The following is a 230,686-nucleotide window of genomic DNA, read 5'->3' on the forward strand; positions in this document are numbered from 1 at the left end:
CTTGGCTGGAATCGGAAGGGCTTCCTTATGGGAAAGAATCAGCGATGTCAAAAGTATTTGCAGGTGATGCAGCGATGAAGGTGACGACTGAAGCGGTACAAGTATTTGGTGGTTACGGTTATACGAAAGACTATCCAGTAGAGCGTTACATGCGAGATGCAAAGATTACGCAGATATATGAAGGAACACAAGAGATTCAAAGGCTCGTAATTTCTCGTATGTTAACGAAGTAGGATCAAAGGCGTAGGTATTTTCCTACGCTTTTTCCTTCCCAAAATAATAGAGAGAGGTGAAGAGGATGGTTAAACATAATGTACATGCGTCCGTGAAAGATGAAAAATTAGTCGCTTTAAGGCGTGAGCAAATGATTAAAGGTGCAGTGCAATTGTTTAAACAAAAAGGATTTCCGCGTACAACAACGAGAGAGATTGCAAAGGCGGCTGGATTTAGTATTGGAACGCTTTATGAATACATTCGTACAAAAGATGATGTTTTGTATTTAGTTTGTGATAGTATTTATGAACATGTAAAAGAAAGATTAGAGGAAGTAGTTTGTACAGAAAAAGGAAGTGTAGAAAGTTTAAAGATAGCAATAACGAATTACTTTAAAGTGATGGACGAATTACAAGAAGAAGTATTAATAATGTATCAAGAGGTACGCTTTTTACCGAAAGAATCACTCCCATACGTATTAGAAAAGGAGTTTCAAATGGTAGGAATGTTCGAGAATATTTTAGAACAGTGTACGGAAAATGGAACATTTACATTAACTAAAAAAGAAATACAGCTTCTTGCACATAATATTTTTATACAAGGACAGATGTGGGGATTTAGACGTTGGGCGCTACAAAAACTGTATACGCTCGAAGAATATACAGAAATGCAAATTAGGTACGTACTGCAAGGAGCACATATGCTTCCGAAATAAGGAATGGACAAATTATAATTTTATTGCTATATAAAGTTTCCCGTTTTTTTTGTAGCATATTTGTGCGACTTTTGTTTATAATGAATAGTATGGATTTTTTTAAGCAGGCCGTTATATATAAGGTTATATTTGATGAAAGGAAGTGCCGCATAAGTGGATTTTAAGCAATATTCACCAGAAGAGCTAAAAGAATGTTCAATGATTGAAGTTGTACATAGCGTTTTAGGGGATAAAAGACAAGCAACGACATTCAATGAGTTGGTTCAAGAAATCGCTCAAGTGCTGGGACTATCTCAAGAGCAAGTTAATGCGAAACTCGCACAATTTTATACAGACTTAAACATCGATGGACGTTTCATTAATTTAGGAGAAAATCGTTGGGGGCTACGCAGCTGGTACCCATACGAGCAAATTGATGAAGAAATCTTGCCTCAACCAAAACCGAAGAAAAAACGTAAAGTTGAAGAAGACGGTTTTGACGACTACATTGAAGAAGATGAAGACTTCGACGATGCAGACGTAACTGAAGACGAAGAAGATGATGTAGAAGATTTGGACAAGGTTCTTGAAGATGAAGACGGAGATGACGATGATCTTGATGATTTAGATGAAGATGATGACGACTTCGCCGAAGAAGAACTTGAGTATGATGAAACTGAAGAAGAAGAAGAGGAAGAACTGTAGTTCTTGACTTTTCATTATCGTCCATGTAGAATCATTTTTGGGCTCTTTAAAAAAGGACGATAATACTTTTAAAGTGTAAATATAAAAGAAAATTGCTCCCTACTTATTACTTTTTGTGATGAGGGGAGCAATTTTCTTTTTTGTTTTTTGTTTAGAAAATAAAAAGAGTCTAACAATAAGATGGATACAGTGTTATCTACATACGTTGCGCTTTGCAACGGTGATTATATAACAGCAAAGTAGAAGGGAGCTTTTTCATGACTAAGTATATTTTTGTAACAGGCGGTGTAGTATCGTCTTTAGGAAAAGGTATTACAGCAGCATCTCTAGGAAGACTTTTAAAAAATCGCGGTTTAAACGTAACGATTCAAAAGTTTGATCCATACATTAACGTAGACCCAGGGACTATGAGCCCATACCAACACGGTGAGGTATTCGTAACAGATGATGGTGCAGAAACTGACTTAGACCTTGGTCACTATGAGCGTTTCATCGACATCAACTTAAACAAATACAGCAACGTAACAACAGGTAAAATTTACTCTTCAGTTCTTCAAAAAGAGCGTCGTGGTGAATACCTAGGAGGAACAGTTCAAGTTATTCCTCACATTACTAACGAAATTAAAGAGCGTGTATACCGTTCTGGTCGCGAAACAAACGCGGATGTTGTTATTACAGAAATTGGTGGGACTGTTGGTGACATCGAGTCTCTACCATTCTTAGAAGCAATCCGTCAAATTAAGAGCGACATCGGTCGTGACAATGTAATGTACATTCACTGTACGTTAATCCCGTACTTAAAAGCAGCGGGTGAAATGAAAACAAAACCAACGCAACATAGCGTTAAAGAGCTTCGTAGCTTAGGTATTCAACCAAATATTATCGTTGTTCGTACAGAAATGCCTGTTTCTCAAGACATGAAAGACAAGCTTGCATTATTCTGTGACATCGATACAAAAGCAGTTATCGAAGCACGCGATGCAGATACTTTATATGCAGTTCCATTATCTCTTCAAGAGCAAAATATGGACCAAATCGTTTGCGATCACTTAAAATTAGACAATCCAGCTGCAGATATGACAGAGTGGACTGCGCTAGTTGAAAAAGTACGTAATCTTTCTAAGAAAACAAAAATCGCTCTTGTTGGTAAATACGTAGAGCTTCAAGATGCATACATTTCTGTTGTAGAAGCACTTCGTCATGCAGGTTACTCTTTCGATACAGATGTAGAAGTGAAATGGGTAAATGCTGAGCACGTAACACCAGAGAACGTACAAGAATTAGTAGGAGACACAGATGGTATCCTTGTACCAGGTGGCTTCGGCGATCGTGGTGTAGAAGGTAAAATCGTTGCAATTCAATATGCTCGTGAAAACAAAGTTCCATTCCTAGGAATTTGCTTAGGTATGCAACTTGCATCGATTGAATTCGCACGTAACGTATTAGGATTAGAAGGAGCTAACTCTTCTGAAATCAATCCTGACACACCTTATGCAATCATTGACCTATTACCAGAACAAAAAGACGTAGAAGACTTAGGTGGTACACTTCGTCTTGGTCTATACCCATGTAAGCTTTCTGAAGAAACAAATGCTTACAATGCTTATAATGAGCCGGTTGTATATGAGCGTCATCGTCATCGTTATGAGTTCAACAATCAATTCCGTCCGGATATGGAAAAAGCAGGATTTGTATTCTCTGGTACAAGCCCAGACGGCCGTTTAGTTGAAATCATTGAATTGAAAGATCATCCTTGGTTCGTGGCAGCACAGTTCCACCCAGAACTTGTTTCTCGTCCAAACCGTCCACAACCATTGTTCCATGACTTCGTAAAAGCGTCTATTACGAATAAAGAGAGCAAGTAATAAAAAAAGCGCCTGAAATAGGGCGCTTTTTTTAATATTCATTTAACATTTCATCGATTGTAAATTTGATTCCGTGATACGCAAATAAAGCTACAATTAAACTTGGAAATCCGTAGCGATTACCTTCATCGTCTGGAATAAGCCCTTTTAACAGCTTTGTATCAATATGTACATCTGTATATTGTTCTAGTGATTCAGTACCTTCTTGAATAGCAGAGATGCCGACAATAGAGTGTCCATCTGCTTGCAGTTTTTTTGCTATTGCCAAAACTTCTTCATCTGTTGAAAAACGGCTAATAAGAAGTACACGATCTGCAGAAGTTACCTCTACTTCTTTATCATTTTCAAATAATCGTTTTGCTTGCTTCATCGGTTCAGCACCGAATAGTGCTTCAGCAACAACGCCCTCCATCTCATTTGTACCATGTAAATAAATAAAACCTTCGCCAACTAATGCTTGAGCAAGTAGACGGGCGCTATCTTCTATATTCATTTCTTCCTTTTGAGAAACTCTGGAGAAATAACCACTTAATTGGGTTGAAAAAATTTTTAACATAATGATACTCCCTTCGTACATGTTTACCGGCTTTCATTATAGTTTATTTTTTTAGAAAGGTGAAATCGAATGGTGGCATAACAAAATAGGAAACGGTAAAATAAGAAAGAATAGGAAGGAATTTGCCAAAGAATATCGAAAATTAATCGTTAAGATATAAGAAGCTTTAAATCTTGTACTTACACAGAAAGGTTGGGAGTTATGGAAGGGAAAATTTTAATCGTTGATGATCAATATGGCATTCGTGTGTTATTACATGAAGTGTTCCAAAAAGAAGGTTATCAGACATTCCAAGCAGCGAATGGATTTCAAGCTTTAGATATCGTGAAAAAAGATAATCCAGATTTAGTTGTGTTAGATATGAAAATTCCAGGTATGGATGGTATAGAGATTTTAAAGCATGTAAAAGAAATTGATGAGAGTATTAAAGTGATTTTAATGACTGCTTATGGAGAGCTTGATATGATCCAAGAAGCAAAAGATTTAGGTGCTTTAATGCATTTTGCTAAACCATTTGATATTGATGAAATTCGTCAAGCGGTGAGAAATGAGCTCGCTGTAGAGGCTTAAAAATGAATTTTTTATAAAAAATATGGAAAAAAGCGTTTACATGGACTATTGTGCAGGTGAATACGGTTGAGTTTTTGAGTACAAGTTGTTATCCTATTGAGTGTAGAAAAAAGTCCGGTATGTAGATATACATATTTTACCTTATTCTGGTCATACTACCAGCGATAAGAACTTATCGGATACAAAAAACGTTTTTTAGGAGGATTCACCATGCCTTTAGTTTCTATGAAAGAAATGCTAAACAAAGCACTAGAAGGAAAATACGCAGTTGGTCAATTCAACATGAACAACTTAGAGTGGACTCAAGCTATCTTAGCTGCTGCGGAAGAAGAAAAATCTCCTGTAATCCTAGGTGTATCTGAGGGTGCAGCTCGTCATATGACTGGTTTTAAAACAGTTGTAGCTATGGTTAAAGCTTTAATCGAAGAAATGAACATCACTGTTCCTGTAGCGATTCATCTTGACCATGGTTCAAGCTTCGAAAAATGTAAAGAAGCAATCGATGCAGGTTTCACATCTGTAATGATCGACGCTTCTCACCACCCATTCGAAGAAAACGTAGAAACTACTAAAAAAGTAGTAGAATACGCACACGCTCGTAACGTATCTGTTGAAGCTGAGCTTGGAACAGTTGGCGGACAAGAAGACGACGTAATCGCTGAAGGCGTAATTTACGCTGACCCAGCAGAGTGTAAGCACCTTGTTGAAGCAACAGGTATCGATTGCCTAGCTCCAGCTTTAGGTTCTGTACACGGTCCTTACAAAGGTGAGCCTAACTTAGGATTCGCTGAAATGGAACAAGTTCGTGACTTCACTGGCGTACCTTTAGTATTACATGGTGGTACTGGTATCCCAACTGCTGATATCGAAAAAGCTATCTCTTTAGGTACTTCAAAAATTAACGTAAACACTGAGAACCAAATCGAGTTTACAAAAGCTGTTCGTGAAGTATTAAACAAAGACCAAGAAGTTTACGATCCTCGTAAATTTATCGGACCTGGACGCGACGCTATCAAAGCAACTGTTATTGGTAAAATGCGCGAATTCGGTTCTAACGGTAAAGCGTAAGAATAAAATTCCGTTTTGGAAACCGTCTACTCTTTTAGACGGTTTCCTTTCGTTGTATAATGAAAGCGTGAACAAGTCTAAAGATTTTATCATTTTGTTTTTGAAATAGAAAATAATGTGCATAGTCCTATTAATAAATGTGATAACGTATCTAAATCGATAAAGTAAATTCGATGAATAGTTAATCTTTATCTTTTTGTATTACAGGAGAAATGAAGATAATGGTTTCCTATTCATTGAGTGTTAGGGTGGAAAGAGTGATTGAGATTCTTAAGGGGAGCTTTCTATAAAAATATAGAAAGTAAATACATTCACAAGAAGGGAGCTCAATATGGAAAAATTGCTAATTGAAGGCGGAAGAGCTTTAAATGGAACAATCCGCGTGAGTGGTGCAAAGAATAGCGCCGTTGCACTAATTCCAGCGACAATTTTAGCTGATACTCCAGTAACTATTGGTGGTGTCCCTAATATTTCAGATGTGAAAATGTTAGGAGACTTACTAGAGGAAATTGGAGGAAGAGTAACTTATGGACAGGAGGAAGAGATGGTAGTCGATCCTTCTGACATGGTTGCAATGCCTTTACCAAATGGAAAAGTGAAAAAATTGCGTGCTTCTTATTATTTAATGGGTGCGATGCTTGGCCGTTTTAAAAAAGCTGTTATTGGGCTTCCAGGTGGATGTCATTTAGGACCGAGGCCGATTGATCAACATATTAAAGGGTTTGAAGCGTTAGGTGCACATGTTACGAATGAACAAGGTGCTATCTATTTAAGAGCAGATGAACTACGCGGGGCGCGTATATATTTAGATGTTGTTAGTGTAGGGGCTACGATTAATATTATGCTAGCAGCTGTACGAGCAAAAGGTAGAACTGTTATTGAAAACGCAGCGAAAGAACCAGAGATTATTGATGTAGCTACATTGTTAACTAGCATGGGAGCACGTATTAAAGGTGCTGGTACAGATGTAATCCGAATTGATGGTGTGGATTCTTTGCATGGTTGTCATCATACAATTATTCCAGATCGCATTGAGGCGGGTACGTATATGATTTTAGGTGCTGCGTCAGGAGGAGAAGTGACAGTTGATAATGTTATTCCTCAGCATTTAGAGTCAGTTACGGCAAAGTTAAGAGAAGCTGGTGTCCAAGTTGAAACGAACGATGACCAAATTACAGTGAACGGTAATAGAAAATTAAAAGTAGTTGATATAAAAACGCTTGTATATCCAGGTTTTCCAACAGACTTACAACAGCCGTTTACAACACTTTTAACAAAGGCGCATGGAACGGGTGTTGTAACGGATACAATTTATGGTGCGCGTTTTAAACATATTGATGAATTACGTCGTATGAATGCACAAATTAAGGTAGAAGGTCGTTCGGCAATTGTAACTGGTCCTGTTTTATTGCAAGGGGCAAAAGTGAAAGCAAGTGATTTACGAGCTGGAGCGGCCCTTGTTATCGCAGGGTTAATGGCGGACGGAATTACAGAAGTAACCGGACTTGAGCATATCGATCGAGGTTATGAAAATATAGTAGACAAGCTTAAAGGGCTTGGCGCGAACATTTGGCGCGAACAAATGACAAAGCAAGAAATTGAAGAGATGAAGAACGCATAAGTGATACTTCCGCAAGGGGGAAAGCGAAGCATCACTACTTGCGGAAGTACACTTTATAGAAAAACGCGGTTCACAAAATACGGCAGAAATATAAAGGCTTAAAGGAGAGGGATTATCGTGGAAAGAAGTTTATCTATGGAGTTAGTACGTGTAACAGAGGCTGCAGCTTTATCATCAGCGCGTTGGATGGGACGCGGGAAAAAGGATGAGGCAGACGGTGCAGCAACATCAGCTATGCGTGATGTATTTGATACAATTCCGATGAAAGGTACGGTTGTAATTGGTGAAGGTGAAATGGATGAAGCGCCAATGCTATATATCGGAGAAAAATTAGGTACAGGATATGGCCCACGTGTAGACGTTGCAGTTGATCCTTTAGAAGGGACAAACATCGTGGCAGCTGGTGGATGGAATGCTCTTGCTGTTATTGCAATTGCAGATCATGGCAATTTGTTACATGCTCCTGACATGTACATGGATAAAATCGCGGTTGGCCCAGAAGCGGTTGGGGCGGTCGATATTGATGCGCCTATTATCGATAACTTACGTGCAGTTGCAAAAGCGAAAAATAAAGATATTGAAGATGTTGTAGCGACAGTTTTAAACCGTCCACGTCATCAAGCGATTATTGAAGAAATTCGTAAAGCTGGTGCTCGCATTAAATTGATTAATGACGGAGACGTAGCTGGCGCAATTAACACTGCATTTGATCGTACAGGTGTAGATATTTTATTCGGCTCTGGTGGTGCGCCTGAAGGTGTATTAGCAGCAGTTGCATTAAAATGTTTAGGTGGCGAGATTCACGGGAAACTATTACCGCAAAACGAAGCTGAATTGGCGCGTTGCAAAAAGATGGGCATAGACGACATCAACCGCATCCTTCGTATGGAGGACTTAGTAAGAGGTGACGATGCAATCTTTGCAGCAACAGGTGTAACAGACGGAGAACTATTACGCGGCGTTCAATTTAAAGGTAGCGTAGGAACAACACAATCTCTTGTTATGCGTGCGAAATCAGGCACAGTACGCTTCGTAGACGGACGTCACAGTTTAAATAAAAAACCGAACTTGGTTATTAAGTAAAAAGCGTAAGCAGCTCGTTCAGAATGGGAGGGGGATGGAGCTTCTGACGTAGAGGCGCTTTTTGCCTCGTAGGAAGAAGTGAAGCCACTGACCATTCTAGCTGCTGGAGCTGGATTAAATAAAAAGTGCAAGCGGCTCGTTCAGAATTGCAGGCTATTTGGAACTCTCGACCTTGAAGCGCTCTTTGCTTCGAGTGAGAGAGTGAAATGACCGGAGATTCTAGCCGCTGGAACTGGATTAAGTAAAAAGCAGAGGTGGCTCGTTCAGAATGGGAGAATTGAAGCTCTCGACTATCCTAGCTGCTGAAACTAGATTAAATAAAAAGCGAAGACGAATTTTCTTGTCTTCGCTTCTTGTATTTGTGTTTCAACGTATTGATTAAAACTAGATAAAAGGGTTACAATAGTGAATATTACCCTACTTGAACTTATTGCCTTTCATTATTAATTATTTGCCTTCCGTATTTTTTCCCTTTACCCATGTGAAAAGAGAATAATGTTAAAGTGTGGTGTCTGAATGAATTTGTCAATTGCAGCATTAGAAAACATGAAATTAAAAGAGTTATACGAGCTTGCGAAGGAATTTAAGATTTCGTATTATAGCAAATTAACGAAAAAAGAGTTAATCTTCGCCATTTTAAAAGCTCGAGCAGAAAAAGAAGGCTTCTTCTTCATGGAAGGCGTATTAGAAATTATTCAATCAGAAGGATTTGGATTCCTACGTCCTATCAACTACTCTCCAAGCTCAGAAGATATTTATATCTCAGCTTCGCAAATTCGTCGTTTCGATTTACGTAATGGAGATAAGGTTTCTGGTAAAGTACGACCTCCGAAAGAAAATGAACGCTATTTTGGATTATTACAAGTTGAAGCTGTAAACGGCGATGATCCAGAGTCAGCAAAAGAGCGTGTGCATTTCCCTGCATTAACACCATTATACCCAGATCGCCAAATGAAGTTGGAAACGGAACCGAAAAAGTTACCGACACGCATCATGGATTTAATCGCACCAGTTGGATTTGGACAACGTGGTTTAATTGTCGCGCCTCCAAAGGCTGGTAAAACGAGTCTATTAAAAGAAATCGCACACAGTGTTACAACAAATCATCCGGAAGCTGAATTAATTGTACTGTTAATTGATGAGCGTCCAGAGGAAGTAACAGACATTGAACGTTCTGTTAAAGGAGATGTTGTAAGCTCTACTTTTGATGAAGTACCAGAAAATCATATTAAAGTAGCAGAACTTGTGTTAGAACGTGCAATGCGCCTTGTAGAACACAAGAAAGATGTTATCATTTTAATGGATAGTATTACCCGTTTAGCGCGAGCTTACAACCTTGTTATTCCGCCAAGTGGTAGAACATTATCGGGTGGTATCGACCCAGCTGCCTTCCATAGACCGAAGCGTTTCTTTGGAGCTGCTCGTAATATTGAAGAAGGCGGTAGCTTAACGATTTTAGCAACAGCGCTTGTTGATACAGGATCTCGTATGGACGATGTAATTTACGAAGAATTTAAAGGAACTGGAAATATGGAACTTCACTTAGATCGTTCATTAGCTGAGCGTCGTATCTTCCCGGCAATTGATATTCGCCGTTCTGGTACACGTAAAGAAGATCTATTAATTCCGAAAGAACATTTAGACAAGCTATGGGGTATTCGCAAAACAATGCGCGATACACCAGACTTTGTTGAAGGTTTCTTACGTAAACTTCGTCAAACAAAGACAAATGAAGAATTTTTACAAAACATTGTTGCAGATTCAAAAAGATATGTAACAACGAAGTAAAGGGAAAAGATTGGGACTCGCTTATTTTGTGGTAAGCGAGTTTTTTATGTTTTTTAGGTGATGTTAAAGAGAGATGAGTGGAAGGGCATGAGTTGGCTCTGATTTAAGTTGATGGCGGCTAGCATCTCCGGTCATTTCACTCCCTCGCTCGAAGCAAAAAGCGCTTCAAGATCGAGAGCTTGAAGTATCCTGACTTTTGAACGAGCCACTTGCGCTTTTAAATGATATCCAGTTCCGGTGGCTTCGCGTCTTCCTACGAGGCAAAAAGCGCTTCTATGTCAGAAGCTCCATCCCCCTCCCGTTCTAAACGAGCCGCTTCTGCTTTTAAAATTAAAAAGACAAAAACAGGTAGTTGCAAAATGAAGTTAGCCTTGTTATAATTTCATCATATGTGTTTCATCAATATAGTTGTGTATGCAGCTGAAGATGAAAAACTCTGTTTCGAAAATGATTCAGGGCGGAAGGAGATGAAAAGAATGAAAGCAGGAATTCACCCAGATTACAAGAAAGTTGTATTCATGGACACAAACACAGGCTTCAAATTCTTAAGCGGATCTACTAAAGGATCTAACGAAACTGTTGAGTGGGAAGATGGTAACACTTATCCATTACTAAAAGTTGAGATCAGTTCTGATTCTCACCCATTCTACACTGGACGTCAGAAGTTTGCTACTGCAGACGGACGCGTTGACCGCTTCAATAAGAAATACGGTCTTAAGTAATAAAAACATAAAACAGGCAAGTGTATCTATTCGCTTGTCTGTTTTTTTTGCGAAAATATTATACCTTTACCCTACTTTTAACGAAAAAGTAGATGAAAGGAGAGCTTCATGTACTTAATAAATCAGAACGGTTGGATTGAAGTGATTTGCGGTAGTATGTTTTCTGGTAAATCAGAAGAGCTTATCCGCCGTGTGCGTCGTACGCAATTTGCGAAACAACATGCAATTGTATTTAAACCATGTATTGATAATCGCTATAGTGAAGAAGACGTTGTATCACATAACGGATTAAAGGTAAAAGCAGTTCCTGTTTCAGCTTCAAAAGATATATTCGAACATATCACTGAAGAAATGGATGTAATTGCAATCGATGAGGTGCAATTCTTTGATGGGGACATTGTGGAAGTGGTGCAAGTATTGGCAAATCGTGGCTATCGTGTCATTGTAGCTGGTTTAGACCAAGATTTCCGTGGTCTACCATTTGGACAAGTTCCTCAGCTGATGGCGATTGCTGAACATGTAACAAAACTACAAGCAGTATGTTCTGCATGTGGATCTCCAGCGAGTCGTACACAACGATTAATTGATGGAGAACCAGCGGCATTTGATGATCCGATTATTTTAGTCGGGGCTTCAGAATCGTATGAACCACGCTGTCGTCATTGTCATGCAGTTCCTACAAACAAAGATAAGTAAAACTCGCTGCACAAGGCGGGTTTTTTTCAGAATAGAGAGTGTGAGTGGTGTGAGCCGCTTGTGCTTTTAAATATAATTTGCGTTTTTTTGAGTAAGTACCATATACTATTTGTATTAGATACTAGGATGTAGAGGTGAATGATGTGTTAGATCGTTTGCAAGCTGTAGAAAATCGTTATGAGAAGTTAAATGAATTGTTAAGCGACCCAGAGGTTATTAGCGATACAAATAAGCTTCGTGAATATTCAAAGGAACAGTCTGATATACAAGAAACGGTAGAGGTGTATCGTGAGTATAAAGATGTTCGTGAGCAATTAAAAGATGCGAAAGCAATGTTAGAAGATAAGTTAGACGCAGAAATGCGTGAAATGGTAAAAGAAGAGGTTTCTGAATTAGAAGGACAAGATAAAGAGTTATCAGAGCGTCTGAAAATCTTACTTGTACCAAAAGACCCTAACGATGATAAGAACGTTATCGTTGAGGTTCGTGGAGCTGCTGGTGGCGACGAGGCTGCTTTATTTGCTGGTGACTTATACCGCATGTATAGCCGTTACGCTGAGGTACAAGGTTGGAAAACGGAGATTATCGAGGCTAGCTATACAGAGTTAGGTGGATATAAAGAGATTATCTTTATGATTAACGGTAAAGGTGCTTTCGCGAAGCTGAAATTCGAGAATGGTGCTCACCGTGTACAACGTGTTCCTGAAACGGAATCTGGTGGACGTATCCATACATCTACAGCAACTGTAGCTGTATTACCAGAGGCAGAAGAAGTAGAAATTGATATTCATGAGAAAGATGTTCGTGTTGATACATTCGCTTCTAGTGGACCTGGTGGACAGAGCGTTAATACAACGATGTCAGCGGTACGTTTAACGCATTTACCGACTGGTGTAGTTGTATCGTGTCAGGATGAGAAATCACAAATTAAGAATAAAGAAAAAGCGATGAAAGTATTACGCGCACGTGTTTATGATAAGTTTAGACAAGAAGCACAAGCTGAATATGATCAAAACCGTAAACAAGCTGTTGGTACGGGTGATCGTTCAGAGCGTATTCGTACGTATAACTTCCCGCAAAACCGTGTTACAGACCATCGAATCGGTTTAACGATTCAAAAGCTAGATCAAATCTTACAAGGTAAGTTAGATGATTTCATCAATGCCTTAGTGATGGAAGATCAGGCTCAAAGGATGGAGGCAGCTGAGTAATGCGTGTCTATGAAGCCCTGAAATGGGCTTCTTCTTTTTTACAGGAGAATGGACGAGATGAAAATGCGGGAGAAATTGTCCTTTGTCATGTATTAAAGGTGAATAGAACAGGATTATTGATGAACATGCGTGAAGAAATAACTGCGGAACAAGAAGTAAGTTTTACAGAGTTTATCCACAAGCATGTAGAAGGTATTCCGATTCAATATATGATTGGTCATGAAATGTTTTATGGAAGATCGTTCTTTGTGAATGAAGAAGTATTAATACCAAGACCAGAAACAGAAGAGCTTATAGTGGGAGTGTTAGAAAGAATCGAGCGCCATTTTGGTGATGAGAAACTACATGTAGCAGATATCGGTACAGGTAGTGGAGCGATTTCGATTACGCTTGCTTTAGAAAATAAAAATCTTCATGTGTATACGGTAGATATTGCACAGGAGTCGATTGAAGTTGCAAAGGAAAATGCAAAAACTTTGGGCGCAGAAGTAACGTTCTATCACGGTGATTTATTATCGCCATTTTATGAAACAGGTCAAAAGCTAGATGTTGTTGTTTCGAATCCTCCATATATACCAGAAGAGGATTGGCGTGGCCTTTCTCCTGTGGTGAAAGAGCATGAGCCAAAGAGAGCACTTGTTGGCGGTGAAGACGGATTAGATTTTTATCGCCGTTTTATGGAAGAGTTGCCGAATGTGTTGCAGAAGAAAGCAATTGTAGCATTTGAAATTGGAGTAGGGCAAGGTGAGGACGTGAAAGAGCTGTTACAACAAGCTTTTCCACATGCTCATGTTGAGGTTGTTTTTGATATCAACGGAAAAGATCGTATGGTATTTGCAGAGATGGAGTAAGGTTCACACCTTACTCTATTTTTTATGGGAAAAATTATATAGATTTTGAATTTAATAGTTTAGAAACATGAAAGTCTGTCCACACTGTTTGTAGAAGGGACGGTGGAGGAAATGAAAAAACAAGTTATTGCTTATCTTCTTCTATTATTAATTGGTGCACAGTTACTTGTGCAGTTTGGATATATGAAAGCTGATGCGAAAGGGCCTTCAGTTATTCCGAAAGAGGCCGTTCGATTACGAATTTTAGCAAATAGCGATTCAGATAAAGATCAGGCGTTAAAGCGTAAAGTGCGTGATGAAGTAAAAGCACAAATTGATGGATGGGTAGCGGATTTAACTTCATTTGAAGAGGCGCGTAAAGTCATTCAAAGTCATATTCCAGAAATCGAAAAAACAGTGGCAAATACGTTAAAGAAAGAAGGAAGTAAAGATTCATTTCAAGTGAAATTCAGTAAAAATGTAAAATTTCCTACAAAGGTATACGGGAATTTTATTTATCCGGCAGGGGAATATGAAGCCGTTTTAATTACAATTGGGGAAGGTGAAGGGGCGAACTGGTGGTGTGTATTGTTTCCACCGATGTGTTTTTTAGATTTTTCAAGTGGTACAGCTGTAAGGAAAGAAGAACATGTTGTGAAGGCTGAATCTCCTGAAGAGGAGCAAGTAAAACAAATAGATGATGAAGAAGTAGTAAATGCAGAAGAGAAAAAAGAGGATGAGGTGAAAGAAAAGAAAGCTGTAAAGCAGGAGGTCGCAAAAAAAGTAACAGCTTCTGAAAAGAAAGTAGTAAAAAATGATACAAAAGTAGAAGAACAACCTGTAAGTAAAGAGGAAACAAAAACTGTGGAAAAAGTGGAGAAACCTGTGGAACAAAAACAAGAAAAACAAAATGAGTACGTAAAAGTAGAGGAGGAAGAAGAAAAGCCAGAAGTTAAGTTATTTATTGTAGAAGCTTTTACATCTTTATTCTCTAAATAGTACTATTCGTAAATCCCTCCTCATATATAAAAAAGAGGAGGGATTTATTATGAAGAAGGTATATTTTGCGACGAAAGCGGATGTGGAAAGATTGCATTCTTTTTTCGGACAAGCTAACAAAAAAGATGATAAAATAAATGAGTTGTACGCGCAATTTATGATTTTGGAAGAGGCAGAAGAAATACGAGCTGTCATCGGATATGAACAAAGTGAAGAAAACGCACTTATTCGTTCTTGTTTATTCACACCTAATGTGGATAAACAGACTTTCTTATATTTTTTCGAAACGTTTTTGCAGTATATGAAAGAAAAAAATATTCGACAATTGTACTTATTAACAAATCATCCACAATCTATAACGATATTTCAGTTTTTTGACTTTGTTACTATAGAGAAAGAAAGCGTACCAGAGGGAATTCGACAGTTAGAACACTTTTGTAAAAATATAAAAGAGCCAAACGCAATAATACTAAATTGTCAGCTATTCACAAAGTTATCCACGGATTAATTAGGTTTATCCACATTTTGTGGATAAACCTTGTTTGTCTTTTGGATAAATATCATAGTAAACTAAAAATAGACAAGTATTTCAGGGTAGAAAAGGACGTGGGAAAAAATGCATACAAATATGTGGGTTGTGGATAATGTTGTGGAAAGAAAAAAATATTATCCACAGTTACAAGAAGCAGCAAAATTATTAAGAGAAAACGAGGCGATTGCCTTCCCTACCGAAACGGTATATGGACTGGGTGCAAACGCAATGAATGATGAAGCGATTGCGAAAATCTTTGAGGCGAAAGGAAGACCAAGTGATAATCCACTGATTGTCCACATCGGTACAAAATCGCAGTTAGATGGGATTGTGAAGGAAATTCCGCCAGTTGCTGAGAAGTTGATGGAGCACTTTTGGCCAGGACCGTTAACAATTATTTTGCCTAGAAAAGAAGGGATTTCAGAGAAGGTGACGGCAGGACTTAATACGGTTGGAGTAAGAATGCCTGATCATCCAGTAGCGCTTGCTCTTATTGAAGAAGCAGATGTACCTGTTGCAGCACCGAGTGCGAATCGTTCTGGGCGTCCAAGTCCGACGTTAGCGTCTCACGTATATGAAGATTTAAATGAGAAAATCGCAGGTATTGTAGATGGTGGTGCAACAGGGGTAGGTGTTGAATCGACTGTAATTGATTGTACGAGCGCTGTTCCAACGATATTACGCCCAGGTGGGATTACGAAAGAACAATTAGAAGCGGTGATCGGCACGGTTTCTTTAGATCCAGCTTTAAAGGATGAGAAGGAAAAACCGAAATCACCTGGAATGAAATATACACATTATGCACCGAAAGCGCCACTGAGTATTGTTGAAGGTTCACGTGAATTTATTCAACGTCTTGTGGATGAGAAGAAGAAAGAAGGATTCAAAGTAGGTGTATTAACGACAGAAGAGTATCAGCACGTATATAGTGCGGATGTTGTATTGTCTTGTGGTGTTCGAAGCGATTTAGCTAGCGTTGCGACTAAATTATATGATGTACTTAGAACGTTTGATGCAAGTGAAGTGGATGTTATTTTTAGTGAATCATTCCCGAATGAAGGAATAGGGAATGCCATTATGAATCGATTAACAAAAGCGGCAGGACATCAAATTATTACTGAATGATAAGGTACGATTAGCAAACAGAATATTTCTCCTCGGATAAGCATATTTTGAAGTAGCACGTCCGAGGAGGGACATGAATGACGTTTGAACAGCTAATACCTTTAATAATTATGGCATTCGCCTTAGGGATGGATGCGTTCTCGGTAAGTCTTGGTATGGGAATGATGACCTTAAAGGTAAGACAAATCCTGTATATCGGTGTGACGATAGGGATATTTCATATTATCATGCCATTTATAGGGATGGTATTAGGTCGTTTTTTATCAGAACAGTATGGAGACATTGCACATTTTGCAGGTGCTATTTTATTAATCGGATTAGGATTCTATATTGTATATTCATCTATTTTGGAAAATGAAGAGACTAGAACAGCCCCTATTGGAATTAGTTTATTTGTATTTGCATTTGGTGTTAGTATAGACAGTTTTTCAGTAGGTCTTAGTCTTGGTATTTATGGGGCACAGACAATTATTACGATATTACTTTTTGGGTTTGTTAGTATGTTATTAGCGTGGACTGGTTTATTAATTGGGAGACATGCGAAAGGTATGCTCGGTACATATGGCGAGATAGTAGGTGGTATCATTTTGGTTGGATTTGGATTATATCTCCTTTTTCCTATATAATTTTAAGGAGGAGGGCGCTATGAACAAGTTATTGGAATGGTATATTCGATTTGTAACTTTCTTTCCTAGATGGTTACGACTGCTTGTTATTTGGGGTATTATTTTGCAAATTTCAATTTTAGGTTGGATGAAGTTAATTCGCGAATGGTAAGATAGCTCCTTTCTGTACATAGTTTTGTTTGTACTATACTCATTGCGCTAAAAAATTCCACATATAGAAAGGATGAGATGGATGACGAGATTGAAGCAAGTTTTTGGTATTGTTATTAGTTTTTTTGTATTTTGGTTTAGTATGCTCGGTGTACAAATGTTTGCTGAGTTTTTGGATATTGAGTCATTGAAGTTTGTTGCGGGAAAAACGGAGGCAGCGCGTGCTTTTTATTCTCCATACCCGTTTTTAATTGTTTTTCTAATTACATTGCTTTCCCTTTACTTCTTCGTAATTAAGCTTGGGAAACCGAAAAAAGAGAAAGTACCTACTTTAGAAGAAAAGAAGGAAGAGTTACAATAATAAAATCCCCTGCTAAAAAGTAGGGGATTTTATGTTTGCGTGATGGACGTAATTGATTGCATTCAGTATTTAGTTATATCCAGCTCCAGCGGCTAGAATGGTCGGTGGCTTCGCATCTTCCTACGAGGCAAAAAAGCGCCTCTACGTCAGAAGCTCCATCCTCCTCCCATTCTGAACGAGCCGCCTCCACTTTTAAATATATCCAGCTCCAGCGGCTAGAATGGTCGGTGGCTTCGCATCTTCCTACGAGGCAAAAAAGCGCCTCTACGTCAGAAGCTCCATCCTCCTCCCATTCTGAACGAGCCGCCTCCGCTTTTAAATATATCCAGCTCCAGCGGCTAGAATCTCCGGTCATTTCGTTCTCTCGCATGAAGCAAAAAGCGCTTCAAGATCGAGAACTCCAATGCCCTGCGATTCTGAGCGAGCCGCCTCCGCTTTTAAACATTATCCAGTTCCAGTGGCCAGCTCTTCGCATCTAAGAACCTCCCGCACTAAAGGTAAAAAGCACCTTTTGTGCGAGAGAACCTTAGCTGGTCAGAGCTAAACGGGCCACTTCCACTTTTAAACGGGCCTTACCAACTCAAATTGTTCTCCTAGTTTTGCGTAGTTGTGTCCTGCTAGGCGGCTTACTGGTTTGAGTCCCTCTGCGTGAATGCGACCTTTTTCGTATAGGTGTTCTGCGACGTGGAAACGAACGACGCGTCCAATTAGTAGATCACAAGCTGGTGAGTCTTCTGTTCCACCAAGAGGGATTGCGCGTTCTAATACGCATTCCATTCGAATGTTTGCTTCTTTTACACCTGGAACGGAGATGACATCACTTTCAATTGGTGTTAGTTTTGCCAGTTCAATTTCACTTTCATTTGGCGGGAGGTTAGCTGCTGTTTCGTTAATTGCTTCTACGTAAGATTCATCAGAAATATGTACGACAAACTCTCCTTTTTCAATTGCATTTCGAGAAGTGTCCTTTCTTTCTCCTGCTTTTCGTTGCACAGAAACTGAAATAAGTGGTGGATTTGCAGCAACGATGTTGAAATAACTGTATGGTGCGCCATTTAATACGCCGTCTTCTGTTACAGAAGTAACGAATGCGACAGGGCGTGGAATGATACTTCCCGTTAATAATTTGTAATTCTCTTTTTCCGTTTGTTCGTTTGGATTAATGGATAACATGATTGAAATCCCCTTTCTAAATATGACGACTTATTGTTTGTTTACAAGATGTTAGTGGAAAACTCCTGCTGAAAATAATATTTTTATTACATAAAAAGAACTTACTTCAATTGTAATGAAGTAAGTTCCGTTTGAAAAATCTTGAAACTGAGATAAATATTACAGTAAAACGTATGCGCCAGGTCCGATTAAAGCTACACCAATCGCAACAGCGATTAACATTAAATTGTATTCATATCCGTTTTGTGTCACCCAGTAACCATTTTTTCCGTGAACAGTGAAGATTGCCATTAACATTGTTCCAACGATAAACAACGAACCGACTGCAATGAAAATACCTGATGCAAATAAGAAACCGCCTAGTAATTCAGTTGCACCAGCCATAAATGCCATAAATACACCGGGGCGTAAACCGATTGATTCCATCCAGCCACCTGTTCCTTTTAAACCGTAACCGCCGAACCAACCAAATAATTTTTGAGCACCATGACCCATGAATGTAATACCTATAATAAGACGAATAATAAGAAGACCGAAATCCATCATTTAAAAACCTCCTAAAAGTTATTAACTTACCTTACGTAAGTAATAATAAAATAGTTACTTACTTTAGTCAAGTGGATTTTGAAAAAAGTTTGAAATAAAGTGAAACTTTAATCAGTAGGGGCGGTTCATCCCTGCTGATTATCAGCCCTCATCAATCGGACGTTTACGAGCAGTTGATCGCCTACCTGAATTTTTGCTCTAGCTGCGCTTTGATTTGGAGATGTTACTGACCCGTTAACGCGGGGTAAATTTTACAAATTAACAACAAAAAACAAAATGTAGTAAAGATCTCTAGACAAGTTGGGTGAAAAAAGAGAAAATATAAGTAGAAGTTAACTTCTTATTGTTATTCAGACAATCAGAATTGACTGGAATTTTGTGAGACGCTACAATAAGAGTCTAGTAGTAATAACGTAATTTATTTCGAAAGCGTTTTTACAGTATAATATTCGAAGTATGAGGTCTTACGTTTATTCAGATCTTTAATAGAGATTGCCCTATAAACTTTTAGGTAAATTATAAGGAGGACTATCCTATGTTTAAAAAATTATTCGGTCTTGGTTCAAAAACAAATGAAGAAACAATCGTAGCTCCATTAACTGGAGCAGTGAAAAATATTGAAGAAGTACCAGATCCAGTATTCGCTGGTCGTATGATGGGTGACGGTGTTGCAATCGATCCTACTGAAGGTGTAGTTGTATCTCCAGTTGATGGCGAAATCGTACAATTATTCCACACGAAACATGCGATTGGAATTAAAGCGAAAAACGGTACAGAAATTTTAATCCACGTTGGATTAGAAACTGTAAAAATGGAAGGCGAAGGTTTCGAAGCTCACGTTTCTGAAGGACAAGCTGTAAAAGCTGGAGATAAATTAATCTCATTCGACTTAGAATTAATTCGTGAAAAAGCGAAAAGCACAATTACTCCAATCGTTATTACAAACACAGATGCAGCTGAGTCTATTAAGACAACGGTAGGTGTAACTGCTACAAAAGGTTCAACAGAGGTAATGAAAGTTACAATGAAATAATAAGTATTAAATGAAAGGAATCCGTTTCATATGAAATGGATTCCTTATTTTGTTTTGTAGTCTGTTCCTTATGTATGGTAAAATACTTTGGGCACTTGGAAATAGGGTTTCACATATATGTGGATAAGGCGCATTTTTCTTAGAAAAAATATAAGAGAAATGCGCCTTTCGTATATTCACATTTCTTTTGTTCTATTTTAATTTACGCTATGATAAAGTGAAACTTTAATCAGTGGAGGAGGTATCCCACTGATTATCAGCCCTCACCAATCGGGTTTTTACGGGCAGTTAGTCTCCCAGCTAATTCCCTCGCATTCGCCAAATTTTGAAGTGGGAGTCTTACTGCCCGTTAATGCGGGGTAAAAGATAGGAAATAGAGAAAAGGGGTGGGTTTAAATGAAACGAGTATTATTTGTTTGCACTGGAAATACATGTCGTAGTCCGATGGCTGAGGCGTTACTGCGCCATCATGGAGAAGGTAAGTTTGAAGTGCAATCTGCTGGTGTTTTCGCCTATCCTGGAAGTGATGCGTCGGTACATGCAAAGGAAGCCTTAGCTGAAAAGGGAATTGCGATTGATCATGCCGCGCAGCAGGTAAACGAAGCCTTAATTGATTGGGCAGATATTGTAGTAACAATGACGGAAAACCATAAGCAAATTGTCCTTGGGCATTATCCGAGTGTTGAAGGGAAAATAGATACATTATATGGAGTAACTGAGGGGACAAGTAAGGATATTTCAGATCCATTTGGCGGATCTCTCTCTATTTATAAAGAAACGCTAGAAGAGATGGAAAAACTTGTACAAACTTTACTGAAAAAACATTCAGAGGGTTGATGTTTCGTGTATAATACGATATTGGAGATCACTTCATCCCATTAAAGGATCGAGTGAGAAATGAAGATAATGGATTGAAAATTTGGAGGGGTAAAAATGAAAGTAGTAGTAGCATCTGATCACGGCGGTATGAATATCCGTAAGGAACTTGTAAGTTTATTAGAAGAGTTAAATATTGAATATATTGATTTAGGTTGTGAATGTGAAGCTGGTTCTGTTGATTACCCTGATTTTGCGTTTCCAGCAGCGGAAATGGTAGCGAATGGCGAAGTAGACCGTGGTATTTTAGTTTGTGGGACAGGCATCGGTATGTCAATTGCTGCAAACAAAGTAAATGGTATTCGTTGTGCGTTAGTTCATGATACTTTCAGCGCGAGAGCAACGAGAGAGCATAACGATACAAACATGTTAGCAATGGGCGAGCGTGTAATTGGTGCTGGTCTAGCACGTGACATCGCAAAAATTTGGTTAACAACTGAATTCGAAGGTGGCCGTCACGAAAACCGCGTAGGAAAAATTAAAACTTACGAAGCAAAGTAATAGATTCTAACTAGAAGCAGTAGGAAATATAATTTGGTGAACCAACCTGTGAAAGGAAGAGGCGTAATGACAGAAATCGTAAAGGTAAGAGAACAGCTACAAAATTCACTCTCTGATTTCCAAGAACAAGCTTCGCTACAAAATGGTCAAATTTTTGTAGTGGGGTGTAGTACGAGCGAAGTGCTAGGAGAAAGAATTGGAACATCAGGAACGATGGAAGTAGCAGAGGCGATTTTTTCTGAGTTAAAACAATTTCAAGAGCAAACAGGTATTGAGTTGGCGTTTCAATGTTGTGAGCATTTAAACCGTGCTTTAGTAGTTGAGAGAGAATTGGCGATGAAATATCCATTTGAAATTGTAACAGTTACGCCTGTTAGATCAGCAGGTGGTGCATTAGCAACATATGCTTATCACAATTTGAAAGATCCGGTAGTAATTGAGTTTATTAAAGCAGATGCGGGGATGGATATTGGTGATACATTTATCGGTATGCATTTAAAGCACGTAGCTGTTCCGGTTCGTACTAGTGTGAAGGAAATTGGAAATGCACATGTAACGATGGCAACAACACGTGGAAAACTAATTGGTGGAGCACGTGCTGTTTATGCGGCGGAGGAAGAGACTGTCACTTGCCGGTAAAGTTACGAATAAGGTATGTTGTCTGACTTTATCATAGCAGAAAGAAAAGACCGATTTTCGGTCTTTTTTTTCTTTTATGATATAGAAAGACATGTTAGAATGTAGTTGAAAACATGAAGGTTCGAAAGAATTACAACCTGAATTTTCGTTTTTTCTGAATAAATGAGAAAAAACTATTGGGAATCGATGTAATTCGTTCAGAAAAGGGGGATTTTGGTGGATCATTTAAAACGTCAAGATGAAAAGGTATTTGCTGCAATTGAGGCAGAACTAGGAAGACAGCGCACAAAGATTGAGCTAATTGCTTCGGAAAACTTCGTAAGTGAAGCAGTAATGGAGGCGCAAGGTTCTGTTTTAACGAATAAGTATGCTGAAGGATATCCTGGAAAACGTTACTATGGTGGCTGTGAACACGTAGACGTAGTAGAAGATATCGCACGTGATCGCGTAAAAGAAATTTTCGGCGCAGAGCACGTAAATGTTCAACCACATTCTGGTGCACAAGCGAACATGGCAGTATACTTCACGATTTTAGAGCAAGGCGATACAGTACTTGGTATGAATTTATCTCATGGTGGTCACTTAACACACGGAAGCCCTGTTAACTTCAGTGGAGTACAATATAATTTCGTAGAATATGGCGTGGATGCTGAATCTCACCGTATTAATTACGATGATGTATTAGCAAAAGCGAAAGAACATAAACCAAAATTAATCGTTGCAGGTGCAAGTGCATACCCTCGTGTTATCGATTTCAAACGATTCCGTGAGATTGCAGATGAAGTGGGCGCATACTTAATGGTTGATATGGCACATATCGCTGGTTTAGTAGCGGCTGGTTTACATCCAAATCCAGTACCACATGCACATTTCGTTACTACAACAACACATAAAACATTACGTGGTCCACGTGGTGGTATGATTTTATGTGAAGAGCAATTTGCAAAACAAATTGATAAATCAATCTTCCCTGGTATTCAAGGTGGTCCACTTATGCATGTAATCGCAGCAAAAGCTGTTGCATTTGGTGAGGCACTTCAAGATGATTTTAAAACATATGCACAAAATATCGTTAACAATGCGAATCGCTTAGCTGAGGGTCTTCAAAAAGAAGGGCTTACACTAGTTTCTGGTGGAACAGATAATCACTTAATCCTGATTGATGTTCGTAACTTAGAAATCACAGGTAAAGTAGCAGAGCACGTATTAGACGAAGTTGGTATTACAGTAAACAAAAATACAATTCCATTTGAAACAGCAAGCCCATTTGTAACAAGCGGTGTACGTATCGGTACGGCGGCTGTAACATCTCGTGGTTTCGGCTTAGAAGAAATGGATGAAATTGCATCACTTATTGCTTACACATTAAAAAATCATGAAAATGAAGCTGCATTAGAAGAAGCACGTAAGCGTGTAGAAGCGTTAACGAGCAAATTCCCAATGTACACTGATCTATAATAGATTGAAGAAGACTGCTAAGACGTAATGGTTTTAGCAGTCTTTTTTTTGGACATATATTGTTCTTTAAGTATGTATACAAATGATGAATAAATTTTGGCGATATAATGAAGGATACAGCTCCCATAATTGGTAAAGATACTAGATAGATTCATCGTAAAATCATGATTTTGCCAAATTTGCCCTTGAATATTAGTAACGTTTTCTTTACAATCGTAAATAGTGTAAAAAAGCGTGCAAACGCATGAATATCATCTAAAGGAGAGATTCACATGGGAAAACTGTATGTATTTGATCACCCGTTAATTCAACATAAGATTACATATATTCGCGATAAGAATACAGGTACGAAAGATTTTCGTGAATTAGTGGACGAAGTAGCAAGCTTAATGGCTTTTGAAATTACTCGCGACCTTCCACTTAAAGACATTGAAATTGAGACGCCTGTAAGCAAAGCGACAACAAAAGTGATCGCTGGTAAAAAACTTGGTTTAATTCCGATTTTACGTGCAGGTTTAGGAATGGTTGATGGAATTCTGAAATTAATTCCAGCAGCAAAAGTAGGACACGTTGGTTTATACCGCGACCCTAAAACATTGCAACCGGTAGAATACTATGTGAAACTTCCAACGGATGTAGAAGAGCGCGACTTTATCGTACTAGATCCGATGCTAGCAACAGGTGGTTCTGCAGCTGAAGCAATTAACTCTCTGAAAAAGCGCGGTGCAAAGCAAATTAAATTAATGTGTATCGTTGCGGCTCCAGAAGGAGTAAAAGTAGTACAAGAAGAACATCCTGATGTTGATATTTATGTAGCAGCATTAGATGAGAAATTAAATGACCACGGATATGTAGTGCCAGGTCTTGGTGATGCTGGTGACCGTTTATTCGGAACGAAGTAAGACAACTGACGAGAGGGGATTCCCCTCTCGTTTTTTTGTACCTTGATGAGGTAGGGGAGGGGGATAAATATACATAGTGTATACAACATAAGTTGTATACACATCACATATAATATAGAAGTCTTACGTCTAAGGAGCACTATATTATGGAAGGAAAGCGTTATATCGTAAAAATATAATAGTGACAAACTTGTGAACATTTCCTTCTATTATAATGAGAAAACTGTTAGAAATTGCATATCTCTAACCAGTATTTAGAAGGGGAACGTTTTCATTTTTGGGAGGAAATGACTAATACTCAAATTTTTTGATTTTTTACGATTTCTCGTTGACACTGTTAATACCCTATTGTATGCTAACAACGGGGATAGATGGTAGGGCTTTCAGTGACAAAATTACATCTATTCCGTGACGAAAATGTAAACTTTTTGTTTTGTATAGGATTTATGCAAAAAAATGAGTTATTATTAACACATCGTGAATGAGGGTTACATATTGGAGGGATGAATCCTTGCAAAAAAACGATCGCAGCCATATAAAAGCTTATGCTTTAATGTCAGGTATTCTTGCTCAGTTAGTCGGTTCTATTCTTGTTGGGATCTTTGGTGGGCAGTGGATTGATAATAAGGTTGGAACGTTTCCGTTGTTTCTTATTATAGGGTTATTACTCGGATTAGGAACAGGGGTATACGCAATGATTCGACTCATTCGACATTACTATTCGGGAGAGCAATGATGATAGACGTACATGGACTTGTCCAAAGACAAAAGAAATATATGTACTACTTGCTTGCGCTTCTAGTGCTAGGATGGGGATTCACCTCTTACAAGGATGTATTTCTTGGGCTGATTATCGGGACGATTTTCAGTTTTCTTAGTTTGCGCATCATTGCACGTAGAACAGACAAGCTGTTGGATCGCGTAACAAATGGAGAAAACGTGAAGTTTAAGGCAACAGCGGTAAGTACATATTCAAGATTCGCCACGATTGGGTTATTAATTTTATTTGCAGCCAAATATCAAGAGTTAATTGCGATGTGGGGCTTAGGTGTAGGATTGCTGACAGGATACCTTGTCATGATCATAGATTTTCTTTATTTAGAGTATAAGAGCAGGGAAGAGAGGTGAATTACTAGTGGAACACGGTAGATTAGTTGAATTTCTAGGTTTAACGTTCGATTTGTCGTCAGTTATGATGGTTACTGTAGCAGCAGTTATTGTTTTTTTAATCGCTGTTATCGGAACTCGCAGCTTAGCTCTTCGCCCAACAGGAATGCAAAACTTCATGGAATGGGTGTTTGACTTCGTGAAAGGGATTATCAATAGTACGATGGACTGGAAAACAGGTGGACGTTTCTTAACGCTTGGCGTTACGCTTATCATGTTTATCATCGTATCGAACTTCCTTGGTTTACCATTCATGTATTCAGCAACTGAAGCTGGCGAACATATTGCATGGTGGAGATCACCAACGTCTGATCCAGCAGTTACATTAACATTAGCCGTGATGGTAGTTACCCTCACCCATTATTATGGAATTAAGATGAAGGGTACGAAAGAATATGTAAAAGGTTATTTCCAACCTATGAAATTCTTATTCCCATTAAAGGTTATTGAGGAGTTTGCTAACACATTAACGTTAGGTCTTCGTTTATTTGGTAACATTTATGCAGGTGAGATCTTATTAGGATTACTTGCTAAGTTGGGTGGAGCATCATTCCTTGGCGCATTAGGTGCACTTGTACCTATGTTAGCGTGGATGGGATTCAGTGTATTCGTTGGTTCAATCCAAGCATTTATTTTCGTAATGTTAACGATGGTTTATATGGCTCATAAAGTAAGCCATGACCATTAATATAATTTAAGTAAGAAAAAAATTATTTTTTTATAATACAAAGGAGGACAAATTAAATGAGTTTAGGTGTAATCGCAGCTGCAATTGCAATTGGTTTATCAGCATTAGGTGCAGGTATTGGTAACGGTCTTATCGTATCACGTACAATCGAAGGTGTTGCTCGTCAACCAGAATTAAAAGGCGCGCTTCAAACAATTATGTTCATCGGGGTTGCTTTAGTTGAGGCACTTCCAATCATCGGTGTAGTTATTGCTTTCATCGTAATGAACAAATAAGGGAGACTCCCCTTACATAGATGGCGAAGAGTGTTTTTCCGAACTTTCTTCGCCATTGCTTTATGAATGAAACGTATGTCTTTTTTTTTCATATGATCAATTTAGATATTTTGAAGGGAGTGAATCCTTGTGCCAACTTTATTATTAGGTGCTGCCATTCCATTTGGAACGATTGCTTATACATTGTTCATTTTCTTACTTCTATTAGTAATGCTACGCAAATTTGCGTGGGGTCCTTTAATGGGAATTATGAAAGAACGTGAAGAGCATGTTACTAATGAAATCGACGCTGCAGAAAGAAGTAATGCTGAGGCGAAGAAGTTAGTAGAAGAACAACGTGAAATGTTAAAACAATCACGTGTTGAAGCACAAGAGTTAATCGAAAGAGCGAAAAAGCAAGCTGTAGATCAAAAAGATGTTATTGTTGCTGCTGCGAAAGAAGAAGCAGAATCAATTAAAGCATCTGCTGTACAAGAAATTCAACGCGAAAAAGAGCAAGCAATTGCTGCTTTACAAGAACAAGTTGCTTCTTTATCTGTTCAAATTGCTTCTAAAGTAATTGAAAAAGAATTAAAAGAAGAAGATCAAGTGAAGTTAATTCGCGATTATATTAAAGAAGTAGGAGAAGCGCGATGAGCAATGGGATTGTAGCAAAACGTTATGCTGTCGCTCTTTTTAAAATTGCTAAAGAAAAACACGTATTAGAAATGTTTGAAGAGGAATTACGCCTTGTACAAAACGTTTATGTAAAGAACGGAGAACTACATAGCTTTTTAACGCAACCGAACATTTCAAAGGAACAAAAGAAAACGTTTCTTGCAAACGTATTCGGATCTGTTTCTGAATCTATTTTAAATACGTTATATATTTTAATTGATAACAAACGCATTGATATCTTACCTGAAATTGCAGATGAATATGTTGTTCTTGCTAATGAAGAACGTAACGTAGCGGACGCAACTGTATATTCTACTCGTCTTCTATCAGAAGAAGAGAAGCTTAACATTGCAGAAGCATTTGCAAAGAGAACAGGAAAAGATGCAATTCGCGTAAAAAATGTTGTAGATGAAGATTTACTAGGCGGCATTAAAGTACGTATTGGAAATCGCATTTATGATGGAAGTTTACAAGGAAAATTAGCACGTATTCAGCGTGAATTAATGAAGAATAGATAGGGGTGAAGCACATGAGCATCAGAGCTGAAGAAATTAGCGCACTGATAAAGCAACAAATTGAGAACTATCAGTCTGAAATCGAAGTTAGTGATGTTGGTACAGTTATCCAAGTTGGTGACGGTATCGCGCGTGCTCATGGTCTTGATAACGTTATGGCTGGTGAACTTGTAGAGTTCTCTAACGGCGTTATGGGACTAGCACAAAACTTAGAGGAAAATAACGTAGGTATTATCATTTTAGGACCTTACACGGAAATCCGTGAAGGTGACGAAGTTCGTCGTACTGGTCGCATCATGCAAGTACCAGTAGGAAAAGAACTAATTGGTCGTGTTGTAAACCCATTAGGTCAACCAGTTGATGGTTTAGGCCCAATCAATACAACAAACACTCGTCCAATCGAAAGTCCAGCACCAGGTGTAATGGATCGTAAATCTGTTCATGAACCACTTCAAACAGGTATTAAAGCGATCGATGCTCTTGTACCAATTGGCCGTGGTCAACGTGAGTTAATCATCGGTGACCGTCAAACTGGTAAAACAGCAGTTGCACTTGATACAATCATTAACCAAAAAGATGAAGATATGATTTGTATCTACGTAGCAATCGGACAAAAAGAATCAACTGTACGTAACGTAGTAGAAACACTACGTAAGCACGGTGCATTAGAGTACACAATCGTTGTAACTGCATCTGCTTCTCAACCAGCTCCATTATTATACCTAGCTCCTTACGCTGGTGTAACAATGGGTGAAGAGTTCATGTACAATGGTAAACACGTATTAGTAGTATATGATGACTTATCAAAACAAGCAGCAGCTTACCGTGAGCTGTCATTACTATTACGTCGTCCTCCAGGTCGTGAAGCTTACCCAGGGGATGTATTCTACTTACATTCTCGCTTATTAGAGCGTGCAGCAAAATTAAGTGATGCAAAAGGCGGCGGTTCTTTAACTGCACTACCTTTCATCGAAACACAAGCAGGGGACGTATCAGCTTACATCCCAACAAACGTAATCTCGATTACGGATGGACAAATCTTCTTACAATCTGACCTATTCTTCTCTGGCGTACGTCCAGCGATCGATGCGGGTACTTCTGTATCTCGTGTAGGTGGATCTGCTCAGATTAAAGCAATGAGTAAAGTATCAGGTACACTTCGTCTTGACCTTGCATCTTACCGTGAGTTAGAAGCGTTCGCTCAGTTCGGTTCTGACCTTGATAAAGCAACTCAAGCGAAACTAAACCGTGGTGCTCGTACTGTTGAGGTATTAAAACAAGGATTACACAAACCGTTACGTGTAGAGAAACAAGTTATCATTCTTTACGCTTTAACACGTGGATTCCTAGATGATATCCCAGTAGTAGATATCACTCGTTTCGAAGAAGAATTCCATGCTTGGTTAGATTCTAATGCGACTGACTTATTAGAAGAAATCCGCACAACTAAGAAACTTGCGGATGACGACAAATTTGCAGCAGCAATTAATGGATTTAAAAAAGTATTCGTAGCTTCTGAATAATAATAAAAAGTGAAGCCGACTGTTCAGCCACATCGGCTAAGGTTCTTTCTCACAGAAGGTGCTTTTTACCTTCTTGTGGGGAAGGTTCTTAGACGAAAGGGGCTAGGAGGCGGAACTAGATTAATACAAGCGGAAGCGGCTCGTTTAAGCCGCTGCAGCTAGAGAGTATATATATAGGCATCTCAATTTCTGAGATTGCTGACGGTTATGTAAAGGAAAAGAGTAGGTGCACCTATTCTTTTCCTTCAATCATGAGCAAGAATATCTTGCAACGTAGATTAGGAAGAGGATTCTTACTAATCGTGCCAACTTCCGGAAAAAAGGTGGTGAAAACCTGTGGCATCTTTACGCGATATAAAAGCGAAGATTAACTCGACAAAGAAAACGAGTCAAATTACGAAAGCGATGGAGATGGTATCTGCATCTAAGTTAAACCGTGCAGAGCAAAATGCTAAATCTTTCGTTCCGTATATGGAAAAGATTCAAGAAGTAGTAGCGAGCATTGCGCAAGGAAGTAAAGGAATTAATCATCCGATGCTAAATGCGCGTCCTGTAAAGCGTACAGGATACATCGTTATTACATCTGATCGCGGACTAGCAGGTGGTTATAACAGTAACGTATTACGTACAGTAAGTAACGTAATTCGTGAACGTCATAATATGGATTCAAACCAATATTCAATTATTGTGCTTGGACGACTAGGACGTGATTATTTAAAACGTCGCGGCTTTAACATCATTGATGAAGTAGTTGGACTATCTGACCACCCATCATTTACTGATATTAAAGATCTTGCTTCTCGAGCAATTGCGATGTTTGCAGATGGTGCTTATGATGAGCTGTATATTTACTACAACCATTACGTAAGTAAAATTTCACAAGAAGTAACGGAAAATAAAATTTTACCGCTTACCGATGTGGCGTCTGATAAACCGACGACAGCTTATGAATTCGAACCTTCTGAAGAAGAAATTTTAAAAGTACTATTGCCACAATACGCAGAAAGCTTAGTGTACGGTGCATTACTAGACGGTAAAGCAAGTGAACACGCAGCGCGTATGACAGCAATGAAGAGTGCTACAGACAACGCAATGGAAGTTATCGATTCACTTACACTTTCATTCAACCGTGCGCGTCAGGCAGCGATTACGCAAGAAATTACGGAAATCGTTGGTGGAGCAGCAGCGTTAGAATAGTATTAAAAGGCAGAAGCGGTTCGTTCAGAATGAGAGGGGGATGGAGCTTTTGACGTAGAGGCGATTTGTGCCTCTTAGGAAAAAGCGAAGCCACCGAACATTCTAACCGCTGGAGCTAGATTCAATAAAAAGCGGAAGCGACTCTTTCAAAAGAGTCGCGTAAGCTATAAACCAATAAAAAATGAAAAGCTAGCTGCTCGTAGAAAGTTGGCTAATTAAAAGAAAGCTAGGAGGGAACCCGATGAATAAAGGGCGCGTTACGCAAATCATGGGTCCGGTTGTAGACGTTAAGTTTGATGGCGGAAAGCTACCAGAAATCTACAACGCCCTTACGGTAAAACAAAGCAACGAAAACGGAAGTATTAACTTAACATTTGAAGTTGCACTTCATTTAGGTGATGATACAGTTCGTACAGTTGCGATGTCTTCCACAGATGGACTTGTTCGTGGCACAGAAGTAGAAGATACTGGTAAACCAATCTCTGTACCAGTTGGTGATGTAACACTTGGTCGCGTATTTAACGTATTAGGTGATGCAATTGACTTAGATGGTGAGGTTCCTGCAGATGTACATCGTGATCCAATTCACCGTCAAGCACCTGCATTCGAAGAATTATCTACTAAAGTAGAAATTCTTGAAACTGGTATTAAAGTAGTAGACTTACTTGCTCCTTACATTAAGGGTGGTAAGATCGGTCTATTCGGTGGTGCCGGTGTAGGTAAAACAGTATTAATTCAGGAATTAATCAATAACATCGCACAAGAGCACGGTGGTATCTCTGTATTCGCTGGTGTAGGTGAGCGTACTCGTGAGGGTAATGACTTATACCACGAAATGAGCGATTCAGGCGTAATTAAGAAAACTGCGATGGTATTCGGACAAATGAACGAGCCACCTGGAGCACGTCAACGTGTTGCATTAACAGGATTAACAATGGCTGAGCATTTCCGTGATGAGCAAGGACAAGACGTACTTCTGTTCATCGATAACATCTTCCGTTTCACGCAAGCAGGTTCTGAAGTATCTGCCCTTCTTGGTCGTATGCCATCTGCGGTAGGTTACCAACCAACACTTGCAACAGAAATGGGTCAATTACAAGAGCGTATTACATCTACAAATAAAGGATCTATCACGTCTATCCAAGCGGTATATGTACCAGCCGATGACTATACGGATCCAGCACCAGCTACAACGTTCGCTCACTTAGATGCAACAACAAACTTAGAGCGTCGTTTAACACAAATGGGTATTTACCCAGCCGTAGATCCATTAGCATCTACATCTCGTGCACTTTCTCCAGAAATCGTAGGGGAAGAGCATTATGAAGTAGCTCGTCAAGTACAGCAAACTTTACAGCGTTATAAAGAGCTTCAAGATATCATCGCTATCTTAGGTATGGATGAGTTATCTGAAGAAGATAAGTTAGTTGTACATCGTGCTCGTCGTATTCAATTCTTCTTATCTCAAAACTTCCACGTAGCTGAGCAGTTTACAGGTCAAAAAGGTTCTTATGTACCTGTAAAAAATACAGTTAGCGGATTTAAAGAAATTCTAGAAGGAAAATATGATGACCTTCCAGAAGATGCATTCCGCCTTGTTGGTGGCATTGAAGAAGTTATTGAAAACGCGAAGAAAATGATGGCGTAAGGCCTTAGGAGGGACGAAGTATGAAGACATTTCCAGTCAGTATTGTAACTCCTGATGGACCGGTTTACGAAAAAGAAGTAGAAATGGTAAGCGTAAAAGCAGAGAGTGGGGAAATGGGGATCTTACCGGGTCACATTCCAACTGTTGCACCATTAAAAATTAGTGCAGTTCGTCTGAAAAATGGTGGACACACTGATTATGTAGCGGTAAGCGGTGGCTTTATCGAAGTTCGTCCAGATAAAGTAACTGTATTATCATCATCTGCTGAAGAAGCAAACCATATCGATATCCATCGTGCAAATGAAGCGAAGCGTCGCGCTGAGCAACGTCTGCAAGATAAACAAGCACATGTTGACTTTAAACGTGCAGAAATGGCATTACAACGTGCTGTGAACCGTTTAAACGTTTCCGATATGAAATAAAAAATCCGTAAAGGCTTTGCCTTTACGGATTTTTTTATGTTGTTTATGGATAATTTTACAAAAATGGTATAATTATATTGTTGCTCGTATAAGTAGAGAATGTACAACAATTTATAAAGGGGATGAATAAATGATCGGTGAAATGAAACGAGAAGCATTGCACTCTTTAAAAGGAAATTGGGGACTAGGTGTTGGATCAACGATTTTATATTTTATTTTAAGTTATGTTGTTTCAATGGCTGCAATGCTTATACTTTTAATTCCAGGAATTATTATATTTTTCTTATTTGCTGTTTTAGTAGGTTCGGTTGAAGAGGAAACAATATCAATTGGAGCAGGCGTTACATTCGGGATTTTTTATTGCATTATGATAATTTTAGGTAACGCATCGTATGGGATTACATCATACGGTTATACAAATGTATTTTTACAGATTAGTAAACGAGAAGATGCTAAAGTAGATTACTTATTCGAGGGATTTCGTGGCTTTAAAAGAATGATGAAAACAATGTGGGCAATGCTTGCGATTTTATTATATACAGGTACATGGATTCCGATGTTGCTAGTAGCCTTATTTGCATTTTTAGGTGAAGAAGGAAATACATCGTTTGCTATTGCTTTCTTTGTATTATTGGCTATTTCAATCGTTGGTATGATTGTGATGTACTTTTCTTATGCGCTGACGTACTATGTTATGGTTGAAAATCCAGAGTATAGTGTGTCACAGGCGATGAAAGAAAGTAAGCATCTTATGAAGGGGCACAAATTGGATTTGTTTCTGTTATGGCTGAGTTTTATAGGTTGGGCAATTTTAGCGATTTTTACACTTGGAATAGGCTTTCTTTGGCTTAGCCCGTATATGAGTACAACGACAGCGCATTTTTATCGCCATCTTTCAAAAGATCAATTGTAGTAGGAACATGCTATACTAATAGAGTTATTACGTATAGGAGGAAAAGTATGATTAGTGATTTAAAAGGAGAAGCGCTAGATTCATTAGAAGGAAAATGGGGCTTAGCTGTTGGGGCAACATTACTTATTTCGATTCTCACTTCAGCTTTTAGTTTTAGTATTAAATTCATTTTCTCTCAGGTTTGGGATTGGAAAGAAGTAAATAGCTCACTTTCAGTAGATGTTATTTCAATATTGATGATAGGTCCATTAACGTTAGGTGGCTATTGTTTAGCACTGCATATCATTCGTGAAAAAGAAGCGCGTATCGGGCATATATTCAGATGGTTTACAGAAGGAAGTAAGTTTATAAAGTCATTTTTATTATATATAGTAGTGAACATTTATCTTTTCTTATGGTTTTTACTATTTATTATTCCGGGCATTATTAAATCATTTTCTTATGCGATGACGTATTTTATAATAAATGATCACCCTGAGTATTCTATCAATCAAGCTATTACAGAAAGCCGTCGTATGATGGATGGGCATAAGATGGAGTATTTCATTTTATGTTTAAGCTTTATTGGCTGGTTTATATTAAGTTGTATTACACTCGGGATTGGGTTTCTATGGCTAATTCCATATTTTTATACGACGTCAGCAGCTTTTTATGAAGAGATTGCAGAGGAATATTACGAGAAAACAATTCCGACACTATAAAGTGGGACATCCCACATTGATAATTTGTTTTATAAAACCCCCAGTATGAGCTATTGGTTCATACTGGGGGTTTTTTGTAGGAACTTTATAAATTGATGACTCGTAAGTGGTTTACTGAAATAGTAACCTTGCATATACTTACAGTTGTTTTTTTGTAGAAATTTAAGTTGTTGTTCTGTTTCAATTCCTTCAGCAACGACAGAAAGATTTAACGTATTTGCAAGGGAAAGGATAGTGGAGACGATAGCTCTTTCTTCAGGACGGTGATCAGCGAGTTGTGTAAATTCTCTCGGTACTTTTAATGTATCGATAGGGAAAATTGATAAATAAGCGAGAGAAGAATAGCCGGTACCGAAGTCATCAATGGATGTTTGAATACCATATTCCTTTAATTGTTTTAGTCTTAATAACGTTTCTTTTTCATCAATCATCGCAATTCGTTCTGTTAACTCAAGTGTTACATATTTGGGATCGATGTTAAGGTCTGTTAGTATTTGTGAAATGTTCTCGATTAAATTATCTTGCTGGAACTCCTTTGCTGATAAGTTCACACTTATTTTTAAATCTGTATAGCCAAAAGTATGCCATATTTTTAACTGGCGACAAGATTCTTTTAATACCCAATGACCGAGTGGAATGACCTGCGGAGTCTCCTCTACAATTGGAATGAACTCACATGGCGGAATGTCACCTAGGAGTGGGTGTCTCCAGCGTATTAATGCTTCAGCTCCAATAATTTTTTTCGTCGTAATATCAATTTGTGGTTGATAAACGACATAAAACTCTTCGTTTACTAAAGCGAGTGGTAAATCTTTTTCAATTCGAGCTTTTCGTTCCATTTTTTTATACAATTCTTTCGTGTACAGAGAGCTACCGTTTTTTCCTTTGTTTTTTGCTTCATACATGGCCATATCGGCATGCTGCAAGATTGATAATGGATCTTCACCTGCTTCAGGATATATTGCAATCCCGATGCTTGGTGAGATTTTTAAATGTTGACTTTCAATTTCGAATGGTTCGTTCATGTCTGCTACAATCGCATCAGCTATTTTTTTTACATCTGGCCTTTTTTGATAATTCTCAATAAGGATTGTGAATTCATCCCCAGCTAATCGGGCAAGTTTCATATTTGGTGTTGCTATTCTTTCAAGTCTTTTTGCTACTGCAATTAATAGAAGGTCTCCCACCCTATGACCGAGGGTGTCGTTAATAACTTTAAAGCGGTCTAGGTCGAGGAACATAACAGCAAAAGGCCTTTTTGATATTTTGGATCGAGCAATTGCTTGTTCTACATATTGATGAAATGCACGACGATTTGCAAGCTCTGTTAATGTATCATGGTAGGCTAGAAAGTTAATTTGTTCTTGCTGTTGTTTGCTTTCCGTAATATCTTTAATCATTAAATAAACGCCAGAAATATGATTTTTTAAAAAGATAGGAACAGCTGTAACATGCAAGTAGTAAATATCTCTATTTTTATGATACGCCCGTACTTCTAAAGAAATAGATTTTCCCTTTTTTACGCGATGGAAGGCATTAATAATCTCTTCCAAATCTTCTTCATACGTAAGTGAATAGTATGGTTGTTTTAATAATTCATTCGTTTGATAACCGAGTAAAGTCGTACCAGCGTTGTTCACGTTGAGAAAATTACCGTACAAGTCTAATGTAAAAATTGGATCTGGATGGTGCTCATATAAAGATTTAAACATTTGTTGGTTATGGTATAGTTCATTTTTTTGTTCTACTAAATCTTCTGTACGTAGTTCAATTTGTTTTTCGAGTTCTGAGTTGAATTGCATTTGAGCTAGTAATAATACTTTATTTTGTTTTCGCACTAAACTATGGCGTATGAGAACGAAGGAGAAAGTTATCATAAGCCCAATTACTACGATAGGTGCAAAAACGTATTCAACTAGTATAAACAAAATAAGCATGACTACAGAAATATAAGGTAACGATAATCTGATCGATTCACCAAGTTTAGGTGTTAATAGTACTTGCTCGTGTCTTTCAGGTTCTTTTGTATGCAGGATACAGGCGATTGCTACTAGTACTAAAGTTACTTGATAGAGAGGAGTAACTGTAAACATGGAATACTCAGGTGTGAAGTATTTGATATAAGCATAAATCGCATCTGCAGTAGCATATAAAATTAAAGCACTGCCAAGAAGCGCACCAACTTTTTTTGATAATAAGGATAATGGCTTGAATAATAGATTGATTCCTATGAGAAAAAAGAGTAAATCGGCCATTGGATAGGTAAGTTGAACAAATATGTCGATATAGGATGTTGAAGAAATGTGAATGGTGCGTTCAATAAGTAAGTAGTAACTTAAAGTGAATTGTGCTGTAACGATAATACAAATATCACATATCATAAAAAGCTTTTCTAATAAATCACGGTTATAAATGATTTCATATAGAAAGGCGAATGCAAAGCTAATTAAAAAAAGTAGGTAAAAAAAGTCGGACGGATCAACGAATGTATAGTAGTCCTTTAAAATTAAACGCTGATAGGCAACGATAATATCACCAATGAAATAAGAGAGGGCTCCAACACATAAAATGGTCCAAAATAAACGAGGTAACCCTTCTTTCTTGTTTGAAAAATAAAGTATATAACTACAAGCGATAATATCAATGAATAAAGTACTCATTCCAATTAATATTTGAAAAGGAAATGAGTATTCATATAGAAAAGGCATTGCCACATAATGAATCGCTACAGATAACAATATGATGCTTATAAGAATACTTACATGTGTTTGTTTTTTCATTTATCTCACCCACGGTATATACATATAACTTCCTCTTTTGATTTTTTATTGTTTCTTGAAAAGTATATATAATTTCTATACTTATTTTACACAGGTATAGCGAGTTCTAAAAATAGATTTTAATAATTCCCGTTTCTGTCCCCAACATATCGACATAGGAATTTGAAGTTTGCTATAATGATTAAAATAGTTGCATTATTTAGAAAAATTTAAAAATAATAATTACTGCAACTAGGACATATTGTTTACTAAGTGAACTTGTTCTTAATTCAGGGGGGAGGGTTTCACAATGGTAAGTGTATATGAAAATAGTTATATGATCGTTTTGATTTTCTTGCTATTAGGCATATTGCTGCCGGTAGTGGCTCTTACATTAGGAAAGATGCTGCGCCCAAACAAACCAAGTGCAGCGAAAGCGACGACGTATGAGAGTGGGATTGAGCCTTTTCATGATGCAAATATTCGGTTTCATGCTCGTTATTATATTTTTGCTTTATTGTTTGTCATTTTTGATGTAGAAACTTTATTTTTATATCCATGGGCTGTTGCATATGACAAGCTCGGTTTATTTGCACTGATTGAAATGCTCATCTTTGTTGTAATGTTGCTAGTTGGATTAGCGTATGCTTGGAAAAAGAAGGTGTTACAATGGTTATAAATTTTGAGGAGTTACATCCAAATGAGCGAGCGGAATTAGAACGAAATATCTTTTTTTCTACATTGGAACAGTTGAAGGGATGGGCACGGAGTAATTCTTTATGGCCGATGACATTCGGACTGGCATGCTGTGCAATTGAAATGATGGGGGTAGGTTCATCGCATTACGATTTAGATCGATTTGGGTCATTTTTTCGGACTTCACCAAGGCAATCGGACGTTATGATTGTATCGGGAACGGTAACGAAGAAGATGGCTCCTATTGTTAGGCGTTTATACGATCAAATGCCTGAACCAAAATGGGTTATTGCAATGGGATCTTGTGCGACAGCAGGTGGCCCATATGTAAATTCGTACGCTGTTGTGAAGGGCGTGGATCAAATTGTACCAGTTGACGTGTATATTCCTGGTTGCCCACCAAATCCAGCTGCTTTAATTTATGGAATTAATAAATTAAAAGAAAAAATTCGTTACGAGGCAAAGACGGGAAAGCAGGTGACGAATAAATGAGTGATCTAAACAAAGAATTAGAGGACTTGAAAAGAGAAGCAGCTAGGCGTGCGAAAGAAGAGGCGAGAAAGCGTCTCGTTGCGAAACATGATGCAGAAATAAGTAAACTTGAGGAAGAAAATCAGGAAAAAGAGAAAGCGCTACCAAAAAATGACGAAATGACTGTGGAAGAAGCAAAACGACGCGCAGCTGCGGCCGCAAAAGCAAAAGCAGCGGCGTTAGCGAAGCAAGAAAGGGAAGAAACAGAAGAGGTAAAGGGAGAAGAAAAGGCAAAAGCGAAGGCGAAGGCAGCCGCCGCAGCAAAAGCAAAAGCAGCGGCGTTAGCGAAGCAAAAAAGAGAAGGAACAGAAGAGGTAACGGAAGAAGAAAAGGCAAAAGCGAAGGCGAAGGTAGCCGCCGCAGCGAAAGCAAAAGCAGCGGCGTTAGCGAAGCAAAAAAGAGAAGGAACAGAAGAGGTAACGGAAGAAGAAAAGGCAAAAGCAAAAGCGAAAGCTGTGGCGGCAGCCAAGGCAAAAGCAGCGGCGCTAGCGAAGCAAAAGGCCGTACAAGGTGATGGGGATTCAGGCGATGAAAAGGCGAAGGCAATTGCAGCAGCAAAAGCAAAAGCAGCTGCGGCTGCAAGAGCGAAGACAAAAGGCGCTGAAATTAAGAAGGAAGAGGAGCCGAAGCCAGAAGAGCCATCCGTGAATCAACCGTATTTAAATCAGTATGTTGAAGTTATTAAGGGGAAAGTAGGAGAGGATACGTTAGTAGATTCCTACATTAATAAACTTTCAAAAGATGTGCCAACTCTTGTGGTCGAGACCTCTAAATATTATGAAGTAATGGAGTTACTGCGATTCCATGAGGGACTTGCATTTGATTATATGTCAGAGCTACATGCGACGGATTTTGTGACACATATGGAAGTGTATGTTCATTTATTTTCATATGGAAAGAAACAGTCAGTAGCGGTAAAGGTGAAGCTGGATAGGGAAGCGCCGCAAGTGGAATCGGTGACAGCGCTTTGGAAAGGAGCGGATTGGCCAGAGCGGGAAGCCTATGATTTGCTTGGCATTGTATTTAAGGGACACCCGAATTTATCGCGTATTTTAATGCCTGATGATTGGATAGGACATCCGCTTAGAAAAGATTATGAACCGTATGATGTGGAGGTGTAGCTAAATGATCCGTACGGAAGAAATGCTTTTGAATGTAGGTCCTCAGCATCCAAGTACGCATGGTGTGTTCAGGCTTGTTATTAAGATTGACGGGGAAATTATTAAAGAAGCTACACCGGTTATTGGATATTTACATCGCGGGACTGAAAAGATTGCAGAGAGCTTACAGTATACGCAAATTATCCCTTATACAGATCGAATGGACTATTTATCGGCCATGACGAATAATTACGTCATTTGCCACGCTGTAGAGACGATGATGGGGCTTGAAATCCCGGAGCGGGCTGAATACTTGCGGGTGCTTGCGATGGAGCTTGGAAGGATTGCTAGCCATCTCGTTTGGTGGGGGACAAATCTTCTGGATATAGGAGCAGTTAGCCCGTTTTTGTACGCGTTTCGTGAGCGCGAGATGATTATTAATTTATTAAATGAATTATGCGGTGCCCGGCTTACTTTTAACTATATGAGAGTCGGCGGTGTAAAGTGGGATGCGCCGGACGGTTGGATTGAAAAAGTGGAAGAGTTTGTTCCGTATATGAGGGAGCAATTGGCAGGTTACCATGATCTCGTTAGTGGGAATGAGATTTTCTTAAATCGTGTAAAAGGCGTTGGGATATATAGCGAGGAAGATGCGATTTCGTATTCTTTAAGCGGAGCGAATTTACGATGCACCGGAGTAAACTGGGATCTTCGCAAGGATGAACCGTACTCCATTTACGACCGTTTTGATTTTGATATTCCTGTTGGGAGTGTGGGGGATGCTTGGGATCGTTATGTTTGCCGCATGAAGGAAATTGAGGAATCGTTAAAAATTGTTGAGCAAGCTGTCCAACAGTTCCCGAAAGAAGGAGCAGTACTTGCGAAAGTGCCGAAGATTATTAAGGCGCCTAAGGGGGAAGCATTCGTCCGTATAGAGTCGCCGCGCGGAGAGATTGGTTGCTATATTGCTAGTGACGGAAAGAAAGAGCCATACCGCTTGAAGTTTCGTAGGCCGTCTTTTTACAATTTGCAAATTTTACCGAAGTTATTGAAAGGTGAAAACATCGCCAATTTAATTACGATTTTAGGTGGAGTTGATATTGTACTTGGGGAGGTTGATGGCTAATGATTGAAACGCTCTTACAATCACCTTCAAGCTGGACGAATTTCTTCATTTTTTTCGGGTTAGCGGTGCTTCTACTATTTGCGGTTCTTGGCTTCGTTACATATGGTATTTTGGCAGAGCGGAAAGTGATGGGCTTTATGCAAGGGCGGATTGGGCCAAACCAAGTTGGGGGCCGGTTCGGCTTACTGCAAACGGTAGCCGATGTTTTAAAACTATTATTGAAAGAAGATAGTATTCCGAAGGCGGCAGATAAACCGTTGTTTATATTAGCACCTGTCATTGCATTTGCACCAGCATTTATGGTGCTTGCAGTCATCCCATTTACTGATAAATTTCAGTTCGCGGATATTGGTGTAGGCTTACTGTATTACATTGCAGTTTCTGGCATTACGACGATTGGGGTTGTGACCGGAGGATGGGCATCAAATAATAAATACTCCCTTTTAGGAGGGATGCGTGCGGCGGCGCAAATGATTTCTTATGAAATTCCGCTCGTAATGAGTGTAATCGGGGTCGTTTTGTTAGCGGGTAGCCTAAATTTAAATGAAATCGTAGCAGCACAGGAGAATGTTTGGTACATTTTCGTGCAACCAATCGGTTTCGTCGTGTTTTTAATCGCAGCGGTAGCAGAGTTAAATAGGACGCCGTTTGATTTACCAGAAGCTGAATCAGAGCTTGTTTCTGGATATCATACGGAATACTCAGGGTTTCGCTGGGCGTTTTTCATGCTTTCAGAGTACGTATATTTCTTCGGGATGGCATCTTTAATTACTGTGCTCTTTTTAGGTGGATGGAATCCAGTAATGTTCCTTGGATTTATTCCAGGTGCCGTATGGTTTGCTTTAAAGTTTAGCAGTGTAGTTTTTCTATTAATTTGGTTCCGCGTTACGTTTCCGCGTATAAGAGGTGATCAGTTAATGGAGTTTGGCTGGAAAGTATTATTGCCAATTGCACTTGCAAATATTTTCTTAACGGCATTGATTAAGGAGTTATTCTTCTAATCTATGAGGGGGGTGCCAGTAAGAGATGAAAGGACTATTTAAAGGATTAAAATATACATTAAGCAATTTGAGCAAGAAGAAGGTGACTTACGATTATCCGAATCAACCGTTGCCACTGCCAGACCGTTTTCGAGGGATTCAAAAGTTCTATCCGGAAAAGTGTATTGTTTGTAATCAGTGCTCTAATATTTGTCCGACAGACTGCATTCAGTTAACGGGGAAAAAACATCCCGATCCTACGAAAAAAGGGAAAATTATCGACACGTACGATATTAATTTTGAAATTTGTATTCTTTGTGATTTATGTACAGAAGTTTGTCCGACAGAGGCGATTGTTATGACAAATAACTTTGAGCTTGCGGAATATTCACGTGATGACTTATTTAAAAATTTGCAGTGGCTTGACGAAAACGATGAAAACGTCAGGAAGGAGAATAAAGCATGAATGGCGAGTTTGTAGCATTCTTTATACTATCCTTGTCTGCAATTGTTGGCGGCGTTCTTATGTTGAACTTAACGAAAGTCATGCATATGATGCTCGCTCTCGTTCTAACATTTCTCAGCATTGCAGGTTTGTACTTTCTTTTATCAGCTGAATTTATCGGAGTTGCACAAATATTACTTTACTCGGGTGCGATTACAATTATTATGATTTTTGGCATTATGTTAACGAAACATAACGCAGAAAATGAATCGCGTCTTACTCTTCGAAAATGGATTATCTTCTTTGCGGTTGTAGCATTTGGAGCAGTTATGTATTTCGCTGTTAACAATATTGATTTTGCAAATGAAAGCGCACAAGGAAGTTTACCTCTCCATGAAAAAAACACACTTCAAATCGGTACACTTCTCTATTCAAAATATATTATTCCATTTGAGTTAACCTCAGTTATTTTACTTGTAGCACTTGTTGGCGCAATTATTCTTGCGAAGAAGGATGAGAAAGAGGAGGATTCCAATGAGTAGCGTGCCTGCTTCTGCGTATTTAACGCTTGCGATTATTTTGTTTTGCATCGGTTTGTTTGGAGCTTTAACGAAGCGCAATACAGTGATTGTATTAGTTTGTATTGAATTAATGCTGAACGCAGCCAATTTAAATTTAGTAGCGTTTAGTAAGTTAGGTTTGTTCCCAAATTTAACAGGGCAAATTTTCTCCCTGTTTACGATGGCCGTAGCAGCAGCGGAGGCGGCGGTAGGACTCGCTATTTTAATTGCTTTGTATCGTAATCGTACGACAGTTCATGTAGATGAAATGGATACGCTCAAAGGATAACATTGTGACCGAAAAGGGGGAAGGAAACAATGATCGATTATGCATGGCTCATACCGCTTTTCCCGCTTGTTTCGTTTTTGTTATTAATTATATTCGGGAAGAAAATTAGAGAAGGAAGCAGTGTACTTAGTATTTTCCTCGTCTTTCTCTCCTTTATATTTGCGGTACTTGTATTAATAGAACGGTTTTCGACAGTACCAGTAAAGCATAAGTGGGTATGGCTTAGAGCTGGAGATATTGATATATCATTCGGCTTTGAAGTGACTGCATTAGGGGCTTTAATGCTGTTTATCGTTACGCTTGTGAGTTTACTTGTACATGTATATTCGAAAGGTTATATGAAAGGTGAGGAAAGATTACCAACCTTTTATGCCTATTTAGGGCTCTTTACATTTGCAATGCTAGGGCTCGTTATATCACCGAATTTATTACAGCTTTATATATTTTGGGAGTTAGTAGGACTCGGTTCATTTTTACTCATCGGTTTTTATTTCTTTAAAGAAGAAGCGAAGGCTGCTGCAAAAAAGGCCTTTATTATGACTCGTATTGGTGATGTCGGTTTATTTATTGGGATGATCATACTTTTTTGGCATGCAGGTAGTTTTGAATATGATGCAATTTTTAGAGCAATTCATACGGGGGACCTTACCCCTACGATGATTACAATAACAGCGATATTAATTTTTATCGGTGCAATGGGGAAATCAGGTCAGTTCCCGCTTCATACGTGGTTACCAGATGCAATGGAAGGTCCGACGCCTGTTTCGGCACTGATTCATGCGGCGACAATGGTCGCAGCTGGCGTATATTTAGTGGCGACGATGTTTCCGTTATTTTCAGCAAGTGCGGTGGCGATGCAGACGGTGGCAATCGTTGGAGCTTTCACTGCAATCTTTGCGGCTTCCATCGGTCTTGTACAAACGGATATAAAGAGAGTGCTCGCTTATTCTACAGTTAGCCAGCTCGGGTACATGATGCTTGCGCTGGGATCTGCTGGTTATGTAGCAGGTGTTTTCCATTTGACGACACACGCCTTTTTTAAAGCGCTACTATTTTTGGCAGCAGGAAGTGTCATTCATGCGGTGCATACGCAAAATATTAATAAAATGGGCGGCTTACAGAAGAAGATGAAAATAACGGGTGCCTTATTTTTAATCGGTACTCTTGCAATTAGTGGTGTCCCACTCCTTTCCGGTTTCTTTAGTAAAGATGAAATTTTAGCAGCGACTTGGATGAACGGCAATTACGTTTTATTCATCTTAGCAGTAATTGCAGCATTCCTAACAGCATTCTACATGTTCCGGCTATATTTCCTTGTCTTTACTGGGGAAGCGAAGACGAAGGAAGATGTGCATGAATCGCCCCGCATTATGACGTATCCAATGATCGTTCTCGGGGTCCTTGCGGTAGTAGCAGGTTATATAAATACACCGTGGTTTGGGACATTTCTCGGGGATTGGCTTACGAAAGATGTAGCATTTAAAGCGCGAGAAGCACACGGACCTTTTTGGATTATGATTGTAGCGACGCTCGTTTCATTTGCAGGAATTGCTCTCGCATATTTCATATATGGCAAGAAATCTATTTCTAGAGATTGGGCTGGGAACGAAGAAGCCCCTCTTTATAACCTTTTGAAAGAAAAATATTATGTGGATGAACTATACAATATGACGGTGCTTCCTGTTACGAAAGGAATCGCTCATGTACTTCGCTTATTTGAGGTGTATGTAGTCGAAGGAATTGCCGTTTTAATAGGGAGTGTAGTTAAAGGGTTAAGTGGAATCGGGTCTAGACTCCAAAACGGAAATGTACAAGTGTACGGGACTGTAACAGCTGTTTCACTTGCAGTACTCGTCATTATTTTGCTCTATACGGGAGGGGATTTACGATGAATGATTTGTTATTAACGTTCTTCATTTTTTCCCCGCTTTTAGGAATTCTCTTACTTGCCGTAACGCCGAAAAAAGAATCGCGTACAGTGCGAGCGCTCGGTTTATTTGGAACGGCGCTTCCATTTGGAATCGCTATTGTCCTCGCTTGTACATACGCTTCTGGCAAGAGTTTATCGCTATTTGATGAGAAAGTGAAATGGATTAAATTCGGAGATTTTTCAGCGGTGGATAAAAGATGGTTTTCCATTTATTATGAGCTTGGTATTGATGGTTTAGCGCTCGTTATGATGGTGCTGACGGCCCTGCTAGCGATGCTTGCAGCCATTGCAGCATTTACGATTAAAAGAAATTTGAAAGCATTTTATATGCTATTACTCATGTTAGAAATAGGGATGCTCGGCGTCTTCGCTGCTCAAAATCTAATGTTGTTCTTTATCTTCTTTGAAATTACATTGCCACCAATGTTTTTATTAATTGGGAAGTGGGGGAAATTGTCGAGTGAAAAGGCTGCTTATAGTTATTTAATATATAACGGTATTGGCTCCGCTATTTTGCTCATTGTTTTCTCGGTTTTATTCGCGAAAACAGGTACAACGAATATGACAGAGCTTAAAGAAATATTAACGAGTGTAGGTGCTGGGGGAGGAATGGCTGTCTCAAGTAGCTTACAGTTCGGCTTGTTTCTTGCTATAATGATTGCTTTTGCGATTAAACTCCCCGTTTTCCCGTTACATCGCTGGATGGTCAATGTGCATATTGAAGCGCATCCGGCTGTAGTTATGCTTCATGCAGGTGTTTTACTGAAGATTGGAGCATACGGTATAATCCGCTTCGGACATGGGTTATTCCCGGAATACTTTCGCGAATTTGCAACGCTCATTGCGATTTTAGGAGTCATTAATTTATTGTACGGAGCCTTCTTAGCACTCATCCAAACGGACTTCCGGAAGGTACTTGCTTACTCTAGTATTTCGCATATGGGCATTGTATTAATGGGACTTGCGGCTTTAAATGCACCCGGTACACAAGGAGCGCTATTCCAAGTCGTGTCGCACGGCTTAATCGCTGCCTTGCTCTTCTTCCTACTCGGCGTTATAGAACAGCGTTTTGGAACGTCGGATATTACAGCGCTTGGCGGACTTGCAAAAAGTGTACCAGTACTTAGCGGATTCTTCTTAGCGGGAGGAATGGCATCGCTTGGATTGCCAGGAATGTCTGGATTTGTTAGCGAGTTTCTCGCCTTTCTCGGTTTATTTCAAGGGGAGCCGGTTATTGCAGCAGTCGGTGTGCTTGGCATCATTTTAACCGCTGTATACGTATTAAGAGCAACACTGCAAGTAACATTTGGTAAGAAAGAGTGGGAAGCGAAAGCTGATATACACGGATGGGAGTATGTCCCGATTTTGCTGCTTATCTTCTGCATTATTGCAATTGGAGTAATGCCAGAAATACTAGGGGATCCGCTTCAAAATACATTGAAAACATTGGGGGTGAAGTAGGATGGATATGAATACGTTACTTAGCTTATCATGGCATCTCATGGTGCCAGAATTCATTATTCTAGGAGCTGCCATCCTTCTTTCCGTATGTGATTTGTTTTTTAAGCTGAACCATAGATATGTAGCGCTTAGCGCAATCGCAGCTATCGTGTTAGCAATCGTTTCATTAATTACGCTATACAGTGAACCAGCGGGAGATATTTTAAACGGATCGTTTGTGTTAGATGGGTTTTCAAAAGGATTTAAAACGTTGTTGTTAGGCGGGGCGGCGCTCATCTTATGCACTGCAATGAGTGATGACAAGAAGAATCCCATTGAAGATAAGGGAGAATATTATTACTTATTTTTAATGGCACTTCTTGGGGCTATGTTTATGGCTTCTAGCGTTGATTTCATTACACTTTTCGTCGGCTTAGAATTGCTTTCACTTTCTTCCTACATTTTAGTAGGAATACGAAAAAAGAACCGCGCATCAAATGAGGCGGCAATGAAATATGTCATTAATGGAGGAATCGGAACGGCAATTACGCTCTTTGGAATGAGTTATTTGTACGGTATTACAGGGTCAACCAATATCGTGGAGATGCAAAAAGTATTCGCAGGAGAGCTTGCAGGTGGTATTCAGTTATTGTTAGCTCTCGCCTTTCTACTATTACTCGTTGGACTCTCGTTTAAAATTGCAACAGTACCGTTTCATATGTGGGCACCAGATGTGTATGAGGGAGCGGCTACACCTGTTACCGCTTTTCTAGGGACGATTTCTAAAATTGCAGGGTTCCTACTCATTATTCGTCTGTTCCTCATGGTTTTTGCAAGTGTATCGGTGCAAGGAGACATGCAATCTTTATACGGACGTATGAGCATATACATCGCTGCATTAGCGAGTATTACGATGATTATCGGAAACGTAGTCGCATTAAAGCAACATAACGTAAAACGCCTGTTTGCCTATTCGGGAATCGCACATGCGGGGTATTTACTCGTTCCGCTTGTCGCATTATCACCATTTACGATGGATAGCATGTGGTTTTACATGCTTGCGTATATGCTGATGAATATAGGCGCATTTGCGATTATCCACGGCTTAATCTTACAAAGTGACAAAGAAAATATCACCATTTTCACTGGATTATATAAAAAGTCGCCATTTACAGCGATCGTAATGACGATTTTTATTTTATCGTTGGCAGGGATACCAGGAACAGCTGGTTTCATCGGGAAAATTAACATCTTTTTAGGTGCACTTCATGTAGAGCCAGCTCATTACGTATTAGCTTCGATTATGATGGGAACGACAGTCATTTCATTCGTATATTATTTCCGTATTTTACAGCAAATGTTTTTCAGAACGGGAGAAGTAGAAGAAAAGATTCGTTTGCCATTTAATATAAAGCTTGTAATGAGTCTTTGTGCAATTTCTATTGTAATACTGGGAATTATGCCGATGATTGGATACAATTTCTTTTATGAATATTTTCCATTAATGAAAGATTTCTTCTTTCTAGGGAACATGGTACAATAGTGAAAAATAAAAGGTGTGGAGTCGTTACTCTGCGCTTTTTATTTTGTGTGAATTACAATTGAAAATGCATTTAGGTATACGCTTTTAAAGAGAAAATTACGATGTAAAATGTAAGATGCTTATTTGTATTTGAAAAAGTGTGGCTCCTACTTATTATGGTATCGTTTTTATATGATTTCGTAAGTAGTAGCTGGGTAAAAAGGGGTCGATTTGTTGGCACATCTTTTAGGGCAACAAGCACTGATTGCCATTGTTTCGCATTTATTGTTTATTACCATTACGTGGTGGGCCTTACAAGGTATCCACATTGAGCGTTTAATGAAGCCTGGAAAGGTAATGCAGACGAGAGTATTACTCATCCTAATTACAATTGCAATTGGGACATCTGTAAGTAACTTTTTCCTTGATTATTTAGGCTATTCAAAGAGTTTAACGTATTTAGTAAAGTAAGTGTATAGAACCTTATATCTCCGTTAACAATGGGGATAGGAGGGGATGAAATTGAAGCTTAAAGCCATTCTTATTGTTGCACTTAGTGTTGTTTTATTTTTGGTTGGATATAGAGAGATGAAACCGATCAGCGATGAACAGAAAATGGAGAGCATGATTGCATCCTTAGAGAAAAATGATGCTAAAGTAGAGAAATGGTCATGGTTAGCACGAGAAACAAAAACAATTTCTAATATACATACGTTTCAAAAGTTGTTAAACGATGTAAAGGGCAAGGCGAATATTCAAAAATGGGAATTAGAGCAATCTCCAGATGGATATAAAGCTACATCCTATAAAAAGTTCGCTTCTCATGAAGAACGAGTAGTAGTAACTTGGAGTAAGGAAAATACTAAAGAAAACACTTTCATTATTTTTGAAGTGAGTGGGGCGAAATGGGACCCGAAGTACATTCAAAAAACAAATAAAATTTTTAGTGAAAAACCTATAATTTACACTTGTGTTCAAGGTGTACTGAATGATAAGATTGAAGGTGTTTTGCAAAATAAAACCAATCAGTTTTTGAAAGATCTTTCAGCAAGAGCGATCGAACAGATAGAAGAAAGAGCATTTGTGTCAGTCTCCGCATACAATAAAAAGTGGGATGACGCTCTTTCAACAAATAGAGAGAAAATAAATGTGCAAATAGCAATACGTTCTACAGACAACAAAGATACAATTGTGGTTGGCACACCGATCATAACTTCTGAGTATTGAGTGAATAGATACTGAAAAAAGGACACGGAGGGGAATAATTTGGAAAAGATCATCGTCCGTGGCGGAAAGCGGTTAAACGGCACAGTGCGTGTTGAGGGCGCAAAAAATGCTGTATTACCTATAATCGCTGCAGCCCTATTAGCGAGTGATGGAAAGAATGTACTATCTGAAGTACCAGTTTTGTCTGATGTATACACAATTAATGAGGTATTACGTCATTTAAATGCTGAAGTCGTATTTGAAAATAACCAAGTAACAATCGATGCTTCTAAAGAACTAAACATTGAAGCACCATTTGAATATGTACGTAAAATGCGTGCATCTGTTCAAGTAATGGGACCATTACTTGCGCGTAATGGTCGTGCTCGTATTGCACTTCCTGGTGGATGTGCAATTGGTTCACGTCCAATTGACCAACATTTAAAAGGCTTCGAAGCAATGGGAGCAAAAGTACAGGTTGGTAACGGTTTTGTTGAGGCATACGTTGAGGGAGAACTAAAAGGAGCTAAAATTTATTTAGACTTCCCAAGCGTGGGCGCGACAGAAAACATTATGTCTGCAGCTACATTAGCAAAAGGGACAACAATCCTTGAAAACGCAGCGAAAGAACCAGAAATCGTTGACTTAGCTAACTTCTTAAATGCGATGGGAGCGAAAGTACGCGGAGCTGGAACTGGAACGATTCGTATCGAAGGCGTTGATAAATTATATGGTGCGAACCACTCTATTATTCCTGACCGTATTGAAGCGGGAACATTCATGGTTGCAGCGGCAATTACTGGTGGAGACATCTTAATTGAAAATGCTGTACCTGAACATTTACGCTCAATTACAGCGAAGATGGAAGAAATGGGTGTTAAAATTATTGAGGAAAACGAAGGTGTACGTGTTATCGGCCCAGATAAGTTAAAAGCGGTTGATATTAAAACTATGCCTCATCCAGGTTTCCCAACAGACATGCAATCACAAATGATGGCATTATTACTACAAGCTGATGGAACAAGTATGATTACAGAAACGGTATTCGAAAACCGCTTTATGCACGTTGAAGAATTCCGTCGTATGAATGCTGATATTAAAATCGAAGGTCGTTCTGTTATTATGAACGGTCCAAACAGCTTACAAGGTGCTGAAGTAGGCGCAACTGACTTACGTGCTGCTGCTGCATTAATTTTAGCTGGTTTAGTATCAGAAGGTTACACTCGTGTAACTGAATTAAAGCATCTTGACCGTGGTTATGTAGATTTCCATAAGAAATTAGCTGCATTAGGTGCAACTATTGAACGTGTAAACGAAAAAGTAGAAGAAGTGAAAGAACAAGAAGTTTCTGATCTTCACGCTTAATTGAAATAGTCTCTACGTCTTTTGACGTAGGGGCTATTTTTTTGGGTTATTACTGTTATAGTCAAGAAATTCTATACTTATGCACGTACCATTAAAAATATTTAGAAAAGTTTCACTTTATACAGGTCCCCTTAAGTATGTTCTAAAAGAAAGAGTTGTTCCATAAGAATGAATGGAGTAAAGCTTTTTTATATTGGGGGAAATAAGATGAAATTTTCAAAGCCACTTTTTATTACAGTAGCGCTTCTCATAGCGCTCGTTATCATTGTACCTGCTGCTCTTGTTATTCCGTTTGCGAAAGCAAAAGTAGGGGAAGAAGCAGCTTCTAAAACTCCTCCAGCGATAGAAAGTATACCAGCTCCAGGGAAAGTGGATACAGCGGTTCAGGTGGCTGTATATCGCGAGAAACAGAAAAAAGTAGAAACATTACCTATGGAGGAGTATGTGACCGGCGTAGTAGCTTCTGAGATGAATGCCAGTTTTGAAATAGAGGCGCTAAAGGCGCAGGCATTAGCAGCGAGAACATTTGTAGTCCAGCGTATGCTAAGCGGAGGTAAGAAAAACAATGCGGACGTGACAGATACGGTGAAAGATCAAGTGTACAAAAGCAAAGAAGAATTGAAGAAACAATGGGGCAATAACTACGAAAATAATTTGAAGAAAATTGAAGAAGCTGTTTCGAAAACCGCAGGACAAGTTTTAACGTATGATGGAAAACCAATCTCAGCATCCTTCTTCTCAACGAGTAATGGCCGGACAGAAAATGCGGCTGATTATTGGGGAAATGATTATCCGTACTTAAAGAGCGTAGATAGTCCGTGGGATCAAGCTTCTCCGAAATTTACGAGCGAGCAAACCTTTACGGTAGCTGACTTTCAAAAACGTCTCGGTGTGAAAGTGCTAGCAGACGGGAAGGTTGGAAATATTAAAGATCTTACGGAAGGAAAGCGCGTAAAGGATGTAGCATTTCAAGGGAAAACATTAACAGGAAAAGAAGTTCGTGAAAAGTTAGACTTACGCTCTTCTGACTTCACTTGGAAACAAGAGGGAGATAAAATCGTCGTTACAACGAAAGGCTTCGGCCACGGCGTCGGCATGAGCCAATACGGAGCGAACGGCATGGCAGCGGAAGGTAAGAAATATACAGATATCGTCGCTCATTACTATAAAGGCGTTGAAATAAAGACGATGAATGATTATGAAGGAAAATTGATGGTGAAGAAGTAGGATACAGAATAGACCGTCCCAAGAGGTATATTGGGACGGTTTTTCTTTTTTTGGTAGATAAGTTATTTTTGTCTAATCGTAGATATACTTTAAAGTGTAATAAGTATATTTGAAAACCCTCAATGTTCAGCGGTGAGAAGATATAGAGGCTGTTACCTTGTTTTCACCCTTTTTATGTTTTCATAGTTTTATAATACGTTAAAATGCTGTATGAAATATCATAATTTTCCATTAATTGTTTGGTATAATAAGATAAAAAGCATTTGGGGGAGACAAAATGGCGTTACTCGAGTTGAGACAATTAGGGAAGACGAACCAGTTACCAGCAGTTGAACTGAAGGTTGAAAAAGGACAGTGTGTTGTTTTGCAATGTAATAACCATACAGCGAAAGTGTTGCACCGCATTATTATTGGTGAGGAAGAAGCTTCAACTGGCAATGTGCTATTTGAAGGTGAAGCAATTGGAAAGAGAAATTATTCACGTATCGGTTTTTGTTTTTTGAAAGATGAAGCATACGACCGTTTGAAGGTAAAGGAATACTTCAAGTTTTTAATAGGACTTTATGAGTCAAATATGAGCACGGAAGAAGTCGTACAATATGTCGGCCTCTTAGATAAATTAAACGTTAAAATAGAAAAGTTATCATTTTCAGAGAAACGTCGCCTTCATATTGGGCGTGTTATGATTCATAATCCAGACTTAGTTATTTTGGAAGAGCCAGAGCAAAATGTAGATACAGAAAGCACGATTATTATCAGGAAATCAATTATGAAAATGAAAGAGCAAGGAAAGGCAATTTTTATTACATGTTCTTTCTTATCAGACGCTCTTTCGTTAACAGAAGATGTATACATATTAAATAATGATGGTGTGAAAAAAGTAGAAATTGAACAAGAAGAAATTGAAGAGGTGGATGAAGAGAAGGTTGTTCAAATGATTCCACAAATGAAACTTGAAAGAATTCCAGCGAAAGTGAACGATAAAATCATTTTACTCGATCCGATGGAAATTCATTTTATTGAAACGCAAAACGGAGTGACACATATTCATGTGCGTGAAGGGGATTTCGTATGTGCATTAACATTAACTGAACTAGAATCGAGATTAACAGGGTTCGGATTCTTTAGATGTCATCGCTCGTACCTTGTGAATTTACAAAGGGTACGAGAAGTGATTACGTGGACTCGTAATAGTTTTAGTTTAATTTTAGACGACGAAAGAAAAAGTTCAATCCCGCTTTCAAAAGGGCGAATGGATGAATTAAAAGGTGTGATTGGGCTATAAAAATTGCTCCAATAAGCTCAAAAAACGATTCATTCACCGGTAAAAATACTCCTTTTATCGGTATTTTACTGCGTAAACCCTTTGTTTTTCATATGATTGAGTCAAGAAAAGCGAAACAAACAAAACGAAAAGCGCTAAAGCGACTTTCATCTATAAAAGAAAAAACAAAGGGGATGACGAGATGACATTGGCAATTGAAATGAAAGATGTAATGAAAAGTTTCAATGAAAAAACAGCACTTCGAAATGTAAATATTGAAGTGAAGCAAGGAGAAATTTTTGGTTTCCTCGGACCGAGTGGATCTGGGAAAACGACAACAGTAAAAATTTTAACTTCTCAATTACTTCATAGCGTTGGAACGGTAAGGGTACTAGGAAAAGATATTACAGGGCCAAGCAGCATCGATTACAAACGAATTGGTATTTTAACAGACAACAGTGGCTTATATGAGAGACTTAGCATTTATGATAACTTACTATTATTTTGCGACTTATACGATTGTAAAAAAGAACGAATCGATGAAGTGTTAGCACAAGTAAATCTATTAGATGATAAAAAAATACCAGTAAAGAAACTATCAAAAGGAATGAAGCAGCGCGTTACACTAGCAAGAGCAATCCTTCATAAACCAGATATCCTCTTCTTAGACGAACCAACATCTGCACTTGATCCAGTTAACGTACAAAACATTCATAAAATCTTAAAAGACTTAAATAAAGAGGGAACGACAATTTTCTTAACGACGCACAACATGGAAGAAGCAGAGACGCTTTGTAATCGCATCGCCTTTCTGTGCGGCGGAGAAATTGTAGCGCTTGATACACCGGAGAACCTTCGCTTACAATACGCGAAAGATCAAATACAAGTCGTATTAAAAGATAAGCAAAAAGAAGTCGTACAAAAAGATGAATTAGGTGCAAAACGTATTTCAGAATGGATGAAAAAAGGCGAATTGCTATCGATTCACTCACATGAACCAACGCTAGGCGATATTTTTATTGAAGTTACTGGGAGGGGATTATAATGACATTTTCAATGAGACGTGTATCAGCTATTTTTAGAAAAGAAGTACAGGATTTTAAGACAAATTCACAAGTTTTGTTAATGGCATCTTTACCAATTATATTTGCATTTATATTTAGTCGATTTGGAGAAGGACAGGCAGGAGTTGGCATCATTATTTTAATGTCCTTTCTATTTGTTGCAGGATTTGTTCAATCAATGGTAATTGCAGAAGAGAAAGAAAAACATACGTTACGTGTGTTAATGCTATCACCGGCTTCTTCTGTTGAAGTTCTTCTTGGTAAAAGTATATTAACAGCATGTTTAACGTTAGGTATTTCCATTGTAAACTTATTCATTCTAGATCAATTAAGTGGAAATCTCTTATTGCTAGCACTTATTTTCTTATGTGGAACAATTCTATTTATCTTAATTGGAACAGTGATTGGATTACTAGCTGAGTCTGTCCCGCAAACATCACTAATTGGAATGCCGATATTAATGACGATGTATTTAGCTGTACAATTTGAACCAATGGTTGAAAATAAAATGATTAAGACAATGATTAGTTATCTTCCAACATCTCATCTTGAAAAAGCAATTAAAAGCTTAGTGGAGGGTGCTGGGTTTAGTAGTATTAGTGGAAATATGCTAAATGTTGGAGTATGGCTTATTATTTCACTTATTGCATGTTTAATCGTATATAAAAAGAAACAATTGGACTAAAAACTGAGCTGAAACGCTCAGTTTTTTCTTTTTTCAATCATTTCCTCGGAAATTTTACAATTCCTATACATATTTTTACAGATTTTGTCGAAAAGTAATTAGTTATACGTTGTATAGGATACGTGAATATTGTTCAAAATGATTGCTGAGGTGATGATGGAATGCGAGGAAGAAATAATAAAAAGTCGCAAAAGGTAGTACATTTATTTCAAAAAAGATGGGTGTTTCCGGCACTGTACATTGCTTGTGCAGCAGTAATTTTAATGGTTGCGTTATGGTTCCAAGGAGCTAATACGAAGAAGACTCCGAACCAAGATCAAGCAACACCGTATACACAATCGGAAGATCCAGCAGTACCAGTAACGAAATCTTCAGAAGTAGTGAAAATGCCAGCTGCCACGAGTGTGGAAGTAGTCGTACAGAAGAAGTTCTATGAAGATGCAGCAACTGAGGCGGAACAAGAAAAAGCACTTGTCTTTTATAACAACACATATTCCCCGAACAAAGGAATTGACATTGCTGCGAAGAATGGAAAAGAATTCAATGTTACAGCTGCTTTAAGTGGTACAGTAACGAAAGCTGAAAAAGATTCACTTCTTGGTTATGTTGTAACAGTTGATAGCGGAAATGGTGTAGCAGCTTCTTATCAAAGCTTAGGCAGTGTAAAAGTAGAAAAAGGTGCACGAGTTGTACAAGGTGAAGTATTAGGAAAATCCGGTCTAAGTGCAATGAATAAAGAAGCAGGTTCTCACGTTCACTTTGAAGTACGTAAAGACAATGTGGCTGTGAACCCTGAGCGCTACTTAAATAAATCAGTAGCAGAAATTAAAGCTGATGCAGGTGCTGCAAAGGCAACGAACGCTTCTGGTAAAAAAGCTGAAGACAAATCTCAAAAAGAAGAGAAGTCAACGAGCACGAAACCAGAAAATAAAACAGAAGACAAGTCTCAAAAAGAAGAGAAATCAACAAGCGGTTCGACTAGTGACAAAAAAGAAGAACCGAAGAAAGAAGAAAAATCAACAAATGGTTCTACAGAATCATCTAACAGTTCTTCTTCACAAGAATAAGAAAGTGAAAAAATCAGTTCTCACTAGAGAGCTGATTTTTTTATTTCTACCCCGCATTAACGGGCAGTAAGACCCCTACTTCAAAATTCAATGAAAGCTAAGAAGTTAGGTCTGGGGTCAACTGCCCGTAAAAGCCCGATTGGTGAAGGCTAATAATCAGTGGGAAATGGCGCCCACTGATTAAAGTTTCACTTTATATAAAAATACTCAATTTCGAGAAAAAAATTGCAATAACAAGGAAAAATGACGAGATTCTCGAATATATATTACAAAAGGGAGGGGATACTGTGTCATTTTTGTTTGTTCTGTCGACTGCTATTATTTTATTGTTTGTTTTATTTACTTTATATTATTACATTGCTGGTAAAAAAGAAGTTCCCCACCATCAGTTATTAGAAGAAGAGTTTGAACGAGAAGAATGACGCCTTATATATAAGGTGTCATTTTTTTTCGCCAAAATAGTCACTGTTAACGTATTTCTCACAAAAAAATGTAATTTTTCTTAACTTAGTCCGCAAAAATAGTGAACATGTAGCATATATCAGTAGTGCGGGCAATACAATGGTATAAACCAAAGCAAAGAGAGTGTTTGAGGTGAGAAATCGTGAATCATTTCATTATAAATCCAAGAATGTTTAACGCTTACAAACAGCACTCACACTTACTTCTAAGTCGTATGCAGCGAGGCTCATTTCACACTTCTCACATCCAATTTAGGGAGGCGAGTGGTGTGCACGATTACATCAAAGAGAGAACTATCAAGATTGGTAAGTATATCGTGGAGACAAGAAAGACAGTGCGTGTCATTGCAAAAGAATTTGGGGTATCAAAGAGTACAGTCCATAAAGACTTAACGGAACGTCTACCAGAAATTAATCCAGAGCTCGCAAATGAAGTGAAAGAAATTCTTGATTATCATAAGTCTATTCGTCATTTAAGAGGCGGAGAAGCAACAAAACAAAAGTATAGAAAAGAAGATGTAGAAAAGCCGGTACGTCAATAAATATGCGATCGTAAACATCCCGTTTCGATTCGGTAATATTTTTCAGAAGAATTCTTTTTGTGAATATTACGTTTCTGTTAAATTTATGATAAAATCAGAAATTAGGTGTAAAAGAATTCGGGTGTAACCTGATTTTGAATATCGAGGAGGAAAAAACGGGAATGTTTGCGCGAGATATCGGAATTGACCTAGGTACGGCTAACGTATTAATCCATGTTAAAGGTAAAGGTATTGTATTAAATGAGCCATCTGTTGTTGCTATTGATCGTAACACAGGTAAAGTATTAGCAGTAGGTGAAGAAGCAAGAAGTATGGTGGGACGTACGCCTGGTAATATTGTAGCAATTCGTCCACTTAAAGATGGTGTTATCGCAGATTTCGAAATTACAGAAGCAATGTTAAAGTATTTCATTAACAAATTGGACGTAAAGAGCTTCTTTTCAAAACCTCGCATTTTAATTTGTTGTCCAACAAATATCACATCAGTAGAACAAAAAGCAATTCGTGAGGCTGCTGAACGTTCAGGCGGTAAAACAGTATTTTTAGAAGAAGAACCAAAAGTAGCCGCAGTTGGTGCTGGTATGGAAATCTTCCAACCAAGCGGTAACATGGTTGTTGATATTGGTGGAGGTACAACAGATATCGCTGTACTATCTATGGGTGATATTGTTACCTCTTCCTCTATCAAAATGGCTGGCGATAAGTTTGATATGGAGATCTTAAACTACATTAAACGTAAGTATAAGCTATTAATCGGAGAACGTACTTCAGAAGATATTAAGATTAAAGTTGGTACAGTATTCCCAGGCGCACGTAGCGAAGAGCTTGAAATTCGCGGACGTGACATGGTAACGGGTTTACCACGCACAATTACAGTATGCTCTGAAGAAATTACAGAAGCATTAAAAGAAAATGCAGCTGTTATTGTACAAGCTGCAAAAGGCGTACTAGAGCGCACACCACCAGAATTATCAGCGGACATCATCGACCGCGGTGTTATTCTAACAGGCGGTGGAGCTTTACTACACGGTATCGACATGCTTCTAGCAGAAGAACTAAAAGTACCAGTATTAATTGCTGAGAACCCAATGCACTGCGTTGCGGTTGGTACAGGCATTATGTTAGAGAATATCGATAAATTACCACGTCGAGCTTTACGATAAAGTGAGGAGAACTAAGGTGTAAACCTTAGTTCTTTTTTTGTATTTTTATTTTTCTATTTCGATTTATTGAGAAAATAGAAGAAAAATAAAGAAAAACGTAGGATATAGGTAAGATATTCATATATATGGTTAAATTTAATATTTCCTTATTTGAAAACGTTTATAATATAATGAGTCGAATACGACATTAAGGCAAATCATGTTCAAATACATATTGCCTTTCCCTAATCTGGGCATACACTCTTTTCTACCTCCGTGTCAGTTGCAAGTATATGCAGCTATTTTAAGGGAATAGAGTGTGTGCATTTTTTTTATAAATAGGAAGTAAAGTTTCACTTTATAATGACAAACAATAAACAAAATGGGATAATAAACAATATGTCCAAGTGGTAAGACCAATATTACAAAAGGGGCGATTGTTATATGCTAAATATAGAACAAATTAAAGAAATTATTCCTCACCGCTATCCATTTCTACTTGTTGATAAAATATTAGAAGTAGATGAAGGAAAAAGAGCAGTTGGAATTAAAAATGTATCCGCAAACGAAGAATTCTTTAACGGACACTTCCCTGACTATGCAGTTATGCCTGGTGTACTTATTGTAGAAGCATTAGCACAAGTCGGCGCTGTTGCTGTATTAAAGAAAGAAGAAAACCGCGGAAGACTTGCTTTCTTCGCAGGAATCGACAATTGTCGTTTCAAAAAACAAGTACGCCCAGGTGATCAACTTCGTCTAGAAGTAGAAATGACACGTGTACGTGGTCCAATTGGAAAAGGAAAAGCAATCGCAACAGTAGATGGTGAAGTTGCATGTGAAGCTGAAATTACATTTGCGATTGGTGATAAAAAAGAATAGATGTGAATTAAAAAAATTCTTCTGCAATAGGCGGAAGAATTTTTTTAATTCATGTATTTTTTGTTCGAAATATTAAAATGCAGATTAGTCAGAATTATCATTGTAAATGAATGGAAATTCATATATAATGACGCTATAAATATCTTGAAATTAAGATGAATGATAGCACGATAAAAATAGAGACGCGGTTGTCACATTATGAAGGTTATGAGATAGGACAAAGCTTATGATGATTGGTTATGATGAATTGTAGAGGAAAGTGATGGGGAATTTTAACAGTGTTAGTAAATGAAAAATGGGCGTAGCATATCGGACATAGAGAGATAAAGGGGAAAGTGTCGCATTTTGAAAAGAGGAGATCATACCATGTTCGGGAGAAAAAAAAGAAAACCATTACGACAATTAATTACGCATAAAGAGCCTAAATCACGCATCACAGAACAATACCGTAACATTCGTACAAATATTGAATTTACATCTGTAGATAATCATATTCGTTCTATTATTGTTACTTCGGCAGATCCAGGTGATGGGAAAACAACAACAATCGCAAACTTAGCAGTTGTTTTCGGTCAACAAGGAAAGAAGGTTTTATTAATCGGAGCTGACTTGCGTAAGCCGACGCTTCAAAACTTATTTGCCATTCACAGTTCAAATGGATTAACGAACCTATTATCAGGACAAGCAAAATTGATGCAATGCATTCAAAAAACAGATATAGAGAATGTATACGTAATGACGTCAGGGCCAATCCCGCCAAACCCAGCTGAATTATTAGGCAACCGGTTAATGGACGAGCTATTACTAGAAGCATATAGTATGTTTGATATCATTTTAATTGACACACCACCGGTTCTTGCAGTTACCGATGCACAACTACTTGCAAACAAATGCGATGGAATCGTACTTGTCGTACGCAGTGAAAAAACAGAAAAAGACAAAATTGTAAAGGCGAAGCAAATATTAGATAAAGCATCAGGCAAAATGCTTGGTGTCGTTTTAAATGATAAAAGGGAAGAAAAAGAGCAGTATGGTTATTACTAAAATATGCAAAGGCCAACAAAAATTTTTGTTGGTTTTTTGTTTTCTGAAAATTATTTATCAAGTTACACAGTGTAAAAAGCATGATAAAATAAAAATTTTGGAAAATGATTGGAATGTGTTGTCAGATTTAAGATTATTTTGTAAGATTAAACTTGTTTCTTGTGAACAAATATAGAACTGAATTATTAAAAATAAAAAATGTAAGATTTATATGTTATAATTTTTCCTATGTGCAAATTTTAGAAAGTTGGAGGAACTTATGGAAGAAACAATTAGTTTAAAAGATTTATTTCATATCTTAAAAAAACGTTTAGCAATGATCCTCGTAATCGCCTTTGGTGCAGCTATTGTAAGTGCTATCATTAGCTTTTTCTTCATGACACCAATCTATCAATCTTCAACGCAAATTCTTGTTAACCAGAAGAAACAAGAGGGATCGATGATTCAAGCTGGTGAGGTTCAAACGAATATTCAATTAACGAATACATATAAGGTTATTATTAAAAGTCCAGTAATCTTAGACCAAGTAAATGAAAAATTAAATTTAAATATGACAGCGCAAACTTTAACAAAGAAGATTAATATTGCGAATGAAAAGGATTCACAAGTAATCTCTGTAACAGCTGAAGATAAAGATCCAAAATTAGCTCGTGATATCGCAAATGCAACGGCAGATGTATTTAAAGGTGAAGTTGCAAAAATTATGAGTGTTGATAACGTAACAGTACTATCTAAAGCAGAAGTTGCAGAAAATCAATCGCCGATTAAACCACGCCCAATGTTAAATGTAGCAATTGCTTTCGTTGTTGGTTTAATGGCTGCGGTTGGTCTTGCATTTTTACTAGAATACTTAGATAACACAGTAAAAAAAGAAGAAGATGTGGAAAACTTACTTGGCTTACCGGTATTAGGGATTGTAGCTCGTATGGATGAAGAAACAATGAACGTGAAATCACACGCTCCATCATCAAGAAAAGTGAGGGGACAAACAATTGGCTCTTAATTTATTTAAAAAGAAAAAGAATCATCGTCAACGTCGTCAATTAATTGCTCATCAACAACCGAAATCACCAATTTCAGAACAATATCGTAATATTCGAACGAATATTGAATTTGCAGCTGTTGATAAAAATATCCATTCATTAATGATAACATCTGCGAATCCGAGCGAAGGGAAAACGACAACGACAGCGAATATGGCAGTTGTGTTTGCTCAACAAGGAAAGAAAGTATTATTAATTGATGCAGATATGCGTAAACCAGCTATGCATCAAATGTTCCAAGTAGATAATATTTTCGGATTAACGAATGTATTAACACATAGTGAACGTCTAGAGAAGTGTATACAAACAACAGCAGTTGATAATTTACACTTTTTAGCATGTGGGCCAATTCCGCCAAATCCAGCGGAATTATTAGGTTCAAAATCAATGAAAGAACTTCTTGGACAAGCATACAGCATGTACGACTTAGTTATTTTTGATATGCCACCAATTTTAGCTGTAACCGATGCACAAATTATGGCAAATGTATGTGATGCTTCTATTCTTGTCGTACGTAGTGAAGCGACAGAGAAAGAAACGGCTGTAAAAGCAAAAGGATTATTAGAGTCCGCAAAAGGTAAATTGTTAGGCGTTGTTCTGAACGATCGTGAGCGAGAACACGGCTTATACTACTATTACGGTGCAAACTAACTTAAAAGTGAGATATGGCAAGAACATATCTCCTTTTTTCCCTTGAATATGAGATAAATCTCATATTCAAGGGAAAAAAGGATCTTTATACGAGAGGGAGGGTGAAAAAATGATTGATTTACATTGTCACATTTTACCTGGTATCGATGACGGTGCACAAACAGTAACAGATAGTTTAGTGATGGCGCAAAAGGCAATAGAGGAAGGGATTCATACAATTGTCGCAACACCGCACCATCAAAATGGGAAATATATAAATGATCGTACCTCAATTATTCATCAAGTAAAACAACTAAATGATGAACTACAACAACATAATATTCCACTTACTATTTTACCTGGGCAAGAAGTCAGGTTATATGGCGATTTATTAGAAGACTATGAAGCTGGTAAAATCGTTACTTTAAATGAAACAAATAAATATATATTCATTGAATTTCCATCGAATCACGTACCTCGTTATGCAGAACAACTATTATATGAACTGCGTGTAAAAGGAATGATTCCAATTATCGTTCATCCAGAACGTAATGCCGAGTTAATCGAGCGGCCAGATAAGTTATATAACCTTGTAAATAAAGGTGCATTAACACAAGTGACAGCAGGTAGTTTACTTGGGAAATTTGGCAAGAAAATTAAAAAATTCTCACTACAGCTTGTAGAACATAATTTAACGCATATGGTCGCTTCAGATGCACATAACACAACATCAAGAGGATTTCATTTGGCGGAAAGTTACGAATTAATTGAAAAAGAATTCGGAATGAGTGTTATGAGTGATTTGAAAGAAAATCCGTATTTAATCATTAGCGGCAAAGCAATTTATAAGGAAGATCCAGAACAAATTCGTCGTAAAAAATTGTTCGGTATTTTTTAAATAAAGAACTGGTGATGTCTCCTAACCGTTATCAACGGAGGCACTCGGTCGTGCTGTGGGTAGAAATTTTTATTTCGAACCTACCTTAGACGCTTGTCGTCGGGAGTATGACGTGAGGATGGGTTAGATGCCCATAATTTATTTACGGTAGAAACTCTACCTATGGAGTTATAACTATGACTCCATAGATAGGGTTTTTGTTATTGTTACATATGGATATAATAATATATTTTGGGGGTACTAGATTTGAAAAAAGTAAGAAAAGCAATTATTCCAGCTGCGGGACTGGGGACGAGGTTTTTACCGGTAACAAAGGCAATGCCGAAAGAAATGTTACCAATTGTTGATAAACCAACAATTCAATACATAGTAGAGGAAGCAATAGAATCAGGAATTGAAGATATTATTATTGTGACTGGAAAAGGTAAACGTGCTATTGAAGATCATTTTGATCATTCCTTTGAATTAGAGCAAAGCTTACTAGAAAAAGGGAAGCATGAGATGCTAGAAAAAGTACAAGCTTCTTCAAAAATTAATATTCATTACATAAGACAGAAAGAACCAAAAGGTCTAGGGCATGCAGTATGGTGTGCACGTAAGTTTATTGGAAATGAACCATTTGCGGTATTACTTGGTGATGATATTGTTCAAGCAGAAACACCTTGTTTACGTCAATTGATGGATCAATATGAAGGTACACAATCATCAGTTATTGGGGTACAAACAGTGCTTGAAAACGAAACACATCGTTATGGTATTATCGATCCGATTGAACAAAGCGATCGCCGTTATCAAGTACGTCAATTTGTGGAGAAGCCAGCTCAAGGAACTGCACCATCAAATTTAGCAATTATGGGACGTTACGTATTAACGCCAGAAATCTTTATGTTCCTTGAAAATCAAGAAACAGGTGCTGGTGGGGAAATCCAATTGACAGATGCAATTCAAAGATTAAATGAAGTTCAACGTGTATTTGCTTATGACTTTGAGGGTACGCGTTACGATGTTGGAGAGAAGTTTGGGTTTATTAAGACAACGATTGAGATGGCGCTACAAAATGAAGAATTAAATGTAGAATTAATGAAGTATATGAAGGAGCTTGTAAAAAAGGAAGAGTTAAATTCGTAAGAGAATGTCCTTTTTTATTATGAATAAGATAAGAATTATATAAAGAAGGGAACATGTATATTGAGTTATCGAAAAAGGCTCTCATTATTAATTTTATTAGATTCATTTATCGTATTAACTGCCGTGTATTTAAGTTATTGGTTTATACATCCAAATGTATTAAACAAAATTCCTATGACAGTAGTTATTAGTTCTATTACATTATTGTGTAGTCATCATATTTTTGCTGCCATTTATAAGCTATACAATAAGGCATGGGAATATGCAAGTATTGGGGAATTAAAACAAATATTTAAAGCAATTACACTTTCCATTATTGTAACAGCAATTGTGCAACAAATTATAAATCACGATATTTATGTTCGAATTTTAGCAATCGCATGGATGTTACATTTACTATTAATTGGTGGTTCTCGCTTCGTATGGCGTATGTTCCGTGATACGTATATTACAAAAGCTGCTGATAAAAAACGAACACTAATTATTGGTGCAGGTTCAGCAGGGACAATGGTAGTACGTCAATTACAACATAATAAAGAAGCAGACCTATATCCAATTGCGTTTGTTGATGATGATAGGAATAAACAAAAATTAGAGATTTATAATGTACCAGTTGTCGGTACAACAAATCATATTCAAGAAATTGTGGAAGATAACGACATTGAACATATTATTATCGCAATTCCTTCTTTAAATAGAAATCAAATAAATGAGATTTTTGAGAAGTGTAGAAAAACGAAGGCGAAAACGCAAATTGTACCAATGCTTGAAGATCTTTTAGATGGAAAGGTTTCCGTTAATGAATTCCGAGATGTACAAGTGGAAGATTTGTTAGGGAGAGAGCCAATCCAATTAGATGATGCAGGAATTGGAGAAAAAATTGCTGGTAAAACAATTTTAGTAACTGGTGCTGGTGGATCAATTGGATCAGAAATTTGCCGTCAAGTAATGAAGTATAAACCAGCAAAAATCGTACTTTTAGGACATGGTGAAAACAGCATTTATAATATCGAAATGGAAATGCGAGTTACCTATAAAGATATAGTTGAAATTACGACAGAAATTGCTGATATTCAAGATCGTCATAAAATCTTTGAAATCATGAAAAAACATCAGCCATATATCGTATATCATGCAGCGGCACATAAACATGTACCTTTAATGGAACGTAATCCTGAAGAGGCTGTAAAAAACAATATTTTTGGCACAAAAAATGTAGCAGAAGCTGCAGATACATTTAAAGTAAATACGTTTGTTATGGTTTCTACAGATAAAGCTGTAAATCCAACGAACGTAATGGGGGCTACAAAACGATTTGCTGAAATGCTTGTTCAACATATGGCGTCTGTAAGTACGGGTACACGATTTGTAGCTGTTAGGTTTGGTAATGTTCTTGGAAGTAGGGGAAGTGTAATTCCTCTATTTAAGAAACAAATTCAAAAAGGTGGTCCTGTAACAGTTACTCATCCTGATATGATTCGTTACTTTATGACAATACCAGAAGCTTCTAGGTTAGTAATTCAAGCTGGTACATTAGCTAGAGGTGGAGAATTATTTGTTCTCGATATGGGAGACCCAGTAAAGATCGTGGATTTAGCTAAAAACTTAATTACCCTTTCGGGGTATTCTATTGAGGAAATTGGAATTGAATTTACTGGATTAAGACCAGGTGAAAAAATGTATGAAGAGTTATTAAATGAGGGTGAAATTCATCCAGAGCAAATATTCCCTAAAATTCACATAGGAAAGGCTGTTTTAATGGATCAAGCAATTCTAAGACAGTTTATGAATGATTTTGAAGGAATTAGTAAAGAAGAAATAAGAGAACGATTATTAGATATTGCAAATAATAAAGTTAATCTAAACAACTAATTTAAGGGAAGGAAGTTTTTTAAATGGGAGACAGAATATTTCTTTCATCACCACATATGAGTGATGAAGGTTATGAAATGCATTATGTTAAGGAAGCTTTCGATACAAATTGGATTGCACCACTTGGGGAAAATGTAAACGGATTTGAAAGAGAACTAGCCGAGAAAGTTGGTTCTAAAGAAGCTGCAGCACTGTCTTCTGGGACAGCTGCAATTCATTTGGCTTTAAAAGCAGCGGGAGTAGGGGAGGGAGATATTGTTTTCTGCCAAACACTTACATTCTCAGCTACTGCCAACCCCATCATTTATCAAAATGCTACTCCCGTTTTCATAGATAGTGACTATGAAACTTGGAATATGTGTCCTAAAGCTTTAGAAGAAGCTTTTAAAAAATATCCGAACGTAAAGGCAGTTATAGTAGTTCATTTATATGGTCTTTCTGCGGATATGGATAAGATTGTTGGACTTTGTAAAAAATACGATGTCACTTTAATTGAAGATGCTGCAGAATCTTTAGGAACGTACTATAAAGGGAAGCATACTGGAAGTTTTGGTGATTATGGTATTTTCTCTTTTAATGGAAATAAGATTATTACAACCTCTGGTGGTGGTATGCTCGTTTCTAATAATGAAGAAAGAGTTTCAAAGGTAAGGTTCTGGGCTACTCAAAGTAGAGATCAAGCAAGACATTACCAACATAGTGAATTAGGTTTTAACTATCGCATGAGTAATGTGGTTGCCGGTATTGGTAGAGGACAGCTTAAAGTGTTAGATCAAAGGGTTCAGAAGAAAAGATACATATTTGATTTTTATAAGAGAGAATTAGAAGGGCTTGAAGGTATTGAATTTATGCCTGGTAATAAGTGGAATGAACCAAACTATTGGCTAAGTTCTATGACACTAAACGGTAAGATTCGCCCGATTGATGTAATGGAAGCTCTTGAAAAAGAAAATATTGAATCTAGACCAGTTTGGAAGCCAATGCACTTACAACCATTCTTTGAGAAATATGATTTTGTTGGTACAGATATATCAGAAAGACTTTTTGAGAATGGTGTTTGTTTACCAAGTGATACAAAAATGACGGATAAAGATTTGGCTAGAGTAGTAGAGATTATTAAAGGATTGTGGTTGAAATAATGAAGAATTCTAAAGGAAGTATTTATGGGAGATTTATAAAGAGACCAATGGATTTCATTCTTTCTTTGATTGCTATTCTTGTTCTTAGTCCGGTTTACTTAATAGTTGCGTTGCTTGTGAGAATAAATCTTGGGAGTCCAGTGATTTTTAAACAGGAAAGGCCTGGTCTTAATGAAGAGATTTTTATGATGTATAAATTTAGGACAATGACAGATCAAAGAGATGAAAATGGGGAGTTACTGCCCAATGAGATGAGATACACTAGATTTGGAAAGCTTTTGAGAAGTACAAGCTTAGATGAATTACCAGAGTTATTTAATATTATTAAGGGTGATATGTCAATTATAGGCCCTCGGCCTCTATTGGTTGAATATTTACCTCTCTATAACTCTCATCAAAAGCGTAGACATGAAGTTAGGCCAGGTTTGTCCGGCCTAGCACAGGCAACAGGAAGGAACTCTTTATCTTGGGAAGATAAATTTGACCTCGATGTCAAATATGTAGAAAGTGTTAGTTTTAGCAATGACATTAAAATTATTTTGTTAACTATTAAGAAAGTTTTCGTACGTGAAGGAATTAATTTCAATAGTAATATTAAAGACACAAAATTTAAAGGTTCACAAAAAATTGGCATAAATAAAAATGAGGTTGGAAAATGAAAGATCTAGTAGTTATTGGAAGTGGCGGTTTTAGTAAACAAGTAATTGAAATTATTGAACAGTTAAATTTAATAAATCCAGAGTATAAGCTATTAGGGATTGTAGATGATAATAAAAGCTTAGTTGGTACCGAAGTTTTAGGATATGAAGTAATTGGAGATACGGATTATATTAAGCAGTTGTCAAAACAACAAAAAATACATGGTGTTATAGCAATTGCTGATGGAGAAATAAGAGAGCATATTTCAAGAAAGTTAAATGATGTTCAATGGGTAAATTTAATCCATCCAAGTGCGGTAGTTAGTAATTATACAAAACTTGGAGAAGGAAATATTATATGTGCAGGTGTTGTTATTAATCCTGAATGCAAGTTGGGGAATCATTCGCATATTAATATAGGATCAACTTTAGGTCATGATGTGTTGATATTAGATTATGTAACAGTTATGCCTGGAAGTAAGGTATCAGGAAATGTTAATTTAAAGTCAAAATCCATGGTTGGAACAGGTGCTACGATAATACAAGGCTTAACCATTGAGGAAAATGTAGTATTAGGTGCGGGGACTGTAGTGACGAAAAATACTAAACCAAATTATTTATATGTTGGGGTTCCTGCAAAGGAGAAGAAAACCTTAGTAAATTCCTAAATTCTAGGGCTTAGTTATCTAATGAAATAACGGTATGGGTATTAGTGGAAAAGTTGGATTTTTTCGACGCATATATAGAGATTGGGTGAAAAAAGTGAAGGACATTTTAATAATAGCTCACTTTACACAAGTACCAGGTGAGGTAGGCAATGGGAGATTTAATTATATAGCAGAAAAGATAGATAAACAAAAGGCCAATGTTGAAATTGTAACAACAAATTTCTCACATAGAACTAAAAAGCAACGAAATGTAACAAATGAACAGAAACAAAGTATAAGCTATAAGCTAACGATGCTAAAAGAACCAGGATACACTAAAAATGTTTCATTTAAACGTTTTTATAGTCATCATGTAATGGGGCGGAATTTACGAAAATACTTAAGTAATAGGAAAAAACCTGATGTTATTTATTGTGCGGTTCCTTCATTAGATGTAGCAAAGACAGCCGCGAAATACGCGAAAAAACATAACGTTCGGTTTATTATTGATGTTCAAGATTTATGGCCAGAGGCATTTAAAATGGTATTTAATGTCCCAGTAATTAAGGATATTATCTTCTACCCAATGAAAAGAAAAGCTGATTATATTTACTCAACTGCAGATGAAATTGTAGCAGTTTCTCAAACTTATGCTGATAGAGCACTAAAGGCAAATAATAAGGATATAGATGCTCTCGGGATTTATCTAGGTACCGAATTAGCATATTTTGATAATTTGGCTGAGCAGAATAAGCTAACAGATAAACCTAATAATGAAATGTGGCTTGTTTATATAGGAACATTGGGACATAGTTATGATATTTGTAGTGTAATAGATGCCTTGAAGATAGTAAAAGATAAAGGGATAAACAATATTAAATTTGTTGTCATGGGAGATGGACCACATAAGTCTAAATTTGAGGCTTATGCTAAACAGCTTGAGGTAAATGCGGTGTTTACTGGTAGATTAGGGTATGATAAGATGGTCGGAATTTTGAAGTCTTGTGATATAGCGGTGAATCCAATAAATCAGGGATCTGCAGGCAGTATTATAAACAAAGTAGGTGATTATGCGGCTGCAGGCTTACCTGTATTAAATACTCAGGAATCTAATGAATATAAAGAACTTGTAGAGGGTTACAGGGCAGGATTTAATTGTATAAATGGTTGTGCATTAGATTTATCTGAAAAACTTATTGCTTTAATTAACGACGAGAAATTAAAGAGAGAGATGGGAAAAAATAATCGTAAACTAGCAGAAACTTTATTTGACAGAGAAAAAACATATAATAAAATAAGCAATTTAATGGGAGAGGAACTAAGTTGAATATTGTATACATTTCCTGCCTTTCTGGAAATAAGGCAGCAGGGTTTACGTACAGTGTGCCCGCTCAAATAGAAAGTCAAAGCCGAATTGATAAAGTTTTTTGGTATAATTTGAACTCTACATATAAAAAAATGATAATAAAAACATAAAATATGGTAATACTAAGGATTTTTCTTCGAAAAAAATATCGGAGCTCCCTGCCCCTTATAACTCTCCGGATTTAGTTGTATTCCAAGGAGTTTATTTTATAGATTACTATCTAATTTCAAAAGATCTTGTTAAACGCAATATACCATATATTATAATTCCAAGGGGCTCATTAACAAGAGGGGCTCAAAAAATTAAATCTCTTAAAAAGAAAATTTCAAACAAATTAATTTTCAACAAATTTATAAAGAATGCACGTGCTATCCAGTACTTGAATCAAGCAGAATATCGAGATTCTGGTGATTGGTGGAATGAAAATCATTTGATAATTCCTAATGGTACTTATGTCAAAACAATAAAGAATACTTTTAGGGAACGTTCTCCCTTAAAAGGAGTTTTTATAGGAAGATTGCATGTTTTTCATAAAGGGATAGACTTACTTATAGAGGCTTGTGCAAAACTAAAGAATGAAATAGATGGAGTTATTCAAATTGACATTTATGGAAAGGATCAAAACGGCTCAAAAAATGAGATAACTAATTTAATTGTTAAACATGGTTTAGACAATATTATAAAAGTGAAAGATGGAATTTATGATAGTGAAAAAGAAGCTGTACTTTTGGATAGTGATTTTTTTGTTTTAACTTCAAGATTTGAGGGACATCCAATGGGCTTAATTGAGGCATTATCATATGGATTACCATCTCTTGTAACGACTGGCACAAATATGGCTAAGGAAATTGAAAGCAATAATGCAGGATGGATTGCTGAAACTGAAATAGAGAGTATAGTTATAGCTATAAAAAGACTTATTCGTGAAAAAAGTGAAATCGAAGAAAAAGGGAACAGTGCAATAGAACTATCTCGAAGTTACGATTGGGATGCTTTAGCCCAAAAAAGTCATAGTGTGTATAATAAATTAATTAAAAAAGATAACTAAAGTGAATAGCGTAATTAAGTTTAATTATTTGATAGAATACTAATTTATAAAAGAAGTATAGTAAACATAATTAGCGTTAATTGTATGTTATTCCCTTTATTAATACAAGCCTTAGTGATACAAAAGTTTTAACGTTGTAGCATCTATTGATAGAAATCTGAAAATGGGGAGAGTTAAATTGTACCTTACCGAAAGAATTATTTCTCTTTTTACCTATGTGCTAATACTTTGGATAATGTGTTTTTTAATATCTAAGCTAGGAAACAAATATATAGGTAAAATATTATTTTTTTATACATTAATATTATCTACAATGTCTTTCTTTTTTGTTCCATCTTCGGGAGCAGATTTATATAGATTAATACCAATAATGCACATTTGGGGGAGTTTAAATTCCATTGAGCTATGGAATGAGATGTTAAATTCTACAACCCCAATTAACTTGTTGTATATGTATTTAATCGGTAAAACTAAGATAGATGGTTTACTGCCTGCTCTTACAGCGTTTCTTTTTTATAGTAACGTTTTTTATATACTAAAAAAAAGTGTTATTAGGTATAAGGTGTCTTCAACTGATGGAGCGCTCATACTGTTTTTTTTCATGTCTTTAGGTGTATTAATAGAAGTTATTTCAGGGATAAGGACAATGCTTGGATTTTCGTTTGTAGCTGTTTTTGTTTATAAGGAGATGGTTGAAGGTAAGTCTATATTTAAGAATATAGTATGGTATGTATTGGTATCATTGATACATCCTGCAGTATTGGTATTAGTAATAATTAGATTTGGCTACCTTGTAATTGAAAAGAGTAAAAATAATTATCAGAAGTTCTCGAAGGTTTTATTTGTGCTAATTGTAATACCGATTTTATATATCTTTGGTAGGGAATATCTTTTAGCTAGTTTTGAAAAAACTAAAGATTACGTATCTTCTGGAACTTATTGGTATTTTTGGGAGTATTTAATAGGAGGGGTAAGCCTATTATTTATATTCTATTTAATTTCTTTAACAGCTAGGTTTATTAAAATAGAGGGTGATTTACATAATATACAAAAATTATTAGTTTTTTGTAAATATATTGCTGTACTACTAATTGTATTCTCAATTGAATATAATACTTTTCACAGATTTGTAATATTTTTGTCTATTATAGCAATTCCACTACTTGCATATGTACTAGAATCGAGTCGGTATAACAAAATAATAAAAATTAATTTTAGACAGTTTGTTTTTATTCTCTCTTGTATAATTCTTTTTATAGCTTGTACTCGTGGAAATCTAACTAGTTTTAAGTTTTTGTACCTGCTGAGCTATACCCTTAATTGAGAAATTTGGTAGATTAAGTTTTGCTTTGTTTGTTTTTGTTTTAGTGGTGGTATGTCCATGTACCACCATATTTTATGGTGAGAGCTGTCATTCAACATAATAATAAAAACAGATTAGTCATTTTCTTTGTAGGTTTTTCTGTCTACCTGCTCTTTTTATAGGGGACGAGTAGTCAAAAGTATGTTCTTTTAAAATAATAGATACAAAAATAAAGTGTATAAACAATTCGATATTATTATCCAAAAGGAGAGAAATATGAAATCTTTATTAATCAAGTTATTTCAAATTATACCCGATTCGTTATATTTGAAAATTATATTTTATAAAAATATAAGAAAAAATTTAGATTTAAAAAACCCAAGAACATTTAATGAAAAGCTGCAATGGTTAAAAATCAATGATCGTAATTCTGAATATACAAGATTAGTTGATAAATATGAAGTTAGAAATTATATTAAAGAGAAAATTGGTGAGAGGTATTTAGTTCCACTAATAGGGGTCTGGAAAGATGCTTCTGAAATAGATTTTGAAAAGCTGCCCAAGCAGTTTGTATTAAAATGCAACCATGATTCCAAAAGTGTAGTCATTTGTAAGGATAAAAGTAAAATCGATGTACAAGGGATAGTTAAGAAACTTAATAGTCATTTAAAGCAAAATGCTTATTATTATGGAAGAGAATGGCCATATAAAAATGTTAAACCCCTTATCATTGCCGAAAAATATTTAGAAGATCCAAGTAATCAATCTTTGATTGATTATAAGGTTTTGTGTTTTAACGGCAAAGCAAGGTTGATTCAAGTTCACAGTAATAGAGGTTCCGAAAATTACACACAGGATTTCTATGATTTAGAATGGGATAATATGGGTATTTCTCAAGGGATCAAACTCACTGAAACTCCTATGGAAAAACCGAATTTTCTTGATGAAATGATTCATTTATCAGAGATTTTAGCAACAAATATAATCCACGTAAGGGTCGATTGGTATTTTGTGAATGGACAACTTTACTTCGGGGAAATGACTTTTTATGATGGTTCAGGGTTTGTACCTTTCTTAAATGAGAAAGATGATATCTTATTGGGGGATATGATTGATTTAAAAAAGTGAAATGAAAAGAAGTATTAACTGATATTGATAACTCGTATAGTAATGAAAATATTTTATATTATATGAGGTATCGATAGCGTCAATTTATGGTGAGGAACTTTCAATTGGTGATAATTGTGTTATTAGTGCTGGATGTATAATTAATTGAAAAGTACCATCTAATGCATTAGTCACGTCACGGGGGAGCGATATAAAGGTCAAATTATTACAATAGGAGTAAATCTAACAGAAATATTAATTTATTTGAGAGGATATAAACGTTTGCGTAGTAAGAAGATATTACTTAATTCATCAATAGGTTTGATTCGTGAAGCCGTTAATATGGTTTGCGGCTTTTTACTTCCATGGCTAATTATTTCAAATTTTGGTTCGAATTATAATGGATTGACTGCTTCAATATTGCAATTTCTAAACACTATTGTTTTACTAAAAGCGGGAATAGCAGCGGTTACTAGAGCAGCACTTTATAAACCATTAGCAGAAAATAATATTACAAAAATTAGTGAGATTTTATATGCGACAATGCTTTTTATGAAAAAGATTGCCTTAATTTTTGCGGCTTGTTTAATATGTTTTGCTTTTGTATATCCGTTTATTATAGATGGTGAATTTGGATGGTTATTTACTTTTAGCCTCGTTTTAATTATGGGTGCAAGTACTGTTATTCAGAACTATTTAGGTATCACATATCAGATGCTCTTATTAGCTGATCAACGAAATTACATTTATTCTATAATACAAATAATAACAATAATATTAAGTACTATTGTTACAATAATTATAATAAACTTGGGTGGTTCTATTCATATTGTTCAATTGGGTATTACTGCCGTTTATACTTTGAATCCGATATTATTAATACTTTATGTCCATAAACATTATCATATTATAAAAAATGTGACTCCTGATCTATCTGCTATTTCTCAAAGATGGAGTGCTTTTACACAGGAAATAGCTGTATTTGTCAACAATAATACTGATTTGGTTATTTTGACTATTTTTTCAACAGTGTGGCAAATATCCGTATATACAGTTTACTATTTAGTTGTAAATGGTATAAGAACACTAATACTTACCCTTTCTGGAGGAATTGGAGCAGCATTAGGTAATATGATTGCGAATAAAGAGGATAGGGCGCTTTCGGAAAACTTCCGAATATATGAGTTTTTCTTATTTACTGCAGCTACGATTGCCTTTACATGTACAGCTCTACTCATAGTTCCATTTGTTATGGTTTATACAAAAGGGGTTAATGATGTTAATTATTATAGGCCTTTATTTGGTTATATGGTATCGGCAAGTATGTTCTTTTATTGCATTAGAATTCCTTATGATGATTTAGTTGAAGCGGTTGGACATTTTAAAGAAACTAGAAACGGTGCTATATTTGAATCATTAATGAATATAACTATTTCCATAATCTTTGTGCAAAAGTTAGGGCTTATTGGTGTAACAATTGGGACTTTATGCGCTATGGTATTTCGAACATTTCAATATGCGTTATATTCCTCAAAACATATATTAAATCGTAGTATAAGAGTAGTTATAAAGAGGCTACTTTCTTGTATTGCTGAGGTTGCTACAATAGTTTTCTTAGTAAGCCTTATTCCTAGCTTTGAAATAAGTAATTATTTTATGTGGGGATTGCGTGCTATTGAAGTTTTTATAATTGCTACAGTTGTAGTCTTTTTCTATAAATTTATATTCTTTAAAAGTGATTTATTATTGTTCATGCGTAAAATAACTATAGCGATTCGTAGAATATGACAAGAGGTTTTTTGAGAAATTAGTTCGATAAGAATTGAAAACAGTATTTTTTATTAAGAAAGTATGTTTATTGAAATGTATTTCTAGCATGTAAGGGGTAAGCCAACTGAAACATTACCAATTGGTTTATCTTTTATTATAAAGAATTACTTTATAGAGATGTTTCTCTTATAAAATCGGAAAATAGTCATTGTGACTTACTTTTTGCAGGCGCAACATTGTGGTTGGGTGCTTGTTATGAGTCGAGGTTTATCGATTTATAAGTTTTTTGTAAATATGGGGTAGTTCCAAGCTTTATTTTGAATACCATGTATATGAATTGGTAAGGAAACTAAAGTTAATTATTTCTTAAAAGTGCTCTATCTTTTCAGTTATGGGTATCGGTTATTTTTCAAGTCTAGTCAAATAGTATTAATTTGGAATCCTAGTGAACCAATTTTTGTTGCTATAGTACTGTGAAATTAATAAACTGATTGTTAAATAAAAGCCCTATTCCAATTATTATTGAAAAGGTAAATAAGCATAAAAATAAAGGGCGGTGTAATAATGTACAAAATAGCAGTAGCAGGAACAGGCTATGTTGGTCTAGTAGCAGGGGTATGTTTTGCTGAAGTTGGTCATCAAGTAACTTGTGTTGATATTGATGAAAAAAAAGTACAATTAATGAAATCTGGCATTTCTCCAATATATGAGGCTGATTTAGAGAAGCTAATGCAGAAAAACTATACAGCTAGCAGAATTAATTATACAACTGATTATAAATCAGCATATAAAGATGCTGATGCCATTTTTATAGGTGTAGGAACTCCTGAACAAGCTGATGGTTCTGCGAATCTTTCATACATTGCGACTGTTGCAAAACAGATTGCTGAAAGTGTAGAAAAAGATTGCCTTGTTGTTGTAAAATCCACTGTTCCAATTGGAACGAACGATAAAGTTGAGCAGTTTATTCAAGACTTTTTAGTTAATGATGTGAAAGTAGAAGTAGCATCAAATCCAGAGTTTTTAGCGCAAGGTTCTGCTGTTCATGACACGTTATATGCAGAAAGAATTGTTATCGGTACAGAAAGTAAATGGGCTGAAGAGATATTAACAAACCTTTATAAACCATTTCATTTACCTATCGTTTCAGTTAATAGACGATCAGCTGAAATGATTAAGTATGCATCTAATGATTTCCTTGCTCTTAAAATTTCTTATATGAATGATATTGCAAACCTTTGTGAGTTGGTCGGAGCAGATATTCAAGATGTTGCAAAAGGCATGAGTTTTGATGAGCGTATTGGCAGTAAGTTCTTAAACGCAGGTATTGGTTTTGGGGGATCATGTTTCCCTAAAGATACTAAGGCATTAGAGTATTTAGCAAGACAAAATGGTTATGAGTTAAGAACAGTAAAAGCTGCAATTGATGTGAATAAAGATCAAAAGACTTTATTATACAAAAAAGCGAGTCAAAGATTAATTACTTTTAACGGTCTTAAAGTGGCGGTATTAGGTTTGACATTTAAACCTGGTACAGATGATTTAAGAGAAGCTGCATCTCTCGAAAATATTCCTCTACTACTAGAGCAAGGTGCAGACATTTATGCGTTTGATCCAGTCGGTGCCAATAACTTTGCGAAAGTGTATCCAGAAGGAAAAAATAAAAATGGAAATATCACATATGTTACAGATGTTGAACAGGCATTAGAAGGGGCAAATGTTTGCTTTATCTTCACCGAGTGGGGCGAAGTGAAGGCGTTAACTCCAGAGATGTATAAGAAGTTAATGAGAACACCATTAATTTACGACGGAAGAAATATATATGATGTTCAAGTAATGCAAGAAGTGGGAATAGAATATCATTCTATTGGTAGGAAATCAGCAAGTAGGGACTATATGAAGGAGTTGAATAATATTGAATTACAAACCTCTAGATATTAGTAAAAAATATCTTATTACTGGGGCTGCGGGTTTTGTAGGATACTTTCTTTCTAAAAAGCTACTAGAACAAGATTGCCAAGTAATAGGTATTGATAATATAAATGATTATTATGATGTGAATCTTAAATACGCTCGTTTAGAGAACCTTAAACCATATAAGAACTTTACTTTTATTAAAGGCGATATTTCGGATAAGGATACAATTAATAAACTTTTTGAAGAGTACAAGCCAAATATTGTGGTGAATTTAGCTGCGCAAGCTGGTGTGAGGTATTCAATTGAAAATCCTGATGTATATATTCAAAGTAATATTATTGGTTTTTATAATATTATTGAAGCATGTAGACATTATCCAGTAGATCATCTTGTATATGCATCATCTAGTTCAGTTTATGGTGCTAATAAAAAGGTACCGTTTGAGGAAACAGATTTTGTGGACAATCCGGTATCACTTTATGCATCCACTAAGAAATCAAATGAGTTAATGGCACACACGTATAGTCACTTGTACAAGATTCCTGCAACTGGATTACGATTCTTTACAGTATACGGACCAATGGGGCGCCCGGATATGGCTTACTTTGGTTTTACAAATAAATATTTCAATGATGAATCCATTAAGATATTTAATAATGGTGACTTTGAAAATGATTTATACCGTGACTTTACTTATATAGATGATATTGTTGAGGGGATTCAACGTCTTTTAAGCAATCCACCTATAGAAGATGTAAAGCATACAGTATTTAATATTGGCAATAATAACCCTGAAAAGTTGATGGTATTTATTAAAGCATTAGAGAAAGCCTTGAGTAACTCCTTAGGAAGAGCAGTAGAGTTTAAAAAAGATTTTGAGCCTATTAAGCCAGGAGACGTACCAGCTACTTACGCATCAACGGATTTATTGCAGGAAGCTGTGGATTTTAAACCTGAGACATCTATTGAAAAGGGGTTACAAGAGTTTACTAATTGGTATGTAGATTACTATAAAGTAAAATAATTAAAAGCCTACGGTACTTGAATGATAATATACTAGTTATAGAATATCATTCCTAGTATAATAGACTAAATTAGTATTTGTATTATCGGGGGGAATCCAGAATAATGGAAAGAAGAGGTCTATCGCAATGAAAAAGAAAATCCTATTATGGATACTAGGGGTTATAGGAGTAATGATTATAGGTGGAGGAATCTATGCTTATAATGTGTACTCAAAAGTCTCAAAGACATTAGAAGAAGTTCATAAACCCTTAAAGCGTGATGAAGGTAATAAACAAGAAGAAAAAATTAATAAATCTGAACCAGTATCTATCTTATTAATAGGAGCCGATGAACGCGGTGAAGATAAAGGTCGCTCAGATTCTTTAATGGTCATCACGTTAAACCCTAAAAATAATTCAATGAAAACAGTAAGTATCCCACGTGATACATATACAGAAATCGTTGGAAAAGGGAAAAGTGATAAAATTAACCATGCCTATGCATTTGGTGGCGTAGATATGTCTGTTGCGACAGTAGAAAAATTCTTAAATGTTCCTATCAATTATTATATTGAAGTGAATATGGAAGGTTTTAAAGACATTGTTGATGCGGTTGGTGGTGTGGATGTAAATAATGATTTAGAGTTTTCTCTTGAAGGGAAGCACCTTCAAAAAGGAAATATCCACTTAACAGGTGACCAAGCCCTAGCATACACACGTATGCGTAAGGAAGACCCTCGTGGTGACTTCGGACGTCAAATGCGCCAACGTCAAGTGATGCAGGCTGTTATTAAGAAAGGTGCAAGCTTCTCTTCTTTATCAAGCTATGGTGATGTGTTAACAGCGATTCAAAAGAACGTGAAGACAAACTTAACGCAAGATCAAATGTTTGATATGCAAAAGAATTATAAAGATTGCTTGAAAAATAGTGAGGATATTCAAATCCCAGGTGACGGTCATAAAGCCGCTGATGGTATTTGGTACTACTACGTTCCAGATGCAGCAAAACAAGATTTAACGAATAAGTTAAGAGCGCATCTTGAAGTGACTAAGTAATATGTAATAACCCAACTCCTTTGGTAGGAGTTGGGTTTATTTTTGCGTGAATTTATATTAGTATTATATGTTGTGAGAATAATAGATGAGGTGAATCGATGAATAAGAAAGCAGTACTTGTCCTAGTTATTTTTGTATTGTTTGTCGCTTCGGTTGTGAGTGGTAAATTGTACTGGAATAAGAAAGTTGCGAATGCAACAGGGCAGACGAGTGAAGTAACAAAAACAAAGGCTGAAGTGAAAGATAGCGGAGCGAAGAAAGAAGAGAAAAAACAAGATGCGAAGTCATCTTTTAATGAAGCATATGCGAAGAATTTGCCAGATGCAGTGAAAGAGAAGTTAAAGAAAGCTACTGAGGATAAAAAGGCAGTGAATCTTGTTATTGTTGGTGATGAAGCTTCTTCATCTGAAAAAGGTGCTTGGGCAGCTAAGTTAACGGCTAATTTAGAGGATGCTTACGGTAAAGGTTTATGGAATGTGACAGTCAAAGAATATAAGGGTGAAAGCACAGAAGAGTTAATCGCAAATAAGCGTGATAAAGAGATTGCGAAAGAAAATCCAGATGTGATTTTATTCGAGCCACCATTTATTACTGACAATGGTAAGACTGGTAATGGAAACTCAGTTCCGAGTACGCAGAAATTTGTACAGGCACTTTCTACTAGTGCAAAGGGTGCTACGATTATGATTCAACCACCAAACCCGGTGTATGGTGCGAAGAATTATCCGAAAGCGATTGAAGCGTTAAAACAATTTGCGATGCAAAATAATTATACATATATTGATCATTGGGGAGCGTGGCCAGATGCAACAACAAAGGCTATCCTACCATACTTAAAAGAAGAGTTTGGTTTCCCAACTGCTAAAGGTCATGAAGTTTGGGCACAATATGTAACGGATTATTTTGTAGCTAAATAATAAAAGGGGAGAGGGTATCGTCGACAAAATATGTTCGACAATACCCTCTCTTTTTTTATAGGATTTTTGCTATACTAAAATGTACTTATAATACGAGATGGAAGGAGGAGAATAATGAAAATACTTGTAGTTGATGATGAATCGAGTATTCGTAATTTGATTCGGATGCAGCTTGAGATGGAAGGGTATGAAGTACTTACGGCGGCTGATGGGAGAGAAGCTTTAGAGAGATGGAATGAAGGGCCGGATGTTTTGATTTTGGATGTTATGCTTCCAGATACAGATGGGTATGAGTTGCTTCGTTTGTTCAGGGAGAAGGATCGAGATATTCCAGTACTCATGTTAACAGCAAAGAGTCAGATGAATGATAAATTGCTGGGGTTGCAGCTTGGGGCAGATGATTATGTGACGAAGCCATTTAATTATGCGGAACTTATTCTTCGGGTTAAGAATATGACGCGGCGCGTGAAGAAGAAAGAGGTAACGGTAAGTCATGAAGTAATCGGAGCGGGAGAGATAACGATCTGTCCTAAGGAAAGAAAAGTGCATGTGAGTGGAGAAGAAATTCAGTTGACGTACCGAGAGTTTAATTTATGTCAGTTGTTTGTTTCAAATCCGCAGCGTGTATTTATGCGAGATGAGTTACTTGAGAAAGTATGGGGGTTTGAGTATATCGGAAATACGAGAGCGGTTGATATTATGGTACAAAGACTGCGGAAGAAGTTAGGGAATAGCGGGGAATATATTAAGACAATTTATGGCGTCGGCTATAAACTGGATTGTTAAGTGGTGATGGTATGTCTTTAAAAAGAAATATGGTGTTTGGAATAGTTGGACTGTTAATCCCGATTTTTGTTCTTTTGTATGCAGTTGTTTATATTACGTTAGAAAAGAATATGTATCATAACGTAGCAAATTCTTTGGAGAAGTTAAGTGTAGAAGCACAAATTTATACGATGAATTATTTAGAGAAGGAAGCAGAGGTCGAGACGCTCGGTCCGAATTCACTTTTAATTGCTTCGTATTTAGCGAAGCGTATGGATGTCCGTGTACAGATGATTGGGAAGAATGGAGATGTTGTTGCGGATACGCAAAAGGGAGCACTTCTTCACCGGAATATTGATATTGAGAGTTCTTTGAAGGGGAAGAAATCATATGTTTTTGAAGAGGGAGACCCAGCTCCAATTCTTTTATTTTCAAGCCCGGTATATTATGGAAACGATGTCATTGGAAGTGTTCGGTTTATAAATGAGTTAACGGGTGAGAAGGAAGTTTTAACAAATGTCGGTTGGACGTTCTTAATGACGTCTCTTTGTTTAGTAGCTGCGGGTATTTTCTTTGCGATTCGTTTGGCAAAGTCTCTTCATAAGCCAATTGACCAGTTAAGGCAAATGGCGCAACGGCTTGCGAATGGTGATTATAAAAGTAAGATTGAGCTAAATGAATATGTGGAAATTGCTCAGCTTTCAGCGTCTTTTAATGCGATGGCTGATGGAATTGAACTGCATATTAAGCAATTGAAGGAGGAGAAAGAGAAGCAGAAAGATTTCTTAGACCGTATTACACATGAGCTGAAAACACCGCTAACGGCGATTATTGGCTATGTGGATTTAATTCCAAAGTTAAAGGCGAAGGAAGATGTACAGGAGAGCCTGCGTTATGTAGCTGTAGAAAGTGAGCGGTTATTATCACTTGTAGAGGAATTACTTAAGTCTTCAAAGTACGGGACGAGTACGTTTGAAGTGTCACCTACAGTTGTGAATATAAAGGAATTAGCTGAAGAAGCAGTTTCAATTGTGAAACCTCGCCTGCAGAAATTTGAGATTGAAGTGATAAGTGAGTTACCGGATGTACATGTTGTTGCGGATTTCGATAAGACGAAGCAGATCTTCTTAAACGTGCTGGATAATGCGATAAAATATAGCGATGCTACACAAATTCGGATGAATGTAATCGTAAATGAACGTGAGGCGAAGGTTTTTGTTCATGATGATGGTATTGGTATAGATGAAGGTGTGCTTGCGGAGTGGAATGGATCATCAGGAGGGAAGGTACTTCCTTCTAGTTATGGGAATGGTTACGGTTTGTATATTTGTCAGGAGATTATGAATAAGCAGGGCGGAAGTATGCGAATTGAGAGTAGTGAAGCGGTTGGTACTACAATATTTATTACATTCTTACTTCCAAGACGGATGGAAGACATAAAACACTTGAAAGCGGTTAAATGATACATTTATGAAACAATTATGCGGTATTTTCGAAACAACGTTTTTTTATCTTGGAGGTAGGCAGAAATGAAAAGGCTATCATTTCAAATTCTTATGTTTGTTCTTTGTATAATCTTTTCTCTTATTTTGTTTTATGTGATGGAGAAGCAAATATACAATCGAATCACAATAGTGAATGACAAACAAACTGTTTTACAAAGAGTGAATGAATCCCTGCCTACCGAAATGAAGGTTAGGCATGAAAAGTGGGGAGAAATTGTTATAACGGATGAAGTTCGTTTGCATACGATTGTTTCATTCTTTGACCGAATTCAAATAGAACCGAGAGAAGCTAAGAGTCAAGAACAAGTATTTACTGGAGAAGTAACGTACTTGAATGGACAGAAACGTACTTTTGCAGTAGGTGACTTGTTCCAGTACGGGGCTGATATGTACGGAAAGAATGGTACGGATCCAATGATTTCAGCATTTCAAACGTATTTGTTAAGCCTGTATTACACGCCAGAACGTATTCATGACTTTTTTGCGTCAGCACAGGATGTCATAGTACGTCAAGGTGATGTAGAACGTACGATGAATCTTACGCACATACTTGATTCAATTCGGTACGCAAAGCAAATTACAGATTACGGAGAAATACAGACATTATTACAATCACAGAATGAACCGATCGCTTATATTACCGCTTATAAAACTGGTAAGCGTATAAAGAATGAGCGTGAAGACATTCTTACTATTTCTGTATATCCATCGTATTTTGTTGTGCAATATCTCGGTGATAATAATGGGAATGTCATGTATATGAAAAGCTCCCTCGCAAATGTATTTGTAAAGGAGAATGTGTCATGAGAAAGATAGCCTTTTTCTTCTTTTTGCTAGTAATTGGAGGAGCGATGTCTAGTTGCTCTCGAGATACAACCTCTATTAAATATAATAAAAATGGTCTCCCTATTTTGGATGATCGTCATCTTGTTGCGTATGTGGCAGCTCGCGAGGAAGTTGGTGAAGCGTTGCTTTCGTCATTCTGTAAGCCACGCGGCTGTACGTATGAATTTATTCGTCTTTCGACAGAAGAGCTTCTTCGGAGGGTAGAAGAGGAAGCTGGAAATCCGAAAGCGGATATTATTATTGGCGGTACGGTAGATGCGCATCAAATGATGAAACAAAAAAATCTATCTATTCCTGTTACGAGTCAGCACGCGAACCGTATTCCAAAAACTGTTACAGATAAAGACGGTTATTGGTACGGTTATGAAGTGGAGAAGCTAGCAATTGCGATCAATAAAGAGCGGTGGAATGAAGAAATAGCACCGCTCGGACTTCCTTATCCATCAAGGTGGCAAGATTTATTAAATCCAGTGTATAAGAGAAAGATTGTGATGCCAGATCCAAATGTCTCAGGAACAGCATATACGTTTTTTCAATCACTTATTGATACTGTAGGTGAAGAGGAAGCGAAGGAATATGTTAAGAAACTCGCAGGACAAGTTGGTGAAGTAACGGTGAATGGTTACATGCCGGTAGAGCTTGTTGCGAGCGGCAAGTATATGATAGGCATCAATTTCATGGGAGATCAGAGAATGCTTCAAAAACAAGGCTTTCCAGTTGTAAGTATCGTACCTGAGCAAACAGGGTTATCTGTTAATGCGATTTCGAAACTAAAGCGTGCACCGAATGGTATTATTGCGGATTTATTTATTGATTATTGTTTATCAGAAGAAGCGGGTCACATTTTAGAAAAAGTTTCGTTTGGCGTACCAACAATGTTTGCGAAGAATGAGAAAGAAATAGAAGGACAGCCGGTTAGAAGAACGAACCAAAATATATCAAATAGCGGAATAATCGAGATATGGAATAGACAACGTCTCTCTCAGAAGTGAGAAAAGGAGACGAAAGAATATGTTTAAATGGCTCAAGCCAGCACCTGCAATTGAAAGATTGCCAGCGGATATGATCGATCGTGTATATCGATTACTACGTATTCGTGTGTTAATCGGGATTTCAGTTGGATATGCTGCTTATTATTTAGTTCGTAGTAACTTTACGTTATCAAGTACGTATTTAGTACAAGAATATGGCTTTAGTACGGCTGAAATTGGTCTACTAGGTTCAGTAATGGCAATTGTTTATGGATTTAGTAAGTTCTTTATGGGGAATTTATCAGATAAAGCTTTCGCCCAGCGCTTTATCGCAGTCGGTTTATTCTTATCAGGGCTTGTGAATATTTGTTTCGGTTTTGCATCTTCATTTGGAATGATTGTTACATTACTTGTCCTAAATGGTATTGTACAAGGTATGGGAGCACCCCCTTGTAGTATCGTTATGACGAAATGGTTCTCAAAGAAAGAACGTGGTACGAAAACAGGTCTTTGGAATATTTCACATAACGTTGGCGGAATGCTTGTACCACCACTTGTCGGAATTGGTGTAGGTATTTTCGGTGAAAACCACTGGCAAGGCGGCGTGTTTATTTTCCCAGCTATTATCGCAATGGTAATTGCAGTTCTTGTTTGGATTAATGCGAAGGATACACCAGAATCAGAAGGTCTTCCTCCAATTGATGAGTATCGTAATGACTATGAAAATCTTGAAAAAGCAGATAATGCTAACAAGATGTCACCAAAAGAAATTTTAATGAAGTATGTAGTGAAAAATAAATTTGTATGGTTCTTATGTATTGCGAATGCATTTGTTTATTTAATTCGTTTCGGTGTTATTAACTGGGTTCCACTTTATTTAACGACAGTTAAAGGTTTCTCAAAAAATGAAGCACACGCGGCGTACGCAATCTTTGAAGGTATGGCAATTCCAAGTTCATTAATCGTTGGTTTTTTAAGTGATAAATTATTTAAAGGAAAACGTATGCCATTATGTATCATTAGTATGGTCGGAGTTGTTATTGGTACGTTTGTATATTGGCAAGCAACTAGCATACTTGTTGTAAGTATTGCTGTTTCTATTATTGGTTGTTTAATTTATGTACCACAGTTCTTAATCGGTTTAAGTGCGATGGAATTAGTACCGAAATTTGCAGTAGGTACAACAGTTGGTATGTGTGGTCTGTTCGGTTATGTAGGCGGAAGTCTTGTAGCAAACGCAGCAATCGGTGTTATTGTTGATCGTTCTGGCTGGGATGGTTGTTTCATTTTACTATTAACAGGTGCAATTTTATCGACAGTCTTCTTGTTCATCGTTCAACGTGGACATGAAAGAAAAGCTCCTAAAGCAGCTTAATATTTTGTTCGAAAAGCTATCCAATTATTATTTTGGATAGCTTTTCTTATATGAATATAATCTTTCCTTAAATCTATCTTAAAAGACAATATGTCATATTTCTAATCATTGGAATTTTTGTTACAATATAAATGAATGTGTAAAACTTTGTAAAAAGAATGTAATAATATGTAATTTGTTTTCAGAAAGTTTTATACAATTTTTATATTAAACTATTAAGTTATAAAAGGAGAGAGAATATGGTACCAAATACGGTTCGTACTCCAAACAAGAAGAAGAAGTGGATTATTATTGGGGTTATTGCACTAATTGTTATTGTAGCAGCAATTAATATTTTCGTAATGCAAGGTAAGAAGAAAGGCGCAGCAACGTCTGCTGACGCTGTAAGCTTTGAGAAGGTAACGGAGCGAAAGCTTAATAATACGAAGCTGATTTCTGGTCAGGTGAAGCCTGGGAATATTGAAAGTTTCTATGCGGATCCGGCCAAAGGAAAAGTAAAAGATATTGAAGTAAAAGAAGGACAAGAGGTAGAGAAAGGCGCGAAGTTATTCTCTTATGATAATGAAGAGATTAATTTGCAAATGAAGCAAGCAGAGCTTGATCAGAAGATGGCTGATATGCGTTATGATCAAGGGAAGAAGAAGATTGATTCGCTGAAGAAAGAAATTAAGAAAGCGAAAGATAGCGGAGCTGGGAAAGAAGTAACAGATCCGATGGAAGAGCAAGTAAGTGAGCTGGAGATAGCTCAAAAGACAACTGATCTTGAGAAAGAAAAAGGGAAGTTACAAAAAGAAGAGTTAAGTAAAAAGCAGAAAGAGCTTACGATTTATAGTAATTTTGCTGGTGTCGTTCAAAAGTTAGACAAGGATGCGGCGCAAAGTTCATCTCAAGCGTTAGGTGGTCAAGGGAAAGCATTTTTACAAGTAGCTTCTAAAGATCCGTTCCAAATTCAAGGGACGTTAACTGAGCTTCAAAAATCACAAATTCAAAAGGATCAAACATTCACTGTAACTGCGAAAGCAAATAATAAGAAGAAGTGGACAGGTAAGATTACAGAGGTAAGTGAATTCCCAACGAGTGCAGAGATGGCGCAAGCTGGTGGTATGGGTGAAGCGACCCAAAACATGTCTCAATATACATATAAGGCAAGTCTTGATAGTCAAGATGGTTTATCTCCAGGCTATCATGTTTCTCTGCAAGTAAGTTTAGAGAATAAGAAGATGATTGCTGTTCCGACTAAGAGTATTGTAGAAAAAGATGATGATGCATTTGTTTATGTTGAGGATAAGGGAAAGCTTCGTAAACAAAATGTGAAAAAAGGTTCTACTGATGGAGACTGGACAGAGGTTGTAGAAGGCGTAACAGTGGGGCAAAAGGTGGTTAAAAATCCTTCCGACGATGTGTATGACGGAATGGAAGTGAAAGAGAAATGATTACGTTAAATCATATTGCTAAAACGTATTATCAAGGAAAATTGGCAGTACCGATTTTGCACGGTATTAGTTTAACGATTCAGGGCGGTGAATTCGTTTCGATTATGGGACCGTCTGGTTCTGGTAAATCAACGCTTATGAATATTATCGGTTGTTTAGATCGTCCAACAGAAGGCGAATATATGCTGAATGATGTGAATATCTTAACAGCAGATGAGTCAAAACTTGCATTAATTCGTAATGAATATATTGGTTTTGTGTTTCAGCACTTTAATTTGCTGCCGCGTCTTTCAGCAGTGGAAAACGTTGAGCTTCCGCTCGTTTATGGTGGCATAAAGAAGGCAGAGCGTCGTAAGCGTGCTTTAGAGGCGTTAGGTAAAGTTGGATTAGCAGATCGCGTGCATCATTTACCGAATGAGTTATCAGGTGGACAGAAGCAGCGTGTAGCAATCGCAAGAGCGATTGCGAATAATCCAACATTCATTATGGCCGATGAGCCGACTGGTGCGCTTGATACGAAGTCTGGTGAACAAGTTATGGATATTTTCACGAAGCTTAATGCAGAAGGTACAACGATTGTTATGGTTACACATGAAGAGGAAGTAGCAGCGTATTCTTCCCGCCGCATTGTATTGCGAGATGGGAAAATTACAGAAGATAGAAGGTGTGCGGTATGAGTTTACTAGATAGTATAAAAATTGCCCTATCTTCTATTTTAGCTCATAAACTGCGTTCAGCTCTTACGATGCTCGGTATTATTATCGGGGTAGGTTCTATTATTACTGTCGTTGCGATTGGGCAAGGCGGGGAAGCGATGCTGAAGTCGAAATTCGCAGGTTCGGGTGGTAATAATCTGATGCCAATTCAATTTAAAGCAGATATTAATGATGAGTTTAATATGGGCGGGCATGAAATACCGAAGTTAACGGAAGAAGATATTATGGAAGTAAAACAAGTAAAGGATGTATCCCACGTTATTACAACAAATCAAGGGATGGAGATACTTGATGTAAATGATAAAAAAGCAAATCTAAATATTATTGGTCTTGATAATGAATATTTTGCAGTTAATAAAGTAAAGATCGTAAAGGGACGTACTTTAAGTGAATCAGATATTACTCATGCAAATAACGTTATGATGATTAGTACAAAAACAGAAGAAACTTTATTTAAGGACGTAAACCCAGTTGGACAAATTATTGAGATGAAGGGACAGCCAATGCAAATTATTGGTGTGTATAAATCTGATAATGAATTTATGGGATTTGAGATGGAAGAGGGATTAATCCCACTTACGTTATGGCCTGTTTTATACGGAACAGATGATATTCAAAATATCGCAATTCAAGCTAAAAATGTAGACGATTTAGAAGCAGCTGGGAAACAAGCTGTTGATGTATTAAATAGTCGTAAGCCAAGTGAAATTCCAGGTAAATATGAACTGGTTAACTTAAAAGAATTCCAAGAAAATGTTTCTAAAGTAACTAACATCATGACAATGATCATCGGCGGTATCGCGGGTATTTCATTAGTCGTTGGTGGTATTGGTGTTATGAACATCATGCTCGTATCTGTAACAGAACGTACGCGTGAAATTGGAGTACGTAAAGCACTTGGAGCGACGCGTAGTAAAATTTTATTACAGTTTTTAATTGAAGCAGTTATGTTAACACTTCTAGGTGGTTTAATTGGAATTGGTCTTGGATATGGCGGGGCCTATATCGTTTCCACATTTGCGAAATGGCCACCACTCGTTTCATGGGAAGTTGTCGTTGGAGGCGTACTGTTCTCTATGACACTTGGTATTATCTTCGGATTAATTCCAGCAAACAAAGCTGCGAAATTAGATCCAATTGAAGCATTACGTTATGAGTAATTAATAGTGTAGTAGAACTACACATTACCGTTCTAGTGGGCGGTTCGTGGCCTCTGTGTGAGGAAGTGAACCGCCCGTTAGAACGGGTTATATACATAGAAGGAGGCGTTATAATGGAAACAAATATTAATACGCAAGATGTAGGTTCGAAAAAGCCGTCATTATTAGGGATGATTACATCTCCAGGTGAACAGTTTGAGAGAATGAAGACGAAAAGTCCAGTATGGGGGGCATTTTTCCTTTTCATTATATTAACAGCTGTAATTGCAGGGATTAGCATGTATCAAGTAGTAAATCATCCTGGTGTAATGGGTGAGGTGCCTGATGCCGAAGCGGCTAAAGTTGTTGGTTACTTCGGAATAGGAGCAGGTATTATTGGTGGGCTATTTGGTACTGCGATTTGGTTCTTCATTGCGGCAGCTATTTATAAAGTGATTATGATGTTTATGAGTAATGATACTTCATACATGAAATTATTATCTATTTATGTCTACACATATACGATTTCAATTTTAGGTGCAATTGTGAACTTTATTATTAGAATGATTCTTGGTGGAGATATTGAAACTTCTTATACAAGTTTAGCAACTTTATTTGAGTCAGGTACAGTTGCTCATGGTGCTGCTTCATCATTCGAAGTTTTCAATATTTGGGCATTAGTTGTAATGGGATTAGGATTACATATTACGGCTGGATTAAGTAAAAAACAAGCAACAATTTTAATTATTATTTTCTTTATTCTTTCAGTTGGATTTAGTAGTTTAAGTGGTCTAGCTCCAAAATTTGGTGCATAATTTGTTCTTTTAGAAAAAGGTGGCTCTTCGGAGTCACCTTTTTTATTTTTACCTCTATTTCAAATACCACCAACAAAATTTCAAATACTATCTAGTGTAATTTTAAATTCTGTCGGTAGTATTTGAAATTACTCACAGTGAAATCACTTCTTTATTTTTATATTGTGGAGGTACCGGCGGAATAACAAAGAGGTATACCTTTTAGAAGTGGGTACTGTGTGAAACCAGCGACTTTTAAAGAGGCAGTTGTTTTGTATGAAGGAATGATTGTGAATCAAATAAAGAAGTTAGGTATTTATCAAGATCATGAAGAGTATTATCAATGTGGTTTAATTGGTCTTTGGCATGCGTATGAAAGGTATGATGCGAAGAAAGGAAGTTTTCCTGCATATGCAGTTATAACGGTGCGTGGTTATATATTAGAAAGATTGAAGAAAGAGTTTGCGGTGCAAAAAAAGTGTGTATGTGTAGGAGAGTATGAGGATATCTTTCATTTTGAAGATATTGAAATGAGAGCGAAGGATTTTATGAGTGTGCTAGATGAGAAGGAGAAGTACATTATTTTTGAACGTTTTTTTGTAGGGAAGACAATGGGGGAGATCGCTACTGAGATGGAAATGACTTATTACCAAGTGAGATGGGTGTATCGGCAAGCGCTTGATAAAATGCGAAATAGCTTAAGAGGATAAATAGTATCATAAGAATGGAAGGCAAGGGATATTGCTTTCCATTCTAATTATTTTATTAAGGTAATAAATGTAATAAGAAGTTTTTGAATTGCAGTGAATCTTGCATGTTCATACGTGCTAATACGTATCCAGCTTTTAATAATTGTTGCTTTAACCTATGAGGACTGATATGTATGGTTGTAGTTGTGCCATTTGAAAAATAAATGGTAGCTTTTTTACTCTTTTTGAAATACTCTACGTAATTTATATGGTTATAAAACAGCCATATACAGTTTGGAGAAGAAGGAGATTCCGTCGGGAAAGCACAAATGTATTCTCGATGATTAATTGGAATCGGAACATTTTGTTTGAAATGAAATTTTGTTTGAACTGCTTTCCGTCTGCCTTGATAAGTAGAGTGAACATTGGCTAAACAAGATTGCTTGATGAGTTGGAGAGCAGTTTGACAGGAGTAAAGATGGTTCCCACTACTGTCAATCATTTTCGTGCGATAAGAAGGGTGCTTGTATGGTTCCAGCATCATTGTAGAATTAGAAATAATAATAGCGTTTTCTTCATTCATAAATTTGATTCCCCTTTTTAAAATGATAATGTTTCTCAATATGATTATATACGAATTAAGTAAATTAATTGTTAATATTCCGTTTTATATTGTAAATTTTGTCTATTCGTTTACAATCAATAGATGTTAGTCTTTCTAATTTGCATCGCTTGTACATATATATGAAAATAGAAAAGAGTAGGCGGTGAGATAGTATGAAGAAAAAGTATATTATTATGGCTCTAGTTGTTGTTCTTCTAGTATATTTAGCAAATAGTAATCCGAGTAAAGGTGAATATACGGACTGGGCAGCGAAGCAGTTTATGAAACGTAATGATGTAAGTAAGAAGCTAGACGAAGTTCAAAAAGAGAATGAAGAGGGTCTCCTTGGCGATTTAGCATCGGCTGGTAAGAAGTTGGCGAAAAAATATGTTGAGCCACAAGTTGGATTATTAATCGATCATTATACGAAGCGAGATGATTATATATTCTTCTCAACATATAAGACTGAGTTCGATATAGGCGAAGAACACTATAAATATGTATGCGTCGGTTTTTCCAAAATCTTTATTCCAATTGAAATGCCGAAGAAAAAAGACGAATCTGCAAAATGATGCAGATTCGTCTTTATGTTTATAAGGTAATGGAAACCTCAGATACATTCCTTTCTACGAGACGGGCTCCTTTTTTTCGGGTATTATCATTGATTGATGAAAATACAGATGAGGCAAGGATGGTATCCATTACTTGATTTACGACCTGTGCATCAACGGGTGTGATCGGTTTCTCGATAGAGAAGACGACTGTTTTTCCATCTTCTTTCGCGAAAATTAATTCTAGTACTTGCATACGTTGTTTCCTCCTTTTTATTTATCGTGTAATCAGCGGGGGATGCCCCACTGATTACAGTTCTACCTTATAGGTTAGAAAGGTCTGATGTGCTAACAAGTTGTATAGCGTGAAGTGGTGATGCTTGTAAGGAAGCAAGAGCACGTGCTACGTTTTGTACTTGTTCTAAGTTTGCGTTTGTTTTAACACGCTTAAATTGTTTGTTCTTGAAAACTGTTTTTCCGTTCTTATCTAATCCATTGTTTAAGACAAGACGTAAAGTTAAATCCATTACGATTGTTTCGACTGCCATGTTTATCACCCCCTTTCACTATATAAATAGGGTTCAAATGTCATGTTTTGGCGTGAAATTTATTCTTTTTTTTGGTACTCTTAAAAGACTAAGAGAGGGGTTTCGGAAGAATGAATCGTAAATGGTTATTTTGGATTCCTGTTTTACTATGGATGGGGTTGATTTTCTATTCCTCAGCACAACCGTATAAAAAGCAGGATATGCGCTCGGATATTGAACAATATGTAAATGTGGAGTTTGTAAAAGAGCATTTCTCGTGGGTATCTATCGATTATGGCGGTGGTACACCTGTTAGCATTGCAAATAAAGGTGTAGGCGGATTTATTGAGTTTTTCCTTCGTAAAGGTGCTCATTTTATGGTGTTCTTTATGCTCGGGTCATTGATATATTATGCTTTTCATCGATCGGGTTATTCGAGAAAAAGGTGTTTCCTATACGCTCTTCTTTTCGTTGCGGGATATGCAACATTTGATGAAATTCATCAATGGTTTACGGGAGATCGTACACCGATGTGGCAAGATTCATTACTGGATACGTGCGGCGGATTAACAGGGATTATAATAAGTAATTGGTTTTGGAATAGAAAAAGGAGCTAGTCTTTTGAGATTAGCTCCTTTTGTTTATCCCGCTATTCGCCGGGGGCTGATTAAAGTTTCACTTTATACACCAAGTAATTCTTTTAGCTCGTCTGTAGATAGTTCGGTCATCCAACTATCGCTTGTAATGACGGCGTTGTTTAGTGATTGTTTTCTTTCTAACATTTCATCAATTTTTTCTTCGAGTGTCCCCGTTGTAATAAGTTTATGAACATGAACGAAGCGTTTTTGACCAATACGATATGCACGGTCTGTTGCTTGGTTCTCTACAGCTGGATTCCACCAACGGTCGTAGTGAATGACATGGTTGGCAGCGGTTAAGTTTAAGCCAGTTCCACCTGCTTTTAACGATAAGATGAAAATGTCATACGTTCCGTTTTGGAACTGCTCGATCATTTTGTCACGTTCTTTCTTCGGTACACTACCATTTAAGAAGAGGACGCGCTGACCGAAATGTTCTTCTAACACACTTTTTAGCATGTTCCCCATACCGATGTATTGCGTGAAGATTAGACAACTTTCATTTTGATCTTTTATATTTTCAATGAGTTCCATTAGTGTGCTCGTTTTCATGGAACGTTCGATGATATTTTTTGGTTCTGTTTCTTTTAAATAAAGAGCAGGGTGATTACAAATTTGTTTAAGTTTGTTCAGCATGAGTAATATAAATCCGCGTCTTTCAATCCCGCTTAATCCTTCTACATTTTGCAACGTATCTTGAACAAGTTGTTCATATAAGGAAGCCTGTTCTCCAGTAAGTGGACAGTAAGCTTTCTGTTCTTGTTTATCTGGTAAGTTTAATGCGACTGTTTGATCTTTCTTCGTACGACGCAGTAAAAACGGCGAGATAAATCGTTGAACTTGTTGGATTTTTCCTTCGTCACGGTCCTTTTCGATTGGTGAGACGAAGCGGCGCTGGAATTGTCCTAAGCTGCCAAGATATCCGTGATTAATGAAGTCGAAAATAGACCAAAGCTCGGCAAGTCGGTTTTCCATCGGTGTCCCAGTTAAAGCGATTTTGTGATTTGCTTGCAAGTTTCGGACTGCTTTTGACTGTTTCGTATGTGGGTTTTTAATATTTTGTGCTTCATCCAAAATAACAGCATCCCAGCATAACGTACTAAGTTCTTCCTCATCAAGCTGAGCTAAGGCATAAGATGTTAATACAACATCTGCTGATTGAAGGAAGTCTTTAAATGATTCGCCTTTCGCCCGATTACTTCCATAATGTAACTGAACACGTAAATTTGGTGCGAAACGTTCAAATTCTTTTTGCCAATTTCCAAGAACAGATGTCGGTGCCACGATTAAGGCAGGGCCGGTTTGGAGATTGTTCTCTTTTATATATAGTAAGTAAGTGATCGTTTGAATGCTTTTTCCAAGTCCCATGTCGTCAGCTAACAATGCGCCGAATCCAAGTTTTCTTAAATATAATAACCACTCAATGCCATGTTGTTGATACGGGCGGAGTGTAGCATGTAGTGAAGAAGGGACATCTACTTTTGGAATATCTCCAATGTGCAATAGTTTTTGGAATAGCTCTTCATAATATCCATCTAGTTCGATTTCAATATCGGTAAATGGACTATCTTCTTCTACAATTTCTGTTTCAGCCGTGTTTGATAAATGTTGCTGAAGGACATCTTTCATTTCGAGTCCATATTTATCGGCACGGTTCATGAGCTTTCGTACTTCTTCAATAAAGGCTGGGTCCAGTCTCATCCATTGACCATTTATATTGAATAATCGTTTGTTTTGTTCAACGAGTTCGAAAAATTCGCTTTCTGATAAATCGATGCCGTTCGTTGAAATGCGCCAGTCAAAATTAACGAGCGTATTCATACCGAAGAAAGATTGCGTTTGCGTCGCATTTTGCTTCAGTTGCACACGTAATTTTGGTTTTGTCGCTTTTAAATTTTGCCACCATGATGGTAGTAAAATCGTAATACCTGCAGCGAGTAATTCGTTACTTGCTTCTGTTAAGAAGTTCCACGCTTCTGTTTCAAAGAGCTCGCTTCGGAATGTATCTCCTTCTTTTAACCATGGCACGAGCTTACTGAAACCTTCTTGTGTTTCAAGAATACGCTCTTCATAATCGTGCCAGCGCTTTGGTAAAGAATCGATGTTTTCATATACATATATGCGATGAGCACCACGCTTTGGTGTAATAATCGTTTCAAGCTTCCACATTTCAAATTCTTCTTGCGGCTCTTGTAGCCGTAGTCCGATTGTAAAGGGAAGGTCATCTTCAATGTAACCAATTTTTCGAAGCCAATCTTCTTCATGTAGCGCTGCATCCAATTGTCTTTTCGTAAAGTCGTAATGTTCATAAAGTCTCTTTGCATCTTCCCATCCGTCGTTTGAACGGTTATCTTGTAATATGCTTTCATTTACCGCAGCCGAGAAAAGAGATGCCAATGTGCCATCTTCGATTGGAGTATTTTGAACTTTCCAAGATGGTTGTTTAGGCCAACGCTCCATATCAGGGACGAAGCTACCGCTGATGAAGGCATCCCATAATTCGTTCGCATCTTCCGTAAGTGCTGTAATAGGGCCGTTCATTTGAATATGGGAAAAGGAGTTCATCGGTTTATTAGCGATGTATTCAAATGCTTGTGCGTTTGTTAGCATAACACCTTGTTTTCCTTCAAAGGTTGCTTCTTTTAGAAACGTGCCGTAGAAGGAAGTGGAGTGCCATGTAAATGCATTTCGTTTCCAACTGGTTACGGATAATGGAGTACCGCTGTCATCTTCTCCCCAAAGGAACCAACCTTGACTAACATGCTGGAGCCTAATTGTTACTTTAGTTTGATTGATCATCGATTAATTTTCCTTTCCGTAATTCCTCTTGTAGTGCACGCAAACGTGAATGTAAGTTTGCGATGTGAATAATGAAGGCATCCCATTCATCGGTACGCTTTAATCGTTTATATAATGTACGTAATTTCTTTAAGTAACGAACTGCACGTCTATATGATTTACGATTTCGCTCTTCAATGGCCTCTACGGCAGCAAGATGATAAAGAGGAAGTGCTGCTTCTGGTGCTTCCTTTTCAATATCTTTCAGCGGCTCTTTCAAAAGTTCAATTGCTTCAAACCCATGTAAGAGCTGAAGTTCTGTCCATGTATGATACTGCTTTTTCGCGAGTACGTATTGCTCATAGTTTGCGAAACTATATGGTAATAGCTCTTGTAAAATCATTTCGAATCCAGCTTGTTCATTTGTATGAGTTGCATACGTTTCATACATGATGACAAATAAGCGAACGATATCTTTTATGAAAATTGTATTTTCTTGCTCATGTATTGTTTTTTTCACTTGTTTATACGTAAAGGAAAGCCAGTTTTTTGCACGATCCCATTTCATTGTATTTAACAACTCTTCTAACCAATAGAAGTACAGACTTACAACAGAAGGAGGTTGTTTCTTTAGTAAGTCCATCGCTAATAGGTCTTCATCATTTAAAAACAGTAGATGAGAAGATGCCAAAGCCTTGGAAAGTGGATTGATTTTTGTATCGATTCGTTTTTCTTCTTCATGTAGTTGCTCTTTATTGTGTAACAGTTCACTCCATATGTGACGATAAATAAAGAATCTCTCTTGCGTATAAGCGTCGGTGGAGAAGAATACTTCGTGAACGAGACGAGCTGTTTCTTGCAAAATTGCTTCAGAATCTGAAGGAATCGCTTCTGATTGTAAGTCCCGAACGATAGATTCCACTTTATCTACAAATAGGCGAACGACGTTAACAGGCTGATGATAAGAATACGTTTTATTTGCTTCGAAGTCCTGAATTTCTTCTAATAATTTTTGAAAACAATAAAGCGCTGCATGTAATCTGAACAATTCATGTATCACAACGATACGCGGAGCCTTCCGCTCAAGTTTCGTATAGAAGTCCGTAAAAATACTCATAAGAAAATACATTTGCTTATAAGTAAGCCGAGCTTGTTCTTTTTTAAATGAATCATATTCGTTATCAAAATAGGATTGCCAACTTTTATAATCGGTGTCTTCAAAAGCTGATGATTGCAATACTTGTCTTGCAGTTCGAATAGGAGGAAGAGAAGGTTTCGTATTATTTTTAAATAAAGTTAATACATCTCCTACTTGCCCGAAACTAGACGCTGCAGATAGTAACACAGCGAGCATATGCTCACATTGCGTTGGGGCGAAGCAATCGCAATAGCTTTCAGCTACGTTACGAATCGGGATATGGACACTATATACGCTGCCTTCAGCATCTACAGTTCCTGATAGCGTATAACCATCAAAGTCAACGTTGTAGACAACACCACTACGATATAGGTGCCGAGCTGTAGCGACATGTTCCTGATCAGCTGTTTGCTGTGGATCTAGTCCTTGAACGAACTCATTCGCAATCATCATAATTTCATCTTTCGTAATTGAGTGTTGCAGCATAATATTCCTCCGTACACATATTTCTTTCCTCTACCATTATAAACAAAAAATGCTCAAAACAGAAAAAATGAAATTTGGATGCTTGTAGTGTAACTATGAATGGAGATGGACAGGTGTTGTTCAATATTTTTGAACGACACCGTTTTTGTTGTTAAATTGATAATTCGTTACAAATCATTGATATATTTTTCGCTACTCGTGTTCAAGAAGGAAAAGTAAAAAGGATATCACTTAGCCGAAAAAATATGGCGAGGTGATATCCTTTTTACAATTATGAGCGCGTTTCCTTTACTATCGCTTGTACATATGGATCATGTAATATTTGTTCTATAATGGGTAACATGTTTTGTTCAAATGGAATGTCGATAGGGAATGGCTTTTGTGAGCCTGGTTTGATTCCATATTGGACAAGTTTGTAATGTGTATTTTCTTCAGACTTGAGCACAATTAATTTATAGCGATTGTCATCACCAGCGAGTGAAAAGTCAATGGAAGTAGCGTCGTATGTTACTTCATCTTTATATATATACGGTTTTGGTGTACCGATCCAGTCTACTTTTGCTTGTACATTCATGGGCATAGCCTCCTTTATAGCTATTATAAAAAAATAAAAGCCAGCTCTCAATAAAGAGAACTAGCTTTAGCAGTCATTGGTTATTTTAAAATTTTCACTTTAACAGTTTTGCGGCCCCATTTTTGAGCAGCACTATCTGATCCAAGTAGGATGTCGATACGGTTACCTTTAATTGCACCGCCAGTATCTCCAGCGATAGCTTCTCCGTAACCTTCTACCCATACTTTAGATCCTAATGGGATTACTTTCGGGTCAACAGCGATCATTTTCATGTTAGGGTTCGCTGTTAAGTCATGACCCATTGCAGTTAATACACGGCCACCGTATGTGCCACCGTTTTCGCTCGGATGAGCTGTATATGCTGTAGCTACAACTGTTAACTCACGACCACCAGAAGGTGTGTTAGTTTCAGCAGCTTTTACAGCAGGCTTAGCAGCTGGTTTTGCTTGTGCTACAGGTGCTTTAGCTGGTGCTACAGCTTTAGCAGGAGCAGGTTGTTCTTGTTTCTCGATAACAGGTGCTGTACCTGTTAAGAAAGGAACGTGAACATAAGCTGTTTTCCCGTTATATTCGAATTGTAACCACTCATTTTGTACTTGGTTCGTTGTTTCGATTACATCGTCTTTCTTAAGCGTCCCAAGAATTTCTGAGTTTGTGTTCGCTTCAGCACGTACGTTTAATACGTTAGCTGTTACGTAGTAGATGCTTTTTGTGAACTCTGCACTTACGAATGCGTCTTTACCATCTAAAGTGATTTTTGACCATCCGTTTTCTGTATTTTGTACATCTATTTTATTACCGTTTAGTAATTTACCGACAACTTTTGATTCAGTAGTAGGGTTTTCGCGTACATTTAGTACGTCTGTTGTTACAACAGTTTCTGCATTAGCAGATGATGTGAAAATCCCAAGACCAAAAACTGCTGCTGTTGCTATTCCAATTAATTTTTTCATGATAGCCTCCATTGCGTTTGTTTTCGTGTCCTCATTATAGCAACAGATTTTTTCGGATTTGGGGAAAACACACAATTACAAACCATTCGTAATAAGTCGTTAACATCCTGTAATATAACAAAAAATGTAGGAAAGCGTTTTTCATTCTATATGATTAGTAGGTTTCTACTTATATTCAAAATATTTAATACAACATAATTTTTTCGGCGTAAATAAAAATATTACAGTAGTGTTACATGATGTTTACTAAACGATTACATTCCTTGAGTATTTTACCGTTTTATGGGTAATATAGTTATATAAACATAAACATTTCGTTTGTGAAACTATAAACACATGCTATATACTAGCAAAAAAACCGCATAATTGTTACAACAAAGAAAGGGTTGCAAGGAAGAAAAATGCCCTTTTTTAAATCTGTAACACATCCTTTTTGGGGAAAACACATTCCCATCCGCATTTTTCTCGCACAATTCGACAGCAGTATTTCGATCTTATAGCTCTTGCAGAGTGAAAAGATTATACGGAAGGTAAGGCTGTCCATAAGAATTCTAGTTGATGAAGGTGAAAGTAAGAAAATCACCGTAAAATTATAGTTTTCTATCCGATTTTACATATCGGAATTTATGTTATTTAAAAAAGTAAAACCTACGAAGGGGGATTTGATGAGGAAACTGACAAAAACATTCATCGTTTCATTAACATTATGTATTGCATTTACAATTTGGGGGATTATTCCCGAATCTATTATTGGAAAAGGTAGCTTAGGAAATGTAACAACCGCAATTCAAACTGCATTAGTTAGTAAGTTTGGATGGTTTTATATTATTTCTGTTTCTATTATTTTAGGTGTGTCTATCTTTTTAATTGTTTCGAAATACGGTTCTATTCGTTTAGGTAAAGATGATGACGAGCCTGATTATAGTTATATGACATGGTTTGCTATGTTATTTAGTGCTGGTATGGGTATCGGTTTAGTTTTCTGGGGCGTTGCCGAACCATTAAACCATTTGTATGCACCTCCGTTTGGAGAGAGTGCAACTGAGGAAAGTGCACGTCTTGCACTACGTTTTTCATTTTTCCATTGGGGATTACATCCGTGGGGACTATATGCATTTGTAGCACTTTGTATTGCTTACTTTACTTTTAGAAAAGGAAAAGCAAGTACGATTAGTGCGACAGTAGGTCCGTTATTTAAAGGCGGGGACCATGGGCGTATCGCTCATTTATTTGATGTGTTAGCTGTTTTTGCGACTGTATTTGGTGTTGCGACATCATTAGGTCTTGGCGCAAAACAAATTGCCGGTGGTGTTAGTTATTTAACATCTATCCCGAATTCATTAACGACTCAGTTAGTTATTATTGCAATCGTAACAGTGTTATTTATGTTATCTGCGCAAACAGGTCTTGATAAAGGAATTAAATATTTAAGTAATACGAATATTATTTTAGCGTTTGCACTTATGATTATTGTATTGTTTGCAGGTCCAACAAACTTTATTATGAATTATTTCACTTCAACGATTGGTTCTTATATTCAGGAATTGCCAAGCATGAGTTTCCGTTTAAGTCCATTAGATGAAGGTGGAAACCAATGGATTCAATCGTGGACAATTTTCTATTGGGCATGGTGGATTGCATGGTCACCTTTCGTAGGTACGTTTATTGCTCGTGTTTCACGAGGACGTACTATTCGTGAGTTTGTTATCGGTGTGTTACTCGTACCGACCGTAATTGGTGCCCTTTGGTTCTCTGTTTTCGGCGGAACTGGTATTCATATGGAGTTGTTTGGTGATGCTCATATCTTTGAAAAAGTGAAAGAGATGGGAACAGAAGTAGGATTATTCGCTATGTTTGATCAGATGGGAAGTTTTGGATCAGCTTTATCTGTTCTAGCTATTCTTCTTATTTCTACATTCTTTATTACATCTGCAGATTCAGCGACATTCGTTTTAGGAATGTTAACGACACATGGTAGTTTAAATCCACCAAACCGCATTAAAATGATCTGGGGTATCGTTTTAGCAGCCCTAGCTTCTATCTTATTATATATAGGTGGATTAGAAGCACTGCAAACGGCAGCTATCATTGCAGCATTCCCATTCGTCTTCGTTATTTTCTTTATGATGGCAGCATTATTTAAAGAGTTACAAAAAGAAGGGCGTATGAAGCGTCATAAATAATAGAAGGAAAAAGAGCTGATTTTGTATCAGCTCTTTTTTATCTCGCTTTAATGGGCAGTAAGACCCCCACCTCAAAATGCAGCGAAAGCAAAGAAGTTAGGTAGGGGGGCGGGCTACCCATTAAAGTCCGAGTGGTGAGGGCTAATAATTAGTGGGGGATGAAGAAAACCCCCACTGATTAAAGTTTCATTTTATATAGAAGGAATTTTAATTACAGGTTAGGGAAATAAAATACTTTACTATGTGAGTAGTATGCCTTTTATGCGAAGAAAAATCGGTACATTTCGACAATATTCGATATTTTGCGAACTCTATTTGTATTTTTGACAAAAAATTGTCGGAAATGTGTTGTCACGTTTATGTATATGTGCTATATTATTTCCTGTAAGCGATTTCAAATAGTTTTAAAGCGCATTCAAGGGGGACATCTAGAATAATGAAACGTTACGAAAGAAAGTGGAAGCATATTTGTTTGAAACGTGTGGCACATCGTAGTGTCCAAGAAAGCACGGAACCTAAGACTGAAACGCGCAAAGAACAGCAAGAGAAGCAATTGGTTCTACAAAAATAGCAATCACTTTTTCGTATATAAATGAAGGTCGATCGTTCGTTGGGGGATGGACGTGAAATTACTTTCAGCTAAGGGGTATTGTCTGATATATATAATTTATACGGCAATAAATAAGCACAGAGCATACGGCGCTCTGTGCTTATTTTTATCCCGCTTTAATGGGCAGTAAGACCCCCACCTCAAAATGCAGCGAAAGCAAAGAAGTTAGGTGGGGGATGAAGCCCCCACCACTGATTAAAGTTTCACTTTATTTATCTTTTTTGAATCGAACTGTTTTATCCCAGCCAATGACTTGCTTCTTGCTCTTTGCACGTAAGTATAAAATTAAGCTGCGAATGAATAAGTACGTAAAGAGCTGTGCGTACGTAAAGTACATAATCACACTAATAAAAATATTAGTTGGTGTAAAGGTTCGTTCCACACTCTGGGCACTAAATAATTGAGAAACATATGTAATATATGCGACATACCACATAAATAGTAGCGGGATGCTATATTGAATTTGGAATATCCCGAGTAACCCAATTACAAACCAAACGTTCGAAATGATTAAGAATAACCAAAATACAACATACACTAAAACTTGTTGTAAAGAATGGACGAGAAGTTTTCCTTTAAAGAAACTTAATGAAGAAAACATTTTTTCTAAAATGTACAAGTTCCCTTGGAGCCAACGTGTACGCTGCTTAATAAGGATTTTTAAATGTTCCGGTTCTTGTTCCCATGTAATTGATTCCGGCACAATCGGTAAGAGATAGCCCTTTTGTGTAATACGTAATGTTAATTCAGCGTCTTCTGCAATTGCATAAGGATCATAGCCGCCAAGTTCTTCTAATGCAGAGCGACGAAGAAGCATGTTTGTTCCTGTTAGTGAGCCTGTTTGGAATAGTAGCCAGCGTCCGGATTGCATAAGGAGCTGGAAGATTTGAAATTCCAACGAAATCATTCGTGTTAGCCAGTTTCTGTTTTCATTTACAGTACGAACGTGACCAACAGCTCCAACAGCATCTTCAGTTGTTTCAGCGTGTTCTACAAGCATTCGTAGTGCATGTGGTTCAGGCTGATTATCAGCGTCATACACACAGAAGTATTCGCCATCTGAAATACTAAGACCATAGTTTAATACACGTGATTTCCCTTTTGGTTCACCAGGCGGAACACGAATGTGACGAATATGAGCATAAGCTTTGTCAAAATCATCACCAATTTCAGGTGTCTCATCTTGTGAGTTATCGTTTAATAAATAAACAGTTAGTTTACCTGGATATTCAATCTTTGCCATCGCCTCTAAAGTATCTTTAATAACAACCCCTTCATTGTGGGCAGGTATTAAAATATCGACGCTTGGATAATGTTCTAGCGTACGATCTTTTCGTTTACTATTTCGGTGAACTAAACCTGCGAGTGTTAAGAAAGAATAGTAAACGAGTAAGCCAGAGAATAGAAAGGCTGTAAAAATAAGTACATACTTAATCGAAAATGTAATGCTAATCCAAAATACGAGTACACAAAATAGAAGGAATAAAAGAAGTATAACGAGTGTCATCATAATAACGTCTGTCCTTTGTTCCCAATTTGCTCGCGTGAAATTTTTATATCTTGTATTGCCTCAGCAGCAAGCCATTGCTCCATTTTTGGTTTTAGGCGGTTCATTACAATGTCAGCACCGGTTTCATTTGTGTTTTGTAATAGAATAACTAGCGTATTAGTATCGTATTCAGCAGCAAGGTCAAAGTCAGCTCTTACCGTTCCAACTAATAATGAAGCTACGCGATCCATAACACTTTCTTTCGTATATTTACTAAAGGAAGTGAAGTCAAAATAAATCATAACGCCTGTTTCATTACGACGATTCATTGCATTAATTAATAATGCTTGTCGTCTTTCAAATTCTTGTCTTGTTAATAATTTAGATTCGCCAATGTATTGTTCTAACATTCTCACACGTTCAGTTAATTCTTTATTTTCATGAATAACTTTCTTTAATAAATGAGTTGAGATATATACAATGAAGAAGTTTGCTGCCATTAGGAAGTGAGTAATAATGTATTCCCATTGTTCTGATGTGCTCCATAAGTAAAGCCATGCTTGGTAGAATAAGTAGAATACCGAAGTAATGGTTCCTAATATGAAGAGAACAAATGCAGTTTTATCAGGCAAAAATAGAAATAGTACATTAACAATTACATATATGATTGTAAAAATGAGAGCATGCTCATATTGCGTTACATGTACGGTTGTAAAATAAAATAAAATTTGTAAAATCCACATAGAGAGGACTTTATAGAAGTTATCTTTCACAAAACTTTCCTCCTTAAAGATAATTCATGCAAGGATACTTGTAGTATGCACAATTATTAAGAAATAGACCAAATGACTACATTATTTTGGAGAGCAACAACAAGTAGTATCCCTCTTTTGCAAGAAAAAATAAACAGACTTGATAATTATTGTATCATAATGTTTTTATATTTCGACATAAAGTATTTAATATATATTGAAAAAATAAAGAGCTTAATAAAAAGCCCCCCTCTTTAGAAAGAGGAGGGGCTTTGTGTTACTTTTATAGGAACATCATACCTGCAACTGCTGCATTTAAGAAGTTAGCTAATGTACCAGCGATAACTGCTTTAATCCCGAATTGTGCAATTTGTTTACGGCGAGTAGGAGCTAATGTTCCTGTTACACCTAACTGAATTGCGATAGAAGAGAAGTTTGCGAATCCACAGATTGCGAATGTTAAGATTAAGTTTGTTTTTGCAGAGAACTCTGCCATGTGTGGTCCTAAGTTTGCATATGCAACGAATTCGTTGATTGCAAGTTTTTGACCGATAAAGCTTGCTGCTTGTACCGCTTCACCAGGAGAAACTCCAATTAAGATTGCAAATGGTGATAGTAAGTAACCGAAGATTAAATCAAGGCTAAGTTTAATATCGAATAAAGAGCCAATTAATCCTAATAGACCATTTAATAAAGCGATTAATGCGATGAAAGCCATTAACATTGCTGCTACGTTAATAACAAGTTGCATACCTTCAGATGCACCACGTGCCGCTGCGTCAATAACGTTTGCATCTTCACGTTCTGTAGAAAGTTCAACGTTATTATCTACTTTTTCTGTTTCTGGCATAATTAGCTTCGCAATTAATAAACTTGATGGAGCCGCCATAATTGCTGCTGCTAATAAGTGTTCTAACGGAATACCCATTGCTGCATAACCGACAAGAACTGATCCAGCAACAGCTGTCATACCGCTTACCATAATAGTGAAGAATTCACTATTTGTTAAACGTGCTAAGTAAGGCTTGATTAAGATTGGAGCTTCAGTTTGTCCTAAAAATACAGTTGTTACTGAGTTTAAACTTTCTGCTTTAGAAGTTCCAAGAAGTTTGCTTAATGCGCCACCAACGACACTAACAAATTTTTGCATAATACCGAAATGATATAAGATTGCTACTAATGAACTAATAAATACGATTGGAAGTAGTGCTTGAATGAAGAAAACAAATCCCCAAGGGCCTTTTGCGTTGACTAAATCTCCAGCAACGAATTTAATTCCCTCGTAAGAAAAATTAATTAATCCTTGAACGCCATCTGCAGCGTGTTTTAAACCTGCTTTTCCGGCATCCCAGCGTAATACGATAAATGAAAATGACATTTGTAATGCTAGCGCGATTAAAATTGTGCGCCAATTAATAGCTTTGCGGTTGGAAGATAGTAAGAAAGCGATTGCTAGTACTCCAATCACGCCGCCAATTCCCCATAAAAGATTCATGCAGTGTATGCTCCTTCCTCATAGTAAAAAAGTGTATAAACCGGTTGTCTATACGTTTACGAATATAACATCTTAAGTAACTTATCATAATGGACATCAGAGGTCAAACGTCTAACGAAAAGTTTAAATAAAAAGAAAATTCTTTAAAAAAACACATATAAAATAAATAGACATGAAATAGGTTATGTTTTTTATGTAAAAATATACATTATGATAACGTTATGGGTCATTATTGTAGAATATAGTGTATGAAATAGAAAAATAGATACATTATTTTTTCGTGAAAATAGGTTATACATATTAAAAAGAGCCTTCTAGTAATCTAGAAGGCTCTAAAAATATAACTTAAGGTGCTTTTGTGTATCCTAAGAAATGACTCTTCCAATAAGAGTTACTTAGTGAAGCAATTGCTACACCTTTATCTCCAGCTTGGATAAATGATCCGCCCCCAAGATAAATACCCATATGAGAAGGACCTGATTTATAAGTATTTTGGAAATAAATTAAGTCGCCTGGTTGTGGGCTTGAAGTTTTTGGTAAGCTGCTCCAATATCCTACAACACTTTGGCGGCTAATGTTATGGCCAAATTTCTTAAATACGTGATAGATATAACCACTACAGTCAACACCGTTAGCAGAAGTACCGCCCCAAACGTACGGTACACCTTGCATTGATTTTGCATATGCAAGTATAGAAGAACTGTCACCGCTATTATTGCCCGTATTATTGTTGTTATTATTTTGATTGTTATTTTGGTTATTGTTAGGCTTATTATCTACTGCGCCACCAACTGGTGTTTTAGAAAGGTAACGTGTTCCGATGTAACCAGTTTGACCATTGTAGTTAATTTTACTCCATCCAGAGTTTTCAGAGATTACTTGAACCTTTTGTCCTTGTGGAAGTGCGCCTATGATTCTATAATTTGTACCTTCGCCGCTACGTACGTTTAATGCAGAAGCATTAATGTAGTAGTCACCAATTGCACCTTGATTAGGTTGTTTTGGTTGCTCAGGAGTAGTAGTGCCACCTTTAACGAATTTCATGAACTCGCTACTAACATAGCCTGTTTTTCCTTGATAGTTAACTTTAAACCAGCTACCTTCAGATCCAATTACATTTAATGTCGTACCATTTAATACGCCACCAATTACACTATGGTAAGTAGCAGGGCCTGTTCGAACGCGTAGAGATGTTGCATTAACAACGTAAGTACCACCTGTTTGAACAGTTACATTATTGTTTTGATTATTATTTTGGTTGTTTCCTTGTGTAACGTTATCGCTAGAACCGCCTTTTGTTACGTAGTCTTTGCTTACGTAAGCTGTTTGTCCAGCATAATTGATTTTGAACCAATCTTGAACTTCGCCAACAACTTGTACGACTTGTCCTTTTGTAACAGAACCTACAGTTGTGTGAGAAGTGCTAGGACCTGTACGGACACGAAGGGAAGATACATTTACTGTATAGTTTCCGCTTGCTGGTTTTACAGATTCTTGGTTGTTATTATTCGTATTGTTGTTTGAAGAACCTGCATTAGAAGAAACACCAGATACGAATTCGCTACTTACATAGCCAACTTGTCCATTATGATTGATTTTCACCCAACCATTTTCTTGGCCAATTACGTTTAATGTTTGTCCTTCATATACACGTCCTGAAACAGAACTAGAAGTGTTAGGAGCGGTACGTACACGTAATACATCAGCAGTAACTTTATTCTTTCCACCTGTTGTACTTACATTAGAATTGCTTGCTCCATTTTTTGATACGAATTCGCCACTAACAAAGCCTGTTTTACCATTAATGTTAATTTTGAACCAACCATTTTCTTCGCCAATCACGTTTAAAGATTGACCGTTATAAACGCGAGAGATGATGTCGTGAGAAGTACTTGATCCTGCACGAACATGTAATACGCTAGCATTTACCGTATAAGATGAGCTGTTTGATGCATAAGCTTGGACAGTTGTAGCAGCTTTTTGTGTATTTTGTTCAGGGGCAGCTTGAACACTATCAAGTGTAGGGGCTGCTCCTCCTGCTACAGACACTGCCGCAAGACCGGCAAGGTATTTTTTCATAATTTGTCGATTCCTTTCTGTCTGTAATGTAGTGAAGAAATATTTACCAACTGTTAAAAATTCTAAAGAGCATGTCGATTACTGTCAAGACTTATGCGGTAATCTTAATATGACAAAAAGATTACAAAAAAAAATCAAGGCATAAATCTATACCTTGATTTCCATTTAAATACATATATTGAATGTAGAAAGTGTAGAAATGATTTGTGTTTAAGAAGATGACATATTGGAGTGTAACAAGCTTTGAGAAAATGACCTTTGCAGCATTTTTGTGATAGGGCCAACTTGGCCATCTTGGATTGCGGTTCCATCAAGGTGAGTCATTGGCAAAATTTCAATCGTTGTTCCTGTAAAGAAACATTCATCCGCTTGATAAACATCACGAACGCTGAAAAGTTCTTCTTGTACAGGAATGCGAAGGGTCTTCGCTAAAGAAAGGACATATTGACGAATAATACCATTTAAAATAAGGTGATTAGCTGGATGTGTGTAAAGAGTTCCATTTTTGATTAGAAAGAAGTTCGAGCAGCTTCCCTCAGTTACAGTACCATTTCGTACGAAAAGAGCTTCTTTACAACCTTTGCGTTCCGCTTTCGTAGCAGCTAATACATTGGGTAATAAATTTAATGATTTGATATCACAGCGTAGCCAGCGCGTATCCGGTTCTGATATAGCACGTACACCATATTCAATCCATAACGCTGGTCTTTCTTTCTTTGTAATATAGGCATAGATTGTCGGAGGGACGTCATATGAGAATGTATGGGTACGAGCTTGTACACCACGAGATACTTGTAAATAAATCGTTCCATCTTCGTGGAAATTATTATTTTCGATTAGTTTATAAAGTAGGATAATCAGTTCTGCTTTTGAGAAAGGAAGTGTTAATTCTATTTCTTCCATGGAGCGATATAATCTTGTGATATGCGGATCTAATAAGTGAAAGTTCCCTTTATATAGGCGAATAACCTCGTAGACACCATCTCCAAATTGTAAGCCTCTTTCTTCGAGCTCTATGTACGTTTTTTGTTTTGTTGTATCAATAACTGCATCATTCCAAAGTACAAATCTTTCATATGCCAATTTTCGTCCCATCCTTTCGTAAGTACATAAGTAAAGTGAAACCTGAATTCATTTGGAATAAAAATCACTATAGTAATTTTTATGTAAGTACTTCTTTACATATGACGTATATGTATTTGTAAATGGTAGAGAAGTAGTGGTGATTTAGAGCGTTTTGTATATACAAATTCGAAAATAAGAAATAAGAATCCTGCCTTTCAATAAAAAAAAGCAACATTCTTATGGAATGCTGCACAAGGAGGGTAGCTATCTTTCATAGGGACATCGTCTTATTGAATGTTTTGTGTATGGAAACAAAACATGTTGAAAGACAATTATAAGAAAGTAGAAATAAACGATTCACATATTTCTTTAAGGGATCTTCTTACAGATGAGAGATAAGAAATATAGAGAACCTCGTTTACATATTTTATTATAGAGATTTTTCGTTAACTCCATGTGAATATTTAGTAAAGGTTATGTAATGTTAAAGTTAATGAATATAAGTAAGTGTATGGAGAAATATAAAAAAAGAGGCTGAGATTACTCAGCGCTCTTCTTTTCTTCTTTAATAGCTGTCTTTACTTCACCAGTTTTGGTCTTGTTACTTTCAGAGAAGCGAAGTAAGTCACCTTCAATGATTTTGTCAGACATGTTCAATTCATTTTGGGCACGATCAATGAGTGGTTGAGATTCTTCTTTTGGTAGCTGTACAACTTCACCAGTAGTACGGTCGTAGAATGTACTGTTCGTGTACATGTACTTATCTGTAACGAAGCTACCGTCACGAAGAACAACGAATCCTTTATTTTCTGGTGAGAATACATCATGACCAAATTGAATTTGATTTGTAGAATCTACACCAAGTAAGTTTAGAATTGTTGGTTTAATGTCAATTTCACCAGTTGGTTTTGAAATTGTTTTACCTTCTTTTTGACCTGGAACGTGAATAAACATCGGTGTTTTTTGCAAGTTCATATGGTCAAATGCAGTGATTTCTTCTTTTCCTAGGAATTGTGCCATTGCACGGTTATGGTTTTCAGAAATACCGTAGTGATCACCGTAGAATACGATAATTGAGTTGTCGTAAATGCCTTCTGCCTTTAGACGCTCAATAAAGTGTTTCATTGCTTCGTCTAAATAGCGAGCAGTTACCATGTAACGGTCAAATACGCCATCGCCAGAATTATATTCATCGATTAATTTCGTGCTGTCATCATAAGTGAATGGGTAATGGTTTGTTAAAGTAAGGAAGCGAGTGTAGAACGGTTGCTTCACTTCTTTTAACATATCGATAGATTGATCGAAGTATTCGATATCTTTTAATCCCCAATTTAATTTTGTTTCTGGTGTAATCTTGTAGTCAAGCTCGTTGTAGTAACGATCATAACCAAGTGCCGGATACATAATGTTACGGTTCCAGAATGTTGCGTTGTTCGCGTGGAATACTGATGTGTGATATCCTTGCTCACGTAAAATTTCTGGAGTTGCTGTATATTCATTATTACCGTGTGTGAAGAATACGGCACCACGGTCTAGCGGATACATTGAAGTATCTACTAAGAATTCAGCATCTGATGTTTTTCCTTGCCCAGTTTGATGGAAGAAGTTATCAAAGTAATAACTTTCTTTCGTAAATTGGTTTAAGAATGGTGTAACTTCTTGTCCGTTAACTGTTGCACCAATTAAGAATGTTTGTAATGACTCAAGAGAGACAACAATTACGTTTTTCCCTTTTGCAGTACCAAACATATTTGGATCTGGTTTGCTTTGTATTGTTTTTACATAGTTCTCTGTTTCCTGTAATTTACTACCGTCAGCAAAGGCTTTTTGTGAACTTGATTTTGCTTGTAAGCCAAGATCATACACTTGGTGTACATATAAACCTAAGTTTTTAACAAGCATAACGCGGTCGAATGAACGTGTTAATAATTCAGGACGCTCAGCTTCTGCCAGTCCTAAGTTTGCGAAGAAAATAGCAACTGTTGACACGAAGTATAGGGAACGCATTGGGCGTGCTACACGTTCTGTCGGTGCAAAATTCTTCATCTTCTTCAATAAAATGAAGAATACGATAATATCAGCAAATGCAAGGATGATTTTGTAGTTAAACAATTCTTTCACACTAGAACCTAAACTTCCAAAGTTAGATGTTTGTCCTAGTACTGGTAAAGTAACGAAGTCATTATAGAATCCGTAGAACATTACGTTACCAACAAGAACGATTGTTAAAACAAAATTAATTCCAAGTGCTATATAGTTACGTTTTTTCCCTTTTGCAAATAATGCAAGACCAACAAGCAGTAATGATGCTGCTAATGGGCTAAGGAATAAAATGAATTCTTGCATGAAAGATTCAAGTTTTAAATCAAAGCTTGTGCGTGTAATAAGGTACGTCTTCAGCCATAAAGCTAAAGCTACGAATACAGTGAAACGCACATTTTGAAATTGTGATTTCAAAGTTTCTTTCATTCATTTCCACCCTTTCTCTATCAGGCTTGGTCGATTTTGGAGCGAAAAATGCTAAAATAAAAAATACATAGTTTTCTTGGCCATAATTAGAGGTTCTATATTCACCCATATACGACTATAACTATGCATACCCTTTTAGTTTTTTGTGTTACTCATAAGCATAACGTCATTTCTGTATTATACAACAAAATTCATTTCTGAGAAACACTATAACATTTTACATTTTTTGTATGAGATTTGTCACTACCAGAGAAAACTTTAACATTCGTTTATATGCCCGTCAACTAGAAAATATAACAAAGGTAGAGCAGAATGTTAAGTGAAAGTGAAATTTTCTTGTTGAGAAATAAGAAATGACAATGGGTAATTGGTTATCTAGAAACCTATTATATGAAGGGAAGTATGTGAAAAATTAACGAACACTTGTTCTTTTTCGGTTTATTTGCTACAATGAAAGTTCATTGATAGATTATGTGTAATTTTGATGAACTTTTACTGATAACATATTGTAGCTTATTTCTTTTAAAAAATAGGGAGGCTTTTACATGGAACAAAAATTTTCAGTTGAAGCGTTTTGGAAGAAAGTGAAACATGTTGCAAAACAAGCAGGACAATCGGTTATTTATGCAAGTTTATTATTGTTTTACGTTTTGCAGAAACCGGATGTTCCAAAACGAGTGAAAATTATTGTAATTGGAGCACTTGCTTATTTTATTGCACCGATTGATGCGATTCCAGATTTCGTTGCTGGAATTGGTTATACGGATGATTTAGGGGCGTTAATGGCTGCGCTATTACAAGCATCGTTATACGTCAATGAAGATGTGAAAGATAAGGCACGAGTGAAGTTGGCAGAATGGTTTGGTTCGGATATAGACACATCCTTTATCGATCAGAAATTAGATCAATAGGTGAGAACTGTCATGTAGTGACAGGGCAAACGTAAGCGAGGAAGTGCATTATGCCATCAGGAAGAACGCATACGAAAATAAACTTAATATCCCTTCCGGTTGTTTTGTTTATGCTCTTTTCGTATGGATTAACAAATTTTGATTTTTTATTAACTTTTGCAATTGGTTTTCTAGTAGGTACTACATTTTTAACACCGGATTTAGATACGTATAGTAATGCGTATAATAAATGGGGATTCCTGCGTATATTTTGGTATCCGTATAAGAAGGTTATGCCGCATCGCTCCTTCTTTACACATACAATTATACTTGGTGATGTAATACGTATTGCATACATGTTAATTGTGTTTTCTCCGTTTTTATTCCTATTAAATATAATTGCGTTTGATGGGAATTTAATAGAAATGACAAAGGAACATGAGGTTGAAATTGTAACGTTCGTAATGGGAATTGTTGTAGCAAGTACGCTTCACATTATAGCGGATAAAGTGAATACGCGCCGCAAAAAAATGATGAGAAAAAAGAAAAAACGCAGAAGATAAAAAACGTCCCAAAAGATCTTTTGGGACGTTTTTTCTTATTAAAAGGTTGTCGTATCAATGTGCTGTTTTAATCAAACGTTTGTTTAAACTTAATCTTTCAGTACTTTAATGCCTTTTACGATGTTCCAAATGAAGTAGTATAAGCTAATAATGCCGCAAATACATAAGACGATCATTGTTCCAATGCCAAGTGTTACGTCTGGTTGATTTGATCCGACCCCCATAATCCCTAGAATAATAATGCCAATAAATGACGCGATGCTTGGAATGATGTGTGTCCATAGAGCGCGTTTTGCGTGTGGTTTCGTTTCAGAATCGCCCACAATCCACACAATGATAGGGAATAAGATAGGGGCAAATAATACACTAAAGTATGATAAAGCTGCTAATATTTTGTTTCCGTTCATATATATCACCTCATAAATAATATCCGTTGTTATACCTTTATTATGCAGGAAATGTGGCGAGCTTCCTATCGATGAACATTACAAAAAGGTGACGTTTTTGTAAGATTTCTATGTTAAATAATAAAATTTTCAAAAAAATCTTTTTTAATGGAATTTGTTGTGATAAAATTAATGAAAACGTTTTCTTGAACGTTTTTTTATTTTAGGCTTAAAGGTATGATGACCTGATAGTCTATTGATGAGGTTATTCTATTTAAAAGGGGATTCTTTAGGGGGAGAGAACAATGAACACATGGACACAAGTTTATGATCCGTTCGGAAACATTTGGATTTCGGCAGCGGTCGCACTTATTCCGATTATCTTTTTTTTCTTAGCGTTAGCAGTTTTCCGCATGAAGGGGTATGTGGCAGGATTTATTACAGTTGTACTTACCATTTTAGTGGCATTATTCGCTTATAAAATGCCGTTCACAATGGCGATGGCAGCGACTGGATATGGTTTCTTATATGGACTATGGCCAATTGCTTGGATTATCATTATGTCGGTATTTTTATATAAAATATCTGTGAAAACAGGTCAATTCGATGTAATTCGTGCATCTGTATTATCCATTACGAATGACCATCGTTTACTCGTTATTCTAATCGGTTTTTCATTCGGGGCATTTTTAGAAGGAGCAGCAGGATTTGGTGCACCAGTAGCGATTACAGCAGCGCTTCTTGCAGGTCTTGGGTTAAATCCTTTATATGCAGCTGGTCTTTGTTTAATCGCAAATACGGCACCAGTAGCGTTCGGAGCGATGGGAATTCCAATTACAGTTGCTGGACAAGTAACAGGTATTGATCCACATAAAATTGGACAAATGGCTGGGCATCAATTACCGTTCTTATCATTATTTGTTCCGTTCTTTATCGTATTTTTAATGGATGGATTTAAAGGGGTAAGACAAACATGGCCTGCTTTATTTGTAGCGGGTAGCTCATTTGCAATTACGCAGTTCATTACAGCGACATTCTTAGGACCAGAACTTCCGGATATTACGTCAGCACTTGTAAGTTTAGTGAGTTTATCGCTATTCTTAAAAGTTTGGCAGCCGAAAGAAATTTATCAGTCTAAACAAGCAAATAGTGAAGTAGCTGCGACAACGATGGCAACATCTATGCCGAAACTAACAGTAGGGAAAGTTGTAAAAGCATGGTCTCCATTTATTATTTTAACTGTGATGGTAGTCATTTGGAGTCAAAGCTTCTTTAAAGCGTTATTTGCTCCAGGCGGCGCATTGGAAAGCCTCGTGTTTAAGTTTGAAATTCCAGGCTTACACAATTTAGTAATGAAAGCAGAGCCAATTGTAAATAAACCGACGCCTTACGAGGCAATTTTGAAGTTTGATGTATTATCAGCAACAGGAACAGCAATCTTAATTGCTTGTATCATTTCTATCTTTATTTTGAAAATGAGCGCAAAAGATGCAGTAGCGACATTTAAAGAAACATTAAATGAGCTTAAAATGCCAATTCTCTCGATCGGATTCGTATTAGGATTTGCATTTATTGCAAACTATTCTGGTTTATCTTCTACATTAGCGTTAGCGCTTGCAGGAACTGGTGCACTATTCCCGTTCTTCTCACCATTCCTGGGCTGGATTGGGGTATTCTTAACAGGTTCTGATACGTCAGCGAATGCACTGTTCTCGAATTTACAAGCGATTACAGCACAGCAAGTCGGTGTATCTGAAGTACTTCTCGTTGCAGCAAATACAACGGGTGGTGTAACAGGAAAAATGATTTCTCCGCAATCGATTGCAATTGCTTGTGCGGCAGTCGGACTTGCTGGAAAAGAATCCGATTTATTCCGCTTTACAGTGAAGCATAGTTTATTCTTCGTAATTATTGTTGGTATTATGACGTATGTACAGGCATATTATTTAACGTGGATGATTCCATAAACAACAAAAGAAATAAACTTTGCATTTTTCAGATTATCGTGTATGATGGGAAAGTATTGAAAATTAAATCAGTGATAAACTAGGGGTGCCTAACGTATGCGTAGGCTGAGAGAGAAGCGCGTGAACTTCTTAACCCTTTGGACCTGATCTGGCTCGTACCAGCGTAGGGAAGTTAACGGCTTTACATAATGATGTCTTTATGAGCCAGGTCCTTATTTTTTTATGGACCTGGCTCTTTTTATTTTGGCATACGCTGGCCATATCTCGTCCTTGTCACGTACAGGGGGGCAACAAAGGTTATGAAACAATCTGTTTCATCTGAGCAAATTGAATTGAAATCAAGTTTACCAGGAAGTAAGAAAGTATATGTGGATGGGCCACGCGCGGGTATGAAAGTACCGATGCGTGAGATTGAACAAAGTGAAACGAACGGCATTCCGAATCCGCCAATTCGTGTATATGATACGAGTGGTCCTTATACAGACCCTGCGTATAAAGTGGAGCTGGAAAAGGGGCTGCAGGCGCCGCGCCACTCTTGGATCCTAGAGCGGGGAGATGTAGAAGCATACGAAGGGCGCGAAGTGAAACCAGAGGATGACGGTGTGAAGGTGGCTTCGAAACATACACCTGTTTTCCCGCAGATGGGTCGCAAACCGCTTAGAGCGAAACAAGGTGCAAATGTTACGCAAATGCATTATGCACGTAATGGCATTATTACGTCTGAGATGGAATATGTTGCGATCCGTGAAGGAGTAGAGCCTGAGTTTGTTCGCAAGGAAATCGCGGAAGGTCGAGCAATTTTACCAGCGAATATTAATCATCCGGAAGCAGAACCGATGATTATCGGACGTAACTTCCACGTGAAGGTAAATGCAAATATCGGAAACTCTGCTGTATCTTCTTCTATCGCAGAAGAAGTAGAGAAGATGACGTGGGCAACGCGCTGGGGTGCAGATACGATTATGGATTTATCTACAGGTAAAAATATTCATACGACACGTGAGTGGATTATTCGTAACGCGCCTGTACCAGTTGGAACTGTACCGATCTATCAAGCGCTGGAGAAAGTAAATGGAATTGCAGAAGATTTAACGTGGGAAGTGTATCGTGATACGTTAATTGAGCAAGCGGAGCAAGGCGTTGATTACTTTACAATTCACGCGGGCGTATTACTTCGCTACATTCCGATTACCGCAAAGCGTACGACAGGTATTGTTTCACGCGGTGGTTCGATTATGGCACAATGGTGTCTATTCCATCATAAAGAAAACTTCCTGTATACTCATTTTGAAGAAATTTGCGAAATTATGAAGCAGTACGACGTTTCGTTCTCTCTTGGAGATGGATTACGTCCAGGTTCGATTGCAGATGCAAATGACGAAGCGCAATTCTCTGAGCTTGAAACACTTGGTGAATTAACGAAGATCGCTTGGAAACATGATGTGCAAGTGATGATTGAAGGACCTGGGCATGTACCGATGCACTTAATTAAAGAGAATATGGAGAAAGAACTTGATATTTGTCAGGGCGCGCCGTTCTATACACTTGGGCCGTTAACGACAGATATTGCACCAGGTTATGACCATATTACATCCGCAATTGGAGCTGCGATGATTGGCTGGTTTGGAACGGCGATGCTTTGCTATGTAACGCCGAAAGAACATTTAGGTTTACCGAATAAAGATGATGTACGCACAGGAGTTATTACGTACAAAATTGCAGCGCATGCGGCTGACCTGGCGAAAGGGCACAAAACGGCTCATCAGCGTGATGATGCACTTTCAAAAGCTCGCTTTGAATTCCGTTGGCGCGATCAATTTAATTTATCTTTAGATCCTGAACGTGCGATGGAATATCACGATGAAACATTGCCAGCAGAAGGTGCGAAAACAGCTCATTTCTGTTCCATGTGCGGACCGAAGTTTTGTAGTATGAGAATTTCACATGATATTCGTGAATATGCGAAAGAAAATGATTTAGAAACGACAGAAGCAATTGAAAAAGGAATGAAAGAGAAAGCGAAAGAATTTAAAGAAACAGGTAGTCATTTATACCAATAATATGTTACACCTCTTTACTTGATTGATCACACTGTAGTACCTAACTTAAATATAGAAGAAGCCCGCTTTGCTAAGACGGTAGCAAAGCGGGCTTCTGTCGTTTATCCCGCATTAACGGGCAGTAAGACCCCTACCTCAAAATTCAGCGGAAGCAAAGAAGTTAGGTGGGGGGGCAACTGCCCGTAAAAGCCCGATTGGTTCAACTAATAATCAGTGGGGGATGAACAAAACTCCCACTGATTAAAGTTTCACTTTATAAGGCGAAGAAGAGATGTACCCAGTAGAATAAGAGGAATAATGTGACGACGGTTGTGAGTGGGATAACGATAAGGGATACACTTAAATAGTCTTTCCATTTTACTTTAATTTTGTTTTGTTTCAGGATATACATCCAAATGAGGGAAGCTAGCGTACCGATTGGTAATAGTAGTGAACCGATGTCACTACCAATAATGTTTGCGAGATAGATCGTTTTTAAAGTGATTGGATCTAGTCCCATTTCTGTTAATGTGATTGTCCCAATCATAAGTGCAGGGTGATTATTGAAGATGTTCGAGAGGAGGGAAACAAGTCCACCCATTGTAAAGCTCGCGTAAAGTAAATGCTGGTTTACAACTGGCTCAAGCCATTGTACAAGCGCTGCTGTTAACCCTGCGTTGTGGAGCCCGTAAATAATGACATACATAGAGAAAGCGAAAATTAAAATGTGCCACGGTGTCTTTTTCAAAATGTCGACAGGATTCGTTCGTAAGTAGTACCATCTCCAGATGAGAAGAATGAGTGAACCGAGTACGGCAACAATTTCAATTGGGATGGATAAGAAGGATGCAACGAATAGAAGACAGCGCATAAGGAAGACGAAGCCTAATACTTTTAGCATGAATCTTGTCCGTTTCTGTTTCGTATCAACTGAATTTGTTCCTTTTAACGGATGGAAGTTTTTCGTGAAGAATATTTCTTCGATATCATATGAAGAAATAGGCAATTTTTTTGGGAGTTTTTTCTTTAAAACTGTATACATAAGCCATGACATAAACAATAGTCCTAATGTTGCTGGTACAAACATCATCGCTGTGTGCATATAAAGAGTCATATGAACGATATTTAATGCGATTAAGTTTACGATATTACTTACACCAATTGGTGCGCTAGATGCAGTAGCGATTAAAGCACCGCTTAATAAATAGGGGATTTGTTGATGCGGTTTTAATTGAAGGTTTTTTAGAAGAAGAATTAAGATTGGAGTTGTAATTAAAATACTACCATCGTTATTAAATAAAAGAGTCATAAGAAAACATAATAATTGAATATACCAGTATAAACGACGACCAGAGCCTTTTGCTAAGTTTGCAAGTTTTGCTGCTGACCAGTGGAAGAAGCCAAAGCTTTCTAATATAACCGCCATAACGATGGTCGCTAATATTGTTATAGAGGCACCACCAATTTTACTAACAATGTCTATGACGTCTGGTTTGGATACAATTCCAGTAATCAGAATAATACCAGCGCCAATTGCTGCTGGCCACGCCTCATTTAAACCGCGAGGCCGCCAAAAGATAACGATCATCGTTAAGAAGAAAACAATAATAGTAATCCATATTTCAATGCTCATATTTAACCTACCTTTCTATTTTCTCTTGAACAAATATAGCTTGTCTCAAGTATGTACTGGTAGTATATTCAGCAAAGAATAGGAAGAACTAGGCGTATGATGGTATAAAGTGAATATGTGTTTTTCAAGCGAAAGGACAAGTGTCACGAATAGTGAAATAACTATTGTGAGAGGAGTCTATAAATTAGGGGGACAGTAAGATTGCAAAGGAATTTTATATGGGCGATTATGGAGATCTATCGGCGTAACTCAAAATATATTAGTGATTTTTAAAATATATCAACTTGTCGAAAAAACATGACAAAAGGAGCCCATTCCAAAATTCCTTTTGGAACAGACCCTAATGCTATATTATTTTTCCTTCAAAAAAGTTCGATCTTTCAAGAATAAATTCCAGAAGAAAATAAATCCTGGTAATAAAATTGCAATCCCAATTGCATATAGAATAAGCAATGCATAGAATGTTTCGACCGTTGTAAAGCTTGTAAATACAGTTACATCAGGATAAATAATATATGGTAAATGTGCAACACCGTAAGCGTAACTTGCAAATGCATATTGAGCGACGACTGCTAAAACGGCAATGCGAGGGTATCCTAGTGAGTCATACTTCTTGTTTGTCCACCAAAGAGAAGAGTACCCGATAACGAATAAAACGATAGAAACTGTAAACCATGGGAACTGCTTTATGAGTCCTTGCATAAGCCAGTGTGTTTCTGGGTCCATTACAACGAGAGCGATAATCGCCGTAACGAGTGTTGCAGGACCAAGTATGATGGCGTTTCTTCTATAAACTCTATACGAATCTTCTGAACCTTGCTCTCTCGCAAAATCAGCAAGAAAGAGAGAGGAGAGAAATAGTTCCGAAGTTAGCCCAAAGAGCATATAACAGTAGATCACTGGGCTAGAAAGAAGCTTTCCATACAGGAGTACTTCTTTTCCTTCAGACATTGTAATATAAGCCCCCTCTGTAACGGGTAAAACGGTAATTAATAAAGCTGGAATTAAGAGCCCGGTAATACCTGAAATAACCCGAAGAAGATGCTGATATTTTGGCAGAGAGTAAGCAAATACCATGAATGTACTGCGAATTGCAATGAGTATTAAAATTAACATAACTGGTACGAACATGACTGTCGCAAGGGTGAAAGCTGCTTTCGGAAAGAAACCGAGAAAAGCGACAACGACAAAGACGAGAAATGTATTTGTTACTTCCCAAGTTGGTGATAAGTATCGGTTGGCAAGCTTAGCAGCGAGTGTTGGATGTTTTGCGTATACCATGCCCCAAAAACCTGCCCCAAAATCGATGGACCCTAATATACTGTAAACGAAAATAAGGGCCCATAAGATGATAATTGCAATACTTTCCTCATGCACGAGAATCGCCTCCTTCGTGATGTAAATCATTTGTAAGCGGATGTTTCTTAAAGAATGTCCGTAGTACAAAAACAGTTAAAATACCGAGTCCAATATATAAAATGATGAATAGAATGAATAAAGGACCGACAAAATCAGCGCGTGTAGAAGCGTCGACTGTACGTTGCATACCATATATTGTCCACGGTTGACGACCGCTACAGCTAAAAATCCATCCAAATTCAATGCCGAGCATCATAATTGGTCCACACGCAGCAGCTCCCCAAAGAAGCCACTTCGGTAATTCTGCACCTTTTTTCCGATAAACAAAGTACCAATATAAGAGGGCAATTGCTGCAACTGCAAAGGTGAAGGCAGCGGTGCCGACCATTAAATTGAATAGTGTATGTGTATAAAATGGTGGCCATGTTTCTTGTGGAAATTCCTTTAGCCCCTTTACGACGGTGCTAGGGTCTAGTCCCACTAGTAGACTAAGCATGTTCGGAATTTCTAGTGCATAGTTTAGTTCAAGTGTATTAGGATCTACAACGCCGCCAATTGATAACGGTGCATGTGATGTCGTTTCAAATAAAGCTTCAGCAGATGCAAGTTTTTCAGGGGAATGCTTATGTAAGGCAATTGCCGATTCGTGTCCCGAAAGCCACATCGTAGCACCTGTAATAAATGTCACAACGAGTCCTAACAGCAGTCCTTTTTTATGATACGCCACTTCACGTTCACTTAAATTCTTCTTTAATAATTTAAATCCAGCGATAGAGGCAATGACAGCAGCTCCAGTTGCGTAGGCTGTAATCACAACATGGAATGCGCTCGTGCCAAAACTCGGATTAAAGAAAGCTTTCCACGGATCAACGTTAAAAACTGATCCATCTGGCCCCATTGAAAAGCCTGCTGGTGTATTCATCCATGTATTTGCTGATGTAATAAGCACGGCAGATGCCGTGGCACCAATCATGACGAAAAATAATGAGATTAATCTCATGAATGGAGGGAGTTTGTCAGCTGCATATACATAAATGGACATGAACAAAGCCTCTAAAAAGAAGGCGAAAATCTCAATTTGAAAGGGAACAGAAATAACCTGCCCAACAATTTTGGCAAAACCAGGCCAAAGAAGTGAGATTTGTACACCAACGATTGTTCCAGTCGGAATTGCTACACCGAGAAGGATGGCAAACGCCTTCGTCCATCTTTTCGCCATAATGGCGTAGTCGGAATCTTTCTTCCAGTGATAGAGTATTTCACTTATAAAAATCATCAATGAAAGCCCGACACCAAGTGTTGCAAAGATAATGTGGAATGCTAATGAAGAACCGAAAAATGCTCTTGCTAATGTTACCGTATCCATATGTAAACTCCTCTTCTTTTTTGCCATTATTTTCTGATTGAATTGGAAGATTTATTCAAAAAAACTACCAAAAATATATATGTATTTAAAAAGTGGATATGGTAATATGATGTTTGAATATTCTAAATAGAAAGAAGTTAATGTTTAATAATATTTTGTTTGTTTTTTAGTAAGGAATATTTTATAATCTTTTATGCGAACATAAGTTCTGATTTTCCGGGGTGAAGAAGTTTATGTGAAATGGAGAGGATGTTTTATGTATCCTGAAGTCATTAAAAAGATGGCATTTTCAAAAGAGCATAGAGATTTATTATTGAAGCTGTATAATAAAGAGATTACGCGTCGGGAGTATGATCGACTTGTGGAATCGCTATATAGACCTTCTAAAGAGGCTTGTGAGGGATAGAGGAACGGGAGACAATCTAATAGATTGTCTTTTTTAAATTTGTGTATGTTCTGGTAAAATTAAGGTTAGCCTTAATAGGGAGGTGAAAGGATTGCGGAAACGTTTATATATAGGGGTTGGGGTTGTTCTCTTAATCGCTTTAGGTGGAATTGTATTTTGGTCAGCTATACAAGGAAACCGTACAGAACATTTTATTTTAAGACATATGGTGAATGAAAATGGGACGCTTGCTACATATCGTTTAGCGGATACAAAGGCAGGCACGGGTGAAGCGAAGGGCCGTGAAGCTTTATCGGAATCAGCAGGACTATGGTTACAATATACACTCGATAAAGACGATCAAGCGTTATTCGATGAACAAGTTAAGGTTATTCAAAATAACTTTGTACATAAGGATCAAATCGTTATATGGAAAATCTCTGAAAAGGGAGAAATACAGTCCGCTACGAATGCACTTATAGATGATCTGCGTATTATAGAGCAATTATATCGTGCTTATGAAATGTATAAGGAAGAGCGTTATAAAAACTTGGCAGATCAATTAAGTGAAGCTGTAATTCGTTATAATAAGAAAGATAATTATTACGTTGATTATTATGATGCAGATGCAGGGAAACAAAATAACTTTGCAACTACATCATACTTAAATCCGCACGCATTCTCCTATATGAAGAAGTACGGCAAAGTTTCTGCTCAGCAATATCAGGAAGTCGTTCAATTTTTAGCCGATTATCCAAGGCATGGCTGGGCATTCCCGAAAGAGTATAAAGAAGATGGCACATTTACGTACGATAAAGAAGTGAATCTAATTGATCAATCATACGTTGCCTATCACCGGAGTCTAGGTGGCCTTTCATCAGATGCTTACTTGGAATTTATAAAGAAGAAATTTCAGGAGGATGGAAAGCTATACGGTCGTTACGATTTAGAAACGGGAAAACAAACTGTGAATTATGAATCACCAGCTGCTTACGGATTAACGATTATGTACGTACTACAAACAGGTGATACAAAGTTTGCAAAGGAATTATATGATCATATGGTTACATTTCGGAATGACAATGTATTTAGTAGATATTACGGTGGATACGTAACAGGCGAAAATAACAATACGCATATTTTTGATAATGTACTACCACTTTTAGCGGAAATGGAATTAGAGAAGAGCAAGAAATAGAAGGTGCCATCCTTTTGAGGGGGCACCTTCTATTTGTATCGTTATTTATCGATATAATTTTACGTCCTAATATTGGAGAAGTAGTCAATCACAAACTTACGAAATTGCTGAGCAGTTTTCGATAAGTAGCGTTTTTTCGACCAACTTAAACCGATAGTTCGCTCGCAATTTGGTTCAATAATACGTAACTTATTTAATGCCAAAGTAGAGTTTTTTAATAAAGTTAAACTTGGGACGAAAGCGATGCCGAGACCTTGCTTAATAAGATCGCTAATTACGGTTGGTTCATCTACTTCAAAAGCAATATGTGGAGTGAAGCCAGCTTCCTTGCAAAATTCATCTGTTAAGTGCCGAAATCCGTAACCAGTGTTCATACTAATAAACGATTCGTCTTTTACTTCATGCAGATGGATACTGTCGCGTCCTGATAAACGATGACCTGAAGGGACGACTAAGAAAATTTCTTCTGTAATAAGTGGTTCCCACATAATTTCCTCGCCTTCAATTGGCACAGAAGAAATGCAAAAGTCAATTTCTATATTATCTAGTTGTCGTTTCATAGAAGGAGTAGATGCGAGAAACTGTTGGAATCGAACGTTAGGATGTTCTAGTAAAAAAGAACCGAGTAGTTCTGGTAATATTCTCGGAATAGAAACTGCCAGTGTAATAGAGCTTTGTTGTAATTCAGCTAAATCTTTAATTTCTCGTTCACCTTCACTTAATTCATGAAAAATGCGATCTACTCGTTTTAAAAATACTTTCCCAAAAGAGTTTAATGTAATCTGTCGACCTTGGCGATCAAATAGCGGGACACCTAAGTCCTTTTCTAATCTAGCGATTGTTTTGCTGAGGGAAGGTTGTGCGATATGCAATTCTTCAGCCGCTTTTGTCATATGTTCTAATCGTGCAACTGTTTGAAAGTATTTTAGTTGAAGAAGTTCCATTTTGACTCTCCTTTCTATAGACCAAAAGGAATGAATTGATAATTAAAGATGTATTATACAGTATGGAAAGTGACGTGTATAGTAAATCTGTTAAACCATTGTAATGGTGTAAAATTAGGAGAAGGAGTATGTTTCATGAAGGGAATTCAACTTATATTTAAAGATTGGAAAGCGATGTGGCACCATAAACATGGACGTATCGCTTTAATTTTTTTATTAATCGTTCCTTTAATTTATTCAGGATTCTTTTTAGCTGGATACTGGGATCCATATGGAAAATTAGATAAATTGCCTGTTGCGATTGTAAATTTAGATAAGGGTGCTGCGATGGATGAAAAAACAATTCATGCAGGAGACGATTTTGTAAAAAATTTAAAAGAGAATAAGGAACTAGCTTTTCATTTCGTATCAGAAAAACATGCTGATGAAGGACTAAAAGAAGATAAGTATTATATGGTTGTTACGATTCCAGAGGATTTCTCTCAAAAGGTAAGTACACTAATGGATGAGAAACCAGAGCCAGCGCAGCTGCAGTACAAAGTAAATCCGGGTAAAAACTTTGTAGCAGCTCAAATTGGAACGACAGCTGTTGAAAATATGAAAACAAAAATCTCAAATAGTATTACGAAATCTTATACAGAAGGCGTCTTTTCAAAGTTTCAAGATTTGGCACAAGGGCTGGGTGATGCAAGTGATGGCGCTAAGAAGTTACATGAAGGAACGACAGATGCAAAAAATGGAGCAAATCAGCTTGCAGATGGCATTCATCGTTTAAGTGACGGGACATCGAAATTGAAAGAGGGAAGTGACAAGCTTGCATCCAGCCAATCTGCCTTAACAGGGGGAGCAAATGAGCTAAGTCAAGGAGCGACATCACTTCATAGTGGTATGGAATTACTAGCGCAAGGTGAAAAAACTTTACAATCAGGAGTTAGTGAATTAAGTGCTGGTACAAATGAATGGATGAACGGAAGTGAGAAACTTGCTGAAGGGCAAGTGAAGGCGGACAATGCAGCGAATAGTGTAAAACAACAACTAGAAGAGTATGTGAAAAGTCATCCAGAAGTGCAGCAAGATCCTGCTTTTCAAAAGATCATTGCTACTTCTAATGGATTAGCTAAAGCAACAAGCACTTTAAATAATAGCCAACAACAATTGACACAAGGTGCGAAGAAGATTGCAGATGGTCAGCATAAGGTTGAAGAGGGCATGAATACATTCGGAGTTAGGTTAAATGAAGCTACTACTGGAACGAAAAAGATTGCAGATGGTGCTGCGAATTTAGCTAATGGATTTACGAAGTGGGGAAGTGGATTTACATCATTACAAGAAGGAGTAAATCACCTTGCGAGTGGCGGAACAGAGCTAAATCATGGTGCTGATCAGTTAACGAACGGACTTGTTAAACTTGATGATGGCGCGAAAGAACTTTCTACGAAATTGGGAGAGGGTGCAGAGAAGATAGCGGATGTTCGCAATGATGATGCACGCAATACAATGTTCTCAGAACCGGTTCAATTAGTGAAGTCGACAGTTTCTGATGTACCGAATTACGGTTCAGGTATTGCACCATATTTCTTATCACTTGCATTTTATGTTGGCGGAATTATGGCATCGAATATTTTACCACTTGGCCGTAGACAAAATATGAAGGTAAGCGGAACGGTACATTTTATTAATAAACTAGGATTGGTATATGTAATTGGACTTATTCAAGCATTACTAGTAGATGTGGTTGTGCTAGGAGTTATGAAATTAGAAGTTGCTAGTGTGCCACTTTTTGTTTTATCAAGTATTGTTATTTCCTTTACGTTCATGACATTTATTCTCATGTTAGTAACGGTATTTGGTCTCGTTGGAAAGTTCTTAGCGGTAACGCTTCTCGTCTTGCAATTAGCGACGAGCGGAGGTACTTTCCCAGGAGAATTAAATATAGCTGTCCTTAGCAAGATTGGACAATTTCTCCCAATGTCCCATTCTCTTAGAGGGCTACAAGATGTGATTTCTTTAGGAGATTGGTCGCAATTACAAATGCAAATTTTAATATTATTATGCTATCTCGTTGTTGCCGGCGGAATTGCTTGGATCACGAGTCATATACAACATAGAGAAACGAATACAGAACAAGTCTCTTAAAATGAAAGAAGCTATCCGATTTTTTCGGATAGCTTCTTTTTATTTACGTTCCATTACCGCAAAATAATTATTTTCGTTATCAGCAAAGTTGAATGCTCTACCTGTAGGTAAATCTACAATTTGTCCAACTGTAACGTTTTTCTCAGAAAGATCTTTATACAGTTGATCTAAGTTATTAGAGAAGAACATAAGTGAAGGGGTATGTAAGTTTAATTCAGGTTGCATCTTTGCAATTAACGCTTTATCGTGAAGGACGATGCTTGTGCCTGCTTCTTTCGTTGGAGCGATTTCAATCCAGCGAAATCCTTTTCCGTTATTTTCTTCAGCGATGATTTGGAACCCTACTTTTTCTGTCCAAAATTGCACTGTTTCGTCTTGGTTATTTACATATAACATAATTTGTCCAATTTGATTAATCATAGGTATGTCCTACTTTCTTTTCTTGTATGGAATTCTATTATATCAAAGATATGGTTTGAATACTTTTTCGTCATTTTTCCGAAGGACAATCTTAACCCATTTCATATTTGCCCTAGGAGAAGGTCCTGTAATCCACGTATGAAATGGTAGTGTGCTGCAAATGACCATTGCTGAAATCGAGATTGTGGCCGTAATTGTAAATAATAATAGGCTATATAATATGGTGTTTTCTTGCAGTGTAAATAAAGAAAGAAATTTTGTACATAGTTGCAAGAAGAAAAGGTGAGCTAAATAAGCACCATATGTGTAATTCCCGATAAAGCGTAAAGCTTTATATAAGAAACCGCGTCGCTGTACAATTGTAATAGACAACACGTACAGTATAATAATTTCGCATACGATATATAAAAACATAGACGGTTTTAAATAAGTCGAAACGGTTAAATGAATAGAGTTTGCTCCGTAAAAACTAAATAACTCATAATTGATGAATAAAAATAAGATGAAAAATAATATTGTAATAAGCGGGATATGTTTTATGACAAATGTACGCCACGCTTTTAGTGCAACAGCAGCGATTCCTCCCATGACGAAATAGAATGAGTAGAAGAAGAAGGAACGGTCTGTATAATGTAAAATGGTTGAGCTAGTCAATTTCTCTCCATTAAAAATGTAGTGAGAAGAATACCACATTAAGAGGAAATATAGAGAAGCAAAGACGGTCATATATTTATATATGTCTTTTTTATTTTCTGTTCGTTTTTGAAACCAATAAAATAGCGTGCATAGTAAAGGGAACAATAAGTGAATCTGGAACATCATAATTACGTACCAAAGATGGGGTGCTGCTGTTCCGAGTAATAAACTTTTTATTCCGCTTTGTAGTGTAATCATATCGTTTGTTGTTAATAAATAAAGAATAGACCAGAAGAAATAAGGAATGAGTAAATGTGCGGCTTTTTCATAAATATATTCTGTGTAGGCGAGTTGCTTCGTATATTGCCGAATTAAGTGAAAGCCGACGATAAATATGAATGCAGGTGCTGAAAATTTTGCAAGGTTAAATAGCATGCCCATAATGAGGGATTGCTCAAGTAAAACATTTCCTTGATTCATTGTATATAATAAGGAACTTTGCAAAACGACAGCGAGGAATGCAATGCTTTGCAAAACTTTAAATTCTGGTGCGCTTTGGGTCATTAGGTACATCTCCTTTTCCATACATGATTATAGTACGGAGAATGGATAATGAGTGTGGAATATTTGTGAAGGTTTTAACAAATTTGTGGCGGAATAGATTATATCGACGATTTTTCGGATATATCGTTCATAACTTCAAATATATCAACGATTTTTTCGATATATCGACTTATTAACAAATAACGACAAAAAGAGGATGCTCAAAACGAGCATCCTCTTTCTATTTATTAAGCAAATTTGTTTTTGATCCAGTTCTTACCTTCTACAAGGCGAGCTGTCATTACGGCACAAGCGTTATCTGCTGTTACGTTTAACATCGTTGCAGGAGGATCAATGATTGTACTGATTGCTGCGATAATTGGCAATGCTTCTGGCGGGAAGCCATATAAAGAAACGATTAACATTTCACCAATCATACCGCCGCCTGGAATAGCGCCCATTACTGTTCCTACTAATAGAGAAACAACAAGTGCGATTGCTAATGTTTTCGGTCCTTCGAATTCCATGTTGAAAATACCGAATAAGAAAGCGATCTTTAATACGCCGCCTAAAACAGAGCCGTCTTTATGAAGTGTAGATCCAAGAAGGACAACTGTTTCACGAACGTCAGACGAGATACCCATTTTCTTCGTTGCTTCCAAGTTCGCTGGAATACTCGCAGCACTACTACAAGTTGCAAGTGATGTAACTGTAGGAGAGACCATGTTCTTCCAAAATACTTGTACACCTTGTTTGCGACCTGCAAGGTATGCATAGAACGTGAAGAATACAAAGAAGTAAATGAGAGACGCTGGATAGTATACCATTGCTGCTCGGAAGTAAGTTCCAAGAAGTTGTGGTCCAAATTCACCAACTAATGCTGCGAAATAAGCAGCAAGTCCGATTGGAGCGTAGTACATAATGAAAGATACAACTTTCATTGAAATTTCTGCACCAGCTTGTAAGAATGTAGCGAATGGCTTTCCTTTTTCACCAACTGCTGAAGTTGCAACCCCCATTAAAATAGAGAAGAAAATAAGAGCTAACATATTTTCACGAGATAGTAACTTCGAGAAGTCAGATACTGTTAGAATACCGACAATTTGATCTGCAACACTAACTGCTTTCTCAGCTTTGTCAGGTTGTGTTAGTTCTAATACAACACCTTGTGCTGGCGGGAATACTTTCACGACAATAATCATAAAAATAGCAGCTAAAATACTTGTAAATAAGAAAGTCCCAGCCATACTAGACATAATTTTACCGAAACGTTTTAATCCATCCATATTAGCAATAGATGATGCAATGCTAAAGAACACTAACGGTACAACAATCGTAAACATTAAGTTTAAGAAAATGTCACCAAGCGGCTTTAAAGCAACTGCATCGGTACCCATGAAATAACCAATGAAACCACCAATTAGGATAGAAGATAATAAAATAAGTGGAAAGCGATATGCCTTCATAAATATATCCTCCTATCAATAAAAAAAATCATACTGAATTATTATAGCGAGTTAGCGTCCTCTTTACTAGGAGAATAATGATAGATGGAATAGCGTGAAAACCGAGAAATTTTTGTTTTTAAGCTCGGCATACAGCAGGAAATCTAGACATATATATTTGTAACCTAGTGGTGGCAAAGGATGCACCATAACTTAGGTTTGGAAAAAGGGGGAGGGGAAAAGGGATGAATATTTTACTTTGCTGTGCAGCGGGAATGTCTTCCAGTTTAATTGTTACGAAAATGGAGAAAGCAGCAGAGGCAAGAGGGATAGAGGTAAAGATTTGGGCAGTATCAGGTTCTGAAGTAACTAGTCACATAGATGAAGCTGATGTACTTTTACTTGGACCGCAAGTACGTTATTTATTACCGAAAATGAAAGAGTTATGTAAGGAGAAGGGAGTACCTGTTGATGTCATTCAATCTGTCCATTACGGGCTTTGTAATGGAGAAGCTATCTTGCAAGCAGCTTTGTCAATGAGACCATGAGGAGAGTGGGATAGATGATACGGTTTTTAGAGAAATATGTGATGCCAGTAGCAGGGAAGGTTGCAGAACAGAGGCACTTACTAGCAATTCGTGATGGACTTGTATTGACGATGCCTTTCTTAATTATAGGATCAATTTTTCTTATTATTAGTACATTACCAATCCCCGGGTATAATGAATTCATGGCAAGTTTGTTCGGGAAAAATTGGAACGTAGCATTAGGGTATCCAGTTAGTGCAACTTTTAATATAATGGCTTTAATAGCCGTTTTTGGAATCGCTTACAGACTTGGAGAATATTATAAAGTGGATGCTTTAGCATCTGGGGCATTGTCACTTGTGACATTTTTACTTGCAACTCCATTTCAAGCTGCATATATCGTTCCGGGTACGAAAGAAAGTATACTGGTAGATGGAGTAATTCCAGCGGCATTAATGGGAAGCCAAGGTTTATTTGTAGCGATGATTATTGCAATTATATCTACTGAAATATACCGATTTCTTGTGCAGAAAAAGATGATTATAAAGATGCCTGAGACAGTTCCACCAGCAGTAACACGTTCATTTGCAGCACTTATTCCTGGATTTATTGTTGTGACAGTTGTTTGGATTATTAGATTAATCTTTGAACACACTACTTTTGGTAGTATTCATAATGTTGTAGGGAAGTTGTTGCAAGAACCACTGAGTGTACTGGGTGCTAGTCTTTGGGGAGCTGTTATAGCGGTTATTCTCGTTCATGTCCTTTGGGCATGCGGAATTCATGGGGCTACAATTGTAGGCGGTGTCATGAGCCCAATTTGGTTATCGTTAATGGATCAAAACCGAATAGCTTTTCAGGCCGGGCAAGATGTACCGAATACAATTACAGCACAGTTTTTTGACCTATGGATTTATATGGGTGGATCTGGCGCCACACTTGCTTTAGTTGTCGGAATGTTATTGTTTGCGCGAAGTCAGCAATTAAAAAGTTTAGGACGTTTGTCGATTGCACCTGGTATTTTTAATATTAACGAGATGGTGACCTTTGGTATGCCAATTGTCATGAACCCACTGTTACTAATTCCATTTATAGTAGTTCCAGTTGTATTAACGGTTGTTTCTTATTTTGCAATGGAATGGGGATGGGTAGCCCGTCCAAGTGGAGCTGCTGTAACATGGACTACACCTATTCTATTTAGCGGATATTTAGGGTCGGGCGGAAAAATTTCAGGTGTTGTTTTACAACTTGTGAACTTTGCACTGGCATTCTTTATTTATTTACCATTCTTAAAAATATGGGATAAACAAAAATTAGCGGAAGAAAAGGGGGCATAAAGAACTAAAATGGATACGGTAGAAACGAAGGCCTTTCACTTAATCTTACATGGGGGAAATGCGAGAAGTTGTTCAATGGAAGCAATTGATTGCGCAAAGCGTGGAGAATTTACAGAAGCGGAAGCTAAATTGCAAGAAGCGTTGGAGGAATTAAAAGAGGCGCACCGTGTACAAACGGAGCTCATCCAGAAAGAAGCTGGTGGGGAAAAGACCGAAGTTACGCTTCTGATGGTGCACGCGCAAGATCATTTAATGAATGCAATTACGGTGAAGGAATTAGCGAGTGAGTTTGTAGAGTTATATAAGAAAATGTCAGCGACTGAATGAACCTTGCGTATGCAAGGTTTTTTTATTTCATGAAATAGAGGGTAAAAATAATAAATTATTTTTCACTCAAAAATTTTTTTAGTGTTTTTTTTGTTTTAAATACAACTAGACAACTAAACACTAATCTATTTTCATACAGTTATGTGTTAAAAGCGTGTTGTTTTATAACACACTGTGTGTTTTTTGAGTGACACACTAATTGAAAGCGTTAACACACAAAGAAAATGCTCGAAAAAGCACTGATTTTAGTGGTTTTAAAAAGTTGGCACGCTACTTGCATTAATAAATAGCGTAAAGAAAAATAAATAAAACATAATTTTTTTATACTACACAAGGGGGATTTTCAAATGAATATTTTATTATGTTGCTCAGCAGGGATGTCTACAAGTTTACTAGTTACAAAAATGGAAGCGGCTGCAAAAGCTCGCGGTCTAGAAGGAAAGATTTGGGCTGTATCTGGGGATGCAGTAAAAAACAATATCGATCAAGCAGATGTATTATTACTAGGACCACAAGTTCGTTACATGCTGTCTTCAATGAAAACGCTTGCCGATGAGAAAAACGTTGGAATCGACGTTATTAATCCAATGCACTACGGCATGATGAATGGAGAAGCAGTTTTAGATCACGCATTAACACTTAAAAAATAATTAGGGGGGAAGCGAAATGCAAAAATTTATTGCATTTATGGAGAAATATATTGTTCCTGTCGCTGGTAAAATCGGATCGCAACGTCACTTAGCTGCGATCCGTGATGGATTTATTGCAGTTATGCCACTTATTTTAGTTGGTGCACTGGCATCACTAATTAATGGTTTTCCATCTGAAGCTTTCCAAGATTTCATGAAAGGTTTGTTTGGTGAAACGTGGAAACAAGTTGGCGGTGGAATGTGGACTGGTTCTTTTGCGATTCTAGCACTAATCATAGCATTTACAACAAGTTATAACTTAGCAAAATCTTACGGCGTTGATGGTTTGTCAGCAGGTATTATTTCATTTGGTGCGTTAATTATTCTTACGCCAACAACACCGAAAGAAGGCGGATTGAACTTAGCTTGGACAGGTGCACAAGGGTTATTCGTAGCAATCATTGTGGCACTCCTTGTTACTGAGGTATTCCGTTTCTTTGTACAAAGAAATATTACTTTTAAAATGCCTGATGGAGTACCGCCAGCAGTTTTAAGATCTTTCGCAGCTATAGTTCCAGCGTTTGTTATCTTAACAGTAGTTGCAGGTATTCAATTAGCAGTGAAATTAGCTGGTACAAGTGTTCATGAATTTATCTTTAATACGATTCAATCACCACTGCAAAGTTTAGCAGGGACATTACCAAGTGCAATTGTCATTGTACTCCTTGTTCATCTTCTTTGGTTCTTCGGTTTACATGGCCCAAATATCGTTGGTGGTATTATTGAGCCATTATACTTACCGGCATTAGAGAAAAACATGAAGTTATTCCAAGGTGGCACATCTGCATTTGATGTTCCAAACATTGTTACAAAACCATTCTTTGATACTTTCGTATATCTTGGTGGTTCTGGTGCAACATTAGCGTTCTTAGTCGTTGTGTTAATTGTAGCAAAAAGTGCACAATTACGCGGTGTATCTCGTCTATCAATTGGACCTGGTGCATTCAACATTAACGAACCAGTAATCTTTGGTACACCAATTATTTTAAATCCAGTTTTATTCTTGCCGTTTATCATAACACCAATTGTATTAGTAATTACTTCTTATACAGCTATATCTATGGGATGGGTACCAAAAACAGTTGCGATGATTCCATGGGCAACACCACCAATTATTAGTGGTTATCTTGTAACAGGTGGACATCTTTCAGGTGCAATTCTACAGTTATTCAACTTTGTAATTGCGATGGTAATCTACTATCCATTCGTTGTATTATGCGACCGTTCTGTTGTTCGTACTGAAAAAGCAGCAGCACAAGGAAATAACAACTCTGTACCTATGTAACATAGTAATTGTTCTCACAGACAACATGATCTGTGAGAACAATTACCTTTATATCATGTTCAAAAAGATGAAACCCATCTACAAGAACACCAAACTATCATTCATAAAATAATAATGTAATAGAAATGTTCAAACTGAAGGGGTATTTCAATCGGTTGAACCATAATAGAGAGGGCGGTAATTATGATGACTACAGCAGAACAAATTCCATTCCAATTAATTTTAAATAGTGGTAATGCACGAAGCTTTGCGATGGAGGCACTTCAATTTGCCAAACAGGGGAAAATGGCAGAGGCTGATGAAGCGATGGTAAAGGCGAAAGAAGCGATTAATGAAGCGCATCATTTCCAAACAGAGCTCATACAATCAGAAGCAAGAGGAGAAAAAACAGAGATTAGTGTCCTTTTAATTCATGCACAAGATCATTTAATGAATGCGATTACAGTAAAAGAATTAGCAGCAGAATTTATTGACCTTTATAAAAAATTAGAAGCGGAAGGGGAATAAAGCATGACTGGAATTAAAATTGCTACAATCGGCGGTGGATCTAGTTATACACCAGAGTTAATTGAAGGATTTATTAAACGTTATGATGAGCTTCCTGTTCGTGAAATTTGGTTAGTAGATATTGAGGCAGGAAAAGAAAAGTTAGAAATCGTTGGCAACTTAGCGAAACGTATGGTAAAAAAATCTGGTTTACCAATCGAAGTACATTTAACGCTTGATCGCCGCGAAGCATTAAAAGATGCTGATTTCGTAACGACGCAGCTTCGTGTAGGTTTATTAGAAGCTCGTGCAAAAGATGAAGCAATCCCATTAAAATATGATGTGATCGGTCAGGAAACGAATGGTCCTGGTGGTTTATTCAAAGCATTGAGAACGATTCCTGTTATTTTAGATATTTGTAAGGATATGGAGGAGCTTTGTCCGAATGCATGGTTAATTAACTTCGCGAATCCAGCAGGTATGGTAACAGAAGCTGTCCTTCGTTATACAAATATTCAAAGAGTAGTTGGTCTATGTAATGTTCCAATCGGAATTCGCATGGGTCTTGCAAAATTACTTGAAGTAGATGCAAGTCGTGTTCACGTTGATTTCGCAGGTTTAAATCACATGGTATACGGATTAGACGTATATTTAGATGGCGTAAGTGTAATGGATCGTGTGTTGGAGCTTGTAACAGATCCAGAAAAGCAAATTACGATGGAAAATATTGCAGCGCTTAACTGGGAGCCAGACTTTATTCGCGGCCTTCGCGCAATTCCATGCCCATACCACCGTTATTACTACAAAACACGTGAAATGTTAGAAGAAGAGAAAGAAGCTTCAGTTGAAAAAGGTACACGTGCAGAAGTAGTAAAACAATTAGAAAATGATTTATTCGAGTTATATAAAGACCCGAACTTAGATATTAAACCACCACAATTAGAAAAACGTGGCGGCGCTTATTATAGTGACGCAGCATGTAGCTTAATTACGTCTATTTATAATAATAAAGGTGATATCCAGCCTGTTAATACACGAAACAATGGAACAATTGCAAGCTTGCCACATGATTCGGCTGTTGAAGTGAACTGTATTATTACGAAAGAAGGTCCAAAACCAATTGCAGTTGGAGATCTTCCAGTACCAGTTCGCGGTTTAGTACAACAAATTAAATCATTTGAGCGCACAACAATTGAAGCTGCTGTTACAGGGGATTATCATAAAGCGCTGCTTGCTATGACAATTAATCCACTTGTACCATCAGATAAAGTGGCAAAACAAATTTTAGATGAAATGTTGGAAGCACATAAGGAATATCTTCCACAGTTCTTCAAAAAGGTAGAGAAATAAAAGCGGCGCTATTTAGCCCGCTTTTTTTATTCTATCTCACTTTATTAGGAGGTATTACGATGATTAAGTTAATTGTAAACGCAGATGATTTCGGTCTTACAGAAGGTACAAATTACGGCATTATTGATGGACATATAAATGGACTTGTAAATTCAACGACGATGATGATGAATATGCCAGGAACAGAGCATGCGGTACGTTTAGCGAAAGAGCATAACCTACTCGGAGTAGGCGTACATCTCGTATTAACAGCAGGAAAACCACTTCTTGGAGACGTACCATCACTTGTAAGTAGCGATGGGTTGTTTCATAAACAAAGCGTCGTATGGGAAGGGAAGGTAAACCCAGAAGAAGTCGAGCGAGAATGGACTGCTCAAATTGAGAAATTCTTATCTTACGGATTAACACTAACTCATTTAGATAGTCATCATCATGTGCATGGGTTGCCAATCTTGCACGATGTTCTTGAGAGATTAGCGGCTACATATAATGTTCCGATTCGTCGTTGTGAGAAAGAGCGAGCAGTACGCCCATTTTCTGACGTATTTTACAGTGACTTTTATGCGGATGGTGTGACGGAAGATTACTTTGTGAAGTTAAAAGAAAGAGTACAAGATGAACAAACGGTAGAAATTATGGTTCATCCAGCTTATATTGATCCAGAGCTTGTGAAACGTTCTTCTTACGTAATGGATCGTGTGAAAGAATTGCGCATTTTAACAGAGAGCAAGTTACCTGAAGGAATAGAACTTGTGAAGTTTTAATAGAAAAACGACGGCTATATCATGCCGTCGTTTTTTCTATTTACAAAATGGATAGAATATATCCGCCAAAGGCTCCGAGTATAACGATAACCCAAGGTGGTGTTTTCCAAAAAGCGAGCAAGCAAAATAGAAGAGACGCAAAAACAAAATCTCCAGCGTTCATAATTGTGCTTGTCCAAATAGGGTCATAAAAGGCAGCAATTAAAATACCGACAACAGCGGCATTGACTCCAAGTAGTGCGCCTTGTATGAAAGATATTTTTCTCACACTGTTCCAAAATGGTAGAACACCAATAACGAGCAAGAAAGCAGGAAGAAAAATCGCAATTGTTGCAAGTATTACCCCAAGCGTCCCATTTAACACTGCTCCTATATAAGAGGCGAATGTAAATAGTGGTCCTGGTACGGCTTGTGTTAATCCGTATCCAGCTAGGAATTGTTCTTTCGTCAGTATTCCATTTTGTACGAACTCACCTTCAAGAAGAGGTAGCACGACATGTCCGCCTCCAAATACAAGTGCACCAGAGCGATAGAAACTATCAAATAAAGCGATGTAATAGGAGAACGGTCTTAATATTGGTAGCAGCAGTAATAGTCCGAAGAATAAGATGAGACAAGAAACTGCTATCTTTTTTGAAATAGGTACTTTTATATGTTGAGATTGGCTAATTGGTTGGTTGCGGTATAAAACCCAGCCGATAAAGCCAGAAGTTATAATGAGGATAACTTGTGTCCAACTACTTGGCCATAATAAGGCGATTGCGGCAGTTATAATCGCAATCGTCGCACGATTTCGGTCTGGTGTTAATTTTTGTGCCATTCCCCATATGGCATGAGCAACAATAGCGACTGCTACAAGTTTTAGACCATGAATCCAGCCAGCACTTCCAAGATCGAACTGATTAAGGAATGAGGCGAAGAAAACTAAAACAAGCACAGACGGTAAAGTGAATCCAATCCATGAAATAATAGCTCCTAATACCCCGCCTCTTAATAATCCAATCCCCATACCAACTTGACTGCTAGCAGGACCAGGGAGGAATTGACATAGTGCTACTAAATCTCCATAGCTTCGTTCATCCATCCATTTTCTTTTTTGTACATATTCGTGGTGGAAATAGCCGAGATGGGCGACAGGACCACCAAATGAAGTCAGCCCTAATTTAAATGAGACGAGAAAAATCTCTAATAATGTGTGAAAAGTGTATTTGTTTTTTTCCAAAACAACCTCCGAGAATGTGTTTTCTAAATGCATTATACAGGAGGTAGTAACGCAAAAGGAACGATTCTAATGTAAAGATTGTGTGAATCTTTTCTTCGTAATTCACACTTGAAAAAGTCATAAATGATTATGTATAAACCATAAAGTAGTAGAAGTAGTGCTGGGAAATTTATATGAGGAGAATGCCCGTATGACAACACATTTCTTTGCGAGGTTAACAGGCAAGAGGGAAATACCTCCTGTAAATACAGAAGCTTTTGGCGTAGCAGAGTTTATATTTAGTGGTGATTTAAAGAAATTGCAATATCGGGTCATATTGAAAAACATCGAAAAAGTTACATCATGCCAAATTCATTTAGGGAAAGCGGATCAAATTGGCCCAGTTGTTTTAAGTTTATTTGGTCCGTTAAAGCAAGGGATTAGTGTAAATGAAGGAGTCGTTACTGGTGTAGCTAATGTGGGAGATTTTGAAGGGCCGTTACAGGGGAGAGCGTTTGACAGCTTACTGCAAGAAATCGTGCAGGCGAATGTATATGTAAATGTTTATACGAAGTCTAATAAGAAGGGCGAAATCAGGGGAAGAATCAGGAAAGTAAGGAAGTAGAAAAAAGGCTGTCCATATTTTGGAACAGCCTTTTCTGCTATAAGGTGCAAATTTTAGCGATTATTGCCGGTAAATCGATATATATTGAAAATCGCTAATATAATCCAAGTTACAGTCGATATACTAAAGAACTGCCTCGATTAATTTTTTGCAGGTTGATTTTTAATGAAAAAGTCCATAACATAAAACACTTCGTCATCAGGTATTTGTATTTCAAACGTATTTTCAATCGGTTGCAACGCCTTTTTCACCTTCATATACATCCAGTATTCATCTTGTCTTCGTTTCTCTTTATCTGGATGAGGGAGAAGGCTTTCTCCTTTTTGAAGACGGTCAACCATACAGCTCATATGCAGAATAACACCCATTAAACTGTCAGGAGTTAGCTGTAAGGAAATTAATTCTTGAATTGTATTTAATGCGTAACGAATTGTTTTAATAAGTAGGGCTCCGTCGTTACGCTGCATTTGTTGTTCAAGAATATCAGCCATTTTTGCATATGTTTCTTCATACGTAATTAATTCTTGAATTGGCTGAATCGCTGTGTAGTTTACAATGTCTTGGAAATGATACGTTAAGCATGGCACCTGCACATCGAAATTCGTGACGATACAAATGATATTCCGCTCTTTTTTTATGTTCTCAATCATTTTCGTTAAATCTTTTTCATGGACGATACTAATCGGAATGATTTCAATTAAGTCTTTGTCAAATCGCAAATAGTTCTCCAACATTTTTTGAATAGCTAAAGCACTGCCTTCCCCAGTTAAACAAGCTGTCAAAATAACAGATTTCATTGGTGATAGTGGCTTTTTCTTTTCTTCTTGTACGTTTAAGTAAAACGGTGTTAAGTTCTTCACTGTTTCGTATAATGCATCTAACGAGTAGCCAAGCTGAGCTTTTCGAGCAGCTTCTAGTGCATGTGGAGTGCTCGTCATGGAAAGAACACGTACCGGAATTTTGAACTCAGTTTCTAATATATCACCAATATAAGCGAGAGATCCCATATCAACAAGTAAGAGAAGCCCGCTTACATTTTGGAGTGTTTTCATATACACTTTCACACGCTCTAAGAAGTCTTTTGGTGATTCATGTAACGGCATATCGATACCGGTTACTTCGTCAATGCCGAGCAGTTCGTTTGCGACGTTTGCCATTTCTGTTGCTATGCCGTTGCCGTGCGCTAATATTAATACTTTTACTTCTGTTTGTGAGGCAGGAATTGGATCAACAACGAAGAACATTGTTAAAAAGCCTGCTTCATCGATAGGCATTGTTATTTGTAATTCGTCTTCCAGTAGTTGAATGCATTGCATTGCTACGGAAAAAGCTTCTTTATATTTCGTACGAATTTGATTTAATTGTGGGTGATGAATTTGTTTTCCAGCTTGTAAACGTTGTAGAGTTGTCTGTACATGTAAACTTAAAGCGAGAAATACTTTTTCATCAAACGTCTTGGATAAATGTTTTTCAGCAAGTTCTGCAATTCTTTCACAAACGGAAACGATATTACGATCCACAATTTTAAAAACATTTTCATGACTTGTCTTTTTTGACATTTGGTTAAAATATTGTACGAAAAAGCTTTGAATATCATTTTCGATTAGTAATTCTAATTCTTCCTCTTCAATACCACGAGCTTGAAGTTCTTCATATTTATAATCAATATAATCGTAAATAGAAGATTGCTTCTCATTTTCTGCTTTATGATTACTCCAACCTTCATCACCTGTAAATATAAATGTTTCATTCGGTATTTGGTATAGATGACGGCTTTTTCTTTCAATGAATAGCCCTTCTTTCATATACCAAGGTAAGTCTGTACTTGAAACATAGACAGAATCACGTTTCTTTGTCACGAAGTCAGAATAGGCTTTCGCACAGGCAATTTGTACATCCGTTTTTAATTGACCGATATTATTGGGACAATTGTAAAAGACGAAAGCACGCATTGCATTCGGGCTAACGTGAATTTCTTTTCGCAAGCGAATTGCTTCATTTGTGAAAAATAGTTGCAGCAAAGCAAAACGTTCTTTATGTGTACGCTCACGAAGTGGTGGCAGCGTGACAGTCATCGGTATACGTCTTGTAAATGTTTTTAATAAAAATGAATTTGGTTCTTCTGTTGTTGCAGTAATGATTAATACTTGTGCTTTACGTTCATTTTCTGTTTCTCCAAGGCGGCGGTATACTCCGCGGTCAATAAAGGTGAAAAGCATTTCTTGTCCCTCTGGAGGAAGGCGATGTACTTCATCTAAGAAAAGGATCCCTTCATGTGCTTTTTCAATTAACCCTTTTTGATCACTTGCCCCTGTATAAGCTCCTTTTTTAATCCCAAATAATTGTCCTAGTAATAGCTGTGGATTATTTGCGTAATCAGCACAGTTAAAGACGATAAAGGGTGCATTTTTAGGAAGCTGTTCAACCTCAATTGCATATTCGTGCATTAAAGAAGCAAACATGGATTTTCCGACGCCTGTTTCTCCGAGCAGTAAAGTATGCATACCGTTTGGAGGATAGAGAATAGAAGCTTTCGCTTTTTCAATTGCGATTTTAAGGCTCGTATTTTCAACTGCAAATGTATCTAATGAAGTCACTTCTTTTGAATGCGTTTCCAACGAAGCGTTCGTTTCTATATAAAAACGAACAGGACGCGTATTTGTTTTTAATAAACGTTTATCTTTTACAAGTTTGTTTAAGTCGCTACTTACATTGGCGCGATCTAATTGCAGAAGGGTAGCGAGTTCTAATGCGGTTACACCTTCTGTATACTTGCCTTTTTGTATTGCGTTAAAAATGAGATCTATTCGTTTCATTTCTATTCACCTCGAAACTTCATCACTATTTAAAATTTTACACAAAAATGGGAAGGGTGGGAAGAGAAAAATAAAACAGCTTTAGCATATAGGCGCTAAAGCTGTTACAATCTTGTGTCTTTCCAAAAGTTTACTTCGAGATGAGAAGATGGATTATAGGGAAGAAGTTTATATCCTTGTGACTGTAAATAATCAATTACCTTTGGAAGTATTTGTACAGTTACACTCGAATCATGCATTAAAATCACTTCGACTTGTTCATCGCTCTGATTACGTACTCTTTCTAGTATGGCAGAAGGATTGTCATAGCTTTTCCAGTCATATGTATCGATTGTCCAATCCCACATTTTATACTGGGCTGATACAAGTGCATCACGGTAATTCTTTTTTAAGTAAGGCATGCTACCATACGGGACACGAACGAGATGTGAATTTAATTTTGTAACTTGCTGAACGATGCTTTGTGTTTGTTCCATCTCTGTAATTAAAGCAGATGGATCACCAGTGTAAAGGCGTTTTACATCGTGTGACATACTGTGAAGTCCGATATAATGTCCGTCTTTAATCAATCGTTGCATTGTCTTTTTATAATGTGGCACTTTTCCACCAATAACAAAGAAAGTTGCTTTTCCGTTCTTTTCTTTTAAGATGTTTAAAATTTGCGTAGTATATTTGTTTGGTCCGTCATCAAATGTTAAGTACGCGATCTTTTGGGTAGAAGGGGTAGTTTCGGTATTTGGATGATGTTCAGCAGGGGGAATAGTAGTCGCTCCTGCATGAGATGACGCGTACATAGTAATTGTTAAAAATAAAATAATGTATTGAAATACTCGCTTGATCATAACATTCACCCTCAGTTTGACAATCAAGATGTAAAAAAGAAAATATAATCCTTTTCTTATTATGTATATCTTTCTCCAATAGTGGAGCTCTCAAACAATCTATATTTTGGAAATATAAAATGATGAATAAAAAATAGCATCCTCTTATAAGAAAGAGGATGCTATTTGAATATTTCATAATAGTAAAGGCTATACTACAATTAGTCTTCGCGTTTTTTCACTTTTTTATAAAAGGAAATAATTGGTTTGTAACGTTCATGTACAAGCCCGATTACTTCAGCAATAATCTCTGTAAAGAAGATTAAAACGAAAAGAAGAATAATGGATAACCATAATGTTGCACTAGAGAAAATGATTGCATTTACACTAAAGAAAATACCGAATGCGTATATAATTAGTACCGTTTTACGATGAGAGAAGCCCATTGCAAGTAGACGGTGATGTAAATGCGATTTATCTGGTGCTGAAATAGGTTTTTTATTTACGATACGGCGGATAATTGCAAATGTCGTATCAAATACAGGTACGCCTAAAATGATAACTGGAACGATAAAACTGAATAACGTTACACTTTTGTATAATCCAAGTAACGATATAACAGAAATACAGTATCCTAAAAATAGTGCGCCTGTATCTCCCATGAATATTTTTGCTGGATGGAAGTTGTAGAATAAAAATCCAATTGTACTTGCTAATGTAATTAATGCTAGTGGTAAGATAATAGCAGCTCCAGTGCCCCATGGGCTAGTGAAGGCCATATATGCTAGCGTTGCAAGTACGATAGATGAAATACCAGCAGATAATCCATCTAAGCCATCAATTAAGTTGATTGCATTTGTAATACCTACAATCCAAAATACTGTAATCGGATAAGCAAGCCATCCAAGTTCAGTATCCCCGAGGATTGGGATGTATAATACTTGCACTAATAATCCACTTTTTACAATCATAATGGCAACTAGTAGTTGTCCACCGAATTTTACCTTCGCAGATAACTCGTACATATCATCTAAAATACCGATGATTACAATGATAATCGCACCTAGCGTTATCGATAACATTCTTTGTTCGTATAAGCCGCCGACAACAAATCCTACAGCTACACCAATAAATATCGCTAACCCGCCAAGACGAGGCATGATCTTTTGGTGCACTTTACGAGCGTTTGGCTTATCTGTTGCTCCTATTTTAAAAGCTAACTTAATAACTAAAGGAGTAACGACGAGTACAGTGATGAAAGATGCCAAAATGGCATAAATCACTTGTGAGTCCATGAATACCCCACCCTTTTATAGTCTAACGTAATTTTTTTAATGTATTTATCTGAAAATTATGATGTTTATTTACAGGCTCATAACATATGGTATCACAAAAAGATTAGAATTCAATCTTTTTTTCTTTGTATGGTAAATGGGAGTAGATAGAATATATGACAATGGTATACAGAATGTTGAATCGTTTGAGAAGTTTAATCGTATCGGAATTTAGAATATGACATTTTTTCTTTTTCTTTGATGATGAATACTTTTATTTCAATAGTATAAGTGTTACACGTAGAAATGAGTAAGTTCCGTGTTAAAATGTGGGAATTTATCTCGCATGTACGGGTAGTAATGTTCAAGCCCTTAAAATTTAGTTGGAGGAAAGAAATTAGATGGGAGTATTCATTCCTGTAAAATCTAAATTGGTTTAACAAATCATTAATGAAGGTTGTTTAATTTTACAAAAACTTAAAAAAGAATGGAAAAAGGAATTCATATAATAAAGAAGTAAAAGAGTTTTCTCATTTTTAATGTGAGAGGGGGAAGCACAGGGGGAATTCTATATATTCGTATATTTTCTATTGCATATTCCTGTGCGAAAAGGAAATGAAAATTACGATAATAGGTACCGGATACGTTGGATTGATTACAGGAGTAGGCTTGGCAATGCTAGGCCATTCAGTCACATGTTTTGATATAAATGATGGGAAAATTGAACGGATAAAACAAGGAGATCTGCCTATTTATGAAGCTGGTTTATATGAACTAATACAGGATGCATGTGAGAATAATCGTTTAACTTTTACAACGAGTAGAGTAAAAGCATTTAACGATGCAGAATTTATATTTATTGCAGTTGGGACACCATCTTTATTAGATGGGACGGCGGATTTAACATATATTCGAAATGCTTGTGATGATATCGGAACATATACGACGAATGACATTATTGTCGTGACAAAAAGTACGGTCCCTGTAGGAACAAATGATGTTATGAGGGAGTGGATTGAGGAGAGATTACAAAATAGATATGAATTACATATCGTATCGAATCCAGAATTTTTACGGGAAGGTTCAGGGATTTACGATTTTTTTCAAGGAGATCGTATTGTAATTGGAGCAGATAACGAGGAAGCAGCGCGAAAAGTTGAGGATTTATATAGTGAATTACATTTGAAAACGTATGTTACAGATATAAAAAGTGCCGAGATGATTAAATATGCATCGAATGCTTTTTTGGCGACAAAAATTAGTTTTATCAATGAAATTTCAAATATATGTGAGAAAGTAGGAGCTAATGTATTAGACGTTGCACAAGGGATGGGAATGGATAAGAGAATTGGTGCGTCTTTTTTGAATGCTGGCATTGGTTATGGAGGATCGTGTTTTCCGAAAGATACGAAAGCCCTTGTGCAAATTGCAGGGAATGTGGCACATGATTTTCGCTTGTTAAAAGCCGTCATTGAAGTAAATAATAAACAACAGTTGTTATTGATTGAGAAAGCGAAGAAAGTAATAAATATGAATAAGAAACGGATTGCCGTGCTAGGGGCGGCATTTAAACCGAATACGGATGATATAAGAGACGCACCGTCCCTTATTATGATACAAGAATTATTGAATATAGGGGCGGATGTAGTTCTATATGATCCGAAGGCGATTCACAATATGAAAAATATCTTTGGGGAGACTATACAATATAGTGAATGTATAGATGAATCGATTAGAGGAGCGAGTGCGGCTTTTATCATGACAGAGTGGGAAACAATCAGGGCTTATCCGTTAGAAAAGTACGCACAACTTATGAGAGAACCTATTTTATTCGATGGAAGAAATTGTTATACTAATAAGGATGTTGAGAAACAAGGAATAGATTATTATTCTGTTGGAAGAGAAAGTGTTTGTAAGAGGGATTTTTCCATTAGTCGTTAAAAAGGCATGTATTCATGTATATTCTTATATGTCATAATAGAATTTGTAACTAGTGAAAGAAAAGAGGCAATGAAATGACTGAACGTTTAAAAGTAATGACAATTTTCGGGACACGTCCAGAAGCAATTAAAATGGCACCTCTTGTGTTAGAGTTGCAAAAACATCCAGAGAAAATTGAATCGATTGTGACTGTAACAGCGCAACATCGTCAAATGTTAGACCAAGTATTAAGTATCTTTGGAATTACGCCAGATTTCGATTTGAATATTATGAAGGATCGCCAAACTTTAATTGATATTACAACACGTGGTTTAGAAGGTTTGGATAAAGTAATGAAAGAAGCAAAGCCGGATATTGTACTTGTACATGGTGATACAACGACAACATTTATTGCAAGTTTAGCTGCTTTCTATAATCAAATTCCAGTAGGGCATGTTGAAGCAGGACTTCGTACATGGGATAAATATTCTCCATACCCAGAAGAGATGAACCGCCAATTAACAGGCGTAATGGCAGACCTTCACTTCTCACCTACAGCGAAATCAGCGACGAACTTACAGAAAGAAAATAAAGATGAGTCACGTATTTTCATCACTGGAAATACAGCGATTGACGCACTCAAAACGACTGTAAAAGAAACATACAGCCATCCTGTATTAGAGAAACTTGGAAATGATCGTCTTGTACTTATGACAGCTCACCGTCGTGAAAACTTAGGAGAGCCAATGCGTAACATGTTCCGTGCAATTAAACGTCTTGTTGATAAGCATGAAGACGTACAAGTTGTGTATCCTGTTCATATGAACCCTGTTGTTCGTGAAACTGCAAATGATATTTTAGGCGATCATGGCCGCATTCATTTAATTGAGCCGCTAGATGTAATTGATTTCCACAATGTTGCAGCTCGTTCATACTTAATGTTAACTGACTCTGGTGGGGTACAAGAGGAAGCGCCATCACTTGGTGTACCAGTTCTTGTTCTTCGTGATACAACAGAGCGCCCAGAAGGTATTGAAGCAGGTACATTGAAATTAGCAGGAACAGACGAAGAGACAATCTTTAGTCTTGCGGATGAATTGTTATCAGATAAAGAAGCTCATGATAAGATGTCGAAAGCATCTAACCCATACGGTGATGGTCGTGCATCAGAGCGCATTGTAGAAGCAATTTTACAACACTTTAATAAGTAAATAAAAAAGAGCCAAATCATATGCGATTTGGCTCTTTTGTTATTGCTGATTTCTCATAATCCACTCTGCATGAGCATTTGTGGAAGGAGGAGGCTCAGTTGGTGTTTTATTTTGATTTTGGTTCGTTTCTTTCTTTGCTTTTTCGCTAGAGTTAGAATTTGATTCCGTTTTTGTTGTTGGATTTTCTTGAGTGTTTGCTGTTTCTCCTAATTCTTTTTTAATTTCGTTACGTACTGCCTCTACACTGATTGGATCTGGAAGGAAGTAATAAATACCACCTATTTTTTTGTCTTCTCCTTCAAGTTTGAACGTTTGCATTGTAGAAGGATCAAACCCAGAAAGTTTATTGTAAAGAGCAAGGCCGTCTGAAATAGGAATGTCAGTTTTTATAAATTTTCCAACGACTGATGTTAGATCTTTAATTTTAAATACGGTAGAGGTGGAATTTAGTTTCTGAGCAACAGCAGCCAGCAATTGTCTTTGTCTAGCAGCCCGACCATAATCACCATTTGGATCTTGCTTTCGCATACGAACGTAAGCGAGTGCTTCTTCACCATTTAATTCTTGTTGCCCTTGCTTAAATTCGATTTTTTTGTAGTAATCTACGTCAGAACGCTCCCAAAAATCGAAGGGGACATCAACAGTAACTCCGCCAACAGCATCAACAATACCTTTAAAGCCTTGGAAATCAATTTTAAGATAATGGTCTACAGGCACTTTTAGAAAACCTTCGACAGTTTTGATTGCCATTTCTTCTCCGCCATAAGCGTGCGCAGCGTTAATTTTGTCCTCTTTATTCTTTCCGACAATTGGAACACGACTATCACGAGGGATACTCATAAGCGAAATCTTCTTCGTTTTCGGATTGACTGTTGCAAACATTAATGAATCTGTACGACCGTTTTGACCGTCTGTCGCATAATCTTCTATACCCATAATGAGAACTGTAAAAGGTTCTTTTGTAATTTCTACATCTTCGGTTCTTAAATCCGATTTTTCACGAGTAAAACCACTATACATCCCCATGAGAGAAGAGTAAGAATTTAATACATAAAGTCCTACACTGCCAAATAAGAATAAGAAAATAAGGAAGATGAAAAACTTTCTTCTTCGTTTCTTTTTTATTCTGCTATTTTGGAGATGATAATAACGTTCTTCCATATATAATCTCCTTAGTTCATTTGTAGGGAAGTAATTCACTACATTAATCTTTAAAGGTGATAATATAGTTATTCTTAGATAACATCTTGTTCTAAGTACAACATATCTCCTTCTGTAATTGTACATTTCCCATTTGTTAATTCAATCATCCAATCTGTGAATGGTTGTTTTCCATCTTCTTCTACATACGTATCAAATGTGACATTTTCGAGATAATGTATATCTTTAATGGCATATTTTGAATTACGTAATTCATTTTCAATTTTGCCAAGTAATGTGTAATCAATTTCGGTCTGCATAACACGCATGAGTTTTCGCTCGACAACACCGACGTGATTAATACCTTCGCTTGTACATTTTCCATATACGCGAATTAACCCACCTGCACCAAGTTTGATGCCACCAAAGTAGCGAGTAACGACAACGACGGTATCTTTTAAACCGCGTTTTTTTAGTACCTCTAACATAGGTACACCAGCTGTACCACTAGGTTCGCCATCATCATTTGCTTTTTGGATTTGATCTTGTTCGCCAATTAAATAAGCGGAACAATTATGTGTCGCATTCCAGTTTTGTTTTTTTATTTTTTGTATAAATTCTTGAGCTTCTTCTTCGGTTGTAGCTCGGCTAATGTAACAGATAAATCTTGATTTTTGAATGACAATTTCGTGTTCACCGCAGTCTTTGATTGTTAAATATTGTAATAACACTCGAATACGCCCCTATCTACCAAAGTGACTAGTACTTTACATTTTAAAAGCGAGCGTTTTTATATTCAAACATTTTTTATAAATAAGTTAAAATTTTTGGGGAGTATTTCACCTTTTTGTTGTAATTTGTCAAAATGGTGAGTATAATTTCAAGCCGGTATTTTTATGTATGGATGCACCATTTTTAGTTTTCGTGTAAAATTAGGAAATAAAAACTTTTTTATAAGGCAGGTACGAAAATGAAAACAGCTATTGTTACTGATAGTACAGCGTATATACCGAAGCATATTCGTGATGAACTCAATATATATATGATTCCATTAAACGTCGTGTTTGGAACGGAATCTTATCAAGAAGAAGCTGAAATTTCAGCAGATGATTTTTATGTAAAAGTACGTGAGCAGGAAGAACTTCCGAAAACTTCTCAACCAGCAATCGGAAAGTTTGTTGAGCTGTATGAAGAATTATCTAAGGATTATGATGCGGTTATTAGCATCCATCTTTCAAGTGGAATTAGTGGTACATATCAAACTTCAACGACAGCTGGACAGATGGTAGAGGGTATTGATGTATATACATACGACTCTGAAATAAGTTGTGAAGTACAAGGGTTCTATGTGCGTGAGGGCGCAAGGCTAGCAAGCGAAGGAAAGGATCCGCAAGAGATTATCGCTCGTTTTGACGAGATGAAGCAAACGATGGACGCTTATTTTGTAGTAGATGATTTACACCATTTACAACGTGGAGGACGATTAAATAGCGCCCAAGCTTTCATCGGTAGTTTGTTACAAGTGAAGCCCGTTTTATATTTTAGAGATAAAATCATTATTCCGTTTGAAAAGATTCGTACGCGTAAAAAAGCGTTAAAACGTATTGTTGAAATTTTTGATGAGCAGGCAAGTAAAGGTGTACCTATGGAAGCTGTTATCATTCATGCACAACGTGAAGAGGAAGCGAATGAATGGAAGGCTGAATTAGAAGCAAAATATCCTCATGTCACAATCCGTACAGGTTATTTTGGTGCTGTAATTGGTACACATTTAGGTGAAGGTGCATTAGGTCTTGGATGGTATACGAAGTAATAAAGATATAAAAAGCTCTCTTTTTGAAGAGGGTTTTTTTACGGATATTTTACGTGGAGTTGACAAGTTAATATTTGGAAATGGTAAAATGTGCGTAAAATAAAATAATGAGGAAAGTTTTATAACTTACTTTTTACAAGAAACTATATTATAATAGAAGAGAGGTGAAACATATGGAGCATAATTCTTGTTTATGTCCAAAGTTTGAGTCAGCTTTTACTTTGCTTAGTAAGAAATGGACTGGCTTAATTATTAAATCTTTGCTTGAAGAGTCAAAACGTTTTAGAGAAATCGCAGATATTATACCGAATATGAGCGATCGTATGTTGTCAGAGCGTTTAAAGGAATTGGAAAGCGAAGGCATTGTAGTTCGTAATGTTTATCCAGAAGTACCAGTTCGAATCGAGTACGGCTTAACTGACAAAGGGAAAGCATTAGAAAGTGTTATGGATGAGGTCCAAAATTGGGCTGAAAAGTGGATGAAATAACGCTTTGATTTCATTCGTATTAGTATATGTAATAAAACGTAAGGGAAACCTTGCGTTTTTTTCTTTGCTTATAAAAAGTATTTAAAATTCTACACATACATACAAAAATATGCATATTTTGCGATAGTGTTACATATAATATTACATTTGTTTTACAAAAGCGTAACATTAGCAAAAAAAATCCCGAATTATGGTATAAATTTTATAGGTTATATACGGAAAAAGAAAAAAGAAAGCGGTGTAAAAAATACAATGAAAAAGCTAAAAATGGCATCTTGCGCATTGGTTGCAGGGTTAATGTTTTCAGGGCTAACACCAAATGTATTTGCAGAAGATAAAATTGCTGACGTGAAATCACAAATTAATACACAAAATGATACTTTACATAAACAACAACAAGAACGCGATGAATTACAAAAACAAATGAACGACTTAAACAAAACAATTCAAGGTTTGGATAAGTCTGTTCAAGAGAATGCTTCAAAACTTGATGAAACAACGAAAAAAGTTGCTGATACTGAGCAATTAATCGAAAAGAAAAATAAAGATATTGCAGAATTACAAACGAAAATTGCAAAACGTGAAGAGTTATTAAGAAAACGTTTAGTTGCACTTCAAGAACAACCAAACACAAATGTTGTAACAGAAGTTCTTGTAAACTCTAAAAACGTTGCAGATTTAGTTGATCGTTTAACTTCTGTTTCTAAAATTCTTGAGTCTGACGAAGATATCATGAAAACACAACAAGAAGATCAAGCGAACGTGAAAAAAGATGTTGAAACGGTAAAAACAAAGCAAAAAGAATTAAAAGAAGCACAAGCTCAAATTGAAACTGCTAAGAAAGAACTTGACGCTGAAAAAGCGAAAAAAGCAACAGCGGTAAACGATTTAAGCAGTAAAATGGATACAGTTGTAACTTCAATGACAAGTACGGAAGATCAATTGAAGGATCTTGAAAAACAAGCGTTACAATTACAACGTATTGCTGAACAAGAAGCACAAGAAAAAGCGGCACAAGAAGCTGCTGCTCAAAAGCAAGCAGAACAAGCTGCTAAAGCTGCGCAAGCTCAGCCAGCAGAGCAAGCTGCACCTGCAGCACCAGCAAACAATGGTGGACAAGCTCAGAAAGAAGAGCCTAAAAAGGAAGAAACTAAAAAAGAAGCACCTAAGCAAGAAACAAAAAAACCAGAGCCAGCACCAGCTTCAAATGCGGGTGGCGTAATTGGTAAAGCGCAAGGTTACTTAGGCTTACCGTATGTTTGGGGAAGTGCATCTCCATCAAACGGTGGTTTTGACTGTAGTGGATTCATTTCTTACATCTATGGTGTAGGACGTCAAGACGTTGCAGGTTACTGGAATTCAGTTTCTAAAGTAAGTAGCCCACAACCTGGAGATTTAGTATTCTTCCAAGGTACTTATAAACCAGGTCCATCTCACATCGGTATTTACGTTGGCAATGGCCAAATGATTCATGCTGGTGATAAAGGGATTGCTTATTCTAGCTTAAGCAGTAGCTACAACCAAAAACATTTCTTAGGATACGGTCGATTCTAGGATTTATAAACGAATAAAACATGTATATAAAGTCGATAGCTTACTATTTTATAAGTAGGTTATCGGCTTTTTTGCGTTTTTACGAGATTATAAGAAAGGTTTATAGTAATGCTGGAGGTGAGTGCTAATGCTTGCTGGAAAGCAATTACTATTAGAAGAACTCTCTTCAGATTTACGGAGAGAATTAAGTCATATGGAAAAGGAGGGAGAGGTTGTATGTGCACAAGGTGTAATGAAGAATGCTTCTAAATATACATGTCAGCGCTGCGGAAATATAGAGCAACGACTCTTTGCATCATTTTTATGTAAAAGGTGCAAAGAGATATGTACGTATTGCCGGAAGTGTATAACGATGGGGAGAGTTAGTGAATGTGCTGTACTCGTTCGTGGAATTTATGAAAGAAGCGGGGAAAGGGGGACAAATCCATTACAGTGGAATGGGACTTTATCTATTGGTCAGAAGTTGGCGGCACAAGGTGTTATGGAAGCTATTAAGCAGAAAGAATCTTTTTTTATTTGGGCTGTATGCGGCGCTGGGAAAACAGAAATGTTATTTTACGGTATTGCAGAGGCCCTTCAAAAAGGAGAAAGAGTTTGTATTGCAACACCAAGAACAGACGTTGTACTCGAATTAGCACCGAGATTACAGGAAGTGTTTCCTAGTATAAATGTAGCTGCTTTATACGGAGGGAGTGTAGATCATGAAAAAGATGCAGCGTTAGTCGTTGCAACGACTCATCAACTGTTACGTTACTATAGAGCATTTCATGTCATGATCGTAGATGAGATTGATGCCTTCCCCTATCATGCGGATCAAATGTTACAGTATGCAGTGAAACAAGCGATGAAAGAGAAAGCGGCACGTATTTATTTAACAGCAACTCCCGATGAAAAGTGGAAGAATAATTTCAGAAGGGGTAAACAAAAAGGGGTCATTGTCTCAGGACGATACCATCGTCATCCGTTGCCGGTTCCTCTATTTAGCTGGTGCGGGGATTGGAAGAAAGGCCTTCATCATAAAAAAATTCCTCGAGTGTTACTACAATGGTTAAAAATGTACGTAAACAAAAAGTATCCTATTTTTTTATTTGTTCCTCATGTGCGGTATATAGAAGAATTGAGCCTGTTATTGAAATCGCTGGATCATAGAGTGGATGGTGTACATGCAGAAGATCCGATGAGAAAAGAAAAAGTAGCAGCGTTCAGAAAGGGAGAAATTCCGTTATTAGTTACAACGACAATTCTAGAGAGAGGGGTAACTGTGAAGAACTTACAAGTGGCTGTGTTAGGGGCGGAAGAAGAAATTTTTTCAGAGAGCGCGCTCGTACAAATTGCGGGCCGAGCAGGTCGTAGTTTTGAAGAACCGTATGGTGAGGTCGTTTATTTTCATTACGGTAAGACGGGGGCGATGGTACGTGCGAGAAGGCATATTCAAAGTATGAACAAAGAGGCAAAAGAACAAGGATTAATCGTTTAATGCATTGCCTACTGTGTGATGAGTATATGTCGGAAACAGTTAGTTGGTACACCTTCTTTGTAAAATCCCCAAAAAAATATGTATGTGATAGATGTGAGCGGAAACTTTCCTATATTATAGGAGAGATTTGCAAGGAGTGCGGGCGACCTTTAGCGAACTTATCTTCCGAATATAAAGAAAATGATGTTTGTATGGATTGCGTGAGATGGATCGATGAAGAGAAGTATCGACCTTTTAAAAATCGTTCTTTGCACTTGTACGATGATGAGATGAAAGAAATAATAGCACAGTTCAAGTTTCGAGGTGATGCGGAGCTAGTTCGTATTTTTCATCAATCCTTTCGAGAGTTATTTCAAAAGTATTTTATGAACGTTTCAGTTATTATTGCTGTTCCGCTTAGTAGAGAACGGGAATATGAACGTGGTTTTAATCAGGCAGAGTTATTGGCAACTTGTTTACCTGTCAACATTTCTTATCCATCATTAAGAAGAAGGGAAACAGAAAAGCAAAGTAAGAAAACACGTAGAGAAAGGCTTTCGGGAAGTAATCCTTTTTATTTTCAGGGAGAAGAGATGTTTCATGGTCAACACATTTTACTCGTCGATGATGTATATACGACAGGAATTACAGTGCGACAAATTGGAAGTCTTTTATACAATAGAGGAGCTAGAGAAGTTTCTAGTTTGACGCTCTGTAGAAGTTGATCTGTAACTGTCGAAAGAGATAATAAAAAGACGATAAGTCTTCTTTGACTTCGTAAGTTGTCATTCGTTATAGTCAAATTATGGGGCAAATGTCCTGATTTTTAGAGTGAAGGGAATGGAATGAACATGCAAGGAAGAGTGAAATGGTTCAATGCAGAAAAGGGATTTGGGTTTATTGAGCGTGAAGACGGTGATGATGTGTTTGTTCATTTTTCTGCGATTCAACAAGATGGATATAAGTCATTAGAAGAAGGGCAACAAGTAGAGTTCGACATTGTAGATGGCGCACGTGGACCACAAGCAGCTAATGTTGTAAAACTGTAGGGATATTGTTTTTGGGGAGAGAAAGCTGCAGTTGTGGCAACGTTATATATATGTAGTAGAACCTCTTGTTTGTTACAAGAGGTTTTTGTTATGAATTAAGTTGTCAAAAAGTTGTTTCTTTTCTGTAACGAATTGTCCACAGTTATATTCGTTATTCACGATGTTAATAGGATAAAATAAAGATAGAAACGATGCATCTTTTCATTTCAACAAAAAACGATAAAAAAATCGCAATTCCACTAATTTTTTTAAAAAAGTTAGAAGGAGTTTTTAAGCCAGTGTCGAAATTATAGTACATAGGCTTGAAAGGAGGAATTCATCTATGAAATTCAACATTCGTGGTGAAAATATTGAAGTAACTCCAGCATTAAAGGAATATGTAGAGAAAAAACTAGGTAAGTTAGAGCGTTATTTTGATACATTCCCAGAGATTAAAGTTAATTTAAAAGTATACTCTGACAAGCAACGTGTCGAGGTAACAATTCCATTTACTGATTTATTACTTCGTGCAGAAGAAACTAATAGCGATATGTACGCTGCTATCGATTTAGTAGTTGATAAACTTGAGCGACAAATTCGTAAACATAAAACAAAGGTAAATCGTAAGTTACGTGAGAAAGGTTCTATGAAAACGAACTTTATCCTTCCAGAAGCAGTAGCTGTTCTGGATGAGGTAGAAGAGGATGAACTAGAACTTGTACGTACAAAACGATTCGATTTAAAGCCGATGGACGTTGAAGAAGCAATTCTACAAATGGATATGCTAGGACATAATTTCTTCGTCTTCACAAATGCTGATACAAACGAAACAAACGTTGTATATGGCCGTAAAGATGGGAAATATGGTTTAATCGAAACTAAATAATAATTCAAAAGTGCAGCCGGAATGGCTGCGCTTTTTTTGCTGAAAATAGATTTCTACAAAAAGTTTCCTTAATTTAGAACGAGACATTCGGCTGATTGTTGTCATAGTTATAAGACAAGTGTTACAATTATCATTAGGTATATACATTTTAGTTTTTTTAATTAGGAGAAAAATTGGCATAACATATATTTGATTTTTATAACGACTGATTGTAATAGAGAAAAAGAAAAAACAATCGGAAGTTTTATTTTAATAAAAAGAGGAGCGTATTTCCTATGATCGGTATTTTAAAAAAGGTGTTTGATGTAAATCAACGCCAAATTAAACGTATGCAGAAGACAGTTGAGCAAATTGATGCACTAGAGCCATCTATTAAGCCATTAACTGATGAACAATTAAAAGGGAAGACGCTTGAATTTAAAGAACGTCTAACAAAAGGCGAAACAGTAGATGATCTACTACCTGAAGCTTTTGCGGTTGTTCGTGAAGCTGCGACTCGTGTTCTTGGAATGCGTCCGTATGGCGTACAGTTAATGGGTGGTATTGCCTTACATGAAGGGAATATCTCTGAGATGAAAACGGGTGAAGGTAAAACGTTAACATCTACATTGCCTGTATATTTAAATGCTTTAACAGGAAAAGGGGTTCACGTTGTTACAGTCAACGAATACTTAGCACAGCGTGATGCAAGCGAAATGGGACAACTTCATGAGTTCCTAGGCTTAACGGTAGGAATTAACTTAAACAGTATGTCACGCGAAGAAAAACAAGAGGCTTATGCTGCTGATATTACGTATAGCACAAATAATGAGCTTGGATTCGATTACTTACGTGACAACATGGTTTTATATAAAGAGCAGTGCGTTCAACGCCCACTTCACTTTGCTATTATCGATGAAGTCGATTCTATCTTAGTCGATGAAGCGCGTACGCCACTTATTATTTCTGGACAAGCTCAAAAATCAACAGAGTTATATATGTTTGCAAATGCATTTGTTCGTACGTTAGAGAATGAAAAAGAATATTCATTTGATGTGAAAACGAAGAATGTAATGTTAACAGAAGATGGTATTACGAAAGCCGAGAAAGCTTTCCATATTGAAAACTTATTTGACTTAAAACATGTAGCGCTTCTTCACCATATTAATCAGGCACTTCGTGCGCACGTTGTTATGCATCGTGATACAGATTATGTTGTACAAGAAGGCGAAATCGTAATTGTAGACCAATTTACTGGTCGTCTTATGAAAGGTCGTCGTTATAGTGAAGGTTTACACCAAGCTATCGAGGCAAAAGAAGGCGTAGAAATTCAAAATGAAAGTATGACGCTTGCGACAATTACATTCCAGAACTATTTCCGTATGTATGAAAAATTATCTGGTATGACTGGTACAGCGAAAACAGAGGAAGAGGAATTCCGTAACATTTACAATATGAACGTTATTGTAATTCCGACAAACAAACCGATTATTCGTGATGATCGTGCTGATTTAATCTTCAAATCAATGGAAGGTAAATTTAATGCTGTTGTTGAGGATATTGTAAATCGTCATAAACAAGGACAACCTGTTCTTGTTGGTACAGTTGCGATTGAAACGTCAGAACTTATTTCGAAAATGTTAACGCGTAAAGGCGTACGTCATAACATCTTAAATGCGAAAAACCATGCGCGTGAAGCAGATATCATTGCAGAAGCTGGTATGAAAGGTGCTGTAACAATTGCGACGAACATGGCGGGTCGTGGTACAGACATTAAGCTTGGAGACGATATTAAAAACATTGGTTTAGCAGTTATCGGTACAGAGCGTCACGAAAGTCGTCGTATTGATAATCAGTTACGTGGTCGTGCTGGTCGTCAAGGAGACCCTGGTGTTACGCAGTTCTACTTATCAATGGAAGATGAACTAATGCGCCGCTTCGGTTCTGATAACATGAAATCTATGATGGATCGTCTTGGTATGGATGATTCTCAGCCGATCGAAAGTAAAATGGTTTCTCGTGCAGTAGAATCTGCACAAAAACGTGTAGAAGGAAATAACTATGATGCACGTAAGCAGTTACTACAATACGATGATGTACTTCGTCAGCAACGTGAAGTTATTTACAAACAGCGTCAAGAAGTAATGGAATCGGACAACTTACGCGATATTATTGAAGGTATGATGAAATCTACAGTAGAACGTGCTGTTGCACTTCATACACAAGAGGAAATTGAAGAAGATTGGAACATTAAAGGTCTTGTTGACTACTTAAATACAAACCTTCTGCAAGAAGGAGATATAAAAGAAGAAGAATTACGTCGCCTTGCTCCAGAGGAAATGAGCGAGCCAATTATCGCGAAATTAATAGAGCGTTACAATGAGAAAGAAAAGCTTATGCCAGAAGAGCAAATGCGTGAGTTCGAAAAAGTTGTTGTATTCCGTGTTGTAGATACGAAATGGACAGAGCATATTGATGCGATGGATCACCTTCGTGAAGGTATTCATTTACGTGCTTACGGTCAAATTGATCCACTTCGTGAGTATCAAATGGAAGGATTCGCAATGTTCGAATCAATGATTGCTTCTATTGAAGAAGAAATTTCTCGTTACATTATGAAGGCTGAAATTGAACAAAACCTAGAGCGTCAAGAAGTTGTTCAAGGTGAAGCTGTTCACCCATCTAGCGATGGCGAAGAAGCGAAGAAAAAGCCAGTTGTAAAAGGTGACCAAGTGGGCCGCAACGATGTATGTAAATGTGGTAGTGGTAAAAAATATAAAAACTGCTGTGGCATTGGGAAGTAATATAGGGCGGTAGCCTAGGCTACTTTGCAAACTTTTACATCAAAAATGTATAATTAAGAAGGATTAAACTCTCTCCGTCATAAGTGGAGAGAGTTTCCCTTGTTTTCATACGAAAGTAACAGCAATTACATAGAGGTGAAGGAAATGGAATTAGTAGAAATTAGACAGGAATTAGAGAAAATGGCTAAGAGATTAGCGGCTTTTAGGGGGTCTCTTTGACCTCTCTACTAAGGAGAAACAAATTGCAGAATTAGAAGAGAAAATGATGGGCGCAGGATTTTGGGATGACCAACAAGGCGCACAAGCTGTAATTAACGAAGCGAATGCACTGAAAGATATGGTTGGAAAGTTCCGTCAGTTAGATGAGACGTTCGAAAATTTAGAAATCACGCATGAGCTTTTAAAAGAAGAGTATGATGAAGATTTACATGAGGAGCTTGAATCAGAAGTAAAAGGCTTAATTCAAGAAATGAATGAGTATGAGCTGCAATTACTACTAAGCGACCCTTATGATAAAAATAACGCGATTTTAGAATTACACCCAGGTGCTGGTGGAACAGAGTCACAAGACTGGGGTTCTATGTTACTACGTATGTACACACGTTGGGCTGAAAAACGTGGATTTAAAGTAGAAACGGTTGATTATTTACCAGGTGATGAAGCTGGTATTAAGAGTGTTACTTTATTAATTAAAGGTCATAACGCTTACGGTTATTTAAAAGCAGAGAAAGGTGTACATCGTCTAGTGCGTATTTCACCATTCGATTCTTCAGGTCGCCGCCATACATCGTTCGTATCTTGTGAAGTTGTTCCTGAGTTCAATGATGAAGTTGAGATCGAAATACGTTCGGAAGACTTAAAAATTGATACGTACCGTGCAAGTGGTGCAGGTGGACAGCATATTAATACGACAGACTCAGCAGTTCGTATTACACATACACCAACAAACACAGTTGTAACATGTCAGTCAGAGCGTTCACAAATTAAAAACCGTGAGCATGCGATGAAAATGTTAAAAGCAAAATTATATCAAAAGAAATTAGAAGAGCAACAAGCGGAGTTAGATGAAATTCGCGGTGAGCAAAAAGAAATCGGATGGGGTAGCCAAATTCGTTCTTACGTATTCCACCCATATTCTCTTGTGAAAGACCACCGTACAAATACAGAAGTTGGTAACGTACAAGCAGTTATGGATGGAGAAATTGATCCATTTATTGATGCTTACTTACGTTCTCGCATCTAATAAGCTAATTGAAAAAAGCCAACAAAATTGTTGGCGCATGTTGAGGATATAGAGGATATAAAGAGTATTATTTTATCTATATGGATGAACTACAGAGGAAGAGAAGTTGGAAACGACAACTTCTCTTTTTGATGGGATTATATGTAGCATACAATGTTGTATATTGTTTTGTAAAAAGTAGAGAATAGTAAAACAGAGCGGCAATAGAGTAAGACTTTATACAGAACTTTTTTAATTTCTCGTTCAAAAAGGATTCTTTATAGAAGTTTATAAGTCGTTCACAGAATTGAAACAACTTATAAAAGCTTTATATCATTAGGGTTCTCACGGTATTTTTGAAGAATATGAAATATACCTTAGTTTTTCTATATAAAGATAATGCTTATAATGAAAATGAGTGTGTTAGGAATGAAAAGAATATCAACAATGGGGAGCGATAGAAGTGAAAAAGAAATTGTTGGCTATTGCACTAGGAACATCAGTCGTTTTTGCTTTAGGAGCGTGTGGAAATAAAGAAGAGAGTAAGTCTTCGAACCAGTCTGCAAGTACAGACAGTGCAGAACAAATTTTCCAAAGAAGTTGTGCTGGATGTCACGCAACAGATTTATCAGGTGCAACTGGACCTGACTTAAGAAAAGTAGGCGGTAAGTACGACGCTGCAGATATCGAAGAAATTATTAAAAAAGGTCGCGGTTCCATGTCACCAGGACTTATTCAAGGTGAGGATGCGAAAAAAGTAGCTGAGTGGTTAGCTGAACATAAATAAAGAGAGTAAAATAGACGAGTTGGTTATATAGCCAACTCGTTTTCCTTTTTGTGGAATGTAACATAACTGTAACAAAAATGTATCCGAATTGGAAACCGTTTGATGTTACAATGAGGTTTGTAGAATTTTGCTGAAATATATTACATAGAGTAGCGTTGCTAATAAAAAGCATGAATGGAAGCTACCTTCAACAAGAGTAGTTAAGTGAGAATAAAGTTTTTATTTTCAGATGTACAGAAAAGTATTTCGAAAAAATCATTAAGTATTGGGTGATAAATAATGATAAAAATGACGAATGTTTATAAGGAGTACCCGAATGGTATGAAAGCCATTGCTGGTCTTACAGTTAACATTAAACAAGGTGAGTTTGTATACGTAGTTGGACCGAGTGGAGCCGGTAAATCTACATTTATTAAAATGATGTATCGTGAAGAGAAGCCATCTACAGGATCTATTAATGTAAATGGTCTTACTATCGAGTCATTAGCAGAAAGAGACGTTCCATATTTCCGTCGTCAATTAGGCGTAATTTTCCAAGACTTTAAATTACTACCTAAATTAACAGTATATGAGAATGTTGCGTTTGCCTTAGAGGTAATTGAAGAAGAGCCAGATGCAATTCGTGAGCGTGTAACAGAAGTTTTAGGTCTTGTAGGTCTTGAAGATCGTGCAGACGCACTTCCAAGTGAACTTTCAGGCGGAGAGCAGCAACGTGTTGCGATTGCGAGAGCAATTGTTAATAGACCAAAGGTTGTAATTGCTGATGAGCCAACAGGTAACTTAGATATTGAAACAGCTCTTGATATTATGAAAATTTTCACGCGCATTAATGAGCGTGGTACAACGATTGTTATGGCGACACATAACGCAGATATCGTAAATACAATCCGTCATCGTGTAATCGCGATTGAAGGCGGAAAAATTGTTCGAGATGAGATTGAGGGAGGATACGGATATGAAGGCTAAGACCCTTAGTCGACATTTGCGAGAAGGTGTAAAGAATCTATCACGTAACGGATGGATGACGTTTGCTTCTGTTAGTGCAGTAACAGTTACATTATTACTTGTAGGTGTCTTTTTAACAGCGATTATGAATATGAACCATTTTGCGACGAAAGTAGAGCAAGATGTAGAGATTCGTGTACACATTGATCCAGCAGCAAAAGAAGCTGATCAAAAGAAATTAGAAGATGATATGAGTAAGATTGCAAAAGTAGACTCTATTAAATATTCTTCTAAAGAAGAAGAGTTAAAACGTTTAATTAAAAGCTTAGGCGATAGCGGAAAAACGTTTGAGTTATTTGAACAAGATAACCCACTTAAAAACGTATTCGTTGTAAAAGCAAAGGAACCAACAGATACAGCAACAATAGCGAAAAAGATTGAAAAAATGCAGTTTGTAAGTAATGTTCAGTACGGAAAAGGTCAAGTTGAACGATTATTTGATACTGTAAAAACAGGTCGTAACATCGGGATTGTGTTAATTGCGGGTCTTTTATTCACAGCGATGTTCTTAATTTCTAATACAATTAAAATTACAATTTATGCTCGTAGTACAGAAATCGAAATTATGAAACTTGTAGGTGCAACAAACTGGTTTATTCGTTGGCCGTTCTTATTAGAAGGATTATTCTTAGGAGTATTAGGATCAATTATTCCAATTGGCTTAATTCTAGTTACGTATAATTCACTACAAAGTGTGTTTAACGAGAAACTTGGCGGAACAATTTTCGAACTTCTACCATACAGCCCATTCGTATTCCAATTAGCTGGTTTACTAGTGTTAATCGGTGCTTTAATCGGCATGTGGGGAAGTGTAATGTCAATTCGTCGCTTCTTAAAAGTATAAAAAGTTGCAAACATAATTCGTACAAGCTTATCATATAGTAGAAATAGGTAAAGGCATCACACACTGTGTGATGCCTTTTGCTACACCACCTGTGTGTTTTGGAAAGGGGAATTCCGCATTGAAACGTAGAGTTGCAATTATTGGAATGGTTGTTGCATTTTTAATTGGTGCTGGCGGAATGTTTGCAGGTATGTCTTTATTTGGGGTTAACCCAGCAGAAGTAACGCAAACAATTTCGAGTGGAAACGCTAGCACTGCGCAAGGGAATTTGGCAAAAATTAATGAGGCGTATGCACTAATTGATTCACGTTATGTGGAAGACGTGAAAGATGAAAAATTAGTCGAAGGTGCAATACAAGGCATGTTGTCTACGCTGAAGGACCCTTATTCCACGTATATGGATAAAGAAACGGCGAAACAGTTTAGTGAATCGCTTGATCCTGAGCTAGAGGGAATCGGGGCTGAGGTGAACAAAACGGACGGTAAACTTATTATCGTGTCTCCAATTAAAGGCTCACCGGCAGAAAAGATTGGAATTAAACCGAATGACCAAATTTTATCTGTAGATGGAAATAGTGTGAAAGATTTATCCCGTGAAGAAGCGGTATTAAAGATTCGTGGTAAAAAAGGAACGACTGTTGCGATTGAAATTAAGCGTGCAGGAGTAGCTGATCCGATTGTATTTAAAATTAAGCGTGAAAAAATTCCGATCTTCACAGTGTTTAGTTCTGTGAAGCAAGAGAGCGGAAAAGATATCGGCTATATGCAAATCACTTCCTTTGCTGAAAATACGGCGAAAGAATTTAAGGATCAGTTAAAAGAGTTAGAGAAGAAAAACATAAAAGGCTTAGTGATTGATGTACGTGGTAATCCTGGTGGCTACTTAAATAGTGTAGAAGAGATACTAGGGGAAATTATGACGGATAAAAAGCCGATGCTACAAGTAGAGCAACGAAATGGTGAGAAGAAGAAATTCTCTACTGAACTGAAAGAGAGAAAACCATATCCAATTTCAGTATTAATTGATAACGGAAGTGCTTCTGCTTCAGAGATTTTAGCAGGTGCGCTAAAAGAGGGAGAAGGATACAATTTAGTTGGTGAAAAAACGTTTGGTAAAGGTACTGTTCAGCAAGCCGTTCCATTTAAAGATGGTAGCAACATTAAATTAACGATGTTTAAATGGTTAACACCGGATGGAAACTGGATTCATAAAAAAGGAATTGCGCCAACAGTAGAAGTGAAGCAACCAGATTATTATCATGCGACACCAATTCAAATTGAAAAGACACTTTCATACAATTCAAATGATGTTCAAGTAAAACACGCGCAAGAAATGCTTAAGAGTTTAGGATATGTACCAGGACGTGAAGATGGATACTTTAGTAAAGAGACAGAATCAGCGCTGAAAGCATTCCAAAATGCGAATAAGATGGATGCAACAGGACAGCTGGATAAAAAGACAGCTGAAGCGATTCAAACGAAAATTATTGAAAAAATCCGTTCTGGAGAAAATGATCTACAATTACAGTCAGCATTAAAATTAATAGCGAAATAAAGTGAAACTTTAATCAGCGGGGGGTTCTTCATCCCCCACTGATTATTAGTTGAACCAATCGGACTTTTATGGGCAGTTGATCCCCTACCTAAATACTTTGCTTTCGCTGAATTTTGAGGTGGGGGTCTTACTGCCCATTAAAGTGGGGTAAAGTGAAATACAGGCAGTTTGCTGCCTGTATTTTTTTGTGTTAAACAAACGTTTGTCCAGTTATGATAATATAAAAAGAAAGAATGATATAAATGGTGGTGAATGGGTTCATGGAGGCATGGATTTTTGAAATAATGCGGGCGGTTGGACGTTTTTTCTTACACCCTGCTGTCTATGTATTTTTAATAAGTAGTATCTTCGTTGGATACGTACGTATGCTACGGGAACGAAAGGATTTTTCCTTTAAAGTTTATGATATTTGGTTTGAATTGCGAACATCTCTATTCGCAGGAGTTAAATACGGATTAATCGTATCTATTATTACAATTGGACTTGGACTTGTTGTTTCCAAAGCTAGCTTATGGGTCATCTTACTTTGGACGCTTCTATTTGGATTAACTGCTATGTATCGATATTTATCAGCAGCTTATACGTTTAGTATCGCAATTGTATGTGTTCTATTATCTTCTAAGCTACCAGTTTCCTTCTTACAGCTTGGAGAAGGTGAAGAGAGTACAATCGTATCTCTTGCTATTTTGCTAGGCGTTATGCTCGTTGTAGAGGGCTTACTGATTTCTAAAAATGCAGTAGGATATTCGACGCCAAAGATTAGGAAGGGGAAGCGCGGATTAAAGGTCGGTTTACACGAATCGAAGCGTTTATGGATCGTTCCTATTTTTATTCTTGTACCAGGTGACGCGGTAACACAGTTTATTTCATGGTGGCCTGTCGTTTCAATCGGTTCAGATACATATTCTCTATTCCTCGTTCCATTTTTAATTGGATTTATGAGAAGGATTAGAAGTTATGAACCGACGGAAGCCTTATTATTTACAGGAAGACGTGTGTACGGATTAGCAGGACTTGTGCTTGTTTTAGGAATCGCAAGTTATTGGTGGCACGTACTTGCAATTATCGCAATGGGCGTTGCAATGCTTGGACGTTTCACAATTTCCATGCAAGAGAAAATTGCGGATGAAACAAGACCAGCATACTTCGCTGCACGTAATGATAGACTCGTTGTATTGGATACAATCCCGAATACAATTGGGGCAGAGCTGAATTTACTCCCTGGAGAAATGATTACGAAAGTAAATGGAGTCATTCCAAGAAGCGCCGAGGAATTTTATGATGCACTTCAAACGAAGACGACAGGAGCATTTTGTAAGTTAGAAGTATTAGATACAAATGGAGAGCTTCGCCTTGCCCAAACGGCATTATACGCCGGAGGACATCACGAATTAGGTATTGTGTTTGTTCAGCAGGAGCATGAATGGGATTCAGAAGCTATGTAATAAAAGTGGGTATCACCTTGTGGTGATGTCCCTTTTTTGTTTGGACGGGATTGATAATAAAAAATTATATAGGCGATTATTCAAATGTATCGAATTTCTGGAGAAAAACGCCAACTATCGCAAACCTTCTTTTGAAGTTTCATAGACGGATAACTTGAATAATTATTTGATAATGGTTATCATTTAGGGAGTCTTTTTAATTTTGAAAAATGGGGGGAAGGTATGCTACGTAAATTTTTGTCTTACTATAAACCGTATAAAGGTTTATTTATACTCGACTTTTCTTGCGCAGTTGTCGCAGGGTTATTAGAACTTGGCTTTCCGCTTATCGTAAATCAATTTATTGATAAGTTATTGCCAGGGCAAAACTGGACGCTTATTTTATGGGCTTGTTTCGGTTTACTTGCAGTATATATGTTAAATGCGGGCTTACAATATGTTGTTACATATTGGGGACATATGCTTGGTGTTAACATTGAAACGGATATGAGGCAGAAATTATTTGATCACATTCAAAAGCTATCATTCAGATTTTTTGACAATAATAAAACAGGTCATTTAATTTCACGTCTTACAAACGACTTAATGGAAATTGGTGAAATTGCTCACCACGGGCCAGAAGATTTATTTATTGCCGTTATGACTTTAGTTGGGGCATTTTCATTTATGATGATGATCAACTGGAAGTTAGCGCTATTAACGTTCTTCGTCATTCCATTCTTATTATGGTTAGCGCTTTACTTCAATAAAAAAATGACAGGTACATTTAGACGTTTATTCTCAGATGTTGCTGATTTTAATGCATGTATTGAGAATAACGTTGGTGGTATCCGCGTTGTACAAGCATTCGGAAATGAAAAGTTTGAGAAAGAGCAATTTGCTGTGAACAACGCTCGTTTCCGTACAACGAAATTAATGGCATATAAAATTATGGCGTTAAATTCATCGATTAGTTATATGCTTATGCGTCTTGTAACACTTTTCGTCTTAATATGCGGAACATGGTTTGTTTTGCAAGGTGAATTAACGTACGGTGGATTTATCGGATTCGTTCTATTAACGAATATTTTCTTCCGTCCAATTGAAAAAATTAATGCGGTAATCGAAAGCTATCCGAAAGGGATTGCTGGTTTTAAGAGATATGTAGAGCTTCTTGAAACAGAGCCAGATATTGTAGACGCTAAAGATGCGATGGAAGTTAAACATGTACATGGTGATATTCAATATAGCAACATTACGTTCGGATATGAAAATAAAGAACCGATTTTAAATGATATTAGTTTGAAAATACATGCAGGGGAAACAGTTGCATTTGTTGGACCATCAGGAGCTGGGAAAACGACTTTATGTAGCCTGTTACCACGTTTTTATGAGCAATCATCAGGATCGATTCAAATTGATGGTATTGATACGAAAGATATGACATTATCGTCACTTCGTAAGCAAATCGGAATTGTGCAGCAAGATGTGTTCTTATTCTCTGGAACGATTCGCGAAAATATCGCTTACGGAAATTTAAAGGCGTCAGAAGCGGAAATTTGGCAGGCGGTAAAACGTGCGCAGTTAGAAGACTTAATTTACTCACAACCAGACGGTTTAGATACCGTTATCGGTGAGCGTGGCGTGAAACTTTCAGGTGGACAGAAGCAGCGTCTAGCGATTGCCCGTATGTTCTTGAAAAACCCGCCAATTTTAATACTTGATGAAGCAACTTCTGCACTAGACACAGAGACGGAACTAGCAATTCAAAAATCGCTTGCAGAATTAGCAGTTGGTCGTACAACGTTAGTTATCGCTCACAGACTTGCGACGATTAAAAATGCGGATCGTATCGTCGTTGTAAATAAAGATGGTATTGCAGAACAAGGTTCACATGATGAATTAATTGAACAAGGCGGAGGATACAGCAGGTTATACGAAGCGCAGTTCAGTTCATAAATATAATTTCTACTGAATTAGCACATCATATAAGTAGATGGAAATCTCATATGGGAGGCTATAAAGTATGATTGTAACAACAACGTCTACAATTCAAGGAAAAGAAATTATTGAGTACATTGATATCGTCAATGGAGAAGCCATTATGGGCGCGAATATCGTTCGTGACCTTTTCGCCTCTGTTCGTGATGTTGTCGGTGGTCGTGCTGGCGCTTATGAAAGTAAATTAAAAGAAGCGCGCGACATCGCAATGGAAGAAATGAAAACTTTCGCAAGACAAAAAAATGCGAATGCAATTGTTGGTATCGACGTGGATTACGAAGTAGTTCGCGAAGGGATGTTAATGGTTGCGGTGAGCGGGACTGCTGTTCGTATTTAAAGTAAAAGGCCGTGCATTAGCACGGCTTTTTACTGTTATTGATGCTATTCTATGTCGAAGTGTCAATATTTCTTGGGAAATGCGGAAGGCCTTGTCGATATATAGGGAAGACATTAGAGCGCTTCTTGGCATTTCCGGATTTGAATTAATAATGTTTCATATTCTTGTTCGAGAGATGAGATATCATCGTGATGATTTGGTATGGAAATTCGACCAATGATTTCTGTTAGTTTTGTTTGTAATCGTAATAGTTCTTGTTCAGTAACGTTTACAGAATCCCCAGTTGTTCTTTTTGTGTATTGCTCGTAATTACCGTGGAATACTCTAGGTTCACTCTCATCTACTTGTAGAATATGGTCTGCAACAGAGCGAATAAAGGCACGGTCATGGCTAATGAAAAGTATTGTGCCAGGATATTCTTGTAACATGCTTTCTAATTCTTCTTGTGTCGCTAAGTCTAAGTAGTTTGTCGGTTCATCAAGCAGAAGCATATTATAGTTTCCTAAAAATACTTTTGCGAGTGCAACCTTCATTCGTTCACCTCCGCTTAGAACGTGTACAGGTTTATGAACATCTTCACGGCGAAATAGGAGTCTTGCAAGTATTGTGCGAACGAATGCTTCTGTATAGTTTGTTTCTTCTAGAACGTTTTCCAAAATGGTTTTATCTGTTTGTAAAATTGACAATGTTTGTTCGAAGTATCCAATTTTACAACTTTTCGAAAGCTGCATGCCACGCTCATTTGCAAGAAGCATGTTGAACAAAGTTGTTTTGCCGCTTCCGTTCGCTCCTAAAACAGCAAGCTTTGCACCAGGAGCAATAGTTCCATTCATATTTTTAAATAGTGTACGGTCGCCTACTTTCTTTGTTGCTTTATTGAACTGTACTGCCACTTTACTATGAATGGGTGCATGGTATTGTACGTCAAACTGAGCTTGAGAGAAATCTTTTGGCTTTTCTTTCTTTTCTAGTTTTTCGAGACGTGTTTCTAATGCTTTTGCTGCTTTGCTAACCTTTTCTTGCCCATGAGCCCCACTTAATTTATACAGTTTAGATTCAGATGAACTGAAACGTGTTGGGATTTTTGTCATGTTAGAAGCACGTTGCTTTCTTTGTAAAATGGACTGCTCTAAACGATTTTTTTCTTGTATATATTGCTCATATTCTGCTTGTTTTTGTATTCGTTCACGTTCTCTTTGTTTTCGATAGTTGGAATAATTCCCTTTATACTCTTGAATCATGCCGTCTTCAATTTCAATAATTTTGGTACATATATTATCTAGGAATTCGCGATCATGCGATATTAAAACAAGTGCCCCTTTATAAGATAAAAGTGCCTTTTCTAATTGCTCTGTACCGGCCATATCTAAGTGGCTTGTTGGTTCATCAGCAAATAAAATGCCTGCATCTTGTTCGAGAGCATGGGCAATCTTTAGCCGCATTCGTTCACCGCCGCTCATTGCATCTGTAACGTTTGAAATACTCCATTTTCCTTTTGCGAGAGAAGAAGCGGTTTCCGGTAATTCCTCACTAAGCTGAGGAATGATGCTGATAGAACTATGATGAGTTACTATGCCTTTGTCGGCTTCTATTTCTTTACTTAATATTTGTAATAACGTAGATTTACCAGCGCCGTTGACTCCGACAATTCCGATACGGTCCTGCGCTTGAATTTCCAGTGATGGTAACGTAAATAGTGTGCGATCACCAAAGCTTTTTTCAATATTACGTGCGAATAAAATAGTCATAAAAAAACCTCCCTAGTTTCACTAGAGAGGATAAACGTCGCCCTTGCATGTAAAAATCGTACATAAATAAACGATTTTTCACATGATCGTTTCGAAAGAAAGTATCGACAAATGGACAGACTAATTCCCTGCTAGTTTTCATCATTTTTTGTTCACTATTTGTGATGGATGAAATAAATAAGAGAATTAGAACTTCATTGGTCAAAGTACCTTCCTTTCATTGTATGCGCATACAAAATGGTTTGTCAAACTTATTTCTGTTTATGATTTTTGAATTCGTTATTATACAATTGTACTTTTGCCAGCGCCTTAGCATCGTTTTTGATTTCGTCTAATCCATTCGCAGACCCAATGATATATCCTTCAAATGATGAACCAACAAAATCAAAGATGTATTGGAACTGGGCGATAAGCGGTAATGCTTTTAGTTTCGGATTATCGCCGCCAACGATAACAACGTACATTTTTTTGCCTTTCATTTTTTCTTTGAAATGAAGGGATGTATCACGCAAGCTTTGTGACCAGCGATCGATGAAGTTTTTCATATGACCACTCATCCCGTACCAATATAATGGTGTAGCAAAGATAATTGTGTCGTGCTCTAACATGCGCTTGGTTAACTGCTCGTAGTCATCATCTACAGGTTGGAACCCTTCTGCATCATGACGCTGATCTGTAATAGGATAGACTGTGTGATCACGTAAATAAATTTGTTCTGTTTCAATTCCATCAATCATCATATGTGTTAAAGCTTCCGTATTTCCATTTTGTCTTGAACTGCCGTGTATAACAAACATGTAATCATTCCTTTTCTTTTGCTTTTTTTAGGAGTGAAACGTGTTTTTGCAAATTCGTTTGAATATTGGAAAGCAATGAGATTTGCTTTGTTACTTCATTAAGTTTATCTTCATAAAGCGTAAGGATGCTGCTGCACGGATTGTCGTACAAGTGCGGTTCAATTTCAAGGCAGCGCAGCATCCTTGCCGTCTCTTCTAAATTTAAGCCAATTTGTAAGTACATTTGAATAAGCTCCACTTTTTTGATGGCACTTTCATCAAAATCACGATAGCCATTTGCGAGGCGCTTCGAAGGGAGTAATCCCTTTTCTTCGTAATGTCTTAGTGATCTTTCGCTAACGCCAGTTTCTTTTGATAACTCCCCGATTCGCAATGTGTTTCACTCCTTTTACATGTATTGTAAACCTTCACACTAATGTGAAGGTCAACTTTGTTTTTTCGCAAAAGAGTCTACATGATTTAAAAATACTTGAATAGCTTTAGATGGGATAAAATATTTGCCGCGCACGATGGAGAATGGACGGATGAGTTGTTCGTCTGGAACTTCGACGTGGAATAGTTCTTTTGCCAGTAGCTCTTTCCGTACAGTCCAATCAGAAAGGATAGCGATGCCAAGCCCTGCACTAACTGCTTCCTTCACGCTTTGGATACTACTGAATGTAAAGAATCGTTTCATTTTTAAATGGTGTTGATGAATAAAACGATCGCTATAAGCACGTGTACCAGAGCCACTTTCTCTTAATACCCATACTTGATCTTGGAGTGAGCTTTCATTTATTTCATTTGTGCGGAGCAGTGGATGATTTGGCGGAACGACGAGCTTCATTTCATCTTGCATAAATGTTTCAACGTCAACGTCGGCGTATATGACTTGCCCTTCCACTAAGCCGATATCAATTTGATTAGAGCGAAGACTTTGCAAGACGTCTTCTGTATTTGAGATAAAGGTATGAACTTCGACGTGTGGATTTTCATTCGCATAGTTAGCGAGTATTTTTGGAAGTAAGTATTCGCCAATTGTAAAACTAGCACCGATGCGTAGAGTTCCTGTTACAACGTTATGTAGTTCGTTAATTTCTTGTTTCGCATCTTCGTAAAGAGAGAGCATTTGCTTTGCATGTATATATAATATGTTTCCAGCCTCTGTCACTTGAACGTGCTTCGGGGAGCGCTGAATAAGTGTAGTTCCAAATTCATTTTCTAAGTTGCGAATATGCATACTTACGCCAGGCTGTGAAAGGTTTAATAATTCTGCTGCACGGGAGAAGTGCTTTTGTTCCACGACAGTAACAAAAATTTTTAAAATGTCTACGTTCATGTAATGAGATCCTTTCGTTTTTCTTTCATCTTATCATAAGTATTTTTGATGATAGAGATTAAATATTGATATTAAACTTATTATAGAAACTCTCTTATAATGTAAGTAGATAGAACATGCATGTTCCAATACGATTATTGGAGTGGTACAAAGTGGAACAAACACTTGTTATACAAAAGAAGAAGCGTTTTGGATTTTCGCAAGGAATTGGGATTACACTATTAATTGCAATTGCGGCGAAATATTTAGCAGAGCTTCCGTTTTTAAATATTATGGGACAATTAGTAATTGCTATTCTAATTGGGATGGTTTGGCGTGCGGCAATTGGAGTTCCTCATGATGCAATTGCAGGGACAAACTTTGCGAGTAAGAAGTTGCTTCGCCTCGGGATCATCTTACTTGGAATGCGATTAAATCTTGTTGATATTGCGAAGGCAGGGCCGAAAGTATTGGTCATCGCAGCGGTTGTTATTACATTTACAATTTTCGTTGTATACGGACTAACGAAAGTATTTAAGGTAGAGAAGAAGCTTGGAATTTTAACAGCATGCGGGACAGCAATTTGCGGCGCGGCTGCGGTCGTGGCAATTGCACCGCAAGTGAAAGCGAAGGATGAGGAAACGGCGGTCGGCGCAGCGATTATTGCAATTTTAGGTACAATATTTACACTTATTTATACGCTATTATACCCAGTACTTGGCTTCTCGCCGTACGGTTACGGCGTATTCTCAGGTGCGACGCTGCATGAAATCGCTCATGTCATCGCAGCTGCGGCGCCAGGAGGAAGCACGGCTGTAGACATCGCGGTTATCGTGAAGCTAACGCGCGTAGCGATGCTCGTACCAGTAGCAATTTTAATTGGCTTATGGTTTGGTAAGAGCGAAGGAAGCGAGGAAAAAAGATCGTGGCGCGATCTTCCAATTCCATGGTTCATCTTCGGATTTTTAGCGATGAGTGCAGTTCATTCGCTCGGTATTATCCCAGAAGTTGTTGCCGGCTATATTGTTGTTATTGCTTACATGCTTATTGCAATGGCGATGGCGGGGCTTGGTTTAAATGTAGAGTTTAAAACGTTCCGTAAGTTAGGAAGCAAAGCATTCGTGGCGGGGCTGATCGGTTCGGTTTGCCTTTCTATTCTTGGATACGTTCTTGTATATGCGTTAGGATTTATGTAGTAGGGCGGAGAAGCTGTTCCCAAAGGTATTTGGGAACAGCTTTTTCTTATGATTATAGGGCTAATGATGTCGATATATTTAAAAAATCGCTGTTATAAATTAAATGACTCTTGTACTTTGTTAGAGAAGATGTTCAGTAAGATGGTTTTCTAAAATTTGTAAAGATATCTTTACTTTCGAAGGTGGAACCTATGGGTGTGAAAAATACAATAAAAGAGTTAAGAAAGCAAAATCATATAACGCAAGTTGAAATGGCAAAGGCGATGCAGGTGACGCGGCAGACGATTGTGGCGATTGAAAACCATCATTATAATCCGAGTCTAGAGTTATCGTTAAAAATCGCTAAATATTTTGGAATGAAGGTGGAGGAAATATTTACGCTAGAGTAAGGGGAGAAAAAATGAATGAATAAGTTTGAGAGATTTCAATTAGATTATACGTTTAAATATATAGGGATTGGTTTTGGTTTATTAATAAGTGTGGCATCGACGAGTGTGTTAGCAACAAGGAATAGATAGAAAAAGGGGAACTGGGATGGGATTACCGGTATTATGTGTCGCTACGGCTATTTTTGCTTTGTTTTGGGGAATGCAGAACTTCTCTCGTAATCCAGTACCAAGTATTTGTATTATGCTCGGTACTGTAGGTTTATCGTATTATTTATTAGTTTCAGCTCATTATCATAAAACAGCAACGAGTGTTGTTGTTGGAGCACTTATTTTATTTTGTGGGCGTGCTGTACAAAAAGGATTATTTCCGTAAAAGCTGTTTATACAAAGAGTATAAACAGCTTTTTGTATTTTTTTACAAAAGGCTTGAAAGTGACGTTACGTCATCTTTTATAATGAAGAAGAAGAGGTGATGGTAGTGATTTCAATACAACAATTGACGAAAGAAACAGGGGTAACAGTACGTACATTACGTTACTATGATCAAATAGATTTATTAAAGCCGAGCGGGAAAACAGAAGGCGGGCATCGTTTATATAGTGAAGCTGACGTAATAAGGCTGCAACAAATTTTATTTTTAAAGGAAATGGGATTTTCATTAAAAGAGTCTGCGAATATGTTAGTAAAAGGTGAGCTTAATTTAAAGGATTCGCTTGAAAAACAACTTCGATTTGTACAGGAAGAACAAAAGAAATTCAATCGAATGGAGCGTGTTTTACAAGCTGTTGTTTATTCGGTAGATGTAGAGGGTGAACTTGATTGGAAAGTTATGTTCGAACTGATTCAGCTTTCGAAACAGTCATCTCGTATACGTGAAATATTTCAAAATGAAGTATTTTCAAAGGAAGAACAAAAATTGCTTCATAATTTGCCAAATATGAGTGAAGAAGATCCGAATGTTTTAGAGTGGGTAGATTTATTAAAGCAATTTCGCACTTTTATGAAAGAGGGCAAAGAAGTCGTGAGTGATGAAGTACAAGGGGCAACGAAGAGATTAATGCAGAAGTGTTTAGAAATGGCCAATGGTGATGAAGCGTTTTTAGATAAGTTATGGGAAGTTAGAAAATCGAAGGAAGATTCACAGAAAATGAGCATGTATCCAATCGAAGAAGAACTTTTATTATATATGGATGAAGCTTTTCGTATATATGATGAAAAGGAGAAGGGTAAATGAGTATACTTGTAGAATATCGCTGGTATTTTTTAATTGGGGCAGAGATTGTATTTTGGTTATCAGCTATCGGTTTCTTTTTACTCCGTTACGGATTTCGTTTGAAGAAGGCAAGCTTTATTATGGGGATTGTACTACTCGTAAATGAAGTATTCATTTTAACCTTAGGAGTAGTGGACTATTATCAAACAGGAAAGTTCTCTAACTTTCAAATCATTACTGTAATTATTTTATTGTATGCAGTTTTCTACGGGAAAAAGGATTTGAAGAAGCTTGATATATTTGCGCAAAAGCTAGTTGCGAAATGGCGGAATGAACCAGATCCTATTATTGAAGAACATATAGAATTAACAGGTATGGCTTATGCGAAGCAGGAAATAAAAAATTGGGTATTGCATCTTGTTTTATTCGTTGTTGTGCATATTTTCTTTTTCTTGGCGTATGGGCTTACTCCATTTGAACAGTGGGGCAATTGGTTAGAGTCAGGAATCGTTTTAAATAAAGCTGCAAGTCGCGTGAGCCAAGTGTGGGCGATTATACTTTTAGTGGATGCAGTTATTTCATTTTCATATGTTCTTTTCCCGAAGAAGGAAAAAGGAAAAGAGAAGCTACTTTCATAGAGGAAAGTAGCTTTTTTAGTATACCAATAGTTTGTATAGGAGAGGATGACAGTAGGAAAGAGAGCTAGTTTTATATGTCTATTTGAAATGAATTAGGATTTTAATTAGTGTGTTGTTTACTTTCTGTTCATGTGGGAGAAGGTTTGATAAGGAAGGAAGTGTGCTTTCCTTCCTTTTTCTATGTATATATTGTCGAAAACTTTACCGAATATCTGTTCGTTTTTTTAGGTTTTTTATGGGCATTCGTGGTAAAATAATAATACAGATTTTTATGAGGAGGTCGGATCTTACGTGGAACATCAATTTGAAATTATTTCAGCATATTCCCCACAAGGCGATCAGCCGGTAGCTATAGAGAAGCTTGTAGAGGGAATTAATAGTGGAAAGAAAAAGCAAGTGTTGCTTGGAGCGACAGGAACGGGTAAGACATTTACGATTTCAAATGTCATTAAAGAAGTGCAGAAGCCAACACTTGTCATGGCTCATAATAAAACGTTAGCAGGACAGTTATATAGTGAGTTAAAAGACTTTTTTCCAAATAATGCAGTTGAATATTTTGTTAGTTATTATGATTATTATCAGCCAGAAGCATATGTGCCACAAACAGATACGTTTATTGAAAAAGATGCACAGATTAATGATGAAATTGATAAATTGCGTCACTCAGCAACGTCCGCATTATTTGAACGGGACGATGTAATTATCGTGGCGAGTGTTTCGTGTATATATGGTTTAGGTTCTCCAGAAGAATACCGCGAGTTAGTTGTTTCACTTCGAGTTGGTATGGAAAAGGACCGCAATCAATTGCTTCGTGAACTTGTTGATGTACAGTATGGACGTAATGATATTGATTTCAAGCGTGGTACATTCCGCGTGCGCGGAGATGTAGTTGAAATCTTCCCGGCATCACTTGACGAGCATTGTATTCGAATTGAGTTTTTCGGTGATGAAATCGATCGTATTCGCGAAGTAAATGCGTTAACAGGTGAAGTATTAGCAGAACGTGATCATGTAGCAATCTTCCCAGCATCTCACTTCGTTACACGTGAAGAAAAAATGAAGGTCGCTATTGAAAATATAGAAAAAGAATTAGAAGAACGTTTAAAGGAATTAAATGATAATGGCAAGTTGTTAGAAGCACAGCGTATAGAGCAACGTACACGTTATGATTTAGAAATGATGCGCGAGATGGGCTTTTGTTCAGGGATTGAAAACTATTCCCGTCATTTAACACTTCGTCCAGCGGGTGCAACGCCGTATACGTTATTAGACTATTTCCCGAAAGATTTCTTAATCGTTATGGATGAGTCACACGTATCAGTGCCGCAAGTAAGAGCAATGTATAACGGGGACCAAGCGCGTAAGCAAGTGCTTGTGGATCATGGATTCCGTCTGCCATCAGCTTTAGATAATAGACCGCTCACATTTGATGAGTTTGAAGAGAAAACGAATCAAGTGATTTACGTTTCGGCAACGCCAGGACCGTACGAGTTAGAGCAGTCGCCAGAAGTAATAGAACAAATTATTCGTCCAACAGGGCTTTTAGATCCACCTATTGATATACGACCAATTGAAGGGCAAATTGACGATTTATTAGGAGAGATTCAAGATCGCATTGCAAAAAATGAACGTGTATTAATTACGACTTTAACGAAGAAGATGTCAGAGGATTTAACGGATTACTTAAAAGATGTAGGAATTAAAGTGAACTATCTTCACTCCGAAATTAAAACGTTAGAACGTATTGAAATTATCCGTGATCTTCGCCTCGGTAAGTTTGATGTTCTTGTCGGTATTAACTTGCTGCGAGAAGGATTAGATATTCCGGAAGTATCACTTGTCGCTATTTTAGATGCTGATAAGGAAGGATTCTTACGTTCAGAGCGTTCATTAATCCAAACAATCGGTCGTGCAGCACGTAATGAAAACGGCCGCGTTATTATGTACGCAGATCGTATAACGAGATCGATGGGAATTGCGATTGAAGAAACGCAGCGTCGTCGCACTATACAAGAAGCTTACAATAAAGAGCATGGTATTACGCCGAAAACGATTCAAAAAGGCGTGCGTGATGTGATCCGTGCAACGACAGCAGCTGAAGAAACAGAAACGTATGACGCAGCGCCAGCTAAGAAGATGACGAAAAAAGAGCGTGAAAAGACAATTGCAAAGATGGAAGCAGAGATGAAAGAAGCAGCAAAAGCGTTAGATTTCGAGCGTGCAGCTGAATTGAGAGATTTACTATTAGAATTAAAAGCGGAAGGGTGAATAGAGTGAGCATGAGCAAGGATTTTATTGTTGTAAAAGGTGCTAGAGCACATAACTTAAAAAATATTGATGTAACCATTCCGAGAAATCAGCTTGTTGTTGTGACGGGATTGTCCGGTTCAGGAAAATCATCATTAGCGTTTGATACGATTTATGCAGAAGGGCAGCGCAGATACGTAGAATCGTTATCTGCGTATGCGCGTCAGTTTTTAGGACAAATGGATAAGCCGGATGTAGATACGATTGAAGGATTGTCACCAGCGATTTCAATTGATCAAAAAACGACGAGTCGCAATCCACGTTCAACTGTCGGAACGGTAACGGAGATTTATGATTATTTACGTTTATTATTTGCGCGAATTGGTACGCCGATTTGTCCGAATCATGGCATTGAAATTACATCACAAACAGTAGAACAGATGGTAGACCGTGTTCTTGAATATCCTGAGCGTACGAAATTACAAGTGTTAGCCCCTATCGTTTCTGGGCGTAAAGGTGCACATGTGAAAGTGCTTGAAGATATTAAAAAGCAAGGATATGTTCGTGTACGTGTTGATGGTGAGATGCTGGATGTATCTGAAGAGATTACGTTAGATAAAAATAAGAAGCATTCTATTGAAGTTGTCATTGACCGTATTGTTGTAAAAGAAGGAATCGCAAGCCGTCTTGCGGATTCACTTGAAAGTGCATTAAAGCTTGGCAGAGGCCGTGTGTTAATCGATGTAATGGGAGAAGAGGAACTTCTATTTAGTGAACATCATGCTTGTCCACATTGTGGTTTTTCAATCGGAGAATTAGAGCCGCGTATGTTTTCGTTCAACAGTCCATTCGGAGCATGTCCTTCTTGTGATGGACTTGGTTCAAAGTTAGAGGTAGATTTAGAACTTGTTATACCAAACTGGGATTTATCATTAAATGAACATGCGATTGCGCCTTGGGAACCGACAAGCTCACAATATTACCCGCAACTTTTACAATCTGTATGTAATCATTATGGCGTTGATATGGATGTGCCTGTGAAAGATATACCGAAAGATTTATTTGATAAAGTGTTATACGGAAGCGGTGAAGAGAAGGTTTATTTCCGCTATGTAAATGAATTTGGTCAAGTAAAGGAAAATGAGATTTTATTTGAAGGTGTTATTCCAAATATTGAACGTCGTTATCGTGAAACGAGTTCTGATTATGTTCGTGAGCAAATGGAAAAGTATATGGCAGAGCAAGCTTGTCCGAAGTGTAAAGGTGGACGCTTAAAGCCTGAGAGTTTAGCTGTTTTCGTTGGTGGGAAAACGATTGCTGACGTAACGAAGTATTCTGTTCAAGAAGTACAGGAATTCTTCTCAAATGTGGAACTAACGGAGAAACAACAACAAATCGCTCATTTAATTTTAAGAGAAATCCAGGAGCGCGTTGGGTTCTTAGTAAACGTCGGTTTAGATTATTTAACGTTAAGTCGTGCCGCAGGAACATTATCAGGTGGTGAGGCGCAGCGTATTCGTTTAGCGACGCAAATTGGTTCTCGTCTTACTGGCGTACTTTACATTCTTGATGAGCCCTCTATCGGTTTGCATCAGCGTGATAACGATCGTCTTATTCGTACATTGCAAGAAATGCGCGATTTAGGTAATACGTTAATTGTCGTTGAACATGATGAAGATACGATGATGGCAGCTGACTATTTACTTGATATTGGACCTGGTGCAGGTATTCACGGTGGACAAGTCGTATCAGCAGGTACACCAGCTGAAGTGATGCAAGATGAGAATTCGTTAACAGGGAAGTATTTAAGCGGTAAAGAGTTTATTCCTGTTCCACTTGAAAGACGTAAAGGTGACGGAAGAAAAGTGGAAATTGTCGGCGCAAAAGAGAATAACTTAAAGAATGCGAAGATGTCATTCCCGCTTGGTACGTTTGTTGCGGTAACAGGTGTATCTGGTTCCGGGAAAAGTACGATGATTAATGAAGTACTGTATAAATCGTTAGCGCAAAAGTTATATAAAGCGAAAGCGAAGCCAGGTACTCATAAAGAAATTAAAGGCCTTGAGCATTTAGATAAAGTAATCGATATTGATCAATCACCAATCGGTCGTACACCACGTTCTAACCCAGCGACGTATACAGGTGTATTCGATGATATTCGTGATGTGTTTGCACAAACGAATGAAGCAAAAGTGCGCGGATATCAAAAAGGACGTTTCAGCTTTAATGTAAAAGGTGGACGTTGTGAAGCGTGCCGTGGTGATGGAATTATTAAAATCGAAATGCACTTCTTGCCAGACGTATACGTTCCGTGTGAAGTGTGTCATGGTAAACGTTACAACCGTGAAACGTTAGAAGTGAAATATAAAGATAAAAACATTTCTGAAGTGTTAGGGATGACAATTGAAGATGGAGTAGAGTTCTTCGCTAATATCCCAAAAATTAAACGTAAACTTCAAACGCTTGTAGATGTTGGGCTTGGTTATATGAAATTAGGGCAACCAGCTACGACGTTATCTGGTGGTGAAGCACAGCGTGTGAAATTAGCTTCTGAATTACACCGTCGTTCTACAGGTCGTACGTTATATATTTTAGATGAGCCAACGACTGGTTTACATGCACATGATATTGCGCGTCTTCTAGAAGTTCTGCAACGCCTTGTTGAGAGTGGTGAGACGGTACTTGTAATTGAACATAATTTAGATGTAATTAAAACAGCTGATTATATTGTTGACCTTGGACCAGAAGGTGGGGACAAAGGTGGACAAATCGTTGCGTCCGGAACGCCGGAGCAAGTAGTGAAAGAAGAACGCTCGTATACAGGTAAGTATTTAAAAGAGATTTTAAATCGTGATAAAGCAAGAATGAAAGAGAAAATAAAAGAAGTAGAGTTATCTCAATAAGTGTATTACTAAAAACCGGGTGGCATTTCCACTCGGTTTTTAGTTCATAGGGGGAAAAATGGATTTTTTAGATGCTTTGAGAAAGAAAAATATGAAAGTAAGAGAGTTTCAAAGTTGGGGTGTATATTTTCGGAAGCGCTGGGAGGATAACTTTGCAAACCATGTAAGTGATGAGGAAAAAGAAGATATTTTTCTTTACGAAGATAAGTATGGATGTGGGTATCTTTGGCACATATTTAGTTATGAGAAAAAGAAGTGTTTAGAGGGTGAAGAAGCGGAGAACGCGTTTCATAATGAAGTGAAAAAGGATTGCTATATATTCTATCAACATTGTGATGATGTACTGCTAATAAAAGATGCGAGTTTATTACATCTGAATGATATATTGTGTGAGACGGATGATATGTATAAAGGCGATATCTATATTGTAGGCAAAGAGTTCACTTGGACTTTTGTAAAAACGCATGAACATAGATGGTGTGGTCCCTATTTCACAAAGAGATGTTGGTAGGTATACAAGCAGGAAGAGTAGAATAAGTTGATATAAGTATTTGTATGATACTTGCGTTTCTTATCTATTAGCGTATGATGAAATATATATGTCAAAAGGATGTGTAAGAAAATGAGATGGATTGTATCACTTCTTGTAAATAGCGTTGTGTTAATCGCTGTATCGGGACTTTTAAAAGGGATTGCACCAGACGCGTTTTACGTAGCAAATATACAAACTGCAATTATTGCGAGTATTATTTTGGCTGTTTTAAATGTGTTTGTAAAACCGTTTTTAATTTTAATTACGCTACCGATTACTGTTGTAACTTTCGGTTTCTTCTTAATTGTAATTAATGCGATTACGTTAAAAATAGCAGATTCATTATTAGGAGATGCATTTAATATATCAGGGTTTGGTGTAGCGATTGTTGCGGCAATTTGTATTTCAATCTTTAATATGATTATTGAAAAAGCAATTGTGGAACCTCTATATGAAAAAAAGAGAAAATGACAAAAAGAAAAACATTTCATGATATGTATGAAATGTTTTTTTCTATTTATTAGAAACCGTATTTCTTGTTTCCAGAAAAAAATGGTACAATATCCGGTAGAATGAAATTTTACATCAAATGAGACTGAACCCGCAGCGGAGTGGAGGTTTATACATATGCCGAAAGTAAGGACAAAAGATTTAATTGAACAGTTTCAATTGGAGTTAATAAGTGGTGAAGAAGGAATTCATCGTCCAATTGATACAAGTGATTTATCACGACCTGGAATTGAAATGGCAGGATTTTTTACATATTATCCAGCTGATCGCGTACAGCTTCTTGGAAAGACGGAGCTTACATTCTTTGACACATTAACGTCAGAGCAAAAACAAGAGAGAATGAAAGCGCTTTGTACTGAGGAGACGCCATGTATTATTGTAACTCGTAATCAAGATGTACCAGATGAGTTATTACAAGCATCACGTGAATCAGGCATGCCTTTATTACGTTCTGCTCAAACGACAACAAGATTATCAAGTCGTTTAACAAATTATTTAGAAGGTAAGTTAGCACCTACAACAGCTGTACATGGTGTGTTAGTAGATATTTACGGCGTTGGTGTTTTAATTACAGGTCAAAGTGGTGTCGGTAAAAGTGAGACAGCTCTTGAGCTTGTAAAACGTGGTCACCGTCTTGTTGCGGATGATAGTGTAGAGATTCGCCAAGAAGATGAAGACATGTTAGTCGGAAGCTCACCAGATTTAATTGAGCATTTATTAGAAATTCGTGGTCTAGGTATCATTAACGTTATGACGTTATTCGGTGCAGGGGCAGTGCGAAATTATAAGCGTATTACACTTGTTATTAATCTTGAAATTTGGGATCAAAAGAAAAATTACGATCGCTTAGGTCTTGATGAAGAGAAGATGAAGATTATTGATACAGAACTTACGAAGATTACACTTCCAGTTCGTCCTGGTCGAAACTTGGCTGTTATTATTGAAGTGGCAGCGATGAACTTCCGTTTAAAACGTATGGGAGTCAATGCAGCACAGCAGTTCTCTGAACGATTAATGAGTGCGATTGAGTTAGGAAATCAGGAGTAAACTTTGGAGAGGAGGTCATACATATGCTGCTAGGTTCTGTACCACAGCTTGACCGTGTAGCTATCCAACTTGGGCCGTTTCCTGTTTATTGGTACGGGATTATTATCGGTACAGGTGTGCTATTAGGTCTTTGGCTAGCAACTCGCGAGGGAGAAAGGTTAGGTATTCCAAAAGATACATTTGTTGACCTTGTATTAATTGCAGTACCGATCGCTATTCTATTTGCGAGAATGTACTATGTTATTTTTGAATGGGAATATTACGCGCAAAACCCGAGTCAAATTATTAATATTCGTCAAGGTGGATTGGCGATTCACGGTGGTTTAATTGGGGCTGTTATTACAGGGATTCTTTTTGCGAAACGCCGCGGGGTTTCATTCTGGAAGTTGGCTGATATTGCTGCGCCAAGTATTTTACTAGGACAAGCAATTGGCCGATGGGGAAATTTTATGAACCAAGAGGCACATGGTGATGAAGTAACGAGACAGTTTTTAGAAGGTCTTCATTTACCGGATTTCATTATTAATCAAATGTACATTGATGGTGTGTACTACCACCCGACGTTTTTATATGAATCATTATGGAATTTTGCGGGAGTAATTCTATTACTTGCATTACGCAAAGTGAACTTACGCCGCGGGGAACTATTCTTCACATATTTAATTTGGTATTCAGTAGGGCGCTTCTTCGTAGAAAGCTTACGTACAGATAGTTTAATGCTAGGACCACTTCGTATCGCACAAGTAATGTCAATTGGACTTGTTGTTATTTCTATTATTTTCATTATTGTGAGACGAAAAATGGGGCAAGCTGATAAAAGATATTTGGAAAATTAGAGAAAAGTAGCATCTTATTATGAGATGCTGCTTCTTTCATATTCAGGAAAGCGAAAGGACTAAGGCAATGAGAATAAATACAGTGTTATTTGATTTAGATGGAACTTTAATTAATACAAACGAACTTATTATTTCTTCTTTTTTACATGTGTTACATACATATTATCCAAATCAATATAAGCGTGAAGATGTATTGCCATTTATCGGTCCGTCTTTACAGGATACTTTCAGCAAGATTGATGAAAACAAAGTTGAAGAGATGATTACGTGCTATCGTCAATTTAACCATGATTATCATGATGAATTAGTAGAAGAATATGAAACTGTATATGAAACAGTTCAAGAGTTGAAGAAGCAAGGTTATAAAGTTGGGATTGTTACAACGAAAGCGAGACAAACTGTTGAAATGGGATTAAAGTTTTCGAAGCTGGATGAATTTTTTGATGTTGTCGTGACAATTGATGATGTAGAGCATGTGAAACCTCATCCGGAGCCACTTCAAAAGGCACTTCAGTTATTAGATGCAAAACCGGAAGAAGCATTGATGGTTGGGGATAATCATCATGATATTGTTGGTGGACAAAATGCGGGTACGAAAACAGCTGCGGTTTCATGGACACTGAAAGGTAGAGCGTATTTAGAGGCTTACAAGCCGGACTTTATGTTAGATAAAATGAGTGATTTACTACCGATTTTGTCTAATATGAACCGTTCATAAAGGTCCAAGTAAGTTAGTAGGGGCGTATTTCCCTACTTTAGTAGAGGAGCGAGCTAAGTGCGACGGACAACGCGCTATCCCGTTGCGGGAGAGAATTCATTATGGAATGTGTATAAAACAGTGTCTTTTTGGAAGGTAATGAAGAATTTTATTATTATCCAGATCGCTCGTTATACACCATTTTTATCCGTCAAGAATTGGCTGTACCGCACATTTTTACGGATGAAGGTAGGAAGGAAAACATCGTTCGCGCTTATGGTAATGCCGGACATTATGTTCCCAGAAAAGATAACTGTGGGAGAAAATTCAATTGTTGGATATAATACAACGCTTTTAGCACATGAATATTTAATTCGAGAATATCGACTTGGAGAGATCGTCATAGGAAATGAAGTGATGATTGGAGCAAATACAACGATATTACCAGGTGTGAAAATTGGAGATGGCGCGATCGTTTCAGCTGGCACACTCGTTCATAGAGATGTACCAAGTGGCGCTTTCGTGGGTGGAAATCCAATGCGTGTTATTTATACAAAAGAAGAAATGGATGCTAGAGAAGGTTGATACTAAAAATGTAACATTTCTCTTCTTTTTTAATGCATAAAAAGGAAATAATTGAGTATAATATACTGTTTTGTTTTTTACGGAATCGTTTATACTTATAGATAGAAGAATGTGTGAACGAAGAAAACAAAAAACTGGAGGATATATGGGGAAAAATCAAAGAATATATAAGGAGAACGGACAAGTTATCTCTTTTAATCAATTAGCGGACTTCTTTTATAAAAAAGGGATGAGGGCCTACAAAGGACAAAAATTGCAAGATGCAATTAAATATTTTCGAAGAGCGGCACAAAGTGAGAAGGAGCCGTTTATTTTATGCCAATTAGCAACAGTATTATCTGAGGCTGGTGAATATCAAGAATCGAATCAAACCTTCTTAAAGTTAGTTAGATCTAACCCTGAACTTGAACAATGCTATTATTTCATTGCAAATAACTATGCATATATGGGGCTATTTCAGCAGGCAAAAAAATATGCGGAGCGTTATTTAGAAGTTGCGGAAGAGAAGGAATTCGTTGAAGATACATTAGAATTACTTGAAATTATGGAAGAAGAAGCGATGGGTGCAGAAGAGATTGAGGATGAAGATGATTTAATTGTTATGCAGGAAGAAGCGAATCGTTATATTCGTAACGGACAATTGGAAGAAGCAATTACTACATTAGAAATTGTTACGAAAGATTATCCGGAATTTTGGTCGGGGCATAATAATTTAGCCATTGCGCATTTTCAATCTGGCAATGTAGATAAGGCACTAAAGTTAACGGAAATGATTTTAGAGAAAAATCCTGGTAATATACATGCGCTCTGTAATACGCTTATTTTTCTATATTCAATTGGAGAGCATAAACAAGTAGAAGCGTTAGCTGCTCAGTTAGTTGCAGTATATCCAATTTCATTTGAGCATCGTTTGAAACTAGGAACGACACTTGCAACAATTGGTCATTTTGAGCATGCATATAAATGGTTCAAAGTATTAAAACGTCAAGGATACGAGGGAGACGTTAGTTTCTATTATTGGTTTGCATATTCTGCATATATGATGGAAGATCAGCAAGTAGCGGAAAAAATGTGGCAACATGTTGTAGAATTACACCCTGATAAAAAGGGAAAAGAGCCGTGGAATGCGCTAAATTTAGCGGATGAAGGACAAAATGTGTTATTTGAAGAATTACGAAAATCATTTCAGCAAAGTGCGACGCTAGAGGAACAAATGCTAGCTTTATATTTGATGAACGAATTATCAACGCCGGAGAAGGTAGGATTCTTCTTTGATGTAACGCAAGCGAAGAATGGCGTTCCAATCGTATCGCAACTTGCAAAGTATTTCTTTTTACTTAATAGCCATAAGAGCATTCCAGCTGATTTACAGCAATTTGAACAGTGCGCGCGAATTGCGGATGCTTTATACAATTATACGAAAAAAGATGATGAATTAATCGAAGAGTGTTTACAATTTTGGTTCTGTACGTTCATACGTTTATATACATCTGGAGCAGTTTTTACAAATGTATACGGCTGGTCAGCTGCGGTTGAATATATCGTACGCAGCGAACAAGGAAATAAGATGACACAGTCGGAACTTGGAGATGTATATAATGTATCTGTAGCGACTGTTCGAAAGTATGTGCAGACTGTTAAACGTACGCACACATAAGATAAGCAAATCATTGGGAAAAAAATGATGCTAACAGTATAATGAGGGTAACTTAATTGTGTAGGAATGAATAGGAGTGAATGGTGTGTCAGAAGAAAAAATTTATGATGTCATTATTATTGGTGCAGGACCAGCTGGTATGACAGCTGCAGTATATACATCTCGTGCGAATTTAAGCACATTAATGCTTGAGCGTGGTATTCCAGGTGGCCAAATGGCAAACACAGAAGATGTAGAAAACTACCCAGGTTATGAGTCTATTTTAGGACCAGACTTATCAAATAAAATGTTCGAGCATGCGAAGAAATTTGGTGCTGAATATGCATACGGTGATGTGAAAGCAGTCATCGATGGTAAAGAATACAAAACAATTATTGCTGGTAAAAAAGAATATAAAGCACGTGCAATTATCGTTGCAAGCGGTGCAGAATATAAAAAAATTGGTGTGCCAGGCGAAGCTGAACTTGGCGGCCGCGGTGTATCATATTGTGCAGTATGTGACGGCGCATTCTTTAAAGGAAAAGAACTTGTAGTTATTGGCGGCGGAGATTCTGCTGTTGAAGAGGGTGTGTTCTTAACACGCTTTGCATCAAAAGTAACGATCGTTCACCGTCGTGACACGCTTCGTGCACAGAAAATTTTACAAGATCGTGCTTTCCAAAATGAGAAAGTAGATTTCATTTGGAACCACACGATTAAAGAAATTAACGAAGCAAGTGGTAAAGTAGGAAGTGTAACACTTGTAGACGTAAATAGTGGAGAAGAGAAAGAAGTCAAAACTGACGGCGTATTCGTATACATCGGTATGTTACCATTATCAAAACCATTTGTTGAACTAGGTATTACAAACGAAAATGGTTACCTTGAAACAAATGAGCGTATGGAAACGAAAGTTCCTGGTATTTTCGCAGCTGGAGATGTTCGTGAAAAAATGCTACGCCAAATTGTAACTGCAACAGGTGACGGTAGTATCGCAGCACAAAGTGCACAACATTACGTTGAAGAATTATTAGAAGAACTAAAAACTGTATCAGAAAAATAAGGGATAACATACCTTTTGAGAAGAAAGCTACAGCTAGGAGCTTTCTTCTTTTTTGTGTGAAAATGTCAAAGTTTTGTCAAAAAATATCAGGATTATAAGCTTTCTTATTGATATACTGGACTTTACGGAAAAATCACTATAAGAAATGAGGAATTTATTCAGCATGGAATGGCGTAATGTATATCGTGGATTTTGTATGGGCGTTAGTGATTTAATTCCTGGTGTGAGCGGCGGTACAATCGCTGTTGTGTTAGGGATTTATGAACAATTGCTTGCAGCAATTAGTGGGTTCTTTAGTCGTGAATGGAAAAAACATTTAGGATTTTTAATTCCCCTTGCAGCTGGTGTGGCAGCAGCGTTTTTAACGTTAAGTCACGTTATTAAATATTTACTTGAAAATCATTATGAACCGACTCAATTTTTCTTCCTCGGTTTAATTATTAGTATATTACCGATGTTAATGAGGGAAGCTGATGCAAAGTCATCGTTTAAAGGTAAGCACATTGTTTTATTAATAGTTGCAGCAATTCTTGTTGCAATCACAGCTTTCTTTAAACCAGATAAGACAGCAGATCCAATTACAACGTTAACAATTTTAAATGCAATTGGTTTGTTTTTTGCAGGGTGGATGGCTAGTATGGCTATGTTACTTCCTGGAATTAGCGGATCATTTATTTTATTAATTATTGGTGTGTATCCGACAGCAATTAATGCTTTAACTACACTGAACTTACCTTTAATCGTAGTTATCGGTGCTGGTGTTATGGTAGGATTTGTTGTAAGTAGTAAAGGAATTAGTTTCTTATTAGATCGTTATAAAAGTATGACATTTGCGGCAATTATTGGACTTGTTATCGGCTCGATTGTGATTGTGTTCCCCGGTATTCCAACTGGTGGATTCTCAATTATAAGTTCGATTATTACCTTTATTTTAGGATTTGCGATTGTTACTTATTTCGGTAAGAAGTAAGGGTTAGAGTCCCCTTGGCGATAAAAGTCGTTAAGGGGATTTTTCATGTTATTCATTGAAAGTCCAGGCATTTACATTGCTTGTTATAAAAAGCTTTTTTAAAATTGTTGAGTAGCAGTGCTTAGCGAAAGGGGACTGGCTCCTTCGTTGTAGCAAACTGTTTTTGATAGTATAATGAAATGAGTATGCAGTGAGAAATTTACTGCAAGTAGCTGAGGTGAAGAAACATGCAAAGAGTGACAAACTGTGTGTTAATTAGAGATAATGAAGTACTCTTACTCCAAAAACCTCGCCGTAATTGGTGGGTTGCACCAGGTGGGAAAATGGAGCGTGGTGAGACTGTAAGAGATTCCGTTGTTCGCGAGTATCGTGAAGAAACAGGTATTTATTTAAAGAACCCAGCGTTAAAGGGGGTCTTCACCTTTGTCATCCAAGAAGGTGATAAAGTTGTTTCTGAATGGATGATGTTCTCCTTTTTAGCGACAGATTTTGCAGGAGAAAACAAACTAGAGAGCGAAGAAGGCATCATTGGTTGGCATACATTTGATAAAATTGATGATTTAGCAATGGCACCAGGAGATTATCACATTATTGATTATTTAATTAAAGGAAATGGCATAATCTACGGTACATTTGTATATACCCCAGATTTTGAGTTGCTTTCATATCGATTAGATCCGAGTTAAACCGTCAAGGAGAGGATACGATGACAGAGAATAATGATATAAAAATGGTAATTATTACAGGAATGTCTGGAGCAGGAAAAACAGTAGCTTTACAAAGTTTTGAAGATTTAGGATATTTCTGTGTAGATAATTTACCACCGATGTTATTGCCAAAGTTTATTGAGCTTATGGCGGATTCAAAAGGGAAAATGAATAAAGTAGCACTTGGCGTTGATTTACGTGGCCGAGAATTTTTCGAACATTTATGGGGAGCACTTGATGATTTATCAGAACGTACATGGATTATTCCTCATATTTTATTCTTAGATGCGAAAGACAGCACGCTTGTAACTCGTTATAAAGAAACGAGACGTTCGCATCCACTTGCGCCAACTGGTTTGCCGTTAAAGGGAATCGAGATGGAGCGCAGCTTATTAACTGATATGAAGGCACGAGCGAATATTGTGCTTGATACATCGGATTTAAAACCGAAGGAATTACGTGAAAAGATTGTTCACCTGTTTTCAACTGAAACTGAGCAAGCATTTCGTGTAAATGTTATGTCATTTGGATTTAAGTACGGCATTCCAATTGATGCAGATTTAGTGTTTGATGTTCGTTTTTTACCAAATCCATACTACATTCCACATATGAAGCCATTAACAGGACTAGATGAAGAAGTTTCATCGTATGTGCTGAAATTTAATGAGACGCATAAGTTTTTAGAGAAATTGACGGATCTTATCACTTTCATGCTGCCTCATTATAAAAGAGAAGGTAAGAGTCAACTTGTAATTGCAATTGGATGTACAGGTGGGCAGCATCGTTCTGTTACGCTTACAGAATACCTTGGGAAACATTTGAAACCAGAGTATAGCGTTCATGTATCTCATCGTGATGTGGAGAAGAGAAAGGGCCATTAAGGGATGAAAAAAGAGAGAAAACCTAAAATTGTTATCATGGGAGGCGGTACTGGACTTTCTGTATTATTACGAGGATTAAAACAATATCCAGTTGATATTACAGCGGTTGTTACAATCGCTGATGATGGTGGCAGTTCAGGTAGATTACGTGATGAGCTAGAAATTCCACCACCAGGTGACATTCGTAACGTACTTGTTGCGTTATCGGATGTAGAGCCACTGGTAGAAGCTTTATTTCAGCATCGTTTCACAACGGGAGATGGGCTGAAAGGTCATGCGTTAGGAAATTTATTGTTGGCAGGTATGACCTCGATTACAGGAGACTTTTTCCACGCGATTACGGAAACGAGCAAAGTGTTAAATGTTAGAGGACGTGTATTACCGGCAGCGAATCAAAGTGCAGTACTGCATGCGGAACTAGAAGATGGAGAAATTGTAACAGGTGAATCAAAGATTCCTTATTACGGGAAGAAGATTAACCGTGTCTTTTTAACTCCAGAAGATGTAGAGCCGTTACATGAAACGTTGACTGAGATTAAACGAGCTGATTTACTTGTTTTCGGCCCAGGAAGTTTGTATACGAGTATATTACCGAATTTAGTTGTTAACAAAATTGGGGATGCTGTTCTTGCTGCAAAAGCGAAGAAGGTATATGTGTGTAATGTTATGACGCAAGCTGGTGAAACGATGGGATATACTGCGTTTGACCATGTGCAGGCGTTACATGATCATTTAGGTAAACCATTTATCGATACCGCAATTGTAAATAACCGTGATATTCCTTGTGAATTACGTCAGTTATATGAGGAAGAAATGTCAGGACCAGTTGTAGTAGATGAAGAACGTTTTGCTGAAAATAATATTGATGTTATCCAAGATCAATTAGCGAAGTATGATGACCGTGTTGTAAGACACGATACATTAAAACTAGCTTCTATTTTATATTCACTGTTGTAGATGTGCGTTGCCTCGTTTGAGGTAACGCTCCTCATTTCATATAGGACAAGATTTTTGTTCCATAATAATCGTATAAGGAGGTGTTGGCTGTGTCATTTGCATCAGAAACAAAGAAAGAGTTGACGAATCTAGAGATGAAGGAATGCTGTGAGAAAGCAGAGTTATCAGCGTTACTTCGCATGAACGGATCGCTTTCTTTTTCAAATCGTCGTCTATCTATCGATATTCAAACGGAGAATGCGGCAATTGCAAGAAGGATTTATACGCTTTTGAAAAAAGGATATGACGTGACGGTAGAATTACTTGTTCGTAAAAAAATGCGATTGAAGAAAAATAACGTATATATCGTACGACTCGTTGAGAAGTCTCGCGAAATATTAGCTGATCTTCATATCGTGCGAGATGACTTTTCATTTATTCGAAATATATCACAAGAATTAATTGAGAAGAAATGTTGTAAACGATCGTATTTACGCGGTGCATTTTTAGCAGGTGGTTCAGTAAATAACCCAGAAACATCATCTTATCATTTAGAGATCTTTTCGTTATATAAGGAACATAATGATGCTATATGTGAATTGATGAACGGATTTGATTTAAATAGTAAGACGTTGGAAAGAAGAAAAGGGTACATTACGTATTTGAAAGAAGCGGAAAAAATTACAGAGTTTTTAAATATTATAGGTGCTCATAATGCGCTTTTAAGATTTGAAGACATTCGAATCGTACGTGATATGCGTAATTCTGTAAATCGTTTAGTGAACTGCGAAACAGCTAATTTAAATAAAACAATTGGTGCAGCGCTAAGGCAGATTGAAAATATCCGCTACATTGATGAGACGGTTGGTCTTGATATATTGCCAGATAAACTACGAGAAATTGCGCAACTACGAAGAGATTATCAAGATGTAACATTGAAAGAGTTAGGTGAGATGGTATCCGGGGGGAAAATTAGTAAATCGGGTATTAATCATCGTTTGCGTAAAATCGATGATATTGCAGAGAAATTACGCGCGGGGGAAACGGTAGCAAAAAAATAAGAGGGTAAAGGGGAAATGGAGCTGTGGTTCAAAAAAGAGTTCAGGTTTCATTAAAAAACGGTTTACAAGCACGTCCGGCTGCGTTGTTTGTACAAGAGGCAAATCGCTTTCATGCGGATATCTTCATTGAGAAAGATGGAAAGACAGTAAATGCAAAGAGCATAATGGGGATTATGAGCTTAGCAATTGGAACTGGTAGCATGATAACAATTACAACAGAAGGTTCAGATGCAGAAGAAGCTTTAGAAGCATTAGCTGCATATGTACAATAAGAAGCTATCGCGCATGTGCGATAGCTTTTTTGTTTTGTTGGGGTGTGGGGGAAAGTATGTAGGGGGCGTGTGCTCGTCGAGGATTGTCGGTAAGTCGATAAGTTGTGTCGAATCGCCGATATAATTGGAGTTACGGTCGATATATTTGAAAAATCGCTGATATATTTAGGTGGGGTATGTGATTGCAGAAACCCCACTATAAAAAAAGCGCCCTATTATAGGGCGCTTCCGCTTTAAATCTATCCAGCTCCAGCGGCTAGAATCTCCGGTCGCTTCACCCCTTCATTCGAGGCAAAAAGCGCCTCGGAATCAGGGGCTCCATCGCCCTACGATTCTGAGCGATCCGCTTCCGCTTTTAGTTGTATCCAGCTCTAGCGGCTAGAATGGTCGGTGGCTTCGCTTCTTCCGACGAGGTAAAAAGCACCTCTTTGTCAGAAGCTCCATCCTCCTCCCATTCTGAACGATCCGCTTCCGCTTTTAGTTATTAACGATTTGTAAAGATCTTATCGATTAAACCGTATTCTAAAGCTTTTTCTGCTGTCATGAAGTTGTCGCGGTCTGTGTCGCGTTGTAGTACTTCAAGTGGTTGACCTGTGCGGTCAGCAAGAATTTGGTTTAGTTTTTCACGTAAGAATAGGATACGTTTAGCAGCGATTTCGATTTCAGTCGCTTGACCTTGTGCTCCACCAAGTGGTTGGTGAATCATTACTTCACTGTTTGGAAGTGCATAACGTTTTCCTTTTTCACCAGCTGCAAGTAAGAATGCACCCATAGATGCAGCCATACCGATACAGATTGTTGATACTTGTGGTTTAATAAACTGCATTGTATCGTAAATTGCCATACCTGCTGTGATAGAACCACCAGGGCTGTTGATATAGATGTGAATATCTTTTTCTGGATCTTGAGATTCCAAGAATAAAAGCTGGGAAACGATTGAGTTAGCTACGTTGTCATCAATTGCGCTACCAAGCATAATGATGCGGTCTTTTAATAGGCGAGAATAAATATCGTAAGCGCGTTCTCCACGATTTGTTTGTTCAATTACTGTAGGAATTAAATTCATCTGTTATTTCCTCCTTCTAAAGCTTTCTTAGTCTTATAATACAATTATGGTCAATAAAGGTCAAACGAAACAACTTTAAATCAAAAAAATATGTAGTTGTACCATGAAATATTCGCTATGTTTTTGAAATTCCCTGCTTATGTATCTTCAACATCATAACCGAATTACATAAATTTAAACGTTATAAAAACTGTAGAAAAAAAGAAAAGAACGCCTTTTTACTGAAGCGTTCTTCCGATATTTATTCTTTTAAAAGATAGGTTACTTTATTTAAAATCTTTTCGATTTGTTTCGCGTTTTTACTATACATTTCGCTCGCTGATTTCGACTTTGTTTCTAGGGAAAATAGTTCAAGATCAGCATGACATTTTTTTAAAGATGCTAATAATAAAGGTTTGTTTTGAGGAGACGGCATTTGTAGTTTGTCATTATAAATGTCGATAGTAAGCTGTCCATATGAATCAACTTGACCGAGAAAGACATTTTCGATGACAACACCGAGTTTTTCTAATTCAGAATGTAACCAAGCACGGTTATGCCCACTAGAGGATAAAGGTTCGTCTAATATATTTCCATCCATAATAACAGTTTGTGGTTCTTTTTCGTTTGCTACTTTTAAGCCGATGTCTTTTGCTGTAAGAGGTTGGCGATCCTTCTTTAATAATACATTTAATTCTCCACTCGGTTCTAGTACAGCAAATTCAACATCAGCTACGCTGAAGGCATCTTTTCCACGAAGAAGTTCCAGTAATTCGTCACTTGTATATTTTTCTTTCTTTAAGTTGTCTTCGAGTATCTTTCCATCTTTTATTAATACGGTAGATTTCCCTTCAAAGAAGTCCCGAGCTGCTTTGTTCTTTAAAGAGAGGATTCCTGTTAAAAAAGGTACCACAGCGAAAATGAGTATCGCAAAGACGCCGTGAAAAAATTTTGAATCGAGCCCTGTAGATACTTGGGCAGCGATGTCACCGATTGTCATCCCGGCTATGTATTCAAAAAAGGAAAGCTGAGAGATTTGTCTTTTCCCTAACCATTTTGTAATAGCGAATAAAATAATTAATATGAATACAGAGCGAAGAATGACAAGTGTCCATTCCGGTAGGTGAGACATAGTCATTTCCTCCAGTCTACTTAAAACCCTTTATATTGAGGTTCTTCACGTTCTAATACTGAAACTCTATTCTGTAAATCAGCGATGATACTGTCCATTTCTAACATGCATTCATGAAATACACGTTTTGATTCCTCATCCTGTGAATGTAGTGAAAGGGAGCTTAAACTTGCTTGAGCGCCCCTTACACTAGCAAGACAGGTTTTTACGCTAGCAATAACTGTCATACAAACACCTCTTATCCTTTCGGTTTGAATAGCAGAGCTCCAATGAATCCGAAAATAATAGCTGCTGATATACCAGCGCTCGTTACTTTAAACATTCCAGTAATAACGCCAACGATGCCGTGTTTTGCAGCTTCTTCCATTGCGCCGTGAACGAGGGCATTACCAAAGCTTGTAATAGGTACAGTTGCACCGGCACCTGCAAAGTCAATTAATGGTTCATACAGGTTAAAGCCGTCTAGTATAGCGCCGACAACAACAAGTGTTGCCATTGTATGAGCAGGGGTTAGTTTGCCGACATCAAACATAAGTTGACCAATTACACATATGAGTCCACCAATGACGAAAGCCCAGAAAAAAATCATTGCGTTGCACCTCCAAATTCAATCGAAACGGCGTGAGCGATACACGGAATCGTTTCTTCTTGTTGGAATGTAAGTGGAGATAGTAAAGCGCCTGTCGCAACGACAAGTATTTTTTTGAACTCTCCTCTTTTCATTCGGTTTAATAAATGACCGTAAACGACTGTTGCGGAACATCCTGGTCCACTAGCACCAGCTATGACAGGTTGTCCCTCTCTATAAATGAGTAGCCCGCAATCTTGAAACTGTTCGCTCGTTACTTTCGTTCCGTGTTTATGTAGTAAGTCATAAGCAATTTCGCGTCCTACATGTCCGAGATCGCCTGTTACGATTAAATCGTAGTAAGAGGCATCAATTTGACGTTCACGTAAATGAGCTTCAATTGTATCGACGGCAGCTGGAGCCATTGCGCCTCCCATATTAAACGGATCTGTTAATCCCATATCGACCACTTTTCCGATTGTGGCGGATGTTACCTGGGGACCGTGCCCAGTATCGCTTAAAATAGCAGCTCCGGCTCCGGTTACTGTCCACTGTGCAGTAGGTGGCTTTTGTCCACCATATTCGGTAGGATAGCGGAATTGTTTTTCTACAGCAGTGTTATGACTTGATGCCCCGGTTAATAAATATTTAGCACCTTTTGCATTTACGATACTTGCCCCAAGTGCTAAACCTTCCATAGAAGTAGAACAAGCACCGAATAATCCGAGATAAGGAGTGCCTAGTGTACGGCAAGCAAAACTTGTAGGGGTAATTTGATTAATTAAATCTCCTGCGAGTACGAATTGAATATCGTCTTTACGAAGCTTAGCTTTTTCAGTAGCGCGGCTACAAGCTTCTTCAAATAAAATTTTATGTGCTTTTTCATAGGAATCCTGTCCGAGCCATAAATCTTCATGAAGGATATCGAAGTCTTCTGGAATTTTTCCTTTTGCTTCAAATGGCCCGCCAACGACTCCTGTCGAAATAATAACTGGTTTGTTTTCAAATACCCACGTCCGGTGTCCTTGTAACATTTATAGCCCTCCCCATTGAACGAGAATCGTTTTAATAAGTGCGATGACGAAAGCCGAAAATACACCAAATAAAATAACAGAACCAGCTAATTTGAACATGTTACCGCCAACGCCAAGGACAAACCCTTCCGTCCGGTGTTCGATACATGCGGCGATAACAGAGTTACCAAATCCAGTGACAGGTACAGCTGTCCCAGCACCTGCAAACTGACCGAGACGATCATATACACCGAACCCAGTTAGTAACATCGAGATGAAAATAAGAGTTGCGACTGTTGGATTTCCCGCTGAGCGTTCAGTGAAATCAAAATATGTGATATAAAACGTAGAAATGAGTTGTCCGATGAGGCAAATAAAACCACCGACGAAAAAGGCTTTAATGCAGTTTTTCAAGACAGGACGCTTCGGTTCACGTTCTTGTTCGAATTTTTTATATTCCTGTTGTACAGGGGTTAAGTTTTTATCTTTACTAGACATTGCGATCCTTCCTTTTCTATTCGAAAGCGTTAAGTGTTAGATTCCATTTCTGATCCGATAAATTTTAACTGTTTTTTGATTTCATCTTTAGATATTTCTTTTTTCTTGATTCTGTTTTCAAGCTTTTCAAGTAACATAAAGATTTTTTTATCTGTACTAACACGAACATCGAAAGTGGGATATTCATCACTTAATTGCTTTTGAAGTTTCTTGCGTAAAGGTTTTAATCCAAATCGTTCATGATGTTCAGGCTTAACTGCTATGTAGAGATCTAAATTTGAATTCACTGCAGCGCTTTTTATAATTTCATCCATAGCGATAGCTTTTTTCTTTGCTTCTTGCGATATAGATTGATTAAAGGATTCTGTACTCATCTTTGTTAATTTAGGTCCTTTTTCTTTCTCTGTTCGCTTTGCTTCTTCTTTCTTTACCTTTTTATCTAATGGGCTGTGATCACATCCGGTAAAAGAGCTAAATAGAAGGGCAAATAATGCGGTTATGAGGCCGAGTTTTCGCATGATTATCATTCCATTTCTATTGCAATATGTAATGTGATAGAAAAAGGATGACTGCATATCATCCTTTTTCTATTTCACAGCATGACGAATTCGTTATTGCTGTGAGTATTGTGGTTCTTCTTGTTGGACTTCTTCAACACGTGGGTTTAAAGAATCGATAATCGTTTGTGTTTGCTGCGCAGCTGTTTGGAAAAGTTGCTTTGCTTGTTGGTTATCCGTATCAAGAGCGAATCCCTCTAAGCTAGCTTGTGCACTTTTTAATCCAGAAACAGTTTGCTTTAGTTTTGTAATTACAGTCATTGAATGAAGCCCCCTTTGGAATATCAATTCAAAGATTATAATTTGTGAGTTCGGGTGAATTTATGATTGGAAAATTTAGGTGTATTACATATATGGATTACAATTTTGTAATGAATATGTAAGGATAAGCGATAGTGGAAAAAAACTTTTTCTCCTAGAATAAAGAGAGTAAAGCAAGTTAAAAGGATGTTTGAAGGAGAGGAAAATGAAGAAATTATTATTAGGTGTAATTGGACTTTTTATATTAGTTATTGGTGTGGCAAGTGTTTCTCATAATGAGATAACAGATAGATACAACCCGCTTGTGAAAGAGGATTGGTTATATGTAAAAGCGAAAGAATCTGGCCGACTATCCAAAATCGGAGAGGTAGCTGGGGATTATAAACTTACTGGTTATTACGTTTCGGGCGAAGGAAGAGACGTTAAGTTTTATGCACCTCGTGGGCTTCGAGAAGGAGCATATGTAAAGGTTAAAACGAAAGGCGAATATATTGAAACATACCAAGAAGTACAGCCAAACGAAATTCCAAAAGAGATTAAAGTGAAGCTAGATAAATAAAGTGGGTCAGAATTGCCTCCTAAATGTAGAAATAAGGAGGCTTTTTTATTTGGAAAAAAAGCGTATATATAATGTGCTATCAAAGAGTTTTTATTGATTTAAATGGTTTTTATTGCTATTATTATGAAGAGAAAATGAAGTGTATTTTATAATCATGCGCCCATAGCTCAGTCGGATAGAGCGGTGGTTTCCGGTACCACGTCTGCCGGGGGTTCGAATCCCTCTGGGCGCGTCAAAAAGTCCTAACTTACGTTTTGTAGGTTAGGACTTTTTTTATTTTCCTCTTGTTATATCTGATAATAAGATTTACTATTAGTACTTGATAATAATTTTTGCAACTTATTATTTTCTTTCAATATTATTCAAATTTCGGTTGTAAGTTGTAAATCTCATTAATACATATAAATTAATAATATTTTGGAATGGGTGTCTGCGTGAGGATTCTCCTTTTACCAAACTTATTGTACAATAGAAACAAGGGGGAGATTAGTTTGAAGGCAAGTCTTTTACAAGAACAAAGCTTACGTTTGGCAATGACACAAGAGTTAAGGCAAGCGATTACAATGCTCCAGTATAATGTACAAGAATTATCGGAGTTTTTGTATGAGCAATCGTTAGAGAATCCCCTTATTGAGTTAGGTGGTTTTGAGAGGGAGAAGAAAAAGAGCTCTAACGCAAGTAAAAGTACCGGCAAACAAGTCGAGAATCAGATGGAAATCTACAGTGTGGATTCTACAACGATTCAGCAACATTTATTAAATCAAATACAGTATTATAAAATAGATGAAGAAGAGCGAAAAGTAGCTTCTTTCATTATTATGAACATGGATGGAAATGGGTATTTACAAGAAACGAACGAAGAGTTAGCGGATCTCCTTTCCGCACCGATTCATGTAGTTGACCGCTCTGTAGAGCTTGTCCAATCACTTGAGCCAGCAGGGGTAGGAGCGCGTAATATTCAGGAATGTCTAACTTTGCAATTGAAGCGCTTACAAAGGCGGAACGGATTAGCAGAAGAGGTTGTAGAAGACCATTTCGCTTATTTCGTGAAGAAAGATTGGCGAAAGCTCGTTCAAGTTCTGAAGTGTAGTAATGAGGAGTTGCAATCGGCGGTGAACTGTATTACGTCATTACAGCCGAAACCAGGTCTTGCGTTTTCTTCTGATAAACCACTCTATATTGTGCCTGATATGGCGGTGAAAAAAGATGGCGATCGTCTCGTTTTACAAATGAATGAGAGGAATATGCCGAGAATCGAAATTCATTCTGAATATAGTGCGCTTCTTAATAATAGTGAAAGCGAAGTAGCATCTTACGTATCGGAAAAGTATCAGCATGTGCAGTGGATTATGCGTAGTTTGAAACAGAGAAAACAAACGCTTCTGCAAGTGATGACCATTATTATGGAAAAACAACGTGATTTCTTCTGGAAAGGTCCGGAGTATTTAAAGCCACTTGCTTTAAAAGAAGTAGCAGAAGAGTTAAGTGTGCATGAATCTACAATTAGCCGTGCAACGCGAAATAAATATGTGCAAACACCACACGGTTTATTTGAGATGAAATCGTTCTTTAGTAATGCCGTTTCAACTACTGAGGATGAAGCAGTTTCTACAAAACGTGTAAAACAATTTATTCAAACGCTTGTTGAGGCAGAGAATAAGAAAAAGCCACTTTCAGATCAAAAGATTTCAAAATTGTTAGAGGAAGAGCATGAAATCGTTATTTCTCGAAGAACAGTAGCAAAGTATAGAGAACAAATGCACATTCCAGCGTCGTCATTACGAAAAACGATCGGATAGGTGAAGAAGATGAAAGTTGTACTGTATACAAAAAAAGATTGTGGCCTTTGCGTGAAGGCGAAACAAGTTTTACAGGAAGTACAATGTGAATATTCTTTTCAAATCGAGGAAATAGATATATATGAAGATAATGACCTTTTAGAAAAATACCACTTAATGATTCCGGTTGTAGAAATAGACGGAAAACAAGTAGAATATGGTCACATTCACAAAGGTGTCATAATAAACTATATAAAGAATGCAGTTAAGAGTTGAATAAGTTTCTATCTCCTGTTACAATAATACACGTAGCAGGGATTATTTTTTTAACCTACGTGGGACGCAAAATGTCACTACGGGACGTAAAGTGACCACGAGGAAAAGTGAACCAATGTAGTGAGGAGAAAAGATATGCGCTCATGGATTCAGAACACAAAAAAATTATTACCTGATCTGCTACCTGTTATGCAAACGAGAATGCAGATTCTTCAATACATTAGGCTCATGCAGCCGATTGGAAGAAGAAACTTATCAGCAAGTCTCGGTATGACAGAACGAGTATTGCGAAGTGAGGTTCAAGTTTTGAAAGAACAAAACTTAGTTCACGTCGCTTCTTCTGGAATGACTTTGACAGAAGAAGGAACAGCTTTAGTTCTTGCTTTGGAAGACTTTATGAAAGAAATTTCCGGGTTAAAGGTTTTAGAAAAGCAACTTAAGGAAACATTAGACTTGGATGAAGTTTTCGTTGTCCCTGGTGATAGTGATGAATCACCTTGGGTCAAACTGGAGATGGGCCGTGCTTGTGTGACTTGTATAAAAGACCGTCTGACAGCGAATAATATCGTTGCTGTGGCTGGAGGAACTACGCTAGCTGCTGCTGCGGACATGATGCAGCTTGATTGCAAAGATTTACATATGCTATTTGTCCCAGCACGTGGTGGAATTGGAGAAGGCGTCGAATTAGAAGCCAATACCATTTGTGCCAAAATGGCGCAAAATACGATGAGTAATTATCGCTTATTGTATGTTCCAGACCATGTTAGTAGCGAAGCATATGCGTCTATTGTGACAGAGCCTTCCGTGAAAGAAGTTCTTGAGTTGATTCGATCTTCCAATATCGTCATTCATGGAATAGGTGATGCGTTAACAATGGCACGTCGCAGAAATACTTCGGAAGCAGATTGGTTAAAGATTCAAGCAAGCGAAGCAGTTGGCGAGGCTTTCGGTTACTACTTTAATGAACAAGGAAATGTTGTTCATAAAGTAAGAACAGTTGGTATGCAACTTGAGGATTTACAAAATGTATCTCACGTTGTTGCAGTCGCTGGAGGTTCTTCAAAGGCAAAGGCAATACAGGCTGTAATTAAACAAGGGCACACTTCAATTCTAATTACAGATGAAGGTGCAGCAAAACAGTTAACAAAGGGTATTACCCTTTAATATAATCCCCCAAGGAGGAAATTCAAATGACTAAAATTGGTATTAATGGATTTGGACGTATCGGACGTAACGTATTCCGCGCAGCTCTTAACAACTCTGAGGTAGAAGTAGTAGCAATCAACGACTTAACAGATGCTAAAACATTAGCTCACCTTTTAAAATATGACACAGTTCACGGAACTTTAAATGCAGAAGTATCTGCTAACGAAAACAGCATCGTTGTTAACGGTAAAGAAATTAAAGTTATCGCTGAGCGTGACCCAGCTCAATTACCATGGAGCGACTACGGAGTAGAAGTAGTAGTAGAATCTACTGGCCGTTTCACTAAAAAATCAGACGCTGAAAAACACTTAGGTGGATCAGTTAAGAAAGTTATCATCTCAGCTCCAGCTTCTGACGAAGATATCACTGTAGTTATGGGTGTTAACCACGAACAATACGATGCAGCTAACCACAACGTAGTATCTAATGCTTCTTGTACTACAAACTGTCTAGCTCCATTCGCTAAAGTATTAAACGAAAAATTCGGTGTAAAACGCGGAATGATGACAACAATTCACTCTTACACTAACGACCAACAAATCTTAGACTTACCACACAAAGATTTACGTCGTGCTCGTGCAGCAGCTGAAAACATGATTCCAACATCTACTGGTGCAGCTAAAGCTGTAGCATTAGTATTACCAGAACTTAAAGGTAAATTAAACGGTGGCGCTGTACGTGTTCCAACTGCTAACGTTTCTCTAGTTGACCTAGTTGTTGAACTTGACAAAGAAGTAACAGTTGAAGAAGTAAATGCAGCATTCAAAGCAGCAGCTGAAGGCGAATTAAAAGGTATCCTTGGATACAGCGAAGAGCCATTAGTATCTATCGACTATAACGGATGTACAGCTTCTTCTACAATCGATGCATTATCTACAATGGTAATGGAAGGTAACATGGTTAAAGTACTTTCTTGGTACGATAACGAAACTGGTTACTCTAACCGCGTAGTAGACTTAGCAGCTTACATGACTTCTAAAGGTCTTTAATTCTTAATTATATAAGCTATCAATGACAAAACGAGGGAGAGGGTTTGTTCCCTCTCTCTCTTCTTTCGTTTTAAAAGCAAATGTGTTAAGCTTTTGAGTGGGTTTTGTCAATCCTAACTAGTAGTCGGAGGGAAATCCAATGAACAAAAAATCAATTCGTGACGTAGATTTAAAAGGTAAGCGTGTATTTTGCCGCGTTGACTTCAACGTACCTATGAAAGAAGGCAAAATTACTGATGAAACTCGTATCCGTGCAGCTCTTCCTACAATTCAATATTTAGTAGAGCAAGGTGCGAAAGTTATTTTAGCAAGTCACTTAGGCCGTCCAAAAGGTCAAGTAGTAGAAGAAATGCGTTTAACTCCAGTGGCAGCACGTTTAGGCGAGCTTCTTGGTAAAGACGTTAAAAAAGCAGACGAAGCATTCGGACCAGTTGCACAAGAAATGGTTGCAGCAATGAACGAAGGCGACGTATTAGTTCTTGAAAACGTACGTTTCTATGCGGGCGAAGAAAAGAACGATGCAGAATTAGCGAAAGAATTTGCAGCTCTTGCTGATATCTTCGTAAACGATGCATTCGGTGCAGCTCACCGTGCTCACGCTTCTACAGCAGGTATCGCAGACTACCTACCAGCAGTATCTGGCTTATTAATGGAAAAAGAGTTAGAGGTACTTGGAAAAGCACTTTCTAACCCAGAACGCCCATTCACAGCTATTATTGGTGGTGCGAAAGTAAAAGATAAAATCGGTGTAATTCGTCATCTATTAGACAAAGTAGATAACTTAATCATCGGTGGCGGACTTGCTTACACATTCGTTAAAGCTTTAGGTCATGAAATTGGTCTATCTCTATGTGAAGACGACAAGATCGAACTAGCTAAAGAATTTATGCAACTTGCAAAAGAAAAAGGCGTAAACTTCTACATGCCAGTTGATGTTGTAATCACTGAGGAATTCTCTGAAACTGCAACAACTCAAATCGTTAATATCGATTCTATCCCTTCTAACTGGGAAGGCGTGGACATCGGTCCTAAAACACGTGAAATTTATGCAGATGTAATTAAAAATTCTAAGCTTGTTGTATGGAATGGACCAATGGGTGTATTCGAAATGACTCCATTCTCACAAGGTACAAAAGCAGTAGGACAAGCATTAGCAGATGCAGAAGGTACATACTCTGTTATCGGCGGTGGTGACTCTGCAGCAGCTGTTGAAAAATTCGGTATGGCTGATAAAATGAGCCACATTTCTACTGGCGGCGGTGCGTCATTAGAATTCATGGAAGGTAAAGAGCTTCCAGGTGTCGTTTGTCTTAACGACAAATAAGTAGCAGCCAAAGAAAAAGGACGGTGCAAAGCATGCGTAAACCAATTATCGCAGGTAACTGGAAAATGAATAAAACTCTATCTGAAGCAGTTAGCTTCGTAGAGGAAGTTAAAGGTCAAATCCCAGCAGCTTCAGCTGTTGATGCAGTAGTTTGCTCTCCAGCTCTATTCTTAGAGCGCCTTGTAGCAGCGACTGAAGGAACTGATTTACAAGTAGGTGCACAAAACATGCACTTCGAAAAAAATGGTGCATTCACTGGCGAAATTAGCCCAGTAGCACTTAGCGACTTAAAAGTAGGCTACGTAGTACTTGGCCACTCTGAGCGTCGTGAAATGTTTGCTGAAACAGATGAGTCAGTAAACAAAAAGACTATCGCAGCATTTGAACATGGTTTAACACCAATCGTATGTTGTGGTGAGACTTTAGAAGAGCGCGAAAGCGGAAAAACATTTGATCTAGTAGCAGGTCAAGTGACAAAAGCACTTGCAGGTTTAACAGAAGAGCAAGTTAAAGCAACTGTTATCGCTTATGAGCCAATCTGGGCTATCGGTACAGGTAAATCTTCTTCTTCTGCAGATGCAAACGAAGTATGTGCGCACATCCGTAAAGTTGTTGCAGAAGCTGTTTCTCCAGCAGCTGCAGAAGCTGTTCGTATTCAATACGGCGGTAGCGTAAAACCAGAAAACATTAAAGAGTATATGGCACAATCTGACATCGACGGCGCTTTAGTTGGCGGTGCTAGCTTAGAGCCTGCTTCGTTCTTAGGTCTTCTGGGGGCGGTAAAATGAGAAAGCCAACAGCTTTAATCATTCTTGATGGTTTCGGACTACGTGAAGAAACTCATGGGAATGCTGTAGCACAAGCTAAGAAACCTAATTTTGATGGTTACTGGAACAAATTCCCTCACACAACGCTTACAGCTTGTGGTGAGGCGGTAGGTCTTCCAGAAGGTCAAATGGGTAACTCTGAGGTTGGTCACTTAAATATCGGTGCTGGCCGCGTAGTATATCAAAGCTTAACACGCGTAAACGTTGCAATTCGTGAAGGTGAGTTCGATCAGAACGAAACGTTCCAAAGTGCAATTAAAAGCGTAAAAGAAAAAGGTACTGCACTTCATTTATTCGGTTTACTTTCTGACGGTGGTGTGCACAGTCACATGAACCACATGTTTGCTCTTCTTCGCTTAGCAGCTAAAGAAGGCGTTGAGAAAGTATACATTCATGCATTCTTAGATGGCCGCGATGTTGGACCAAAAACAGCACAAGGTTATATCGATGCAACAAATGAAGTAATTAAAGAAACAGGAGTAGGACAATTCGCGACTATCTCTGGTCGTTATTACTCCATGGACCGTGACAAGCGTTGGGATCGCGTAGAAAAATGTTACCGTGCTATGGTGAATGGTGAAGGCCCTACTTATAAATCAGCAGAAGAGTGTGTAGAAGACTCTTATGCAAATGGTATCTACGATGAATTCGTATTGCCGTCTGTAATTGTTAACGAAGATGACACGCCAGTTGCAACAATCAATGATGATGATGCAGTTATCTTCTATAACTTCCGTCCAGACCGTGCAATTCAAATTGCTCGTGTATTTACAAACGAAGACTTCCGTGAGTTCGATCGTGGTGAAAAAGTACCTCACATTCCTGAATTCGTTTGTATGACACATTTCAGTGAAACTGTAGATGGTTACGTGGCATTTAAGCCAATGAACCTTGATAACACATTAGGTGAAGTTGTTGCGCAAGCGGGATTAAAGCAACTTCGCATCGCGGAAACTGAAAAGTATCCGCACGTTACATTCTTCTTTAGCGGTGGTCGTGAGGCTGAATTCCCAGGAGAAGAGCGTATCTTAATTAACTCACCGAAGGTTGCAACATATGACTTGAAACCTGAAATGAGCATTTACGAAGTAACGGACGCTTTAGTAAATGAAATTGAAAATGATAAACATGATGTTATCATTCTTAACTTTGCGAACTGTGATATGGTTGGCCATTCTGGGATGATGGAACCAACAATTAAAGCAGTAGAAGCAACTGACGAATGTTTAGGAAAAGTTGTAGAAGCAATTCTTGCAAAAGATGGTGTAGCACTTATTACTGCTGACCATGGTAATGCTGATCAGGAGTTAACTGCTGATGGCGAGCCAATGACAGCTCATACAACTAACCCGGTTCCTTTCATCGTTACAAAAAATGACGTAGAGCTTCGTGAAGGTGGTATTTTAGGAGATATTGCCCCAACAATGCTTACACTTTTAAATGTGGAACAACCGAAAGAAATGACAGGTAAAACAATTATTAAATAATTTGCTTATATAAAAAGGAGAGAATTTATTATGTCAACAATTATTGATGTTTATGCTCGCGAAGTCCTTGACTCTCGTGGTAACCCAACTGTAGAAGTAGAAGTTTACACAGAAAGCGGCGCTTTCGGACGCGCTATCGTACCAAGTGGTGCATCTACTGGTGAACACGAAGCAGTAGAATTACGTGACGGTGACAAATCTCGTTACCTTGGTAAAGGTGTTATGAACGCAGTAAACAACGTTAACGAAGCAATCGCTCCAGAAATCGTTGGTTTCGACGTAACTGACCAAGCTGGTATCGACCGTGCTATGATCGAATTAGATGGCACTCCAAACAAAGGCAAACTAGGCGCTAACGCTATCCTTGGTGTATCTATGGCAGTAGCTCACGCAGCAGCTGACTTCGTAGGTCTTCCATTATACCGTTACCTTGGTGGATTCAATGCAAAACAATTACCAACTCCAATGATGAACATCATCAACGGTGGTTCTCACGCTGATAACAACGTAGACTTCCAAGAGTTCATGATCTTACCAGTTGGTGCTCCAACATTCAAAGAATCAATCCGTATGGGTGCTGAAGTATTCCATGCACTTAAAGCTGTATTACATGACAAAGGTCTTAACACTGCAGTAGGTGACGAAGGTGGATTCGCTCCAAATCTTGGTTCTAACCGTGAAGCATTAGAAGTAATCATCGAAGCTATCGAAAAAGCTGGTTACAAAGCTGGCGAGAACGTATTCTTAGGAATGGACGTTGCTTCTTCTGAGTTCTACAACAAAGAAACTGGTAAATATGACCTTGCAGGCGAAGGCCGTACTGGCTTAACTTCTGCAGAAATGGTTGATTTCTACGAAGAGCTTTGCAAAGACTTCCCAATCATCTCTATCGAAGATGGTTTAGACGAAAACGACTGGGATGGTCACAAATTATTAACTGAGCGTATCGGTGATAAAGTACAATTAGTTGGTGACGACTTATTCGTAACTAACACTCAAAAACTTGCTGAAGGTATCGAAAAAGGTATCTCTAACTCAATCTTAATTAAAGTTAACCAAATCGGTACTTTAACTGAGACTTTCGAAGCTATCGAAATGGCTAAACGTGCTGGTTACACAGCAGTTGTATCTCACCGTTCTGGTGAAACTGAAGATGCTACAATCGCTGACATCGCAGTTGCAACTAACGCTGGCCAAATCAAAACTGGTTCTATGAGCCGTACTGACCGTATTGCTAAGTACAACCAATTATTACGCATCGAAGACGAACTAGGCGAAATCGCTGTTTACGATGGTATCAAATCTTTCTACAACATCAAACGATAATTGTAGAAAATAACGACAGACCGTGAGAAATCACGGTCTGTTTTTTTGTTAAAATTGCTCATCCGTCATAAGTGACATGAAATGTTTAAAGAAGCGGTTATAATCAAAATCAATTGCGATTTGATGAATCGGCCGATCAATAAATGGTTTAGATTCTCCTAAAGAGCGGAATTCTCCAATGCTTGTTCCTTGTGCATAAGATTCTGTCATGACAACGATAGGTGATTTGTGATACGTAAACATAGAGTTATCAAGTAAAGCGAGTATTGGCATTGTGTCATGAAAGGGGCTTCCCTTTAAATGCGGTAGGGCATCTTTATAATATCCGTAGTAATAATGATCGAATAACGGTTTGATGAGAGGGGCCTTTCCTTTTGCTTCAATATATTCAGCCATTTCTGGTGTAATGATGGAATACTGGGTGACGTTTAATGGATAGATGTACATGTTAGGTGAAGATTGAAGGACTATATTAGCGGCAGCAGGATCACCATAAAAGTTTGCTTCAGAAATAGGTGTAACATTACCGGGGTGCAAAAAGGCACCACCCATTACGTAGTAAGATTTAATTTGCTTCATTAGCTGTTTACATAGGATGAATAAAATGGCGAGGGAGGTAAGTCTTCCTAAACTTACAATGATTAATTCATCTTTATACTGTTCAATAAGAGGAATAACTTCGAAAAAATTCTCCATTTCTCCGTTAGTCACATTCTCCTTTGGAATAATTGGCCCGAGCCCTTGTTTCCCATGTACATCCGTAAAGAAAGCAGGAGGGGCACCAGTAAGCGGTTGTTCTGAACCACCAAATATCTTAATATTTCTATTTTTTGTTTCGCGCTTAAGAAAATGAGCATTTTGTACAGCCATTTCTTTTGGAACATTGCCGTAATCAGCAACAATGCCGATGATTTCTATTTCATCAATAAAGAATGCTAAGAGGAGGGCCATCGCATCATCAATCCCAGGATCACAAAAAATAAGAACTTTTTTGGGCATATGTTCACCACCTATCTTATTTATCCCACTTTAATGGGCAGTAAGACCCTCATCTCAAAATTCAGCGAAAGCAAAGAATTTAGGTGGGGGGCGGGCTGCCCATTAAAGTCCGATTGGTGAGGGCTGATTAAAGAACCCCCCACTGATTAAAGTTTCACTTTATATATATGTAAGCGTAAGGATAAAAAGATTATTTTATTGAAATAACAACCTTATAAATTCAGAAAATAAAAACTTTTTATATTAGGTCAAGGTTTTTGACTTAATTTCTACGCAGAAATCCAGTCATATCAAGGTTGTAAGCGTCTAACATAGGCTGTTTTTGCTGTCAAGTTGATAAATTGCAGCTTTTTACAATTTATACTATGATAAAGATATTAACAGAAGATCGTATAAACATGAGGGATGATGAACATGAAATTTACAAAGATTCTTGTCCAAATTGCTGCTCTTTACGTTTTCTATATGGTTGGAACTTGGGTACAAGAAATGTTAAATATTCCGATTCCAGGAAGTTTGATTGGGATGTTCCTCTTACTTGTTTTACTTAGCCTAAAAGTTCTTCCAGTGAAATGGTTCGATTTAGGAGCAGAAACACTCGTTGCTATTATGCCGTTTTTATTAATTCCGCCAACGCTTGGCCTAATGAATTACGGTGCTTTTTTTATGAGTAAAGGAATTTCTCTTTTCATTACAATTGTAGCGAGTACATTTTTAATTATTATTGTCGCAGGACATACAGGACAATATCTTGCGAATAGAAAGGAAAGAGAGTCGCGATGAGCCAAATATTAATCGGAATCGGTTGGGTTCTTTTTACGGTGCTATTATACCAATTATCTAAAAAAATCTATAAATTATTTCCAACACCATTCACCATTCCAATGCTTGTAGCAACAGGATTAATGGCTTTCTTATTTATCATGCTTGATATACCATATCAACATTATATGGAAAGTGGTGGCGGCTGGATTGCAAAACTGCTCGGACCCGGTGTTGTAGCATTTGCAATTCCTCTTTATAAACAACGCCACGTTCTTCAAAAGTATGTTGTACCGATTGCCGGTGGCGTATTAGTAGGTACAACAGTTGCCATCGCGAGTGATTTTGCTATTGCATCACTTATGGGAACGGATAAAAGCTTAATTTTATCTTCTTTACCAAAATCAGTGACAATGCCAGTTGCGATGAGTGTTTCAGAGCAAGTAGGTGGTGTACCGTCATTAACGGCAGCATTCGTTGTTATCGCAGGTATTACTGGAACGATTACCGGCCCGCTTTTATTGAAATGGAGCCGTGTTACAAACTCTGTTGGTAAAGGTATTGGATTTGGATGCGCTTCTCATATTATGGGTGTTATGAGAGCGATGAAAAATAATGAACATGAAGGTGTTATTGGATCGGTAACAATGACATTAACAGCAATTTTGACATGTTTGCTTGGACCTTTATTTGCAATGATGTTCATGTAATAGAAGAAAAGCGAGAGCAACCCTATAGCTCTCGCTTTTCTATAGAATTTATGCTACAGTTACAATAACTGAATCTTTGTAGGAGGTACGCCAAGTGCATACGTTATTATCAGTTTTACTTATTATTGTATCGATTTTAATGATTGTTATGGTACTTATGCAATCTAGTAATAGCTCAGGCCTTTCAGGTGCAATTTCAGGCGGTGCGGAGCAATTATTTGGTAAGCAAAAGGCACGTGGAATTGAAGCGGTATTAAACCGTATTACAATTGTTTTAGCTGTATTGTTCTTTGTATTAACAATTGGTGTTACGTACTTCAATTTATAGAATTGAAAGAAGAAGCGTTAGTAAGTTGTACTAATGGTTCTTCTTTTTTGTTATTTGAAAAAAGTTTCTAATTAGATTATAGAAATATAAATATGGTACACTAGATATAGAAAGAATACGACTAGATTACAGAAGAGAAAGAGGAGAAGTACATGATGAAATTAGCATCTCCGAAACCATTTACATTTGAAGGTGGAGACCGCGCTGTTTTATTACTACATGGATTCACAGGGAACTCAGCTGATGTACGTATGTTAGGGCGTTTCTTAGAAAAGAAAGGCTACACTTGTCATGCTCCAATTTATAAAGGACACGGTGTACCACCAGAAGAGCTTGTTCATACAGGTCCTGAAGATTGGTGGCAAGATGTAACAGAGGCATATCAGCTTTTAAAAGATAAAGGCTTTGAGAAAATTGCTGTTGTTGGATTATCACTTGGCGGCGTATTTTCTTTAAAATTAGGCTATACAGTACCGGTTTTAGGTGTAGTGCCAATGTGTGCACCAATGTATATTAAGAGTGAAGAAACAATGTACCAAGGTATATTGGCATATGCCCGCGAATATAAAAAGCGTGAGCAAAAATCACCAGAGCAAATTGAGCAAGAAATGTTGGAATTCCAAAAGACACCGATGAATACATTAAAAGCATTACAACAATTAATTGCTGACGTGCGTAACAATGTGGACATGATTTATGCCCCAACATTTGTTGTACAAGCGCGTCATGATGAAATGATCAATACAGATAGTGCTAACATTATTTATAACGGTGTAGAATCAACGTTAAAAGACATTAAATGGTATGAAGACTCTACGCATGTCATCACACTTGATAAACAGCGTGACGAGCTACATGAGGATGTATATAACTTCTTGGAGCAACTAGATTGGTAAGATCTAGTTGCCTCTTTTTTTCATAAGGAATTTTTTGTGAAAACTGTAAAAATCATAAGGGGAGTATTGAAGTTTCGCTTTATACATCCCCTATCTTTCGGATACACTAAATAATATAAGGTTTTAAAGGAGGTATTTTTGCTTGGAAGAAATCACACAAGAACATATTGATAAGTTGTTATTATTTATGAGAGAAGAAGCGTATAAACCGTTAACGATACAAGAGTTAGAAGAGGCTTTTGGAATTGAAGGTTCTGAAGGCTTTAAAGATTTTGTAAAGGCACTTGTAATGATGGAAGAGAAGGGGCTTGTTATTCGTACGCGTAGCAACCGTTACGGTCTTCCTGAGAAGATGAATTTAGTACGTGGTAAGTTAATTGGACATGCACGTGGCTTTGCATTCGTTGTACCAGACGAGAAGAAAACAGGAGACGATGATCTTTTCATCCCACCTACAGAGCTAAACGGTGCACTTCATGGCGATACAGTATTGGCACGCCTTAGTTCTCAATCGAGCGGTTCGCGTCAAGAAGGTTCAATTGTACGCATTTTAGAACGCGGCACGAAAGAACTAGTTGGTACATATACAGAATCGAAAAACTTTGGATTTGTTATACCTGACAATAAGCGCTGGACGAGTGATATCTTTATCTTGAAAAGCGCATCAATGGGTGCTGTAGAAGGTCATAAAGTAGTTGTGAAAATTACGAGTTATCCAGAGAATCGTTTAAGTGCAGAAGGTGAAGTTATTCAAATTCTAGGTCATAAAAATGATCCAGGAGTAGATATTTTATCTGTTATTCATAAACATCATCTACCTTTAGCGTTCCCTGAAGAGGTGATGGAGCATGCAAACAGTGTACCAGAAACGATTTCAGAAGAAGATTTAAAAGATCGTCGTGACCTGCGTGACCAAATGATCGTAACGATTGACGGTGCAGACGCGAAAGATTTAGATGACGCTGTTACAGTAACGAAGCTTGAGAACGGTAACTATAAGCTTGGCGTTCATATTGCGGATGTAAGTCATTACGTTCAAGAAGGTTCTCCAATTGATGTAGAAGCAGCGGAGAGAGCGACGAGTATATATCTTGTTGACCGTGTAATTCCGATGATTCCGCACCGTCTATCTAACGGTATTTGTTCATTAAATCCGAAAGTAGACCGTCTGACATTATCTTGTGAAATGGAAATCAACAATTTAGGTGACGTTGTAAAACACGAGATTTTCCAAAGTGTAATTAAAACGACAGAGCGTATGACGTATGCTGACGTAAGAAGCATTTTAGAAGATGAGGACGAAGAATTAATTAAGCGCTATGAGCCGCTTGTACCGATGTTTAAAGAGATGGGGCAATTAGCACAAATCCTACGTGAAAAACGTATGCGCCGCGGTGCAATCGACTTTGACTTTAAAGAAGCGAAAGTATTAGTAGATGAAGAAGGAAAACCAACAGACGTTGTTATGCGTGATCGTTCTGTATCAGAGAAGTTAATTGAAGAATTTATGCTTGTTGCGAATGAAACAGTAGCAGAGCATTTCCACTGGATGAACGTACCATTCATGTACCGTGTCCATGAAGATCCGAAAGAAGATAAGTTAGAGCGTTTCTTCGAGTTTGTAACGAACTTCGGATATTCAGTAAAAGGACGTGCAAATGAAGTACATCCTCGTGCGCTGCAACAAATTCTTGAAATGGTGCAAGGACAGCCTGAAGAGGTAGTCATTTCAACAGTTATGCTTCGTTCCATGAAGCAAGCACGTTACGATGCGGATAGCTTAGGACATTTCGGTTTATCAACTGAGTTCTACACGCATTTCACATCACCAATTCGTCGTTACCCAGATACGATTGTTCATAGATTAATTCGTGAATACATCATTAACGGTAAAGTCGACCATGAAACACAAGCAAAATGGCGTGAAAAATTACCTGAGATTGCAGATCATTCTTCTAATATGGAACGCCGTGCTGTTGAAGCCGAACGTGAAACAGACGAAATGAAAAAAGCAGAGTATATGGTTGATAAGATTGGCGAAGAGTATGACGGTATGATTAGCTCTGTAACAAACTTCGGTTTATTCGTAGAGCTTCCAAATACAATTGAAGGTCTTGTACACGTTAGCTACTTAACGGATGATTACTACCGTTATGACGAGCAGCATTTCGCAATGATTGGAGAACGTACAGGTAACGTATTCCGCATCGGTGACGAAATTACCATTCGCGTTATTAACGTAAACAAAGACGAGCGTGCAATCGACTTTGAAATCGTTGGCATGAAAGGTACGCCTCGTCGTAAGTTCAAAGATCGTCCAGTCGTGATCGAACAGCCAAGAACAGGCAGAAAGAAACGCGGTGGACGTAGTGAGCGCAGTAATGAGCGCGGCGGAGAACGTGGCACAGGAAGAAAATTTGACCGTGGTGGCAAAGGAAAAGGAAGAGGATCCGCTTCCGCCTCAGCATCAGCTAGCCAGCCAGGGAAAAAAGATGGTAACGGCAAGAAGAAAAAAGCATTCTTCGAAAACGTACCAGGATTCAAGAAGAAAAAGAAAAAGCGTAAGTAAGAAAAGAGTGGCTTCGCTTTGTTGAAAAGCGGGGCTTTTTCTTTTTTATTGGTGGCTTGAGAGCGAGCCACTTTCGCTTTTTATTAACATTTGTTACAATAGTAAAAATAGAGGAGGGACGTTATATGCCAAAGGGTACAGGTAAGGTTATTGCACAAAATAAAAAAGCTTTTCATGATTATTTCATCGAAGAAACATACGAAGCAGGGCTTGTCCTTCAAGGAACGGAAATTAAGTCGATTCGCGCTGGACGCGTGAACTTGAAAGATGCATTTGCTCGTGTACACAATGGTGAAGTATGGGTTCATAATATGCATATTAGTACGTACGAACAAGGGAATCGTTTCAACCATGATCCGCTTCGCACGAGAAAGTTACTTCTTCATAAAAAAGAAATTGAAAAGTTAACAGGTGCTTCAAAAGAAACAGGCTATGCATTAGTTCCAGTTAGAATCTATTTAAAAAATGGATTTGCGAAAATGGCACTTGGTTTAGCAAAAGGTAAGAAACAATACGATAAGCGTCACGATTTAAAAGAGAAAGAAGCTAAACGTGAAATTGCTCGCGCGTTCCGTGATCGTCAAAAGATGTAATACAGATATTTACATTTGTAAAACGGCGCGCGTATGTTATAATAACTTATGTAAGATTGTTGCACATTGAAAAACAGCTCTTAGTAGCTATCACGAAATTTTCTTCGTATGCTCCATTTTTATCATGGGGACGTTACGGATTCGACAGGGATAGTTCGAGCTTAGGTTGCGAGTCGAGGGGATCGGCCTCGTTAAAACGTCAAAGCCTATAATTGGCAAACAAAACAATCTTTCTTTAGCTGCTTAATTGCACTAAAGGTTCCTCCCTCCATCGTCCATGTGGTAGGGTAAGGGACTCAAACTAAGTGGACTACGCCGGAGTTCGCCGTCTGAGGACAAAGGAAGAGAACAACCAGACTAGCAACTTGGAAGCCTGTCGATAGGCTGAAGAGTTCGCGAAATGCTAATATATCGACTACACTCGTAGAAGCTTAAGTGCCGATATTTTTGGACGTGGGTTCGACTCCCACCGTCTCCACCAATACATATTTGGTGGTTTTTTATTTTGTATGATATGAACCATAACTTTGCCAGAGTGGCGAGGTTATGGTTCTTTTTGTTTTGTAGTTTTATAAAATGCTTAAGTTGATGAGACGGTACCCCCGAAACAGAAAATGAAGAGATAGTTGTAGATACTATAGTTGCCCTTAATGATAAAATAATATGTATTTAAATCTTCATATCCTTTGTGTTTCTATTCATATCTATTGTAAGATTATATAGAGTTCTCCTAATAAGCTGTCATAATGGCTTTTTTTAGGGGTTTCATACTTATAAATCTTAAAATATTTTTTCGAGATAATTTTTTATGCAACTAAGTTATATTGAAGTAGAGGTGAACCATCGGTGAGGCAGGTGTTAGTAATTAAGAATGAACGGTCTTTAGCAAAGAAAATCGTCAGCGGTTTAACGCAAGAGGGCCATTTCATTTTAAAACTTCACAATGAAAACCAAGGTTTAAATATAGCATATGAACAAGATTGGGATATTATCATATTGGATTGGGATTCATTAAGTATATCGGGACCGGAAATTTGTAGACAAATACGACTTGTTAAAACGACACCAATCATTATTGTGACCAACAATATTTCTAGCGAGGATTGTATAGCAGGGTTACAAGCAGGAGCAGATGATTATATTAGAAAACCATTTGTGAAGGAAGAATTAGTAGCAAGGGTTCAAGCTATTTTAAGGCGAAGTGACTATACCCAGCAAAATGAGACAAACTTTTTTCAGTTTAAAGATCTCTTTGTTGATGCATCTAGCAATATTGTGAAAAAAGGTGGCAAAAATCTCTCGCTTACGAAGCGCGAGTACGATTTACTTGTATTTTTAATTAAGAATAAAAATACAATATTAAGCCGTGAAATGCTTTTGAACCAGGTTTGGGGATATGACGTAGTAGTAAATCCGAATGTAGTAGACTTATATGTTGGGTATGTAAGAAAAAAGCTAAAGTGCGAGAAGAAAGACAGATATATTCAAACGATACATGGCAGAGGCTATTCAATGGTTGAATGATACAAATAAGATAATAAAATAGTTTCTGTGAAATATTAGCTATTACTGGGTGTATTTTGTAAGGAAAGGGCTCTGTCTCGCATACGTTGAGACAGTATTTAATGAAGGTTAATCAACAGTCCAGAACGCACATATTACTTTTTATACTTGATTTCATGAATTCACACCATTCACAAGATTTTCACAGAATTAATGACTATACTTATTTACAGGATGTTCAAATGAAAATGATTATCAATAGCAGTTTGGGTACATAAAAGATACTGTCTAATTTAATCTATCGATATTATCATTTTCGAACTAAATTACATTATAAGGAGTATATGTATGAAAAAAACTATGCTTTTAAAATTAGTAAGTATTCTAGCAATTTTCACTTTAATGTTAGTAGCTTGCTCAGATTCAGGTAAGGAAACTTCGAAAGCTAATAATAAAGGTGATAGTAGTGATAAACCAAAAACGGTTGAAATCACTGATGCTCATGGAACTGTTAAAGTCCCTGTAAATCCAAAGAATGTAGTTGCTTTAGATAATAGAACGTTTGAAACATTATCTGATTGGGGAATTAAATTAGCGGCTGCTCCAAAGGATGTAATGCCTGCAGATTCAGCATATGTAAAAGATAAGTCAGTTCAAAATATTGGGAATCACCGCGAACCAAATCTTGAAATTATTGCAGCGGCAAACCCTGAACTTGTAATCGTTGGTCAAAGATTTGCTAGCCATTACGAAGAAATCAAAAAATTAGTGCCAAATGCAGCTGTTATTGATCTTAATGTTGATGTTTCTGAGAAAGCTACTAAGCCTGGCGAAAACTTAGTAAAAGGACTTAAAGATTCTACAACTACTTTAGGAAAAATCTTTGATAAAGATAAAGAAGCTAAACAATTAGTAGCTGATTTCGATAAATCTATTGAAAAAGCAAAATCTGCTTATAATGGAAAAGATAAAGTTATGAGTGTTATCGTTACTGGTGGAAATATTGGTTTTGCTGCGCCGCACTCTGGTCGCGTTTGGGGACCGATGTATGAAATTTTCGGTTGGACTCCAGCACTAGAAGTTTCTAATTCTACTGCAGGTCATAAAGGTGATGACGTTTCTGTTGAAGCTATTGCACAAACAAATCCTGATTGGCTATTCGTATTAGATCGTGATGCTGCAACATCTGATGCTGCTAAGTCAGCTCCTGCTCAAGATGTTATTTCTAAATCACCAGCTCTTCAAAACACAACTGCTGTTTCTAAAAAACAAGTTGTTTATGCACCAGCAGATACTTACACAAATGAATCAATTCAGACTTATATAGAGTTATTTGGAAATATCGCAAAAACTTTAGCTAAGTAGTGTAAAGGGGTATGAAACAGTGTCAAAAAATATGATTTCTAGGGTTGAGAATATTTCTCAACCCCAGTTTTATAATCACAATAAAATATGGACAAAACCTTTTATAATAGCGGTTATAGTTGTTATAATTTTAGGGATTATATCACTATTTACTGGAGTTTATGATATACGTGGACAAGAGGACGGAATGGAGATGTTTTTCATTACTCGTGTTCCGAGAACAGTTGCATTAATGCTTACTGGAGCTGCAATGGCGATGGCAGGGCTCGTCATGCAATTAATTACCCAGAATCGTTTTGTTGAACCTACTACAACGGGGACTATTGAATGGTCAGGCTTAGGCCTGCTTTTTGTATATTTATTATTCCCTGCCCCGACTTTAGTTCAAAGGATGACTGGTGCAATCATTTTTTCTTTTATAGGAACTATGATTTTCTTTTTATTTTTAAGAAGAGTTAAACTTCGTTCGTCTTTAATTGTCCCGATTATTGGACTGATGCTTGGAGCAGTTATTTCTGCAGTGTCTACGTTTATGGGACTCCTTTTTCAAATGACGCAAAGTATTGAAACTTGGTTCGTAGGTTCATTTGCTACCGTTCAGGTGGGAAGATATGAATATTTATGGCTGATTGTTATCGTTACTTTGTTTATTTTTATGTATGCGAATAGATTGACTTTAGCTGGACTAGGAGAAGATGTCGCAACAAGCCTTGGCGTTAATTACAATAGAATTGTTCTTTTTGGGACTGGCCTTATCTCTGTTGCTGTTGGAATTGTTGCAGCTGTTATTGGAAACTTACCTTTCTTAGGACTAATTGTTCCAAACATTGTTTCCATGTTTAGAGGAGATGATCTTAGGAGTAATTTACCTTGGGTATGTGTCATAGGAATGGGGACAATCACTGCCTGTGACATCATTTCTCGAACAATTATAAAGCCGTTTGAATTACCAGTCTCTCTAATACTTGCATCAGTGGGAGCAGTCGTATTTATCACTATTTTATTGAGAAGAAGAAAACCAAGGAGGCTACGATGATTACATTAGACTATAAAAATAAAGAAAATGTCGAAGTCGATTCTAGCCTTCATAATGAAAGTAGATCAGCTAGTGCTTTTCGTTCTAAGAAGGAAGCAAGACGATATTGGATTGTACTCATAACATTGATCGCTTTCGGTCTCCTTTCTTCATACGGACTTTTAGTTTATAACAATCCAGTTCCGATAGATTCCCCTTCTTTTATCCCAGTTGTTAAGAGAAGGATAGTAGCTATTGTTGCGATGATTATTGCTGCAGTTTGCCATAGCTTGTCGACAGTTGCTTTTCAATCTATTACGAACAATAAGATTATTACTCCTTCGCTTTTAGGTTTCGAATCGCTTTATTCAGCAATTCATACGAGTACAATATTCTTCTTTGGTGCTAGTGCATTAATAAACTTTAATGGAATTGGATCGTTTTTATTCCAAGTTGTTGTTATGGTCTTGATGAGTTTGATACTTTATGGATGGCTACTTTCCGGTAAATACGGGAATTTACAACTTATGCTTTTAGTTGGAATTATTATTGGTACTGGACTGAATTCTGCATCAACTTTTATGAGAAAGCTACTTGCGCCTTCAGAGTTTGATATTTTACAAGCGAAATTATTTGGTTCTGTTAATCATGCGGATCCTGCATATTTTCCTGTTGTAATTCCTATGATTATAATTGTAGCGTTATTAATTTTTGCTCATTCTAAGAAGTTGAATATTTTATCACTAGGAAAGGATGTTGCTACTTCCTTTGGGGTTAAATATCAACCTAGTGTAATTTATACGCTTGTATTAGTAGCTATTTTAATGTCCATCTCAACTGCTCTAATTGGACCACTTACGTTCTACGGCTTTTTAGTAGCAACTTTGAGTTATCAGGCGGCGGCAACGTATGATCATAGATATATTTTCCCAATGGCTTTTGCTATAGGATTTTTAATAATGACGAGTGCATACTTTTTAATGTATCATGTATTCAATGCTCAAGGTGTAGTTTCAGTTATTATTGAATTATTTGGTGGAATCATATTCTTAACTATAGTTTTAAGGAAGAGGGCTTTATGATAAAAATCGATAATGTTAAAAAGTTCTATACTGATAAGGTGAAAATAGGACCTTTGGATATTGAAATACCGAAAGCGGGCTTTACTTCTTTAATTGGACCAAATGGCGCTGGAAAGTCTACGACACTTTTGATGATTGGAAGACTTTTAGATATGGATGAAGGTCAAATTCAAGTAGCGAATATGGATGTTTCTGAATCAAAATCAAAAGACTTAGCAAAAGTTTTGACTATATTGCGACAAGAAAATCATTTTGTAACGAGGCTTACTGTTAGACAATTAGTTGGATTTGGGCGCTTTCCATATTCGAAGGGAAGATTAACGAAAGAAGATGAGGTTATCATTTCTAAATATATCGACTTTCTAGATTTAACTAGTTTAGAGAATAGATATTTAGATGAGCTTTCTGGTGGTCAAAGACAAAGGGCATATGTAGCGATGGTATTGTGCCAAGAGACTGAATACGTGCTGTTGGACGAGCCTCTGAACAATCTCGATGTTGCACGTTCTGTTCAAATGATGGAGCATTTAAGACGTGCGGCTAATGAGTTTGGAAGAACAATTTTGACTGTTATGCATGACATAAATTTTGCAGCTAAATACTCTGATAAAATTTGTGCTATGAAAGATGGACAAATTGCTGCTTTTGGCACAGTAGAAGAGGTAATGGACCCAACACTTTTGACAGATATTTTTGAAACAAAAATAGAGATTATTAATGGTCCTTATGGGCCGATTGCTGTTTATTAGTTATAAAATGTATACTGTAGCTGCTGTCTATATTTTGTAGGCAGCAGCTTTTTTATCTGAAGAATTAACAAATCTTTTATCAGCGCTTCAAAAGCTAACGAAGGTAATTGAAGAGCTGTAGTGGTTGTTACATGTAAAAAAGCATAAGCTGACAAAAACGATCAGCTTATGCTAATTCATATTTCGAATATAAAAAGTGGAGTTTTAATCAAACAAATTAAAAACTAAATTGTGGTTTCATATCACCTGTATAAGGTTCATGTTCAACAAATACAGTGATGTCTTTCCCTGCTTGGTCTTTACCAGTTCTTTTATACGTAAATTTCTTATTATTGAGTTCAGTAAGTTCAAGAGCCGCACCATATTTATTATTTCCAATTGAAACATGGGCTCTTATTTTATTTTCATGCACAACATCGAAGTAGCCATAGTCACCGCGGCTTTGGCCTGTTTCGCTATTGAAGAACTCATATTTATTAGATTTGTCATCGAATTTTGCTAGACTTATAAAATTCGAATTAAACTGTGTCACATCATTACCAGCTTCATCTAATACTTTTGTTCCGTGCCAAAGGGTTCCGCCTAAAATCTTATCTCCATCAACGTTTTTAACGATATCGCCTGTAGTTGTGTTCAGCTGCTTGTCCGGATCAGTGAAAGAAAGCTCTTTTTCTTTATATGGAACATGTTCAACGAAAACTTCTACATCTTTACCGTTAGCATCTTTCCCCATTCGTTTATAAGTAAATACATTCTTATTTAGCTTTGTCATATCAACAACAGCTTGATATTTCATTGATTCTGAAATTAATATTCTCTTCTTCCCATCATTTGTGATAAAGAAAGTTCCTTTATCGCCACGACTTGCACCTGTTTTAGCGTCAAAGAATTCATATCTTCCTGACTTTGCATCATATTTCGCAAGGCCGATGAAGTTTGCATTTTCTTTTGTTAAGTCATTCTTATCTTTGTCTAACACTCTTGTACCTTGCCAATTTGTATCGCTAAGAATGTTAGCCATTTTTTGTCCTTTCGTTAACTTATTTTCCTTTTTTGTTTCTTTAGCAGTTTGTTCTTGTTTCGGTTTACTATGATCTTCTTCGGCTTTCGTACCAACACACCCTGTTAGTGCTAGTGTGAATCCGAGCAATATAGATGATAGTGCTTTCGTTTTTTTGTTCATTTTTATCGTCTCCTTATTTTATGATTTTAAATAGTTCGTCTTTCTAAATGTAATTACTATGCTTATTATGTTAATGGCCGAGTATAAACTGCCTCTAAATAAAACATTAAAAAAGGATAAACTAATTCCTAAAATTTTTTCATACTTATAAAAAGGTCTTTTACATGAGGTGAATGTAAATCTCTCATTTTGAAAACGGCGTAATTAAATGGGCAGATTCATATTATGTTTACAGTGCGATTTTAGATGTGATGCTATACTATGTATAGGATTTTATGTGTGTATGTTGTGTCGTTTTTTGTCGGTAAGTCGATATATTATGAAAATCGCTGATATAAATTGGGTTGCGACGATATATTTCGAAAATCGCCGATATAATTTGAGTTGCGCTGATATATTTGAAAAATCGCTGATATATTTTGGAGGGGAATAAAGATGATTGTGAAAGAACGGAAAATGTCCGTACATTTGCTTCAATTAGAAGCTTTACTTAGAAGATTGCCTGCTCATCATCCAAAAAGGAATGTGGTGGTTGAAAGTCTAGCGAAATTTATGGCTGGCTATAAAGGAGAGCAGGCAATTGAATATCCGCTTAGTTTTCTATCTGAAACAAAATATAGCATTTTACATGACATCAGATTGTTTGATCAGAAACATTATTTCCAAATTGATGCCCTCATAGTTTCCTCATGTTTTCTTCTTTTTCTTGAAATAAAAAATATCATTGGTACGTTAATTTTTGATGCAAAGTTTAATCAACTCATTCGAATCGCAGATGGTACTTCAGAAGAGGGGTTTCCAGATCCGCTTTTACAAGTGAAACGGCAAGAGATGCAGCTGAGAAAATGGCTGAGTTTGCATGGTTTATATAATATTCCGATTGAATCTCTCGTTGTAATTAGTTCTCCTCGTACAATTATTAAAACTTCAGATGAAATGCTTCCTAATAAAATTATCCACGGTGCAAATTTACCTAATAGAATCAAACAAATGGAAAGTCAATATAAAGAAGACGTAATTGATAATGTAGATGGACTTATAAATCAAATTATGAATGAGCACATTCCGCAGCGACAAAATATTCTTGCACAATATAAAGTGAAAAAAGAGGAATTGCTAAAGGGCGTGCAATGTGAGGAATGTTTTACAATGGCAATGTTAAAAGAAAAACAGGGATGGCGCTGCTCAAACTGTAATAGTACGTCTAAAAATGCTCATTTACGTGCTTTACAAGACTACACACTTCTGTTTGGAATGATAACTACTAATAGCAAGTTGAGGGATTTTTTTAATATGCAATCTAGTTCTGCGGTTAAAAGACTCCTCAAAACAATGAACATCCCACACACCGGCACTAATAAAGGGAGAAAATATGATTTAACTTCTTTCCCATTATAATTTTGCTATAATAAATAAGTACCTACACGAAGGGGAGATAAAAGAAAACATGAAGTCGTTTAATATTGATCATTTTATCGCGAGTGTTTTACAGTGGATATTGAATATAGCGTTAATTATATTATCCATTGTCTTATCTATCTTTTTAATTAACGAGACTATCACATTTATTCAATACATATTTTCAACAAAGGAATATACATCGTATAAATTGGTTGAGAGTATCATCGTCTATTTCTTATACTTCGAGTTCATCGCATTGATTATTAAGTATTTTAAATCGAATTATCATTTCCCGTTACGCTATTTTATTTATATAGGAATTACGGCTTTAATTCGATTAATTATTGTGTCTCATGAGGAACCGATGGAGACGTTGTTATATGCGGGATCCATTCTTGTTTTAGTTATTGCTTTATACATATCGAATATGAGAGATTTGAGAAAAGAGTAGTGCAGGCATAAGTTTGCGCTACTTTTTATGTCTTGACCTTCAAGTTACTTGAAAGTTTACAATGTAAATAGGGCGTTTGAAATTGAAAAAAATTGAGAAATTAAGTGAAGAGGTTTCTTTTACTTGGAGGTTATAGCAATGAGTCAGGATTTGAAGTTACGTCCTTTAGAACGAGAGGATTTAAAGTTTGTACACGAACTGAATAATAATGCACATATTATGTCGTATTGGTTTGAAGAGCCATATGAGGCATTTGTGGAGCTACAGGATCTATATGATAAGCATATACATGATCAAAGTGAACGCCGATTTATCGTTGAGAAAGACAATGAGATGGTTGGATTGGTCGAGTTAGTAGAAATTGATTATATTCACCGTAGAACAGAATTCCAAATTATTATTGATCCAAATTATCAAGGGTACGGTTATGCAGCAGAGGCGACGCGTTTAGCGATGGATTACGCTTTTGCCGTATTAAATATGCATAAAATATATTTAGTTGTGGATAAGGAAAATGAAAAAGCGGTACATGTTTATAAAAAAGTTGGATTTATGGTGGAAGGTGAACTTCTCGACGAATTTTTCGTGGACGGCAACTATCATAATGCGATAAGAATGTGTATGTTTCAGAAGGAATATTTTAGAACGAAATAATGGAGTAAGAAGACTATAGACAGTTATTGTCTATAGTCTTTTTTTCATTAACCAACAATAATGTTGTTGGTCTTATTATGATGGTAGTAAGAATAGTCAAAAGGAATGCAGATAAATGAATTATGAAATTAGTGGAGAATATATTATGAAAAAATACTTATTAGCTTCTAGTCCGATATTTTTAGGAGTGATATGCATCATTATGTTTAATATAATTGGTTCCGAAGTGAAACCCGATGGAACTTTAGTGGAGCCATTTTACTTCATTCCGTTAGCATATTTATTTACTTTCACTGGAGTTGTTGCGATTTTGTGTGTGGCTCTTTTCTCGGTGCTTCGAAAAAAGACAGCGTAATAAAACACTCACTACGAAATAGAAACATACGATACGGAAGAAAAATAATAAGTGAGCTGAATCATAATGAATCATTATTTTTATAATGGTAGACAAGTGGGGGCAGCTATTACACTGGCAGGAGCTCAGGGGACAATTCATGCTGTGAATCAAGCGATTCAAATGCAGCAACAAGCATATTTTGCACAAATGATGCAAGGACCGTATATGTCGTATTCACAGCTTCCGATGCAAAGTGTACATTACGATGTGCAACCAATGGGCTTATTTTCTATTCCATATGGCGGGACATACTTCTTATGAAAGAAAGCGACTGATTAGAGTCGCTTTCTTTCATTATATTCCGCTTAGTTTCATTCCAAGGAATGCGAAGAGGATACCGATTATGTAAGTAGTGCTTATGTATAAAAGGAGTGTGCTACATTTTTTTAGATTAAGAAGCTGAACAGATTCTAATTTAAATGTCGAAAATGTAGTGAAGGCTCCCATAAATCCAGTCCCTAATAATAATTGCCAACTTGTAGAGACCCCGTTGCCAATTATATATCCGAGTAAAAATGCACCTGTTATATTAATGAGAAATGTAGCAATTGGAAAGGAAGTTTTATTTCTTTTTTTAAACCAATTGCTAATTGCAAATCGTGTAATAGCACCGAAAAAACCGCCTATTGCTACTAATAAAGTTTCTATCATAAGTGATCACCTTCCGTAAGATGTTTCTTAATTAAGAAATCACCTAGTGTATAGCCAAGAGCAGACATAATGAGGCCACCGAGTATGCTGCATGATACATATAAGAAAGCCGTACTCCATTCAGAATGATGAATTAATTGCACAGTTTCTACACTGAATGTCGAAAACGTCGTAAAGGAACCGATAAATCCAGTTCCAATACCTGTGATAATCTCTGAGGGCAAAATATTTCGCCGAGCGATATAGCTAGTTAGCCACGCTAATAAGAAGCAGCCAACTAAGTTAATAAGTAATGTAGCTAATGGAAATGAATGATGCCATGAAGTATGAATAGTAAGGCCTAAATAATAACGAGAGAGGGCTCCTAATATACCGGCAATGCCAACGATAATATAAATCAATATCTTCACCTCTTTAAAATAGTGTGCTCAAAAAAATGACTCCTACCAGTAGTGATACTGGTAGGAGTCATTAGCTAAGCAGCGATTATGGCGAACTCCATCGCCTATGATTGTTACATATAGTGTACTAAAAATCTTATTGAATTTCCAGTGAAGAAGTGGAGGCGTTTTGTATGTGTGTAATGGTTTAGGGTATATAAATATACTTATCAACTAAATATAGTGATATAAGGTTTTCAATGTGATAAAATATTTCTTATGTCTGTCATTCAGTTGTAGTTAACTGAAAATAAAGATAATTCAACTGTGTGTTTTAGAAAAGGGGCGTTTATTTGAAAAAGTTATTAAAAATAGTACTTATATGTATTTTGATAGGTGCTTGCATTTTAGGTGGTTTTTTAGCGTATATGACACTTACAAAAGAACAGCCTGCTGATGTTATAAGCTTGAAGGTGAAAAATAATAAGGAGCGTGTATTAGCGCCTGACAATGAATTTAAAGTTACAACGTTTAATATTGGATATGCTGGATTAGATAAGGATCAAGATTTCTTTATGGATGGGGGAAAGGGATCTGGTTCAAGTAGCAAAGAGCAAACGGAAACAAACTTAAAGAATATGCTTTCATTTTTACAAAATGAGAATAGTGATTTTGCGTTATTACAAGAAGTCGATATAAAATCAATGCGATCATTTGATGTGAATGAGCATGAATTTTTGAAAAAAGGATTACCTGATTATACTTCGTCGTTCGGAAAGAACTATGATACAAAATGGGTTCCCGTTCCAATTACAAGTCCAATGGGATATGCGGAGGCTGGATTAAGTACATTTTCTAAATATACAGTTCAAACAGCGAAGAGATTCCAGCTTCCTGGAATGGAGCCTTGGCCGAAGCGCTTATTCGATTTAGATCGAGCGATTGTTGAACATACAATCCCTGTTAATAATGGAAAGCATGTTAGACTTGTAAACTTACATTTGTCTGCATACGATGAAGGTGGGAAAATTAGAAAACAGCAAGTAGAGTATTTAAAAGAATATATGAACAAGCATTATAAAAATGGTGATTACGTAATAATGGGTGGAGATTGGAATCAATTAGTTTCAAATGCTCAGTTAAGTGATCCAAAGTTTGTGAAAGAGCGTCCGGAATGGTTAGTAGAGTTACCAAAGGACTTTACTGATGGTGGCTTTAAGTGGGCTGTAGATCCGTCTGTTATGACTGTGAGAGATGATGTGAAGAAATATGTGGAGGGTGAAAACTTCGTCACGATTATTGATGGCTTCATCGTTTCACCAAATGTGGAGATTGTAAATGTGCAAGGGAAAGATTTAAAGTTTGAAAATAGCGATCATAACCCAGTGAGTGCGGTATTTAAGCTGAAGTAATGAAGTGCAGAAGGTGGGACTTTATATATGGAGTGGTTAAAGGAAACTTGTTTTTCTAGCCTTGAGAAAGAATCACAGAAAAATCATTTATTGCTGTTTATTACGATTTGTAGTTTCTTCCTTGGGATAATCCTGATTGGGTATTACGGATATATTTTTAGACCGAGCGTACTACCGTTTTGGATTTGTGGTATGTCTGTAGTTGTATTTGGAACAAGCTTTACATTTATAAAAAGTATGGAATCAGTGTATAAATATATCATGACATTTATGTTGCTTATTATGTCTTTCATTATGGTACAAGCTTTTAATGAAAGCCCGGCTGTATTTCAAATGGTCTACTTTACACTAGCGGTTTCACTTATTTATTTAAGTGAACGTCTCGTTATCATTCTTGGCGGAGTAGCGGTTGTGATCACATTTATTCTTTGTAGTTATTGGCCGGAGCAATTTTTTGCGTATACAGCCGCATCTGAAGCTGCAAACTTCGCAAGCTTGTTAGCGATCGTAACGATTGCAATGTGGGGCGTAACGAAGATTGGCTCTAATCTGTTAGCTCGTTTAAGTGATGAGAAGCAAGAAGTAATGAGGAAAGCTCAGGAGTTAGAAGAAACGCAAAGACTTATTGAGGAAACGGTTGGAAAACTAGATAGTAATTTCAATCATTTAAGACAAAATATGAATACATCAATGGAGTCGATGAGTGAAATTAATTTCGCTTTTGAAGAGGTGGCAGTTGGTACTCAATCACAATCAGAGATGATGCATCGTTCGGTAGAAGTATTGAATGAGATGGAGGGGAATATTGAACAAATTATTTCTCAAGTAAGAAATGCATCGACTCGTGTTGATGAAAGTTTAGAAATTTCAAAGGGTAGTGTACATACTTTGCGAAATTTTGAAGCGAATATGAGAAGTTTGAATGATGTTGTTTCACAATCAGGAATTATATTTAGAGATTTAATGATACAGTCGAAGCAAATTAATGAAATTGTAGATGTAATAACGAATATTTCAAGTCAGACGAGTTTGCTAGCTTTAAATGCAAATATCGAAGCGGCAAGAGCAGGTGAGCATGGAAAAGGGTTTGCTATTGTGGCGAATGAAGTATTAAAGCTTGCCGAAGAATCGAATCGTTCTGCGGGGAGAATTCAAGGTATTTTGAAGGAGTTTAGTAATCAAGCAAGTAAGGTAGAAGTGCAGGTAGAGAAATCAGAAAGAGTACAAGAAGAATGTAACGAAATGTTAGCAAGCGTTTTAACAAACGTAACGGATTTAGGAAAGTTTATTGATGCAATTAATGATGTAATGAGAGAAATCGTTGGTCATCAAGAAAACTTCCAAGTTAAAACGACGAATATCGTAAAGGATGTTACACATGTTTCTAATGTAATTCAGCAAACTTCTGCGGCTACGGAAGAAGTGTTAGCAAGTGTAGAAGAAGAAAAACATCGAAATGATACATCAGTGAAGACGTTATATACTGTTAGTGAGCAAGTGAAGTTGTTAGAAGATATTTTAGAAAAGTAATATCAATTCAAAAGGGCACACTATGTGTGCTCTTTTTACATTTAAACGAATGCTTGAACGGAATTTAATTGCTTTTCTGCGCGTTTTCTGCCAAGCTTAAGGAGATAAAATTCAGCTAATAGCGGAATTAAAATATTTCAAAGAAAGAATTATATAGGTGACGCATATGATCGAAGTTAAGACTTCTGAACTTAGTGATGGAGAATTTAATAGAGGTGTTTTTGCAACTCGTGATATTAAAAAAGGTGAGTTGATACACGCAGCACCAGTTATCTCTTATCCGAATGAACAGCATGAACACATTGAGAAAACATTACTTGCTGATTACGCATTTGAGTATGGGGTAAATCATACGGCAATCCTTTTAGGGTACGGTATGTTATTTAATCATTCATATACACCGAATGCAACGTATGATATTGTCTTCGAGAACCATACGTTTAACTTCTTCGCTTATAAGGATATAAAAGCGGGAGAAGAAATCTTAATCAATTATAATGGCGAAGTTGATAACGATGAGCTGTTATGGTTTGATAAGGAAAAAGAAGAGAACGAAAAGTAATTTATAATAAGTGATGAAAAGGAGGCTTTTACATAGGTAAAAGCCTCCTTTTTTAGTAATGAAAATAAAGTAAATATTACAAAAAAATACCACTTTATTTTCGTATGATATAGTAAGATACTGAAGGATAGTGTGTTGAAAAAGTAATATATTTTACAAATTGTTGTCTTTCTGATGACATGTCAAGTTTAGTAGCCCATTTGGGTTGCTTTATTATGCAATATATATTTTAATATGAGTGGCACCTCTTATACATTAAGAGGTTTATAGGTGTCTCGAATTGATTTTGGGTACACTGTATCCACCACTTTAGATTCGTTCATGTATGTGGGGATATTATGGGCCCGTATAACGGGATAAAAAGAATATAGAAATAGAGGAATCGTAAAATGAATATGCAAGAGGTTTATGAATATTTAAGTACGGTATTGCCTGAAGGTCATGTGAAACAAGATGAAATGTTAAAGAATCATACGCATATTAAAGTTGGTGGAAAAGCAGATGTGTTCGTTGCGCCGACAAATTATGATGAAATTCAAAAAGTTATTAAATATGCTAACGAATATAAGATTCCAGTTACGTTTTTAGGAAATGGATCAAATGTCATTATTAAAGATGGTGGAATTCGCGGAATTACAGTAAGTTTAATTCATATTACAGGTGTGACTGTAACAGGCACGACGATTGTAGCACAGTGTGGTGCAGCAATTATCGATGTATCACGTATTGCATTAGATCATAATTTAACGGGTCTTGAGTTTGCTTGTGGTATTCCAGGTTCAGTTGGCGGAGCATTATATATGAATGCTGGTGCTTACGGCGGTGAAATTTCGTTTGTATTAACAGAAGCTGTCGTAATGACAGGTGATGGAGAGTTACGTACTTTGACGAAAGAAGCATTTGAATTTGGATATCGTAAGAGTGTATTTGCGAACAATCATTACATTATTCTTGAAGCGAGATTTGAACTTGAAGAAGGTGTACATGAAGAAATTAAAGCAAAAATGGATGATTTAACGTTCAAACGTGAATCAAAACAACCTCTAGAATATCCTTCATGTGGTAGCGTATTTAAGCGCCCACCAAATAACTTTGCTGGTAAACTAATTCAAGAATCAGGGCTACAAGGTAAGCGAATTGGCGGAGTGGAAGTTTCTCTAAAACACGCTGGATTTATGGTGAATGTTGATAACGGAACAGCACAAGATTACATCGATTTAATTCACTTCGTACAAAAGACTGTTGAAGAGAAATTTGGCGTGAAGTTAGAGCGAGAAGTAAGAATTATTGGAGAAGATAAAGAATAAAAATACGTATGAAACTGCGAATTATTTTTAAAAAATATTTGGGTATTGTTGACAATTTGTTTGCGATTCAATATAATGGCTAATAATTTAACAAATAACATACGTTGAAAGAGCCCAGTAGCAGTTTGTCACTGTTAACGAGAGAGCTAGGGGTTGCTGGAACCTAGCACACACAAACTTGCGAATTACACTCTGGAGTATCTTAGGTAATGCTAAGCGGATTGGCAATCGATATTATTGCTAAGAGTGGTATGAGTAGCTATGCTATTTATACAAACTGGGTGGTAACACGGTGAATAATCGTCCCTATGTCATAGACATAGGGATTTTTTGTTTTCAAAAAAATAGAGGGGATGAAAAAAGATGAACATTATTGATGAATTAGAATGGCGCGGTGCCATTAATCAACAGACGGATGAAGAAGGTTTACGTAAGCTAGTAGAAGAGAAAAAGATTTCACTATACTGCGGAGTTGATCCGACTGGTGATAGTATGCATATCGGACATTTGATTCCGTTTATGATGATGAAGAGATTCCAGTTAGCTGGTCATCATCCAGTTATTTTAATCGGCGGGGCAACAGGAACAATAGGTGATCCGAGTGGACGTCAATCAGAGCGTCAACTTCAAACGTTAGAAGTCGTTCAGCATAACGTGGATGCGTTAACAGCGCAAATGAAAAAGCTGTTTGATTTTGGTGGAAATAGCGAAGTGAAGATGGTTAATAACTACGACTGGACAAATGAAATAAACATTATCGAATTTTTACGTGATTACGGAAAAAACTTTAGCATTAATAGCATGTTAGCAAAAGACATTGTAGCAAGTCGTTTAGATACAGGTATTTCTTTCACAGAATTTACGTACCAAATCTTGCAAGCGATGGACTTCCATCATTTATACACGAAAGAAGATGTTCAACTGCAAATTGGTGGTAGTGACCAATGGGGAAATATTACGAGTGGGTTAGACTTAATTCGTAAGTTAGAAGGGCATGAAGCGAAGGTATTCGGATTAACGATTCCGTTATTATTGAAATCAGATGGTACGAAGTTTGGTAAATCAGCAGGTGGTGCGGTTTGGCTTGATCCTGAAAAAACAACACCGTTTGAATTTTACCAGTTCTGGGTGAATACAGATGACCGCGATGTCGTTAAATACTTGAAATACTTTACGTTCTTAACGAAAGAGCGCATCGATGAATTGGCAGCGAAGGTAGAAACAGAGCCTCATAAACGTGAAGCGCAAAAAGTATTAGCGGAAGAAATGACGAAATTTGTTCATGGAGAAGAGGCATTCCTGCAAGCTGTGAAAATTACCGCAGCGTTATTTAGTGGAGATATTAAATCGTTAACAGCCGATGAAATTGAGCAAGGCTTTAAAGAAATGCCAACATTCCAGTCTTCAAAAGAGACAAAAAACATCGTAGAATGGCTAGTTGATTTAGGAATTGAACCATCTAGACGACAAGCACGTGAGGATATTAATAATGGAGCTATTTCTATGAATGGCGAAAAGGTAACGGATGTAGGTACGGATGTTACTGTAGAAAATTCATTTGATGGACGATTTATTATTATTCGTAAAGGGAAAAAGAACTACAGCCTTGTGAAGTTAGGAGAATAGTTTGTGTGAAAGGATGGGAGTAGGAAGAATACTTCCATTCTTTCGTATACACAATTTAGACATAAAATAATCAGTAAATTTAGATAATTAAAAGGGTTATATTATTCTTCTGCCGAATAAATAAGTTAGAGAAAATTACGGACTAAAAAAGCCCGAACCATGCAGGGCATGATTCGGGCTTATATTCAGATTAGTAAGCTAAGCTGAATAGACCTTTAATGTGTGATAAGTAACGAACGTTACTTGCTTCTTTCATTAATGATGCTGGTAAGCCTTTAAGTGGAGTATTGCTTGCTCCGATTGTAGCAACAGCATCTTTACGTCCTAGACTAGCAAGTGTTCCAGAGTTTACAGGTGCGAACTCTTCGAATGCTTTGCCTTCTAGTGCTGCGTATAAGTTGTATCCAATTAACTCACCCATTTGCCAAGCGATTTGCGCAGTTGGTGGGTATGGACGTCCGTCTGGAGCGAAGACAACAGCGCTGTCTCCAGCAACGAATACGTCTTTGTGAGAAGTAGATTGTAGGTATGCATCAACTGTTGCACGACCACGGTTTACTTCAAGACCTGATTCACCGATTAATGGGTTACCTTGAACTCCACCTGTCCAAACGAATGTGTTAGCAACCAGTTTTTGACCGTCTTTTAAGTCGATTTCGTTGCCAGCAACGTTTGTTACAGGAAGACCTGTTAAGAATGTAACGCCACGTGCTTCTAAGCTAGTAGTTGCACGTTCGATTAAGTGGTCTGGTAATACTGGAAGGATTTTTGGACCTGCTTCAACAAGAAGAAGTTTAACTTCTTTTGGATTTACGCCGTGGCTTTTTGCAAGTTTAGGCATAATGTCAGCAAGCTCACCAACTAGCTCAACGCCAGTTAATCCGCCACCACCGATTACGATTGTAGCATCAGCTTCGTTTTTCGTTTTCGCGTATTCACGAATACGGTCTTCAACGTGTTTGTAGATTTTGTTTGCATCAGCAGCAGATTTTAATACCATGCTGTTTTCTTCTAGTCCTGGAATACCGAAGTAAGCAGTTTTACTTCCTAAAGCAACTACAAGTGCATCGTAAGATAAAGTAGTGCCACCAGCTAGTTTGATTTCTTTGCTATCAACTGAGAATGACTCAACTGTTGCGATTTTAAGATCGATATCTTTACCTTTGAAAAGCTTTGTAAGTGGCATTGCAACTGCTTGCTCAGACACGTTACCAGCTGCAAGGCGGTGTAGTTCAGTGATAATTTGGTGCGTTGGGTATTGGTTGATCACTGTAACTTGTGCTTCTGATTTGCTGTAATATTTACGTACGTTTAAAGCGGCAAGAAGACCGCCATAACCAGCGCCTAAGATGACAATTTGTTTTGACATAGTATGATATCCCCCGTCTTTACTAATTGTTGTTATAAGTTAACTTATTTATTGTTACGTTCTGCACTAATTTGAAGATATGCGTTCACAAAGCGGAACATTTTTTGTGCTTGTGGGTCTTTTAATAATTTTAATAGACCGAACAGACCGATAACTTCGTTGCTTTCGTCAGCACGATCTTTCGCTTCGATTGCAGTAGCAGCCATGCTTTTCACTGTATCTTTTACAGGTTCTACAAGCTCTGTGATTGCACCAACAGTGTCGCTTTTTAATACTTCATCAGTAGCAACAGTTTGAGCGAAGTCATAAGACTTAGTTAAAATGTTAACAAGCTCAGTTAATTTTGGAAGCTGTTCTACTAGTGTTGTTAATGATTCTTGTACCTCAGGTTTTAACAACTGATCAAGTACATCAAGTTGTCCTTGGCTAGCAGAAATTTGTACAGTTTCTTGTTCTGGCTTTGTTTGAGTCATAGTTTCTGGCATCTCCAATTCTCCTTTATGATAGCAATACTCTTATTTTTGATAGGTAAGATAGTAAACGGTTACGAAACTTTATACAAAGTTTCACAAAGCACAATAAAATGCCTTTAAATTTATGTCAGCAAGTAAGCTGAAATCATAAATCCAAAACCATAATTTCCTACCTATTATTTATGAACTGTCCGATACATGGCTTGTCCGTATAATGGAAAGCTCCGTTACCGGAAAGTGTATATAATATATATCCTATATTATATACTATATACACCTATGTTAACATAAAAATGATTCCTAATTATTTGATATTGAGCGTATAACGTAGTACTGACAAGGTATGAAAGCGTATAAAATATTTTGTTCCAGTTAGAAATGTACATATATATAAAGAAAAAAAGGAAAAAATGAACAAATTCATGTTCGTTTTTTCCTTTTTCCTATTATTCACCTTCTGCAATTAGCATCGATGTGTTACCTTCTTTTTCAAGATGGCATTCACCCCAAGAACAAAGAGAATCAAGAATCGATTCTAAAGACCAACCGTAATCAGTAAGAGAATATTCTACTTTCGGCGGGACTTGATTGTATACTTTTCTTTGAATAACGCCGTCGTCTTCTAATTCACGTAATTGCTGTGTTAACATTTTTTGTGTAATACCAGGCATTGAGCGTTTTAGTTCACTCGTTCTCTTTGTACCTTTCGTTAAGTGACAAAGGATAACAACTTTCCATTTGCCGCCGATAACTTCTAAAGTCGCCTCTACAGGAATATTGTATTGCTTCATATAAAACCCTCCTTTTGTGAGTAAAGTAAGCTAAATCATACAAATGTTACTTTTTAGTACCTATAGCACTTTAAAGTACGTACTTTTTATCATGTTAAATATGTTTCATAATAGCACATGTAAGAGGCAAATGAGTAGTACGGTACTGAAAAGTGACTATGTTACTTTTTGGTGCCTATCGTACTTTAAAGTGCGTTCTTCAAAAAAAGAATGAAACCATTCATAATAGCATTTGTAGAGATTAAATATATGTTTTAGAAGATAAAAGGGCCTTTTTATCGCACTATTATGATTGGATTTCTTGTAATAAGGAGGAATTCAATTGAGTTCATATACAGTACCATCTTCGGAAGTTCAGACGAATCGAAGAAGTAT

At 37.2% G+C, this 230,686-nt stretch carries 228 protein-coding genes, 1 tRNA gene, 1 other RNA gene, 1 pseudogene, 2 riboswitches and 1 other annotated feature (2 of these 234 running past the window's edge); of the genes and pseudogenes, 181 read left to right on the forward strand and 50 right to left on the reverse strand.

Features of this window, described 5'->3' with window-relative positions; translation table 11 throughout:
* The 4 genes from acdA to pyrG form a co-directional block, all read left to right on the forward strand.
* Window positions 1-233, forward strand: partial view of an acyl-CoA dehydrogenase AcdA gene (acdA, locus tag Q9B79_RS18010; RefSeq protein WP_306186348.1) — the final stretch only. Its footprint begins 907 nt before the window's first position; only the last 233 of its 1,140 coding nucleotides appear in the window; its start codon lies off the left edge, out of view; the stop codon is at window positions 231-233.
* Between the two features lie 65 nt (window positions 234-298).
* The gene (locus Q9B79_RS18015) at window positions 299-928 is read left to right on the forward strand and encodes a TetR/AcrR family transcriptional regulator (RefSeq protein ID WP_000238606.1); all 630 of its coding nucleotides are present in this window, start codon (window positions 299-301) and stop codon (window positions 926-928) included.
* Between the two features lie 153 nt (window positions 929-1,081).
* Window positions 1,082-1,612, forward strand: coding sequence for a DNA-directed RNA polymerase subunit delta (gene rpoE / locus Q9B79_RS18020; RefSeq protein ID WP_002194871.1), 531 nt, complete (start codon window positions 1,082-1,084; stop codon window positions 1,610-1,612).
* Window positions 1,613-1,869: 257 nt separating this feature from the next.
* On the forward strand, window positions 1,870-3,477 hold the full coding sequence (gene pyrG, locus Q9B79_RS18025; RefSeq protein WP_078419560.1) for a CTP synthase: 1,608 nt from the start codon (window positions 1,870-1,872) through the stop codon (window positions 3,475-3,477).
* A gap of 31 nt (window positions 3,478-3,508) precedes the next feature.
* Here pyrG and Q9B79_RS18030 read toward each other — a convergent pair whose 3' ends face one another.
* Complete coding sequence (locus Q9B79_RS18030) at window positions 3,509-4,033, reverse strand: DUF2529 domain-containing protein (protein WP_306186349.1); 525 nt, start codon at window positions 4,031-4,033, stop codon at window positions 3,509-3,511.
* A gap of 201 nt (window positions 4,034-4,234) precedes the next feature.
* On the opposite strand from Q9B79_RS18030, the gene spo0F reads away from it, so the two are divergent.
* The 15 genes from spo0F (at window position 4,235) to Q9B79_RS18105 (ending at window position 17,415) form a co-directional block, all read left to right on the forward strand.
* Window positions 4,235-4,603 carry a sporulation initiation phosphotransferase Spo0F gene (gene spo0F, locus Q9B79_RS18035; RefSeq protein WP_000398594.1) on the forward strand — a complete coding sequence of 123 codons (369 nt, stop codon included), beginning with the start codon at window positions 4,235-4,237 and terminating at the stop codon, window positions 4,601-4,603.
* A 210-nt stretch (window positions 4,604-4,813) separates the two neighbouring features.
* Window positions 4,814-5,671: a class II fructose-bisphosphate aldolase gene (locus Q9B79_RS18040; RefSeq protein WP_048528036.1), complete on the forward strand. Its 858-nt coding sequence runs from the start codon at window positions 4,814-4,816 to the stop codon at window positions 5,669-5,671.
* 331 nt (window positions 5,672-6,002) lie between these two features.
* On the forward strand, window positions 6,003-7,292 hold the full coding sequence (gene murA / locus Q9B79_RS18045; protein ID WP_306186351.1) for a UDP-N-acetylglucosamine 1-carboxyvinyltransferase: 1,290 nt from the start codon (window positions 6,003-6,005) through the stop codon (window positions 7,290-7,292).
* Between the two features lie 117 nt (window positions 7,293-7,409).
* Window positions 7,410-8,375 (forward strand): class II fructose-bisphosphatase, encoded by a 966-nt coding sequence (gene glpX, locus Q9B79_RS18050; RefSeq protein WP_306186353.1) that lies wholly within the window; start codon window positions 7,410-7,412, stop codon window positions 8,373-8,375.
* A 516-nt stretch (window positions 8,376-8,891) separates the two neighbouring features.
* A complete protein-coding gene (gene rho, locus Q9B79_RS18055; RefSeq protein WP_001053898.1) occupies window positions 8,892-10,163 on the forward strand; it encodes a transcription termination factor Rho in 1,272 nt (423 codons plus the stop codon).
* Between the two features lie 476 nt (window positions 10,164-10,639).
* A complete protein-coding gene (locus Q9B79_RS18060; protein WP_000643433.1) occupies window positions 10,640-10,885 on the forward strand; it encodes a type B 50S ribosomal protein L31 in 246 nt (81 codons plus the stop codon).
* A 108-nt stretch (window positions 10,886-10,993) separates the two neighbouring features.
* Window positions 10,994-11,581, forward strand: a complete 588-nt coding sequence (locus Q9B79_RS18065) for a thymidine kinase (protein WP_000280862.1) — start codon at window positions 10,994-10,996, stop codon at window positions 11,579-11,581.
* A gap of 143 nt (window positions 11,582-11,724) precedes the next feature.
* Window positions 11,725-12,792: a peptide chain release factor 1 gene (prfA, locus tag Q9B79_RS18070; protein ID WP_306186920.1), complete on the forward strand. Its 1,068-nt coding sequence runs from the start codon at window positions 11,725-11,727 to the stop codon at window positions 12,790-12,792.
* Entirely contained in the window at window positions 12,792-13,643 is an 852-nt protein-coding gene (prmC, locus tag Q9B79_RS18075) for a peptide chain release factor N(5)-glutamine methyltransferase (RefSeq protein ID WP_306186357.1), read from the forward strand. Before prfA ends, prmC begins: the two co-directional genes overlap by 1 nt.
* A gap of 111 nt (window positions 13,644-13,754) precedes the next feature.
* Window positions 13,755-14,621, forward strand: a complete 867-nt coding sequence (spoIIR, locus tag Q9B79_RS18080) for a stage II sporulation protein R (RefSeq protein ID WP_306186360.1) — start codon at window positions 13,755-13,757, stop codon at window positions 14,619-14,621.
* Between the two features lie 49 nt (window positions 14,622-14,670).
* A complete protein-coding gene (locus Q9B79_RS18085) occupies window positions 14,671-15,129 on the forward strand; it encodes a GNAT family N-acetyltransferase (RefSeq protein ID WP_098436271.1) in 459 nt (152 codons plus the stop codon).
* 108 nt (window positions 15,130-15,237) lie between these two features.
* Complete coding sequence (locus Q9B79_RS18090; protein ID WP_306186363.1) at window positions 15,238-16,278, forward strand: L-threonylcarbamoyladenylate synthase; 1,041 nt, start codon at window positions 15,238-15,240, stop codon at window positions 16,276-16,278.
* Between the two features lie 77 nt (window positions 16,279-16,355).
* Window positions 16,356-16,904, forward strand: coding sequence for a manganese efflux pump MntP (locus Q9B79_RS18095; RefSeq protein ID WP_306186365.1), 549 nt, complete (start codon window positions 16,356-16,358; stop codon window positions 16,902-16,904).
* A 19-nt stretch (window positions 16,905-16,923) separates the two neighbouring features.
* Window positions 16,924-17,055, forward strand: coding sequence for a hypothetical protein (locus tag Q9B79_RS18100; protein ID WP_001037631.1), 132 nt, complete (start codon window positions 16,924-16,926; stop codon window positions 17,053-17,055).
* An 81-nt stretch (window positions 17,056-17,136) separates the two neighbouring features.
* On the forward strand, window positions 17,137-17,415 hold the full coding sequence (locus tag Q9B79_RS18105; RefSeq protein ID WP_306186367.1) for a DUF3935 domain-containing protein: 279 nt from the start codon (window positions 17,137-17,139) through the stop codon (window positions 17,413-17,415).
* A gap of 561 nt (window positions 17,416-17,976) precedes the next feature.
* Here Q9B79_RS18105 and Q9B79_RS18110 read toward each other — a convergent pair.
* Complete coding sequence (locus Q9B79_RS18110) at window positions 17,977-18,588, reverse strand: flavin reductase family protein (RefSeq protein WP_306186369.1); 612 nt, start codon at window positions 18,586-18,588, stop codon at window positions 17,977-17,979.
* Between the two features lie 159 nt (window positions 18,589-18,747).
* Entirely contained in the window at window positions 18,748-19,134 is a 387-nt protein-coding gene (locus tag Q9B79_RS18115) for a DoxX family protein (RefSeq protein WP_098670014.1), read from the reverse strand.
* 535 nt (window positions 19,135-19,669) lie between these two features.
* Here Q9B79_RS18115 and Q9B79_RS18120 point away from each other — a divergent pair.
* From Q9B79_RS18120 to Q9B79_RS18210, 19 genes are all read left to right on the forward strand, one after another.
* Window positions 19,670-20,167 carry a PTS sugar transporter subunit IIA gene (locus Q9B79_RS18120; RefSeq protein WP_000473666.1) on the forward strand — a complete coding sequence of 166 codons (498 nt, stop codon included), beginning with the start codon at window positions 19,670-19,672 and terminating at the stop codon, window positions 20,165-20,167.
* 396 nt (window positions 20,168-20,563) lie between these two features.
* Window positions 20,564-21,004, forward strand: coding sequence for a low molecular weight protein arginine phosphatase (locus Q9B79_RS18125; protein WP_306186372.1), 441 nt, complete (start codon window positions 20,564-20,566; stop codon window positions 21,002-21,004).
* Window positions 21,005-21,100: 96 nt separating this feature from the next.
* Window positions 21,101-21,544, forward strand: coding sequence for a ribose 5-phosphate isomerase B (gene rpiB, locus Q9B79_RS18130; protein ID WP_000869919.1), 444 nt, complete (start codon window positions 21,101-21,103; stop codon window positions 21,542-21,544).
* A 66-nt stretch (window positions 21,545-21,610) separates the two neighbouring features.
* On the forward strand, window positions 21,611-22,183 hold the full coding sequence (locus tag Q9B79_RS18135; RefSeq protein WP_306186375.1) for a TIGR01440 family protein: 573 nt from the start codon (window positions 21,611-21,613) through the stop codon (window positions 22,181-22,183).
* Window positions 22,184-22,399: 216 nt separating this feature from the next.
* Window positions 22,400-23,641 (forward strand): serine hydroxymethyltransferase, encoded by a 1,242-nt coding sequence (gene glyA, locus Q9B79_RS18140; protein WP_306186377.1) that lies wholly within the window; start codon window positions 22,400-22,402, stop codon window positions 23,639-23,641.
* Window positions 23,642-23,913: 272 nt separating this feature from the next.
* On the forward strand, window positions 23,914-24,543 hold the full coding sequence (gene upp / locus Q9B79_RS18145) for a uracil phosphoribosyltransferase (protein WP_000517539.1): 630 nt from the start codon (window positions 23,914-23,916) through the stop codon (window positions 24,541-24,543).
* Between the two features lie 371 nt (window positions 24,544-24,914).
* Window positions 24,915-25,028: a DUF4024 domain-containing protein gene (locus tag Q9B79_RS18150; protein ID WP_000232962.1), complete on the forward strand. Its 114-nt coding sequence runs from the start codon at window positions 24,915-24,917 to the stop codon at window positions 25,026-25,028.
* Window positions 25,029-25,054: 26 nt separating this feature from the next.
* Window positions 25,055-25,279 (forward strand): AtpZ/AtpI family protein, encoded by a 225-nt coding sequence (locus tag Q9B79_RS18155; protein ID WP_001171223.1) that lies wholly within the window; start codon window positions 25,055-25,057, stop codon window positions 25,277-25,279.
* On the forward strand, window positions 25,279-25,671 hold the full coding sequence (locus Q9B79_RS18160) for an ATP synthase subunit I (protein ID WP_000567600.1): 393 nt from the start codon (window positions 25,279-25,281) through the stop codon (window positions 25,669-25,671). Before Q9B79_RS18155 ends, Q9B79_RS18160 begins: the two co-directional genes overlap by 1 nt.
* Before the next feature lie 7 nt (window positions 25,672-25,678).
* Window positions 25,679-26,398, forward strand: coding sequence for a F0F1 ATP synthase subunit A (atpB, locus tag Q9B79_RS18165; RefSeq protein ID WP_086392762.1), 720 nt, complete (start codon window positions 25,679-25,681; stop codon window positions 26,396-26,398).
* 56 nt (window positions 26,399-26,454) lie between these two features.
* A complete protein-coding gene (atpE, locus tag Q9B79_RS18170) occupies window positions 26,455-26,673 on the forward strand; it encodes a F0F1 ATP synthase subunit C (RefSeq protein WP_000052064.1) in 219 nt (72 codons plus the stop codon).
* A gap of 129 nt (window positions 26,674-26,802) precedes the next feature.
* On the forward strand, window positions 26,803-27,309 hold the full coding sequence (gene atpF, locus Q9B79_RS18175; RefSeq protein ID WP_001142618.1) for a F0F1 ATP synthase subunit B: 507 nt from the start codon (window positions 26,803-26,805) through the stop codon (window positions 27,307-27,309).
* Window positions 27,306-27,848 carry a F0F1 ATP synthase subunit delta gene (atpH, locus tag Q9B79_RS18180; protein WP_000064683.1) on the forward strand — a complete coding sequence of 181 codons (543 nt, stop codon included), beginning with the start codon at window positions 27,306-27,308 and terminating at the stop codon, window positions 27,846-27,848. The genes atpF and atpH overlap by 4 nt, the downstream gene beginning before the upstream one ends.
* An 11-nt stretch (window positions 27,849-27,859) precedes the next feature.
* Complete coding sequence (gene atpA, locus Q9B79_RS18185; protein ID WP_000027518.1) at window positions 27,860-29,368, forward strand: F0F1 ATP synthase subunit alpha; 1,509 nt, start codon at window positions 27,860-27,862, stop codon at window positions 29,366-29,368.
* Window positions 29,369-29,704: 336 nt separating this feature from the next.
* Window positions 29,705-30,565 carry a F0F1 ATP synthase subunit gamma gene (gene atpG, locus Q9B79_RS18190; protein WP_000157696.1) on the forward strand — a complete coding sequence of 287 codons (861 nt, stop codon included), beginning with the start codon at window positions 29,705-29,707 and terminating at the stop codon, window positions 30,563-30,565.
* A 241-nt stretch (window positions 30,566-30,806) separates the two neighbouring features.
* Window positions 30,807-32,213, forward strand: coding sequence for a F0F1 ATP synthase subunit beta (gene atpD / locus Q9B79_RS18195; protein ID WP_001032593.1), 1,407 nt, complete (start codon window positions 30,807-30,809; stop codon window positions 32,211-32,213).
* A gap of 20 nt (window positions 32,214-32,233) precedes the next feature.
* Window positions 32,234-32,635 (forward strand): F0F1 ATP synthase subunit epsilon, encoded by a 402-nt coding sequence (gene atpC / locus Q9B79_RS18200; protein ID WP_000847211.1) that lies wholly within the window; start codon window positions 32,234-32,236, stop codon window positions 32,633-32,635.
* Between the two features lie 130 nt (window positions 32,636-32,765).
* Window positions 32,766-33,548 carry a DUF975 family protein gene (locus Q9B79_RS18205; RefSeq protein WP_306186392.1) on the forward strand — a complete coding sequence of 261 codons (783 nt, stop codon included), beginning with the start codon at window positions 32,766-32,768 and terminating at the stop codon, window positions 33,546-33,548.
* A gap of 47 nt (window positions 33,549-33,595) precedes the next feature.
* Entirely contained in the window at window positions 33,596-34,249 is a 654-nt protein-coding gene (locus Q9B79_RS18210) for a DUF975 family protein (protein WP_306186394.1), read from the forward strand.
* 50 nt (window positions 34,250-34,299) lie between these two features.
* Here the strand turns inward: Q9B79_RS18210 and Q9B79_RS18215 are convergent, their stop codons facing one another.
* Entirely contained in the window at window positions 34,300-37,029 is a 2,730-nt protein-coding gene (locus tag Q9B79_RS18215) for a putative bifunctional diguanylate cyclase/phosphodiesterase (protein ID WP_306186396.1), read from the reverse strand.
* A 289-nt stretch (window positions 37,030-37,318) separates the two neighbouring features.
* Here Q9B79_RS18215 and nuoA point away from each other — a divergent pair, with 289 nt between their 5' ends.
* From nuoA to Q9B79_RS18470, 51 genes are all read left to right on the forward strand, one after another.
* A complete protein-coding gene (nuoA, locus tag Q9B79_RS18220) occupies window positions 37,319-37,687 on the forward strand; it encodes an NADH-quinone oxidoreductase subunit NuoA (protein ID WP_306186398.1) in 369 nt (122 codons plus the stop codon).
* Entirely contained in the window at window positions 37,678-38,196 is a 519-nt protein-coding gene (gene nuoB / locus Q9B79_RS18225) for an NADH-quinone oxidoreductase subunit NuoB (RefSeq protein ID WP_000236331.1), read from the forward strand. Before nuoA ends, nuoB begins: the two co-directional genes overlap by 10 nt.
* Window positions 38,193-39,356, forward strand: coding sequence for an NADH-quinone oxidoreductase subunit C (locus tag Q9B79_RS18230; RefSeq protein ID WP_306186401.1), 1,164 nt, complete (start codon window positions 38,193-38,195; stop codon window positions 39,354-39,356). Before nuoB ends, Q9B79_RS18230 begins: the two co-directional genes overlap by 4 nt.
* 4 nt (window positions 39,357-39,360) lie before the next feature.
* Window positions 39,361-40,461: an NADH-quinone oxidoreductase subunit NuoD gene (nuoD, locus tag Q9B79_RS18235; protein ID WP_000621448.1), complete on the forward strand. Its 1,101-nt coding sequence runs from the start codon at window positions 39,361-39,363 to the stop codon at window positions 40,459-40,461.
* Complete coding sequence (gene nuoH / locus Q9B79_RS18240; RefSeq protein WP_000573437.1) at window positions 40,461-41,462, forward strand: NADH-quinone oxidoreductase subunit NuoH; 1,002 nt, start codon at window positions 40,461-40,463, stop codon at window positions 41,460-41,462. The genes nuoD and nuoH overlap by 1 nt, the downstream gene beginning before the upstream one ends.
* A 25-nt stretch (window positions 41,463-41,487) precedes the next feature.
* A complete protein-coding gene (gene nuoI / locus Q9B79_RS18245) occupies window positions 41,488-41,907 on the forward strand; it encodes an NADH-quinone oxidoreductase subunit NuoI (RefSeq protein WP_000677191.1) in 420 nt (139 codons plus the stop codon).
* Window positions 41,904-42,428 (forward strand): NADH-quinone oxidoreductase subunit J, encoded by a 525-nt coding sequence (locus tag Q9B79_RS18250; RefSeq protein ID WP_306186405.1) that lies wholly within the window; start codon window positions 41,904-41,906, stop codon window positions 42,426-42,428. The genes nuoI and Q9B79_RS18250 overlap by 4 nt, the downstream gene beginning before the upstream one ends.
* Window positions 42,421-42,735 carry an NADH-quinone oxidoreductase subunit NuoK gene (gene nuoK / locus Q9B79_RS18255; RefSeq protein ID WP_000100078.1) on the forward strand — a complete coding sequence of 105 codons (315 nt, stop codon included), beginning with the start codon at window positions 42,421-42,423 and terminating at the stop codon, window positions 42,733-42,735. Before Q9B79_RS18250 ends, nuoK begins: the two co-directional genes overlap by 8 nt.
* Before the next feature lie 29 nt (window positions 42,736-42,764).
* Window positions 42,765-44,627 (forward strand): NADH-quinone oxidoreductase subunit L, encoded by a 1,863-nt coding sequence (gene nuoL, locus Q9B79_RS18260; protein WP_306186407.1) that lies wholly within the window; start codon window positions 42,765-42,767, stop codon window positions 44,625-44,627.
* Entirely contained in the window at window positions 44,624-46,126 is a 1,503-nt protein-coding gene (locus Q9B79_RS18265) for an NADH-quinone oxidoreductase subunit M (protein WP_306186409.1), read from the forward strand. The genes nuoL and Q9B79_RS18265 overlap by 4 nt, the downstream gene beginning before the upstream one ends.
* A 7-nt stretch (window positions 46,127-46,133) precedes the next feature.
* Window positions 46,134-47,648 (forward strand): NADH-quinone oxidoreductase subunit NuoN, encoded by a 1,515-nt coding sequence (nuoN, locus tag Q9B79_RS18270; protein ID WP_372339559.1) that lies wholly within the window; start codon window positions 46,134-46,136, stop codon window positions 47,646-47,648.
* A 213-nt stretch (window positions 47,649-47,861) separates the two neighbouring features.
* Entirely contained in the window at window positions 47,862-48,098 is a 237-nt protein-coding gene (locus Q9B79_RS18275) for a DUF1146 family protein (protein ID WP_000940742.1), read from the forward strand.
* 51 nt (window positions 48,099-48,149) lie between these two features.
* On the forward strand, window positions 48,150-48,854 hold the full coding sequence (locus tag Q9B79_RS18280; RefSeq protein ID WP_372339549.1) for a YwmB family TATA-box binding protein: 705 nt from the start codon (window positions 48,150-48,152) through the stop codon (window positions 48,852-48,854).
* A 39-nt stretch (window positions 48,855-48,893) separates the two neighbouring features.
* Window positions 48,894-50,198 carry a UDP-N-acetylglucosamine 1-carboxyvinyltransferase gene (murA, locus tag Q9B79_RS18285; protein ID WP_000411264.1) on the forward strand — a complete coding sequence of 435 codons (1,305 nt, stop codon included), beginning with the start codon at window positions 48,894-48,896 and terminating at the stop codon, window positions 50,196-50,198.
* A 207-nt stretch (window positions 50,199-50,405) separates the two neighbouring features.
* Window positions 50,406-51,425 carry a stage II sporulation protein D gene (spoIID, locus tag Q9B79_RS18290; RefSeq protein WP_098669998.1) on the forward strand — a complete coding sequence of 340 codons (1,020 nt, stop codon included), beginning with the start codon at window positions 50,406-50,408 and terminating at the stop codon, window positions 51,423-51,425.
* A 277-nt stretch (window positions 51,426-51,702) separates the two neighbouring features.
* Window positions 51,703-52,710 (forward strand): LytTR family transcriptional regulator DNA-binding domain-containing protein, encoded by a 1,008-nt coding sequence (locus tag Q9B79_RS18295; RefSeq protein WP_306186419.1) that lies wholly within the window; start codon window positions 51,703-51,705, stop codon window positions 52,708-52,710.
* A 181-nt stretch (window positions 52,711-52,891) separates the two neighbouring features.
* On the forward strand, window positions 52,892-53,734 hold the full coding sequence (locus Q9B79_RS18300; RefSeq protein ID WP_306186421.1) for an ABC transporter ATP-binding protein: 843 nt from the start codon (window positions 52,892-52,894) through the stop codon (window positions 53,732-53,734).
* Window positions 53,734-54,438: an ABC transporter permease gene (locus Q9B79_RS18305; protein ID WP_306186423.1), complete on the forward strand. Its 705-nt coding sequence runs from the start codon at window positions 53,734-53,736 to the stop codon at window positions 54,436-54,438. Before Q9B79_RS18300 ends, Q9B79_RS18305 begins: the two co-directional genes overlap by 1 nt.
* Before the next feature lie 161 nt (window positions 54,439-54,599).
* Window positions 54,600-55,505, forward strand: a complete 906-nt coding sequence (spoIIQ, locus tag Q9B79_RS18310; protein WP_306186425.1) for a stage II sporulation protein SpoIIQ — start codon at window positions 54,600-54,602, stop codon at window positions 55,503-55,505.
* Window positions 55,506-55,792: 287 nt separating this feature from the next.
* Window positions 55,793-55,927 (forward strand): hypothetical protein, encoded by a 135-nt coding sequence (locus Q9B79_RS18315; protein ID WP_000008901.1) that lies wholly within the window; start codon window positions 55,793-55,795, stop codon window positions 55,925-55,927.
* A gap of 308 nt (window positions 55,928-56,235) precedes the next feature.
* Entirely contained in the window at window positions 56,236-56,508 is a 273-nt protein-coding gene (gene spoIIID / locus Q9B79_RS18320) for a sporulation transcriptional regulator SpoIIID (protein WP_000544012.1), read from the forward strand.
* A gap of 161 nt (window positions 56,509-56,669) precedes the next feature.
* Window positions 56,670-57,671, forward strand: coding sequence for a rod shape-determining protein (gene mreB, locus Q9B79_RS18325; RefSeq protein WP_000457986.1), 1,002 nt, complete (start codon window positions 56,670-56,672; stop codon window positions 57,669-57,671).
* 423 nt (window positions 57,672-58,094) lie between these two features.
* Complete coding sequence (fabZ, locus tag Q9B79_RS18330; protein ID WP_000931959.1) at window positions 58,095-58,529, forward strand: 3-hydroxyacyl-ACP dehydratase FabZ; 435 nt, start codon at window positions 58,095-58,097, stop codon at window positions 58,527-58,529.
* 366 nt (window positions 58,530-58,895) lie between these two features.
* Complete coding sequence (locus Q9B79_RS18335) at window positions 58,896-59,573, forward strand: CpsD/CapB family tyrosine-protein kinase (protein ID WP_306186428.1); 678 nt, start codon at window positions 58,896-58,898, stop codon at window positions 59,571-59,573.
* Between the two features lie 259 nt (window positions 59,574-59,832).
* Complete coding sequence (locus tag Q9B79_RS18340) at window positions 59,833-60,576, forward strand: YveK family protein (protein WP_306186430.1); 744 nt, start codon at window positions 59,833-59,835, stop codon at window positions 60,574-60,576.
* Window positions 60,566-61,267 carry a CpsD/CapB family tyrosine-protein kinase gene (locus Q9B79_RS18345; protein WP_049111917.1) on the forward strand — a complete coding sequence of 234 codons (702 nt, stop codon included), beginning with the start codon at window positions 60,566-60,568 and terminating at the stop codon, window positions 61,265-61,267. Before Q9B79_RS18340 ends, Q9B79_RS18345 begins: the two co-directional genes overlap by 11 nt.
* Before the next feature lie 109 nt (window positions 61,268-61,376).
* Window positions 61,377-62,144 carry a tyrosine-protein phosphatase gene (locus Q9B79_RS18350; RefSeq protein WP_306186433.1) on the forward strand — a complete coding sequence of 256 codons (768 nt, stop codon included), beginning with the start codon at window positions 61,377-61,379 and terminating at the stop codon, window positions 62,142-62,144.
* 246 nt (window positions 62,145-62,390) lie between these two features.
* Complete coding sequence (gene galU, locus Q9B79_RS18355; protein WP_306186435.1) at window positions 62,391-63,272, forward strand: UTP--glucose-1-phosphate uridylyltransferase GalU; 882 nt, start codon at window positions 62,391-62,393, stop codon at window positions 63,270-63,272.
* Window positions 63,273-63,332: 60 nt separating this feature from the next.
* Window positions 63,333-65,144 (forward strand): polysaccharide biosynthesis protein, encoded by a 1,812-nt coding sequence (locus tag Q9B79_RS18360; RefSeq protein ID WP_306186437.1) that lies wholly within the window; start codon window positions 63,333-63,335, stop codon window positions 65,142-65,144.
* Window positions 65,145-65,167: 23 nt separating this feature from the next.
* The gene (locus tag Q9B79_RS18365) at window positions 65,168-66,283 is read left to right on the forward strand and encodes a DegT/DnrJ/EryC1/StrS family aminotransferase (protein WP_306186439.1); all 1,116 of its coding nucleotides are present in this window, start codon (window positions 65,168-65,170) and stop codon (window positions 66,281-66,283) included.
* Window positions 66,283-66,942 (forward strand): sugar transferase, encoded by a 660-nt coding sequence (locus Q9B79_RS18370; protein ID WP_306186441.1) that lies wholly within the window; start codon window positions 66,283-66,285, stop codon window positions 66,940-66,942. The genes Q9B79_RS18365 and Q9B79_RS18370 overlap by 1 nt, the downstream gene beginning before the upstream one ends.
* Window positions 66,939-67,589 (forward strand): acetyltransferase, encoded by a 651-nt coding sequence (locus tag Q9B79_RS18375; protein ID WP_306186442.1) that lies wholly within the window; start codon window positions 66,939-66,941, stop codon window positions 67,587-67,589. Before Q9B79_RS18370 ends, Q9B79_RS18375 begins: the two co-directional genes overlap by 4 nt.
* Window positions 67,590-67,623: 34 nt before the next feature.
* Window positions 67,624-68,895, forward strand: coding sequence for a glycosyltransferase family 4 protein (locus Q9B79_RS18380; protein WP_306186444.1), 1,272 nt, complete (start codon window positions 67,624-67,626; stop codon window positions 68,893-68,895).
* 418 nt (window positions 68,896-69,313) lie between these two features.
* Window positions 69,314-69,982, forward strand: coding sequence for a glycosyltransferase family 4 protein (locus tag Q9B79_RS18385; protein ID WP_306186446.1), 669 nt, complete (start codon window positions 69,314-69,316; stop codon window positions 69,980-69,982).
* 178 nt (window positions 69,983-70,160) lie between these two features.
* Window positions 70,161-71,306: a hypothetical protein gene (locus Q9B79_RS18390; RefSeq protein ID WP_306186448.1), complete on the forward strand. Its 1,146-nt coding sequence runs from the start codon at window positions 70,161-70,163 to the stop codon at window positions 71,304-71,306.
* 255 nt (window positions 71,307-71,561) lie between these two features.
* Window positions 71,562-72,413: an ATP-grasp fold amidoligase family protein gene (locus Q9B79_RS18395; protein WP_306186450.1), complete on the forward strand. Its 852-nt coding sequence runs from the start codon at window positions 71,562-71,564 to the stop codon at window positions 72,411-72,413.
* Window positions 72,414-72,674: 261 nt separating this feature from the next.
* Entirely contained in the window at window positions 72,675-74,180 is a 1,506-nt protein-coding gene (locus Q9B79_RS18400; RefSeq protein ID WP_306186452.1) for a polysaccharide biosynthesis protein, read from the forward strand.
* Window positions 74,181-74,726: 546 nt separating this feature from the next.
* Window positions 74,727-76,103, forward strand: a complete 1,377-nt coding sequence (locus Q9B79_RS18405; RefSeq protein ID WP_306186454.1) for a UDP-glucose dehydrogenase family protein — start codon at window positions 74,727-74,729, stop codon at window positions 76,101-76,103.
* A complete protein-coding gene (locus Q9B79_RS18410) occupies window positions 76,078-77,103 on the forward strand; it encodes a GDP-mannose 4,6-dehydratase (protein ID WP_306186456.1) in 1,026 nt (341 codons plus the stop codon). Before Q9B79_RS18405 ends, Q9B79_RS18410 begins: the two co-directional genes overlap by 26 nt.
* Window positions 77,104-77,230: 127 nt before the next feature.
* The gene (gene tagU, locus Q9B79_RS18415) at window positions 77,231-78,139 is read left to right on the forward strand and encodes a polyisoprenyl-teichoic acid--peptidoglycan teichoic acid transferase TagU (RefSeq protein WP_063246638.1); all 909 of its coding nucleotides are present in this window, start codon (window positions 77,231-77,233) and stop codon (window positions 78,137-78,139) included.
* 98 nt (window positions 78,140-78,237) lie between these two features.
* On the forward strand, window positions 78,238-79,056 hold the full coding sequence (locus Q9B79_RS18420; protein ID WP_306186459.1) for an SGNH/GDSL hydrolase family protein: 819 nt from the start codon (window positions 78,238-78,240) through the stop codon (window positions 79,054-79,056).
* A gap of 114 nt (window positions 79,057-79,170) precedes the next feature.
* Entirely contained in the window at window positions 79,171-79,842 is a 672-nt protein-coding gene (locus Q9B79_RS18425) for a response regulator transcription factor (protein WP_128805232.1), read from the forward strand.
* An 11-nt stretch (window positions 79,843-79,853) separates the two neighbouring features.
* Window positions 79,854-81,284, forward strand: coding sequence for a sensor histidine kinase (locus tag Q9B79_RS18430; RefSeq protein WP_306186462.1), 1,431 nt, complete (start codon window positions 79,854-79,856; stop codon window positions 81,282-81,284).
* A gap of 66 nt (window positions 81,285-81,350) precedes the next feature.
* Window positions 81,351-82,133 (forward strand): DUF3919 family protein, encoded by a 783-nt coding sequence (locus Q9B79_RS18435; protein WP_306186464.1) that lies wholly within the window; start codon window positions 81,351-81,353, stop codon window positions 82,131-82,133.
* Entirely contained in the window at window positions 82,130-83,164 is a 1,035-nt protein-coding gene (locus Q9B79_RS18440; RefSeq protein WP_306186466.1) for an ABC transporter substrate-binding protein, read from the forward strand. The genes Q9B79_RS18435 and Q9B79_RS18440 overlap by 4 nt, the downstream gene beginning before the upstream one ends.
* A gap of 19 nt (window positions 83,165-83,183) precedes the next feature.
* Complete coding sequence (gene pgtP, locus Q9B79_RS18445; RefSeq protein ID WP_098669980.1) at window positions 83,184-84,518, forward strand: MFS transporter; 1,335 nt, start codon at window positions 83,184-83,186, stop codon at window positions 84,516-84,518.
* 239 nt (window positions 84,519-84,757) lie between these two features.
* On the forward strand, window positions 84,758-85,951 hold the full coding sequence (locus tag Q9B79_RS18450) for an efflux RND transporter periplasmic adaptor subunit (protein WP_306186469.1): 1,194 nt from the start codon (window positions 84,758-84,760) through the stop codon (window positions 85,949-85,951).
* Window positions 85,948-86,628 (forward strand): ABC transporter ATP-binding protein, encoded by a 681-nt coding sequence (locus Q9B79_RS18455; protein ID WP_087986571.1) that lies wholly within the window; start codon window positions 85,948-85,950, stop codon window positions 86,626-86,628. Before Q9B79_RS18450 ends, Q9B79_RS18455 begins: the two co-directional genes overlap by 4 nt.
* Window positions 86,625-87,827, forward strand: a complete 1,203-nt coding sequence (locus tag Q9B79_RS18460) for an ABC transporter permease (RefSeq protein WP_306186471.1) — start codon at window positions 86,625-86,627, stop codon at window positions 87,825-87,827. Before Q9B79_RS18455 ends, Q9B79_RS18460 begins: the two co-directional genes overlap by 4 nt.
* A gap of 113 nt (window positions 87,828-87,940) precedes the next feature.
* Complete coding sequence (yknW, locus tag Q9B79_RS18465) at window positions 87,941-88,621, forward strand: YknW family membrane protein (RefSeq protein WP_306186473.1); 681 nt, start codon at window positions 87,941-87,943, stop codon at window positions 88,619-88,621.
* A 218-nt stretch (window positions 88,622-88,839) separates the two neighbouring features.
* Window positions 88,840-89,310: a sigma-70 family RNA polymerase sigma factor gene (locus Q9B79_RS18470; protein WP_306186475.1), complete on the forward strand. Its 471-nt coding sequence runs from the start codon at window positions 88,840-88,842 to the stop codon at window positions 89,308-89,310.
* A gap of 55 nt (window positions 89,311-89,365) precedes the next feature.
* Here the strand turns inward: Q9B79_RS18470 and Q9B79_RS18475 are convergent, their stop codons facing one another.
* Complete coding sequence (locus Q9B79_RS18475; protein WP_306186476.1) at window positions 89,366-89,872, reverse strand: competence protein ComK; 507 nt, start codon at window positions 89,870-89,872, stop codon at window positions 89,366-89,368.
* Window positions 89,873-90,066: 194 nt separating this feature from the next.
* Between Q9B79_RS18475 and Q9B79_RS18480 the strand changes: the two genes are divergently transcribed.
* Window positions 90,067-90,465 (forward strand): DUF4359 domain-containing protein, encoded by a 399-nt coding sequence (locus tag Q9B79_RS18480; RefSeq protein ID WP_306186478.1) that lies wholly within the window; start codon window positions 90,067-90,069, stop codon window positions 90,463-90,465.
* A gap of 19 nt (window positions 90,466-90,484) precedes the next feature.
* On the opposite strand, the gene Q9B79_RS18485 is transcribed toward Q9B79_RS18480, so the two are convergent.
* Together Q9B79_RS18485 and Q9B79_RS18490 are read right to left on the reverse strand one after the other, a co-directional pair.
* Window positions 90,485-90,700 carry a DUF2922 domain-containing protein gene (locus tag Q9B79_RS18485; protein ID WP_306186479.1) on the reverse strand — a complete coding sequence of 72 codons (216 nt, stop codon included), beginning with the start codon at window positions 90,698-90,700 and terminating at the stop codon, window positions 90,485-90,487.
* 67 nt (window positions 90,701-90,767) lie between these two features.
* Window positions 90,768-90,992 carry a DUF1659 domain-containing protein gene (locus tag Q9B79_RS18490; RefSeq protein WP_306186480.1) on the reverse strand — a complete coding sequence of 75 codons (225 nt, stop codon included), beginning with the start codon at window positions 90,990-90,992 and terminating at the stop codon, window positions 90,768-90,770.
* A 110-nt stretch (window positions 90,993-91,102) separates the two neighbouring features.
* Here Q9B79_RS18490 and Q9B79_RS18495 point away from each other — a divergent pair, with 110 nt between their 5' ends.
* On the forward strand, window positions 91,103-91,588 hold the full coding sequence (locus Q9B79_RS18495) for a VanZ family protein (RefSeq protein ID WP_306186481.1): 486 nt from the start codon (window positions 91,103-91,105) through the stop codon (window positions 91,586-91,588).
* A gap of 63 nt (window positions 91,589-91,651) precedes the next feature.
* On the opposite strand, the gene Q9B79_RS18500 is transcribed toward Q9B79_RS18495, so the two are convergent.
* The 4 genes from Q9B79_RS18500 to Q9B79_RS18515 form a co-directional block, all read right to left on the reverse strand.
* Window positions 91,652-94,408, reverse strand: a complete 2,757-nt coding sequence (locus Q9B79_RS18500; RefSeq protein ID WP_306186483.1) for a DEAD/DEAH box helicase — start codon at window positions 94,406-94,408, stop codon at window positions 91,652-91,654.
* Window positions 94,392-96,011, reverse strand: a complete 1,620-nt coding sequence (locus tag Q9B79_RS18505; protein WP_306186486.1) for an SWIM zinc finger family protein — start codon at window positions 96,009-96,011, stop codon at window positions 94,392-94,394. The genes Q9B79_RS18500 and Q9B79_RS18505 overlap by 17 nt, the downstream gene beginning before the upstream one ends.
* Before the next feature lie 271 nt (window positions 96,012-96,282).
* Entirely contained in the window at window positions 96,283-96,585 is a 303-nt protein-coding gene (locus tag Q9B79_RS18510; protein ID WP_306186487.1) for a DUF3910 family protein, read from the reverse strand.
* An 80-nt stretch (window positions 96,586-96,665) separates the two neighbouring features.
* Complete coding sequence (locus Q9B79_RS18515; protein WP_306186490.1) at window positions 96,666-97,538, reverse strand: cell wall-binding protein EntA; 873 nt, start codon at window positions 97,536-97,538, stop codon at window positions 96,666-96,668.
* Between the two features lie 665 nt (window positions 97,539-98,203).
* Here Q9B79_RS18515 and opuD point away from each other — a divergent pair.
* Window positions 98,204-99,721 carry a glycine betaine transporter OpuD gene (gene opuD / locus Q9B79_RS18520; protein ID WP_306186492.1) on the forward strand — a complete coding sequence of 506 codons (1,518 nt, stop codon included), beginning with the start codon at window positions 98,204-98,206 and terminating at the stop codon, window positions 99,719-99,721.
* 818 nt (window positions 99,722-100,539) lie between these two features.
* Here the strand turns inward: opuD and Q9B79_RS18525 are convergent.
* The 6 genes from Q9B79_RS18525 to Q9B79_RS18550 form a co-directional block, all read right to left on the reverse strand.
* Window positions 100,540-101,841: a glycosyltransferase family 2 protein gene (locus Q9B79_RS18525; RefSeq protein WP_087959235.1), complete on the reverse strand. Its 1,302-nt coding sequence runs from the start codon at window positions 101,839-101,841 to the stop codon at window positions 100,540-100,542.
* On the reverse strand, window positions 101,838-102,593 hold the full coding sequence (locus tag Q9B79_RS18530) for a dGTP triphosphohydrolase (protein WP_306186494.1): 756 nt from the start codon (window positions 102,591-102,593) through the stop codon (window positions 101,838-101,840). Before Q9B79_RS18530 ends, Q9B79_RS18525 begins: the two co-directional genes overlap by 4 nt.
* 262 nt (window positions 102,594-102,855) lie before the next feature.
* Window positions 102,856-104,067, reverse strand: coding sequence for a NupC/NupG family nucleoside CNT transporter (locus tag Q9B79_RS18535; RefSeq protein ID WP_306186496.1), 1,212 nt, complete (start codon window positions 104,065-104,067; stop codon window positions 102,856-102,858).
* 345 nt (window positions 104,068-104,412) lie between these two features.
* Entirely contained in the window at window positions 104,413-106,146 is a 1,734-nt protein-coding gene (locus tag Q9B79_RS18540) for a C40 family peptidase (RefSeq protein WP_306186498.1), read from the reverse strand.
* A 210-nt stretch (window positions 106,147-106,356) separates the two neighbouring features.
* Window positions 106,357-107,241 carry a D-amino-acid transaminase gene (locus Q9B79_RS18545; RefSeq protein ID WP_306186500.1) on the reverse strand — a complete coding sequence of 295 codons (885 nt, stop codon included), beginning with the start codon at window positions 107,239-107,241 and terminating at the stop codon, window positions 106,357-106,359.
* Between the two features lie 510 nt (window positions 107,242-107,751).
* Window positions 107,752-109,680: an LTA synthase family protein gene (locus tag Q9B79_RS18550; RefSeq protein WP_306186502.1), complete on the reverse strand. Its 1,929-nt coding sequence runs from the start codon at window positions 109,678-109,680 to the stop codon at window positions 107,752-107,754.
* Window positions 109,681-110,225: 545 nt separating this feature from the next.
* On the opposite strand from Q9B79_RS18550, the gene Q9B79_RS18555 reads away from it, so the two are divergent.
* Together Q9B79_RS18555 and Q9B79_RS18560 are read left to right on the forward strand one after the other, a co-directional pair.
* Complete coding sequence (locus Q9B79_RS18555; protein WP_000435504.1) at window positions 110,226-110,591, forward strand: YkvA family protein; 366 nt, start codon at window positions 110,226-110,228, stop codon at window positions 110,589-110,591.
* A gap of 50 nt (window positions 110,592-110,641) precedes the next feature.
* Window positions 110,642-111,133: a metal-binding protein gene (locus tag Q9B79_RS18560; RefSeq protein ID WP_306186505.1), complete on the forward strand. Its 492-nt coding sequence runs from the start codon at window positions 110,642-110,644 to the stop codon at window positions 111,131-111,133.
* Window positions 111,134-111,222: 89 nt separating this feature from the next.
* Here Q9B79_RS18560 and Q9B79_RS18565 read toward each other — a convergent pair whose 3' ends face one another.
* Window positions 111,223-111,540, reverse strand: a complete 318-nt coding sequence (locus Q9B79_RS18565) for a magnetosome magnetite crystal formation protein family (protein WP_306186507.1) — start codon at window positions 111,538-111,540, stop codon at window positions 111,223-111,225.
* Between the two features lie 284 nt (window positions 111,541-111,824).
* Between Q9B79_RS18565 and lldP the strand changes: the two genes are divergently transcribed.
* Together lldP and thiC are read left to right on the forward strand one after the other, a co-directional pair.
* On the forward strand, window positions 111,825-113,486 hold the full coding sequence (gene lldP, locus Q9B79_RS18570; protein WP_306186509.1) for an L-lactate permease: 1,662 nt from the start codon (window positions 111,825-111,827) through the stop codon (window positions 113,484-113,486).
* Between the two features lie 71 nt (window positions 113,487-113,557).
* Window positions 113,558-113,673, forward strand: a riboswitch (TPP riboswitch).
* Window positions 113,674-113,785: 112 nt separating this feature from the next.
* Window positions 113,786-115,546 (forward strand): phosphomethylpyrimidine synthase ThiC, encoded by a 1,761-nt coding sequence (gene thiC, locus Q9B79_RS18575; protein WP_306186511.1) that lies wholly within the window; start codon window positions 113,786-113,788, stop codon window positions 115,544-115,546.
* 253 nt (window positions 115,547-115,799) lie between these two features.
* Here the strand turns inward: thiC and Q9B79_RS18580 are convergent, their stop codons facing one another.
* From Q9B79_RS18580 to cydA, 3 genes are all read right to left on the reverse strand, one after another.
* A complete protein-coding gene (locus tag Q9B79_RS18580) occupies window positions 115,800-117,158 on the reverse strand; it encodes an arsenic transporter (RefSeq protein WP_306186513.1) in 1,359 nt (452 codons plus the stop codon).
* A 351-nt stretch (window positions 117,159-117,509) separates the two neighbouring features.
* On the reverse strand, window positions 117,510-118,535 hold the full coding sequence (locus tag Q9B79_RS18585) for a cytochrome d ubiquinol oxidase subunit II (RefSeq protein WP_306186515.1): 1,026 nt from the start codon (window positions 118,533-118,535) through the stop codon (window positions 117,510-117,512).
* On the reverse strand, window positions 118,528-119,883 hold the full coding sequence (cydA, locus tag Q9B79_RS18590; protein ID WP_064476174.1) for a cytochrome ubiquinol oxidase subunit I: 1,356 nt from the start codon (window positions 119,881-119,883) through the stop codon (window positions 118,528-118,530). Before cydA ends, Q9B79_RS18585 begins: the two co-directional genes overlap by 8 nt.
* A 256-nt stretch (window positions 119,884-120,139) precedes the next feature.
* Here cydA and Q9B79_RS18595 point away from each other — a divergent pair, with 256 nt between their 5' ends.
* Complete coding sequence (locus Q9B79_RS18595; RefSeq protein WP_002174240.1) at window positions 120,140-120,289, forward strand: hypothetical protein; 150 nt, start codon at window positions 120,140-120,142, stop codon at window positions 120,287-120,289.
* 91 nt (window positions 120,290-120,380) lie between these two features.
* On the forward strand, window positions 120,381-121,466 hold the full coding sequence (locus Q9B79_RS18600) for a glycosyl hydrolase family 8 (protein ID WP_306186518.1): 1,086 nt from the start codon (window positions 120,381-120,383) through the stop codon (window positions 121,464-121,466).
* Between the two features lie 59 nt (window positions 121,467-121,525).
* Here Q9B79_RS18600 and Q9B79_RS18605 read toward each other — a convergent pair whose 3' ends face one another.
* Window positions 121,526-122,410, reverse strand: coding sequence for a LysR family transcriptional regulator (locus Q9B79_RS18605; protein WP_306186520.1), 885 nt, complete (start codon window positions 122,408-122,410; stop codon window positions 121,526-121,528).
* A 135-nt stretch (window positions 122,411-122,545) separates the two neighbouring features.
* On the opposite strand from Q9B79_RS18605, the gene Q9B79_RS18610 reads away from it, so the two are divergent.
* On the forward strand, window positions 122,546-124,546 hold the full coding sequence (locus Q9B79_RS18610; RefSeq protein WP_306186521.1) for a YhgE/Pip domain-containing protein: 2,001 nt from the start codon (window positions 122,546-122,548) through the stop codon (window positions 124,544-124,546).
* 39 nt (window positions 124,547-124,585) lie between these two features.
* On the opposite strand, the gene Q9B79_RS18615 is transcribed toward Q9B79_RS18610, so the two are convergent.
* The 3 genes from Q9B79_RS18615 to Q9B79_RS18625 all read right to left on the reverse strand — a co-directional run bounded on the left by Q9B79_RS18615 (window position 124,586) and on the right by Q9B79_RS18625 (window position 127,611).
* A complete protein-coding gene (locus Q9B79_RS18615; RefSeq protein ID WP_306186522.1) occupies window positions 124,586-124,966 on the reverse strand; it encodes a VOC family protein in 381 nt (126 codons plus the stop codon).
* Between the two features lie 42 nt (window positions 124,967-125,008).
* Window positions 125,009-126,166, reverse strand: coding sequence for an acyltransferase (locus Q9B79_RS18620; protein WP_306186523.1), 1,158 nt, complete (start codon window positions 126,164-126,166; stop codon window positions 125,009-125,011).
* Window positions 126,167-126,393: 227 nt separating this feature from the next.
* A complete protein-coding gene (locus tag Q9B79_RS18625) occupies window positions 126,394-127,611 on the reverse strand; it encodes a dicarboxylate/amino acid:cation symporter (RefSeq protein ID WP_098431665.1) in 1,218 nt (405 codons plus the stop codon).
* A gap of 224 nt (window positions 127,612-127,835) precedes the next feature.
* On the opposite strand from Q9B79_RS18625, the gene Q9B79_RS18630 reads away from it, so the two are divergent.
* The 8 genes from Q9B79_RS18630 (at window position 127,836) to chbG (ending at window position 134,355) form a co-directional block, all read left to right on the forward strand.
* Entirely contained in the window at window positions 127,836-128,138 is a 303-nt protein-coding gene (locus Q9B79_RS18630; protein WP_306186526.1) for a PTS sugar transporter subunit IIB, read from the forward strand.
* Window positions 128,139-128,152: 14 nt separating this feature from the next.
* Window positions 128,153-129,454, forward strand: a complete 1,302-nt coding sequence (celB, locus tag Q9B79_RS18635) for a PTS cellobiose transporter subunit IIC (RefSeq protein WP_306186528.1) — start codon at window positions 128,153-128,155, stop codon at window positions 129,452-129,454.
* Between the two features lie 9 nt (window positions 129,455-129,463).
* Window positions 129,464-129,781 carry a PTS sugar transporter subunit IIA gene (locus tag Q9B79_RS18640; RefSeq protein WP_306186531.1) on the forward strand — a complete coding sequence of 106 codons (318 nt, stop codon included), beginning with the start codon at window positions 129,464-129,466 and terminating at the stop codon, window positions 129,779-129,781.
* A gap of 347 nt (window positions 129,782-130,128) precedes the next feature.
* Complete coding sequence (locus tag Q9B79_RS18645; protein WP_001023563.1) at window positions 130,129-130,431, forward strand: PTS sugar transporter subunit IIB; 303 nt, start codon at window positions 130,129-130,131, stop codon at window positions 130,429-130,431.
* 16 nt (window positions 130,432-130,447) lie between these two features.
* Entirely contained in the window at window positions 130,448-131,755 is a 1,308-nt protein-coding gene (gene celB / locus Q9B79_RS18650) for a PTS cellobiose transporter subunit IIC (RefSeq protein ID WP_306186535.1), read from the forward strand.
* A gap of 183 nt (window positions 131,756-131,938) precedes the next feature.
* Entirely contained in the window at window positions 131,939-132,262 is a 324-nt protein-coding gene (locus tag Q9B79_RS18655; RefSeq protein ID WP_306186537.1) for a PTS lactose/cellobiose transporter subunit IIA, read from the forward strand.
* A 3-nt stretch (window positions 132,263-132,265) separates the two neighbouring features.
* Window positions 132,266-133,591 (forward strand): 6-phospho-beta-glucosidase, encoded by a 1,326-nt coding sequence (gene celF, locus Q9B79_RS18660; protein WP_000145750.1) that lies wholly within the window; start codon window positions 132,266-132,268, stop codon window positions 133,589-133,591.
* 59 nt (window positions 133,592-133,650) lie between these two features.
* Window positions 133,651-134,355 carry a chitin disaccharide deacetylase gene (gene chbG, locus Q9B79_RS18665; RefSeq protein WP_306186540.1) on the forward strand — a complete coding sequence of 235 codons (705 nt, stop codon included), beginning with the start codon at window positions 133,651-133,653 and terminating at the stop codon, window positions 134,353-134,355.
* A gap of 40 nt (window positions 134,356-134,395) precedes the next feature.
* Here chbG and Q9B79_RS18670 read toward each other — a convergent pair whose 3' ends face one another.
* Window positions 134,396-135,577 carry a chromate transporter gene (locus Q9B79_RS18670; RefSeq protein ID WP_306186542.1) on the reverse strand — a complete coding sequence of 394 codons (1,182 nt, stop codon included), beginning with the start codon at window positions 135,575-135,577 and terminating at the stop codon, window positions 134,396-134,398.
* A 190-nt stretch (window positions 135,578-135,767) separates the two neighbouring features.
* Between Q9B79_RS18670 and exsM the strand changes: the two genes are divergently transcribed.
* A complete protein-coding gene (gene exsM / locus Q9B79_RS18675; RefSeq protein ID WP_306186544.1) occupies window positions 135,768-136,181 on the forward strand; it encodes an exosporium regulatory protein ExsM in 414 nt (137 codons plus the stop codon).
* Window positions 136,182-136,321: 140 nt separating this feature from the next.
* On the opposite strand, the gene Q9B79_RS18680 is transcribed toward exsM, so the two are convergent.
* The 3 genes from Q9B79_RS18680 to Q9B79_RS18690 all read right to left on the reverse strand — a co-directional run bounded on the left by Q9B79_RS18680 (window position 136,322) and on the right by Q9B79_RS18690 (window position 141,113).
* Entirely contained in the window at window positions 136,322-138,997 is a 2,676-nt protein-coding gene (locus tag Q9B79_RS18680; protein ID WP_306186546.1) for a sigma-54-dependent transcriptional regulator, read from the reverse strand.
* A 104-nt stretch (window positions 138,998-139,101) separates the two neighbouring features.
* Window positions 139,102-139,839: a polysaccharide deacetylase family protein gene (locus tag Q9B79_RS18685; protein ID WP_306186548.1), complete on the reverse strand. Its 738-nt coding sequence runs from the start codon at window positions 139,837-139,839 to the stop codon at window positions 139,102-139,104.
* 200 nt (window positions 139,840-140,039) lie between these two features.
* Entirely contained in the window at window positions 140,040-141,113 is a 1,074-nt protein-coding gene (locus Q9B79_RS18690) for a glycosyltransferase family 4 protein (RefSeq protein WP_061529281.1), read from the reverse strand.
* A gap of 549 nt (window positions 141,114-141,662) precedes the next feature.
* On the opposite strand from Q9B79_RS18690, the gene Q9B79_RS18695 reads away from it, so the two are divergent.
* Entirely contained in the window at window positions 141,663-143,033 is a 1,371-nt protein-coding gene (locus Q9B79_RS18695; RefSeq protein WP_306186922.1) for a UDP-glucose dehydrogenase family protein, read from the forward strand.
* A 74-nt stretch (window positions 143,034-143,107) separates the two neighbouring features.
* Window positions 143,108-144,223: a non-hydrolyzing UDP-N-acetylglucosamine 2-epimerase gene (wecB, locus tag Q9B79_RS18700; RefSeq protein ID WP_000140129.1), complete on the forward strand. Its 1,116-nt coding sequence runs from the start codon at window positions 143,108-143,110 to the stop codon at window positions 144,221-144,223.
* Between the two features lie 39 nt (window positions 144,224-144,262).
* Here wecB and Q9B79_RS18705 read toward each other — a convergent pair whose 3' ends face one another.
* Window positions 144,263-145,384, reverse strand: coding sequence for an LCP family protein (locus tag Q9B79_RS18705; RefSeq protein WP_306186552.1), 1,122 nt, complete (start codon window positions 145,382-145,384; stop codon window positions 144,263-144,265).
* A gap of 74 nt (window positions 145,385-145,458) precedes the next feature.
* Window positions 145,459-146,094: a YigZ family protein gene (locus Q9B79_RS18710; protein ID WP_306186554.1), complete on the reverse strand. Its 636-nt coding sequence runs from the start codon at window positions 146,092-146,094 to the stop codon at window positions 145,459-145,461.
* Window positions 146,095-146,333: 239 nt separating this feature from the next.
* Between Q9B79_RS18710 and Q9B79_RS18715 the strand changes: the two genes are divergently transcribed.
* The 16 genes from Q9B79_RS18715 to Q9B79_RS18790 all read left to right on the forward strand — a co-directional run bounded on the left by Q9B79_RS18715 (window position 146,334) and on the right by Q9B79_RS18790 (window position 164,546).
* Window positions 146,334-147,176: a DegV family protein gene (locus Q9B79_RS18715; protein ID WP_306186557.1), complete on the forward strand. Its 843-nt coding sequence runs from the start codon at window positions 146,334-146,336 to the stop codon at window positions 147,174-147,176.
* 173 nt (window positions 147,177-147,349) lie between these two features.
* Complete coding sequence (locus tag Q9B79_RS18720) at window positions 147,350-147,664, forward strand: winged helix-turn-helix transcriptional regulator (RefSeq protein WP_000400857.1); 315 nt, start codon at window positions 147,350-147,352, stop codon at window positions 147,662-147,664.
* A gap of 147 nt (window positions 147,665-147,811) precedes the next feature.
* Entirely contained in the window at window positions 147,812-149,218 is a 1,407-nt protein-coding gene (locus tag Q9B79_RS18725; RefSeq protein ID WP_306186560.1) for a C40 family peptidase, read from the forward strand.
* Window positions 149,219-149,345: 127 nt separating this feature from the next.
* On the forward strand, window positions 149,346-150,695 hold the full coding sequence (gene comFA / locus Q9B79_RS18730; RefSeq protein ID WP_306186562.1) for an ATP-dependent helicase ComFA: 1,350 nt from the start codon (window positions 149,346-149,348) through the stop codon (window positions 150,693-150,695).
* Window positions 150,695-151,399 (forward strand): ComF family protein, encoded by a 705-nt coding sequence (locus Q9B79_RS18735; RefSeq protein WP_306186564.1) that lies wholly within the window; start codon window positions 150,695-150,697, stop codon window positions 151,397-151,399. The genes comFA and Q9B79_RS18735 overlap by 1 nt, the downstream gene beginning before the upstream one ends.
* A 126-nt stretch (window positions 151,400-151,525) precedes the next feature.
* On the forward strand, window positions 151,526-151,723 hold the full coding sequence (gene cspC / locus Q9B79_RS18740; protein ID WP_001990088.1) for a cold shock protein CspC: 198 nt from the start codon (window positions 151,526-151,528) through the stop codon (window positions 151,721-151,723).
* A 322-nt stretch (window positions 151,724-152,045) separates the two neighbouring features.
* A complete protein-coding gene (gene hpf / locus Q9B79_RS18745; RefSeq protein ID WP_087959291.1) occupies window positions 152,046-152,588 on the forward strand; it encodes a ribosome hibernation-promoting factor, HPF/YfiA family in 543 nt (180 codons plus the stop codon).
* Between the two features lie 275 nt (window positions 152,589-152,863).
* Window positions 152,864-155,371: a preprotein translocase subunit SecA gene (secA, locus tag Q9B79_RS18750; protein ID WP_306186566.1), complete on the forward strand. Its 2,508-nt coding sequence runs from the start codon at window positions 152,864-152,866 to the stop codon at window positions 155,369-155,371.
* 144 nt (window positions 155,372-155,515) lie between these two features.
* Window positions 155,516-156,614, forward strand: a protein-coding gene (gene prfB, locus Q9B79_RS18755) for a peptide chain release factor 2 (protein WP_306186569.1) whose coding sequence is annotated in 2 segments (ribosomal slippage) — window positions 155,516-155,587 and window positions 155,589-156,614 — 1,098 coding nt in all. Because the reading frame shifts where the segments join, the coding sequence is not laid out codon by codon here.
* A 442-nt stretch (window positions 156,615-157,056) separates the two neighbouring features.
* Window positions 157,057-157,380, forward strand: coding sequence for a cytochrome c551 (cccB, locus tag Q9B79_RS18760; protein ID WP_000727972.1), 324 nt, complete (start codon window positions 157,057-157,059; stop codon window positions 157,378-157,380).
* Between the two features lie 279 nt (window positions 157,381-157,659).
* Window positions 157,660-158,346 carry a cell division ATP-binding protein FtsE gene (ftsE, locus tag Q9B79_RS18765; protein WP_087955103.1) on the forward strand — a complete coding sequence of 229 codons (687 nt, stop codon included), beginning with the start codon at window positions 157,660-157,662 and terminating at the stop codon, window positions 158,344-158,346.
* Window positions 158,336-159,229: a permease-like cell division protein FtsX gene (gene ftsX / locus Q9B79_RS18770; protein ID WP_048528150.1), complete on the forward strand. Its 894-nt coding sequence runs from the start codon at window positions 158,336-158,338 to the stop codon at window positions 159,227-159,229. Before ftsE ends, ftsX begins: the two co-directional genes overlap by 11 nt.
* A gap of 118 nt (window positions 159,230-159,347) precedes the next feature.
* Entirely contained in the window at window positions 159,348-160,784 is a 1,437-nt protein-coding gene (locus tag Q9B79_RS18775) for a S41 family peptidase (RefSeq protein WP_483861659.1), read from the forward strand.
* A gap of 260 nt (window positions 160,785-161,044) precedes the next feature.
* Window positions 161,045-162,229: a PDZ domain-containing protein gene (locus tag Q9B79_RS18780; protein WP_306186573.1), complete on the forward strand. Its 1,185-nt coding sequence runs from the start codon at window positions 161,045-161,047 to the stop codon at window positions 162,227-162,229.
* Window positions 162,230-162,451: 222 nt separating this feature from the next.
* The gene (locus tag Q9B79_RS18785; protein ID WP_306186576.1) at window positions 162,452-164,167 is read left to right on the forward strand and encodes an ABC transporter ATP-binding protein; all 1,716 of its coding nucleotides are present in this window, start codon (window positions 162,452-162,454) and stop codon (window positions 164,165-164,167) included.
* A gap of 67 nt (window positions 164,168-164,234) precedes the next feature.
* The gene (locus Q9B79_RS18790; RefSeq protein ID WP_000637523.1) at window positions 164,235-164,546 is read left to right on the forward strand and encodes a heavy metal-binding domain-containing protein; all 312 of its coding nucleotides are present in this window, start codon (window positions 164,235-164,237) and stop codon (window positions 164,544-164,546) included.
* Between the two features lie 113 nt (window positions 164,547-164,659).
* Here Q9B79_RS18790 and abc-f read toward each other — a convergent pair whose 3' ends face one another.
* From abc-f to Q9B79_RS18810, 4 genes are all read right to left on the reverse strand, one after another.
* Window positions 164,660-166,294 (reverse strand): ribosomal protection-like ABC-F family protein, encoded by a 1,635-nt coding sequence (abc-f, locus tag Q9B79_RS18795; protein WP_306186579.1) that lies wholly within the window; start codon window positions 166,292-166,294, stop codon window positions 164,660-164,662.
* A gap of 251 nt (window positions 166,295-166,545) precedes the next feature.
* Entirely contained in the window at window positions 166,546-167,091 is a 546-nt protein-coding gene (locus Q9B79_RS18800; RefSeq protein WP_306186581.1) for a flavodoxin family protein, read from the reverse strand.
* Between the two features lie 4 nt (window positions 167,092-167,095).
* Window positions 167,096-167,464: a MerR family transcriptional regulator gene (locus Q9B79_RS18805; protein WP_306186583.1), complete on the reverse strand. Its 369-nt coding sequence runs from the start codon at window positions 167,462-167,464 to the stop codon at window positions 167,096-167,098.
* A gap of 51 nt (window positions 167,465-167,515) precedes the next feature.
* Window positions 167,516-168,409, reverse strand: a complete 894-nt coding sequence (locus Q9B79_RS18810; protein WP_306186585.1) for a LysR family transcriptional regulator — start codon at window positions 168,407-168,409, stop codon at window positions 167,516-167,518.
* A 152-nt stretch (window positions 168,410-168,561) separates the two neighbouring features.
* Here Q9B79_RS18810 and Q9B79_RS18815 point away from each other — a divergent pair, with 152 nt between their 5' ends.
* From Q9B79_RS18815 to Q9B79_RS18915, 22 genes and pseudogenes are all read left to right on the forward strand, one after another.
* The gene (locus tag Q9B79_RS18815; RefSeq protein WP_306186587.1) at window positions 168,562-169,584 is read left to right on the forward strand and encodes a YeiH family protein; all 1,023 of its coding nucleotides are present in this window, start codon (window positions 168,562-168,564) and stop codon (window positions 169,582-169,584) included.
* 191 nt (window positions 169,585-169,775) lie between these two features.
* The gene (locus Q9B79_RS18820; RefSeq protein WP_002143740.1) at window positions 169,776-169,973 is read left to right on the forward strand and encodes a helix-turn-helix transcriptional regulator; all 198 of its coding nucleotides are present in this window, start codon (window positions 169,776-169,778) and stop codon (window positions 169,971-169,973) included.
* Between the two features lie 57 nt (window positions 169,974-170,030).
* Window positions 170,031-170,102: pseudogene (locus Q9B79_RS27015) on the forward strand (ATPase); the annotation flags it as partial.
* 16 nt (window positions 170,103-170,118) lie between these two features.
* On the forward strand, window positions 170,119-170,346 hold the full coding sequence (locus Q9B79_RS18825) for a hypothetical protein (RefSeq protein WP_000524124.1): 228 nt from the start codon (window positions 170,119-170,121) through the stop codon (window positions 170,344-170,346).
* 99 nt (window positions 170,347-170,445) lie between these two features.
* Window positions 170,446-171,207: a MerR family transcriptional regulator gene (locus tag Q9B79_RS18830; protein WP_306186591.1), complete on the forward strand. Its 762-nt coding sequence runs from the start codon at window positions 170,446-170,448 to the stop codon at window positions 171,205-171,207.
* Entirely contained in the window at window positions 171,204-171,824 is a 621-nt protein-coding gene (locus Q9B79_RS18835; RefSeq protein ID WP_306186593.1) for a hypothetical protein, read from the forward strand. The genes Q9B79_RS18830 and Q9B79_RS18835 overlap by 4 nt, the downstream gene beginning before the upstream one ends.
* A 291-nt stretch (window positions 171,825-172,115) precedes the next feature.
* Window positions 172,116-174,092, forward strand: coding sequence for an excinuclease ABC subunit B (uvrB, locus tag Q9B79_RS18840; protein ID WP_306186595.1), 1,977 nt, complete (start codon window positions 172,116-172,118; stop codon window positions 174,090-174,092).
* 11 nt (window positions 174,093-174,103) lie between these two features.
* The gene (gene uvrA / locus Q9B79_RS18845; protein WP_306186927.1) at window positions 174,104-176,974 is read left to right on the forward strand and encodes an excinuclease ABC subunit UvrA; all 2,871 of its coding nucleotides are present in this window, start codon (window positions 174,104-174,106) and stop codon (window positions 176,972-176,974) included.
* Between the two features lie 58 nt (window positions 176,975-177,032).
* A complete protein-coding gene (locus Q9B79_RS18850; protein WP_306186597.1) occupies window positions 177,033-177,485 on the forward strand; it encodes a DUF4275 family protein in 453 nt (150 codons plus the stop codon).
* Between the two features lie 111 nt (window positions 177,486-177,596).
* Window positions 177,597-177,977, forward strand: coding sequence for a phage holin family protein (locus tag Q9B79_RS18855; protein ID WP_001267308.1), 381 nt, complete (start codon window positions 177,597-177,599; stop codon window positions 177,975-177,977).
* A gap of 156 nt (window positions 177,978-178,133) precedes the next feature.
* A complete protein-coding gene (gene hprK, locus Q9B79_RS18860) occupies window positions 178,134-179,063 on the forward strand; it encodes an HPr(Ser) kinase/phosphatase (protein ID WP_001975188.1) in 930 nt (309 codons plus the stop codon).
* Window positions 179,064-179,086: 23 nt separating this feature from the next.
* Window positions 179,087-179,899 carry a prolipoprotein diacylglyceryl transferase gene (gene lgt, locus Q9B79_RS18865; protein WP_306186602.1) on the forward strand — a complete coding sequence of 271 codons (813 nt, stop codon included), beginning with the start codon at window positions 179,087-179,089 and terminating at the stop codon, window positions 179,897-179,899.
* Window positions 179,900-179,966: 67 nt separating this feature from the next.
* Window positions 179,967-180,617, forward strand: coding sequence for a pyrophosphatase PpaX (gene ppaX / locus Q9B79_RS18870; RefSeq protein ID WP_306186603.1), 651 nt, complete (start codon window positions 179,967-179,969; stop codon window positions 180,615-180,617).
* 57 nt (window positions 180,618-180,674) lie between these two features.
* Complete coding sequence (locus Q9B79_RS18875) at window positions 180,675-181,181, forward strand: acyltransferase (RefSeq protein WP_306186605.1); 507 nt, start codon at window positions 180,675-180,677, stop codon at window positions 181,179-181,181.
* A 145-nt stretch (window positions 181,182-181,326) separates the two neighbouring features.
* Entirely contained in the window at window positions 181,327-182,838 is a 1,512-nt protein-coding gene (locus Q9B79_RS18880) for a tetratricopeptide repeat protein (RefSeq protein ID WP_306186607.1), read from the forward strand.
* Window positions 182,839-182,923: 85 nt separating this feature from the next.
* Complete coding sequence (gene trxB, locus Q9B79_RS18885) at window positions 182,924-183,880, forward strand: thioredoxin-disulfide reductase (RefSeq protein WP_071758446.1); 957 nt, start codon at window positions 182,924-182,926, stop codon at window positions 183,878-183,880.
* A 163-nt stretch (window positions 183,881-184,043) separates the two neighbouring features.
* Window positions 184,044-184,850, forward strand: coding sequence for a DUF368 domain-containing protein (locus tag Q9B79_RS18890; RefSeq protein WP_306186609.1), 807 nt, complete (start codon window positions 184,044-184,046; stop codon window positions 184,848-184,850).
* A 227-nt stretch (window positions 184,851-185,077) separates the two neighbouring features.
* Window positions 185,078-185,536 (forward strand): NUDIX hydrolase, encoded by a 459-nt coding sequence (locus tag Q9B79_RS18895; protein ID WP_001190080.1) that lies wholly within the window; start codon window positions 185,078-185,080, stop codon window positions 185,534-185,536.
* A gap of 20 nt (window positions 185,537-185,556) precedes the next feature.
* Complete coding sequence (gene rapZ / locus Q9B79_RS18900; protein ID WP_000138465.1) at window positions 185,557-186,438, forward strand: RNase adapter RapZ; 882 nt, start codon at window positions 185,557-185,559, stop codon at window positions 186,436-186,438.
* A 3-nt stretch (window positions 186,439-186,441) separates the two neighbouring features.
* Window positions 186,442-187,395, forward strand: a complete 954-nt coding sequence (locus Q9B79_RS18905; RefSeq protein WP_306186614.1) for a gluconeogenesis factor YvcK family protein — start codon at window positions 186,442-186,444, stop codon at window positions 187,393-187,395.
* A gap of 89 nt (window positions 187,396-187,484) precedes the next feature.
* Entirely contained in the window at window positions 187,485-188,435 is a 951-nt protein-coding gene (whiA, locus tag Q9B79_RS18910; protein WP_000006561.1) for a DNA-binding protein WhiA, read from the forward strand.
* Between the two features lie 23 nt (window positions 188,436-188,458).
* On the forward strand, window positions 188,459-188,707 hold the full coding sequence (locus tag Q9B79_RS18915; protein ID WP_000250307.1) for an HPr family phosphocarrier protein: 249 nt from the start codon (window positions 188,459-188,461) through the stop codon (window positions 188,705-188,707).
* A 484-nt stretch (window positions 188,708-189,191) separates the two neighbouring features.
* On the opposite strand, the gene clpP is transcribed toward Q9B79_RS18915, so the two are convergent.
* The 8 genes from clpP to Q9B79_RS18955 form a co-directional block, all read right to left on the reverse strand.
* Window positions 189,192-189,773: an ATP-dependent Clp endopeptidase proteolytic subunit ClpP gene (clpP, locus tag Q9B79_RS18920; protein ID WP_001049162.1), complete on the reverse strand. Its 582-nt coding sequence runs from the start codon at window positions 189,771-189,773 to the stop codon at window positions 189,192-189,194.
* Window positions 189,774-190,014: 241 nt separating this feature from the next.
* The gene (locus tag Q9B79_RS18925) at window positions 190,015-190,884 is read right to left on the reverse strand and encodes a DUF421 domain-containing protein (RefSeq protein WP_306186620.1); all 870 of its coding nucleotides are present in this window, start codon (window positions 190,882-190,884) and stop codon (window positions 190,015-190,017) included.
* Between the two features lie 20 nt (window positions 190,885-190,904).
* Complete coding sequence (locus Q9B79_RS18930; protein ID WP_306186622.1) at window positions 190,905-191,111, reverse strand: DUF1657 domain-containing protein; 207 nt, start codon at window positions 191,109-191,111, stop codon at window positions 190,905-190,907.
* An 11-nt stretch (window positions 191,112-191,122) separates the two neighbouring features.
* Complete coding sequence (gene spoVAE, locus Q9B79_RS18935; protein ID WP_002112813.1) at window positions 191,123-191,473, reverse strand: stage V sporulation protein AE; 351 nt, start codon at window positions 191,471-191,473, stop codon at window positions 191,123-191,125.
* A complete protein-coding gene (gene spoVAD, locus Q9B79_RS18940; RefSeq protein ID WP_306186626.1) occupies window positions 191,470-192,486 on the reverse strand; it encodes a stage V sporulation protein AD in 1,017 nt (338 codons plus the stop codon). Before spoVAD ends, spoVAE begins: the two co-directional genes overlap by 4 nt.
* Window positions 192,487-192,963 carry a stage V sporulation protein AC gene (spoVAC, locus tag Q9B79_RS18945; protein WP_016099831.1) on the reverse strand — a complete coding sequence of 159 codons (477 nt, stop codon included), beginning with the start codon at window positions 192,961-192,963 and terminating at the stop codon, window positions 192,487-192,489.
* Window positions 192,964-192,992: 29 nt separating this feature from the next.
* Window positions 192,993-193,481: a YhcN/YlaJ family sporulation lipoprotein gene (locus Q9B79_RS18950; RefSeq protein ID WP_306186629.1), complete on the reverse strand. Its 489-nt coding sequence runs from the start codon at window positions 193,479-193,481 to the stop codon at window positions 192,993-192,995.
* A gap of 93 nt (window positions 193,482-193,574) precedes the next feature.
* A complete protein-coding gene (locus Q9B79_RS18955) occupies window positions 193,575-193,781 on the reverse strand; it encodes a DUF1657 domain-containing protein (RefSeq protein WP_000216166.1) in 207 nt (68 codons plus the stop codon).
* A 205-nt stretch (window positions 193,782-193,986) separates the two neighbouring features.
* On the opposite strand from Q9B79_RS18955, the gene Q9B79_RS18960 reads away from it, so the two are divergent.
* The 10 genes from Q9B79_RS18960 to eno all read left to right on the forward strand — a co-directional run bounded on the left by Q9B79_RS18960 (window position 193,987) and on the right by eno (window position 203,553).
* The gene (locus Q9B79_RS18960; RefSeq protein WP_306186632.1) at window positions 193,987-194,340 is read left to right on the forward strand and encodes a YxeA family protein; all 354 of its coding nucleotides are present in this window, start codon (window positions 193,987-193,989) and stop codon (window positions 194,338-194,340) included.
* Window positions 194,341-194,496: 156 nt separating this feature from the next.
* Window positions 194,497-194,572: transfer RNA gene (locus Q9B79_RS18965), tRNA-Arg, on the forward strand.
* A gap of 259 nt (window positions 194,573-194,831) precedes the next feature.
* Window positions 194,832-196,139: an RNA polymerase factor sigma-54 gene (gene rpoN / locus Q9B79_RS18970; protein ID WP_306186634.1), complete on the forward strand. Its 1,308-nt coding sequence runs from the start codon at window positions 194,832-194,834 to the stop codon at window positions 196,137-196,139.
* Between the two features lie 9 nt (window positions 196,140-196,148).
* Window positions 196,149-196,394, forward strand: coding sequence for a glutaredoxin family protein (locus Q9B79_RS18975; RefSeq protein WP_306186636.1), 246 nt, complete (start codon window positions 196,149-196,151; stop codon window positions 196,392-196,394).
* A gap of 135 nt (window positions 196,395-196,529) precedes the next feature.
* Window positions 196,530-197,558: a gapA transcriptional regulator CggR gene (gene cggR, locus Q9B79_RS18980; RefSeq protein ID WP_048528176.1), complete on the forward strand. Its 1,029-nt coding sequence runs from the start codon at window positions 196,530-196,532 to the stop codon at window positions 197,556-197,558.
* A 26-nt stretch (window positions 197,559-197,584) separates the two neighbouring features.
* Entirely contained in the window at window positions 197,585-198,589 is a 1,005-nt protein-coding gene (gene gap / locus Q9B79_RS18985) for a type I glyceraldehyde-3-phosphate dehydrogenase (RefSeq protein WP_000161236.1), read from the forward strand.
* A 139-nt stretch (window positions 198,590-198,728) separates the two neighbouring features.
* Window positions 198,729-199,913, forward strand: a complete 1,185-nt coding sequence (locus tag Q9B79_RS18990; RefSeq protein WP_078417346.1) for a phosphoglycerate kinase — start codon at window positions 198,729-198,731, stop codon at window positions 199,911-199,913.
* Between the two features lie 32 nt (window positions 199,914-199,945).
* Window positions 199,946-200,701, forward strand: a complete 756-nt coding sequence (gene tpiA, locus Q9B79_RS18995) for a triose-phosphate isomerase (protein ID WP_001231037.1) — start codon at window positions 199,946-199,948, stop codon at window positions 200,699-200,701.
* Window positions 200,698-202,227, forward strand: coding sequence for a 2,3-bisphosphoglycerate-independent phosphoglycerate mutase (gene gpmI, locus Q9B79_RS19000; RefSeq protein ID WP_029440956.1), 1,530 nt, complete (start codon window positions 200,698-200,700; stop codon window positions 202,225-202,227). Before tpiA ends, gpmI begins: the two co-directional genes overlap by 4 nt.
* A gap of 30 nt (window positions 202,228-202,257) precedes the next feature.
* On the forward strand, window positions 202,258-203,553 hold the full coding sequence (gene eno / locus Q9B79_RS19005) for a phosphopyruvate hydratase (RefSeq protein ID WP_000103949.1): 1,296 nt from the start codon (window positions 202,258-202,260) through the stop codon (window positions 203,551-203,553).
* A 48-nt stretch (window positions 203,554-203,601) separates the two neighbouring features.
* Here eno and Q9B79_RS19010 read toward each other — a convergent pair whose 3' ends face one another.
* On the reverse strand, window positions 203,602-204,552 hold the full coding sequence (locus Q9B79_RS19010) for a nucleoside hydrolase (protein ID WP_306186642.1): 951 nt from the start codon (window positions 204,550-204,552) through the stop codon (window positions 203,602-203,604).
* A 414-nt stretch (window positions 204,553-204,966) separates the two neighbouring features.
* On the opposite strand from Q9B79_RS19010, the gene Q9B79_RS19015 reads away from it, so the two are divergent.
* The 12 genes from Q9B79_RS19015 to Q9B79_RS19070 all read left to right on the forward strand — a co-directional run bounded on the left by Q9B79_RS19015 (window position 204,967) and on the right by Q9B79_RS19070 (window position 216,124).
* Window positions 204,967-205,335, forward strand: a complete 369-nt coding sequence (locus tag Q9B79_RS19015) for a CidA/LrgA family holin-like protein (RefSeq protein ID WP_000673220.1) — start codon at window positions 204,967-204,969, stop codon at window positions 205,333-205,335.
* The gene (locus Q9B79_RS19020) at window positions 205,332-206,024 is read left to right on the forward strand and encodes an LrgB family protein (protein ID WP_000078299.1); all 693 of its coding nucleotides are present in this window, start codon (window positions 205,332-205,334) and stop codon (window positions 206,022-206,024) included. Before Q9B79_RS19015 ends, Q9B79_RS19020 begins: the two co-directional genes overlap by 4 nt.
* Before the next feature lie 94 nt (window positions 206,025-206,118).
* Window positions 206,119-206,352 carry a preprotein translocase subunit SecG gene (secG, locus tag Q9B79_RS19025; protein WP_000557264.1) on the forward strand — a complete coding sequence of 78 codons (234 nt, stop codon included), beginning with the start codon at window positions 206,119-206,121 and terminating at the stop codon, window positions 206,350-206,352.
* 155 nt (window positions 206,353-206,507) lie between these two features.
* Window positions 206,508-207,248 carry a carboxylesterase gene (gene estA, locus Q9B79_RS19030; protein ID WP_000761976.1) on the forward strand — a complete coding sequence of 247 codons (741 nt, stop codon included), beginning with the start codon at window positions 206,508-206,510 and terminating at the stop codon, window positions 207,246-207,248.
* A gap of 142 nt (window positions 207,249-207,390) precedes the next feature.
* A complete protein-coding gene (rnr, locus tag Q9B79_RS19035; RefSeq protein ID WP_306186647.1) occupies window positions 207,391-209,817 on the forward strand; it encodes a ribonuclease R in 2,427 nt (808 codons plus the stop codon).
* A gap of 125 nt (window positions 209,818-209,942) precedes the next feature.
* Window positions 209,943-210,410: an SsrA-binding protein gene (smpB, locus tag Q9B79_RS19040; protein ID WP_048528182.1), complete on the forward strand. Its 468-nt coding sequence runs from the start codon at window positions 209,943-209,945 to the stop codon at window positions 210,408-210,410.
* Window positions 210,411-210,536: 126 nt separating this feature from the next.
* Window positions 210,537-210,891, forward strand: a transfer-messenger RNA (tmRNA) gene (gene ssrA / locus Q9B79_RS19045).
* Window positions 210,892-211,256: 365 nt separating this feature from the next.
* Complete coding sequence (locus Q9B79_RS19050) at window positions 211,257-211,934, forward strand: response regulator transcription factor (protein ID WP_306186651.1); 678 nt, start codon at window positions 211,257-211,259, stop codon at window positions 211,932-211,934.
* 327 nt (window positions 211,935-212,261) lie between these two features.
* Window positions 212,262-213,278, forward strand: coding sequence for a siderophore ABC transporter substrate-binding protein (locus Q9B79_RS19055; RefSeq protein WP_306186653.1), 1,017 nt, complete (start codon window positions 212,262-212,264; stop codon window positions 213,276-213,278).
* A gap of 19 nt (window positions 213,279-213,297) precedes the next feature.
* Window positions 213,298-214,314 carry an ABC transporter permease gene (locus Q9B79_RS19060; RefSeq protein WP_306186655.1) on the forward strand — a complete coding sequence of 339 codons (1,017 nt, stop codon included), beginning with the start codon at window positions 213,298-213,300 and terminating at the stop codon, window positions 214,312-214,314.
* The gene (locus tag Q9B79_RS19065; protein ID WP_306186657.1) at window positions 214,311-215,375 is read left to right on the forward strand and encodes an iron chelate uptake ABC transporter family permease subunit; all 1,065 of its coding nucleotides are present in this window, start codon (window positions 214,311-214,313) and stop codon (window positions 215,373-215,375) included. Before Q9B79_RS19060 ends, Q9B79_RS19065 begins: the two co-directional genes overlap by 4 nt.
* Window positions 215,372-216,124: an iron ABC transporter ATP-binding protein gene (locus Q9B79_RS19070; RefSeq protein WP_000590070.1), complete on the forward strand. Its 753-nt coding sequence runs from the start codon at window positions 215,372-215,374 to the stop codon at window positions 216,122-216,124. Before Q9B79_RS19065 ends, Q9B79_RS19070 begins: the two co-directional genes overlap by 4 nt.
* A 217-nt stretch (window positions 216,125-216,341) precedes the next feature.
* Here the strand turns inward: Q9B79_RS19070 and Q9B79_RS19075 are convergent, their stop codons facing one another.
* A complete protein-coding gene (locus Q9B79_RS19075) occupies window positions 216,342-217,307 on the reverse strand; it encodes a DUF4822 domain-containing protein (RefSeq protein ID WP_306186660.1) in 966 nt (321 codons plus the stop codon).
* Window positions 217,308-217,742: 435 nt separating this feature from the next.
* Here Q9B79_RS19075 and Q9B79_RS19080 point away from each other — a divergent pair, with 435 nt between their 5' ends.
* The 5 genes from Q9B79_RS19080 to Q9B79_RS19100 all read left to right on the forward strand — a co-directional run bounded on the left by Q9B79_RS19080 (window position 217,743) and on the right by Q9B79_RS19100 (window position 220,471).
* Complete coding sequence (locus Q9B79_RS19080) at window positions 217,743-218,705, forward strand: nuclease-related domain-containing protein (RefSeq protein ID WP_306186662.1); 963 nt, start codon at window positions 217,743-217,745, stop codon at window positions 218,703-218,705.
* 49 nt (window positions 218,706-218,754) lie between these two features.
* The gene (gene psiE, locus Q9B79_RS19085; protein ID WP_078417356.1) at window positions 218,755-219,159 is read left to right on the forward strand and encodes a phosphate-starvation-inducible protein PsiE; all 405 of its coding nucleotides are present in this window, start codon (window positions 218,755-218,757) and stop codon (window positions 219,157-219,159) included.
* 138 nt (window positions 219,160-219,297) lie between these two features.
* A complete protein-coding gene (gene speG, locus Q9B79_RS19090) occupies window positions 219,298-219,813 on the forward strand; it encodes a spermidine N1-acetyltransferase (protein WP_306186664.1) in 516 nt (171 codons plus the stop codon).
* 145 nt (window positions 219,814-219,958) lie between these two features.
* Window positions 219,959-220,168 (forward strand): DUF3955 domain-containing protein, encoded by a 210-nt coding sequence (locus Q9B79_RS19095; protein WP_372339550.1) that lies wholly within the window; start codon window positions 219,959-219,961, stop codon window positions 220,166-220,168.
* A 63-nt stretch (window positions 220,169-220,231) separates the two neighbouring features.
* On the forward strand, window positions 220,232-220,471 hold the full coding sequence (locus Q9B79_RS19100) for a DUF3947 family protein (protein ID WP_270707787.1): 240 nt from the start codon (window positions 220,232-220,234) through the stop codon (window positions 220,469-220,471).
* 33 nt (window positions 220,472-220,504) lie between these two features.
* On the opposite strand, the gene crcB (Q9B79_RS19105) is transcribed toward Q9B79_RS19100, so the two are convergent.
* Window positions 220,505-220,861: a fluoride efflux transporter CrcB gene (gene crcB, locus Q9B79_RS19105; RefSeq protein WP_306186666.1), complete on the reverse strand. Its 357-nt coding sequence runs from the start codon at window positions 220,859-220,861 to the stop codon at window positions 220,505-220,507.
* Window positions 220,858-221,262: a fluoride efflux transporter CrcB gene (gene crcB, locus Q9B79_RS19110; RefSeq protein WP_306186668.1), complete on the reverse strand. Its 405-nt coding sequence runs from the start codon at window positions 221,260-221,262 to the stop codon at window positions 220,858-220,860. Before crcB (Q9B79_RS19110) ends, crcB (Q9B79_RS19105) begins: the two co-directional genes overlap by 4 nt.
* Before the next feature lie 54 nt (window positions 221,263-221,316).
* Window positions 221,317-221,376, reverse strand: a riboswitch (Fluoride riboswitch).
* Window positions 221,377-221,594: 218 nt separating this feature from the next.
* On the opposite strand from crcB (Q9B79_RS19110), the gene Q9B79_RS19115 reads away from it, so the two are divergent.
* From Q9B79_RS19115 to tyrS, 5 genes are all read left to right on the forward strand, one after another.
* The gene (locus Q9B79_RS19115) at window positions 221,595-222,653 is read left to right on the forward strand and encodes an endonuclease/exonuclease/phosphatase family protein (protein ID WP_306186670.1); all 1,059 of its coding nucleotides are present in this window, start codon (window positions 221,595-221,597) and stop codon (window positions 222,651-222,653) included.
* A 27-nt stretch (window positions 222,654-222,680) separates the two neighbouring features.
* Window positions 222,681-224,183, forward strand: a complete 1,503-nt coding sequence (locus tag Q9B79_RS19120; RefSeq protein WP_306186672.1) for a DUF4077 domain-containing protein — start codon at window positions 222,681-222,683, stop codon at window positions 224,181-224,183.
* Between the two features lie 166 nt (window positions 224,184-224,349).
* Window positions 224,350-224,745 (forward strand): SET domain-containing protein, encoded by a 396-nt coding sequence (locus tag Q9B79_RS19125; RefSeq protein ID WP_142337544.1) that lies wholly within the window; start codon window positions 224,350-224,352, stop codon window positions 224,743-224,745.
* A 389-nt stretch (window positions 224,746-225,134) separates the two neighbouring features.
* Entirely contained in the window at window positions 225,135-226,052 is a 918-nt protein-coding gene (gene murB, locus Q9B79_RS19130) for a UDP-N-acetylmuramate dehydrogenase (RefSeq protein ID WP_306186675.1), read from the forward strand.
* 95 nt (window positions 226,053-226,147) lie between these two features.
* Window positions 226,148-226,363, forward strand: a binding site (T-box leader).
* A 52-nt stretch (window positions 226,364-226,415) separates the two neighbouring features.
* A complete protein-coding gene (gene tyrS, locus Q9B79_RS19135; RefSeq protein WP_306186677.1) occupies window positions 226,416-227,678 on the forward strand; it encodes a tyrosine--tRNA ligase in 1,263 nt (420 codons plus the stop codon).
* Window positions 227,679-227,868: 190 nt separating this feature from the next.
* Here the strand turns inward: tyrS and Q9B79_RS19140 are convergent, their stop codons facing one another.
* The 3 genes from Q9B79_RS19140 to Q9B79_RS19150 all read right to left on the reverse strand — a co-directional run bounded on the left by Q9B79_RS19140 (window position 227,869) and on the right by Q9B79_RS19150 (window position 230,311).
* The gene (locus Q9B79_RS19140) at window positions 227,869-229,047 is read right to left on the reverse strand and encodes an NAD(P)/FAD-dependent oxidoreductase (protein ID WP_000043202.1); all 1,179 of its coding nucleotides are present in this window, start codon (window positions 229,045-229,047) and stop codon (window positions 227,869-227,871) included.
* A 44-nt stretch (window positions 229,048-229,091) separates the two neighbouring features.
* Window positions 229,092-229,532 carry a DUF1641 domain-containing protein gene (locus tag Q9B79_RS19145; RefSeq protein ID WP_001115309.1) on the reverse strand — a complete coding sequence of 147 codons (441 nt, stop codon included), beginning with the start codon at window positions 229,530-229,532 and terminating at the stop codon, window positions 229,092-229,094.
* Window positions 229,533-229,966: 434 nt separating this feature from the next.
* A complete protein-coding gene (locus Q9B79_RS19150; protein WP_046198736.1) occupies window positions 229,967-230,311 on the reverse strand; it encodes a winged helix-turn-helix transcriptional regulator in 345 nt (114 codons plus the stop codon).
* 373 nt (window positions 230,312-230,684) lie between these two features.
* On the opposite strand from Q9B79_RS19150, the gene Q9B79_RS19155 reads away from it, so the two are divergent.
* Window positions 230,685-230,686 carry a 2-nt sliver of an MFS transporter gene (locus Q9B79_RS19155; RefSeq protein ID WP_306186934.1) on the forward strand. 1,162 nt of this gene lie beyond the right edge of the window, so only 2 of the gene's 1,164 nt are visible here; the start codon is cut by the window's right edge — 2 of its three bases fall inside, at window positions 230,685-230,686; its stop codon lies beyond the right edge, outside the window.

Origin of the sequence: Bacillus sp. MHSD_36 (assembly GCF_030757775.1) — a bacterium.
In the GTDB taxonomy this organism is placed as follows: Bacteria; Bacillota; Bacilli; order Bacillales; family Bacillaceae_G; genus Bacillus_A.

Excerpts from the sequence above, each read along its gene's own strand:
- Q9B79_RS18905 (WP_306186614.1), top strand. The coding sequence starts at position 186,442 with ATGAAAAAAGAGAGAAAACCTAAAATTGTTATCATGGGAGGCGGTACT.
- ftsX (WP_048528150.1), top strand. The coding sequence starts at position 158,336 with ATGAAGGCTAAGACCCTTAGTCGACATTTGCGAGAAGGTGTAAAGAAT.
- nuoB (WP_000236331.1), top strand. The coding sequence starts at position 37,678 with ATGGTTATAAATTTTGAGGAGTTACATCCAAATGAGCGAGCGGAATTA.
- Q9B79_RS18960 (WP_306186632.1), top strand. The coding sequence starts at position 193,987 with ATGAAGAAATTATTATTAGGTGTAATTGGACTTTTTATATTAGTTATT.
- Q9B79_RS18605 (WP_306186520.1), bottom strand. The coding sequence starts at position 122,410 with ATGGAACTTCTTCAACTAAAATACTTTCAAACAGTTGCACGATTAGAA.
- Q9B79_RS18850 (WP_306186597.1), top strand. The coding sequence starts at position 177,033 with ATGGATTTTTTAGATGCTTTGAGAAAGAAAAATATGAAAGTAAGAGAG.
- Q9B79_RS18595 (WP_002174240.1), top strand. The coding sequence starts at position 120,140 with ATGTATCCTGAAGTCATTAAAAAGATGGCATTTTCAAAAGAGCATAGA.
- Q9B79_RS18455 (WP_087986571.1), top strand. The coding sequence starts at position 85,948 with ATGATTACGTTAAATCATATTGCTAAAACGTATTATCAAGGAAAATTG.
- Q9B79_RS18705 (WP_306186552.1), bottom strand. The coding sequence starts at position 145,384 with ATGGAAGAACGTTATTATCATCTCCAAAATAGCAGAATAAAAAAGAAA.
- Q9B79_RS18535 (WP_306186496.1), bottom strand. The coding sequence starts at position 104,067 with ATGAATCTTTTATGGGGAATTGGCGGCGTGATTGGAGTACTAGCAATC.
- Q9B79_RS18540 (WP_306186498.1), bottom strand. The coding sequence starts at position 106,146 with ATGAAAAAATACCTTGCCGGTCTTGCGGCAGTGTCTGTAGCAGGAGGA.
- Q9B79_RS19015 (WP_000673220.1), top strand. The coding sequence starts at position 204,967 with ATGAAATTTACAAAGATTCTTGTCCAAATTGCTGCTCTTTACGTTTTC.
- Q9B79_RS18950 (WP_306186629.1), bottom strand. The coding sequence starts at position 193,481 with ATGCGAAAACTCGGCCTCATAACCGCATTATTTGCCCTTCTATTTAGC.
- Q9B79_RS18810 (WP_306186585.1), bottom strand. The coding sequence starts at position 168,409 with ATGAACGTAGACATTTTAAAAATTTTTGTTACTGTCGTGGAACAAAAG.
- Q9B79_RS18430 (WP_306186462.1), top strand. The coding sequence starts at position 79,854 with ATGTCTTTAAAAAGAAATATGGTGTTTGGAATAGTTGGACTGTTAATC.
- upp (WP_000517539.1), top strand. The coding sequence starts at position 23,914 with ATGGGAAAACTGTATGTATTTGATCACCCGTTAATTCAACATAAGATT.
- Q9B79_RS18065 (WP_000280862.1), top strand. The coding sequence starts at position 10,994 with ATGTACTTAATAAATCAGAACGGTTGGATTGAAGTGATTTGCGGTAGT.
- nuoK (WP_000100078.1), top strand. The coding sequence starts at position 42,421 with ATGAGTAGCGTGCCTGCTTCTGCGTATTTAACGCTTGCGATTATTTTG.
- Q9B79_RS18060 (WP_000643433.1), top strand. The coding sequence starts at position 10,640 with ATGAAAGCAGGAATTCACCCAGATTACAAGAAAGTTGTATTCATGGAC.
- celF (WP_000145750.1), top strand. The coding sequence starts at position 132,266 with ATGACTGGAATTAAAATTGCTACAATCGGCGGTGGATCTAGTTATACA.
- atpH (WP_000064683.1), top strand. The coding sequence starts at position 27,306 with ATGAGCAATGGGATTGTAGCAAAACGTTATGCTGTCGCTCTTTTTAAA.
- Q9B79_RS18510 (WP_306186487.1), bottom strand. The coding sequence starts at position 96,585 with ATGAATGTACAAGCAAAAGTAGACTGGATCGGTACACCAAAACCGTAT.
- Q9B79_RS18825 (WP_000524124.1), top strand. The coding sequence starts at position 170,119 with ATGGGATTACCGGTATTATGTGTCGCTACGGCTATTTTTGCTTTGTTT.
- Q9B79_RS18105 (WP_306186367.1), top strand. The coding sequence starts at position 17,137 with ATGACGAGATTGAAGCAAGTTTTTGGTATTGTTATTAGTTTTTTTGTA.
- Q9B79_RS18930 (WP_306186622.1), bottom strand. The coding sequence starts at position 191,111 with ATGACAGTTATTGCTAGCGTAAAAACCTGTCTTGCTAGTGTAAGGGGC.
- Q9B79_RS18370 (WP_306186441.1), top strand. The coding sequence starts at position 66,283 with ATGAAGAATTCTAAAGGAAGTATTTATGGGAGATTTATAAAGAGACCA.
- nuoL (WP_306186407.1), top strand. The coding sequence starts at position 42,765 with ATGATCGATTATGCATGGCTCATACCGCTTTTCCCGCTTGTTTCGTTT.
- Q9B79_RS19140 (WP_000043202.1), bottom strand. The coding sequence starts at position 229,047 with ATGTCAAAACAAATTGTCATCTTAGGCGCTGGTTATGGCGGTCTTCTT.
- Q9B79_RS18265 (WP_306186409.1), top strand. The coding sequence starts at position 44,624 with ATGAATGATTTGTTATTAACGTTCTTCATTTTTTCCCCGCTTTTAGGA.
- celB (WP_306186535.1), top strand. The coding sequence starts at position 130,448 with ATGCAAAAATTTATTGCATTTATGGAGAAATATATTGTTCCTGTCGCT.
- Q9B79_RS18120 (WP_000473666.1), top strand. The coding sequence starts at position 19,670 with ATGTTTAAAAAATTATTCGGTCTTGGTTCAAAAACAAATGAAGAAACA.
- Q9B79_RS19080 (WP_306186662.1), top strand. The coding sequence starts at position 217,743 with ATGATTGTGAAAGAACGGAAAATGTCCGTACATTTGCTTCAATTAGAA.
- nuoA (WP_306186398.1), top strand. The coding sequence starts at position 37,319 with ATGGTAAGTGTATATGAAAATAGTTATATGATCGTTTTGATTTTCTTG.
- Q9B79_RS18125 (WP_306186372.1), top strand. The coding sequence starts at position 20,564 with ATGAAACGAGTATTATTTGTTTGCACTGGAAATACATGTCGTAGTCCG.
- Q9B79_RS18250 (WP_306186405.1), top strand. The coding sequence starts at position 41,904 with ATGAATGGCGAGTTTGTAGCATTCTTTATACTATCCTTGTCTGCAATT.
- atpA (WP_000027518.1), top strand. The coding sequence starts at position 27,860 with ATGAGCATCAGAGCTGAAGAAATTAGCGCACTGATAAAGCAACAAATT.
- Q9B79_RS18895 (WP_001190080.1), top strand. The coding sequence starts at position 185,078 with ATGCAAAGAGTGACAAACTGTGTGTTAATTAGAGATAATGAAGTACTC.
- Q9B79_RS18630 (WP_306186526.1), top strand. The coding sequence starts at position 127,836 with ATGAATATTTTACTTTGCTGTGCAGCGGGAATGTCTTCCAGTTTAATT.
- Q9B79_RS18500 (WP_306186483.1), bottom strand. The coding sequence starts at position 94,408 with ATGATCAATCAAACTAAAGTAACAATTAGGCTCCAGCATGTTAGTCAA.
- fabZ (WP_000931959.1), top strand. The coding sequence starts at position 58,095 with ATGCTAAATATAGAACAAATTAAAGAAATTATTCCTCACCGCTATCCA.
- pyrG (WP_078419560.1), top strand. The coding sequence starts at position 1,870 with ATGACTAAGTATATTTTTGTAACAGGCGGTGTAGTATCGTCTTTAGGA.
- Q9B79_RS18425 (WP_128805232.1), top strand. The coding sequence starts at position 79,171 with ATGAAAATACTTGTAGTTGATGATGAATCGAGTATTCGTAATTTGATT.
- Q9B79_RS18790 (WP_000637523.1), top strand. The coding sequence starts at position 164,235 with ATGATTGTAACAACAACGTCTACAATTCAAGGAAAAGAAATTATTGAG.
- atpE (WP_000052064.1), top strand. The coding sequence starts at position 26,455 with ATGAGTTTAGGTGTAATCGCAGCTGCAATTGCAATTGGTTTATCAGCA.
- Q9B79_RS18480 (WP_306186478.1), top strand. The coding sequence starts at position 90,067 with ATGAAGAAAAAGTATATTATTATGGCTCTAGTTGTTGTTCTTCTAGTA.
- Q9B79_RS18135 (WP_306186375.1), top strand. The coding sequence starts at position 21,611 with ATGACAGAAATCGTAAAGGTAAGAGAACAGCTACAAAATTCACTCTCT.
- Q9B79_RS18680 (WP_306186546.1), bottom strand. The coding sequence starts at position 138,997 with ATGAAACGAATAGATCTCATTTTTAACGCAATACAAAAAGGCAAGTAT.
- Q9B79_RS18975 (WP_306186636.1), top strand. The coding sequence starts at position 196,149 with ATGAAAGTTGTACTGTATACAAAAAAAGATTGTGGCCTTTGCGTGAAG.
- Q9B79_RS18335 (WP_306186428.1), top strand. The coding sequence starts at position 58,896 with ATGTTCGGGAGAAAAAAAAGAAAACCATTACGACAATTAATTACGCAT.
- rho (WP_001053898.1), top strand. The coding sequence starts at position 8,892 with ATGAATTTGTCAATTGCAGCATTAGAAAACATGAAATTAAAAGAGTTA.
- Q9B79_RS18505 (WP_306186486.1), bottom strand. The coding sequence starts at position 96,011 with ATGCTGCAACACTCAATTACGAAAGATGAAATTATGATGATTGCGAAT.
- spoVAE (WP_002112813.1), bottom strand. The coding sequence starts at position 191,473 with ATGATTTTTTTCTGGGCTTTCGTCATTGGTGGACTCATATGTGTAATT.
- Q9B79_RS18735 (WP_306186564.1), top strand. The coding sequence starts at position 150,695 with ATGCATTGCCTACTGTGTGATGAGTATATGTCGGAAACAGTTAGTTGG.
- Q9B79_RS18490 (WP_306186480.1), bottom strand. The coding sequence starts at position 90,992 with ATGGCAGTCGAAACAATCGTAATGGATTTAACTTTACGTCTTGTCTTA.
- Q9B79_RS18545 (WP_306186500.1), bottom strand. The coding sequence starts at position 107,241 with ATGGGACGAAAATTGGCATATGAAAGATTTGTACTTTGGAATGATGCA.
- mreB (WP_000457986.1), top strand. The coding sequence starts at position 56,670 with ATGTTTGCGCGAGATATCGGAATTGACCTAGGTACGGCTAACGTATTA.
- Q9B79_RS18230 (WP_306186401.1), top strand. The coding sequence starts at position 38,193 with ATGAGTGATCTAAACAAAGAATTAGAGGACTTGAAAAGAGAAGCAGCT.
- Q9B79_RS18420 (WP_306186459.1), top strand. The coding sequence starts at position 78,238 with ATGAATAAGAAAGCAGTACTTGTCCTAGTTATTTTTGTATTGTTTGTC.
- Q9B79_RS18090 (WP_306186363.1), top strand. The coding sequence starts at position 15,238 with ATGCATACAAATATGTGGGTTGTGGATAATGTTGTGGAAAGAAAAAAA.
- Q9B79_RS18295 (WP_306186419.1), top strand. The coding sequence starts at position 51,703 with ATGGCGTTACTCGAGTTGAGACAATTAGGGAAGACGAACCAGTTACCA.
- Q9B79_RS18625 (WP_098431665.1), bottom strand. The coding sequence starts at position 127,611 with ATGAAGGCATATCGCTTTCCACTTATTTTATTATCTTCTATCCTAATT.
- Q9B79_RS18560 (WP_306186505.1), top strand. The coding sequence starts at position 110,642 with ATGCCATCAGGAAGAACGCATACGAAAATAAACTTAATATCCCTTCCG.
- Q9B79_RS18785 (WP_306186576.1), top strand. The coding sequence starts at position 162,452 with ATGCTACGTAAATTTTTGTCTTACTATAAACCGTATAAAGGTTTATTT.
- Q9B79_RS18305 (WP_306186423.1), top strand. The coding sequence starts at position 53,734 with ATGACATTTTCAATGAGACGTGTATCAGCTATTTTTAGAAAAGAAGTA.
- Q9B79_RS18830 (WP_306186591.1), top strand. The coding sequence starts at position 170,446 with ATGGTAGTGATTTCAATACAACAATTGACGAAAGAAACAGGGGTAACA.
- Q9B79_RS18435 (WP_306186464.1), top strand. The coding sequence starts at position 81,351 with ATGAAAAGGCTATCATTTCAAATTCTTATGTTTGTTCTTTGTATAATC.
- spoIIQ (WP_306186425.1), top strand. The coding sequence starts at position 54,600 with ATGCGAGGAAGAAATAATAAAAAGTCGCAAAAGGTAGTACATTTATTT.
- spoIID (WP_098669998.1), top strand. The coding sequence starts at position 50,406 with ATGAAATTTTCAAAGCCACTTTTTATTACAGTAGCGCTTCTCATAGCG.
- Q9B79_RS18040 (WP_048528036.1), top strand. The coding sequence starts at position 4,814 with ATGCCTTTAGTTTCTATGAAAGAAATGCTAAACAAAGCACTAGAAGGA.
- estA (WP_000761976.1), top strand. The coding sequence starts at position 206,508 with ATGAAATTAGCATCTCCGAAACCATTTACATTTGAAGGTGGAGACCGC.
- nuoN (WP_372339559.1), top strand. The coding sequence starts at position 46,134 with ATGAATACGTTACTTAGCTTATCATGGCATCTCATGGTGCCAGAATTC.
- Q9B79_RS18395 (WP_306186450.1), top strand. The coding sequence starts at position 71,562 with ATGAAATCTTTATTAATCAAGTTATTTCAAATTATACCCGATTCGTTA.
- tpiA (WP_001231037.1), top strand. The coding sequence starts at position 199,946 with ATGCGTAAACCAATTATCGCAGGTAACTGGAAAATGAATAAAACTCTA.
- tyrS (WP_306186677.1), top strand. The coding sequence starts at position 226,416 with ATGAACATTATTGATGAATTAGAATGGCGCGGTGCCATTAATCAACAG.
- gpmI (WP_029440956.1), top strand. The coding sequence starts at position 200,698 with ATGAGAAAGCCAACAGCTTTAATCATTCTTGATGGTTTCGGACTACGT.
- secA (WP_306186566.1), top strand. The coding sequence starts at position 152,864 with ATGATCGGTATTTTAAAAAAGGTGTTTGATGTAAATCAACGCCAAATT.
- Q9B79_RS19125 (WP_142337544.1), top strand. The coding sequence starts at position 224,350 with ATGATCGAAGTTAAGACTTCTGAACTTAGTGATGGAGAATTTAATAGA.
- Q9B79_RS18160 (WP_000567600.1), top strand. The coding sequence starts at position 25,279 with ATGATAGACGTACATGGACTTGTCCAAAGACAAAAGAAATATATGTAC.
- murB (WP_306186675.1), top strand. The coding sequence starts at position 225,135 with ATGAATATGCAAGAGGTTTATGAATATTTAAGTACGGTATTGCCTGAA.
- Q9B79_RS18365 (WP_306186439.1), top strand. The coding sequence starts at position 65,168 with ATGGGAGACAGAATATTTCTTTCATCACCACATATGAGTGATGAAGGT.
- Q9B79_RS18990 (WP_078417346.1), top strand. The coding sequence starts at position 198,729 with ATGAACAAAAAATCAATTCGTGACGTAGATTTAAAAGGTAAGCGTGTA.
- atpD (WP_001032593.1), top strand. The coding sequence starts at position 30,807 with ATGAATAAAGGGCGCGTTACGCAAATCATGGGTCCGGTTGTAGACGTT.
- Q9B79_RS18690 (WP_061529281.1), bottom strand. The coding sequence starts at position 141,113 with ATGGACTCACAAGTGATTTATGCCATTTTGGCATCTTTCATCACTGTA.
- spoVAC (WP_016099831.1), bottom strand. The coding sequence starts at position 192,963 with ATGTCTAGTAAAGATAAAAACTTAACCCCTGTACAACAGGAATATAAA.
- comFA (WP_306186562.1), top strand. The coding sequence starts at position 149,346 with ATGCTTGCTGGAAAGCAATTACTATTAGAAGAACTCTCTTCAGATTTA.
- uvrA (WP_306186927.1), top strand. The coding sequence starts at position 174,104 with ATGAGCAAGGATTTTATTGTTGTAAAAGGTGCTAGAGCACATAACTTA.
- prmC (WP_306186357.1), top strand. The coding sequence starts at position 12,792 with ATGCGTGTCTATGAAGCCCTGAAATGGGCTTCTTCTTTTTTACAGGAG.
- Q9B79_RS18110 (WP_306186369.1), bottom strand. The coding sequence starts at position 18,588 with ATGTTATCCATTAATCCAAACGAACAAACGGAAAAAGAGAATTACAAA.
- Q9B79_RS18205 (WP_306186392.1), top strand. The coding sequence starts at position 32,766 with ATGATCGGTGAAATGAAACGAGAAGCATTGCACTCTTTAAAAGGAAAT.
- pgtP (WP_098669980.1), top strand. The coding sequence starts at position 83,184 with ATGTTTAAATGGCTCAAGCCAGCACCTGCAATTGAAAGATTGCCAGCG.
- nuoH (WP_000573437.1), top strand. The coding sequence starts at position 40,461 with ATGATTGAAACGCTCTTACAATCACCTTCAAGCTGGACGAATTTCTTC.
- Q9B79_RS18550 (WP_306186502.1), bottom strand. The coding sequence starts at position 109,680 with ATGAAAGAAACTTTGAAATCACAATTTCAAAATGTGCGTTTCACTGTA.
- Q9B79_RS18095 (WP_306186365.1), top strand. The coding sequence starts at position 16,356 with ATGACGTTTGAACAGCTAATACCTTTAATAATTATGGCATTCGCCTTA.
- Q9B79_RS18715 (WP_306186557.1), top strand. The coding sequence starts at position 146,334 with ATGAAAACAGCTATTGTTACTGATAGTACAGCGTATATACCGAAGCAT.
- yknW (WP_306186473.1), top strand. The coding sequence starts at position 87,941 with ATGGAAACAAATATTAATACGCAAGATGTAGGTTCGAAAAAGCCGTCA.
- Q9B79_RS18655 (WP_306186537.1), top strand. The coding sequence starts at position 131,939 with ATGATGACTACAGCAGAACAAATTCCATTCCAATTAATTTTAAATAGT.
- chbG (WP_306186540.1), top strand. The coding sequence starts at position 133,651 with ATGATTAAGTTAATTGTAAACGCAGATGATTTCGGTCTTACAGAAGGT.
- clpP (WP_001049162.1), bottom strand. The coding sequence starts at position 189,773 with ATGAATTTAATTCCTACAGTAATTGAACAAACAAATCGTGGAGAACGC.
- Q9B79_RS18300 (WP_306186421.1), top strand. The coding sequence starts at position 52,892 with ATGACATTGGCAATTGAAATGAAAGATGTAATGAAAAGTTTCAATGAA.
- Q9B79_RS18525 (WP_087959235.1), bottom strand. The coding sequence starts at position 101,841 with ATGATGACACTCGTTATACTTCTTTTATTCCTTCTATTTTGTGTACTC.
- Q9B79_RS18580 (WP_306186513.1), bottom strand. The coding sequence starts at position 117,158 with ATGAGCATTGAAATATGGATTACTATTATTGTTTTCTTCTTAACGATG.
- Q9B79_RS18820 (WP_002143740.1), top strand. The coding sequence starts at position 169,776 with ATGGGTGTGAAAAATACAATAAAAGAGTTAAGAAAGCAAAATCATATA.
- Q9B79_RS19095 (WP_372339550.1), top strand. The coding sequence starts at position 219,959 with ATGAAAAAATACTTATTAGCTTCTAGTCCGATATTTTTAGGAGTGATA.
- tagU (WP_063246638.1), top strand. The coding sequence starts at position 77,231 with ATGAAAAAGAAAATCCTATTATGGATACTAGGGGTTATAGGAGTAATG.
- Q9B79_RS19075 (WP_306186660.1), bottom strand. The coding sequence starts at position 217,307 with ATGAACAAAAAAACGAAAGCACTATCATCTATATTGCTCGGATTCACA.
- Q9B79_RS18485 (WP_306186479.1), bottom strand. The coding sequence starts at position 90,700 with ATGCAAGTACTAGAATTAATTTTCGCGAAAGAAGATGGAAAAACAGTC.
- Q9B79_RS18780 (WP_306186573.1), top strand. The coding sequence starts at position 161,045 with ATGGAGGCATGGATTTTTGAAATAATGCGGGCGGTTGGACGTTTTTTC.
- ftsE (WP_087955103.1), top strand. The coding sequence starts at position 157,660 with ATGATAAAAATGACGAATGTTTATAAGGAGTACCCGAATGGTATGAAA.
- nuoI (WP_000677191.1), top strand. The coding sequence starts at position 41,488 with ATGAAAGGACTATTTAAAGGATTAAAATATACATTAAGCAATTTGAGC.
- Q9B79_RS18855 (WP_001267308.1), top strand. The coding sequence starts at position 177,597 with ATGAGATGGATTGTATCACTTCTTGTAAATAGCGTTGTGTTAATCGCT.
- Q9B79_RS18685 (WP_306186548.1), bottom strand. The coding sequence starts at position 139,839 with ATGATCAAGCGAGTATTTCAATACATTATTTTATTTTTAACAATTACT.
- celB (WP_306186528.1), top strand. The coding sequence starts at position 128,153 with ATGATACGGTTTTTAGAGAAATATGTGATGCCAGTAGCAGGGAAGGTT.
- opuD (WP_306186492.1), top strand. The coding sequence starts at position 98,204 with ATGAGGAAACTGACAAAAACATTCATCGTTTCATTAACATTATGTATT.
- Q9B79_RS18620 (WP_306186523.1), bottom strand. The coding sequence starts at position 126,166 with ATGACCCAAAGCGCACCAGAATTTAAAGTTTTGCAAAGCATTGCATTC.
- Q9B79_RS18440 (WP_306186466.1), top strand. The coding sequence starts at position 82,130 with ATGAGAAAGATAGCCTTTTTCTTCTTTTTGCTAGTAATTGGAGGAGCG.
- Q9B79_RS18405 (WP_306186454.1), top strand. The coding sequence starts at position 74,727 with ATGTACAAAATAGCAGTAGCAGGAACAGGCTATGTTGGTCTAGTAGCA.
- spoIIR (WP_306186360.1), top strand. The coding sequence starts at position 13,755 with ATGAAAAAACAAGTTATTGCTTATCTTCTTCTATTATTAATTGGTGCA.
- Q9B79_RS18880 (WP_306186607.1), top strand. The coding sequence starts at position 181,327 with ATGGGGAAAAATCAAAGAATATATAAGGAGAACGGACAAGTTATCTCT.
- hprK (WP_001975188.1), top strand. The coding sequence starts at position 178,134 with ATGCCGAAAGTAAGGACAAAAGATTTAATTGAACAGTTTCAATTGGAG.
- abc-f (WP_306186579.1), bottom strand. The coding sequence starts at position 166,294 with ATGACTATTTTATTCGCACGTAATATTGAAAAAAGCTTTGGTGATCGC.
- rpiB (WP_000869919.1), top strand. The coding sequence starts at position 21,101 with ATGAAAGTAGTAGTAGCATCTGATCACGGCGGTATGAATATCCGTAAG.
- Q9B79_RS18955 (WP_000216166.1), bottom strand. The coding sequence starts at position 193,781 with ATGACTGTAATTACAAAACTAAAGCAAACTGTTTCTGGATTAAAAAGT.
- Q9B79_RS18925 (WP_306186620.1), bottom strand. The coding sequence starts at position 190,884 with ATGTCTCACCTACCGGAATGGACACTTGTCATTCTTCGCTCTGTATTC.
- Q9B79_RS18350 (WP_306186433.1), top strand. The coding sequence starts at position 61,377 with ATGATTGATTTACATTGTCACATTTTACCTGGTATCGATGACGGTGCA.
- Q9B79_RS18645 (WP_001023563.1), top strand. The coding sequence starts at position 130,129 with ATGAATATTTTATTATGTTGCTCAGCAGGGATGTCTACAAGTTTACTA.
- Q9B79_RS19150 (WP_046198736.1), bottom strand. The coding sequence starts at position 230,311 with ATGAAGCAATACAATATTCCTGTAGAGGCGACTTTAGAAGTTATCGGC.
- thiC (WP_306186511.1), top strand. The coding sequence starts at position 113,786 with ATGAAACAATCTGTTTCATCTGAGCAAATTGAATTGAAATCAAGTTTA.
- Q9B79_RS19145 (WP_001115309.1), bottom strand. The coding sequence starts at position 229,532 with ATGCCAGAAACTATGACTCAAACAAAGCCAGAACAAGAAACTGTACAA.
- Q9B79_RS18380 (WP_306186444.1), top strand. The coding sequence starts at position 67,624 with ATGGGTATTAGTGGAAAAGTTGGATTTTTTCGACGCATATATAGAGAT.
- ppaX (WP_306186603.1), top strand. The coding sequence starts at position 179,967 with ATGAGAATAAATACAGTGTTATTTGATTTAGATGGAACTTTAATTAAT.
- Q9B79_RS18835 (WP_306186593.1), top strand. The coding sequence starts at position 171,204 with ATGAGTATACTTGTAGAATATCGCTGGTATTTTTTAATTGGGGCAGAG.
- Q9B79_RS19020 (WP_000078299.1), top strand. The coding sequence starts at position 205,332 with ATGAGCCAAATATTAATCGGAATCGGTTGGGTTCTTTTTACGGTGCTA.
- hpf (WP_087959291.1), top strand. The coding sequence starts at position 152,046 with ATGAAATTCAACATTCGTGGTGAAAATATTGAAGTAACTCCAGCATTA.
- Q9B79_RS18215 (WP_306186396.1), bottom strand. The coding sequence starts at position 37,029 with ATGAAAAAACAAACACATGTAAGTATTCTTATAAGCATCATATTGTTA.
- cggR (WP_048528176.1), top strand. The coding sequence starts at position 196,530 with ATGCGCTCATGGATTCAGAACACAAAAAAATTATTACCTGATCTGCTA.
- lldP (WP_306186509.1), top strand. The coding sequence starts at position 111,825 with ATGAACACATGGACACAAGTTTATGATCCGTTCGGAAACATTTGGATT.
- speG (WP_306186664.1), top strand. The coding sequence starts at position 219,298 with ATGAGTCAGGATTTGAAGTTACGTCCTTTAGAACGAGAGGATTTAAAG.
- Q9B79_RS18460 (WP_306186471.1), top strand. The coding sequence starts at position 86,625 with ATGAGTTTACTAGATAGTATAAAAATTGCCCTATCTTCTATTTTAGCT.
- Q9B79_RS18720 (WP_000400857.1), top strand. The coding sequence starts at position 147,350 with ATGGAGCATAATTCTTGTTTATGTCCAAAGTTTGAGTCAGCTTTTACT.
- exsM (WP_306186544.1), top strand. The coding sequence starts at position 135,768 with ATGACAACACATTTCTTTGCGAGGTTAACAGGCAAGAGGGAAATACCT.
- gap (WP_000161236.1), top strand. The coding sequence starts at position 197,585 with ATGACTAAAATTGGTATTAATGGATTTGGACGTATCGGACGTAACGTA.
- Q9B79_RS18640 (WP_306186531.1), top strand. The coding sequence starts at position 129,464 with ATGGATACGGTAGAAACGAAGGCCTTTCACTTAATCTTACATGGGGGA.
- Q9B79_RS19120 (WP_306186672.1), top strand. The coding sequence starts at position 222,681 with ATGGAGTGGTTAAAGGAAACTTGTTTTTCTAGCCTTGAGAAAGAATCA.
- Q9B79_RS18150 (WP_000232962.1), top strand. The coding sequence starts at position 24,915 with ATGGTAGGGCTTTCAGTGACAAAATTACATCTATTCCGTGACGAAAAT.
- Q9B79_RS18800 (WP_306186581.1), bottom strand. The coding sequence starts at position 167,091 with ATGTTTGTTATACACGGCAGTTCAAGACAAAATGGAAATACGGAAGCT.
- spo0F (WP_000398594.1), top strand. The coding sequence starts at position 4,235 with ATGGAAGGGAAAATTTTAATCGTTGATGATCAATATGGCATTCGTGTG.
- rapZ (WP_000138465.1), top strand. The coding sequence starts at position 185,557 with ATGACAGAGAATAATGATATAAAAATGGTAATTATTACAGGAATGTCT.
- lgt (WP_306186602.1), top strand. The coding sequence starts at position 179,087 with ATGCTGCTAGGTTCTGTACCACAGCTTGACCGTGTAGCTATCCAACTT.
- Q9B79_RS19010 (WP_306186642.1), bottom strand. The coding sequence starts at position 204,552 with ATGCCCAAAAAAGTTCTTATTTTTTGTGATCCTGGGATTGATGATGCG.
- Q9B79_RS18475 (WP_306186476.1), bottom strand. The coding sequence starts at position 89,872 with ATGAATGAAGAAAACGCTATTATTATTTCTAATTCTACAATGATGCTG.
- Q9B79_RS18495 (WP_306186481.1), top strand. The coding sequence starts at position 91,103 with ATGAATCGTAAATGGTTATTTTGGATTCCTGTTTTACTATGGATGGGG.
- Q9B79_RS18030 (WP_306186349.1), bottom strand. The coding sequence starts at position 4,033 with ATGTTAAAAATTTTTTCAACCCAATTAAGTGGTTATTTCTCCAGAGTT.
- Q9B79_RS18615 (WP_306186522.1), bottom strand. The coding sequence starts at position 124,966 with ATGATTAATCAAATTGGACAAATTATGTTATATGTAAATAACCAAGAC.
- Q9B79_RS18340 (WP_306186430.1), top strand. The coding sequence starts at position 59,833 with ATGGAAGAAACAATTAGTTTAAAAGATTTATTTCATATCTTAAAAAAA.
- Q9B79_RS18565 (WP_306186507.1), bottom strand. The coding sequence starts at position 111,540 with ATGAACGGAAACAAAATATTAGCAGCTTTATCATACTTTAGTGTATTA.
- Q9B79_RS18085 (WP_098436271.1), top strand. The coding sequence starts at position 14,671 with ATGAAGAAGGTATATTTTGCGACGAAAGCGGATGTGGAAAGATTGCAT.
- cspC (WP_001990088.1), top strand. The coding sequence starts at position 151,526 with ATGCAAGGAAGAGTGAAATGGTTCAATGCAGAAAAGGGATTTGGGTTT.
- wecB (WP_000140129.1), top strand. The coding sequence starts at position 143,108 with ATGACTGAACGTTTAAAAGTAATGACAATTTTCGGGACACGTCCAGAA.
- spoVAD (WP_306186626.1), bottom strand. The coding sequence starts at position 192,486 with ATGTTACAAGGACACCGGACGTGGGTATTTGAAAACAAACCAGTTATT.
- Q9B79_RS18375 (WP_306186442.1), top strand. The coding sequence starts at position 66,939 with ATGAAAGATCTAGTAGTTATTGGAAGTGGCGGTTTTAGTAAACAAGTA.
- murA (WP_306186351.1), top strand. The coding sequence starts at position 6,003 with ATGGAAAAATTGCTAATTGAAGGCGGAAGAGCTTTAAATGGAACAATC.
- Q9B79_RS19070 (WP_000590070.1), top strand. The coding sequence starts at position 215,372 with ATGATAAAAATCGATAATGTTAAAAAGTTCTATACTGATAAGGTGAAA.
- atpC (WP_000847211.1), top strand. The coding sequence starts at position 32,234 with ATGAAGACATTTCCAGTCAGTATTGTAACTCCTGATGGACCGGTTTAC.
- Q9B79_RS18015 (WP_000238606.1), top strand. The coding sequence starts at position 299 with ATGGTTAAACATAATGTACATGCGTCCGTGAAAGATGAAAAATTAGTC.
- Q9B79_RS19055 (WP_306186653.1), top strand. The coding sequence starts at position 212,262 with ATGAAAAAAACTATGCTTTTAAAATTAGTAAGTATTCTAGCAATTTTC.
- Q9B79_RS18555 (WP_000435504.1), top strand. The coding sequence starts at position 110,226 with ATGGAACAAAAATTTTCAGTTGAAGCGTTTTGGAAGAAAGTGAAACAT.
- Q9B79_RS18100 (WP_001037631.1), top strand. The coding sequence starts at position 16,924 with ATGAACAAGTTATTGGAATGGTATATTCGATTTGTAACTTTCTTTCCT.
- Q9B79_RS18450 (WP_306186469.1), top strand. The coding sequence starts at position 84,758 with ATGGTACCAAATACGGTTCGTACTCCAAACAAGAAGAAGAAGTGGATT.
- Q9B79_RS18515 (WP_306186490.1), bottom strand. The coding sequence starts at position 97,538 with ATGAAAAAATTAATTGGAATAGCAACAGCAGCAGTTTTTGGTCTTGGG.
- Q9B79_RS18210 (WP_306186394.1), top strand. The coding sequence starts at position 33,596 with ATGATTAGTGATTTAAAAGGAGAAGCGCTAGATTCATTAGAAGGAAAA.
- psiE (WP_078417356.1), top strand. The coding sequence starts at position 218,755 with ATGAAGTCGTTTAATATTGATCATTTTATCGCGAGTGTTTTACAGTGG.
- crcB (WP_306186666.1), bottom strand. The coding sequence starts at position 220,861 with ATGATAGAAACTTTATTAGTAGCAATAGGCGGTTTTTTCGGTGCTATT.
- eno (WP_000103949.1), top strand. The coding sequence starts at position 202,258 with ATGTCAACAATTATTGATGTTTATGCTCGCGAAGTCCTTGACTCTCGT.
- Q9B79_RS18890 (WP_306186609.1), top strand. The coding sequence starts at position 184,044 with ATGGAATGGCGTAATGTATATCGTGGATTTTGTATGGGCGTTAGTGAT.
- cydA (WP_064476174.1), bottom strand. The coding sequence starts at position 119,883 with ATGGATACGGTAACATTAGCAAGAGCATTTTTCGGTTCTTCATTAGCA.
- smpB (WP_048528182.1), top strand. The coding sequence starts at position 209,943 with ATGCCAAAGGGTACAGGTAAGGTTATTGCACAAAATAAAAAAGCTTTT.
- Q9B79_RS18115 (WP_098670014.1), bottom strand. The coding sequence starts at position 19,134 with ATGATGGATTTCGGTCTTCTTATTATTCGTCTTATTATAGGTATTACA.
- Q9B79_RS18610 (WP_306186521.1), top strand. The coding sequence starts at position 122,546 with ATGAAGGGAATTCAACTTATATTTAAAGATTGGAAAGCGATGTGGCAC.
- Q9B79_RS19065 (WP_306186657.1), top strand. The coding sequence starts at position 214,311 with ATGATTACATTAGACTATAAAAATAAAGAAAATGTCGAAGTCGATTCT.
- nuoD (WP_000621448.1), top strand. The coding sequence starts at position 39,361 with ATGATCCGTACGGAAGAAATGCTTTTGAATGTAGGTCCTCAGCATCCA.